This is a genomic window from Sporocytophaga myxococcoides DSM 11118 (genome assembly GCF_000426725.1).
GTDB classification, from domain to species: domain Bacteria; phylum Bacteroidota; class Bacteroidia; order Cytophagales; family Cytophagaceae; genus Sporocytophaga; species Sporocytophaga myxococcoides.
In genome coordinates, this window is sequence record NZ_AUFX01000009.1 from 230,685 (window position 1) to 430,424 (window position 199,740).

A 199,740-nucleotide genomic window follows, 5' to 3' on the forward strand; every position below is an offset into this window, starting at 1 on the left:
CTGGTTTCGTTAAATTTCTGACCTTTCATTTTACAGGTTGTTGTAACTACAAGATAAAAATTTTCTGAAACTGAAAGCGGTAAAGTATCTCTGGATACAAGCATTACACTCGCCCATTTATTCTTCATTTTCACCTTCAGCATTGGTAAGTCAAATATTTCTCCGCTTAACTTCCCAACAACTCCCTGCACTCTAGGAGTATTAACTTTAAGAATTCCTTTCTGGTAATCCAAAACAAGTTCTTTGGTTTCACTTGTGATTATTTTATTGGCCTTATCATAAAACCCAATATATTTTGAAGGATCATTTCCCGTGACTGCGCTATCTGACTTTGCTACTCTTGTGATATAAGGAAGATGGTAATTTTTATCTATATAGTCCGAATAAGAAGGTAAGTCATAAATTAACTTTTCATTTACTGCATCAATTACAATTCCAGGAGCAGTTTTAACATCACTTCTAAGGAAAACAGGCGCCGCTACTACCCATTGCGATAAGTGCTCCGGCATTTTGGAAAGTGTAAAAGGAGTGATTCGGTCCTTTCCCACAGGCGTAGCATCAAAATCAAACTGAATAATACCGTCAAGCCCCTGCAAGCTTCCATATGCAGAAATATAAGGAAGTGCATCCAGTGTATATTCATTAGGATAACATGCATTAAACTCTGTTACTATAGTTGGTTTGTTATACCATTTATATTTGGTAATTGCAGCAATGGAGCCTTTATCAGGATTCTTCAATAATGAGGTATTATTAACAGGAGCATATAATATTCTATTCCAGTTATTGTTGATTTTCCATAACTGAGGATGATCCCAATAGTCATTGGTTATAATCAGATCCATACCTTGATTATCCTTCGAATAAGCTAGAATTGGTGTAGGAAAATTACTACCGGCTAATAAATACTTTACTCCCAGAGACCTCATCAGCCGGTACATTTCATTGTAATAATCTTTTTCTATGGAAGAAAGAAAACGCAAACTGGCCTCTGTATTTCCTTTTTCCTTTTCTTTAAGTACCGGCGAAATGTTTGTACTGTAATCCAGATCAAAAACGGAAAGCTTTCCCTGATTTCCTTTAGCCAGAAACTGTTGCTGAAGTTCTTTTCTATAATGAGGAGTCAGAATATCACCTCCAAAATGAACAAATACAGACGATTCATTAATGAATTCAGAAGCAATGATTGCTGGTTCTTCGCTGCACAAAAGCTTTGTGTATGCGTTCTTATGACTTAAAAGTTGTCGGATATATTCTTTTTGAAGTTCTATAACCTTTGGATCGAAGTAAGCAACTTGTTTCCCTCCCAAATCAGGAAGGCGATTAGCTACTCCATCCTCTTCTGTAAAATCTCTGTGAACAAGGAGATCCAGAAAGATATAAATACCTTTCTTTTTCAGTGCGTAAATCAGGTAATCTAATTTATTGAGACTTTCTTTCGATAGTTGCTTGCTGTTTCCAACGTTTCCAAAAATATTGGGAACTGACCAGGGCGCATCCATATGGTGAAGTCGAACAAGGTTGCATCCCATTTTAGATAGTCGCATGGCAAGTGAGTCTGCCGTTTCCCTCTCAGGAAAACAAGAACCTGCAACAAGGTTTACGCCCCAGAAACGGGCCACTGTTCCATCCGAAAATGCCAGTTTTCCATTTTGTACTTTAATAAAACCATGTTTTCCGGCAGGTGCATCCAATAAGGAAGACCAATCTGCATAATGGCCAGCTTTGGATAGTGCCGGCTTCAAATCATACCATTCACCTTCATCTGCAGGGCCTGTGAGATTTTCTTTTTTCAGAGCTTCACCGGATCTTCCTAAAAGGCTTACCTGAATATCATCAAAAAAAGCAGTACCGGTACAATTCCCCAAAACAGCCTGAACTTTAACCTTTTTTGCTCCTGCAGGAATATTGTAGCTTTGCTGATAAAGAGTCCACTTCGTAGAGCCCTCTGCCTGACCTGTTACCGAAGGATAACCACCTGTCAAAGTACCATTCTCATCCAGAAACTCAACTGAAATTCTGGCCATTTCCCAGGCTTCTTTTCCTTTTACAACATTTTCTGTCTTCATCCAGCCTGAGATTTCAGCTGTTGAAGCTCCTTCTGAAATCAATATAGTCTGGTCGGCACCGCTCCACTTGGGGCTATCAAGATGAACTTTCAAAGAATAATTACCAGATTTCCCTTCATTAATTACTTCCCCTCCCCACATATTCCAGCCTTTTGTTTGATTTTCAAAACTGCTGTTGGTAAGCAGATTTTCAGAAGGTTCCTGACCAAGGGCTATTGAAATACCTATAAAAATATGGCATATAAAGACAAAAACAGGTCTTTTCATCGATTTAGATTTTGCTAAAAATAAACAATAAATCTTAAAAAAACAGGAATTCAATTTTCAAGAAAAACTCAATACTTAACTAAGTGAGCAGATAAAGGTTAATAATATACAGAGGTGTGATGGAAACAATTAAAGAATAATAAACTGAGGAATTAATTTTTTAAGAGAGATGGGAAAGACCATAATAATATCCAACCGGCTTCCGGTGAGTATCCAGAAAAAGGAGGATGGATTGTCATATACTCCAAGCGCAGGTGGACTTGCAACTGGACTTGGATCAATTTATAAATCGGGCGACAATGTTTGGTTAGGTTGGCCAGGGTTATATGTGACCAATGACAATGAAAAAGAGGAAATAACATACAACCTGAAAAATGAAAACATGGCTCCGGTCTTTCTAACCAAGGAGGAGATTGAAAAGTTTTATGAGGGTTTCAGCAATACGACCTTGTGGCCATTGTTTCACTATTTTCCTTCCTACACTTCATTTGACGAAGGTTATTGGGAGACATACAAACTTGTGAACCAGATATTCTGTGATGAAACATTAAAGTATGCGAACAATGATGACATTATCTGGATTCATGATTATCAGCTTCTGCTTTTACCTAATATGATAAGAGAAAAGCTGCCTGATGCTACCATTGGCTTTTTTCAGCATATCCCTTTTCCCTCATTTGAGATCTTCAGGAACCTGCCCTGGAGAAAGGAACTTCTAGAAGGTATGCTTGGGTCTGATCTTATTGGGTTCCACACCTACGATGATGTCCGGCATTTTCTAAGTTCTGTAAATAGGCTTGTGGGCCTTGACAATAAAATGGGTGAACTGAGAGTAGAGGAAAGAATATGTATGGTAGATTCTTTTCCGATGGGCATTGATTATGAGAAATTTGATAAAGCCGCCAGATCAGAAAACACTGCTAAGGAAATCGCTTCTTATGATGAGTTTCTTGGAGACACCAAAACTATTGTTTCAATTGACAGGCTGGATTATTCAAAAGGCATTCCTGACAGGCTTCTGGCATTTGATCTCTTTCTGGAAAATTATCCTGAATATAAAGGTCAGGTAACTTTACTCATGATAGTTGTTCCAAGCCGTGATCAGGTAGAACTCTATAAACAACTAAAGGTTGAAATAGATGAACTGGTTGGAAGGATCAATGGTAAACACGGAAAAATAGATTGGACGCCGATAAGATATTTCTATAGATCCTTCCCCTTCACTTCCTTATCTGCAATGTACAGATTATCCGACATTGCATTGGTAACACCTCTCAGAGACGGGATGAACCTTGTTTGCAAAGAATATATAGCCAGCAAAATTGACCAGACCGGGGTGCTGATATTAAGTGAAATGGCCGGAGCGGCAAAAGAGCTTTCTGATGCTTTGATTATTAATCCTAATAATCTTCCTGAAATGGCAGATGCTATATACAAAGCATTGACAATGTCTGAAGAGGAACAAATAAGAAGAATGGATGAGCTGCAGTCAGTTGTAAAAAGGTATGACATTCACAATTGGGTACAGCTGTTTATGAGAAGTCTGGATGTGGTAAAAGAAAAACAACACGAAATGTCTGTAAAACAATTAAGCAATCAATCAAAACTTGAACTGATTGAAGATTATAAAAAGGCCGAGAAAAGGATACTTTTTCTTGACTATGATGGCACGCTTGTTCCATTTAAACAAAATCCTAAACAAGCAAGACCCGACAAAGAATTGTATGGGATACTTGAAGATCTTTCTTCCGATCCCAAGAATAAGATTGTAATCATAAGTGGAAGAGATAGGGATACTCTTGATGACTGGTTTGGGAAATTAAGTATAGACCTGATCGCTGAACATGGAGTATGGCTCAGAGAAGGTCGTCCTTACTGGAGTATGATTGATTATTTGACGGATGAATGGAAGGCAGAAATTTCTCCTATATTAGAAATGTTTGTAGCCAGAACTCCTGGTTCCTTCATTGAAACTAAAGGGTATTCACTCGTATGGCATTATAGAAAGTCTGATCCTGCATTAGGTGAATTAAGATCCAGAGAACTTGTAAGTCACTTGCAATTCATTACCACGAACATGAATATCAAAGTGCTTGAAGGTAACAAGGTGGTGGAAGTAAAAAATGCCGGAATCAATAAAGGTAAAGCAGCTTTAAGATGGCTGAATGAATCTTTCAACTTTATCTTAGCCGCCGGAGATGATTGGACAGATGAAGACACCTTCAATGCTATGCCTGATTCTGCATATACATTAAAGATAGGTAATACTCCTACTTCGGCAAGGTACAATCTTCACGAGTGTGGCCCCGACTATTGCACTGAAATGAGAAGTCTGCTTATTACACTTGCTCAAGAAGGGCACCAGATAAGAAGGAAAGTTTTAAGTAATAAAGCTGAAAGCTGATAGTATAACAAAAAAGAGGCTTATGCCTCTTTTTTTTCTTATAACTTATTACTTATTACTTACAACTTTCACAGGAATGTAGGTAAATCCAGTTTCTTCGCAATTTTAAATGCCGCGTTCAGTTGCCCTACATGGCTATATGCCTGAGGGAAATTCCCCCACTGACTTCCAGAACTGGCTTCAACATCTTCACTTAGTAATCCAAGGTGATTTTGAAATCTCAAAAGCTTTTCAAACTCCTTGATAGCATCCTCTGTACGCCCTACCATTGCCAGTGCTTCCACATACCAATAAGCACAGATCAAAAAGGTAGATTCCGGAGTTCCAAAATCATCTTCATGCTTATATCTGAAAAACAGTCCTTCATCAGTCTTAAGTCCTTCCTCCAGTGCTATCAAATGTTTTCTAGCTCTATCCGAATTAGGATCCAGATATCTCATTGTGATCAACTGAAGACAGGAAGCATCCAAATTCTTTCCTCCGACAGCCTGAGTGTATACTTCTCTTTCAGGGTCGTAACAAGCCTCTATCTGTTTTATGGCAAGCTCTTTAAGGATAGTTGCCTTTCTTATGATCTCTTCGTTCTTGAAGTATTTTCCAATCTTAAGAGCAGAACAAGCTCCTGCCCAATGGAATAAAAATGTATAACAATGCTGCTGTGCAATGTGCCTGAATTCCCAAAGACCTGCATCCGGTTCATACATGGTATCTTCAATTTTTCTCAATGTATGATTGATGAGTCGCTGAGAATAATACCTACCTCCTTCAGAGAATCTGGTATCAACATAGAGTGGCAATAAAGCCACAAGCACTTGCCCATATACGTCATTTTGAATATGGGTATAAGCATCATTCCCTACTCTGACTGGTTTATTATTTTCCCCATATCCATGTAAAGGTAACTCTTTTTCAATCAATGCCTTTCTACCAGTTATTGAATAAAGAGGCTGATACCTGTCAGTTTCATTGATTGTAATGTTTTCTATGTAATGAAAATATCTTTCCAATTCTTCAAAGTGACCAACGTTATGGAAAGCGTTCAGAATATAATAAGTATCTCTCAACCAGCAATAGCGATAGTCCCAGTTACGTGTAGTTCCGGGATATTCCGGTAAGCTGGTGGTACCAGCAGCTATAATAGCACCTGTATCTTCAAACTGGTGAATTTTCAGACATAACGCTGACCTGATAATTTGCTCCTGATAAAAAATTCCGATGCTGGTACTCTTCACCCAATTTTGCCAGTATTTTACTGTCTTCCAGAGAAAATCTTCCGCAGTTTCCTCCAGAGGGGCTTCCAGAGGAATACCGTAGGTAAGAATTATATATTTAGCTTCATTCAATACAAATGAACTTTCATCAGCAATAAAATTAAGAGCAATATTTGTGGTTAACCTGATTTGCTGGGACAGGCCCATAAACCTGATATGGCTACTTCCCTGATAAGCTTCAGGAACGAGCTCTCCATATTCACCAACAGGACGACAAGAAACTTTTACCCTTGGGGAACCTGACAATGGTTCTATTTTCCGCACCAGCATTAAGGGTTTAAAATTCCTTTCATACTGATAAAATCTGGGAGCAAAATCAGTTACCCTGAACCGGCCTTCTGAGCATTCAAAATCAGTCACGAGGACGTTAGTGTTTTCAATATACTTTTGGCTGGATACAAAATTTTCTTCGTGCGGGAGAATCGAAAATTTGCCACCTTTATCTTTATCCAAAAGTTCACCAAAAATAAAACTACTGTCAAACTGCGGCCAGCACATCCAGACAATATTTGCAGTTTTATCAATATGAGCCATAAATGCACAATTGCCTATAATGCCCATTTCGTAGGTATGCCTTTTCCCCATAAATTCTTTTTGACTCTGTGAAAAAATCTTTTTTTTGACTAACCTGAAATTCGCCATATGGTTTGAATCAATTTAATCTCCCTCCTAAACGCACTTACAAAATACCTTAACAATCAAAACTTTAACACAACAAAACTCCACATAAATTAAAATTTATTTACTTTTGATTTTATCAGGGGATATAGATATTGAAAATACCCTAGTTCCCATCCAAAAAATTCAATTATTTGAATTTAAAATTGTATTTTAGATACATTGATAGTACCTGGAATTCAAAATAAAAAATATACCTGGGAATTATCCCGCTCGTTTTAATAGATAAAAAATCACCTCTTATGCATAAGAATTATCTACTTTTTATTTTACTCTGTTTATTCTTTTTTCCGACAAATGCCCAAAACAAAAAGGAAAGTCCGGGCATTACCACAAACAAACGAGGCCGGAAAATTTTACAAAATACGATCAATATTAAATTAAAGCCTGGTGTATATGATTCGGTAAAGTCAGGAAAACTGAATTTACAACCTGAATTAAAAAAATTACTCAAGCAAGCCCAAATCGAGGAGGTGAAACCCATGTTTTCCGATCTTGATATTCAGCCTTCACACAAAAGAAAGTTCTGTTCAGGAATTGAAAGACTTCACACTATTAAATATTCTTCCAACTATACCATCGAAGATATCATAGAATTGTTAATGAAAACAGGCTATGTTGAATATGCTGAACCAGTGTTTGTGGAAGAATTGCTTTATATTCCCAATGACCCAAAAGCTCAACCCTATATCAATCAAAATGACACCAGTCTGTTTTATCTTTCTCGTATAAAAGCTTATGAAGCCTGGGATATACATAAAGGCGATACCAATACTGTAATTGGAATCATTGATACAGGGGTCAGACCAACACATGAGGATCTCAAAGACAATATAAAACTCAACTGGAACGACCCAATTGATAATGTTGACAACGACCAAGATGGTTACATTGATAATTTCATGGGATGGGACCTTGGAGACGGAGACAATAACCCCACTGCAGACGGCTCCCCACATGGAACTGAGGTATCATCCTTAGCCGCTGCCACTGGCGATAATGGCAAAGGTGGAATTGGTACTGGATTTAAATGCAAATTCTTACCGATAAAAGCCTCTCCCACAAATGCAGGAGGTGCCATAGCATATGGATATCAAGGCCTGGTATATGCTGCCAGACAAGGGTGCAAAGTTGCAAACCTTTCATGGGGAGGCACCGGAGAATACTCTCAGGCAACCCAAGATATTATTAATTATGCTGCATTAGAAAAAGATGTATTAGTCCTGGCTGCTGCCGGAAATACGAATAAAGAACAAGATTATTATCCCGCCTCTTATGACAATGTTTTAAGCGTTGCATCTTGTGACACCATATACTCTCCTTCTGCAGGAAAACTAATTGAAACTCGAAGACTTACTTATAGTACCAATGTAGATATTATCGCACAGGGAATTAATATTACCATAGCTTCCAATAGCGGGGATAACCAATACCTCAGAGATGGAGGAAGCTCCTTTTCAACTCCCATTGTTGCAGGAGCTGCAGCTTTGGTCAGATCCAAATTCCCGAATCTTTCGGCCATACAAGCCGCTGAACTAATCAGAGTAACAGCCGATGTAATGGATACATTCCCTGAAAACCTTGCTTTCCGAGGCAAAATGGGAAAAGGAAGATTAAATATGTACAGAGCCTTGACTGATTCTATTTCTCCTGCAATCAGGGTTGTCAACTATTCTTACAAAGGATTATATGGAACTTACACTTATGCAGGCGATACAGCTAAGCTCTCTGTTCAATTTAAGAATTATCTGAAACCGTCATCAGCAAACTTAGAAGTAAGTATATCCTGTGATGCATCTTTTGTACAGATCAAGGATAATAAAATTAATATCGGAGCACTTAATACACTCCAAACAATTGAGAAAAACGATGATGTATTTTCTTTAATAATAGATCAAAATACTCCAAATAATTCATTGGTAAAATTCAGATTGGACTTTAAAGACCCTTCTACAAGTTATATTGATTACCAGTATATCACCTTACTCATCAATCCCGATTTTCGAATTGTTGATACCAATCTTGTAAACTTGACTGTTGCTGGCAATGGAAGATTAGGACATAGTGATAAAGAAATGAAAAGAGGAGAAGGAATGATATTTAAAGGATCATCTATGATATATGAATCTGGTTTAATGATAGCAACAGATAAAAATACAGTATCCGATTGCGTTCGAACCGACCCATATAATACTGATGAAGACTTTGAAGCTACTAAATCAATATCATTTGTTAGGCCAATTCATTCTAATGAAGAAACCTACGCTGAGTTTCAAGACATAAGAACAGTTGGCACTAAAGTAAAAGTAAAGCAAAGAACTTATGCATGGAAAAATAGTCCAAATGATAGTTATATCATAGTAGAATATAATATTCAAAATGCTTCAGGTGTTACCATCGATTCCCTTTACACAGGGCTCTTTACTGATTGGGATATTAATGATTATGACTATAATAGAGCCGACTATGACTATACAGACAGTATTGGATATTGTTACAATACATTTCTTAACGGTCTTTATGGTGGAGTCGCTATTCTCACTAAAGATAAACCGGTCTGTTTTTCTATGGACAACGGAAATGTTGCTGGCACTATAAATCCAAATGATAGAGTAGACGGCTTCACCAGTCAGGAAAAATTCACAACATTATCCAAAGGTATTGGCCGAAAACAAGCTGGCGCAAGTGGCGCAGGATATGATGTATCACAAGTTGTCGGAGTTTCTTTGTACAATATAAAAAACGAAGAATCCCGAACTATTGCTTTTGCTTTTATCGCTGCCGAGAATCTATATGATTTAAAAATGAGCTCTAGAGCAGCAAGAAGTAAATATCATGAAATTAAGAAGAGCCCTTTACCAGTCGTACAAAACACCTATTCGTTTTGTAAAGGTGAACAGACTGATATAACAATAACCCCAACTAACGGTAGCACCTTTAATTTCTATAAATCTCCTGGACCTCCAAATCTATTATATACAGGTTCTGAATATCATATAAGTAATCTTTCCAAAACAGATACTATTTTCATAAGCAATGTTGACTCTCTGTTTGAAAGCAATCTTGCTAAAGTAGCTTTAAACTTCTATGAAAGAAGTCAGGCGGATTTTTCTGTAATTCCAGATACAGTAGTTGACATTAATTCCAGAGTATACTTCGTAGACCAAAGCTCAAATTCTGTCAACAGACTTTGGGATTTTGGGAACGGCAATACCTCTGCTGCGTCACTAGCTTCATTTACTTATGATACACCAGGAAACTTTGATGTAAAGCTGATTGCTGAAAATAATTACGGATGCAATGATACTGTTACAAAAACAATAAATGTAAGAGTAGCGACTTCTTTAAATGCCTCAAGTGAAGGACTTGTAAATATTTATCCTAACCCTGTAGAAAACAATTTAACTTTGAATTTAACCCAAGTAAACAATGCTTGCACCATTTCAATAGTGAATTTACTCGGTGAAGAAGTATTTACAGAATATCTGGATACGCAGGTCAGCAGCAAAGAAATTAATACATCTAACCTGACATCAGGTGTTTATTTTTTAAGAATTGTTTCAGGAAATATGACCTTGACAAAAAAATTCAATAAGCTATAAATACTAAAACAATTTTCATGATATTTAGCCTTCCACTGTTAAAGTTGGAGGCTTTTGTTTTTTAATTATGAAAATAGTTCAGGCAGAAATACTTACCATAGGAGATGAAATACTCTATGGGCAAATTACAGATACCAATTCTCAATGGATTAGTGAGCAACTCACTTCCATTGGAATAAAGGTTATCAGAAAAACATCTGTAGGTGATGAAGGAAGTGAAATGGTCAAAGCCATTCAGGAAGCTGAGCTTCGGGCAGATCTTATTATTATTACCGGAGGCCTTGGACCAACTTCCGACGATCTCACCAAGCCTGTTTTAACACAATACTTTAATACCAGGCTGGTCCTTCATGAAGAAGCATTAAAAGATCTTACTGCCTTTTTTGAAAGACGAGGCAGAGAGCTTACTGAGATAAACAGGCAACAGGCGTACCTGCCCGCAAGTTGCTCTATTATCAGAAACTTTTATGGCACTGCCCCTGGTATGTGGTTTGAAAGAAACGGAAAAGTTCTCATATCAATGCCTGGAGTGCCTTATGAGATGAAAGCAATGATAAGAGAACAGCTGATACTCAGGATAAGTTCTTATTTTAATCCTCCTGTTATCATTCACAAAATGATCCGTACTTCTGGCATAGGAGAATCATTTTTGGCTGAAAAAATCAAACAGTGGGAAGATAACCTACCCTCTTTCATCAAACTTGCTTACCTACCTTCTCTGGAAGGAGTCCGACTGAGGTTGACGGCCATTACAGACAAGGTCAATGAGTCTGCAACAGACAATCAGCTTGAAAACGAAAAAGAAAAACTGGTAAATCTTATTGATGAATATATTTATGGGTATGGAGAAGAAAATCATGAGCAGGCACTGGGGAAATTATTAATTAAACATAAGCTCAGTATCAGTGCGGCTGAAAGCTGCACTGGTGGACTGATATCATTCACTATCACATCTGTGCCGGGTAGTTCAGAATATTTTAAAGGCAGCATCGTTTCTTATAATAATGATGTTAAAATAAATGTACTTGGAGTAAAAAAAGAGACACTTGAAGAATATGGTGCTGTAAGTGAAGCTACAGTATTACAAATGGTTGAAGGAGTACAGAAAATCTTAAAAACCGATATAGCAGTTGCAACCACTGGAATAGCAGGTCCGGGAGGCGGATCAGTGGAAAAACCGGTAGGTACAATTTGGATAGCGGTAAGAATTGGAAATAAAACCAAAACCAAAAAGCTTCAATTAGGGAATATCCGCGAAAATAACATGAAAATGACGACCTATGCCGTTTTCAACCTGATCAGGGAAACTTTGCGGGAAAAGAATTGAGAAAACCTTCAAAAATATTAACTTTGACCGGATTTGAAGGTTTTGATTCGAAAACACTTAAGATCACTTTAACTTAACAGGCTAATAGTAAACAGCTTTTATGGCATTAGTAGAAATGGTGATGCCCAAAATGGGCGAAAGCATCATGGAGGGGACAATACTCCGTTGGTTGAAAAATGTGGGAGATAAAATTGAGCAGGATGAATCTGTTCTTGAAGTAGCGACGGATAAAGTTGATACAGAAGTCCCGTCAACAGCTTCAGGTATTTTAAAAGAAATACTTGCTCAGAATGGAGATGTAATACCTGTTGGAAAACCGATAGCAATTATTGCTACTGATGGGGATGAACAAAGCACATCTATAGCAACGCAGTCTAATAAAACACAAGCAACATCCGCCAAACCAGAACCGATACCTGCCATTGCCAATGAAATGAAGGCTCAATCCCACATTTCAAATGGAGAATCATTAAGATTTTATTCCCCACTTGTCATGAACATCGCCCGTCAGGAAAATGTAACCATGGCAGAACTGGAATCAATCAGAGGTACCGGCAAAGATGAGCGCGTTACCAAAAATGATATACTTGATTATATCCAGAACAGAAAAACGTCGCCAGTTGCCACTCCTGAAACGCAGCAGATAAAAGAACCTGTTATAACAGAGCAGAAAAAAGAATCCGCTCCTCTTGAACAGATAAAGCCAGCTCAGTCACTAAGCGGTAATTATGAAATTATTGAGATGGACCGCATGAGAAAAATGATTGCGGACAGAATGGTTGAGTCTAAGAGAGTTGCTCCTCACGTTACTTCATTTGTTGAAGCAGATGTTACCAACATCGTCTTCTGGAGAAACAGAGTGAAGCAGGACTTCATGGAAAAAGAGAATACTGCACTTACATTTACTCCTATCTTTATAGAAGCTGTAGTTAAAGCATTAAAAGATTATCCAATGGTTAATGTCTCTGTCGACGGAGATAAAATCATTGTTAAAAAAGACATAAATATAGGTATGGCAGTTGCCCTACCTAGCGGAAACCTGATAGTACCAGTAATCAAAAATGCTGATCAGCTTAACATCATTGGTCTTACTAAAAAGGTAAACGATCTTGCAAGAAGAGCAAGAGCTAACAAACTTACTGCGGACGACCTTTCTGGAGGAACTTATACTGTTTCAAACGTAGGCTCTTTCGGAAACATGATGGGAACTCCGATAATCATGCAGCCTCAGGCAGGTATACTTGCACTAGGTGCTGTTATTAAGAAACCTGCAGTAATCGAAACACCACAAGGTGACACGCTAGGCATCAGACATATGATGTTCCTCTCCCACTCCTATGATCACAGGGTAATCGACGGTTCACTAGGAGGTATGTTTGTCAGAAGAGTTGCAGACTACCTTGAACAGTTTGACATAAACAGAAAAGCCTTTGCTTAAAGAATTAAAGACATCTATTTGATATTCAAATAATGCAGACCTTTCCAGGTCTGCATTATTTTTTTTACAGATTCAATTAAATAATTCTTCATTGTAAATTTTTATATTTAGCCTTCATAAAATTGTTATAAAGCAACCATTGTCCATGAAACAAAAAGCCAAACTATTATTCTTCACATATCAGGAGAAAGAAAGCCCATATGTATTGCTTGGAAGAAGGATAAGCAAAGAAGGCGAAGAATATTGGTGGATTCCCGGCGGCGGTGTAGAAGCAGGCGAAGAACTTTTTCAGGCCGCAGCGAGAGAACTAACGGAAGAACTAATACCAACAAAGCATATATCAGATACAGTCAACAAATATCAGGAAGTGGCTATTACCCCTCCTTCTATTCAATACACGACAGGTAATTCTGAAAATTATATCTTCTTTATACAGATCAATAACTACAAAGGAATTCTGGAAGATAAAATCGGTATAGTTGATGAATTTGAAGAACTGAAATGGTTTAACCTTAATGATATCCCACAAACCATGTCAAGAGAATTCATTCATCTCAAGGATTATCTTACAAAAGAAAAGATAGAAGCATTTACACAAAATTTTGATTATAAAAGATTCTTTTAACATTCAAACAGAATCAAACGCTGCAGATGGAGAATCCACTGAATACTTCCCCTAAAGATGTTTATGAAAAACACCTTAAGACATCCATTGAAATAAAAAATAAAATAGAAAAAGATCAAAGTCTGACAGGAACTTTGCGTTTGTTTTCGGCTATTGCATTTCTGGCTTGCCTTTACTTTATGTTTCAAGATGCCAATGCTCTTACTGTGCTTGGCTCAGCTGCTTTGCTCTTTGTGTTTATTGCATTTGTAATTAAGAGTCTTAATCTAAAAAGAAAAAAGAAATTTTATACAACCCTGATAGACCTGAATCAAGGAGAATTAAATGGACTTGAAGGGAACCATTCTGCATTCAATAATGGAATTGAATTTATCAATCCTTCTCATCCCTACTCCTATGATCTGGATTTATTCGGAGATGCTTCATTCTTTCAATCTATAAACAGAACATGCCTTCCAGAGTCTTCATTGCGACTGGCTTCAATTTTATTAAAACCACTAAATAAAAAACAATATATATTAGAAAGACAAGAAGCTATTAGTGCATTAAAAGACAAGATTGAATTCAGACAGCACTTTTATGCTCACGGAAGTGAAATTACCAATGAAGAAAGCTCACAGAAAGCACTTCTGGATTGGCTTCAGACAAGTTCTGACATTGTAACCGGATTTATAAGAATAACTTCTTTAACAACTCCTTTTATATGTCTGGCTTTAATAATTTCCTCCCTGTTTGTAGATGGCCTTTGGAGCTATATTATGCTCATTGTTGCATTTCATTGGGCCATATATGGAATAACAGTAAAGAAGATTAATGCCTACCACCAAACCATAGGTAAAAAACATAACTACCTATCGGGGTATCAAAAAGTCTTAGACATTATTCGCAAAGAAGATTTTGATAATAGATCTTTAATATCAGTTAAAACCAATGCAGAGGATGCCCACTTGGCTTTCTCCAAATTGAAGAAACTAACAGGAAGGTTTGATTATAGATTGAATGGATTATTCGGACCTGTTATGAACTCATTTTTCCTTTATGATTTTCATTGTATTCACGCTTTGGAAAAATGGAAAAAAGAACACAATGAACAAGTGAGTCAATGGTTAAATACATGCGAATACCTTGATGCGCTGAATAGCCTTGCTGGTTTTGCTTTTAACAATCCGAGATTTATATTCCCAGTTATTTCAGAAGGTAAACCAAAAGTATATTTCAAATCGCTTGGACATCCACTTATTCCTGAATCGAAAAGGGTCACAAATGATTTTGAACTGGGATCATCGCAAAACCTGATGATAGTGACAGGAGCCAATATGGCTGGTAAGAGTACCTTTTTAAGAGCTGTCGGATTAAATGTTTTATTAGCACAGACCGGCTGTCCTGTTTGTGCTATTCACGGAGAAGCATCAACGCTTGATATTTATTCAAGTATGCGCACTTCTGATTCTCTGAAAGATCAGACTTCCTACTTCCATGCTGAACTGAAAAGACTTAAACTTATCATTGACACTGCTCGCAATGGTACCCCGCTTCTGATTCTTATAGACGAGATGCTTAAAGGTACCAACTCTGATGATAAGCTTTCAGGATCAATAGCTATGGTTGAAGAACTAAAAGACTTGAATTGCGCCTCTATCATTGCAACACACGACCTTGCCTTAGGAGACACTGAATTAAAATATCCTGAAAAGATCTGTAATTTCTGTTTTGAAAGTATTATTCAAAACAACGATGTGACTTTTGATTACAAAATGAGATCTGGAAAAGCAACCAATAAAAATGCAACTTTCCTTATGAAGAAGATGGGAATTATCAGATAGATTTGCGCCCGTTCCTTAATCTTCTAAAAAATATTACAGAATAAATATTATGCAAAATCCTGATGCATAATATTTATCAGAAGTATTAACTTTTCAGGCTTTAAAAACCAGAACTTTTGAACCAAAAAAGTTTGAAAACACAGTAGTACCGGTAGCAATAACCTGAGCAACCATATGGGAAAGGTGGTAATTCTCAACCAAATATTTAAGAATTATGAGATTTACACCTAGAGAAAACAGATAAACCAGAAAGTATTTTAAAATATAAATTTTATTATTGTCTTCTTTAGAAAAAGTCCAGTTTTTATTAATATAAAAACCAGTCAAAAGTCCAGTGAAAAAACCGATTGTAGAGGCAACCAGGTAGTGAATTTGAGTTAATTCGGTCAGCGTTATAAAAATGACATAATTTACTGCAGTGCAAATACCTCCAACTACAGCAAACCGAATAAATTGATCTCTTAGCTTTGTATTAATCATAAATAAGATTCACACATTTTTCAATGCGGTTCGGCTTCTTAATCTCCAAATTTAACATTAAAACCTGAAGAAATTCTGAATTATTATATAAAAGAGTATATATAGTCTTCAAAAAACATCAAAAATACTAAAAATCAGCTATCTAAACGTATATTATTGTCTGATAACCGGATATTTCCTTTCCTGTGGTATCGAGTCTTTCGACCCGACACCTTTAATGAGATTTCAAGAGATGAATACCAAGAAATAGAGAGTGGCCGGAAAGACCTGACACCATGAAAAAAATGGCTATCAAAATCTTTCCTCAAACAATATTATTCCTCAATACTCATATATCATATCCGGCTTACCATTCTTATAAATCGTCCACTCTCCTTTCATTTCGCCGCTGACATAGTTTCCTGAAGATTCTATCTTTTCATTTTTATCAAAAAATTTCGCTGGGCCTTCTTTAATACCGTGATTGTAGGTGGCTTCGTGTAGTAGCTTGCCTGCTTTATCATAAAAATACCAGATGCCTGTAGCTGTGCCAAAAGAATACATCCCTTTATCTTTTACTTTTCCATTCTCATAAAAAGTAAACCATTCTCCTTCCTGCAATCCTTCTTTATAACTCCCCTTTCTGAATACCTTTCCAGATGGATAATATTCGACTGCGGTATCTTCTTCAAGCCCGGATTTCCAGGTTTCAAGTGTACTCAACCTGCCTTTGAAATCATAGCGTTTTACTTTACCATCTAGCACGCCATCACCGTAGTTCTCCTCAGCCATGAGTGTACCATCTTTGTAATAAAACTTCCAGACTCCAACCTTCTTTCCGTCTCTTACAGTACCTTCAGCTTTAACTTTACCATTATCATATTTTTCAACAACAACATCCTGAGCATGCGACATTGTGCTGGCAACAAGGATTATGGCCGTTATTATTTTAAAGATCTTCATCTTCCCCCTCCACATCATAATTTCTCACATCTTTTATCTTACCTTGTTCGTAATATCTCCATACTCCTGATAACTCATCGTCTTTGTATGCCCCTTCAGCTTCAAGCTTGCTTGCATCCGTAAAGAACCTCCATGAACCTGAACGAAGTCCTGCCTTCATTTCTCCTTCTCCTTTCAGAGCTCCATTGTTATGATAATATTTCCATTTGCCTTCAGGCAATCCATTCTTAAATGCCCCTTCAGCAGACAGCTTGCCGTTTTCATTAAAGCTTTTTGAATAGCCATTTCCTCCTTTAACTCCACTTTTAAATATGACTTTTCCATCTTTGGAATAAACATCACCAGAGTTTACCAGCTTACCTTTAGACCACTGATTTTCCTCATTTAGCTGACCATTGCTCCAATATGTTTTCCATGTTCCATCTTCCTGTCCTCCTATATAATTCCCTTCAGATTGTAATTTACCATTCTCGTAATACTCTTTCCATACTCCTGTCTCAAGGCCAGCAGAGTATTCTCCCTGAGATTCAATTGCACCACTTTCATAGAAAGTTTTCCATAACCCGTCTTCCAATCCATTAAGGAAAAAACCTTCCATTGATTTTTCCCCTGATTCAAAAAAACTAGTCCAAAGCCCTGATTTCACGCCATCTTCAAAAGAACCTTCGCTGGCTATTTCACCATTGCTATAATATTCCTTCCAAACACCTTCCTGTTTTCCATTTACATATCCACCTACAGCGGCAAGGGTGTCTGTATCATAAAACTCCATCCAGTCACCTTCCTTTTGCCCATTGATGTAATACCCCTGTGAAAGGATATTGCCATTTTCATGGAACTCAGTCCACAGGCTATCTTCCAACCCTGCTTTATAATATCCCAACGCTACAGGAAGGCCATCTTCATCAAACTCTTTGTAAAGCCCGTCTTCTTTACCATCTTTCCAGTTAGTCTCGGCTGAAAGTTTTCCATTTTCAGAGAATTCTGTCATAACGCCATCTTCTTTGCCTGTCTTGAATGTCAGTTCCATTTTCAGTGCTCCATTTTCATAATATGATCTGGCAACTCCATCCTGAAGCCCATTTTTGTATGGTATTTCTGCAAGTAATTTTCCTGAGGTATAATAAAACAATCTTGTTCCGTTGCCATTTTTAAAAGACCCGGCACTCAGACCAATCCCCTTTTCATTATAATATCCTGGAACATCTGTTAGTTTTCCCATTGTCCAGATTTCATGGACTTTCAGCTGACCTCCTTCATAGTAATATTTCCAATTCCCATCCTGTAAATCATCTTTATATGTACCTGTAGATGCTTTTTGTCCATCTTCAAAAAACTCCTCCCAGGTGCCTGTAGCTTTTCCATCTTTATAAAAACTTCTTGAAGCCAGTTTACCATTTTCATGGTAGCCTTTCCACTCACCCTCTTCTTTACCATCTATAAAAGCTCCTTCCCTTTGTACTATCCCTGAAGGATAGTATTTTTTAGTCAGTGCATTTTCAAGATCATCTTTATAAACTGATTCGTAATAAAGCTTTCCATTATCATAGTATTCTTTCCAGAGTCCTGTTCTTTTACCATCTTTCAAAGCTCCGTCAATTTTTACCTGACCATCAGGATAAAACTCTTTCCAGGCTCCTTCTTTTTTATCCAGCTTATAAGTACCATCAACAGAGAGTTGGCCATTTGAATAGTATTCTTTCCAGGGACCGTCTTGTTTGCCATCTGTGAAGTTTCCTTCAACCTTTAATTTCCCATTATTATAATATTCTTTCCATGGACCACTTTCTTTTCCCGCTTTGTAGGAAGCTTCCAGAGCCAGATTTCCAGTGGAATAAAAATTCTTTACAGTTCCATCTTCACTTCCATGATTATACCCCATTTCAGCTTCCAAAATTCCGCTTTCATCATAGAACTTCCAGATGCCCTGTCTTTGTCCGTTCTCCAGCAGACCTTCTCCTTTAATTTTCGTTTTCGCTTCATCGTAATACTCTTTAGAAATCTGTGCTTGAATGCTTTGTGACATAGAAACAAAGAATACTAAAATTAGAATGAATGAAAATGCTTTTCCTTTAATAATCATGGGTAGAAATATGAGTGACAATAAAACCGGATTTTAAATTAAATATATCCTGTAAATAATCCAATAATTTATATCTAAACGAATTCATCGCTCTTATAGATATCATCCAATTCCTCAAAAAATATACTTCTCATTATCAGGGATTTTAATTTTCAAAAACTTCTTTTAAATTCAAACCTTCAACCAACTTTTAAGCTATGTTATTTTATCAGAATTATTTTCGGGATTTCCGAATTCCACTTACTATTAAGTTTAGGCAAATCGGGTCGTAACCAATGAAACGACTGATTTTATTAGTTCTCTGCGGTTTTATTTTTTACAAAGCTGCAGGGACCGGATATCCATTTCCAGCAGGATCAGGGGCTATTGGAATGGGAAATACATCTGTTACCAGAGCTGATGTCTGGTCAGTTGTGAACAATATATCCGGACTCGCCAATTTACAATCCCCCACTTGTGGTGTTTACTATGCCAATTATTTCGGGATACAGGCATTTAACAAGTACAATGCCGCTATAGCACTGCCGTATAGAAACCTATGGACAGGAATCAATATTTCAAGATATGGAGATGGAAACTATAATGAAAGTTTTCTTGGACTTGGACTGGCTCATAAAATCCGGAATGTAAGCCTTGGATTAAAGGCAGATTTGTTTCAATTGCAGATAACAGAAGAAAAGACTCTTCATAAAATCCTCTTCTCATTCGGTGGCCAGGCAGAGCTCAGCGAGGAGCTTTCGTTTGGAGCATATATACACAATATAAACCAGGCGAAGATCAGAAAGGATCTGGAAGAAAGATTGCCCACTGTAATGAAACTAGGTATCCTCTGGAAGCCATCTTCTAAAATCCAACTGTCTGTAGAAACAGAAAAAGAAATCCGATATTCCATGAACTGGAAGGCCGGAATGGAATACGCTCCGGTAAAGGGGTTCAGAATATGGACAGGCATCAACTCATTTCCTTCAAGAGTATTTTTCGGAGCAGGAATCCGGAAATATAATTTTGAAGTAGCCTACGCCTCAGGAACAATGAGTGCTGCAGGATCTACTCATCATCTCACATTGAATTACTATTTCCGATGATACGAACTGCAACTTTTTGTATCATTTTACTTGGGGTATCCACCCTCTCTTTTGCACAAGATGAAATTCCTGAAGTAATGCTGAATGAACTTACTCCTGCGGCCAGTGAAGATGAACAAGAAGCCATATTCAATAATATTATAGACATCTTTCAGGAACCGTTAGACCTTAATAAAGCGGAATGGGAAGACTTGCAAAAGCTTAACCTTCTTTCGGAGCAACAAATTGAGGGAATATTGCGGCACAAAATCATGACAGGTAGATATGAATCTATATATGAATTGCAGGTCATTGAGGAACTGGATCTTTTTACCATTAAAAAAATATTGCCTTTTGTTACCGTTATCTCTTCTGACAACTCATGGAACGGCTTATTGGAAAGAATTTACAAGAACCCTGTAGATTTTATAATTAAATATGAAAGAAGTCCGGAAAATAAAAAAGGCTATTCATCTTATGCATCAGAAAGTACAAAGTATCTTGGAAAGCCTTATAAAACCTACATCAGAATAAAGTCTTCAAAGGCTAAAGATTTCAGCATAGGCTTGATTGCAGAAAAAGATCCTGGAGAAATATACAAATGGAATCCGGATAAAAACTACTACCTGTTTGATTTTGCATCCTGTCATTTCGGGGTATATAATAAAGGAAAACTGAAATCATTAATTGTAGGCGATTATAAGTTACAGGCAGGACAAGGATTAGTGTTCGGTTCAGGATATTATCTTGGTAAAAATGCTGAAGCCATATCTGGAATTAAAAGGGCAGGTTCAGGAATATTACCCAATACTTCAGTTACGGAGAGCGGCTTTCTCAGAGGAACAGCCGCAAGCTTTACTTTTAAAAGGATAACAGTCACAGGATTTTATTCTTCAATCAATAAAGACGCATCTATCAATACTGCAGAGTCTGACTCATTAGCTGATGAATATTTTTCTACAGTATATACAACAGGATATCATAGAACGACAAGCGAGATTGATAAAAAAGCTGCAATCAACCAAAGAGATGCAGGTTTTATTGTAACGTTCCAAAACAAGATTCAAAACCTCAACATAGGTTTGAATTTCATCAATTCTCATTTTAGTAAATCATTTGAGAAAAACGCTAGCATCTATAATAGCTTTGATTTCAGAGGACAGGACAACACCTGCTATGGCATTGAAGCAGGTTATAGGTTTTACAATGTATCTATGTTTTCAGAAGCAGCATTCTCCGGTGGAGGCGGAAAAGCATTGGTCGGAGGAGTACTTGCCAGCCTGCACAAAAAGATTGACTTTTTATTTCTCATAAGAAGGTATGATAAAAACTTTTATTCCTTTTATGGAAGAGCATTTGGAGAAAACACAACAAATAAAAATGAAACAGGACTTTATTGGGGAATCAAAATTACTCCTAACAAAAAATATAGTCTATCGGCATATTTCGACACATACACCTTTCCTTGGTTAAAGTACAGAACTTATGAACCAAGCCGTGGCAACGACTTTAACATACGCTTTAGTTATCAACCCTCAAAGACCACTCTCGCTTATATTCAAATACGTAAGGCTATTCAGGAGCAAAATTCTTCCGGAACCTATAATATTACTTACGCAACAGAAACAAGCGTCTCCGAAATGCGCACTCTAGGTCTTGACTTTAAGGCAAACGAACTAATTTCTCTTTCAACAAAAATCATTCAGACAAAATCCAGAAAAAACAATCTGAATACTGATGGGTATTTTCTCATCCAGGATATAAACGTTCATTTAAGGGTTATAAAATTTTCCCTGCGATATGCCTTGTCGGATGCGGAGAACTATGATAACCGGGCATATGTTTTTGAGAAAGATGTATTAATGGGATATACTCTTCCTGCCTATTACGGTAAGGGTTCCAGAGCATACCTTGTTTTACATGGAAAGTTATTGAAACATTTAGGCTATTGGATAAAATATGGTTATTACATTTATCCATTTATGGACATGACCGGTACAGGATCGGAAGAATCGCAAGGTAACATCAGATCTGAAATAAAAATTCAGTTAAGATATACCTTGGGATGAAAAATTGCTAAAGTTTGTTAAATTCGTAATAAAACCAAAGGGTAGTTTATGGCCGTTTCATTTTATGAAATTCTTGAAATTCCACAAAGCGCAAGCCAGGAAGACATAAGGAAGGCGTACAGAAAAAAAGCTAAAGTCTGGCACCCGGACGTAAACAAATCTCCCGATGCACACACTAAATTTCAAATGCTGAATAAAGCATATGAAACGCTTGCAGATCAGCACAAAAGGTTCATTTACGATCAAAGATCAAACTCCAACCAACACACTCATTATCACCAGCATACCAATTATCAACAAAGCTATGCTTATGGACATAGTTATGCTTTTCAATACAATGATCCTTTGGAAGTATACCGACAATGGGCTAAGATGAAAAAGGAACGTGCTGAAAAAGAGGCTAAGCTGAAATATGAAGAGTTCCTAAAAAACAGAGAAACATTCAGGAATTCCTTCATCTATTACCCAACATTGCTGTTTATTTACCTTGCAACTGCCCTCTGTGTTTTCATAGGGTTATTTGTGATTGGCCTTTGTACCTTTCTGATATTCAAACTTCATTTCGTTTTGCTATTCGTTTTATCTCCATTCATTTGCGCAGGTGTGTATTTCATTAAATGCACGGGGGATTGGTATAAGGAGGCGAAGAGATATTTTTAAAGTTATAAGTTTTAAGTTTTAAGAAAAAAATTAATACGACTACCTGTAACGCCAAGTATTCCTTGATTTTAACAATAGAACTAAAAGTCCTTCTCCTTCAGGAGAAGGATTTAGGATGAGGTTATAAAAACAAAAAAGGGCTTTCGCCCCTTTGTTAGTCATATAAATCGTATTGATTCTCTTCAAGCAATGCTTTATAATGCTCTGACAAAGATTTACTTTTCAATGTCTGGTAATAATAATTAGTCCTCTCTCCTTCTGTTACAACCTGTGTCTTATCTACCGGATGCGGACCGCTCACTCCAACATACCACTCTTCTTTTCCTTCATCACTAAGTAAAGAATACTTATACAAATAATACCTTCCTTCTACTCCTTCTACCTTTTTTACTTTTGTGTTTATGAGTACAAGGTCTTCTGGAATCATATCATCTGAAAGAACAGATGACATATCACTTTCAGCAAAGTAACTTTGTTTCAAATACTTTTCAGGAAATAAATTTAATTGCTCTCTTTCTTTCAGAATATTATAAAGCCTGATCCTATAATCTCTATCAGAGGCAAGTTTTGCAATCACCGAAGGATCAACCTTCTTTGATATACTTAAAAGTATTTTCACAGACTCTATTGAAACATTAAAGTTTTTATGTTTTGACAAATCTTCAAGTAAATTTATGTAAGAATTATTTTCAGGAAAGTTCTTGATCAATTGAGCTGCTGAAATCAAATTCTCTTCCAGCGTATAATAATTATTTGAATTGCCCACTGTTAAATTTGCCTGATCATTCTTGAAAAGTTCTATAATTATTTTTTCATAAGGCTCGAAGTAAGATGGATTTATCTTACTGCTATCTATCAGATTTGAAGCCAGATAAAGCAGATCTGACCTATAACCTGAATATTTTAAATGCTTAAATACTTTAGGTAAAAATTCAGCATTCAATTGAAGTGAATCATGCAATGCTATGAAAAGATTATTTGAATACTGACTTTCAGGAAGTTTTTCAGCAGTCAACTTTTCAAATACTGCATATCCTTCTTTCGACTTTGAACCAAGCAATACTTTCAATGCTTCTATCTGGAGCTCTGGCAGGCTATCAAGACTTGGATAAATCTTTTCTATAAAACCATAACTATCTTTTTCATTTAATCCTGCTATAGCCTCAAAAAGTTCTTCTCTAACTTTAGAGTATACCGTGCTAACGGTATCATCGTCATAAGAGCGATTAACCGCAGCATGAAGCAGTTCCAGGTCTTGTTTTTCAAATTTATAATGGCCTAAAAATTTACGGGCTTCTTTTCTCGTAGCAGAATCTTCAGAGGTAATATCTTTTAAAAGCAGAGCAGCTTTGCTTTGGTAAAAAGTTGGCTTTACCGGCTTAGAGAAATGAAAAGAAGAAAAGAATTCCTTTTGAACTCTTGATTCCTTTTCTAATCGCGGATATTGAGTATATAACTGGTAAACATTTTGTCCGGATGGCAACAGGATTACTTTCACATTTGTATTGATTTTCCCTTTTTCTACCACTAATTCCAACCCATTTATACCATCTATATTTACATTTTTACTGCTAACAACAGAATCACCCTTTTCTGCATGAAGGTCTGTAACTTCTTTAAAAAAATCTGATTCGGAATTGTAATAATATTCAGGATAATGAGTAATCATTAAACTGTAAGATGTACCTGAATTTTTATCCTGAAAATAAAAATTCTGATTAAAGCTTTTCAGAAAATAATAGGAGGAAGAATCAATATCTACCGACACTTCAGAAGGAACATTTAGCACCAGATCATCTTTATATTTAAATGGTGTTAGCATGGTAGTATCATAATCTGTAAATCTGAATGATTCCAGAAAATTTGTTGAACTCTCTCCTGCAACTTTCTTTTTATCCCCGATTACAAAATATGTATAAGGTCTTGAACCCCTCATCACTATTCTCCCTCTAATAAAAAAACCTTCAACAGCCACTGTAAAATCTTTACCGGGGTAGCCGGCTATTTCTATATCAGCAATTGTATCAATACTACCACCTCTGCTGGCAGCCATTCTTTCAACAGCAGAAGCGAAATACAGACTATCATCAAATATGTAAAATCCTCTTTTAAAATTGACATAAGAAGCGCCGAATGCAAGTTCTTCATTGGGATCAGAAGCCATAGCTATAGAAATTTGATTAGAATCTGCATCCACGTCATTCTTTATTTCTGTCATTGTAAAGGGTACAGAAACTTTATATGCCCCTGCTTGAGAAATATAGTCCTTCCATCCGGGATTTTTAAAATTGATAAACTGAAATGATTTGAAATACTTTTCAGCATCAGGACCATTTAAGCTTTCTCTTTTATAAGATCCTGCGAAAACCATATAATAAATTTTGTTCCTTAAAATCATCTTACCCTTAGAATACATTTGATCTGAAGGTGTATAGATTTCAAAATCAAATGATGGATATCCATTGAAAGTAGAAACATTACTTTTCAATAACTTCGAATTCTTTTCCTTCAGCATATTATCAATGGATGCTTTAAACATCTTTGATTCTGCACCTTTCTTTATCTCCATAGGCATAAAGAAGGTCATGGTCATATAGGTCAGACCGCTTGCAATGTCCGGATAGAGATAGATATTTATGCCTTTATCCGTCATGCTTTTATTGGGGAAAGGATTGGAAGGAAGGTCTACTGCATATCCATTTTCTTCATTCGTAAAGTTAACCCATAAATTCTCATCAGCTTTTTCTTTGAACTTAGCGGCCATGCCTGTGAATGTTGCCTGTACAGGAGTTACAGTATACCCCTTGTTTCTTAATAACTGAATTATCCCTTTCTGACCAGGAAGGTGGGCTGCACCAACAGCAGTAAATACCGGCATTTCTTTCATATTCGTTTCCATTCTGTCGACCATGCGAGTATTCCTGATATCCATTGTTGTAGACCCGGTAAATCCGGTTAAAGCATATATTTTCTGAATATCTCCAGCCCAGTACATACTAATAAGCTTTTCAGAATATTCTTTTACCTGGTCAAAATAGATGATCTCCTTAAGGTCAGAAATCCATTTATTCTTTTTGCCATCTATAGAGTCAAGTGAATTGTATTCATATGAATATTCAAGTCCTATAAGTTTTTTCTTTTGTTGTGAAGCAATCTTAAAAAGAAAGGCATCCAAAAAGGTTGCATTATCTTTCTTTCCTGGGACTGGTTTGCTTAAAAGCATTGCAACGGACTTTGCATCTTTCTTTGTTAGTTTATCTATTCCTAAACCGGTTTCTTTTATAACTTTTTTATTCAGAATATCATATTCTTCTGCAGAGAGATGAGCTTTGATGTTGTTGACTGTATCGTCTTTATCCAGATCCATTTCAACAAAAAGGTACTGCAACATAGAATCTGGTGTAATCTCCATTGCAAAAGAAGGACACTCCTGCAGCTTAACCAGAACAGAGTCACTGAAATCATACACTCTTTTATCCTGAAGGTGCATGGTGCCAAAAAGATAGGAAGGCTTAGACAAGCCATTTCCTGTCACTTTCCATAATAGCTGATAATTTGATCTTGATTTTTGAGTTTGAGCCTGAGTATTAAAAACTAGTGTTATTAATAAAAAAGAAATGAATAAATGCGAATCTGAACATTATATGCAATTAAAATTTTACACAATTTAATCATTTGCTTTGGTAATTTTTCCTGTTGCAACTTGCTTTTACACGTTTATGTGGCAAAGGTTTGAGGTTCAAAACCCCAAGTTTTTGGTTCACAGTCTTATTTTTTAAGTAAAAAGCTATGAGGTTTCAGATCAGAGTTCCAATTTTCGAGCAAAAGCTCGGAGGTTTTAGGTCAGAGCTCCAAGTTTTGAGCAAAAAGCTCGGTGGTTTCAGGTCAAAGCTCCAATTTTTGAGCAAAAGGCTCGGAGGTTTTAGGCCAGAGCTCCAATTTTTGAGCAAAGAGCTCGGAGGTTTCAGGTCAAAGCTCCAATTTTCGAGCAAAAAGCTCGGTGATTTTAGGTCAGAGCTCCAATTTTTGAGCAAAAAGCTCGGTGGTTTCAGGTAAAAGCTCCAATTTTTGAGCAAAAAGCTCGGTGGTTTCAGGTAAAAGCTCCAATTTTCGAGCAAAAAGCTCGGTGGTTTCAGGTAAAAGCTCCAAATTTCGAGCAAAAAGCTCGGAGGTCAAAGCTCCAATTTTTGAAAAATTTTAGTAAAAATTCCTATTTACGGAAATACATGCTAATATTTTTAGTATATTTACTAATAATTATGGCAGAAAATACAATTAAGGGAAGAGGAGCTCAGATCAACTCCAAAAATCCCTATTTAAAAGATACCTACGTTACCGAGCATATTGAAGGATTGGATGAGCCTTTATTAAGTAATAAAGCCACTACTTTTCTAAAAGAACACCCCAAAAAAATCGTCAATAAAATAGATAGTCCTGATCTGAGAGGCTCATATTCCATGAATCCGTATCAGGGCTGTGAGCATGGCTGTACATATTGCTATGCCAGGAATACGCATCAATATTACGGGATGAGTGCAGGGCTTGACTTCGAAAGGAAGATTATCATGAAAATGAACGCCCCTACTCTGCTTGAAAAGTTTTTTGATCATAAAGATTATACTCCTGAACCTATTATGTTATCTGGTAATACGGACTGTTATCAGCCTGTAGAAAGAAAGGCAGGCATTACGCGCAGAATATTGGAGGTATTTCTCAAGTATAAAAATCCGGTCAGCATTATTACAAAAAACAGTCTTATACTCAGAGATCTTGATCTTTTAAAAGAGTTGAATGACGATAACCTTGTCCATGTAAATATATCTATTACATCGCTGGATGAATCTTTAAGACAACAATTGGAGCCAAGAACTGCAACATCACACCAAAGGCTTAAAGCTGTTGAAGTATTGGCTTCTAATGGAATTCCTGTAAATGTAATGGTAGCACCTATAATTCCTTCACTGAATAGCACAGAGATACCTGAAATTATTAAGGAAGCTGCTGCAAGAGGCGCCAGTTCTGCTGCTTATACAATGGTCAGACTTAATGGTTCAATAGGAGAAATATTTGAAGATTGGATAACACAAGCTTATCCTTATCGCGCAGAAAAGGTTCTAAACCAGATTAAAGAATGCCATGGAGGAACTTTGAATGATAGTAGATTCGGCACGAGAATGAAGGGCGAAGGACCTATTGCTGAAGCTATAGCAGACCTGTTTCACATGTCTGTGCAAAAATACCTGGGAGATCGGAAGATGAAGCCTTTTAACCTTGCTGTATTTAAAAGACCTGAAAAGGGTCAATTGAGATTATTCTAATATTTTAAAAGAAAAGACCAATCTATATACACGTTCGATGAAATTAATAAAGAGATTTTGAATGAAAGAAACTCCTTTCATTCAAAATCTCTTTCGAGTCCTTATTTAACAGCATCCTTGCTCATTTCCCAAACCTGGATCATTTTTCCTGTTCTTGAATCCCAATATTCAGCTTCATCTATAGATACTTTAAGAAGTCCCAAATCAGGATCTTCAAGGCCATCAGGAAAATAAGCTGTGAGAACGGGCTTCCAAAGTTCCTGCATTTTAAGCGGATCTTTAACAACTTCCGCTTTACCGGTTACAGAAACAAAGACATTCTTATGAACATCTGAATATGTAACATTGATGCAGCTATTTATTCTTATATCCTCAACCTTTTGAGAATCAAAGTTTGTAAAGAACCAAACCAATCCCTCACACTCAGTTTGCATGGTAGTCATAGGAACACTTCTCAGACATCCGTTGCTTTCAACAGTTGTTAACATTGCAATTTTGATATCCTTGATCATATCATGCAATTCCGTATATTTTTTACACGTCACCATATCGAATCTTTTACAGGTCCACTATATTTGTAACAACTAAAAAAGTTTGTTTGTTTTATTATTGTATGAAGGATGAAGCGATGAACAAGTCCGAGGTTCTGGACCATTTCAGGGAAATTTTCTGGGATGCCTTTCACAGGCCTGACTTGAAAACGGATAGATATTATCAACTATGGCATAGGCTAGAGCACATAAGTGATCTTCTTGCTGGACCAATGTTTTCTGTTTTTGAAAAAGGGGAATATGACTATGTTTTTCAAGACAAAAATAGGTTCCCGAATATGCATTCAGCTGATGATTTTATGGACTGGTGTATGGAAAAAATCAACCATTACCAGGAAGCTCTGATCGCAGAAGTTCCGAACAATGAACCTGAAAAAAAAGATCAGCAGCTTTTATCTTATCAGACTGAAGTAATGATGCAGCTTGCAGAGATGGCGTATTTTCTTAAGACCTCTGAGAACCTCTAGGCTTTGGAAAGTTCCATAATGGTAATCTCCGGAGGCATCCCCATTCTTCCGGGGAAACCAATGAAACCAAATCCTCTGTTGACATAGATATATTGATTTCCTTCATTATAAAGCCCACCCCATTGTTTGTATTTATATTGAACAGGACTCCATTTTATACCGGCAGCTTCAATTCCGAATTGAAAACCGTGCGTATGTCCGCTAAAGGTAATATCAATATCTGGATAGCCCGGTCTTACCTGAGCATCCCAATGGCTGGGATCGTGTGAAAGCAAAAGTTTTACCGGATATTTTTCTGTTCCTGAATAAGCTTTATTCAACTTGCCATACTTTGGCCAGTTCTCTCCTTTCCCCCAGTTTTGCACTCCAAGAAGTGCTATCTCTTCATTACCTTTCTTCAAAATTCTATGCTCATCCATCAACAAGTCCCATCCCATTCTCTTATGAGCATTCATCAGGTCTTTAAGATTTTCTACTCTTTCTTCCTTACTGTTCCATGGCACATAGTCTCCATAGTCGTGATTGCCAAGTACAGAAAACACGCCCATAGGAGCTTTGATTTCCTTAAACACTTCAATATAACTTTCAACCTCAGTAGCTCTGTCATTGACAAGATCTCCGGTAAAAAATACTATATCCGGTTGCTGATCCATCAATAATTTAACACCTCTTTTAACGGCAGATTTATTATAAAAACTTCCTGAATGTATGTCGGATATATGAGCAATTCTAAGTCCCTCAAATGAAGAAGGAAGATTTTTCAGTTTCACCTTAATTCTCTTTACACGATAATCATGCGCGCCGAAAACGATACCATAAAGCATTCCGAAAAAAGGCACTGCAGCGACTGCAAGACCTGCTTTTAATAAAAAGTCTGATCTATTAATTTCTGCTCCTGAAGCCAGTGGCTGGTGATTAAATAATAAAGATACTTTCTGAAACACCCATCTGAAGAGGCGGATAATATCATCAAGCACCAGAAAAATAAAGTAAATGAATTTCGTAAAATAAACTGTTACAACACTTCCGAAATAAACGACCTTCATTAATCTAGTCCACTTTTCCGGACTGGCGGCAAAATACAATAAACCAGCTAAAGTAAAGAGAGTGAAGCCCCAGTAAAATGCATAGATTAACTTTTTAATTAAAGGAGTGTAAGAGTGAACTAACACTCTTACACCCTGAAAAACATATGCATCTATAACCAGAAAGATTATTAAAACAATGGACAAAAAACTAAGATTCCGGTTACGCATGTGTGCTTTACTTTTTATTTTAATAATGCTTTGTTCTCTTCAGTCTCTGAGATATCAATTATTTCCCCAGCATAGATATGATCAGTGTGCTTTTTCTTATAGCCTACTTTTAATTTTAGTTTATCTACGAGAAGATACATCACTGGAACCAATATCAGAGTCAGGAAGGTAGCGAATATCAATCCGAAGATCATAGTCCAGGAAAGAGGTCCCCAGAACGCTACACTGTCCCCCCCAAAGAAAATATGCGGGTTAAGCTCTGTAAATAAAGTAACAAAGTCAATATTAAGACCCACAGCAAGTGGAATCAAGCCCAGTATGGTAGCAGTTGCAGTAAGCAATACAGGAGTCATCCTTGTTTTACCTGCTTGAATTGCAGCTTCTTTAGTTGTATAACCTTGCTCCTCCAGATAATGCGTAAATTCAACAAGGAGAATACCATTCCGTACTACTATACCTCCCAGTGCCACTATACCCACTCCGGTCATCACTATAGACATATCCATCTTAGTTATCGAGAAGCCTAAGAATACACCGATGGTTGAGAACAAGATCTCACTAAGAATGATCACAGGTTTCGAAACTGAGTTAAACTGAGTTACCAATATCAGGAATATCAGACCAATGGCTGCAAGTCCGGCAAAACCCAGGAATGCTCCTGTTTCTTTCTGATCTTCCTGCTCACCAGTCATATCTATAGATACACCTTCAGCTCTCTTGAAGTCTTTGATCGCCTTTGTGATTTTACCAACCACTTCATTAGCATTGTAACCTGTAAGAATATTTGAATATACGGTTACAAGTCTCTTCTCATTCTTTCTCTTAATACCACCATAGGTATCTGTGAATCTTATCTTAGCTACAGAAGACAATGGTACCTGACGTACTATACCACCCATATTCATATCTCTGTAAGTGATTCTTGAGTTCAACAAGCCTTCGATATCATTTCTCTGAGCATAGTTGTATCTCAACTGAATCGGATAATCATCTTCAAAGTCTCTGAATTTAGAAATCTCACTTCCGAATACCGCATTTCTGATTTCCATACCAATTTGTCCAGTAGAAAGGCCTTCAGCATTGGCTTTTTGTCTGTCTACCTCAATGACAATCTCAGGTTTATTTTTCTGAACATCAGACTTAAGTTTCTCTATTCCTTCAATACCTGAATTTTCAAGGTACTTTATAAGCTTTTCAGATTCAGAGATAAGTAGCTCATAGTTATCTCCACTCATTTCAATGTTAATAGGTTTTCCTGTCGGAGGTCCGCCCTGCTCCTGCTCAACTGTAATCTCTGCTCCAGGGATACCTTTTACTGCTTCTCTTATTTTATCAAGATATGCAAGAGAAGATTCTCCTTTTCTGTCAGCAAAGTTTACAAAGGCTACAGTTACCTTTCCTTTATTTGGAGAAACGCTCAGGTCAGGCTGAGATGGATCTCCTGCTCCAACAGCGACGTTAGAGATGACAGATTTTACTATCGGATTATTTTTTCCAACTACATTAAATACCCTCTTCTCTACCACTTTAGTAATAGAATCAGTATATGCCTGATCTGTACCTACAGGTAAAGAGATGTAAGAGAAAATAAAGTTTGGTTCACTTTCAGGGAAAAACACCACTTTTGGAGTTCTTACAGAGAATACAAAGATGGAGAAGAAAAACATTCCTATTGTTGCAAGAAGCAGCCAAAGTGGATTCTTCTTATGTAATGCCCATCTCAATACATTTTCATATTTATTCTGAACTGTAGGCCATGTTTTTTCCTGGAAGTTTTTAATAACACCTGTTAATACGAACTTATTCAACAGGAATAGCATATAGAATGTCAGCACTAGATTCCCCATTCCAAATGAGCCAGAAATGTAGAATAAAGCAGCTAATGCAATGAAAATAACAGTGGTTATCTTAAACCCTTTGGTAATACGACCTTTAACATGTTCTTCGTCATGAGACTTCATAAAGTCAACCGCAAAAACAGGGTTGATGATATAAGCTACAAGCAGAGATGCGAGTAAAGTTACAATCAAAGTAATCGGAAGGTAATACATGAATTCCCCGATCACACCAGGCCAGAAAAGCAATGGAACGAAAGGAGCCAAAGTTGTCATTGTACCTGAGAACACCGGAAGGAAAACCTCACCTGCTGCCATCTTAGCCGCCTGCTTAATAGGAACTTTTCCATTATCGAATACTCTATGGGTATTTTCTATAACTACGATGGCATCATCCACAACAATACCAAGCGCAAGAAGAAATCCGAAAAGCACAATCATGTTCAACGTGAAGCCAGCGCCATCCATGACCATGAACGCGATGAACATTGATAAAGGCACTGACATCGCAACGAAGATCGCGTTTGTTGTACCCATGAAGAACATCAGGATCACTGTTACCAGGATAAATCCGATGATAATGGTATTGATAAGATCGTGAAGCGTAACTCTTGTCTGATCAGCCTGCTCACCGGTAACTGTGATGTTAACAGATTTAGGATATTTAGTTTCCTTCAGCTCTTTGATAAGACCGTTAATTTGATCAGAAACCTCAATAAGGTTCTCTCCTCCCATTTTAATAACGTTCAGAGTGATTACGTTCTTTCCATCAAGACGCGCGTAGCTTTCTTTTTCTTCATATCCATCCACTATCTCTGCAACATCTTTCAGATAAACGACTGCTCCGGAAGAAGATCTTATAACAAGGTTTTCCAGGTCTTTAGGATCCTCGTATTCCCCTTTAATGGTGATAGTACGTTTCATACCATCCATTTTCAAAAGACCACCGGAAAGGTTTACGTTTTCAGAAGACACAGCCATTCTGATATCATTCATGGAAACGTTTGCAGCCTCCATTTTCATTTTGTCAACATTTATCTGGATTTCTCTTTCCAGGGCACCAATGATATCTACTCTTCTGATACCTTTAATAGATTCGATTTTGTCTTCAAGGTCGTCGGCATACTTTTTAAGTTTGTCAAGTTCGATATCGCCTGAAACGTTGACGTTCATGATAGGTACCTGAGAAACGTCAACCTCTATTACTTCCGGTTCATACTCTCTGTCTGAAGGCAATTCAGTTTTAGCCTTATCTACAGCATCTTTCACCTTTTGCTTTGCAGCTTCAACATCGACACCTGTTTTAAATTCAACAACAACACTTGAATAATCCTGCACTGAATTACTTGTCACCTTTTTCACCCCGGCAATTGCCTTCACTTCTTTTTCTATAGGCTTGGTGATCAGGTTTTCTATATCCTTTGGAGATGCTCCCGGATAAAGCGTACTGACATACATCTGAGGGAAAACAATTTCAGGAAATTGCTCCTTGGGTAAGGCCATGTAGGTAAAAATACCTGCAAGCGTGATGATGATGGTCAATACGTATATACTGGTTTTATTGTCTATTGACCAGCTACTGACTTTAAATTCTTTCATCTTTTTTGTCTGTTTTAACTGAGCGCTTCAAGCAAATGCTTTGTGCTGACTTATTAAAAATGATTTGAGATTAAGGGAAAGAAGACCTTTCCCTTATAATTCTCATTGGTAAATATTTATTAGAACGTTACAGGTTGACCGTCTACGATGTCCTGATAACCTACAGTAATCAACTTATCACCTTTACTCAATCCTGATAAAATCTCAGCACTGCTGTGGTAAGTTTTGCCTGTCGTAATCATTTTTTTCACAGCAACACCTTTATCCGCTACGAATACATAGTCTCCTTGATCTGAGTGCTGGATCACGTTAATAGGAATAATCATAACATCGGCTTTCTCATAATCTTTAATTTTTACATTAGCGATTAGATTAGCTTTAAGATTTTTAACGCTTTTAGCATCTAACTCAACCTGAAAACTTCTGTTTACTGCATTAACAACGTCACTCACAACAGTTACTTTAGATTTTGCAGTTTCTTCCACATCAGGGAAAGTAAGAATTGCTTCGTCCCCTCTTCTGATTTTAGATACATAAGACTCAGGTATTTCAGCCAAAATCTTGAAGGCGCTTGAGTTTACAACTCTGAATGCTGGTGATCCCGGCGCTGTAACTTCTCCCTGATTAGGGAAGATCTCATCTATAGTTCCATCAATAGGAGATTTAATTTTAGTCAGCTGAAGCTGTTCCACAAGGGATTCTTTTCTTCTCTCCAGAGATTCCTTATTATTTTTAGCTGATAAGAATTGGACTTCAGATCCTATTTTTTGATCCCAAAGACGCTTTTGTTTATCATACACACTGGTAGCGAAAGAAAGCTGAGTATTTACTTCTTCAATTCCTTTCTGAACGATAGCACCATCTATAGAAGCCAGAAGGGTTCCTGCTTTTACATACTGACCTTTCTGTACATAGATTTTTTCAATAGTTCCGCTAGCTTTGGAAACAAGAGTAATATTTTTATCTGTATCAACTTTACCCTGTACCTCTACATAGTGTTTGAAAACGCCTGGCTCAAGGGTATCAATTGAAACATAAACAGGTTTAGTAACAACGTTCTTTTTACCACCAGCTTCAGAAATTTCTTTCTCCAAAGAAGCTATTTTGGTTTCCAGATCCTCGTATTGTTTTTTATAATCAGCCAGTTCAGCTTCTTTTTTCTCAAGATTGTTTGCCGACTTGCAGGCAAACATTGCAACTGCTAAGCTTATGTAAAAAAATCCTGCTTTCATGCTTTTGGTTATGTTTATGTTTGTATGTTTCATATTATTCTGTTACTAATGTTCCTAAAGCTTTTTTATAATCCAGTTGTGCTACTAACAAGTCATATAGTGCATTGTAGTAATTGGTTTGTGCATCTCTAAGAGCATCTTCAGCATTTGTTACTTCAATGTTTGTTCCTACGCCTTCTGCATATTTAATTTTTACCACCCTTGAAACATTCGTTGCTAAGTCCATATTTTTCTGCTGTACTTCAAGTGTTCTGATAGCGTTGTTTACAGTAATTTCGCTCTGCCTCACCTGCATATCGATTGTATTCTTCAGTGCGATCATTAAATTTTCTGTCTTTCTCAATTCCAGTTTCTTTTGCTGTCCCTTATAATGTTTACCAAAACCATCAAAAATAGGGATATTCATATTTACACCTAAAAGAGCATATGAATACCATTTATATTGAAACAGATTCACAAATTTTACATCTTGTCTGGTATAGCCACCTGTAGCAAAAGCTGAAATACTTGGATAGTAACCCGCTTTTACATTTTTTAGATCCAGATTCTGTAAAATTTTCTGATTTTCCAATAAAGCATATTCGATTCTTTCGTTATAATTAGCTTTAGTTCCCTTTAGTAAAACACTTTCTGAACTATTTAAAGCGAGTGTATCAGATGCATTGATGGGTTCCTCAATCGGCATTCCCATTTGGAACTTAAGTAGCATTTTACTGATGTCTAATCCTGAATCAAACTTAGTTTTATCAGAAAGCAAATTGTTCAGGCTCACTTCAAGACGATCTAAATCTATTTTCTCAATAAATCCGTTGGCATACATTTGTCTGGATTGGCGAACCGTAGAATCCAATGTGGCAATGCTGCTATTAAGTCTCATGATTCTTTCCTGAGTAATCAATACCAGATAATAAGCTTTGGTAACATTATCTACGGTCTGAATTCTGGACTGTTGAATTGACTTTTGCGCAAGACTCTGATAAGCTTTAGCAGCTTTCAATCCTACGAAATAAGAACCATCAAATAATAGCTGACTAATGGTAGCTCCAGCATCTCCTGAGCTCGGCAACTGGAAGATATTTTTTGCGACCAAAACATCTCCACTAACCTCACCACCACCAGTGCCAAATGATGCAGCTAATGGGATTGGATCTAGCAAAAAACATATTACGCAGCTTTGAATTTTCGATCATCGATACTGTACCGCTGATCTGAGGCAAACCTACAGCCTGGATTTCTCCGACTCTTGCCTTTGCTATCTCTGCATCCAGAGAAGTGTTCAGATATGTAGACTGATGCTCCAATGCATAATCTATACATTGTTTCAGTGTATAACTGCTATCCGTTTGCGCAAACCCTCTTGTTACGCTACAGAGAAAAGTAAGTAGAAAAATGTACCTTGCTTTCATATAAATGTATTTCAATCTTCTTCCTGGATTTTTTTGTATTGGTTAATTAATTTATGTCCTTTTAATGTGCAGATTCCATGAAGGAAATAGTCAATGAACTGAATCTGCAGCTCCTGAATCGGGAATTGTAGCGGAGGAAAAACGGCGATATCAAACCCAAGCTGAATTTCTTCAATCCTAAGTCTTGCAATCATTTCCACATTGATATCCTGTCTGAAAAGACCCTGAGCCTTACCTTTATTCAATATATCTATAATGTATACCTTAAGGCATTTTTCCTTATGATCAACCCAGCTTTTATAAGCCTTTGGAAAGTATCTTTCTACCTCAAAAAGTATAATCGAATTTATATTCCTGAATGAATCTCTAATATACTCAGACAATTTTATCAGCTCATCGATGGGATCGGCAGCCTGATCTGCTATATGAAGATAGCTTTGCTGCCTTTCCTGTAAATGATTGTTAATCACTTCACAAACAAGCTCATTCTTATCTTTATAATACTGATAAATGGTTTTTTTGGAGATTCCAAGATTCCTCGCAATCTCATCCATTGTGATGATTTTCACACCGTAACTCAGAAAAAACTCTTCTGCACCTTTTACTATTCGTTCTTTCATTTCAATGGCATTATTTACTACACAAAACTACGGAAACTTTCAAAAGACCCAAAGTTTCCGTGGTTTATTTTTTAAAAAAAATGCTAATAATTGATTTTGAATACAGAAGGAATATTAAATTAGTCTTTAAAGTAATTGAGCTGATTTAAAGAGAAATTGCTAAAAGGCAGGGATAATTCTGAATGTTTGACTTGAATAGTATTAAGGAGCCGATTTTTGTTTTGGATTCTGACGGAAAACTCATTGAAAAGAATGAAGCCGGAAACGATAAATTAACCTTATTTTTCAAAGAAGGTAATCTCAAAAAGCCCTTGCAGCACCTCTTTAACCTGAGTCTCAAAGAGAATACTTCCAAAGGGATTCAACTTTGGGATAATTCGAATTACCTTATTTCTTTCCAAAGAGTCAATGAAAACCGGCTGATTGCACAATTCAGTCTTTTGCCCAAAGAAATTACAGAGAGCCATTTTTCAAAACAAAAAATTAATTTTCAGGAAATCATAGACAACCTTCCCCTCAATTTATATCTTAAAAATCCTTTAGGAGAAATCATCTATATCAATCCTTATTTTCAAAAGTCAAAATCAGGATTAAACAAAAATTTTCTTGGCCTCACGGTTATCGATTATATGGACAAAGAAACTGCAAGAAAGATTCAGGCTGAAGAAAAAGAAATATGGAGAACAGGTCATCCCAGGATGACAGAAAAAAATATGATTATAGATGGACAGTCTAAATCATTTCTTATAGGTAAGGTTCCGGCAGAATTTCCTGATCTTGGCAAAGTTCTTTTATGCTATAGCATTGATATCACTGAACAAAAGGAAACCTCTGAAACCCTAAAAAAAGAGAAAGAACTTGCAGAGGCCTCTTCTAAGGCCAAAGAGCAATTTATTTCGGTCATAAGTCATGAAATCAGAACTCCAATGAATACAGTAGTTGGAATGACTAACCTATTGCTTCAAAGCTCGCATTATCCTGAACAGAGAGATTATCTTAATGCTCTTAAGGCATCTTCGGACAATTTATTGGCCATTGTCAACGACATTCTAGATCTTTCTAAAATAGAATCCGGAAAAATCTTTTTTGAGCAAACAGATTTTTCTCTTCTTAATTTACTTGAAAATCTGAAGAAAACATTTGCCTTCAAAGCTGCTGAAAGGAATGTACTGATCACATTAAATGTGAGCAATGATATTCCCCTGTACCTCAAAGGCGATCCTTTCAGACTAAATCAAATACTGTTAAATCTGATTTCTAATTCAGTAAAATTTACTGAAGTGGGAACCATAGATATAATGGTAGATCTTATTGAATCCTCTCCCAAAGAAGTACAAATATTATTCACCATTAAAGACACAGGAATAGGAATACCAGAAGACAAGCTCTCTTTAATTTTCGAAAGCTTTACTCAGGCAGACCCTGATATATCCAGAAAATATGGAGGTACTGGTTTAGGTCTTACTATAACTAAAAAACTTATCGAGCTTCAGGGAGGAAATATAGGTGTGGAGAGTAAAGTTAAGGAAGGCTCAAAGTTCATCTTCAATCTGAAATTCGCCAGATCTCAAAAAACTAAAATTACAACGATACCTGAATCTTCCACTAATAAATATCAAGGCCTTGACCGTCTCAGACTTCTTGTTGTAGAAGACAATAAAATGAATCAGCTTGTAGTTCTTAAGTTCCTTGAAAAACAGAACATTCAAGTCGACATTGCAGAGAATGGCCCACAAGCCCTGGATCTTCTGAAAAAAAAGGAGTATGACCTAATACTTATGGACATACAAATGCCCGGAATGGATGGTTATCAGGTCAGTGAACAAATAAGAAAAGAATTCCCTGCACCTACAAACAGTACCCCAATTATAGCATTAACAGCTATGGCTTTGTCAGAAGTACAGGAAAAAATTAAAGTATATGGAATCAATGATTACATTTTAAAACCCTTTAGTCCTGACAATCTCTTTTCCAAAATAGTTGAAAATGCCGGCAATGTAATTAAATACACAACACCAATTAAAACTCTTCAACCAGTGATTACAAATCAAAAACACACTGACCTGTCTTATCTGATCAATGCATCTGATAATAATGCGGGATTCATTAAACAAATGATTGAGATCTTCCTTAAACAGACCCCCGACTTTTTACAAGAATTAAGGACCTTTCACGACAACCAGGACTGGGAGAACTTCAGAAAAGTAATGCATAAAATGAAGCCCACCATTAAGATGATGGGCATTAATGAATTGAACAAAGATGTTGAGTTTATTGAAACCTCAGTTAAGCAGCAACAGAATCTTTCAGAAGTATCTGCACACCTAACTACTATTGATACCGTTTGCAAGGCTTCCTTTCAAGAGCTACAGCTGGAACTGCAAAAGCTTGCGTGATAAAGCATCATCGCATTACTTCCAGCCAGCCCTTTATTTTCTTTTTATTAAGATCAACAATATAATAGTAAATTCCATCGGGGTATCCCACTGGGTTCCATGAAAAACCAGGGTCTTCAGATTTGAATACCCTGCTTCCCCACCTGTTAAAAATTTCTATTCCGTTAAAGTGATATTCACAGTTGCCTCCATATAAGTTTTCTACTATGAAAGTATCATTTTTATTATCACCGTTTGGTGTTATCAAATTCGTTGGCTCTGCATTATCTACAGTTGTTTCACTATCCTTTACTCTTAAAGTCAATGTATCATATACCTGATGGGAATGCACGCAACTACTGTCCTTTAACTTAAAAACAACATTAAACACACCCGGATTAAGTTCTCCGCAGTCCGGCATCCACAAGAGCGGATTGGCAATAGAATCCTTGCCATTTGTATTGGTGAAAAATATTCCCTTTTCCTCCAAGTCAAAGTCAAGACCTGTGGCTGATAAATACATATAATCTGCAGAATCCAGCCCTATTGCATTTATCTTATTGACAGATCCAGGGAAGACATCTATCGACTTACCTCCTGGATCAAATTGTAAAACAGGGGCCGGGTTCTCAGGAGGCGGAATGATTAAAACTTTTATATTAAGCGTATCTGTTCGAGGATGGGGACATCCATCGTCGCTTACTATAATATCCAGATCAAATAACTTTTCTTCCTCAATAAGTAATTTATCACATGGATTAAATACAAACTGGGCACGGACAGTGTCATTTACTCCAGGAGTTAATTGTTGAGGCCCGGGAGGTGTAAAGATATTAGTCGGAAGATTTGTAACGATCTTGGATATATGAATATTAGCCGGACGTTTCAAAATTGTTGTACTTGAGTCAGATAATAAAAGCTCAAAGGCCTTTATTTCATTCAATTTCACTACAAAAGTATCTCCTTTAAACTCAGTATCCGGCCCTTCAGGCTTTTCAATATCTACCTTTGGACCAAGGTTTAGAGGGCAAGTCTTTACCAGGAATTGATAATCACGTCTCACCTGCCCTATCTTTCTATTGTTCCTGTACTCATCAACTATCATAGAAACAACAAACAAAGTATTATCGCCTTCACTAGGATTCACCGATAAAACGCCATTGCGTGGGTTTACTTTTAGTGCAGGATTTCCATGAATCATATTTGAAGCACTATATCCTGATCTCCAGCTTATAGGATCATAAGGTGCAGGTTTAGGATCAGGCAATGCTTCTCCGTAAATACTCGCATGACCGTTTAAAGGCGTTACCAGAGTGTACACTAATGAATCACCATCAGGATCATAACCACCGAAGTTATATGTATTCATTTGGTTTCTGCAAAAGTAATCCGCTACTATATCTTCAAAAACAGGTGAAGAATTTACAAAGGGTCTCCCAGCTCTTTTTACTGCGGGAAACTCAAGATAAAAAACCTGACCAGCTTTATCAGGTTCCTGAATGTTTTGAATCACACCATTCCTACAACACCTTTCCCAGACAATATAATACCCTCCGGGGTCATCATAAATTTCAGGATCAAGAAAGATATTGGCTTTGTATTTAAGATTTAAAGTCTCCTGAACTCCTCGCTCCAGAAAGTCACATTCTTCAGTTGCATATTTAACCGTTTCATAATCAATATTCCTAACCAGTTCCTGCGAACCTATCAATGCATTATCTGATTTCCGGAAAATATTTGTTTTGATGGTAATATCAGCTTCCAATAACCCCGCTGCTGCATGGAGCTTATCGAAATAAAGTCTCATACTAAGTGTATAAGTATATCCCCGATAGTGGCGTAATTGGAATTCGCCTCCTACGATGTGGCTGGCGAAAAGTCTGGAACTGAGGAGGAGAATAAAAAATAGAAAATAGATCTTTTTCATACTCAAAATTAATATTTCTCGTCTAAAGACAAAGGATAATTCATTATTGTTTAATTTTGGATACCATGAGTAAAAAAGATAAACAATTTCGCTTTGAAAAAGTAACAATTGGCGAAATGGCAGCCGAGGGAAAATGCGTGGCACGAGTAAATGACAAGGTGATTTTCACCGAGTTTCTGGCACCTGGCGATGTAGCCGATCTGAGAATTTATAAAACAAAAAAAAGATTTGCATTCGCTAAGGCGGAACATATCTACGAATTTTCTTCTTCCCGAACCACTCCGGTTTGTGAGCATTTCGGTACGTGCGGAGGATGTAAATGGCAACATATCACCTATGAAAATCAAGCTCTTTATAAAGAAAAACAAGTAAAAGATAATCTTGAAAGAATAGGTAAAATAAACGTTGAAGAATATCTGCCTATTGTGCAGGCAAAATCAATTTATAATTACAGAAACAAACTTGAATTTTCCTTTTCCGATAAAAGGTGGCTTACCAATGAGGAAATTTCAACTGAAGACACCCTTAGTGACATGAATGGGCTTGGTTTTCACGTGCCTGAAAGATTCGATAAAGTTCTGGATATAAAAAAGTGTCATCTTCAGCAGGACCCTTCAAATGCTATCAGACTTGAAGTCAGGAAATTTGCAGTAGAACATGAGATCCCTTTTTACAATTTGAGGGAACATTTCGGAGTACTGAGAAATCTGATTATCCGAAATTCTAGTCTGGGAGAACTTATGGTTATCCTTCAGGTGAAGGAATTTACGAATAAAGTAGAATCACTTCTTGAACATCTAAAACTTCAATTCCCTGAAATAACCAGCTTGCAATATGTGGTAAATCAGAAGTCCAATGACACTTTCCATGATCTTGATATTCACCTGTTCCATGGCAAGCCATATATTACCGAACAAATGGAAAATCTGAATTTCAGGATAAGTCCTAAATCCTTTTATCAGACCAATTCGATTCAGGCATATGAGCTATATAAAGTAACCAGAGACTTTGCTGGACTTACAGGAAAGGAAAATGTATATGACTTATATACAGGTACAGGTACTATAGCGAATTTTGTCGCTGGCAGAGCAAAAAAGGTAACTGGTATTGAATATGTGCCAATGGCAATAGAAGATGCAAAGATAAATTCTTCAATCAATAATATTTCCAATACTTCATTTTATGCAGGTGACGTGAAAGATATTCTTACTGCGTCTTTCCTTGAAAAAGAAGGGGCTCCGGATGTTATCATCACAGATCCTCCAAGGGCAGGTATGCATGAACATGTGGTCCAGAAAATGCTTGAATTGGCTCCGCAAAGAATTGTCTATGTTAGCTGCAACCCAGCTACACAAGCGAGAGACCTTGCTTTACTAAATGAAAAATATGCAGTGAAAAAGGTAAGGCCTGTGGATATGTTTCCTCAAACCCATCATGTGGAGAATGTTGCATTATTGGAAAAAATTAACTGATCATCATGAATAACGATCCGGAACTAAGCGGTAGATATTTAGGTACAATTTCAAGAGACTTTGTACTTGTAGCAGACACTATTAAAGAAGCTTCTTATCAGGTAAGAGTCAGAAACATTTCCAAATATCCCATCTTTCCAATTTCAAAGACGGATATCGCTATTGGTAAATTACTTATTGGCAGAAAAGAGTTGGCTTTGGAATGGAATTACTACATTTCATTTCTTGATGAATTTATCCAAAGAACACTTGTCTCAGAAGACATGCTTCCTGAATTTGAAGCTGCATATAAAAATCCCGATGAATATTGTTGCTTGTTTGTAATAGATGAGGAATTTACAAATTTTGTTTTTATTCCTTATCCTGAAGACTGATGCTTATTTCCCTTACAAATAAAAGTGATACATCAAGAGTCTATGGACTTGATATTCTCAGGGCAATAGCCATCATATTTGTATTGGAAGAACATGGCAATGATTTCCTTTATGAGGCTTTTTCAATAAAAGCACCGCATCTTGACGGAGTCAAGTTGTTTTTTGTATTAAGTGGATTTCTGATAGGTCAGATACTAATCAAAACATTACATACAGGCCTTTCAATGAAAGACCTGTATGCTTTCTGGGTCAGAAGGTGGTTCAGAACTTTACCGAATTATTATCTCGTTTTAATTATTCTTGTCGGATTCAACATACTTATTCCTGAATTCAAAGGAACATACGCATCCTTCTTTTTCTTTTGCCAGAATCTTTTTTACCCTCAACAACGCTTTTTTCTTGAATCATGGAGCCTTGCAGTTGAAGAGTGGTTTTACATTTTATTTCCTATTACTTTATATCTTCTTAATAAAGCCTTTCCGTCAAGACACAAAATTAGTTTGCTTGCATCAATTGGAGTATTCATTATAGGGGCTGTCTTAGTAAGAGTATACAAAGAAAGCTACTTGGATATTCAAATGTTCAAAGACTGGGATGTGGAGTTTAGAAAAGTTGTTTTTACAAGGCTTGACAATATAGTATTTGGTGTACTGGGAGCATTTATCAGTACCTATTACCATTCAATGTGGGTTAAATATAAAATAATCTTGCTGATATCAGGGATTCTTTTCCTTCTTGGGGACAGGATATACTTTTTATTCATCACAAATAACATCATATCATTCGGTTGGTACTCCAACATTATATCGTTTACAATGGGCTCACTGGCTACTCTTGCCTTATTACCATTTTTATCAGAATTAAAGACCGGCAAAGGGTTATTATTCAGACTTCTGACTTACACCAGCATTATCTCCTACTCTCTTTACATGGTCAATTTGTCTATTGTAAGATTCAGAGTTATCCCCTATTCTAATGAGTGGTTGATAAAGTTCGGATTGAGCTCGTATATAACATATATAGATGTAGCATTGTACTGGATTTATACTATTACTCTTTCATTGCTTTTATATCATTTCTTTGAAAGACCTATGACAAGCCTAAGAGATAAGTTATATATAAAAAAATCTCAACCAAGTGTATAATCAGTAAGAACCGTTTGAGTCTTTCCTCCCTGAAGAAATTTAATTTTTAATATATCTAATTAAAGGAATTAATATGGATAGACTCAACAATCAATATTAAACTCTGATTAAAAAATTCAATACAACTAAAAATAAGTGCAAGGCCTATTAAATAAAAAAATCGGATAGAGTAATAATCTATCCGATTTCATTTTTCCTGATATAAAATTTTATTCTACAACAACCTTGGCAGAAGAAATTAAGTCCTTGTCCAAATGTATCAAACGTACATAGTATATACCTTTCTTCTGACCTGATATATTTATTTCTTCATTAGCAGAAACATTTTCCTTCCAATAAATTACTTGTCCTAAGGTATTTAACACCTCCATTGATATTCTCGTTTCAGATTCTAAATCAAGCTTAAAAACCCCAGCTGAGGGATTCGGATAAACTCTAATTTTCTGTTGAGATGGCTTTTGATTAAACAAAGATAAAACACAGCCTTCTTCAGCTGTTCCTGGTGTTGCATATACAGGAAGCTCTAAATAATCTCTAACATAAACATCCGAATAAGACCAATTAGCTCCCATGTTATTATCTTTATCTGCGTCACAGAATTTTAAAGAAGGACCGGTTCCATCTGCCTGCACAGGCCAAGGAAAGCTAAATGAATATTCCACCTGATCAACAACCATATCTGCAGAGTTTCTTAATATAATTTTTTCACCACTATTATTAAGACTTCCTGTTGTCCACTGATAAGTATTAGATAAATTAAAAAAAGAATTGAAGTAAGTTTGATTTGCACAAATCACAATATATTGGTGAGGTCCTATCACTACAGAAGGAAATACAAAATCAATTCCATCCGAAAAGTAATAACCACCAATATTTATAGCTTCAGGACCATTATTATAAAGTTCTATAAACTCCAGAGTGTCTGTACCAGGGTTATTATACATAATTTCAGAAATAACCAGCGGAGCCTTAGTATTATTAAAAACAAAACTAAAGGATTGAGATATAAATTTATTCCCTATCTCATCAGAAATATTACTGATATTAATTGAATTCAAATTTCCAATTTCCAATGGTGCAGATAGTCCAAGTATTACTGTATCTCCAGAGCCCGAAAGAGTTGCGGATGTAATATTTAATCCTGAATAATTAGACAATACCTGTGCAGAAGAAGCATTCAAAGGCTCATTAAAAACTACTTTGATCGTATTATTCTGAGGCGCGTATATTCTATTTACAACAGGAGGATAAGTATCCCCTGGTTCATTACATATAGAATTTCCATCACCTGGAGAAGCGTAAATAAGAGAGCCATCATCAAAGATCCCTCCTATATCATTTGAAGCAGCCCAGTAATATCCAAAAGCATTATTGGAATTAACATTGCATAATACCAGTGAAGAACCCTCTCCATCTGCCCTGTCGTCCCAAGGCTCCTTATTATCATATTCAACAGAATCTGCAATGATGCCAGCAGGAGTCTTGATAACGATCTTTTCGCCACTATTACTTAAGCCACCACTATCCCACTGAAGAGGAGCTAAACCAAATGTCTGTTCAAAAAAAACTGCATACCTTGCTACAACAACATAATTACCTGGTTTAAGTGTATAGTCAGGAAACACATAATTAAATCCGCTGGTTACTTTATAACCTGACAAATTCAATGATTGATTGCCCTTATTATATAATTCAATAAACTCCAGAGTATCATTACCAGGTTGATTATAGAGTATTTCTGTTATTACAAGATCAGACTGAGCGAATGCATTTACTGCAAACAACAAACAATAAATTTTAAATATTACTATCTTCTTCATATTAATACATTAATGGCTATTATCACATTAAAATGATATACCTAACTTTATTACTATTAAATTTTTATATGGAGATTCATCACGATGTGTCAGGTCTACAAGACCTAACAAATAACTGTCAACTTTTGATGTTATCGGCTGCTTATACCCTAAGCCCGAGAAGAAGTTTGTAATATAAACTCTACGGTATTCAAAGTTAAGATCATTCCTATATGGGACATTACAATAAAGATACTCCAAATGCAGAAAGAAATTTTTCAAGAAATAAACTCTTGTAAAGATATTGGTTCCAAATGCACTGTTATTTTCAGAATCATCATTTCTGAAGTAATAAAGATAGTTAAGGCCAACTCCTGCGTCAACCCTGTTATTTAGGCTATAAAAAATCACAGGAGCTACATCAATATGCTTCAATTGAAGATGATAATTAAATCCAAACTTTATATGCCCTCTCTGTCCTTTATTAAAAGAGGCAGCTGAATCATTCTGCCCAATAGCACTCTCTATAAATGAAATAGAAAGCAACAAAATCACAAGAATATTTTTCAGATTATTAGTCAGACGATAAGCCATATTTTAAATAGGGAAATTAAATCCTTAATACAAATTACCTGTATTGATTGTTAAGTTTAAGTTAAGCTTATGACAAATATTTGTTATTAAAATGAAGCTTCAATTTAAAAAAATAAGCTATATTTAAAAAATAATTATAAATCACCTAAGATTTATTACATTTTTATTATTTCACTATTTATAGAGATAAAAAAAATAATTATGAATTACCGCATTACTTCTCTTTATACGCTAGTAATATTCTTACTTCTCACCAATTGCAATTCGAAAAAAGGATGTACAGACCCCCACTCTACAAGCTTTGATACAGAGGCAAAGATAGATGACGGTAGTTGCTCTTATCCATCTACAGCAGGTAATATTTCAACTGTAAGAAAGTTAAAAAAAGATTTTGAGGAATTGTCTGGACTTAAATATGTTGATAAAAGATTATGGACAATAATTGACCCTGCTGGAGAAGACATGATCTATAGTATAAACCTTGTCACAGGAGAACCAAAAGAGACTATCAAAGTGCCTGGTATCAGCAGTATCAACTTTGAAGCGATTACTTCAAGTGATACGGATTTTTTTATTGGAGACATAGGAAACAATAAAGGCAACAGAAAAGATCTTGTTATTTATAAAGTTCCGATTCCTTCACCTATTACTATAGAAAATACATCTACAGCTGAAGAAATTAAATTTCACTATCCTGAGCAAAAAGATTTTAGGAGTAATACTTCTACAGATTTTGATGCTGAAGCGATATTTTACAAAAACGGATACATTTATCTTTTTACCAAAAATAATACAAATACAAAGACTAGTTTATACGAGATTCCTGCGACTCCTGGAAATCATGCAGCCCGCTTAAAAGGAATATTTGATGTACAGGGAAAAATAACGGATGCCGACATTAATCCAGATGGAACTAAAGTAGTTCTGATTGGCCATAATAAAGACACAGAGCAAGTCTTCTGCTGGTTGTTAAAAGATTATAAAGGCACTGATTTCTTCACTGGAACCAAAACCTTATTACAAATAGGAGAATTAGATGAGATCGGACAAGCAGAAGGGGTAACATTCTATAACGACAAAAATGTCTTTATCTCAAACGAAAAAAATAATGGTGTGCCTGCCAACGTATATTTATTGGACATAAGTAAAATTCAATAAATAAGCAGTTCCAATCAAAAAAATTATCAAGCCATTTTCTAGAGGTTATTTATTGCCTAATAAGTTCTTATAAATAATTATATAACAGAAAAAAAAATTATGAGGCATGCTTCCCATTGGAAGTACTTATCACCAATGAGCTTCAGAAACATTTTATAGTAACCACCTTAACATCATACCTTATTATAATCAATTAAGAGAATAAAAAAATGATAAAATAAGATCATGAAGCAGCGTTCTGTTACAAAATAAAGTCTTTACGTCAAATTTAAATATAATGGTGATTTAACCATTTATTCTTTTACATATTAGTACCGTCAATGAAAAAGAAGTTTTTATATTTTGGGATTGGTATAACACTCCTCATCGGAGTTATTTATTGTCCTATAAAATTTACATATATAGTATATTCTACAGGTAAAGTATTTCCTACACATGAGTGGATATTAGGCAGGACATACGATGGAAGGATAACAGAAACAATTAAAAACAATCAGCTAGGCCTCATCAGTTCCTATGCAGGAAAAGAGTTTCAGAGAGGAGATGTATTTGATTTTTACATTAATCCGGAAATCAACGACAAGCAATTTGTTGAAAGAGGAGAAACCATAGGTGTTCTCAACTCAACAGAATTAATGCGTCAGATCAATCAGCTAAAAGGAGAAAGAGAAGTAGAAAAAGCTTTATTAAAAGTGTATTCTACTGGTCAGAAAATCCAGACTATCAAAGAAGCAGAAACAAATTTAACTTTAGCTAAAGAGAGATATTCCATTCAGGACAAACTCATATCAAGACAAACTGATCTATACAAAGATTCACTGATTTCTCCCCAGCAGTACGACATTGCGAAGAATGACTATGAATTAAGTAAAATTAATCTGGCACTCGCTGAAGCTCAGATAAAAACTTTATCCACTGGAGAGAAGCCTGAACAGATAAAGTTCATCATAGAAAAGATTGAAAATCTTTCGGGACAGATCGCAAGTCTTGAATCAAGAAAAGACGCCTTACATATTAAAGCTCCATTCTCCGGTCTCATCCAAAGAAAGAAAGGAGGACAATCAACGGTAGAGGTTCTTGCAAATATTGTCGATACATCCTCCTATATTATAGTTACTCCAATAAAAATCAAAGAGTTTAAAAATCTATCCAAAGGTCAAAAATGTAAACTCAATTTATTTAATACGGACTGTGAAATGGAAGCCACAATCTGTCATATAGATAATGCAATACAAATCATAGGTGGTAAACAAGCTATCTATGTTACCGCAAAAATTGACAAAAAATGTCCGGGAGTATACCCTGGGATATTTGCCCAGACCAACATAGAATGTGGCGAACACACAATAATTGAATATTCTAAACTATTATTCCAAAGCTTGTTCTACAGATGATGCTCCGTTATGAAAGGAAGTACTTTGTCCCTAATGATCGGTTAGATGAATTAAGGGCAAGGTTAATGCCATTTGTTAATCCGGATGTTCATACTAAGGTAGGAGAATCCGGGCTTAGCCAATATACAGTTCGAAGTATTTATTATGATACTCCATTCATGGAATATTATTATGAAAAAAAAGAAGGACTTGAATTCAGAAATAAGTTCAGAATAAGAGGCTATGACAATCAAAAAGAAGACAGCATTGTTTTTCTTGAAATAAAAAGAAAGCTTAGCAACAGAATAGGAAAGCATAGAGCAACCCTCAAATTCAGTGATCTTAAATCTCTTCTGACCACCGGCAATACAAGAGATTATATAAATGGACCGAAGCTTCCTAAAGCTTTGAAAGACGCGGATAAATTTCTATTTTATTATTACTCTAAATCATTAAAACCAGTAAACCTTGTGGTATATGACAGAGAGGCCTTTCATGGGAAGTTTGACGATGAGGTTAGAATTACTTTTGATAAAAACGTACGAACTTCAATTTATCCAACCATAGACGAATTATATTCAGAAGAAAGACTTAAGCTGATCACTCCAGGCTTCTTCGTGCTTGAAATAAAGTATTATAATATTATGCCTACATGGGCCAGATCTATTGTAGAAGAGTTTTCTCTGCAACTTGAAGCAATATCAAAATATTCTTCAGGTCTGGACATTCATCATACAACATATGGCAGGATGAGGTTTTCGCCAATATCACTATCAAGAAATCCATTTTATAGATTATAAAAATTATGAATGAAGAATTACAGGATATTTTTTTCTATGCTTTAACGATAAAAGATGTAATAGGGAGATTATTAGTTGCGCTGTTTTGTGGCATAATGATCTCATTATTTTACAGGATAACCTATAAGGGTTATAGTTATTCATCAACATTTGTCAACTCCATTATATTACTTACCATGATTACAACTATTGTAATTATGGTTATCGGCAATAACCTTGCAGCAGCTTTTGGTCTCGTAGGCGCTATGTCTATAATTCGTTTCAGAACAGCTATCAAAGACACTATAGATATCATGTTTATATTTTTCTCGCTGGCAATAGGACTTGCGTGTGGAGTAGATTTTGTCTCTGTAGCTATTATAGGAACGATGGTAATCGGATCCATTTATTTCCTTATTGTAAAATTCAACTTATCTGCTCCAAGAAAAAAAGATTTCTTATTACAACTTATAACAGTCGGACAAGAAAGCGATGGTAAGGAGTTAAATAAAATCATTTCAAAATATTGCAGAAAACATAAGGTTGTAAATGTAAAAGGATTGGGAGAAGATCGTTCTAACATGCTTGAAGTTTCCTATTACATTAAGTTAAAAGATGAAAACAGCGGACAAAATTTCATAAAAGAAATTAAGGCTGTAGACGAAGTTAAACATGCCAATTTATTTTTCGACGAGGAATAGCAGATGAATAGGAGAAAAAACGTTCGGATACAATTATATATTTATATATGTCTTTTATATTTCATATCCGTATTGCCTACCAATGCTCAAGATAGAAACCAGACATGGACATTAGATCAATGTATTGAATATGCTTTAAAACACAACTTTACAATACAGCAAACGAATCTTCAGAGCGATAAAGCTGCTATCAACTTAAAATCTGCCAAAAACAACTATCTCCCAGAAATAGTAGGAAAAGGTAGAAATATATATAACTGGGGATTATTTGTTGATCCCGCGACCAATTTACTTACAACCCAAAGCAGTGAAATATATACAGGATCTGTTGAAGGAGAGCTAACGCTTTTTAACGGAGGTTATAATTATTACACATTAAAACAAAACAGAGATCTGTTGAATGCCACAATCTCTGACAATAAAAAAGTAAGTAATGATATAACGCTCTCCATCATTGGAGCATTTTATCAGGTCTTGTTTGCACAGGAACAGATAAAAATAACCAATACCCAAAAAGATCAATCCCGAATTCAATATGAATTGATAAAGGGTATGGTTGACAAAGGTGTACTCTCAAAAATTAATCATCAGGAAATTGAATCTGAAGTAGCACAAAGAGATGCAGCAATAACTATTGCTAACAGCAACATGCAACGTAGCCAGCTTGCTTTAAAGCAGCTTCTGGCTTATACTGATGGCAATCTTGATCTGGCAAATGAAGATAAAAACTCAATACCAGATTCCTTGCAAATTGAACCATACGAGGAAATTAAAGAAAAAGCATGCATCTTTTTACCTGAAATAAAAAGTGCACAATACAGACTGAATGCTCTTCAATATAGAAGCCAGGCAACTAACTCTCTTCGACTATTTAACTTCTCAGTATCAGGGGGAGTTATCACAAGAAGCTCAAATCTTGTTCAACTTGAGCAGAAGAAGCAATTCAAGCAAAACCTTACTGAATATGTTTCATTCAATCTTGCAGTACCTATATTCAGCAAATTTTTAAAGGTTAATGCATTATCACTATCTAAAATAGATATTGATATACAAAAAAAAGAACTCGACAAAGTTAACTTAGAAGTAGAACAAAAAATTCAGGCAGCTTACCTTGATCTTGTGACAGCACATAATAACTTCAAGGCTTTGGACAAAAAAACAAAAGCATTTCAAGCCCAGTATAATTATGCTTCAAAATCTTATTCATCAGGTATCATAAATTATATAGAGTATTATTATGCTGCGAATATGCTTGTTACTTCTCAACTAGAGCAATTGATTGCCGAATATGATTTTTATCTTAAAAGAAAAACTTTAGAATTTTATGAAGGCAAAGGTTATTGTCAGCGATAATAAAATTGGAAAATCAAATAACCTGAAGTAATTCCACTTTTGATTCCTCTGCTGCCCTTTTATACATAGCCATATACTGTTCTCCTATAAGATTCCAGTCATATTCCTTCAGAAGCTTTTCAGCAGCTTTTTGTGCATGTATCTGCACAGACTCTTTGCGCTCCATTAATTCTTCAATTTTGAGTGCAAGATCATCACTATTTCGAGATTGAAAAAACAAGCAATGCTCCTGCTCTTTAAACATTTCTGTCACACAGGGAAGATCAGAAGAAATGAGCGGTATACCTGCAGCAACAGGCTCAAGGACAGAATATGGTAAATACTCCAATTCACTGGGCATTACAAAGGCATTACAAATTTTAAACAATGTATTTCTTTGAACATCATTTACCCAGTCCAGCACAACTATATTACTTCCAAGTTTTTTAGTTTTATCATCTATTTTTTTTAGATAACTATCCCATTTCAATTCCCAGCTTACATTCCTTCTTCCCGCTAGAATAAACTTAACATTTCTTCCTTTCTTCATCAGTATCTTTGCGGCATCAAGAAAGTATTCTATCCCCTTTCCCTGAGCCCATCTAGACATGCACAGCACAACAAGCTCAGCTCCTCTTACCTTTGCTTTTATTTTCTTTTTAAATACTGCATCTTCTTTTTCATAATCATCAAAACGAACACCATTAGGTATAAAGCTTACAGCTTTATCATAAAAAACATTTCCATAAGCTATGCTAAGATTAATGTAAGATGAATAATTCAGGACATGAATCGTTTGTGCCTTTTCCAGCAACATTTCTTCGCAATTGATTGAAGAAACTGGATTCAGTCTTATACCCTTTTCAAATTTAGCAATGCCGTGTACACTGTATACTATTTTCTGTTCCGGCAATTCCTGAACAACCCGTGAAATAATTTTATCAATAATCCAGTGTGAATTAAAAACATGTATCAGATCATACTTTTCGGATTTTATTAATTTCACACAGTTTGACACATATTGAGCAGGATAAGTAGCAATAAGCTTAGAAGCATTATTAGCATTACATCTGTAATGCTTTGCAGAAACCGATAAATATTTCGGGCTATAGCCAAGATGAAAGACATCCAAATCCAAGGTTTTCCGAAGTTCAGAAGTAAGACCATTTACCACTCTCCCTACTCCTCCCAAAACATGTTCACCGAATTCCAAGGTTACAAATAAAATTTTCATAGATACAATTATTAGGGATTCAAAGAAAATTAATGTTCCTTTTCCATGCAGAGTATACATAAAAGTAAACTCTAAGTATATATTATGTTAATGTTGTATGGAACAAATAATCGAGAAGGACTTGAATCCTTTCTGATTATATAAGAACAGTTTAAACTTGCGGTATTAACGATTTAAAAATTCTAGGAATGAGCTTGATCAGAGTGGATACTCAAAATATGATATGCGGTATTTCAGGTGCTTCCACTCTGATAGCTCAAACACTACTTCCTCACACTAAACTAAAGATTGTTTTGGGAACAGCATCCAACTTTCTTGGATATTGAGGTCACTTCCCTATTCTTATTATTTGAATTATTTTTCATGACAATTTCAAGCCCTTTTTCCGTGAGGCCTTCCATAGCCATTCTATTTTGTTTTATCAGATACAGTCTATTCACTATTATTAATCCTGCCACGAAAGAAATTGGAGATTCTGCTGAATCAATGAAAAGAAAGTATAAAAAACTACTCATCTTTTTGACCAATGAGATCAGCCATCACCTGAAATTTGTTATAAGACTTCATTGTATAGAATTCTTTAAAGTGAATCCAATCTCTGTTATCCCATCCTACCCTCTGAAATACACCTAAGTTTTCATCTTCAACTCTAATGTATTTAAAGTCTGTCCTGTTCTTTTTAACAAAGCTTTCTACCATACAGGTGCTTCTCATCCAGGTGTCATGAAAGACTATGAAGCCTCCCATATCCAGCAAACGATCTGCATAAAAAAAATCAACAAAGATGCCATCAAATCTATGATCGCCATCAATAAAGATTAAATCAAAAGTCCTTTGTTCATTCAACAACTGGGGCAATACTATATGGGAGAAGTTACGATGCAGTTCAAGGTTATGTCCCAATCCCAGCTTTTCTATATTTTTAACACCGATATTTTGAAATCTTTCCTGATAAGGATCAATGGCTATGTGGCGACTTTGTGATGCCGACATGATGTATGACCCCGACTTTCCATAAGCAAAACCTACTTCAAGAGTTCTCTTTAGGCCATTTTCCTTTACGAGTCTGTACAAGACTTCTCCTTGACTATCTGCAACTGATGTAACCTCATCTTCCTTAGGTATATCAATTGTATTTTTTATCAGGTTGAAAGCATCCATAAATTATATTTTTTATCAAGGTCTTTTAAAGTTTCAGCGACAAGGCTTCATCTTATTCGTTACATTCTTCCACATACCCTTAACCTTTACAATAAGTCTGAATTCATGTATACTTATGCATTCAAAAATTATTATCAGAAGACTTCAGGAAGGATGTTTATCAAATATCGTCAGAAATTTCAGTTCAGGGAGAGATAACTATTGAACGGTAAGTTTTAAATGATGATCGGTCAGATTGCGTTTACAAATGGTCGTTTTACCGGCTAAAAATATCGACAAATCACCTTTTTACACAAACAAAGGTGTTTAAACATCAATTTGAAAGACTCAAAAAAGTAATTCATTAAAAATAAAATTATACATATTCAACCAGCTGAAGTTTGAGTATAACTGTAGTACCTGATGGATTTCCATCCAAGGTAAATTCATCTCTTATACCAACCTCCATATTGGAATTATCCTTTGCATTAAGGAGTTCCAATCTGTCGCGGGTGAGGTTCATGGCCACGGACTTATAATCTTTACTTCTGCTTTCATTAATTACTTTAGAAGCCTCTCTGCCAATACCATTGTCATAGATATAACAGTTTAGAAAACCTTCTGATGGGAAAATCGAAATTTTTAATAATCCTCCGCTGGCCTTATGCCTCAGGCCATGCATGATAGAATTTTCAACATAAGGCTGGATGAGCATTGGAGGAATTGCAATCATATCAGATTCTATATCTTTCACTTCAATCTGATAAGTAAAAGAATTGCCCAGTCGCATCTGCTCAAGTTCGATATAGCTCTTTAACGCTTCCAGTTCGCTATGAAGACTTACCATTTCTTTTGATGTATTCTCCAGAATACTTCTCATCAATCTGGCATAACATGCAAGAAATCTATTTGCCTTATCGCTATTATTTGAATTTATAAACCCTTGGATAGAATTAAGAGAATTGAAAAGAAAATGAGGGTTCATCTGTGATCGCAGAAGACGTTGTTGTATTTCGAGATTAGCAAATTTCAATTGACTTTCTCTCGCATTCTTTCTCTGACTGTAATAACCGAATGCAAGAAAAATTAAGGCCAGGCCACCTGAAAAGCCAAAGATAATCCATAAACGTTCTTGAGCCGATTTATTTAATTCTGTTCTTTGTTTTTCAATATCCAACTCATTCTGCAGGTTTTCTTTAGCAAGCTTATTGAGCTTTACTGCTGTCTTCTGCGTGAGCAGATCCTGCTCTGACCTGCTCTTCTGAAGCTCTGATATCTCATGCGCTTTTCTTTCATTCTCCAACTCTTTCTGAGTCAATAACCACATTCTGCTAAGCCTATCTTTATTGAGCATCTCATTATTAAGAGCCATTTTCTGAAGACTATTTTGCTGAGCCAGCAGCACAATATCCTTCTCTCTTTGTTCTGATAATAGCTTATATTGTTTTAAAACAAGATTGTCGATTTCCTTATTGAGCAACAATTGCTGAATCTTTGACTCTTTAGTACTTATCAGAGAGTCCACTTCCGCCTGCCTGTTCTGAAAAAGAGTAGAGATAAGGCTTAAACTATCATTGAGTTTTTTATACTGATCATAATAATACTTCTGTTCTTTTGTTTTCCCTTTCTGTTCCATGATCTTGGATCTTATGTAATAGCATTGGGCGAGAAGAGATAAATTATTACTGTTTTTAATCAGATCAATAGCTATACGATTATTATCTGAAGCTTCACTATACTTTTTAAACTCAAGCAAAGTTGCTGCTAGATAGTTACGCACTGTAGCCTCTTTTTCTTTATTTCTATCCAGACTCACAACTTTCAATGCTTCATTCAATGCCATCAATGAAGAATCCAGATCCTTTCTTATATTATAGATTGCACCAATGTTAATTAATGTTATATAAAGGGAATCAGTATCTCCGGTTTCAATACTTGTATTCTTCGATTTTTTAAAATATACCAAAGCCTTTTCATTATCGGATTTGAAATTATAAAGGTATCCGATATTATTAAGAATAGTAGCCTTAGTATGCTGATCCACACTGTTAGTTACAAGGTCAAATTGTTTAAACTCCATTGAAAGTGCGTTATCATAGTCATGACGTTTTAAAAATATGTCACTTTTTTTCTTGTAAATCCTTTGAAGAAATACAACATCTTTGAAAGAACTTAAAGCAATTGCTTTGTCATATTCTACTAATGCAAGATCAGCCTGGTTGAGGTGAGAATAAATATCTCCTTCAGCTTCTTTGATATCTTTTTTAAATTCGGCATCAATAGATGTACTATCCGCCAGCTTGTAGTACTCAAGACCTTTTTTATAACCTCCCCAATCATGATATAGATCTCCCAGTGTCTTTAAAACTTCTGACTTCTTACCAACATTTTTATCAAAAATTTTCAGAGAAGTAAAAAGGTATTCCAAAGCTACAAGGTAACTGCCGTTTTTCTGAAATACTTTTCCAATAATAAAACTACTTTCTCCTTTTAATACAGTATCTTCTTTAGCTATAGCGTTATCATATACTATCCTTGCTTTATCCAAAGCCTGAGCAAATTTCCTTAGCTGCAAATCCTTTTGAGCATCTAGAAGCAATTGTTTTTCAAATACATTTTGAGCCAATGCCAGATTAGCTGTTAAAGCAAAGCAAAACACCCAAAACCAATTGAAGAAATAGGAGTTCATTAATTATTGAATAAGTATTTTAAGAATACATCTTTCCGCCGTCTTGAAACCTCTACCCTGGCTCCATCTTTCATAATCACCTGACTATCTTTGGGAAGGTATCTTTCCACAAATTCAAGATTAATCAAATGAGATTTATGAATCCTGAGAAACTTAGAGCCTGACAGTAATTCGTCAAATTCTTTGAGTGTTTTAGATACTAGCTGAGGCTGGTGGTTCTTAAGATAAAAAATTGTATAATTCCCATTTGCTTCACACCTGATTATTTCATTTACTTCTGCAACAAAAAATTCATCTTTGGATGGAAGCACAATTTTCTCATTTCCATTTTTGTTCTTTTGAAGAATTTTAATTTTGTTGGCCATTGCTTCGTTAGATACCTTAACAGCCTTATCTACAGCCTGAACAAGCAAATCAGGATCAACAGGTTTTAAAAGGTAGTCCAAAGCGCAAAAACGGAAAGCTTTTATAGCATAATGATCAAATGCGGTTACAAAAATTACCTGAAAAGTTGGCTCATCCGGCAGTTGCTGAAGTATATCGAAACCAACCCCATCTTTCATCTCTACATCCAGAAAAACCAGGTCAGGATTATTTTTTTCAATAGCCTGAAGCCCGGAAACTACCCCATGAGCAAAATCAACTACGTTAATATCAGGACAATACCTATTCAACAACCCTCTTAATGCTTCAACACTGGTAAGTTCATCATCTATTATTATAGCTGACTTATTCATATTATTCGCTTATATTTATAATTTGTAAGAAAGAAGTAAGAAACATATCCAAGATAACATTTTTTTTACATCTTTATATTACCGTCTTCATATAGTATTTCCCAACAGCATAGTCACTACCATGCCATTAAAATGTATTATTCTAAGTTTGTCTCTACTGGCCAGCTATACTCTGATAGCCCAGGATATAAGCTTTGAGAAGAAGGTAATTTCAATTGAAGAGCTCATAGACTCCACAGTATCAATAGGTTCATTCCTGGACCTTGATATCAGGCATTCTCCGGTAAGTATTTCAGTTATTACTGCAGATCAGATTCAAAACTCAGGAGCAAGGCATCTTTCTGAACTACTAGAAATATATGTACCTGGTTTTCAATACATGTACAATAAATGGAATGGTATCATTTGGGGAATGCGGGGAGTAGCTGCAGACAGGAATACAAAATTTATTTTTCTGGTCAATGGCCATAAAATGAATACTGAATCCAGAGATGGGGCATTTTCAGAACTTAACCTTGGTTTTTTATCAGACCTCGAAAAAGTTGAAGTATTAAGAGGTCCTTCCGGACTTGTTTATGGTTCCGGCTCTATAGGTGGCGTTATCAACCTTGTAACTAAAAGATATATACAAGATAGAAAATTACTGGAAGCAAATATAGAGACCTGGAGCCTCAGAACCGGTGGAACCACCGACAACTTTACGGTTTCAGAAAGGCTACAAAATGGTGGTACGATACAACTTTATGGTGGAATAAAATGGTCTCAAGGAAGCGGCATGGAAACTCCACATATTTATGGAAGACCTTCCTGGCCATCACCACAAACAAGAGATGATCATCCGACTACCGGCATACCAGCTACTGGTAGCAGTTGGGACACTCCAGGTAACTTTATTTTCTCAACAGATTATCAGATTAAAAACTGGAGAGCCTATGCACGTGTAACACATCAGGTGACCAATGCAGCTGGAATGTTTGTAATGGACCCCTGGCCTGAAATAGCAGGAGTGCCTGATTCCACGGCTAGCCCAAGAATAGTTGATGGCAAGCTCGTGAGACCGGTTGGCTTCTGGGGGCAGACAGAGGGGAATGGCAATAACAGACGGCAATATAAACTAAGCAATATCACCATACAGATAAACAGAGATTTCAAATTAAATAAAAATCCAATCAAGCTGAATTGTGGTGTAGATCTGGTCTCCAGCAAAATCACTGTACAAAATCTCCCTGCATATAACAATGTTACAAACGAAGAAATTAAAGAAATTGAAACGTTCGGAGAAAGAAGATTTAATCTAACAGGCACATACATCATAAATAGGAGATCTTTTCAAATAGCGACTGGTATCGATAGTAGATTATTTATTTTCGGAAAAGATCTTGCCGGCAAAAACTCTCAGCAAGAAAAAGCAAACCACCCTATTATTGCAAATGTAATGTACTTCAATCAGGCGATTTTCTCTGAAGGTGTATTTTTTCCTGATCCTAAAATAATGCTGGACATGGGTATCAGATATGATATTCATACACGTACCATAAACATAGGCGGGTTCATCAACTCAAGACTTGGAATGGTTTATACCATTAATCAGAACAGCAATATCAGACTTACCTATCAATCATCAGGAAACAATGGAAGCGCCGACAATTACGAACCCAACAGAAATATCTTCGATGATCAGGGAGTACCGTATCAGGTACCGCATTATGAAGTGCCAACTGTAAAGCCGAATGAAAACTCCACTCCTATAGAACCTGTAAGCAATAAAGAACTCAGAGCTCTGAAACCAGAGAAAGCTTATTCATGGGAACTATCAAGTCTCTATGAAAAAAAGAATTTAAGAGTGCATGCTTCTTTATCATACAATACCATCAAAGACCTATTTGCATGGAACCAGGCATCTTTCAGAGTAATCAACATTGGGAAATATCATTTTGTAAACGGTGAAATAGAATTACAATATAACATCGGAAAACTCTCTATAGGCCTCAACCACGTCATAACAAGGCTGGTCAATACAGATGTGCTTAAAGAAGGAAAACAAATGGATAAACTGGTATTTAAGGATAATGACTACAACACAAAAGTTATTGACGGGCAAACCTATTATTATCCTGTCGTATTAAAAAATTCACAAGGCAATGATTCCACTACTAAATTCACTATCAACCCCGTATCAGATGGTATTTCAGTCGATGGTAAGAATTTTCTTAATCTTGCATCCAATGTATCAAAAGCTTACATGGATTTTTCTTTCAACAGATGGTTTTCTGTTCACTCGGACTGGCGCTTATTTTGGGGTCTCAAAGGAAGAAGCGACCTTATTAACTATACACCGGGAGAAACAGGTGTATTGCAAGACTACTCAAAATACTATCAATACAATAGTACCTATCCGTACCTTAATATAGACAGAAGAATGATTGTAAAATGGAACATGGGCTTTAAATTAGCTTTGAAAAATTCAATGTTTCAGCTTTTCATCTATGACATCCTATCACCCCAATCATCATCTAATAATATAAATTCTATCAGATGGCAACAAATGTCTGATTCAAAAGTACAGACTGACCTTTATAGTTATGATTTCAGGTCATATGCATTAAAAGTTACTTTCTTTTTCTAGAAAAACTATATGAACCTTTTTAGTACTATACTATAAATTTCCGATGAGTAAAAAATTAAAAAGATTTTAGTCATTGTCTCATTACTTACAATGACTAACATAAATAGTATTAATAAATAATAATCTTATTGCCTCCAATCAGATAAAGCCCTTCGCTCAAACCATAGATCTGATTTAGTCCTTTGTTATATTTAATCCTACCAAATGATTTCCCTTCTACATTATATATTTCTACCTCTCCTGCATCCGGAGCGTTTATATAAAGAACCTTTTCATAAGAGTAAACATTAGTAACATATAGTGCTTGCTGAATTTGTATCTGCCCTGTTACTACATCAGTGCCTTCATAAGATACTTTTTCAATAACAAAAAAATCCTGCAAACTTTCCTCTCCTGTAAATCCAAATGACATAGGAGTTGTAGGAGCTCCTGTCTGAATGACTTGATAATTATATACCTTCCCGTCTCTTGCTGTAATAGTGGCTTTATAAGTAATAGTAGAGCCACTTCTGTAGATTCTAAATTCAACATTTGCACCAGTCATTATCGAAACAAAATTATTCCAATTCCAATCGTAAGTATAGGCCAAACTTCCAAACACATCCATAGCATAAGCATCAGCGCGCATAAGCATAGTACTACCTCCAGATATAGCTCTCAGAATATAATTATCCCAGTTTTCGATACTTGTAGGATTATGATAATTATTAAATTTATAAACCAGTTCAAAATCTCCTGAAACATTAGTAGTATTACCTTTTACTGAATTAAATGCAACTGTATAGGTACCATCATCATTGGTAGTTCCAACAACTTCACGAACTCCAAGCTGAGTGCTTGAAATCTTCTTTACATCTAAATAACAGGTTTCTCCACCCAGATATACATCTACCGAACTTACGGGAGAGTTGACGGAAGAACAAGAGTAAACTAATACAGAATCTACATAAGAGAATACATTGATGCTTGTACCTACTCTGGATACTTTCAGCCTTACCTTTTTATTTTTATAAACATCTTTAAATTGCGCCCAATCCCAGGTATATGAATGATTTACTGTAGAACCGGTAAAGGTTCCTACAGACCAGGCATCAGCCCTTAAATGCCAAGTCTCTGAACTAGTCTTAATGGCAACAGCCCAGTTGTGCCAGTTCTCTGCCGCTTGGGTATAATTATCAAACAAATATTCAACCTCAAAATCTCCGCTTACTGACTGTTTGTTAAATTTCGTGTATTCATCCCAGGTCAATGAATACTGCCTGTCTCCAATAAAAAGCGATTGACCTTTGTAATTGGTGGTAGTGATATTTGCTGTGTTTGTTCTTTTATACCCCCACAAACATTTTTCGTTGGCAGAATTCATTGCGGTAAAAGCAACTGTCTTAGTAGACAAGCCATCCATAAGTTGCTCACACACCACTCCTTTAAATGTACCAGTATTAGTAATCAAGTTAATATAATGTTTTCCTGACGAAAAATTATAGGTCCAGGTACCTGTATAAGCTCCGGTTAAAGTACCGTCAGCATTTATATACATTTCTTCTTCAAGGTTGCTATTGAGCTTAGCATAATCAACAGAATTATGAGTAATCACACTGTATCTACCGGTAATATCCTCTTTGCTGTGTTGCTTTTTAGAAAGACCAAAGCCGACCCTGTATTCAAAAGGGGTAGCTAAAGGCCAGCCATTTTCATTAAAAAAAAGCTGATGAACTTCTACATTGTGCCAGGCAGTACCATTATCAAACTTTGTGTGATACACAAGATATGCCGATCCGTCTTCATCCCTCAATACTGAATTATGCCCTTGAGCCACATCAGCCATAGTCCACCAGTTATACTTATAGTTCTGCATAATTGGCATTCCATATTGAGTATTATTACCATAATTAAAAATGTATTTATCAAAAACTGCATTATCCCCCGTTACATCCGTATACTGCCCATCAACAGTACTGGATCGGAAAACCCTCATGGTATAACCACCTTCAGGAGAGTAAAATCCCATTGATATAAACATGTAATAGTAACCAATACCATTTGCGTCCTTTAGAAAACGTATATAAGGACCTTCACCGCTAACGTAGTATCCGCCACCTAAATGCATCCCCATATATGGGTCGAAACGAAGACGTGTGCCGTTCCAGACCGGATTGTTTCCCAAACCGTAATTATATGAATAATCGCGAAGCCCTGTCTGTTCATTGAGCTTCAAAAGAAAAATCCCCCCAGACCAGGAACCATACACCAGCCAAAGCTTTCCTGATTCATCATACAATACTGAAGGATCTATACAACTTACTGCATAAGTATTATCCCATTTGCCAGAATTATCAAGGTAACGGCCATCTACTGTTGAAGACCCGGTTACCTTTGCATAGTCTGTCCTGGCGATACTGGCGGAGCTGTTTGTAAATCCACCGTGCACGACAGAACCTACTCTTGAATAAGGTCCTTCAATGTTGCTCGCCGTGAATAATATAATAGAGGATTTAAATTCATTTCCAGACAAGGAGAAGTACATTGTCCATTTTCCCTGGGCTTCGTTATATATAACGTCTGGCGCCCAGAGATTACCTTTAACATCATCAGATGTTGTATGTCCAGCATAATCAGCTTCATTTTTTACTAGTTGATAATAGTTATTGGTGGTCGTACCATTGATGGAAAAAGTTGGCGTAAAAGCTGTCCAGTTAATCATATCTCTGGAATATGCTGCTCCCACTTGTGTGCCAAAAATATAATAATACTTTGTTCGACTGCCCGACGCATCATTTGACGGATATGAATTACCATTTGCATCCTTGTAAACAATCACTATAGACGGATCATGAACTGGAACTGTAGCTGCATTGGCAAATGTCACCATAAACAAACTAACAACCAGAATAATATAAGCGAATGATTTTGTCATTTTTTCACAATTCTTACTATTGGAATATACAATCTCAGGTATCAAGAAGTAACAATTTTTATCAAAAAAAATAATTATTATTACTCATAACGGTCAATTGAAATATGATAATCACACAAAAGGTGCCGGTTCTTAAGACCCGGCACCACAGGAAAAGAAAACAAGTGTATGGTTATCTGTTGTTGCTTTTATTTAAAAATCATCCTCTTTTTAAGGCCTGTCTTGAGACTGGCCTTAAATGAGAAGAATTATATTGAAGCAAAATCTTTCACGACAAATATTATCTCTTAAATATTTTATGAGTCTTGTCTTTAGTTACCAGATAATACATACCAGCTGGGTAATGAGACAAATCTATTTCTGTCTCTTTCTGCCCGGACAGTAATACCTCACCTTCTAAATTCACTATTTTCCATTCTCCTGTTTCCAGCATGTGTACTTTGCTTTGAGTAGGGTTTGGATATACTGCCTGAGTTTGGCTCTGATTGTTCTCTATTCCGGTTATCACGCAACCTGCAACTGATACTCCAGTTGAAAAATTAATGATATCGATATTTGCTAAACCATCTGCAGTGACAGCAGAAACTTTTATTTCATTCTCTCCTGCTTTAAGAGTGACATTTACACTAGCAAACTCCCATGCAGTCCAGGAGCCTGTTGGTTTTAAACTCAGCAATGTAGCAGAGCTTCCATTGATATAAATTTGTCCATCACGATTTGTTGCTCCTCCATTCGCATAGCGGAATGACAAAGTCACGGTTTGATCTAAAGTGCTATTCAGTTTCCAAATAGCAGAAGCACCCAATACATTATCTGTATTTATATAACCAGTTCCGGAGAAACCTTCGTTTTTGGATTCTGATTGTATTCCTTCGATACTGCAAGCCTCTTCCGCTTCCAGACTACCACTGCATGGTAAGTTGTTTGTTTTTCCACCGATACATGCTCCACAGTTGTCATTGATGGCAGTACCTCCCCAGTCTCCATTGCAGTCTTGTTCGCAAGCTGTTAAACCTGTTGTCCCTCCTACACATTTACCGCATTCATCGGTAAAGGCACCGCCACCAACCTGTCCGTTACAGTCGGTAGTACAACCTCCAGCTCTGACTTTATTTGTAGTAAATGAAATAACATCAATATTAGGAGCTCCGTCTACAGTGGTGGAACTAAGGGTAAATAGGTTCGACCCCTTTTTCAGATTTACAGTAATGTATTCAACTTCCCAGATAGTGAAGCCACCAGTGGATTTGCCTAATAAACTGCCTTGTTGAGCACCATTGATTGCAATAGAAATATCCCGTGCTGCAGTTCCTCCATTTGCATATCGAACTCCCAGTTGGGTGGTAATGGCTTCATCGGCTATTATGTACCAGGAGGCTGAAGTTCCTACAGCATTATCCAGATTCAGATATCCATCTCCAATAAATCCTTCGTTTTTAGATTCAGCAACACCAGTTGCGGTGCAGAAGTCTTCTCCTTCTAAGCCACTCGTACATGCAGTTTTACCGGTTGTTCCTCCTACGCAAATACCACAATTATCCAATACAGCCTTTCCATCTTTCACTCCAAAACAATCAAGTACACAGGCTGTCTTACCTGTGGTGCCACCTACACAAATACCACAAATATCTATATAAGCACCTCCGTTTAATGTATTATTACAGTCTTTTATACCTCCAACTATAGTGATATTTGGTTTAGCCGGAGTAGCCATATCTTCTCCAAGATAGTAACTTAAATGAGGGGGCTGGTTATAGGCTGATTGTTGCCATGCAATTGCTACACGATATTGAGGATCGTGTAGTAGTGTTCTAAATTTATAAGTAGTAGGAGTTGTTGTTGTATATATCAACAATTTAGAATTGTCTGAAGAGTGCAGGATGATTTCTTCTCTCCAGTCACCAAACAAATCCCCTGACAGATTGGGTGTTGCTTTAGTCGTATTACAAGATGTCCCGCTTCCCCAGGCAGCATCAGAAAGTGTCAGTATTGCCGTTCTTTTTGCATTCAAGTAATCCCACTTTTCTAACTTGGAACCATCCAGTAACTCCGTTTGCAGATCTCCGTCCCAGTAAACTCTAAAACACTCAGAGGGCCTTGACGTTGCGATCACCGTCCCTTTACAGTTATATGTTTTTCCGCCCCCCCATAATTCATATCCTTTATGGCGTGGATCTATATCTCCTGCCATACATCGACCAATATCTCCCTGATTTCCGCCACCAAGTCCCCACAATGGCTTTCCTGTTTTCGCATCTCTGAATTCTAGTCCGTAGTTCCCATATTTGCCAGGCTCTTCATGGCACTGCCATACTTCCTGTCCTGCTCTTTCTGGGTCCATATCACTCATGTGCAGTGCATCGCCATGCCCAAGACCATTTGAATACAATCCGTTTCCGTTATCATCTACCGCACTGGCACCGTTGCAAACTTCCTGTTTGCCGTCACCGTCCACGTCTCCTACTGTCATCTGGTGATTCCCCATACTTGCATAAGAGCCGTTGCCTGAACTATTGCTATCAAAGATCCACCTCTGGATCAGCTTGCCACCTTTCCAGTCCCAGGCTACACGTACTAGACGTGTATAATAGCCTCTTCCGAATACTATGCTTGGGGTCTTTCCGTCGAGATAAGCTACAGCTGATATAAATCGGTCAATTCGGTTTCCATAGCTATCTCCCCAGCTCGAAACTGTTCCTCTTGCAGGCGCATAGTTGGTAGTTGCCATTGCCGCCCCTGTTTTTCCATTAAATACAGTTAGGTACTCAGGTCCGGTCAGGATGTAACCACTGCTATTTCTATAATCTGCAGATGCATTTCCTATTACAACACCCTTCCCGTCTTTGGTGCCATCACCGGTTTTACAAGCCATTTCAGCCATTCCGTCACCATCAAAATCGTATACAAGATGTTGCGTATAATGAGCTCCTGCGCGGATATTCTTTCCCAGATCTATTCTCCACAAAAGTTTTCCGGCCATAGTATAACAATCTATAAATACATTTCCTGTATAGCCTTTTTGTGAATTATCTTTTGAATTTGAAGGATCCCATTTAACAAAGATTTCATGAATGCCATCACCATCCACATCACCGATACTGCAGTCGTTAGGGCTATAAGTATAAGATTTACCGTCTGGGGTTTTACCACCTGCAGGTATACTTAAAGGTATAGTCATATATTGTTTTGCCCATGGAGTTGCAGTTTCTGATGCAGTTTGTTCTACACCGTTTACTATAGCCTTTACTGTATATGAAGCACTTGTACTTCCGGCATCGTCTGTATAGTTACATACAGTCAATGGTGTCGCATTGACTTTTGTGCTATTTCTATAAAGGTTAAATGTGATATTATTTTCCTCTGTTCCTAACCATCTCCAGCTTATAAAAACTTTAGAGCCGCCCAAGCTCACCGCCACGATTCCACGGTTGAGATTTTCCATCTGATACTGGGCATACCCATGCTGAAAAAGAACCATTAAGAATAATAAAGAGAATATTACTTTCCGGTTGTATCTTTTTACAGACAGCAATAAACGTAAATGTGGTATCATACTATTTCATTTTAGCTAAATACCCGAGCTGAAATCGGGAAGTAACTAATTCAAGAAAAAAATTTTCAAACAAATGGAAAGCGGAAGGTAAAAAGCAAAAAGAAAAACATTCACGCCCCTAAAATTCAACAATTTAAAAAAGCATAAAGCTTAAAGCGGAAGGCTTAAAGTAAAAAATAAAAACAACATTCTCCTATTATTGTCTGTAAGAGAAAATCGGATGAGTGACTTCACTTTGTATTTTAGAAACCTTTGAATTTAACCTTTTCCTTCAAACCATCTATTAAACCTTCTTTTTATTCGTTGCCAAGGTGTTCTTTTTTTGACATAAAATCTGATAGGTCTTGAATTAACATTAGTTAGTGATTCATAAGTTATTTTATGAAGTTGAGGATCAAACATCAATTGACCTTTCGATGCTTTATTCAATTTTAATTCTGTTGAATTAAAACCCTCCATTGAAAATAAAATTATTGGATTTGCAATAGTGTCTATATATTGAGTCAGATCAATTTGATAATTCCCCTGTTCGTCTGCCACTGCTTCAAAAGAAGTCCCTTTTAAAAATATTTTCGCAAAACCCAATGTGTCAACTTCACCATTCATATTTACCCCTGTTATCTTACCTTTTATTATAGCACTGCTTACAGTGTCAGGTTTCGCAGTGGTTTGCCCGCTTACTTGTGTTGAAGTTGTCAGTGAAATAAGTAATGCTGTTGCCGCTGCAAATTTTGAACAACTGCTTGCCGGAACTTCTCTACCCCAATTGTCAAGCTGCTTCTGTGAATACATTCCACAAAGTGAATTATTGTGATCTTCTTGAATTTGTTCTATCTCTGCCCATTTCATCCTGGAAAAATCAACAATAACTTTGCTGCATTGTCCACAGATACGTCCACCTTCTGTAGTCTTCATTTCCGACCAATCTTGTTCGCAAAATTCAGGTTTGGGTATTGTAGTCATAAAAGTATAATTATTAGTGTGGGGATATTTTTAAGCATTGTTTTGTAAACCAATTTAAGTATCTGTAAATAAAGATAAAAACTGAGTTAAAAATTGGAAGTTAAGTCCTTACCTATGCTATTAAGTAAGTCTATACAACCTAGTTTAAATTTAAATTATTTCGTTATGGATTCCAAAAAAGGGGCTCCATCATTAGTGACGGAGCCCCCTTTTATAACCAAGTTTAAAAATGGTAAAACCCATTTTAAAAATCAGAGATACTAATGCTGACAATTATTACAGCTTGGGATTCTTATCTACGATAGATTTTTGAAACGTTACATTTAAGTCAGACAATGAGTCTATTCCAAACTCTTTAAGCGCTGACATCAATTGTTCGCCTTTGATGTTTTTATCTCTCAACTCTATGACAAAATCTTTTAAAGATTGTATTGAATTCAGAATCTTGCTAATCTCCTTCGTAATTGGCACCTGAGCTTGTTTCAATTCATTGTAAGCCTGCTCTCTAATAGTGTCTGAAGATTTAACCAACAAAAGTTCCTGCTCGAAATCCTTGTGTAATTTGGTTTTATAAGTCTCTAAACTTGTGGCGATTTCAGTCATCTTAACTGTCACCATTTCGTTATAATTTTTCTGCGCTTCTTCTATAGCTTTGAAAGTGTCTTTCAAGCGCTCTTCATAATCTCCAAATGCTTCTACTTTAATCCAAAGATCTGCAACACTTTTGATAGGATAATCTGCTGCTTCCTGCATACCAAAAATTTCTTGTCTCAAGCTATTGATTGCCGCAAACCCAGGCTTAATAGCAGCGATAGCCAACACACCTAAAGTTGCATAAACTCTAAATTCTGGAGTGATGCCAGGAATGTGGCGACTGATATAATATACAAAGCCTGCATTCAATGTGTGGACTATAATCGCAAAAATAGCGGAGCGTTTTTTGATTTTTTTAATACGGGCCAAATCACTATCAAGATTGACGCCTTCAGGCTTTTGAGGATGATTCTGCCTTCTTTCCAGGTCGGTCTGAGCAGCTCTGGCTACAAAATAAGTGCTGCCCACTAAGATACTCATAGTAGAAACATACCAGAGATAAAGGGTTGCAGAAATCCAAACATGCATTTCATAGGTTGAACCACCATACATGGAAATACACCATCTAATGATGAAGATAAGTAACACGGATCCTCCGATCCACAAAAGCCATTCAATAAATGTAGCGGTTAAGTACGCTCTTCTGTTATAATGCATAAGAAAAATTGTTTCAATTAATTGACCAAAACTAATTCAATTATTTAATTTAAAATAATATAAACGCAATGATTGCTTTATCGAAGTTAACCACAAGAAAGTTGCTTTGCTAATCAAGAAGTTTTTTTACCTACTGGATAAAGACATTAAATTGATAAAAAGTAGAATATCAGAGAACAGCGGCGGTCCAAGCATAAAAATCAATTATTATAATCTATACATCCAATTATCAACTCATAACACCATTTCATTAACTGACATTGGCACTTAATCAAATAAATCAAAGTTTTGCTATTCTATCATATATACTTATAGACATTTAGCTAAATTGGCATATAAGCTTTAGTTTATTTAATATATTTTTTTTTAAGTGTTAAGGTTCAATAATGAGAAGCTGCTTTTTGGGGCAGCTTTTTTATTGTATTGTGGGAATGCCTGAAATAAATAATTGTTTTTTTCTTATTAAAAGCAAAAAATAATGATACCTGCTACTCACAACATTGCATAAAAAACAGAATTCAAAGACAAAAAATAGCTCGGTTTTCTAAAAAATAGGAAAAAATTTTCCAGCTTTTTTATTATCTTCAATTAAAATTTTTTTAGCAATGCAATTTCTTTTTCTATTGTGGAGAACTAGTCGTGGGACAAAGATCCACATGAACTCAGCGGAATTTATATTTTGGTTTACCCTTCCCATCCTTATTGTTTTAATGATTTTTATCTATTATTTTCTTAAATGGAAACAGATTAATATTTTAAAATTATTCCTTTATTTGAAACCTCTGTCTGCAGAGCATAAAGAGATCCTTAGAAAGAAAAATCCCTTTTATAAAAAACTATCCTCAGAATATAAAAACAGATTTGAGCAAAGAGTAAATCACTTCCTGATTAATAAAAACATCAGAGATGAATCTGGTAATGATGTGCTTGATGATATAAAAGTAACAATAGCTGCTACGTTCATTCAACTTACAATAGGATTAAGACCGGTCTTTCTTTCAAATTTCAATACGATTACTGTAAGTCAAAAAAATTCTGACTGGGGCTTAAATGGCACTAGTAAAGAATTTAAACTTTCATGGCCCGAATTCCAACTCGGCATTTCCAATTCTGCGGATGGCTATAACCCGGGACTTCAACTAATGGCTGAAGCTTTGTTTGAAGAAAACCTGCTTGAAACAACAGGTGCTGCAATCTTCGGAGAATCCGCATTTAGAAAGTGGCAATCCGTTTCGAAAAAACAAGCAGAATATTTTATCAGTACCGGATTAAGTCAGTTCAAAACTTACAGAGAAGTGAATAAAGAAAAATACTTTGGTGCTACTGTAGTCTATTTCTTTGAGAAGCCTGAGGATTTCAAACAGAGGTTTCCTGACATGTACAAAGCTATAAAAGGATTGCTCAATCAGAATCCTGTTAAAAACAGGATAATTTGATTATCGATTCTCTATAGCCTGCTCCGGAAGGTCACAAAAAATTCTGAATCACGATTTAAGGAATTTTAAAATTAACAGGATTGACAAGCTTCCATTTAAATAGTTTTACTTTTCTTATCATTTAGCTTTCTCCTAAATAGTCGTATCTTTAACTATTGTACCACAATAATATTTTCAAAATCAAAAATGGCAGAAATCGATAAACTTTACGAAGCTTTTGGCGAACTTGTTTATGCAGTTGCAAAAGCAGACGGTGCTATTCAAAATGAGGAAAGAGTTGCACTTGAAGATGTCCTTAAAGATAACAAGTGGGCTTCTGATATCATTTGGTCTTTTAACTATGAAGACAAAAAGTCAAAAACTGTAAAAGAAGCCTATTCAAAAGCTATTGATATTTTTAAACATCACGGTCCGTTTTCCGAATATGGAAAATTTGCAGATGTTCTGGAATTAGTAGCTTTTGCGTTTCAGGGAATAAGTACTGAAGAAAAAGAAATTATTTCCAACTTTCGTAATGAATTGACTACTGTCTTTAAAAATGATTCGAACATACAGTAAAAGCGGTAAGCGGTAAGCAAATTACCGCTTATTTTTTTGCTTGTAATTTCAATCCCAATTAATACGATCAAACAGAAGCATATTCACTACTATTTGTCCGTGATCCGAAACATAAAATGGCTTTTTATCCATTGAAACCGTGTTATCGATCACATGATCGTTATATGCTCTTACATCGATAATCCTTCCTATTTTAGCTGAATTAAGATCTGCAAAATGATTACTTACAAATATATTATCAAGGCTTTCAATATGCCCGTTATGGATATAAGTGTAATGAAAATTATCTATACTTTTCCTGGCCTGCACATCTATGACATTCTGAAGTACTTGTTGCCATAATTTTATTTTTTCTTCAGGCTTTAGCTTTCTAAAAGGCGGTTCACCAATAATTGCCTGATTTGTTACCGATGTATCGTCATCATTTAAATCACCAAGGACGACCAATGGTTTGTTGCAATCCCTAGCAATTTCATCAGAGACAAGATGTCTTATACCAGCCGCCTCAATTCCCCTTCTGATCAGTGAGCGAATACTTCCTATTGCCTTTTCCGGGTAATTAGCAGCGTCAACATTAACCCCCTCACGGTAAATAGGCCTTTTAGATTTTAGGTGAAGCACGAAGACAATTAAGGAAACCGAATCATTCAGCTTGATTTCAGCTTTTAATACACCTCTGGAAAAGTGGCTTATGGGTATATAAATTGACGAACTTTCCAGCAAAGGTGTCGTAGGGCGGTCGTCAAAAAATTCAAACTTAAATGGTATATCTTCAATTACCTCAGTATTCACAATTGGAAACTTACTAAGAATCGCATTAACAGGTAAATTGCCCGTAGGTTTTGCAACATATAAATTCCATTTTTCCATATGAGTGCCTTTCAAACAATCTCTTAAGGCCTCTTCTTCAAAAATCTCCTGAAACCCTATAATATCGGCGTTCATATTAAGCAACTGATTCCTGATCCAGTCCACTTTCTTAGGATACTGCTCAGCTGTATATTGAGGCCAGGTATTTCTGTATATACTCTTTTCTGCCGTAATCAGATTCTCCACATTAAAAGATGCAATAGATACTTTCATTTTATGTTAAGTATTTTTTTGTGTTAATATAAGTTAAATAGCTGAAAAAATCTGACCAATAATTCTTGATTCCCTAAAGAATCTCCGCTTCATTATATAAATAATATACAGGATATTCCTGCAATCCAATCCGCCATTTTCAATGGAGGTTTTATTGAAACAAAAATATGACTTTGTTTTAAAAACTTTGTTTAGAGGTAAATTAATGTTGTACTTTTGAGTACTCATATGAAACAAATCCCTATACGAAGGTTATCATCCAAATACACTGAGTTGAATGCAGTGGGTCAATTTAGCATCCGAAAAATAAAAGATGTACTAAATGGAAGGGATATTGTCCACGACCTGCATAGGCACGATTTCTTCCTTATTTTGTTGCTTGAAAAGGGTGAAGGCACCCATGAAATTGACTTCATAAAACATGAACTTCATAATCACGATATATTCATACTGAGACCTGGCCAAGTGCATACGCTCTCAATGAAGGCAAAGAGCACAGGTTATATTATGGAATTTGATCCGGCTTTTTATCAGCCTTCAAATAAATTGGCTGATCAACGTTTTAAAAAAGCAATAGGTAAAAATTATTGCAAAGTCAAGAAAAACAATTTCGACAAATTAGAATCTATTTTATCCAGTATCTTCATTGAGTTTAATAAAAAGCAAGAGGATTATAATGATGCTATAAAAATCTATATTGAATTATTCTTTATTGAATATTTAAGACAAAGTACAAATGAAAAGAGGTCTTCAAAAACAGAAAACTTATACATACAAGATAAATTCGAAGAACTACTGAGTCTATTGGAAGAAAACATTTGCTCCAAAAAGAACGCTTCTCAATATGCCGAACTTCTAAATCTCTCTTTATATCAAATAAACTCTATAACTAAATCATCTGTCGGCAAGTCTGTTTCTGTCCTCATTAATGAGCAAATTATACTTGAAGCTAAAAGATATCTGCTAGCCACAACTAATCAGGTAAAGGATGTCGCTGATCATGTAGGCTATGAAGATGTATCCTATTTTATTCGTTTTTTTAAGAAGCAAACAGGATACACACCAGACGCTTTTCGCCAGAATTTCAAATAAGTACTATCCAACTTTATTTTTATCCTATCATGCTGCCGACTGCAAACTATACCTTTGTAGTCATAAACAAATTCAGTATGAAAACAAAAACAAAAATAATGATGGCTCTTAAAATATGGGTTGTCATTTATCCATCAATCACCATTTTTCTATTAATGCTTGGTGAACAGATTTCCACTTTCCCCTTATACATAAGAACTTTTATTTTAACGATTACACTGGTTCCATGGATGGTCTTTGCTGGCCTGCCTTTGTTAGATAAGGGCATTCAACATCTAAAAGGATTTAGTTCTAAATAATATATAAAGACAATAATTCTATAAAGAAAGTTTTAGTTTACCGTTGAGCATGTATACTTCATGGTAGTGCGGTGTTAATGCTTTCTTGCCTTTTTAATTAATCTCTTGGAACTAAATATCTAAATAAAATGGACCACTATGATGTAATAATAATTGGCGGAAGTTATTCAGGACTCGCTGCCGCAATGGCTCTTGGCAGAGCTCTAAAGAACGTATTGATCATTGACAGTGAAAATCCCTGCAACAAACAATCGCCTTACTCACATAATTTCTTAACTCAGGATGACCACCCTCCCCTTGCAATCTCATCTAAAGCAAGGATGGAGGTCGAAAAATATCAGACCATTGAATTTCTGAAAGATAAAGCAGCCAAAGGAGTAAAGATTCATACTGGCTTCAGGATTGAAACCGATAAAGGAGAAGTTATCACATCCAGCAAACTAATATTTGCTACTGGCATAAAGGACATTCTACCTGCGATAAATGGAATTGAAGAATGCTGGGGCATTTCGGTTTTACATTGTCCTTATTGCCATGGTTATGAAGTTATAAATGAAACAACAGGTATCATAGGTAATGATGAGAATGCATTTGACCTGATACAGCTGATTTCAAACTGGACTAAGGATCTTACCTTGTATACCAATGGACCATCAAAGTTAACTTTGAAGCAAAACGAATTGCTTAAAAAACACATGATAAACATTGATGAGCGTATTATATCTCAATTACTCCACAGCCATGGTCAAGTTAAAAGGATACAATTTACAGATGGTTCATTTGCTGACGCAAAAGCAATTTATGTCAAAGCGCAATTTGAACAACATTGCTCCATTCCAATAAGCTTAGGTTGTGAAATAAACAGAGAAGGATATTTAATAACTAATGGATCACAGGAGACCACTGTAAAAGACATATACGCTTGTGGTGACAATTCCTCTCGCATGAGAACAATTGCTAACGCAGTAGGAACAGGAACAACAGCTGGTATAGCTGTTAGTAAGTCCATAATCGTAGAGAATTTTGAAACTTATAATAAGTAAAACAAAAAGAACAATGAAAAAATTAAAAATCATAATTGTTGGTGGGACTGGTACAATGGGTAAACACCTAATTGCAGCTTTTGAAAAAGAGCACGATATAATAAGTGCAGCAAATAAAAGTGGAGATATTCAGGTGGATATAACCTCTACAGCTTCGATTGAAAATATGTACAAAAAAGTTGGTGCATTTGACGCCCTCATTTCTACGGCAGGCCCAACTTATGTAGGGCCTTGGAATACTCTTACAGATAAAGAATTCAGGCAAGGCGTTGAAGGTAAAATGATGGGACAAATTAATCTGGTTCTAATTGGACAGCACTATATTAACCATAAAGGGTCCTTTACATTAATTACTGGTGCGCTCTCTCACGACCCTCAATTAAACTTTGCAAATGCTTCAGCAGCTAATAGCGCCGTTGAAGGATTTATAAGAGCTGCAGCGATTGAATTAGGAAATGGAATTAGAATTAATGCAGTAAGTCCAACTGTAATTGAATCATCTCCACAGTATTTCCCCTATTTCCCAGGTGATATTCCTGTCACTATGAAACAATTAGAATTTGGTTTCAGAAAAAGTGTTTTCGGTGCAAATACTGGTCAGATTATAAGACCTTATTAAATATTAATCATCAATAGTCCTTGTTTGCAAACAAGGACTATTGATTTATTGGTTTTAAACTATTACGATTTTTCTCAGCTTATTTTTCATTTTGCAGAAACATTTCAAAACCTCTTTCTAATCAGAATTTAAGCAAGGCTTGATGGTTTTACCTATACATAGTCATGCGTTTACAAATGACAATTTAACTATCACTTTATAATTAATATTTTCTGAATATAATTTACTCCTTTGTCAGTTGTCACATGCACAAAATATGCTCCTGCTGCTAATCCTGATATATCAAGCGATGTCTGATATCCAGTAACCTTTTTATCATACACTTCTTGCTGGAAAGCATTCGCAATTTTTATTTCTGAAATTGCATTTGTCGATTTATTAAATTCCAGGAATAAGATGTTGTTTGCCGGATTTGGAAAAATTTTAAAACCAGGTTCTAAAGTATTATTATCTATTGATGTTACACAATTAATATTATTATATCCCCTCCTATTTGCCTGACAAATTAGTTCATTGTAGGCTGGCTTGTCTATTCCGCTTCCAGCATAGGTTCGCAAACCTATCGAACCAAGAAAATTGAGAAATTTCGTATCTGCAATACCATAGTAAGTGGAATAATAACTTATTGTCTCAGGAGACAAATCGTGCATCCAGGTGAAGTCAATCATTTTAATGTTGGAAGCATATTGATCCCATGAAGCAAATGTTTGCTGAATAAATTGTGATTGAAGTTCATTAGAACTATTGCATACAGCACTGGATGGATAACCAAACTGTGTAAAGTAAATTGGCTTTGAGGGATACAATTCGATTATTTGGGCAAAATCAGCCGGTATGATTGAAACAGGTTTAACTGTGAAGTCTGAATTGAGAGGATAATAAGATACTGCTATAAGATCTGAAAAGGTATTTAATGTTTGAACGAAATTAGATGAACTGCCGGTTAACCCATCAAACGTGACTTCACAGGCGACTTTCACATTGACACGTAAAGACTTTGCATAAGCAGAAACAGACGAATAGAAATTCGTGTACTGTGTCCATTTTGCAGAATCAGAGCCAAGATAAACATCCACTTCAGAACCAATCTCCAGAGAGGAAAGCTGTAAAGAGGGAATGTGTGCAAAAATACTATCCAATAATATTTTAAAACGATTGATCACAATTGGATTGTCCATTGGATAGCTTGCTAAATCAGCAGGAACCTCCAGATGGTTGGTTGCTATGGGGGCAATAGTTAGATCAACTGAAGTATTATATGCAGGGTAATATATATTAGCTATATCAAGGTAAGAAAAATCAAATACACCAGGAGAAGTTTCAATTGATGCCCAGGTAAAAAACAGCCCTGTCTGTGTCATCCCTAAATTCTTACTGGCGACAAAGGCTGAGTCATAAGTATAGCTTGCATTTTGAGGCACATTAACATCAACACAAATGATATTTTTGTCTGGAGTGATTTGTCCTGCTGCATTCAGAACTATATTCACCATAATAAAAATAGCAGAGACGATTCTTTTCATTTTTCAGGTTTGTAAAATTTTATATAGGGGTCACTGGTTTAAAGCTTCACTCCTATTTATCATGTTTTCCTTTAACCGTTTACGGTTACCTGAAGATGCAGATTTTAAAGGAATAATCCAATAATCACTGATTGATTCAAGGATTTCCGAGAAGGCAATTAAATTGCCCATACTACCTGCCTCCTTTACCCTTTTCTCCATCTGAAATTTCACACAAATAATCTTTGATTCAATCATAATACTGCTCCTTTTAACTGGAAATATTGGTCATGGAATAAAAAAAGGTTCAATAAGAAGTGTGTTATTTTAGAGCATATTATAGCAATGATTTTATTTTACAGCACACTTATCTTTAAAAACTCTTTTCTTCCTCTCATTTGTTCTGATATAAAGGAGATTAAAACTATGAAAAAGCTGTCTATACTATTTACGCCCTTATTGGCATTCATATTTATTATTAGTGGATGTCATCGTGGCGATTATTATGATTCAGATTATAGAGGGACAGGGTATCCTTACAATTATAACTATGATTATGATTACCCCTATAATTATTCCTACCCTTATGACTATTCATATCCTTACAACTACTCATATCCTTATGATTATTCATATCCTTACAATAATTATTATGGTGGCCATGGACACCACCATGACCATGACTATAATTATGATGGGAACTATTATAACAATATACAAGGAGGAGGAAATAAAGGAAGTAACGATATGAAAAGTGGCCAACCTAGTGGTCGTGTCAATACGGGAACCACCCAACCTGGAAAAGATAACAATATTGGAGCTGATCGTTCAGGGGGCAATAAAAATATGGGGGATAACAAACCTAACAGTGGTAATATGGGAAACAAACAGCCAAGCGGTAGCAGTATGCAAAGCAAACAACCTAACAACATCAACAACAAAGGAGCTGATCAACCTTCTGGAGATATTAACAAAGGCGGCAACCAACCAGGAAGTAATAACAATATGAAAGGTAGCCAACCGGGAGGTAATAATATGGGAGGTCAACCTGGTGGAGGAAACAATATGGGAGGCGGACATCCTAGTGGTGGTAGTACCCCTGGAGGCAGTCAACCTGGCGGAGGAAACAATTCGGGAGGACAACCTAGTGGAGGAAATCCGGGTGGTGGCACCCCTGGAGGTGGACATAAATAATCTTAACAGCCACTCGATGGTCTGTCCCTAAATAGTCCTTGTGCCAGCGAGGACTATTAATTCTGTTTTTTAAAAAAAATAAATAATTTTTAAACAATTTTAGCTCTTCATAGTTATAAGCTGATCATTTTTGAAATTTAACCAGTTATTTTTCAATTGATATTAATTCCTTATATATAAGTTTTTAATTCTTAATTTTTGATCAAATTTTATCTCATTTATTAATAAAAAAATATGTCACATCAGTTTGCTTGTTATTTAAATTCTGAGATCTCAGGTACGGTTACTTATTATTTCGATGAACCCGAACACGATGATTACGTGGTGAGCCCGGTTCAAAATGTAGGAGGCAATACGGGTTCCCAAATCCTCTTTTCTATGTATTCTCATGCATGGACGCATGGAGTTACAGGATATGTTTCATACCAGTTGCCTGATAATAGCTTATTAGTAATCCAGTACAATGTCCCTGAAACTCAGAACGGAAGTGGCTCGACAAAAAATGTATTTTATTATGCATTTATTCAGAATCCAAGTGATGCTGATAAGTATATCCCTCCTTTATACTATGTTGATTATATATCTGCAGATCAGCTTATGAATACCGATCCTCCTGTTATTGCGGATTCCGTTACTATCACAATTTATCTTAAAGAATATACTCCACAAACTTAATGACTATGGAATCAGAAGAAATTAATAATGCTAAGCCATCCAAAGAGATGTATTATGCACTTCCAATAGCTTATGAAATTGTTGTTTCAATAACGAACAAAACGACTAGCCCTATAACATTAAATAATATAGATCCCTTGCCATGCACATCCGGTAATCCTGTTGCGATGTCGGGGTTTAATACAAGCGCCGGAACAACTGGTAATGGTTTTATTATATTCCAGGGAGAAACAGTAGAAGTATTCCGTGCTTGTGGAGGTTGGAATTCAGACACTGGTGACGCACCCAATACTCAGGGTACCATTGTGTACAATACGTCTGATAGCCTTTTAACAATTACATGGGATATCGGTGAAGATAATACAATTCTCCGACCGGTTTTTAATTCTGTTTCTCAATATGAGGCCATTGATAGCGCCCCTGTACTTTCAACAAGATATAGGAACTATGGTAGTGGAGAGTATCAGGTTAATTTATCAACCTATACAATTGTAGTTCAACCGAAAAACTAAAACAGGAATCTTATCAACACAACAGTTTGTCAAAAATGAAATCTCTCTTAGGGGTAGGTTTCATTTTTGATAAGCTTTAGTATTTATTTTTAAGTAGGTGCAATCAAACACAACTTCTGTGGAAAAACTTTACCGCTTTTCTAATGACTCCTTCATTGGTGTCAATATTTTATCATACCATTACATGGACAATAATTAATAGCCTATAAAAATTTTCAATCAGACTAGAGAATAATATGCAATTAAAAAAAAAGAAACTTGCCTCAATAGCTACCGCTATCGGTATTGTTATTGGGGGCGTTACATATGTAGCAAATCCTTTCAGTAGTAATAATAAAAATCTTGGGAACGGCATCCAGGGATACTTTTCGGTAGACCTTAACGGAGCTGCACAATATTCGATCCCTATTGATGTGCCTCCCGGGACCAATGGAATGGAGCCCAAATTGTCTTTGCAGTATAGCAGTCAAATAGGCAATGGAATACTTGGAGTAGGCTTTGAACTGAGTGGCTTATCTGTCATAGAAAGGTCTGGCGCTACCGTGGCTCAGGATGGATTCAGAGGAGGTATTAATTATAATGAAGATGATCGTTTTGTGCTGGATGGTCAAAGATTAATGAACATTAACTCATCTCCGACGCATTACAGTAATGATAGCGCTGAATACAGGACAGAACAAGATAGCTGGTCTAAAATTGTTTCTTTTGGCGGTAGCTGCGGACAAGATCCATGTTCTTTTCTGGTCACTCTTAAAAACGGGACCAAAATGGAGTATGGAAATTCATTGGACTCCAGGATAGAGGCACAAGGACCAAACTTTAACTCTGATTCCATGCAGGGTTCTGTAAGAACCTGGTTACTAAATAAGATGACTGACCTGAATGGAAATCAGTTGCAGATTCAATACACACTTACTCCGCAAGACAGTTCAAACAATATTGTATCAAATGATGCAGCTTCCGGTCAATACTATCCAAATCTCATTTCTTATACAAGCAATGACAGCCTGGAAGCTCAAAGGTTTGTAAGGTTTTACTATGAAGGCAGAGCAGACACGGTAACAAATTATGAAGGAGGCGCAAAAGTAAGAACAAAAGCCAGGCTTCACCTTATTACAACCAGCATCCTAGATACTGAAGGTGATACAATTACCGTAAAATCATTTCAGTTGAACTACGAAAGCTCCCCTGTCACAGGATTCAGCCGCATAACGTCCGTTGTTGAGATTACCAATGAAGGCAATTATTTATCACCTACATTATTCTCATGGGCAGATGGTGCCTCTCAATTTACCAATGACAATTCCAATGCTGGCTTTGGACTATATCAGGATAACGCGAATGCTTATCTGGCAGATTTTAATGGAGATGGAATTACGGATCTTTTATCTGAAGAAATTGACAGCGTTTATTATGGAGGGAACGGAACCATCAACAATGGTGTATCAACAGGTATGATCCCTCAGGATAATATTCTTACCGGCGATTTTAATGGAGATGGGCTTGATGATGTATTCTCTTTAGGCGATCTGAATTCAGGAACTGTTTATCTTTCTTCTGCTACGCAAGTAAATAGTAAGTCTGTTTATGTTCAAAACCTGCAGACTAATTGTGTTTCCGGTTCGGACGGGCCTTGTGTTATGGTTGCTGATTTTAACGGAGATGGCATTACAGATCTTTTTTCCCAGAATGGTTACGATGGCTATATAAACCTTTTTAATAACAACGGAAATCTTGACACCGTCATTACTTTTCCCATACCACCTGCTAATAATAATATCATTGCGGATTTCAATGGGGACGGACAGGCGGATATTCTCAATGGTTCTACTTCAGGAACAAACAACCTATATCTATCTGATATTTCCAAAACGAATTCTTTCAATCAACCATTATCAATACCTGACTTTAATATTGTAACAGAATGTGTGACGTCTTGCAGCTATGCAGGAGATTATAATGGTGATGGTAAGGCGGATATATTCTCTTTCAATGGAAATGATTATAGCATCTACTATTCAAATGGAGCGGGTTTTGATGTTGCAGTGCCAATTACAAATGTTCCCGGAAGTCTTATCAGTTTCTGGCCAGGAGATTATAATGGTGACGGAAATATGGATTTATATACTACAGGAAACTCTTCATCTGATACTTTATATATTTCCAATGGAGCAGGCTTTAATAAAGTTCCACTTAATCAAAGTCTTCCCGGGAATACTGTTATTAATGGAGACTTTAATGGAGATGGGGCTGCAGATTTAATCTTTGTAGAGGCAAATCAAAGAACGATGTATCTGGCCTCTTCAGATCCTACCTATTCAGCCAGTAATCAAAAACCGGATTTATTAACAGCAATAAACAATGGTATAGGAAGTACGATAGTTGTGCAATACAAGCCATTAACAGATGGATCTGTTTACAGTAAATCAACTGTATCTACAGGTACTGGTATTCAGGATGGATTAAGCAGTTTTAATCGTTTTGCTTCAGCTCCATTATCCACTGTTCAAGCTCCTCTACAGCACATTCAGGATATTCAGTCCAGCATGTATGTTGTGAGTGGATATACCAAAAGTGATGGCCGAGGAAATATTTATCCATATTCTTATAATTACTCAAATGCTCAGGTAGACCTGGACAGAGGATGGCTGGGGTTTGCCTCTAAAGTTTATTCGGATAGCTCTCAGAATACAAGAACAAGCATTATTTATAATCAGGAGTTCCCCTTTACCTCTCAGGTGGATTCATTCATTCAACAGACTCTGGATAAATCTCAGCTGATGCTGAAAAGGTTTTATACCTATTCAGATAATGTTACTGCTTCTTATGGCAGTGTTTCGAATGCTTATCAGGTATTAAAAAGCTCAACTACAGAACAGCATTTTACCTATGGGGCATTTAACTATTCACTCCTTACAAATTATGCTTATGATGCTTACGGAAATGTTTTGAATACTGCTTATCTCGGAGATACAGATATCACTCCACCATTATATACGAAAACAACTTATATCAACGACACTACTCAATGGGTGCTCGGGATTACTTCTTCAACTCAGAAAAGCAGTAATTCCTCATTTTCAGATACACTTCTTCTTGAAAAAAGATATTATTCTCTCTCTAGCTATAATCCGGATTCTATTCAGTCTTGGGACAATCAGCAGAATCAATGGATAACTACCCGGAATTCTTATGACACCTATGGAAATGTAATTCAAAAGGTTAACACCAGTTACGATACAATAAGTTATCATTTTGATAATTACTACCATACATTCCTCAGTTCAACTATTTCACCTACAAACGAAAGAGGGTTCAAACTGGCCGACAGTGCTGTTTATGATGCTCGATTCGGAGCGTTGCTTCAGAAGTATGATAATAATGGAAATGTACTGATATATGAACTGGATGATATCGGAAGAACCATATCCATTACAGGTCCTGATATCACTGATCCGGGAGAGACTATTGTACTTTCTACCTTTAGCTGGGGATTGACTGCAGACAGCGGATATTATGCATTGAATGGAAGCATCCAGGATTGGGAATCTGAAACAATGCAATATACAGTGCAGTATTATGACGGACTTACACGAAGCTATTGTTCAAAAAGTTATGGTGTAAATGATAGGGACAGTTCCAGAATCAATAGAGTTGATTATGCTTTTGATAGTGAAAATAGAATTGTAGGACAAAGCCTTCCCTACTTTGATAATCCTACCGGGCAGGATACAGTTTTTTGGTCCAGCAATACTTATGATCCTTATGGGCGTGTTATAAGAAAAGTACTTCCGAAGGATTTTAATGATTCCACCGTAACAACCATCACATATAACGGATATGTCACCAATACTGTAGTGGCTTCAGGAACTGTCAATGCTTCTACTACAGTGGCAAATTATGCCTATGTTAATTCTCAATATCTGATAGTATCAAAAACAACACAAAATTCTGTTACGGGTAATCTCACAGATGTTACCACTTATCAGTATGATGGTATCGGAAGAATTACCGCTGTTGCTGATCCTGCAAAAATTACCAGCAACGTAACATTCAGTTCTTACAACAGAAAGATTAAGTCCTATGACCCAAGCATGGGAAATACATCCGCCATTTACAATGATTTTAACAGAACATTGCAAATAAAGGATAATGCGGGAAATAATATATTAAAAAGATTCGATGCTTTAGGCCGCATTATTTCTGATGTCAGAGGGGCAGCTGATTCTGTTAGCTACGAATATGATGATCCTTCTATACCAAATTCATTAGGCAAGCGAAGTAAAGTTATCAGGTATTCCGGTGATCAGGTGATCATGCACCGTTATACTTATAATGAATATGGTCAACAGGTAACGGACAGCCTTTTCGTAAATGGAATAGCATACCCGACGCAGTATGCAATCAATCCTCTTAATCAAATTACAACTGTTACCTTGCCCGATTCCACTGTTTTTTACAGAACATATGATACCTATGGAAATCTTCAGTCAGTCGCAGTATCAGAAAAGGCAGGCGTTTCAGCAGTTAATTATGCTCAATATTCCAATTATAATGCTCAGAACCTGCCAGGAAACGTATTGTATAATAACGGGACAGTTTCCACTTATACATATTATCCTGTAGGTAATGTTAATTCGTATAAGTTGACCAACGCAAATGGTGACTTGCTTAGTCAGAATTATAACTGGGACTATCAATATAGGATTGCAGCAATCAATGATTTGGATAGTTCTGCTTATATGCAGAGGTTTTCTTATGACTACTCAGGCAGACTGGATTCAGCTTTCAGCTTTTATGCCACGAATAGTTATAAGTATGACGTTTCCGGCAATCTGATTAAAAAGGATTCCATCCAGTATCAATACAATAACTTCCAGGTAAAAGGAGGCAGCAGTATTAGTAGTGGAGATGGAGTGGTTTCTTATATTTATGATCAGCTTGGAAACCGATCATCTAAAAGTATTGATTCGAATACAATTAAATATTCATATGATGCATTGAGCCAGCTTGATACATTAACCGTTAATGATACAGCAGCCATTACATTTGTATATGATTATGATGGAAGAAAAATTATTCAGAATGATCTCTCCAATGCAATCACCACTACATTTGTCTGTCCATACTATGAAGTGAATACATTTGGTGGTGGAACTGAATTCATTACTAAATATGTAAAAGGATTATTTGGCCAGGTGAGTTCTCTGACCTATGCGTCAAAAATAAGTGAGGCAGGAACAACCTCAAATAACAACGGCGTACCATCTTTAGACACACTGTATTTTCATCAGGACTATCTTGGCAATACCCATATCGTTACAGACCTGAGGGGCAACCGAAACAGCCGCATAGACTATGATCCTTATGGATCTATTGTAGGACTTCAAGGTGAAAATGATTATCGATATAAATTCGGTGAAAAAGAATACAATAGTGTTACTGATTTATATTATTATGAAGCACGTTTTTACGATCCTGCGATTGGTCGTTTCCTCACAGCAGACAGCTATGTAGGTGGAGAGTTTTATCAACCGGATGTATTCAATTGTTATGCCTATGGCCTGAATAACCCGGTTAATAATGTTGACCCTTCCGGTCACAAATCCTTCTCGAAAATAGCTTCCTTCTTTGTTGATGCAGGAGAAATATTTGCAGGCTTGTTATTGGAAATTGTTCCAGGAGCAGAGAATGTTGCCGGAGCAATCTTAGACGCTGGTATTGGAGGACTACAATATTCTATTACTACATCTTTCGGAAAAAATAAAAGCTTTAGCTGGAGTGAGTGGGGACAGCAGGAGGCATCTGGCGCTTTGATAGGTTTACTTTCCGATGGTGTCGGAGGAATCATTGATGAAATGGGAGGTGTAGAATCAACTGGCTGCTTTGTTAAAGGCACAAAAGTTTCCGGCGAGAAGGCTTTATTGAATATTGAAGATATCAAAACCGGTGATCTTGTATGGGCCTTTGATGACAAGACAGGCAAGAAAGAATTGAAAAAAGTGAATAAAACTTCTGTAAGAGAAGTTCATAAGCTTATAGCTCTGGAAGTAGGTAATAAGATTATCAAGGCAACTGAAGAGCACCCCTTCTGGTTGAAGAATAAGTGGGTAAAAGCTTCTGAGTTAAAGAAAGGCGATACGCTTATAACATATGACGGAAAGAAAGAGGTCATAAAAGGCAGCGTTATAGCTAATGGCTCATTTACCGTGTATAATTTGGAAGTGGATTCATTCCATGATTATTATATCACTGAAAGTAAATTTTTAGTTCATAACGGAATCTGCTCATCCCGTGGAGCAGCCCTGGAAGATGATGCAGCAGCAGCTCCGGTTGCGGCGCCGGTAGTTAGGGAGCTAGACAATTTTAATCCAAATGAATTTGATGATAATACAGGTTTTTCAGGAGTTTGCGATGTCGGTAATGGCGACATAAAATTAAGGCCAACCTCGCGAAATCCAGGTACTAATTTTACATTGGATAATGGAGATATCTATCCTGGGAGGGGCCATCTGGCAAGAAATGGTAGCCATATAACATTGGCTAATAGTATGGGAGGAACATTCAATAAAGTTGGATTCTCTATAGTGAAAGTAGACGATAACGCTTTTGAAGTTGGCTGGAGATCCAGAAGTTTAAATGATATGCTATATCCTGGTGGATTAACAGATGAGCAAATGAACACAGTCAGAGCAAATCTTGTTGCCAAATACGGAATTAATATTGTAAACTAAAGAAATTAACTTCACATTAAAGTCCCTCTCCTAAGGAGAAGGACTTTGATGTGCTTGTTATTAATTGAGTTTCCTTCTCCTTCAGAACATGGTCTTCAACTTAAAGACCTTTCTTTTTTCTTGTTGAGCTTGAGAAACATCTGAGGTTTCAAAAAGAATAAATCTCAAGCTATCTAGGAGATGACGATTGAATCGCGAATTATTTTGTGACTATCAGATCCTTCGCAGGACTCAGGATGACAAAGTAAAGATTGATAAAGTAACAGTATCCTTTTTACCATTCACTTAAAGGATAACAAGCATAGGGTTCAAATCCGGAAAAGCCTTTTACTAATTGAAGATTAACCCCGGAACTATTCCAATATCCTCCGCAAGTGGGGAGTAAATCAAAGGCCTCCTTATATTTTCCTGATTTAAAATATTCAATAGTTAATGTTAAATCAATCTCCGATCTTCTCCATTCATCTCCTATTTTATCACGAACTTCTTTAGCCAGATTAAATTCACCTTTGACTGCAAGCAGACCCGCTAGCTGCTCCCGATCGTATTCTGTATTTGCGATAGCTATTGCTTTTTCAAAATTGTTCTCTAATAGTGGTAAGTAATAAGGAATAATATCTTTGATTGACTTTAGTCCTGCAAAAATTTCCTGATTGGTTATCTTAGCTATTTCTTTTGAAATTTGTTCTTTTAAAAATCCAATATCCTTTTCGTAGTATCTATTATTGCGACCTTTCACCGCTCCATATAACGCTCTTAGTTCATTGAATATGGCTATGTGTCCCAATAACAAGGATACTTCCATGCATTCCGTCAATTCAATGACACCTACATCATCAACGCCCTCTTGATACAATTTGAGATTCTGTTTTAGCAAAGCAGGTATTATATTTGTTGGGTTGTTAATATCTGGAATATATGTAGATAACATCTTTTATAAATATATGCTGAGAAAATTGAGTTCAATCTAAATAAAAACGGTTGATCTTAAAAGGTTTTTCTCCAGGTTCTCAACAATCCTCTTTTACAGCGAATACTCGGGCACTACATATGATATTCAAATAGCTTTCGTATTTAATATTTTTATAAGTTTTCCTTTTCCAATCATTCTATCGTTCGATTCTATTTTATAAAAGTATATTCCCTGGTCCAGTTTAAGATTCTTCAATGTTATATTGAGATCCATGGAAGAAACTTTCACACCCACTTTATATTTTGTTTTCCTTGAAAATCAATCAACTTAAAACAACATCTTCTACTTTGTCCAAACCGTTTATTGAGAATGTCATATCTTCAAAACATTCACACAGAAATATGAGCAAGAGCAAGAAACCTTTTCTTTATCATATTTTAAAAATCTCTTACTCAAATTGTTGCTTATCTCTTTATGTAGTTACAAAGTTGACCAGATATATGAAGCATATACAAGGACCTTGCGTTCCTCAATTCAAAGTAATCTTTGGTAAATCCATCTGGACATTTCACCTTTTTACACGTAAATTCACTTACATTAATTCTTGCATTAATATTGAAAATTATGGCATATAGTAATTCTATTTTTAAGCTATCCCTCATTGCATTCATATTTAGCATTTTATCCTTGTCCAGTTATGGCCAGGAAGTTAGTACACTGGCTGGTAAGAGCAATGATGCAGACGGGCCAGCAGATCAGGCCAATTTTGCCTCACCAAATGGTGTAGTAGTAGACGCTCAGGGAAATCTTTTTGTAGCAGATATTGCAAATCATAAAATCAGAAAAATTACTCCTCAAGGAATTGTAAGTACTTTGGCTGGCTCCGGGTTTTCTGGTTATCTGGATGGAACAGGATCCGAAGCTATGTTCAATACCCCTTGGGGTCTGGCACTAGACAAAGATGGAAATATATTTGTAGCAGAATTTGGTGGCCGAAAAGTAAGAAAAGTAACACCCGAAGGTATAGTAACAACTGTGGCTAAAAGTCCTCCTGTTGGTGTGCAAACGTTTTATCAATCTACCGCATTGGTAGTAGATAATACAGGCAATATATATGTAGCAGACTATTCCTGGGTGACTAAAATTACTCCGGATGGAGTGGTTAGTAAATTAGCAGGTTCTGGTTCTGGTTTTAAGGATGGGCCAGGTGCTACGGCAAAGTTCAAAGAAATTACAGGCATAACAATCGGTGCTGACAACAATCTATATGTAGTAGATAATGGCAACAATAGAATCCGTAAAATCACAGCTCAAGGTGAAGTAAGTACCTATGCTGGTTCTACTGCAGGAATAGAGAATGGAAATATAAGTGTTGCTACTTTTAGCAGACCTTATGGTATCACCATCGATAAGGAGGGCAACATGTTTGTAAGCGAAGAAACCAGTTTTTCGATTCGTAAAATTTCAACAACCGGAGAAGTAAGTACACATGCCGGTAACGGAGGCTTTGGATCACAAGATGGTCCTGCTGCCAGTGCCTCTTTTTATTATCCTCATGGTATTGCTGCAGATAGTTCCGGCAATGTCTATGTTGCTGATTTAAGCAATAAAAAGATACGTAAAATTTCTTCGGAAGGAATAGTAAGTACTGTAGCGGGAGTAGGCCAGGCTAATAATAATGCAGTAGTAGATGGACAGGGTTTAATGGCTAGGTTCACTATGCCAGCAGGAGTAGTAACTGATGCAATGGGCAATGTATATGTAGCAGAAACAGGCAGAGTTCGTAAAATTACCCCTGCGGGTAAAGTAACCACCCTGGCAGGATCAGGAAATATGGGGCATTCAGATGGTATTGGGACTAATGCTACATTGGGCAGATTGACAGGTATAGCACTCGATGCAACTGGGAATGTATTTGTTTCAGATATACAATATCATTTCATACGCAAGATTACTCCTGAAGGAGTCGTTAGCACTTTTGCAGGCAACTATTCTGGTTATACAGATGGCAATGGAATCGATGCCCGTTTCGACAACCCATCCGCCCTGGCATTCGATGCTGCTGGCAATCTTTTTGTTACAGACCAGAGGAATTACTGCATACGTAAAATTACACCAAACGGAGACGCTTCTACATTTGCCGGAATTGATACAGCAGGTTATAAGGATGGGAATGGAACCAATGCTCGCTTTGGAGAAATTACCGGTATTGCTATTGACAAGGATGGAAACATATTTGTGGCCGACAAAGGTAATAACTGCATTCGAAAAATTAGTCCGCAAGGAGATGTCACTACCTTTGCAGGTTCACGTGTCCAGGGTTCCGCCAATGGCATTGGCATTAAGGCTTCTTTTTATTCACCTTACGGTATTTGCATAGACGCTTCCGGCAATTTATACGTGACCCAGGTAGGACCCGAGGTAGGAACTGAAAGTACTCTAATTCGAAAAATAACTCCATCTGCAGTTGTAACTACATTGGCAGGTACAGGACAAAGGGGAAATATAGATGGTCCCAGTGCTTCAGCCCGCTTTAACTATCCTAGCGGAATTGCTGTAGACACCAATTATAATATCTATATAGCAGATCAATACAATAATTTGATCAGGAAAATCTTTTTGCCTAATGAAATCCAGGTCATGCATGCAGATACAAATTTGGTTTCTGGCTTGGCACAGATAGATTTTGGGACAGTAAAAATTGGAAACTCCAGTACTGCATTTTCTTTCAATATTGAAAATGAAGCCAGTGCTTTAAAGCCTGTTGCTTTGCTTGGAAAGCCTATCGTTAAGGTAAGTAGCAACGATTTCATTGTAGACCTTAGTAATACTTATTCTCCAGTTGAAGTAGGCTTTCCTGCTGAATTTACCATAACGTTTAAACCAAGCACCGTTGGTACGAAAACAGCAACAGTGACCATTATAAACAACGATTTGAATGAAAGTGTATATACTTTCGAAATCAAAGGTCTTGCCACTCCTTTTGTAGATGGCATTGAATCATCCAGTTATTCATCGGTGAGTTGTTATCCAAATCCGGCAAGTTCAAGGGTAATTATAGAAAGCCCGGCGGAAATGTTGCTGGAAGTGTATTCTTCTGAAGGTAATAAGGTCATCGAACAAATGGTAGAGCGAGGAGAAAATAGTGTGAACATTGAAGCTCTTTCGAGAGGCTTATACTTATTCAATTTGCCATCAATAGGTCATAATATAAAGGTGATAAAAGATTAATTCTACCACCACAATTGATTTTAATAATAATTTCAAAATTTCACCCTAATCAAAAAGATTACCAACATTATCAGATAGTATCCAAATACAATTTATGAGACATAATTCCATTTTTAAATTATCCATCATTGTTTACATTCTTGGCTTCTTATCCACTTCCGGCTATGGTCAGGTGGTGAGCACTCTGGCCGGTTTGAGTCTTGATGCTGACGGTCCGGCAGCAATGTCCGGGTTTTCTTCACCTAATGGCGTCGCAATAGATTCTAAGGGAAATGTATATGTTGCAGAGGCAGACAATAACAAAATCCGTAAAATATCTGCACAAGGTATTGTAAGTACTTTTGCCGGAGATGGTGGTTGGGGAAAGCAGGATGGAGAAGGTAAGAATGCACGTTTTATGTATCCATGGGGAATTGCAATAGATACTGAAGATAATGTATATGTATCCGAATTAGGTGGACACAGGGTACGCAAAATAACACCGGATGGCGTAGTGAGTACTTTAGCAGGAAATGGAGATGCCGGTAGCTTAGATGGAACAGGTACCGAAGCGAGATTTATTGCTCCAAGCAGTCTGGTGGTGGATGGCACAGGTACGGTGTATGTTGCAGATACTCGGAATAATAAGATTCGCAAAATAACTCCAGAAGGTGTAGTGAGCACATTAGCAGGTAAAAACACTTCCGGATTTGCTGATGGTGCTGGCGCTGATGCTATGTTCAGCAACCCATCCGGGATAGCAATAGATGCCAATGGAAATTTATTTGTAGCGGATTATTATAATGATAAAATCCGAAAAATAACGCCCGATGGTACAGTAAGTACCTTTGCAGGATCAACAGACGGACGAACTAATGGAGATTTGAGTGTAGCAAAGTTCAGTAACCCATATGGCATTGCCATAGATGCAGAAGGCAATATGTATATAGGTGAAGAGGGCAATAATGTTATTCGTAAAATTTCAAAAGAAGGTATTGTTAGTACATATGCAGGCACGGGTGGCATAGGAGATAAAGATGGCAATGCCACTAGTGCTAATTTTTATAATCCTCATGGTATTGCTGTTGATGCTGCCGGGAATGTCTATGTTGCTGATATTAGAAATCATAAAATCAGAAAAGTAACACAACAAGGAATAGTAAGTACAATAGGAGGTATTGGTTATGCCAGATCAGTAGATGGTACTGTTCCCAATGTTCGATTTAAAAGCCCTACTGGTGTGACAATAAATGAGCAGGGTATTATTTATATAGCTGACGAGATCAAGATCCGTAAGCTGACTCCTGCCGGAGTGGCTACCACCCTTGCCGGTTCTGATAAATATGGCAGTTCAGATGGCACAGGAGCGGAAGCAACCTTTAATGATATAAAAGGTATTACAATTGATGCCATTGGAAATCTATTTGTTACTGATGATCATAAAATAAGAAAAATTACTCCTGAAGGTATTGTTACCACCTTTGCCGGATCAGATACTGAGGGATTTGTCGATGGCAATGGCACTGATGCTCTTTTTGACAATCCATTTGGATTGACTATTGATGCGAAGGGTAATCTTTATGTTGCTGACCAATACAATAACAGTATTCGTAAAATTACACCCAATGGAGATGTAAGCACATTTGCAGGTGCCAAGCAAGGGGGCTACAAAGATGGCAAGGGCTTGGATGCTCGCTTTTCATCACCTCATGGTATAGGTATAGATAAAAACGGTAACCTCTATGTGGCAGATAAAAGCAACCATAGGATACGTAAAATTAATCCTGAGGGGGAAGTCTCTACATTAGCAGGTTCTATGTTTCAGGAATCCTGGGATGGTACAGGTGCCTCTGCAGCATTTAGTTCAGCAGTTGGTATTTGTGTAGATAGTTCAGACAATGTGTATGTAACTCAGACTGGAACTGCAAATTTTAAAATCAGAAAAGTAACGCCCTCGGGAGTTGTAACCACCCTGGCGGGAAAAGGAATCCCAGGCTCACTAAATGGTCCCGCAGCTTCTGTCAGTTTTAATAATCCTGTCGGAATTACGATCGATGCCAATTACAATCTATACGTAGCAGATCAATACAATTTTCAGATACGTAAAATTTCTCTGCCTAATGATATAAAGGTATTGTATGCAGATAATGAAGTAGAATCACCAGTAGATTTTGGCACTGTAAAACCTGGTAAAACTAGTCCAGCTTTTACCTTCAGTATCGAGAACGGAACCGCTGCCTTGAAGCCCCTGTTTTTATCGGGCAAACCTTTGATTACCGTAAGCAGCAATGACTTTATTATAGACCTGAGCAATACTTCCTCTTCAGTTGGCTTTGGCGATTCTACTGAATTTTCAATAACCTTTAAACCAAGTACACTTGGCTTGAAAACAGCAACAGTGACAATACCAAACAACAATTTGGACGGAATTGACTTTACATTTGAAATCAAAGGATTTTCCGCTCCATTTGTAGATGGCATTAGCTCATCCAGCTCTTCATTGGTAAGTTGTTATCCGAATCCGGCAAGTACCAGGGTAATTATAGAAAGCCCAGTGGAAATGTTGCTGGAAGTATATTCATCTGACGGAAATAAACTGATGGAGCAAATGATGGAAAGAGGTGAAAATAGTGTGAACATTGAAACTCTTTCAAGAGGCTTATACTTATTCAAAATGCCATTAATAGGAAAGAGTATAAAGGTGATAAAAAACTAAATAGGGAGGATTAGAATCTTCAAGTTAATGCCATGTGGCGCGCGTTTTCGAATGGCGTGCCACATGGCATTTTAATTTATATTAATCAAATGTCCTTGTTTTCGCAGAGGATTTCCAAGAATGGCGATTGTATCGCCAGTCATCAATAGTCCTCGTTTGCAACGAGGATTTCCGAGAATGGCGATTGTATCGCCATCTCAAATAACACTCACCTTTACCAGCCCCTTTCTTCCTGCATAATCCCTGGCGCTGCTGTGTAAATAATATTCCGGATTCTCCACCAGTCCAGCGCGAACTGGATTATTATGTATGTAATTTATCTTTTCCATTATATCAATACTGGCTAGTTCAATAGCATGATTGCTATCCATCCATATTTTATAATTTTCAGCTCGTCTAGTTCTCTTTGCTTCAAAAGAAAACTTATCTTTCAACCATTCAGATCTGCTCTCATTAATAGAATCCATAGTTGTAATAAACTTCTTTGATGTATATTTCTTAAAATCTCTGAGAAACGAAGACATATCCCCTGGTGGCGAAGCTTTTAATGCCAAATGTATATGATTACTCATTATCACCCAAGCATAAATTGTAACATGCTTTTCCCTGGAACAATAATTTAAAGAATCAACAATGATATCACGGTAGTCTTTTCTGGTAAATAAATCTATCCATTTTATTACTGTACAGGTAATAAAATAAGGAACATGTTGATCAGAAATGATGTATCTGTCTCCTGCCATAGCTGTAAAAAAATTAGTTGGTTGAATTGCAAAAGTAATAAAATAAATAGCGATACAATCGCTATTCTCGGAAATCCTCGTTGCAAACGAGGACTATTGGGGACTATTGGGGACTATTGGGATGATATTATTCTACATAGCCCTGCCCTTAAATCCTCTTCGACTTGTTTAAACTTTTTCTCTTTTATTTCCCCATTAAGGTATTGAATTTTAAGTTTATCATTTCTATCATATGAAGAAAAATTCGGATGTGGCCGAAAACCGTAATCACCAATTAATTTAGAAGAGTACTTTTCAATATGTTCCAGGGTAGTAGCATTCATAAAATCGTATTGATCTCTTTTTACATTCTTATACTTAGAACATAAAGATAATATCTCCCTTGCCTTCGAAACTTGAGCGTGTGGAAACCCCATCTTAGCAAGTGATAATAGCTCTATATAAAGTATACTGACAAAATTAATTTTCACTTGATCATCTATAAACTCAACTATAGAAGTTAAGATGTTTACCATCTTTCGTATCTCTTCATACCTTTTCCTTTCTAAATTTTCAAGAAGATAAAAATATAAAATTTTAAAGTCTATGTCACTTAAAGTAAGCTTCATATAATTTTGATAAAAATAATTCACATAAAGAGGTGCAAATACAGTCCAATTGCTTAAAGGAGAAATAATGGTATAAATCCTAAATGCATTAAAAGTAGCTAAATTTGGGAAAGATTCATCCTGCATTTCAAATAAAGGTCTTATAACCTTTTGACATAATTCATGCTCTCCTTTAGACAGTAATTGTATTGCTATTTTATAAATATAGACTTCTCTTTCCTCTGAATTTTCAAGTTTTATTATATAATTTAATAGACTTTCAAAACCTTCTAACAATTCCATTCTATAAAGTTCATATAATAAAATATCAATTAATTCATGGGTAACAGATAATAGATTATTAATATTCGCTTCCTCAGGTTTATAGTTGTTCTTAATAATTAGATCTACAGTTTGTGTTAGCGCATTTTTCTTTTCAACATTATCTTCCTCTAACAACACCCATTTCAATAAAACCTGGGATTTTGATTCAAGCGGACAAACATCTAAAGCCTTCTTTATATATTCTTTCGCTATTAGCGAATCGTTTAATGACTCGAATAGCTGACATAAATTATAATATGCGATCGTTAAAAACTTATCGCGTTCTGGATTAGATGATCTATTTAATTCTTCAATTGTTTGCGTATCAAAAGAAATTATCAATTCCTTATTCTCTTGATAATTTAATTGAAAATATGAACTACTTAAATTAACCCTAGACTGAAAATAGTACTTGCCTGAAGGATACTCATCTACTATTTCACTAAATACACGTATGGCGTTTGGATAATCCCCAACTATTGCATAACTTATCCCTACCGCATATAATGTTTCATAGTAAGCTTCAGGAAAACCTTTCTTATCGTATTGAATTTTTAAGAGGAAAGGAATTGCCTTGCTATATTTTTGTGTTTCAAAATAACTAAAAGCAAGCGGCGCTATGTCATTTCCTGACAAATTCTCAATATCTTCGATAGACCCTTCGTAAAGTTTAATTACTTCATTAAATTCTTTTGACGAGTATCTTTCCAATGCAAGTTTTAATACTCCCTTTTTCTTCTTCTCAACACTTTCAATCCAAGATTCTGATAGTGCTTTATCTATAATCTTATTCTTAATTTCAATTTTTGATGATTGAAAGTCTGAATTAATAATTCCCGCTAAGTATAACTTTTTTTTAATTTCATCACTTAAGACATTTCCCTTATGATATCTGATTTGAACTATAGCCTGCCTAATTTCATTATCAATTTCAACTAACTCTCTAATATGATCAATGGGAGCTTTATCAAAAGCCGTTAGGTAAATATCTTCAATTATCCTGTCTATAAGACTTATATCGATATCATGTCCCTTCAAAATATAACTTTCAACTTCAGAGCATACATCATAGGTCATTCGAGGATTTCCGCTAGTCCAATCAAAAACTCTTAAAAGAATTTTTTCTGGCAAAATCAAATTAGCTTTCCTACAAAAATCATTAAACTCCCCATATGTAAAGTCGTTTAAGAAAATTTTCTGACCTATATTAAAAGGAGAAATTTTAGGATTTTTTATAATTTCCGTCGGCTCAACAACACCAGAAAGAAGGTAGGTCAATCTATTATATTCAGTGAAATTAATTCTTTCAAAATATATACTTCTTATTTGAGCAAAAATTTCATCTGAAAATTTCGCCTTGGTCAAAGCATCAATTTCATCTAAAATTATTACTAACTTTCCTGAAATTGTTTTTAACAATAATCTTAGTTCTTGGCCATGCTCAGTATGCGGAGGAAGTAATTTCTTATTCCTATTATCTTCTATTACTTCATAAATTCCTCCAAAAGTTTCAAAGTTGGTTTCAACTGCTTTGTCAATAATTCCTCTAAAACATTCTCTTGATGTTTCATAGGAATTTGAAAGATCAACATAAAGAAATATATCATTTTTAGTTTGAAGTTTACTTTTAGCATTAATAAGTAAATTAGTTTTACCCATTTGCCTTGCAACTAAAACATATCCGGGCCTACCCATATCCTGAATTACTTGTAAAACTTGACGATCAGCATCCCTTTGAACATAGAGATGATCAGGAATAATTGTATATGGCTTTAATATTTTTTCTTGAGCAATCATTTAAATTCAGTCAGTGTTTCCTTTAAAATTCTATCAAGAGTCATATTGGGTTGATCAATACAGACTATATAATCTCTGAAAATTCTTTTTATTAATCTAGGTGAACCTCCAGAAGCTTCAATTATTTGTTTCCTTTCAGGTTCTCCAAAAAGTAAATTTAAGTTTTCAGAAATTATTTTAGCTAGACTCTCACAATCATTCTCACTCCATAAATCATATCTCAAAAACTTTATTTTTTCATAGATCTTTTTTTGACCGTCCACAATATGATCTGTAGGAGAAAGTAAAGAAGAAAAAATAAATTTTATATTCTCTTTATTTACCGTAATTATTAGGCTGAAAAATTGTTGAATTAAAATTTTAAATGATTCTTCGCTATCAACTGGAATCTCTTCGATATAAATAAAATTTTCTTTAGAGGGGAAAGATGATTTTAAGAGTAAAGAGATTTCTTTTATTATATCTCTTAAATTATCAAATCTTTTAGGAGAAGATTTAGGAGAAATATTCTGAATTAGGTCAACATAGATTTGACAAAATAACTCATTTATTGAACACCCAATACAAGCTGCTAAATTTATGTAAACGAAACTTTTTCTTCTAATAATAAGATTACGAAGAATTGAAGTTGTTTTTCCGCATCCAGTTTCACCGCTTACCCAAACACTGTAAAAATCAAGCACTTTTGAAAGATTCTTATCTTCTCCTCTTTCCAAATAAAACTTTTCTTTTTCTAAAGAATAAAAATCAAACAATACTTCTTTAACTAGTTGTGTAGGAATTTGAATAGACTGACTCTTTTGAGGGATAAAACATAAGTCACTAAAAGCATTAGGGCTTGAGAGCACTAAATGCGCTAAAGATGTTGCTGATGCAGCAGCAAGATTCTGATTTTGATTTTTGTTTTTACCTTTATTACCATCAGCAAAATCACATATCCCCTTAACAACTATCCATTCAAGTTTCTTATTTACTGATGCAGTACTCACTCCTATTCCTTCCATCTCTCCGCCTTTTGCATTGCGAAATGCACTTAACAACTGATCTCTATATTCTTTATTATCAATCAATTCTTCGCCTGAAAGCAATGGTCCAAAAATAGTAGAAGCTTTGTTATTTTCATCCACCTTAAAGTTCCAATTTTTTGCTTGACTTTTAAATCTGTCTAATAATATATGACCTGCCTCCGGATGACTTCCTCTATAAATAGTTTGTTCACCTACTCTTCTAACATTGTATGGGATCAGTGATTCAGAAACCAAAACATCACCAATTTTTTGTGACATTTCATCTAATCCAAACGCGATTCCAATCATTATAACAGCCTTGGGATCCCAAATATCAATTGCCTCTTTGGTAGTTATTATTGAACTATTGGATGAAATAGACCCCATTGTTCCACACTGCACGTGCACAATTTGATATACCCCAAATACACCTATATAAAAAGTAAATTTATCATTGAAAACTTTAATAACTTTATCATATCCATTTACCGGTTTAAGATATAAATGTAAATGATGAGTTTCTATTGAAGTAGCCGTTAAAATTAGAAAGCTTATGCTATTCTTTAATTTACTAATCTCCTCTAATGATTGTTCTAAATAATCCAAGTTCTTTTCTTACTATTTAAAATCTTTATCAAAAATAAATTTCCAAAAAACTCTTTCAAATCTCCAAAAATATCCCCGTCAACAAATATATAAAATAATGTTACAACTTACGATATTCCTTTAGCTAAGTTACCTGAGACATAAATATTTAACTTACCCTCCAAGTTACTCTTCTTTAGATTGATCAATCTTGACAAACGAGTCAGTGCAAGTCAAGATTTTTACAAAAAATATTTTAGGTCCTTGTCCAAATCGTACTGCCGCAGTACGATTTCGTAGTTCCGAGGTTCTCCATCGAACCTCTGAGGTTCGACGACGCACTTCCGAAGTACCTCATCGAACCTCCGAGGTTCGACGACGTAGTTCCGAGGTACTAAGTCGGACTTCAGAGGTTCGACGGAGTAGTTCCGAGGTACCAAATCGGACCTCTGAGGTTCAACGACGTACTTCCGAGGTGCTAAATCGGACCTCTGAGGTTCAAGGATGAAGTTCCGAAGTACAAAATCGGACTTCTGAGCTTCAGTGTGACATTTCATACACTTGTACAAATCGTACCGCTACAGTACAATTAAGAAAGTCTGAACTGGGATTTTTGGGATTATAGGATAGACAGGATTTTCTCGGAATTGTCTGAACTGGGAATTATGGGATGAGGAGATATACAGGATTATCTCAGCAGAAGACAAAAAGATGTTGTCATATTTTCATAAAACTTCTTTCTTAATCAAAGACAATCCTGTCAATCCTTTCATCCCCTATAATCCCAGTAAATTTCTGGCATTTTTATTGATTCACCCCAAAGCGTGTTTTTTTAAGTCCCGACTATGTGATATTTTAATCGAACTATTCAATCTGCTAACTATGAAAAAAGACTTTATCATTATCCTTTTTTTATTTTTCATTCCTGCTCTGTCTTTTGCTCAGGAAAACATTATAAACAGGGCATTCCTCGGGGTAAATGGAAACTACTTTGTTCCTATCTTCGGATTTCAAAGAGAAAATTATAAATCAGGCCCGGGCATTTCCTTTTCTTATCTTTCAAAAAAACTTCCTGTATTTAAACAGCTCCCCTATTCTTTGAGAATCGGAGCTAATGTCGGAGTATCAGGACAGGGTTCTCGAGATTTTAATCTTACGGCTCACGATAGCCTGAGAAGTGTTCAGCGTTTCTACAATACTTTTTCCTACTTCACACTCCTTGGGAGATTTACTTTTGAAAAAAACAAAATATTCAAACCGTACCTGGAACTTAGCTTCGGATTGGGCAACTTCTCATCGCATGAAAGTATATCCAGAAATTTGAATCCTTCTTTCTATAGTAAGCCCAGAGGTAATTATCAGGAAAGCATGTCTGTTTTCGGAATATCGGCGGGGTATCTTATTCAGGTTACCGAATGGTTTATGATTGATGCAAAAATAACTTACTACCAGGGCACGAAAAAAACTGCTTTCACCGATCTTGATCATTTTTCATATTCAACGCCCTATTATTATCACACCAAAAGAGAAGCTGTACCTTCTTTAATTTCTGCACAGCTTGGGCTTTTATTCAGGGTACCACGACCAAGTATATCTATGAGTCCGCCAGAACCAACTGAGCGTCCTTCCAGGTTAACGCCTGTAATAAAACCTATAAAACCAAAAGAAAATAAAAACGGCGAGCTGGCTCCCGGCAACGAATCCACTCCCCAAAAGCCAAAGGAAACAAAAACGTTTTATGGTCCGAAGAAGCGACATTGAAGACTAAACCGGGATGTATGGAATGAGGAGACAGACAAAGATAATCCTGTCTATCCTTTAATCCCCATAAATCCCAGTTCAGAATATTTAATCTATGAATAAAAAAAGTGGCTCATCTTCTCAGACAAGCCACTTCTATTTATTCTTTATTAATCTTATCTACCTCTATTACTTCTTTATAACCCTTCTGTGAGTGCTTCCCTTTGAAGTTGTGATTGACAGAATATAAACACCTGGTTTGATTGCCCCTGTTGAAAAAGTCATTTTATTTAAACCTGACATCAGTGATATACTTTCATCTTCTATGACAGCCAAACCAGACAATGTTCTCAGAGATAGTTTTGCATCTTCTTCATCAGACATTACTTCAAAGTTAAGTATATCATCAGAAAAAGGATTAGGATAAATTTCAAGCATACTCACGGCTTCCCTCCTATCTATTGATGAAATCATTTTAGTTCCGACAATCACTTCTTTTACTACTGAACATCCAGATGTATTACTTACTCTTACTTCATAAGTACCAGGACATAAATCATTATGTGACCGGGATGAAGAAAGTCCTTTATTCCACAAATAAGTTATTGTACCGCCAGAGGTATTAATCACATTTACAGTTGCGATTCCATTGCAGAGGCCTTCTGTAGCAGAAGCTGTATCAATGGAAACTGTCATCATGTTATTTCCCTTTTTGACGCTCCAGCTTTTAGTTAAGGTGCATCCTTTATCATCTTTAACAGTTACCGAATATGTACCGGAAGAAAGTCCGGTCAGATCCTCTGTTTTAGCATCACTGCTCCATGAGTAGGTATAAGGAGCACTTCCTCCTGAAGCTGATACATCAACTGCTCCATTTCCGCCGGCACAAGATTCATCTGTTACTGTTCCTGTCAGCTTCAAAAGAGAACAGTCAGGAACTATGACCACTTTATAATCTTCCGTTTCTCCCTGAATAGCAGTAGTGCATGGATCTACCAGATAAGACGCAGTTGCATTCATCATTCTTACCCGCATCACTGTTTCTCCCAAAAGTGTATTTGACGGCAAAGAAAAATAATAGGTAGATGTTCCGGCTCCGGCTACATTACCAAACATTCTTTCTGTTGAATTATCAAATATTCCATCCTGATTAAGATCTATCCATACTGCAAAGTAATCTGTTCCGCTTCCTCCGAATACGGTAGTCAGACCATAGTTTTTTCCTACAGTTAAATTCGTTTCGAATGTATTGTAATAATCTGTGTACGATGGTCCGCCGTAATATCCGCTATTGCTGTTATTGATAGTATTCAGAATAATAGTCTGTATATAGTTGCCTGTAGTTGTACCTTTAGAATATGCAGGAACACAATAGGGTTTGCATACCTTAATTTTATTCACTTTGATTATTACAGAATCACTCGCTGAGCAATCTCCATTTGATACAACAACTTTTACCTGATACTCGCCTGCGTTAGTATACTTATATGAAAACTCGTTTCCTGAAGCTGCAAATGCTCCGTTTATATACCATGAGAAATTATAATTATCTGGATTCGGAATTTTAAATATATACTCCTCTCCCTGACAGACAGCAGGGACATCATCCAATACAATTTCCGGAGGAGTAACAAAGCTGACAGATACTGTATCTCTTGCTATTGTCCCACAGCTATTCTTTACTTCCACCCAATAATCTCCGGAAGAAGATACTGTAATTCCTGAAGTAGTCTCTTTTGTTGACCAAACGTATGAATAACCCGAGCCAGATGCATTGAGGTTAACCAATGCCCCTGCACAAGCAATTTTATCATTTCCAATATTCAAGACTGGTTTGGGACAAATAACTTTAACAGAATCACAGATCCTGATTTGTCCACAAGTATTATCAGTAGAAAGACATACGTTGTATACTCCTGAACTTTCATATCTGTGAACAACCTCTTTGCCGGATGCTGTAGTGCCATCCCCCAAATCCCAGTTCAGGAATGTTGCTGAAGGTGCATTGTAATTCAAAACAACGTCAAGAAGAGTATCTTTAACACTAAACCTATCGGGTTCACCTATGCATGCTGCATTTATTGATTTTCGGACAGTGTCTTTACTACAGCCATTGTCAACCACAAGTGTAACAATGTAGTTTCCCTGTTTTTCAAATGTATGTCTGTAATCCTGATCAGTTGCAGTGCTCCCATCTCCGAAATTCCATTGCCATGTGAATGCAGAGCTGCCAGTTTTATTAAACTTACTATTATCTTTAAACAAAATAGTAGCACCTGTCTGATCACTTTCTCTTTCTGTAACGAAATCGGCAACAGGTCTTATACAGGCATCGCTATCCAGCACTAATAATAAGAGATCTTTAGAAGTTGAATTTGAAGCATTAGAAACGCCAGAGACAATAAAAGAACCATCTGAAGTCTTATTAAAATAGGTGATTTTATCAACATTATCAGTACCGAAACTATTTGATGTCCGAATATTATAGTTTTCATCAAGGAGTATCGTATTAATGTCTGCATCAGATCCGGCGTTAGTTGTAGAACCTAAAAGAATTATACGTCCGGATTTATTTTGTACCATACCATTAATAAATCCTGTTCCTGGCAATGTTTTGGTCCAGATAGTATCAAGATTAAAATTAGTTTTTACAAGCCAGGTACTACTTCCATTTTCTCCCGTAAAATTTACAGGAAAAAGAAACCCGTCAGTTTGTTCAATGATTGCAGGAATAGAACTAGTGCTGTTCGCAAGTGATGAAGGATGATGAAAATATTTATGTAATAGTGCAGTGCCATTCGCATCTATCTTTCTTACAAAACCATCACCCATGCCTCCATAAACGAATATGTCTCCGGTGGAAGATTCATGCACTCCGTTAACCACTCCATCATAGATTATAAAACCATTTCTCCAGATTTCCTCTCCGTTCTTATTTACCTTTATAATCCCTAAAGTATTGGTGGATATACCAAATTGTTTATTTGGGAAAATATAATTACCATCTGAAGTTTCCAATATCTTTCCGACACTAAAATCCCAACAGCAGATGCCTGAATAGGTAATTGTTCTTTCGGTAATAATATTTCCGTTTTTATCAAACCTCCACAAATTCACTTCTTCATCATAAATCTTACTGACAAGATCATAGGTTGTGGCAATTATATATTCGCCATCTCTATTCTGAAGCCCTGATACCACATGATCGATAACATCAGGTTTACCAAATCCTTTATGCCACTGCACTTCCCCGCTTGCGTCAACTTTTATCAATATACCATCCACCTCATAATTATCGATTGTATTTGCAACAAGCATATAGCCACCATCGTCTGTTTGAAATGCAACAGAAATTGTAGAAGGATCATAACTTACAAATTCGTTGTTGGGATATACCTTCATAAAGGAAACCTGAGCATACATAGTAACCTTAAATGAAATTAAAATGAGTGTTAAAAGTAGTTTTTGATTCATAGAGGTTTTTAAAAATTGAATATTTATAATTGATAATTATGCTGAAATATTTAATGCGGACAATTGTGCTGTTTGAAATAGACCATATTCTCTCCTTTTACTTAAGGAACTTTCGCAAATATCTTTAATCTATTTAACGTACAAAACTGATTAACAAACAATTAAACACTTCTCCATCCCTATATATAGAAGACGCAGAATAAGTAGTAATGTTACAATAAAATGAGGTTTTTAAATCTAAAAAAAACGTTTTTTATCTCTTTTTTACTATAAAGTCTTCCCTAAAACATAACCTTTGATGTGTTAGTGAAAAACAACATTTACTCGCTATTCGGGAATGCATTAGACATAAGAAATCAAACTTAAAACATTTCTCAATTCTATTTAAACGAAAGATGGAACTAAGGGAATGTTAATTAAAATTTTACACAAATTATAGAACTATTAAAACTACATGTAATTTTCCTCTCATAACTCGCTTTTCTTAACAGATAAAATTAACTAATTTGAATGCTAAATTACTTTCTATGCGAGTTATCATTACCATTTTTTCACTTTTAACAATCTTACAAGGTTATAGTCAGAATATTGATTCTTTACTTTATAATTCTAAATATGAAAAAAATATTTTTACTTCCTATTCAGGAGGCAAAGTAGATACACTGGGGATTTTTCTGGCACCTTCTCAAGACCTTGCGTCTGTATATGCAGCAACGCAGAAAATCAAATCTTTATATACAAAACTAGATGCTTTAGGTATCTCAGGTTTAAATGAAGCAAAAAAAGTAAAATTAATTTTCAAAACGGTTCATGCTGATTTATTAAAAAATTATCAGGGACTAACCACCTTAAGTGAAATATTTGATAACGGAACATATAATTGTGTTTCGGCGTCTGCCTTATATGCTCTGGTTTTCTCTCATTACCATATTCCATTTCAGATAAAGGAAAAACCAACGCACGTCTATCTTGTGGCCTATCCTGATAATCTTAATATTTTGGTTGAGTCTACACTACCTGGTATAGGTTATGTTCTTCCGACAAACGATGAGAAAAAAAATTATGTAAATCAACTGGTAGAATTAAAGTTTCTTAACCGGGATTATGTAAATCAAGCCGGTATAGACAAAGCGTATAATGAGTTTTTCTATAAGCAGGATGAATCGATCTCTATTCAAAACTTGGCCGGAATTCAATACTATAATGAAGCTATTGAAACTATTAATAACAAAGAGTATGAAAAAGCATATTTAAATGCCTATAAAGCAGATACTCTTTATCCATCTAAAAAAAACAAATTTCTTAAAGTTAGTCTTTTAGGTGAAATCCTGAACAATGTCAATTTTACCAAAACCATTCATTTTTATTATCTCGCTGAATATGCCAACAAAGCCAATACAGAAGGCTCCAACAGGCAAACTAAAGGAATATTTGCTTTGAAAATGGACAAATACCTGGTGGAACGACAAGACACCTCTTTTTTAAGAAAATCGTTTACAGTATTCTCTCAAAGTATTTCTGATACAGCATTCAAGAGTGAAATCTCTCAGTACTATTATTCAGAATTAGGCAGATATTTCTATAACCGAGGGAATTTTGACGAAGCAATAGAATGTGGCAAAAAAGTATATTTGTTAAATGCTGGAAATTCAGATGCTCAGTGGCTAATCTCCGGTAGCCTTTTAAGCAGCTTCAACAATGGAGCAAGTGGAGTTAAAGAAATAAATCTGCTAGACAAGTATTCAAAAGATTATCCTTTCCTGAAAGAAAACTCTATGATTCTTTCACTTTACCTTCATAATTACTGTTATGTAGCCCATACCAGTTTTCAAAATGATGACCGCACTGAGGGCATGAAACACCTTAAAAAAGCAGAAGAACTTATAAAGTTAAACAACAAAAATTTAAGGTTGAACTATCAGGCCATAGGGAATATGTATGGAGCTGCAGCAGAAAGCTACCTGCATAAAAACGAAAACACATCCAAGGAACTTATAAAAAAAGGGCTTGAATACTCCCCGGACAATGCTTATCTATTAAGGTTAAAAAGAGCTCTTGAGTAAACAGGGATTTAAGGGATCAGAAGATAAACTAAATGATCTATCCAGTACCGCTAGCTCATTAAGAATTAAATTTAAGTAAAAAATCAATGACGGAACTAAGTATTATTGAATCTATAATTGAGAAACTCAGTATCAATCCTGAAATTAAATTTGAAAGGAGAAATAATAGTGAACTTGAAATATTTAATAAAGATAAAAACGGATTTAATATTTTATTGCAACTGGCCCAACGAGAGCATACACTCCACTTTGGCACCTTTCATTGGCACTATGATAATAACGAAGAAGAAATCGGTGAAATGATGACTCACCTTGTTTTCGGCTTAACAGGAATTGCAAGAGTGAAAGAATTTTCAAAAAATGGTAAATCATATAAATGGACATTGCAAGTTGTGGACAGAGATGGCAATTGGTATGATAATGGAACGATGGCTTTTATGAATTTAAATTTTTGGACTAAAGCGGAAATAAAATATTTACAAAACAACCTTTTACCTGAAGAAATTTTCTTTTGATATTAACAAAACCAGAGAATAAGAACGCCAAAAGAAAATTTTAGCTCCTATGTCTTTCGCCCCTATGTCCTATCGCAGCAGATATAAAAAATCTCCCTCGTTTCCTTAGGATGACAAACCTAAATTTCTCTTATAACTTTTTCTTAAGTAAGTATGACATCTAAAATTCTATTTTTTAATAAAACTAAAACGAAAGTAATCCTTCCCTTTCTTTTAACACTATCTTTATCCGCTCATCCAGCCTTCTGCAATATCCAAATAGATACAGCATATATTGACAACAAGGGAATATTTCAAGCAAAGATTAATTCAATAACTGATTCTATAGCTATTGAAAGACTTCTCAATAGGACCTGGATTATTGACACTGTAATTAACAATAGAGAATTCACCTACAAACCTAAATATACTTCAGGTATAAATAAATTTAGATTGCGTGGATTAAATACAAATTATATATACAAGGATACTCTGACATTTAGAAATGAATCATACAAACCTTGGGGACCTAAAAGATGTGTTGACACTATCAAATTACCTGATAAATATGAGTACAAGCTAATGGACTCAGCAGGCCGGATTATAAAAACCGGAATGTCTGACACAATAGATTTACGAGGAATAAGAGCTGGCGTATATTATTTGGAATATGACAATACAACAGAAAAGTTTCTCAAAAAAGATAAGTAAATTGAAGCTTTTCCAGATCTTAATGAAAGAGAAAATAAAATCATATTTTACAAGCGGATGGATTCCTAGCGCTTCCCACCTCATTGCAATAGGAGTATTCTTACTTGGGATACTTTTTGAGAGAGACTGGATTATTGACACCGCCCTTTTAATTTTCTATGCTAACATTATTGGAAATGTTATTTCAAGTGTTGTTCAGATTGTAATCGGACAATGGTACTTCCTTATCTTTCAACTTGGAATATCAGGCTTCCTATTTTACTGGTGTTCTATGTTATTCCTTTTTTCACCTCCCGACTATTATGAAGCTGACAAAGAAATCCCAAAAGGAATCGAAATTGCAGAACTCTTGAATAAAAAACCGACACAAGAAGATTTTAACAAAAATCATTTGATTATAACTCACCTGGGTGAATGGGGAGTTTACTCCTACTATACCGATTATACACCAAAAGAGAAAGGTTATTTTTTCATTAAAGCATTTGAGATGACATCAAACGACTGGTTATCTTCTAAGGCTATCAAAAAAGAGCTCGACAATTCAGATTGAGTCATTGGAGCCTAAAATATACGAAGGTGCATTTACAATCTATGAAGGTTCCTCAGACGACAAATACGGAAGCAGAATTGAATTATGGTATCAGCCTTTAAATGGTAAAGAATATAAAGTCACAGAAAGAAACTATATTATAGAAGGCTGGACGAGATAAGAAAGTGATCGATAAAATAAGAGAATTAAACTAATCAAATTAATCATGAAAAAATTCTTAACATTATTTTTTCTGCTAACAACCCTTACAGTATCTGGACAAATATTAGGGCAGCAACCAGAAAAACCCACACTCAATGTAACAGGTTCTGCAAGAGTGATTGTCAAACCTGACCTTGGAGTTTTAAATATTTCTGTTTCCGAGATAAAGCTTAAAATGAGTGATGCAATTAAAGCTCTTGGAGAAAAATCTTATCACTACAATGACCTTTTGAAAAAACTTGGCTTTAATGAAAAGGAAATAAAAACTACAAGCTTTTCTGTTTCTCAGAACAGAGTTTACCGAAATAACGAATATATAGATAGCGGATATGTGGCTTTTCAAAACATCAGAATTGAGTTTACTTATAGTCAACAAATACTTCAGAAAATTGTGGGAGAGTTTTCTAAAAGTGAAAAACCAATAAACTTCAATTTTGACTTCGAATTATCGGAAACGCTAAAGCAGAAAGTTCAGACTCAAATTATAGATTATGCTATTAAAGACGGGAGTGAAAAAGCGGCGACAATGGCCAAAGCCTCCAAAGTTAAATTAGTAAGTATTAGCCATATCTCTTACGGCTCATGGAGCAGTGATGAAGGAATGCAGTTAGTAGAAAGAAGACATGAATATAGCGCTTCTATGGCTCCAGAAGGTGTAGGAGAATCTTTCAACTTTACTCCTGACGATCTAACTTTTCGTGATTCGGTAACAATTACCTGGAACATCGAATAGATCAGATAGGCTGCGGCATTTAGAAATAAGTATAAAATGGCCAGTTCGCATGACTGGCTATATTGTCTTATAACAATTCAATTTGCAACTCTTTTGTGCCTTTTTAATCTTGTCTTAATCAGTGATTTACTTTAAATTACAAGCACACATAATTTAACTAAAAATAGGAGAGAAAATATGAACATGATATTAAATATATTAATCGTAGTAATAGCTCTTGAGCATTTGTATTTTATGTACTTTGAAATGTTTGCATGGGAAACTATAGGAAAAAAAACTTTTAAATCCTTACCCGAACATTTATTTAAACCGACCAAAGGGCTTGCCGCTAACCAAGGACTGTATAATGGGTTTCTTGCTGCTGGCTTGATCTGGTCTCTTTTCATTACTGATAGTGATTGGTCTGCAAATATTGCCACATTCTTTCTTAGTTGTGTAATCATCGCCGGAGTCTATGGAGCAATTTCTGCAAGCAGAAAAATATTTTTTGTTCAGGCGATGCCTGCCATTGTGGCGCTCTCAATTCTTATCATTCAAAAGTATTTATAACTGATTAGAGAAAATGAACAAGCAGTAACATGAGATTTTTAACTTTTATATTTCTTTTTACTTTATCCATCAACAAGTCTACTGCATGTCTTTCAGCAGATCAAAATAGGATGTTTCCAATTGGCATATCCCCTAAAGGATTAGTTGTAGTTGAAATTCATATGTACAGAGGAGATTCCACAGATGGAAAAACAGAAAGGCTGCATCCCAAATGGGGTGGGATAAGTTACTTAAATACTTACAACAGGAGTTATAAATTAATTGAATCCAGATTACTTGATACCCTAAGATTTTTTCCTGAAAGTGCTTATATAAATGTTTTTAAATCCACCTTCGACAAGGGTATCAAACTGGCAGGAACAATCCCTGACATAATATATGCTGAACCTCAGGATATATCATTCTGTAGTTATCAAACTAATTGTACAAAGGCTGCACTTCAAACTGACACCATTAATAATAAAGCATACGTTATTCTTGATTCTAAAAAGAAACAGGAAGTCACTGTTCTATATCATTCCAAATCCATTGCTTCAAATTACATCAATTACTATAATGAATTTGACAAAGAACCCTCAGAGTTAAGGATGAAATATCTCATAGAAGGATTGCTGATTAATTCAATCAGAGAATATAAGGTTGGAGAATATAATTTAACAATCATTCACCTCGGGAAAGGACAAGACTTCAGACAGGAAGGAGAAATTCCCAAAGAATACAAGCCGGACATTCAATTTAATACATTAGAGAATAGTATCTTCAAAGAACCTGTCCTGCATCATGGTCATGGATTTGATTTTTTTATACTTGAATAAATAAGACTATATATCACAATATTTTGTTCTTTGCTATTTTCAAAACGGTGATGTGTATCTGATTATTCTTTTCTTCAGTCTGTTCAACAAAGACAGAAATCTGTTTATAAACACATTAAACATTTTTAAGAATCAGCATGAAAATACTTAAGCGATTGTCTACTCTTTACTTTTTTCTCATCCGCTTTTTCACGAACTTTCAATAATGAAGTTATTTGTCACCTCCCTCAATTCGGGCAGCAATGGAAATTGTTACTATATTGGAAATGAAAAAGAAGCAATACTGGTAGATGCTGGTATCAGTTGCAGAGAAATAGAACAGCGGATGAAAAGACTAGAGCTTTCAATGAAAAAAGTCAAAGCTTTGTTTATCTCGCATGAGCATACCGATCATATAAAAGGACTTAGGGTCCTTTCAAAAAAGCACCAGATTCCTGTTTATTTTACCAGCGGTACGCTTTCAAATGCAAACCTTGACGATTCCAATCCACATTATGTGCTATTGACACCGGAAAAACCGGTTATAGTCGGCCAGCTTGAAATTACAGCCTTTCCAAAATTTCATGATGCCAGAGATCCTCAGAGTTTTGTAATCCGATATAAAGATTTATGTGTGGGAGTATTTACAGATATTGGTATGGTCTGCGAAAATGTGATCAGATATTTCAAATGCTGCAATGCCGTATTCCTGGAAGCCAATTATGATGAAAAAATGCTTATAGATGGCAATTACCCCTACTTTCTGAAAAAGCGAATATCCAGTAATGTTGGACACTTATCCAACACACAAGCTATGGAGCTCTTTCAGGCACACAGATCTGAAAATATGAGTCACTTATTCCTTTCCCATTTATCTAAAGAAAATAACTCTCCCGAACTGGTAAAAGAGTTGTTTGAGAAGCATGCAGAGGGAGTAGAGATTGTGATAGCTTCTCGTACTCAAGAAATTCCAGTATATGAAATCGGAAAAACCAATTCAGCGCGAAGAGAAAACTATCAGCAACAGGCTCTGGAATTTTAACTCTCAGAAATTTAAAATCTAGACTGAGACACCAATCACTTTTCTGATAAATTCTCTTACCTCATTCGGACAAATGGCCTGGTAAAGTTTGAACGATATTAAAAAAAATGTATAATGCTTAAAAGAGACAGCATAGGTTGTTTGATACACCCGTAGGACAATGATACACTTTTGACAGCTATGTTCATATCACCTTAAAATCTCTTTCTGACTGTAGTTGAGGCTTTTCATAACTTTAAGAAATTAAAAAAAATGGCCTGTCGAAAGGACAGGCCACCAAAATATTCTAAAAAATAAGTTTTATTATTGCTTTATAAACTTATATGAAGCTGCAACAGAATCATCTTTTATAGTAAGGTAATATAATCCTTCTGTTAATCCTTCAGTATCTATTATCACTTTATCAGACACATTATTAAACAATTTGCTTATCACAAGCTGACCTAATTGATTAAAGACTTGAATCTCAAATTTATTCTGCTTGGCTTTGGGCACTACGACAGTTAATTCTCCTTTTGTAGGATTAGGATAAATAACAGGCTGAGGTTCTTCAATATCAGCCGATATAACACCAGTACTGGTACTTCTTTCTCCTACGGCAAAATAAACCGGCCACATAGCATTATTTATTAATCTGCTCTGCACGCCATTCGATGAAATCTTATCTGCATTAAGGCTCACGTAGTTAATATCAAAGTCTCCATTTGCATCTTCTACTGTAAAAGAAATTATATTATCGTTTTTATTATATGCTGGAAAACCAAGAGTTGTATTTTCAGCTATAAGGTCTAACGTATTATGTTCCATATCAAATCCAACTACTGCATATTCAGAAGAAATTCCATCTGAATATTCATAATCAAATGCAATAATATACGGTGAGTTTTTGGAAAAACTAGGATTACCTATGCTTTCTCCTTCTGAAAGATTATTAAACAACTTAAGAATTTCTCCTTCAGCAAAATCATTTGTATTATTATCCCATACTTTGATCAAGTTAATATCCCAGTATTCAATATTCGATCCATCCTCATTTTTAATACTGTTAAAACAATCGTACACCAATGACTCTCCATCATAAGACCATTCAATCGCATCAGCGTAGACAGGTCCTTGAGATTTCACTCCAGAATAGGTAGGATTATAAAGTTTAAAAGTAGCCCATTCTTCTTTCCCAAAATCATAAACATAAATAGAAGTATCCTTATCATAAGTGATAGCAGCTATCCTTTCTCCGTTTTTAGATACTGATACATTTGACCAGATTGGCTGATCTTGTATAAGCGTCAGACCTAATGAACTAGATGGATTTACGTTAATGACATATATTTTTTGATCAGTACCTACAAACACAGCCTGTTCTCCATTGTCTGTAACGCTGGGTTTACTTTTAACTGATTTATTCAACAATGCCTTGAAATTTGTTCCGGCTGCAGTGGACCTGAAAAGTCCGTCTGTAGTAAAATCATCCGTATCGTATGATAACAAATATTCTGTTCCTGGATTAACAGGGAACGTGCTTGTATAATCACCTCCAGCACCATCAGTGATTCCCACTGCATCGAAAGCTATAGCAGCCTGAGCAGCTTCAACAGATGAATTGCCATAAATATCTTTTGCAGATTGTATGACAGCTATTCTCAGATCAATAAATTTAGAGTTTGCTGTAAGGTAATTTGATAAAGCTCTGTAAAATACAGAAGCTGCCTTTCTCCTGCTATTCAAGGATGTAGCATATTTATAAAAAGCCCAATTGGGTATACCACTATTAATATGTACGCCACCATTATCTGCAGAACCATTATATTTTTCGCTGATATGTCTTGGCTGATAGCCATTATCATTCAATGAACTCCCACCATTATGAGGATCGGATAAAGACCGCAATGCACCGGAAGGAAATGCGGATAACTTAACTACATCTTCACCTAACTGCCAATCAGCAGTATCCATCATACTTCCAAAGATATCTGCCATAGATTCATTAATTGCACCAGACTCTCCTTCATACTTTAAATTTGCGGTATTCTGTACCACTCCGTGAGTCATCTCATGACCTGCAACATCCACTCCTCCAGCTAATGGTTTAAAGTCTGTATTCCCATTGCCGTAAAACATTGCTTTACCATTCCAATAAGCATTATCCAGCCCTGACCCATCATCATCCACTACATTAATTACTGAATATATTGTTCCACCATTACCATCAATAGATTCTCTGCCATGAGCGGTTCTAAAGTAATCGTACGCAATACCTGCATTATAATGCGCTGAAACTCCAGCACGACTGGACCATGAATTACTCGCGGAAACTATATTCTGAACTTTAAAGCCATCTCCAAAAGTATTATTGGCATCATAAGTAATAATTGCTCCGGTGTTAGTAGCAGCATCATACATAGGCCTTGAAACATCAATCATATAATAGGACGACCCCTCCTGATATGTACTAAAAGTTCGGTTAACACCATTCAAATCAATTGCAGAAGCTGTTCTAGGACCATCTGCATGGCAGGTAATCTTCAAACTTTTAAGGATGTTTCCAGACTTTGCATCTACAAAATATTCCCAGCTTTCAAGTTTATTCGGACAGATAGAAATTTTATATGCCAGTACATATCTTTTTACAAGGCTATTATCTTCATATATAACTGTATCAACTTCAGGAGTGCTGTGGCTAACTACCATCTTTTCCGCATCATTGAACTCCTTTTTATAAAGGGTTTTAGAGGACACATCATTGATTACTGTAGTTACTGCGGACTTTAAATCAACAACTGGTTTTACGTCCATTTCATTCTTAATTACATGATAGTTTCCATTGAAAATTTCCGCAACGTTAGATTGGTTAAAATGGACAACAACTTCAGAGGCATTAACCTTAATACCTTTATATTTTTGAGTGAGTTTAACATGTTTTTTACCAAGACCATCTGCCTGAATGCTTTTGATTTCAAAGTCTCGCTCAGGATTTGATATTTTAGTAAGGCTACTTATTGAATTCAGGTAATCAAAACAGCTATTTCTGATATCAGAACTGGATCTTGATGAAGATGTAGTGGAATTAGCAGGTTTTGAGATAAATATAGGCAGACCACTTTCCTGTGAAATAATCACTTCAGTATTGTTGTCTTTCCTTAAATTACCAGCTCCCGTTCTCAAAGAGATTGAATTACGGCCATTTCCATATGCTGGAGTCCTTAAAGAAGTTTTTTGAGCTGTACGACCATCAATTACTGAAGCTTTTAAATCCGATTTATTCAGAAGGGTATCTTTATGTTTTTTACTATTAAATGGATCCTTTTGGGCCCACGTAGAAAAAGATATTAAGCTTCCGAGAAGAGAAAACTTAAAAAAAACAGAGACTTTCATTTTTGATTCAGAGTTAGACTTTTAACAAATATAAAATATTATTGAACAAGATTTCTTTACCTTTAAGTATTTACAGTATCAACTTCCCAAAGGCGTACAAACTTTCCATAATAAAAATAATCAAAAAAGGTGATTTCTCCCTGACTGTTTATGAACAGAAGGATTTTTTATTTGCTATATCCAAGAAAGATAAATTCAACATTAAAAAGATTAACTAAACTCTTTCACACAACTTGTAACTGTTGAATTACAGATAATTGTTAATTCTTATCGTTTAAACACTATTTAAAACTTCTTACTTACCAAATATTCATAAATAGCAGAAATATCTTCATCCCCCTTCCCATCTTGTTTAGCCATACCATAAACCTCTTTGGCTATAGCAGTAAGTGGTAAAGAGATATTACTCTCGTAAGCTGTCTGGAGAATTAAATGAAGATCTTTATGTGCCCACTTTAGAGAAAATTCAGGACTAAAGTTTTTAGATTCAAGTTTGGATTTCTTTAACTTCAAAAATGGAGAAACGACAGGACTTTCTGAAAGAATATTTACAATAGAAGATTCATCCAAACCAGAAGTCACTCCCAGATTTACGGCTTCTGAAAATGCTATCATGGATTGTGCTAACACTAAATTAATAACCATTTTCATTTTTGTTCCATCACCGACTTTACCCAAATGATTAATAGACTTCCCCATGATTGAAAGCAATGGACGTGCGTCTTCCAGATCTTTATTATCTCCCCCTACTAAAAAAATCAATTCTCCCTTTTCTGCAACTCCTTTAGACCCGGATACAGGAGCATCAAGATACCTTAGACCAGCTTCTTTGGCTTTGGCAGCCATCTCTTCAACGAAAGAAGGATTTACTGTACTTGTATTAATCCATAAGGAATTTTTCTTTGCATTCATGATAATCCCCTCCTTCCCTAAAGCAATTTCCTCAATTACTTCAGGTGATGAAAGCATTGTAATCAAGATATCAGCATCTTTCACTGCAGCGACAACAGAAGAAGCAAGCTTAGCACCACTCTGTTTTAAGGCTTCAGCTTTTCCCTGACTTCTGTTCCAAACCAACAATTCGTTTCCCCCTTTAATCAGATTGGCTGCCATCCGGCTTCCCATAATTCCAAGACCAATAAAAGTTATTTTCATATAAATCGTTTATCAGAACAAACTTAAATTGTCAATCCTTGTTAGAGGTTCCTTTAAAAAGTTTATGTCATTATTGAATATCTGCAAAACAAAAAAATGCTTAGGATAAGATGGAGTATCTGTTCCTGACATTCATAATAAAATGATTACTCCTGCTATCTGTTGAATCTGCAATAACCATTCATTACAAAAGGCTTTGATGTATCATTTGAAGAAGTAATGAATATTTAAGGACATTGCTTTATAAGAAATAAAAATTATCACAATAACCTCAGAGCTCAGGAAAATCTGGGTGATGTCTATGAAAAATCAGGCGACATTCCTAATGCTGTAAAGAGTTAAACATAATGCCTTTTAATAGCGGATATACCTTCAATACGAAAGAGATTAATAAATATCAGAGATCAGTCAATCGACGCACATTTGCATTATGCAAAGAATCTGTCTCCTGAGGCAGTATAACATTGTTTTGCAATGCCAGAGCGTTAAGATCACTTTGCGCTTGAGTAAAATCTCCAACCAAGGATGCACCAAAAGCTTTAATACTAGCGTTGGTAGCATTTGCTAAGGCTAGTCGTCCAAAATCTACCTGTGCCAGATTAAATAATGTGATTCTTCGCGCAAAGGCATTATCTGCACCAGATAAAGTCTGAACTTGCTGAGGAGGTGGCGGACTATCATCCTTATCATCTTTACAACTCAATAACGAGGTTAGCACTAAGATTAAAAATATACTTATTTTTTGCGAAGAGTTCCCTTAAAGAAATAATCTTTGAATTGAAGTTTATTCTTTTTCATAAGTCCTGTGTGATTAATTACATAACCCCAAACTCTATTTATGTTCAAAAAGAATAATCCCTTCCTTGTAAAAAAATGAATAAATTAAAAAGTCAGTACACATAAAGAACATAGCAATAAAATTAAACCAGAGCCAACTGAAATTACAATTAGCTCTGGTTTGCATGAATAAATACCTAAGAACAGTACTACAACTTATTCTGACTTGAAGTTTTATCTTTTTTATAAGTACTCCATTGGTTTTCTCCTTTTGGTACAGCTTGTCTGACTTCCTGGCTTCTCTTCTTACCTAGTTCTTTACTTTTTATTTCGACAGATTCCTGAGTTGCGTCTGTACCTTTAATTGGTTGCTTAAGTAACCCATCTGTTTCATTAACATGTTTTGCTGGATCTTCAATATACTGCCAGGTTTCCGCAAGGCCGGTTGATTTACCTTCATTCCATGAATCTCTGATTGTAGCCCCGTTCGACATATTAAAATAAAGATTGCTAAATCTAGGATCACCCTGTAAAACACCAGGAGGAAAATTAGGCTTGATTGTTTCAAGTGCTGCTTCAAACATTTGCATATGTGCAATTTCTCTAGTCATTAAAAACTTAAGAGTTTCTTTCACATATGGATCGTCAGTAAACTGCATAAGATATTCATATACAATTTTTGCTCTTGATTCAGCAGCAATGTCTGAACGTAAATCAACAGTAAGATCTCCGTTAGCTTCAACAAAAGCACCTGACCATGGAATTCCCTGGCAATTAGTAAGTGCAGGCCCTCCACCTGTAAGCACTCCAAACTGGGGTGCTGTGGTAGCCTGATGGATAAGGTTTTCCTTTGCAGATTTACCTAGCAGCATCTCCATAATTTCAGACTTGTCAGCAGCTTCTTTTAATTGGCCATTGACGCCATTAAGCAACATTTGAATCGTAGCACCTACTATCTCTAAGTGGCTTAATTCTTCTGTTGCAATATCCATTAACATATCATATTTTTCAGGATAAGCTTGTCTGACTGAAAATGCCTGAACGAAATATTGCATAGCTGCTTTAAGTTCTCCATTGGCTCCTCCGAACTGCTCAAGAAGAAGTGTGGCAAATTTTGGATCAGCCTTAGAAACCCTGGCATTAAACTGTAAATCCTTATTGTGGTGAAACATACTTATTTGGTTAAGGTTAGAAATCATTGCTTAAAAAGAACAGGCAATGCTGGCAATTACATGGAATTTCTAAATCGGCATATATCCATCATTGAACTATTAAATTTTTACTAGATGAATTCCAGACTTAAGTAAATTGCAGCAAAGGAAAATGTACTTCCTTCAGGACTAACTTATTTTACAAGATCAGCCTTCAATTGAGTAGCTTTCTGCAAATGTTCATTGATATGTGGTAAATATTTATTAGCATAATTTATCACATCCTGATCCTGCCCGGAATTAATTTCTGTATTAAAAATCTGCTGGGCCTTTTGATGATCTGTTACCTGTGTAGATATATACAAGCTATCAAACTGATATCCGTTCAAAACCTCTAATTGTTGCTTTATTGCTTTATGAAGAGAATCCAGCTCCTGAGGGACAGATACATTTTTCTGCGCAGCAAGCGCATTAAGTTCATTTTGCGCAAGAGTGTGCTCATTAACCATAAATGCACCAAAAGCTTTTATACTATCGTTGGAGGCCTTTGTAGCAGCCAATTGCCCTAAATCAATTTCTGCAAGATTAGATAAAGAAGCATTATTTATAAAAACAGTATCTGTAACCGATAAAGTCTGAACCTGTTGAGGAGGAGGAGTATTATCATCATCATCTTTTTTACAACCTAATGATGAAGCCAATGCTAAGATTAAAAGCATGCTAAATCTTTTAGGTGAACATACTCTTGTCATAAAATAATCTTGTAAATGAAATTTATCCTTTTTCATAAATTAAGTTTTGATAATTACATAACCCCTATCTTAATTAATGTTTAAAAAGAATAAAATATTTTAAAAAAGGTTATAACAGGATTTCATGACAGAAAATATTATGTATTATCTTAATTGCTGTTACCTCACTAAGGGCATCATATTAATTTATTATTCTTATCGTTCAAAGGGAACCAAGAGTATGTAACATGCATTGGTTAATACATTCAAACAGTCAAGATTCTATTTATACTTCTTCCTTCTTTCATATAACTTTTTCTTACTTAGTACTATGGAAGGAGAATTGAACTCCAACCACACAGTAATAGTTGACTCTTCAGGGAACTTAATTAATATAAAATATGGGAAACCAAAAAAATCTTAATAAGCAAGCAGGAACTTCGGGAGAAGAGATACATCCTACAATTGTCCTAGTCCATGGTGCTTTTGTGGATGCTTCAGGATGGGAAGCTGTTTATAATAAACTGAAAAAGAATGGATACAAAGTCGCTATTGTCCAGAATCCAACCATCTCCCTCGAAGGAGATGTTGCAGCGACAAAACGTGTTATTGATACTGTAGAGGAACCTGTAATTCTTGTCGGCCATTCATATGGTGGTGCTGTGATTACTGAAGCAGGGAATGACCCTAAAGTGGCAGGTCTTGTCTATATCGATGCCTTTGCCCTCGACAAGGGAGAATCTGTATCAGCGCTTATCAAAGATCCTGTGCCAGGAGCACCGGCACCACCATTATTAGCTCCTCTGGATGGCTTTATACTTCTTGATAAAGAAAAGTTTCCTGAAGCGTTTGCCGCTGATGTGGATCCGGATAAAGCAAGGTTTATGGCCGACACTCAGATTCCTTGGGGAATAGATGCCGTCAATGGAACGATAAGCGAGCCTGCATGGAAAAACAAACCAAGTTGGTACCTGATTGGCACAAAGGACAGAATGGTTCCACCAGATGCACAGCGTTTCATGGCAAATCGTTCAAGAGCAACAATAGTCGAGGCTGAAGGAAGTCATTCAATTTATGTATCCAAGCCTGATATTGTTACCTCCATTATTGAAACAGCAGCAAAAGCTATCGCAGAAGAAACTCTTATAAAATAATAATTTCAAACATTCTATTAAACTTTAAAGCAAGTTGATATAACTTGCTTTTTTTTGTGAAGATTGTGCTGGCAATTGGACTTATAATCCAATTATCAGATTGGCGGTCAACCTGAAATATGGAAGACATAATAAGGTTTGACTCATATTAATAATAATAACCATTGGTAATTCTTCTATTAATAAATTCTGAATCAAAGAATTTAATTAACAGCTATATCTTTGACGGACCTCAGACCTTTAAAAGGTCAATCCTGCTAGTAAATATTTTATATTTTTTAAGTATATTCCGTATATTAAAGGAGCTCAGGATAACTAAAAGCTAAAAAATGGTATTTAAAACTCTATATGTATCAATGAAGAAATCATTGAAAACTCTTTTTCACATATTCATTCTTGTATTTACCTTGGCAGGATGTACCCAAAGCAACAAAATAAATAATGAACCTCACATAGACTCCGTCAATACAAACATTTCTGATACCTCGAAAACACTTAGTGAAAAGTTCCTACCAGAAAGTGAATTAACTCAAGGTGATTCACTTATAATATTTGATGACTCTCTGTTTGTTGATTTGAACCCCGACCTGATTGAAATCTCCGAAGATAACTTCGAGCACTTTAAATACAATTATAAAATAGCCTGCGTATTAGACCCGGGAGGTTTCATCAGTGGATCCGGCCTTCAATTTACACATGACTGTGACGAAATTTGTGAAACATTTTTACTGGAGAAAGAAACCAACAGAAGGATTTTATTACCCTCTGGCTATGACGCAGGAATACTAGACATGCTCGTTTCTTCAGCATGCGACCAACTGGTAGTCAGTTCATCATATGACGGATCTGATTATATGGATTATTACGAACATAGAGCAGAATTTTTTGTATTCAATGTAGCCCTAGGGAATGGACTAAATGGAATAACTCCTGCTTTTAAATACTATGCAAATGATTGGTCTATTGCCGAAATGATATGGGTAAGCGAAAAGGCTGTAGCTTTAAAAACTTATGAAGAAAATAGAACTGGCGATGAAAGTCACTTACGTTACAAGTATTACAAAATGACCCTCACTCCTCAACCTCCTTCAGACGAAAATTCTGATTTCTATTAACATTAAAATTTTTACCAGATTATTTTTTATCATAGATTCTTCGCTGATCATTTCCTTAATAAGTTATTTATTAAGTTAGTGTAACAAGAGTTACAATCAAATTATTTTTCTTAAGAATACCTTTGACATAAACTACAACAGCCAACCTCAATTGAACAGCACCATTACATCAAAACTAATTAATCTGAATATAAACTATATTAATATAAAATAACCATTTAAACTATTAGAATGACAACATCAAACAACAAAGCAACAGTAATACGATTCAACAAAGAATTTTTAGAAAAGGGAAATATTGATGTATTAAAAGAAATTGTAGCTAGCGGTTTTATAAATCACTCAGCTGCCGGCTCGGTTCCAAATACTATTGAAGGAATGATACAACTGGTCGCCATGTTACATCAAGGATTTTCAGATTTCAAAATTGATATTCACGATCAAGTTGCAGAAAATGATATTGTTGCTACACGTAAAACGATTTATGCAACTCATACAGGAGAAATAATGGGACACAAAGCGACAGGAAAACAGGTAGCTTTTAATGTTATGGACTTTGTGCGTCTTCGTGATGGAAAATACATCGAGCACTGGGGGCAAAATAACATGATGCAGGTGATACAGCAATTATCATAAACAATATATGTTCCTGATTCCAGACAATCGATGATGATTGCCTTCCGCTATGACTTCATATTTCACTCACAATTTAATATCACTCAAATCTAAATAGATATTTTATTCTTTTCCCTGCCGTGTAAATTTTTATAAGATTATTAAATTAAACTGTAAACTATTTAAAGGAGGATTCAGTTAACAAAACTTGGTTCTTAATTAACTTAAAAATAAATAATATGTGGATAGGTTCAATTAGACTAGTAGTAGAAACAGCGAATTCCCAAAATGCGGGAACAGACAGTCTCGTACAAGCTTCTGTTTTGAGAGACGGTGTCGAACTTCGTTTACTGAACCTCGATTATCCAACTGAGGATGATTTGGAACGTGGCAGTATACGCAACTATGATTACATGGGCCCTACAAAACTACCAAGAAGAAATGATAAAACTCCTGAACTTCCATCTGGCATTGGCCAAGATCCAATGCCTTATCCCGGCTATGGATTCGAATTCTCCAATGGACTAAGTGGACACCTTACCATTCGACTGCGTATTCGTGGTAATGATATGTGGATTAAAGACAATATAGATTTATATGTCAGAAAAATTCATAAAAAAGCCACAAGCTTTGATACACTTGATTGGGCTGAGGACTCCAACTGGACATATATTGCCACATGGAGTAAGGACATAGCTATGAGCACAGATGACAGAGAAGGTGTTACTATTTTAAACCTTAATCTGATATAGATATCTTAATAAATCTCCCCAGGTGCTGAAAAACCATCTGGGGCTTTACATGACAGTGATAGAAAGAAGTTTTAAATTTATATCTGTATCAATCTCTAAGTACATAGTCAATTGCGTTCGAGTATATGTATTTACCATGCAAAATTAAACTCCTAGAAATCAATTTCTCTCTGAACGCTGTTACTATTAAGAGACAATAACGATGATGCTGAGAAATAACTTTGCTTACATTTTCACCATCGACAGTAGAATTGCCATGGCGCAGATATAGATTAATTTAAGAATGAGATCTTGCATATTCTTTTTACTACTTTTAAAATTTTAACTGGGCTGACTTCATCTTCTTATTTGCTATTTTTTATATCTATATAAAGAATTTGAATATTCCGATGAACAATACTAATACACACAACCATACCCTGAGGTAACTCTATTTTTGAAAAAAAATCAAAAAAAATTTAAACAAAAAAACACCCCTAACATAAACTATTAACTCCCTGCCACTTACAAATAAGTCAATATAATAAGTATAAAGAATGCCAAACATTAGTTATGATTAATTTTACACCAGGATGAAAATAAGTAAATGTAACCAAGTCTATAAACAAAACTTACGACCACTAAAAAATACTAGACTAATGAGTTAAATTTGCACATAAACTAAAATATCTAAACATTAATTACTGCCAACCTGAGTTATTTTCAGAAAGCCTCACCTATTGGTTCAAGACAAAAAATATTGATTAAACAACCAGGGATCGTAAGGCAAAAAAACTTAATCCTTCATAAATATGGGAAGCAAACATATAAACTAAATTAGGCGATTCACCGGAATAGAACTGTAACATTTATTTGATTTTTCAGTATCCTATCCCTCTTTATATATCAATGTCCCCTTCTCTCATAAACCTTTACAATCATTCAATATTTGATTGATACTTTGCTATTACATGTAAAGAGATGTTACGTAACTTTTCATTTGAATAACAAACACCGATAGGGTCATTGTTACTCATAAATTCAATTAATATTTCATTAGCGATTTTTAATTTGATATCATTGGATACTTTCAAATTTATTTCATTTAGAATATCATTTATTTCATTTCCTGCTAAGGCTATCCTTTGAATTGTTAAAAATTCAATTGAATCAGCGATGAATTGATCCCATACTGTTTTATTGATTAATGTTATTTTTTCATTGTATTGATATGCTGGATTAAGGTCAACTGGGTTATTAAAAGTTACCAGATCTTTGCTTTCATTGATTTGAGATTGAGGATGCGATAAAAAGAATAGTATTATGTAATTATTTATAATAAAAGTATAGGGGAAGGTAAAAGTTGGATGCAGCATAGTTAGGGTATTAGTGGGATTCTCGTTGCCTTCTTTAATAAGGATGGCATATTGCAATCCGAAGAGAGTTGATTTATCTTTTATATTTTGTTTTGTAGTTTCAATTGACAGATTCAAATTTGCGTTAAGGACACGTCTCACTATTTCTTCATGATTAGGATCTAATTTAAAATTGAGGAGTCGTGTAACGCTTGCTCTCCATAAAACTGAATACCAGAACAAGCAACTTAAATCACTTTGGGCTTTAGTAGTGGTGAGGTTTCCTTCTGTACTATTAAGGTTGACTCCATAGGTTGAGTAATAAGTTTCAATTTCCCCGAACCTTTTTTCACAAGTAGTGCAAAGAAAATAGTCTTGGGTATAGTGAGATTTATTCTTCAATAGATCTTCATCAGATAATTCTCTACCCATAATTTCTTCAATTTTTTCAGGTAGTACTTCTCGTCCAATGAATGGTTCAGTAAAGACCCCTGTTTTAAGACAAATGTCTTTTCCTCTTTCATTCACCATTGACTTTAATAAGAAATGAGGAATAATGTGAGACCCGGTTTTATCGGCAGGTCTCTCAAGACATAAAGCACATTGTTGATGATTAGACATAAGCAAAATAATTTCGCTGTTACTGATTCATATTAATGAATTAAATATACCAAAATAAAGCCCTAATTAGGTTATTTTTTTATCGTTTCACGTTGCAATTATTTTAGTTTTTTGAATTGTATTTTACCTATTTATTTCAGTTTGTAAATTTGGAGTTCTAATCATATTAAATGTTATTCCTAAGCAACTGTAATTATATAATTCTATAATTATATATTGAATTACAGTTATTTAACATTAATGATTCTTAAATAATAGTTATCCAGAGTAAAATCACCCACCAGAATTTAAATTTTCAAACAATAGGACATTTTTTATATAAAGTACCTAACAAAGTTTCATCTTGCCAGTTAAAGGTAAAAACAGCCATTTTATATCCATGAATTCGAGAAATAGTAATACAGACTATGATGTAGATAGCATAATTGAAGAGTCTTTAAGTAGTCTGAGGCTATTGCAGCAACGTCTTATTGTTGGAATAGATAAGGTAAAAACAGCAATTGGGGCTATTGAAGGATTAAAAGCATCTTCTTATAAAGAGGAAGCATCAGAGGAGCCATCCGCTACTGTTACATTATCAAAAGTAGATATAGATCGCTTGAATCAAGCATCGTGGAAGGAGTTAATCTTGTGGGGGCTATCTCAATTAAATAATAAGGCTACAATGGGAGAAATAACAGAAATGATATCTCGCCAACCACTACAACAATTAAGGAATAAAGGAGAAAACTATAGACTATATCCAACACTAAAGGTACATGCGGATGCCATGGTGAAGAATCAGGTCTTAGAGAAAATTGAAAACAAAAACAGAAAAGGAGGTGTCATCTACCAGGTAAAATAACCATCACACATATCGCTACGCAAAGGGGAAAAAGAATAAAAAAAGCGCAAAGATTCGACCCAGTGCGCTTTTCAATATTTACCGTTTACCCATTTTGCCTTGACCGCAAATGACCTGTAAAATACAGGACGGGCTTTTTATTGTCCAAAGATACTGAATTTATAACCCTTGGGCTATCAGTATAACTGAAAAGTTAGTCCAAGGTTTGTCTAAACCTTAAAAAAAGTTACATGTTTGAAAATCAATCATTAGGAGATGATTTGTCATACAAGTACCTAAGGTCTAATTTTTTAACCCACAAGCAGTGTATTGAAATAATATTTCGGTACAGGGCTTTGAAGACACTAGGGAAATGTATCAATTGTGAAAATCTCCTTATTTATTATAAGCAGAAAAATAGTAAACCGACAGCCTTTTACTGTACCAAGTGTCGATTTACAGTGTATCCATTGGCTAATACTCCTTTAGAGAAACTAAGAATTCCTCTTCCTGATTTTTTCAAGTTTACTCTGAAAAAAATAGCACACAATTCAGGTTATAGTTCAAACATTATTGCTGAATTATATGGATATAATCGGGAAACGGCTTGGTATTTATGTCATAGGATTCGTCGTTGGATGGCATTGGCTAATGCATCGATTAGATTGTATAAAATCGTGCAAATAGACGAAGCAGCAGTTAACACTGGATCAAAAGGGCTTGGAAAATATGCTAACAAAAAAAGAGGCTTTAACTCTTATTCTCACAGTATATGTTTAGGAATGGTAGATTCTGAGAAAAGAATGAGACTTTTCTTAATTCCAGATAGAGAGGAAGACACGTTGCTAGAAGTAATTACCAATTACGTTGAGATAAGTTCTATTGTTTATACTGATGAGTTTTCATCCTATCAGAATCTACTCAAATATGGCTATACGCATAAAACCGTTAACCATGCAAAACGTCAATACCGAAATGGTGATGCAACTACTAACCGAATTGAAGGAAGTTGGAAACTTCTAAAAAAGAGATTAGAAGGAACATATTATCAGATAACAGAAAAGTACGCCCACCTATATTTTGCTGAACATGTCTTTCGGTACACTAACCAAAATGAATCTCTTAGCAAGAAGTTTAAAATCCTATTAGAAAGTTTGCCTCCGCTGTTTGAAAAAAAATCAACATCTAACCAGATCTAATATGGAAAATAAAAATGATAAAGCATGGTTATCAGAATCAGTTTATACTGATACGCAGAGGTGTATAAAATCAACCTTTTTGTCTTTACACGAACCCGAATTAAAGATTAATACTGGATTCTCTGCTTCTCACACATTTCAAATTGTTGAGAAGACTGCTCGTACCCTGTACCCGAATGGCATTGATGTAATGGAGGAAGAATATATCAACTTTAATCACTTTGTCTACTACACTAAGCACTTGCTTGATAAAGGCAATAAAACTATTTATCAGGCATGTTTTCAAAGTGAATTTAAAAGATGTAAAGTCGATATTCTAATTCAACATAACGAGAAAAAGTGGACAATAATAAATGTAGTAAGCCGGACTAAGGTTGAGGATACAGATATTCTCCGTTTAGGGTTTATAAGTAAGACCATTCAAGAGTTATATCCCAAGATATCCTTGGAGGCTAAAGTGATTTATCTAAATTCTAATTATGTCAGAGAAAATGAATTAGATCTTCAAAAGTTGTTTAACTCAGAAGATATATCGAGACGAATTAACTTAGTACAACCAATAGTAGACCGATTTATTCGGTCTGCTATTAAAATGTATAATGCCACTAAACCGCCTAATATTGGAATAGGAACCTATTGTCAAAAGCCGTTCCCTTGTCCTTTTCAACATATATGTTGGAAAGATATACCTGAATATTCCGTTTTTGATTTGAGTCATGTATGGCTAACTCGACAATTCCAATTTTATCAACAAGGCATTGTGAAATTAGAAGATATTCCTCGGACTGCTAAACTATCCGAAAATCAATGGATGCAAATTGATTGTGAACTTCAAAAAATAATAGTCACCAATTTGCCTGCTATTGACAAGTTTATGGAAGAGTTGGAGTATCCCATTTCACATATGGATTTTGAAACCTTCCAGCCTGCGATTCCTTTATTTCCGGGTACTTCACCTTATGATCAAATTCCTTTTCAATTCAGTGTTCATACTGAATATTCGAATGGAGATGTAATTCATCATGAGTTTTTACATAATGGGAAAAGTGATCCTCGTTTGTTGTTTTTGCAAAAGTTATTGACTGTTGTGGGGGCAGAGGGGACAATCCTTTGTTATAATCACAGATTTGAAACAGCAAGGTTGAAGGAATTGGCAATGTATTATCCTGAGTATGGAGCCGACATTATGAGGATTATCGATCGAATTAAGGATTTAATGTATCCTTTCGAGAAAAGATTCTTATATCACCCAGAGCAAAAAGGGTCAGTCTCTTTGAAGGTCGTGTTACCGGCTTGGGCTCCTGATTTGAACTATAAGGGACTATCTATTGGCAATGGGGTTGCTGCTTCTGCGGAATATGAGAAACTGGGGCAGTCTTTTACATCTGCTAAAGAAAAGGCTAAGATTAGAAAAGACTTGCTTGAGTATTGCAAGATGGATACGTATGCCATGGTGCGATTACTAAAGGTCTTGAAATCATTAATACAAAAGGAAGAATTAGTTAAAATTAAATCTTAAACCATAGGCCCGGCCTTTTTAATTCAATATAATTTAAACTTAAACCAACAAGGATATGTACGAATGCAATGAATATAGTCATCACTACAACAATCATGAATTTTGTGAATTGATTGAGAGCATCTCCAATTACTACAAAGTTGCTTCCAGTATAGAAGATGCAGATCCTGCTGATGCTTGGAAGAAATTATCAGGTATACAGAATAATAAGGTAATTCCTGAGGATATTGATCAAATGATCAAGAAGGCTTTTGTTCGGCAGTTGAAAAAATATTCTTAGTATAAAAAAACTCTCCTGATCAATTCAGGAGAGTTTTTTTATTTGTTCTTTGAGTTGATCTATGGTCTCTTGTTGATAGGCAATTTTGTCCTCCAGGAGTTTGATCTTATCTTCATAAAGGGATTTCAATTCTTCTGGAAAATTTACCACTACATACCCTCCATTCTTGATTTCATTATTGCTGAAGTTGAAAATATGTCTCTCGTCTAAATTCAACAGGTCTGCCGGAGTAATACCCAATACATTTGCTATCTTTTCCATTTTCTCAGTGTTTATATCCACATCATTTCTTTCGATTTTCATATAGCCTCCAACCGTCATCTCCAACTCATCTGCAATCTCCTTTGCTGATATGTTTTTAACCTCTCTCAGTATCTTAATTTTATCTCCGATCTTCATAAAATCCCAATTGTCTAATTTGTACAAATATAGTCTTAAAAGTTCAATTTTACACCTTTTTAGAAGGTTTATTTTACTTATAACCAACTAACCTTGAGTGAATTGTGTGATTTCTAAAGAGGTAAACCTAGATCCAGTAAAGATTTTTAACATTATCCAGTCCTCTCTAAAACATACAAGATAATGATATAATAACTATTCAATATTCAATTAGTATGAAGTATTTAGTAATCTTTTTTCTCTTATTTTCAACTTTAGGTGTAGGTCAAACCCTTCCTCCCAAGTCTTATTGGATTGAGACTGATCAATTAGGTAGAAAGATAAATACTGGGGTTATAAAGGAAAGATATAATGAAGATGAAAATGCTAATATTCATGGTAAGTATATCAGTTATCATCAGAATGGAAATAAAGAGAAAGTTGCTGACTTTAATCACGGTAAGTTAAATGGTCAATATGAAGAGTACTATGATGATGGGACTATCAAATTAAAATGTGTTTATCAAAATAATATACTCCAAGGCTCTTATTATGCTGTGGAATGTAATAGTTTCTCAGGTATTGGCTACTGCTATGCTACTAAAACAAACTATCTTAATGGCAAAGAACATGGCCCTCACGAGAAAAGAAAGGTTGGTAATATTAACCTGTATTTATCTGGTAAAGTATCACCTACAGACATTTTGATTGAAAAGGGCCAATATGTTAATGGAAACAGAGAAGGTAAATGGCTTGTAGAAGGAGATGAAGGTAGTTATAGAGAGGGTATCTATAAACTAAGCAGAGAAGAAGGAATCTGGACTAATACTTCAACTCGTAAATCTGCTTTTGGACCTTTACCATACTATGAAAAGGGTTATAAGGCATTATTTAAAGCGGGTGAAGCAATTCAAATCTGGGACGAAACAGGGAAAGATTTGGCTGATATTGCACGTGAGGAATCTCAAAAGGCAAAACAACAGCAAGAAATTGAAACTCGGATAGAGGCTGAAAAGAAAGAGAAGGAAGGAATAGATAAACTATTAAGTACTCCCAATCTAATTTATAACATGAATAGTTATGTGCTTGTAGAAGACAGCCAGAGACAATTGAATCAGTTCGCTCAAAATATTCTGAAATACAATCAAACCAACAATAACCAGGTCAAGGAACTTTGGATTTTAGCCCACACTGCAAAGGGAAAAGAAGATGATGTAATAGAACAAAAATTGCAAGAGGATAAACTCTACATTTTATCCTTAAATAGATGTTATATGATTAAGAAGTATTTGATTGAATATGGGCTAAGTGATATACAGTTTCATTTTCTTCCTTGTGCATCTTATTTGGCTAAAGGAAAAAAGGTGGAGATTTTTTTAGATCAAATTCAAGATGTCAAATCCGGTCAGGAAATATGTCAAAAACTTACGGGACAAGCGGAATACTCCCCTGATAAAATTGTATTGAATCAGGCATTACGAAATGGAGTACTGCATAATGTCAAGCAACTCAAAGATGCCAATGTTAATCCTGAATTTAAATACAGAGTACCGATTGAGTTATGGATGGATGGATATTCCCAAGATGAACCTGAAATTGATAAATTTAAAAAGGAATTGATAAAGGTAGCAGGTGATGCTAAACAAGTCTTACAATATGTTTACCCATTAAACTTTCAACGGTAAGTTCTTCTCTTGTTGAGAAAGTGATTTCAATAATTGGGAGTCAATATCACCTAATTGACTCCCGTGTTAGGAGTTGACATCTCTTTGGATTGTTTTCGCCAATCTTTTATTTCAAGAGGTTCTTCTTCTGACGGGGCTTCTGGAGTGATGCATTTAGAGGGATCTATAGATTTTAAATCAACATAATCATCATCCTTTTCAAGTTCAGCCTCTCGTTCCAACTCCTCTCGTTTTGCTTTATTTCTTCTCTTATTGATTAGAGCATATTCATCCTCAACCATTGCTCCCTGGCTATATCCCTCAAAAGTTAATAGGTATTTCATTTTAGGTACGCTTTTACCTATATATCAATTTTAGACAACACAAATCTGAAAATCTCGTATATACCCCTGACTTTAGAATTTTTTTCTTTTAAGTTATTGGAAATGAGGGTTGTTTTCCTATTTTTGTTTTTGGGACTTTTTATGCTGTGGGGACTTTTACTTATTACTCTTTAGAGGAATTCTTATACTATGAAAAAAATACGCATTGATTCAACTCAAACAAAGAAATATCAATTATCTGATTACACTACGGCTAATACTATTTCCTTTAAAAAATTCATTGCTTCAAGTCTAGCAGATTTCGATTGTAGGGTATACTATCACAGAAAAGAAGCGGATCAAACAGAAATAAGAGATCGATTCCTATTTCCTAAGTCTGAACAGGATATTGTTTCGGGATCATTAGATATTGATTTGGATTTTTTATTTCAAAATGCCCATGAAGTTTATTTAGAACTTGTCTGTGAAAAGGATATTACTGCGCAATTGGAGTTTCAAGAGCAGAACTGAAAGGATACATAGAAATAAGAAAGTTTTAAAGGAATTATATTAATAATTCCCAATTAGTTTTAATCATGATTTATTAGAAATATAAAATATCTATTATGTCAATTTCAAAAAGCCAAACAGAAAAATTCGGTCAAATCTTTAGCGGTAGTAGATTTATCATCCCTTCGTATCAGCGCAAATACAGTTGGACAGAAAAAGAGACAAAAGCCCTTTGGCAAGATATCGAAGAAAGCCTAAAAGACAATATGAACCATTTTGTAGGAACACTTTCATTTAAAGAAAATAAACCTGAAGGGCTTTCTACAGATATTGTTTATGAAATTATTGATGGGCAACAACGGATCACTACATTATTCATTTTATTAAAAGTATTAATTGAGAAAATACCAGATCAAAAAATACAAAATGATCAAATAACGGCTTTTATCGGGAGCAAAGGTAACCTAAGACTCTTGCCTCTTGGAGAAGATGGCGAATTTTTAAATACGTTACTTTTTGATTTTAACAATATTAATCTAAATGCAATAGATAAGAGAAGTCAAAAGTACATGTATTCAGCGAAATCAACATTTACAGCATTAGCAAATGCATTAAGTCGTGAAGAAATTGAAGAGAGAATAATTTTTATTCGAGATAGATTGGATGTATTATTTTTTAATGTTACAAGTCAGGCCCAGTCTGTTAAAATGTTCTCTATAATAAATGATAGGGGATTACCTTTAAGAATATTAGATAAAACGAAGAGTATTCTAATGCTCTATTCAACTCTTCATTTAATGGAAAGTCTGAATGACAGTATAAACTTAGCATTCGAAAAGATATTTGACTCATATGATGACATACTTGTATGGAGAGATAAACTGGGGATATTAGGTAGGTTGGAAGAAAATACAATTTTCACCCAGCATTATTATTCTTCAAGAAAACTATTTCCTGATACTTGGACTAATAGAGATGGTGCAGAAACTATATTTGACAATTTGAAAAAAAGATGTGAAGATCTGAAAAATAAACCAACCGAACTAAACACCTTCATTACTGAATACCTATCAGATTTTAAAGCCTTTTCAGTTAGTTATGCCCAACTCATAAAAGACATACAAACTGTTCCTATCTACCAAAAGCCATTTCGATATCTTGAATTTACTGCTACACTATACCCAGTTCTTGTAAGGCTGTATATGCAGAATAAACTTATTCAATTACTGCCCCTATTAGAATCAATTGAAGTAAGAGTATATAAACTTAGAGGTACAAACCCAATTGCTGACATGTATTGGTTAAGTTCCCAACTTACAGAAAACGATTTAACAATTGAAGAGATAAAAGCATATTTAATTTCTTTCAGTGAGAAATTTGTGAATAATCATGTTTTTGAGACATACCTGGATAGCGCAATAGCGGAAAATAGAGTAGTAAAGTATATCCTATCAGAGTATTGCAATAATAATTTGGATATTGCGGTTTATAAAAACCTCCAAATTGAGCATATATTTAGCAAAGATCCCAATTATGATGTTTCTAGTTATGGTTTCTCTAAGGACTATGAATACGAAAAGAATAGGATTGGGAATTTGAGTTTGTTAGAAGAATCTATTAACAAAGGGCTAGGTAATCTTCCCCCTGTAAATAAAATTACTGGTTATCTTAGTTCTGTTATCACTGATACAAGAAATTTGGCAGGAGAAATCCAAAAAGGCAATTACTGCAAACCTTGTGTAGATAACAGACGAAAAAAGATTGTTGACTTTTGTATTGATAGATTTAAAGTGAACTAAAACAGTTGGTTGGTTTTAATACGTTTCTATCCTATGGTCTATAGGAGAGTAAAATTATTTAATAGACAAATACAAATGATAGATATAAAAAATCTTAAAATTGTCGCGCCTAAAGGACAGGGATACTTTTGCATAGTTAAACAATACGTTAATGACAAGACTGGAGAAACATATGCATTAAAGGAATTAAAAAAGGAACATTATTCAAATGAAGGATACTGTTATCGATTTTTAAGAGAGATAAAATTACTTCAAGAATTAGAAGGATGTGAAAACATTATTCGCCTTGTTAGTCACGGAAATGATATAAATAATCAAAAATTATGGTATTTAATGCCTTTTGCGAAAGCCAACCTGTACGATTACATTAAAATTAATAACGGAACATTAACCCAAATTGATAGATATAGTATTGTTGAACAAATTATCAATGCTATAAAATATGCCCATTCCCGGAAGATTCTACATAGGGATATTTCACCAAACAATGTATTGGTTTTTATTCGAGATAGTCAAAGAATAATTCAAATGTCAGATTTTGGTTTAGGTAAAGCAATTGAATCTTTATCGTATTACACAGGCTCGAGTACATCAAATTATGGACAAATTCTTTATGTTTCTCCTGAACAGAGAGATAGCCTTCGAGATGCAACTGAACAAAGCGATATATACTCTCTCGGAAAATTAATATATTTTATTTTTACAGGTAAAGATCCTGATAACATGAAACAGTTTGAACTTTCTACACTCGTAGCAAAAGCAACTGAAGAGACTCCACAAGACAGGTATAAAAGTATCAATGATCTTGAAAACCACTTTAATGCATTAAAAGATCTACACCTTAATCAAGTAATCCCAATTGAAAATATCACATTTCGAGAGATTCTTGAGTCCGGAGAATATATAGATAATACAAAGGTACATGAAATACTGGTTAAAGGAATATATATAGGTCATGTTTATGAGGAATATATTAAGCCAGTTAATCAATATCTGTCATCTAACCTATCTGAATATTATAATCAAGTCGGAAACGGAATACGTGATTTTGTCAGAACCTATTCGGAACGACTTAATGTATGTTATCAAACAACAGGTTGGCCATTTTCTGCAATGAAAAAAATTGGAGAAATCCTTATTAAAATTATAAAAACAGTTAATGATAGTGAGACAAAATTGATTTGTTTCAAGCAACTCTGGTATTTAGCATTTGAAGCAGATCAGTGGGCTGTTCAAAGCGAACTTAAATCAGTTTTTAATGATACACATATTTCTAAAGCAATTGAAACGCAACTTTCAGAGTACATCATTTCAACTGGTAGAGGGGTTGATATGGAACATTTCGGCAATTTAATACTTCCCAAGATTATAAAAGCAAGTATCATTAAATTAAATGAAATTACAAGGAAGGAAAAGGATGTAACAGGAGATGATTTTCCATTCTAATAACCTTAAAAATTACCATTTTAACATATTGTTATTGGCCATTTCAACTATAAAATTATGCCTCCAACCGAAAAAGGAAGAATGAAGATTAAGGCTCTTAATGATAGGCCTTTTGAAATTATCTATGTTAGACTTGATCCAAATGATTTACACTATAATACTCAAAATCTATATGAAGATATAGTACCTTCCATAAATCCTACTGAAGTAGTTTATGTTTATTTGAGAGGGGGCTATTGGCAATATGAATTTGGAATTGAAGGGAACAGAATTCCGGAAGTCCTAAGTAATTCATTGAGTTCAATATCTACTATATTAGAACGAATGTGTTAGTAATAACCATTCTCTTTTAGCAAATTTAGATTTTTTCTATGATTAGACAGCCATTCAAAATATTGAATAATTGTTTTCATTACCATTGTATCACTTAGTTCTGTTGATGTAGTGGTAAATGTTATTTTTCCTTTTGAATTGTTTTTAATACTATAGAAAATTTCATTATTAACCCTAATGTCTATTGAGATTTTATATTCAGAGAATTTATTTATGATCTCTTCATACCCTTTAACGTCTTGAGTGGGATAGTCAATTCTTAAATTATTCCATTCTTTGATAGCCATAACCTTTTTTATTATATATATAAACGCTTATATGCTCTCATTTAGGTGATAAAAAAATAATATTTCATGAAAAGACTTGAAAAACCATTCCAAATAGACATAAGACAAGTTGGATTAGATTTTGAGACACATATATCACAAGCCCAAAATGACCGATTAATATTCTCCGGTGGCTTTGGTACTGGAAAAACTTATTTCCTCAATGATTTCTTTAATGCGAATGAAGAATATGAGGCTATCCATCTATACCCAGTTAACTATTCGGTAGCATCTAATGAAGATATTTTCGAATTAATAAAGTATGATATCATAATTGAATTATTCATCAAAGGAGTCGATATAAAAAAGATCGACTTCAATAAATTCTTAACAGCACAATTCTTCGTTCAAAATAAACTTTATGATATAGTTAGCCTTCTTTTGGAAGGTGCCTTCAAGATAAAAAAATCCCTCTTCCCTTTAGGAGAGGTTATCCTTGAATTAAAAAAGAAGGCTGAGACTTTAAAGAATGAATATGATGTTTATCACAAGGGTGTACAAATTGATGATAGAAAATATTTAGAAAAATATCTAAACGATTTCGAGTCTCAGAAAGGTAACATTTATGAAGATGATAGTATTACCGCTCTGATAAGAGAATTAATTACCCAGATTAAATTAGATAGGAAAAAGCAAGTTGTTCTTGTCATCGATGATTTAGATCGGATAGATCCAGAACACATCTTCCGGTTATTAAATGTATTTTCCGCCCATTTCGAACACAATAATACTTCTAATAAATTTGCCTTTGATAAAGTCATCTTTGTCTGTGATATAGAAAATATCAGGAATATTTTTCATGCTAAATATGGCTCGAGTGTAGATTTCTCAGGATATATAGACAAATTCTACAGCAAGGAGATATTTAACTTTGATAATTCCATAGAAGTAGCAAAACGCATCACAAACATCTTTAGCACTATTGAAGTAGACGAAAAATATAAGGGGACATTTGATTTAAGGGATTTAAATAAACGTATCACTAATGAAATCGGCTATATCATACAAGGCATGATTAAGGTCAATGCTCTGAATTTAAGATCTCTAATTAAACTGAGAAATAATCTGTATATTATTAGATTTTATGAGATCAAAATCCAAGGTAGAATTAAGCAGAACTGGAATTTTAATATCATTTTGATCTTTAATTTTTTGAGATTTGTCTTTGGTAATGATAGTGGTTTAGCCAATGCTTTAAAACGATGTGCGCAATTCAACCCCACTGACATATATGATCGATTTGACAACGATAATACTGACAAATTAGGAAACTTAATTCCAATATTGGACCCTTCGTTCTTTATTGAAAGAATGGACGGCGCCTCTTCTAAATACTATGATCCTACATGCGATATAAACATATCCTTTAAAGTAGAAACCTTCGGAACTATGAGAGATGGAATATGGGGATCAGTTTCACACGTTGATTTCCCTGAACGAATTAGATACTTTGTGTTGCTGGAAAAAACATATCAAGAAGCACTTAAAGCCGGTCTGTTAAAATAGGTACATGAGTGTATAATGGAATTATATGAGTTTACCCAGAAACCATCACTACGTCTCTCAATGTCAGATTAAAAATTTTTTCAACCAGAAAGAAGGTAAAATCTATTTATATGATAAAGAAACAAATAACTTCTTTCATAAGACAACCACTAAAACTGTTTTTAGTGAAACTGATGCCAATTCAAAATTTGAGAACGGTTTAATTGATCATGGCTCACTTGAAATTGATTTAAAAAGGAACTTTGAGGATGACTTTACTTTCTGTATTAATGAAATACATGATGCTGTAGTAAAAAACAATCAAGTATTCACTCAAAAACTTTATCAGTCTTTAATAATATTAACTAAGTATGGAATAATTGGAGAAATTAGGCATCCCAAATTTAAGGCTCAATCAGACCAAATTATTGGTAACATATTTAAAGAAATAGCATCTCATGCAACTCCTGAATTGAAAAAACAATTTAAGGATCTCGATAATTTAATGTCTCAGACCAAATATTCTAACAACGTCATTTATTCTGAATTTGCCGACGAAGTCCTATCTAAAATGGGTGAGATTTTTTTTCACATTTATTATATCCAAGATGAAGGCCTTTTCATTCTTCCAGATCGTTCTTCCTATTCACACCGTGCAAAAATAAACGAATACTTTAACCCTGATGTCAGAGAAATCGCTATCGTTGATATCCCATTGTCAAGTAAGATTTTTTTACATGCAAAATCAAAAAAAATGCAAGACGGTAGTGATAAGATTATTTTATTGACTCGTCAGAACAAAGATTTTATAGATAAAGTCAATATTAGCGTACTTCAAATAGCCAATAAACAAGTTGCTTGTGAATCAGGAGAATATTTAAAAGAATTAGTTAAATTATTATAATCCTATTTCGCCGGAATAGCCAATAACTATAATTTAAAAATAATGACACAAGAATATAACAGCATGAGTGATATCAAAATTTCTCCAAAATACATTGACTATGGTGAAAGAACTGCTTATGATATGTTTAGAATTAATAATCCTGATATCGATTGTGAATGCTTATATTCTGAGGGCGACTCCTATTACATTTACTGTCCTCAAATTAAAGATGATCTTGAACTACAAAAACTTAACGAATATATTGACGATCATCGTCAAATTGGATCTCATATATCAGTTAGAAATTTCAAACCTGAAGGCGTAGTTCAAATTAAAGAACGTAATCTTACCGAAATAAATACTCTTACAGGGGCGAATCGAACTAAATATGATTTATTGAACGAGATACATTTAGAAGTTAAAAGTATAATCAAGAATTATAAATTAATACATAATCATCTTGAAGTTAAACTATTTATTACTTCCTCAATCAATGAGGAAGAAATTGCTAAACTTCAAGATGTTTCCAATCGAATATTTATTAGAATTACTATCAGTAAAGTAGATAGTTTAGATAGCATTAAAGAAGAAGATCCGGGGGAACCATTCTTGGGTGGGTTAATTTTAAGTAGGTTTAATTCAAATGGCTTTTCTGAAAGAGTAAAAAGCATATGGGAAGAAGATGAAGATTTTTGGATGGAGAATAGAGAGAAATTATTCTCGGAATCGGTAGATAAAACTATATTCACACCAAATCAATGGAATAATAAAAAATCAAAATGTTTTATTGACTGCACGGTTTCACCGCCACCCTGTAAACTTATTAACTTATTAACTTTATATGACCAAGTATATGTTGTTGCACCGATCGCCGATTCTTATGATTCTTTCTTAAAAAGTTTTAACGTATCCAATCCTGAGTTATTAGAGTTATCTAATTTAAGTAAATTAAAATTTATTTTTCCACAAAATTTAAAACGCTATCCAAACTTCTTACTTGAAGGATTATCTGAAATTAATAACACCACTCTGCTCTCAAGAAGACTTGCTGCAATTTCCGTTTCTGATTTAAGAATGAGAAATCCACTTTTTTTTCCTAATATGTCAATTCAGGAAAGACAATTGGCGATTCGTGACTTAAAAAGCATAGTGAATAAAGCATCTAAAGTTGAATTAAAATTAGTTGACTTTTTATTGTTTGATATCTCACAACGGTGGTATATGTATCCTGAAATAATAGGTTCGGATGGTGCATTAGGTATACGTCACTTTGGTTTAAGTAGAAGTATTTCAAAAACAATTAGGCTTGACGATATGCAAACCATTTCTCTTGATTTAATTACTCAAATGGTTGAATGGTGTGGTGCATTAGATTGTCATTTAATCCCTAATAATCATTCCAAAGTTTCACTTGAGCCTGCATACAAACTTGTTGCCAATATATACACCGGTATGCCGGATACAAATTGGGTACCTAAGAATTTTGATTACTCAAACTTCGCAGTAAGTAAAATTTTAAGTGTTGATAGCGAAATCCCAATTGTTGATTTTGTTTCGTCATTTAATAGTCCTGATATTAATTTATTTAGAGAATTTATACATGGATTAGTCTATCATAAAAAAAGTATTGATGAAGTTGAATCATCAATTTCTGGGTTTAATTTTTTAATTAAGAGTTATGAGGATAGCAAAAAAAGTTTAAATGAATGGGATATATCAGGTTTTATTATTGATTTAGTTACAAATCCTTTGAATGTAGTTTTATCTTCATGGGTTATTAATAGGCTAGGATATTTAATTGAAAAATATTCCCCTAAGAACTCATCTTTGCAAAAATACCTTGATCAAATTGAAAGTATGAAAACAGGTGCTTCTTTGCCCAGTGCTGTATTGGTTTCAAGAATGAGAAATCAATTGGCAGATACGTGGAAAACTCAAAAATTTAAATAGGGAAAAATAGAGGTTCGATAAGTTTGGAAATTTCTCTAAAGCAGAGAGTTAAAGAAATTAAATTATCTTAGTATTAATTTTTTATGGCTCGACTTCATGGAATAGTAAACACCGCCCCCCTGGTTCAAAAAAAGGTTAACTTCTTTGCCGATTACTTTTCTTATATGGTGGAATATATGGGCGAAGAAGAAGGTTTATCATTAGATAATCCTCTTTCCATAATTGAGAAGGTAATCTTTCAACTTGAAACAAATCTTACTAACTCCGTTCAATACCTTGAAAACTATTTCTCAAATCCTTTTTTGCTTAACACAAAGTTGATGTCGGAGTATAGTCATTATCCTAATGTTCTTGCATTGATAAATGCCTTCCAATCTCAACCTATCAAAAAGAAACTTGTATGGCTCCAGCAAAACAAGACGACCTTCTTATCTAATGCAAAATCCTTACAGAGACAATTGAGTGAAAACATGTTTAAAAAGTCACTAGATGCTGCTATAAGTTATTTAACATGCCCACATGATATAGACTTTCACATTCAAGATTTCAGAACTCATACCCAAATAATAGTTTCAGAATTATTCTTCTCAGGACGTAATAGAAAAGATTTAGGCAAGACTTTTGAAAAAATAATAACAAAGGATATTAAGGAATTTCCCTTTCCTAAACACATTAAAAGTAATAGAGATAAAGCCAAATTCATGGCTAATAGATCCTTAAAAGAACAATTTGAGGGTATCTACAATTTACTTGATCATGATAGAGAAAAGAACACCTTTCTCTTTAGAATTTTTGGGTTAAAAACAGAAGACACATTTAAGTTTAAATACAACCATGTAACATTTGTAAGTTCCAATGATACCAGGTTTGATAATTTTAAAAATGCCTCTCGTACCAATTTATTCGCCAATAGTTTCTTTTCACCTAAGGACTTTATAATTGCATATGTCAAAGTTCAATTTACTATCTCCGAATTAGGAAGGAAAGATGCCTTAAATATTATCAGAGAAGAAATGAAGTTTTTGCGATCTGCTACTGAAAGTAATTTAACCCTTGATCCCTATTCATATTTAGCAACTCGAAACTTTAAAAATTTTGGAGGATCTTTTGGCAGTAAAACGAAGGGGGTATTCATAGATAAAGAAAAAATAAGGATCATCAACGATAATCCATTTAAGTTTTTAAGGAAGTATCAAGGTGAGTGCGTTGAAAGATTTTTAAAATGCGAATCTCTATTTGTCGCAGCAAATGAGTCCGGTAAAACTTCTGACTATTGGCATTATTTAGAAGTTCTAATTCCTAAATCTGAAGATGATAAGAAAAGGATTAAAAGCGTACTCTCTCATGCTATATTACTAAATTATATTTCTCTACATGAAAGACATTTGAAAGAGCATCTATACTATTATGTTTTTGATATATTTTCAAATAATCATGAAAGCCTTGGTATTACAGAAGAACAAAAGAAATATTATTCTCAATATAAAAATATCAATTTAACAAAACTATCAACTGTCATTTCACATCCTTTCATTAAACATCTATTATCTGATTGGAAGAATAAAAGAAAAGAAATCGACTATGATTCATTGCAAAAATACTATTATTCAATATTGACAGAAGCATATGAAATTAGAAATGGTTATATCCACGAAGGTATTAACAATGAAAAGTCTGTACTCAAAATATACTATTCTTTACCAAGGTTGATTGTTAGGTTCAGATGGGTCATTTTTGCAGAAATTAGAAAACAAAAGTGGAATAACTTCGATGATTTGATTAATAGTATTGAAGAACAAGGAAAGACTTTGCTTCAAAAAAATAGCCATATAACTAAAATATCATAAAAAAGTTACAGTCCTATTCCGGTGAGTAGCCCTAAATTATTTAACAGATTTTTTTTATAATTTACTTTCATGACAACACAGCTCTTTCAAAACATCAATAAAACAGTAAGCCTATCTGAGGAAGAATACGAACAGTTTTATTCTTACACCCAGATAATTAAACTAAAGCGAAAAGAATTTCTTCTAAGCGAAGGGGATATCTGTAAACATATTTATTTTGTTTCCAAAGGCTGTCTTAGATACTTTTATTTAGTAGATGGACAAGAACATACAGGTCAGTTTTTCTTTGAAAACAATTGGTATACTGACTTAGAAAGCTTTCTAACAGGAAAACCGTCACGGCAAAACATAGAAGCATTGGAATCAACACAAATAATAACTATCTCAAAAGATTCCCTAGAGAAATTATATATTCTCAATCCCAAGTTTGAAAGATTTGGAAGACTAATGGCCGAACGTGCCTTTATCGGAATTAAGCAAAGAACTGAAATGCTAACCAACCAGAACGCAGAAGAAAGATATATAAATCTGATTCGTGAAAGACCAAAGGTAATTGAGCGCATACCACAGCATTACATTGCTTCCTATATCGGAATACAACCTCAATCTCTCAGCAGAATCAGAAAAAAATTAGGCAACTACTGATTTCTTAACATAGGTGAATGTTTTACGAGTTCCATCCGCTCACTTTTGTAACATTCAATCTAAACCTATAAAAAAAATGAAAAAGTTATTGATCGTTATCAGCCTTATACTCTTCCATTCCCTGATATTAAAGGCTCAGAACAAAACAGAAAGAAAACAATTTCCTTATTCAAATAGACTCAGCATTCAAACCGGTTTATTGCAAGACATTCTATTAAACGGCCAAAACATAGTATTGACATATACTACTCAGAGATGGGTGATTGACTGGAGCCATGGCAACTCCCTGGATTTTAACTCTGGCCATCATTTTAAAAATAATGAAGGATATAATACACAAAGGCTGGATGTTAAAATGCCTTGGACTACCGGTCCAAGTTTAGGATACAGAATCACTCCATTCTTTAACGTCAGAGCAGAATTTAAAGCTCACCGCAATAAGTTAATGTATGAAAACACTAACATCTCTATTGTTTCCTATACAACGTACACCGTCGGACTAGGAGCATTTTATTCCTGGTATCCCTTCAGAAAAAAAGACAACTGGCTTGATGGTATTTGCATTGAACCCGTTATCCGATTCTGGCCAACTGTTGGATCATCCCTCGCAGATAACTATCAATATGAAAATAAACACACAGGAGAAAGAGAAACAATAGAACCATATAAACTAGGCTGGCTAGCTAATATAAATATTGGGTATACTTTTGGAGGAAAATAGTATAACTTTATTTGTAACCAGTTAAATTCAAAGTGCCTCTTTATAAAGCATTCAGAGGCACTTTTCATTACTTATAATAAATTATTATAATGGCTTTCCTCCATACACTTAAAATATTAAATGCAACTAATAAACTTTGATTTATCTGTAGTTCTTGCGCCCACAAATATTTTAAATAATAAAATATCTAAACCACCTCATTTACGGCAACACAATATTCCTCCTCGTATAAAACTACCCTCATCTTTTTTATCTATATTGTAGTACAATAATCCAATCATCAATGAAGTGTTTATATTTTTCTCTGGTACTTTTATCATTAGCCAGATACGGAACGAGTCAGAATCTAGTGCCCAACCCAGGATTTGAAGAGTTTTTCAAATGCCCCTATACTTTCAATAGTAACTTTGCAAATAAGAAAATTGCACCACACTGGAATTCCCCCAGCGGGGGTACGCCTGACCTGTACAACAGATGTAGCAAAGGTGAAATGGGCACTCACAATATTGCCGGTGTAACAGAGCCATATCAAGGCGATGGTTTCGCAGGATTTATATTATGGGAAGAAGGGATAGGATTCCGTGAATACCTTCAGGTTCGGTTAACACAACCATTGCAAAAAGGCGAAACCTACATAGTTTCTTTTTGGTACAAAATGTCCACATACTCCCAATTCAGTATAGACAGAATAGGGTTTTCTCTTCAGGATACTAATACACTATATAAATACACACACAACATTCCGGATGTGACTTATGAGAAAATAAAGGACAAAGCTTTTGATCCGCAATCAGGATCATGGGAATTGCTTCAAACAGAATACATCGCTAAAGGTGGTGAAACGTATTTGACAATAGGAAATTTCAGCGACAACAAAAAAACTAAGTCATTTAGCTTAGCTAATATAAGTAGGCTAGAGCCTTTGTTGAAAACCTCAGCCTATTACTATTTGGACGAGGTAAATTTAAGTCTCAAGAATATAAGAACCCAAGAGGAAGAAACTGAACAGCTAAGCTCTGACAAAAAATTGATAACGAGTCCAGGAGCCTATGACCTGGATAATGTTCAGTTTGATTATGATAGTGATGTACTTCTGCCCTCTTCTTATAAAGATCTGGATCTGGTTGTTTATACATTGGAGAAGTACCCTGACTGGATATTAATTATTAATGGATATACAGACAGCAATGGTTCTATGCAGTACAATCTTGATTTATCTGCTAAGAGGGCTCTTGCTGTCAAAAAATACCTAACATCAAAAGGCATTACTCCTAAACGGATTCAATGCCATGGTTTAGGTAAAACAAAACCTTTAACAATAGGCGATGATGAAGAAAGTCAAAAGAAAAACAGAAGAGTGGAGTTTCTCTTTTTTGAAAATGAAATATCTAGATCTCAGGATTAAAACAATCAATCGATTAATATCGCATAATTAAATCATTCCATTTACTTTGATTTCACCCCAATAGTAAGCCTTTTGGATCCAGCCTTACCATTTATAGACAATCCATTTATCTGTATAGTATAAGTCCCCTTTTGATCTGAAGTATAAAAATAAATCGAAGTTTTTTGATCACCATTCAGCTTTAAATCTGAAGACCAGAACAATTGATTTCTAAAATCAGGAATCCTGTCATTCACGGCTTCTGAATTGTTGTAAACAGGTGAATAAAATTCTCTTTTCATTTGAAGCCCTTCATATTCTACTACCAAAGACTTAGGATCAAGTTCAAAACCTCCGAGGTCCCCTTTATAGGTGGAATAACTTATGATACCCGGAGTATTTAATGCTCCATGAAAATATCTTCTTGCTACTACCTCTAACCTTTCCATTTTTTTAGGGTCAAATGCCAGGACCTTCTCAATGTTAAATACCGGAACACCATCAATAAGTGTCAAAGGGGCATCTTCGAAAACTTTTTTAGAAAGATTATTGCTTACCAAGAAATGAAACCCGTCTTTCTTTTTCCTCAGGAAAACTTCAGGAACATACTCTCTGATTACATCTTCCATTTTAGGAAATCTGGTGTATTCATCAAGTAAATAAATTTTATCCGCTGCTCCATAGAATGGCTTCTCAGAACTAAAGGAATCTTTTAAATCATTTTTTTTATTAAAAACCTTCATAACGCTGGAATTAACTCTTCTATCAAGCAGACTTTCTCGATGAGCTGCAGACAATATCAAAGGCGCTGATGAGTGTCCTGAAATTTCTTCCGAAAAGCAATTATAAACTTCTATTGATGGAGCCAAACTTTGAGGGTCAGTCTGAAAAACCAGATTATTCAACCCGTATAAATCTTTCAAAGGCAAAATAAAATCCCCATTTAAATTACTTCTTGTCAAACAAAACATTTTAGACTTTCCCGGGCAAGATAAATATATGGTTGTATTCTTAAGCGATTCTTTGTTGTTCAGATCCGTCATCCGACCTCTGATGATATGACCTTCATATTCTGGTATAAAACTTAACTGAGCATTCTCAGCACTAAAAACATCCTTCCAATCAAACTTTCTCCACCCTTGTGTAAGTAACAGATTATCCAAAGCCTCTGAAGTTCCTTTGTTTGATTGTTGAAAATAGTATTCGGGTGATTCTACATAACCCTTCAAATCCGAAGCGAGCCATAAATGAGAAAAAATATCAGATTGTCCATTGTCTTCAAGGGTGTCTTTCAGAAAGACAGAAACAGAAAAACCTGCAGTTTCATTATCAGAAAGGTTTGTTCCTGAAAAACTTAGCTCTACTTTTTCCCTTGATGAATAAAATTCCTTTTCTGCCTGAGCTTCTAACTGCAGTGTATTATTCACTGGATAATTAAAAAACAAGCGCTCACAAACAGCTTTTTTTGATTTATTAAAAACTGTGAAACTGTTAATCCCCTCAGCTAATCTGGACTTATCAATAATAAAGGATGCTCTTCCATGTTGAAACAAGCTCAATTCTGCAACCTGTAAAGATCCTTGCTTATGGACGATCAAAAAAGCAGGTTCGTAGCTATTCTGATTGTTCTCTGATCTTACTGAAACATCTACTTTTATTTTCTGATCAACCTCTTCAGTTAACCTCATCCCATAACCGCTTGACAAGACCTTTGGAAACTCCACCCAATATTTTTTTTGATCCTGTGAGGTAATTAAGGCCTTGTATTTAACAGAATCTTCGGGAGTAAAATAAATACTACCCATTCCGAATTTTAAAGGACTAAATCTTTGAATGGTATCATTATTTCCATTCAAAATATATCCTTTAAAATCAACACCCTTGCCTTGCTTGTCTGCGACTTTAAATGCTAATTTTGTTGGGATTCCAGCGACTAGATATCCTCCTTCCGGAAAGAACCCCATGTCATATTCGGGCATGCTTGCTGACACATTGGATACAGACTTTTTAGATACATTAATTACCTTAATAGATTGGTGAAAGAAAAACTCTGGACTATAGTTTCTCATCCAATTGGTGTAAGCACGAATGATGTAATTTCCGGAATTTAATCCATTCGTGAGATCAATTGCTCCTGCCCCTTCTCCACCCTTAAGATTCACTTTTTTTTGACTAACAGGTCTGTGGTTTTCATCCAGAATTTCAATATAAGCAACCTTGCTTAAATCTGCAGGTCTAAGATTCATTGCATTTACCAGGTATAGCTTAAACCATAATGTTTCACCTGTCATATAAACTCCGCGGTCTATATGTACAAAAATCTTTTCCTGAAAATGATTTTCGCTGTATGTCTTTAAACCATTAACAATGCTTTTTAAAGTATCTGATTGAGCTAAGCCCTCATGCTTAATCTGCAAAAGCAAAAATATTAAAGCACCTAATAGGATTCTGTATTTCAGTAACTGTTTCATGAAGTCTAAAATATTATAGTCAGATTATAGAGGCCAATAATCAGGTTTCGTTTGGGTACCATTTCTCCTGCAATCAATACAAGTAACGAATCCGTAATAATAAGTCACTTTACCTGTCTCCATATTCGTTACAGAATTTATTGGAACATAGGTTCCTGACTTATATCCGTATATCGTCCTTGAATCCTCTTCATACACATTGCATCCATCGTATTCAGTTTCAAGGATGTAATTTGAAGGCAAATTTGCCCGATCTATAAAAATTCTTTTCTCTGAACTATTACTGGCGCTGACGTATCCTAATACAAGCTCACTATCATTGCTGGTGCATTTGATATTCCCTCTATACTGAGCAGGTTGAGGATCAAAAATAGTTCCAACAGATTCAGTCATCTTTTTAAGGTTTTGCCAGTACTCAAACTCCTTTTCATCAATGACATTTTGCTTCACAAGAATGCTATACAACATCTGTAGTCTGGTGCTTTTTAATGTAAGTTTGATCAATGGCTGATGAATTATTTCTGTTGACTTTGGGCTAAGAGGAGTACCTAAATAGATACCATTTGATCTTGCAGAGGCAAAACATTCATATATATCTTCTTCTGGTGTTCTGAAATATTTAGTAGAATCTTTGAATATCAATGTTGACATAAGGGCAGAATGAAACTGCCACGTTTCTTCATATTCCCATCTATAGAAACGGGCCTTGCCGGAAGGGTCTGAAGTATTGACAAACAACTGTACTCCATCAGGCTGGCTTTCCCATGTTATATCGCCTATTGCAGGGGCACTTTTAACTTCCGCATACTCTGAAACATATTCTTTTCCATCAGCTTCAATCTTAAGTCTGTATTTCTGATTCTGGTTTAACACCAATCCTTTTAACTCATAATATCCACTGTCCTTATTAGACAAATTATATGTTTCATTCGAAGTAGATTCAATATGCACTTTGGCATCAGACACAAAATTATTCTTGTTCGGCTTTGACAGGTTACTTGATCTTGTAAGTCTGAACGTAGTAGTACCAGAACAAATAGTTCCTTCCACTACTAAATAGTTATTAGATGCATTGATCGCAGGAGGACTATAAGGTTCCTCACATCCTGAAAAGGCAAAAGACAAAATCAAAGCAGCAATTATGGAATTAAATATTTTCAAACCTTGCATGATAATTAAAATCTGAAATTGTAAGTAATTGTAGGAATTGGCTGACCAAAAATAGAAAGCTTATAGCCTTGTATCTTACCCTGATCATTAGTAAAATAAACCGAGTATACGTTTTTCCTTCCTGTCAAATTATAGACAGCTATGGTCCATGAGCTATGAGAAAGCTTCTTTATTTTGTGATTTCCTTCAATATTCAAAGAAAGATCTATTCTGAAGTAATCAGGAATTCTGTACTGATTTCTATCTCCATAAACGATCCTTTGTCCTCCTGCCATATTGTACGTCGCGATAGGAAGCGTAACAGGTCTGCCTGTACTATATGTACAATTCAATGAAGTAGAAAATCTTCTGGAGAATTTGTAATTTCCAACGAATGTAAAGTCATGAGGTTTATCAAAATTAGCGGGATACCATTTCCCATTATTCACTAATTCACCTTGTGACGGATCATTCATGCGAAGGAATATTCTGCTATAAGTATAACTCACCCACCCGTTTAATTTCCCATTATTCTTTTTAACAAGAAACTCTGCTCCATATGAATTTCCTTCAGTACTTACAACCTCTGTTTCAACGTGATGATTTTGGATCAATTTCGCTCCAGCTCTATAATCCAGGTAATTTTTCATACGTTTACGATATAGTTCGACTGACGCCTCTATTGTATTCTTTCTGATATTCTTATACAGACCAAGTGAAATCTGATCTCCTGTAGTAGGTTTAATATTCGGATCAGAAAGTTTCCAGATATCGGTAGGTGATATAGTTGCTGTATTGGAAAGCATGTGTATATATTGACGCAATGTATTATAACCAATCTTTACAGAAACGTTATCGGTAATCATGTACCTTCCGGAAAGCCTGAACTCAGGTCCGAGATATGTTTTTATATTTTTTCCTCCCTGATATGAAATTGTATCTGACATGCTATACACGGATCTTGGAAGTCTGTCCTGATATACATGAATATCTTTTGGACCTAAATAATTGAACAGAGAAAATCTTACACCAAAATCAAAGCCAAGACGTGCGCTCATCTGGTACTGATCTCCGAGATATATGGCACTTTCAAGTGCCTGCTCATTTTGAATTTTATCCTGAGCAACCAGAGACTCCTGCCCTTCAGGGGAAATCTTTCCTGGCTGAATATTATAATGAAGAGAAGAAAGTCCAAAGGTTAAATTGTGTTTTGGACTTATTGCATATTTCACATCTCCCTTTAGCTGCATTTGATTTATGCCGAAAGAAAGCTTATAAGCATTCAGTGAAGTCTCCGTATTAGTTATGCCATATTGATATCCACTGGTGCTCCCTGTAAGCTCTGTGGATAATTTATCACTATAGTTATACCTCCATTTCAAAACAATACTATTATTATTGTAATCAAACAGAGTAGTCTTTTTTAAATTAAACTTATCCTGGCTGACGTAGCCTGTAAGATATAATTCACTTTTACTACTTAATATATGACTTACAACAAGATTAAGATCATAAAAAGAAGCTTTGCTACCAGAATAAGTTGAGTTTCTTAACTGACTCAGCAACCAGTTGGAATAAGTAGATCTCCCACCCAGAATAAATGATGTCTTGTTTTTAATAATGGGGCCTTCAATAGTAAGTCTTCCGGTCAGTATACCAAGCCCACCGTTTCCCGCAAACTTATTCATATTCCCTGTTCTTGTCGCAACATCAAGAACAGAAGAGAGCCTTCCTCCAAACTTAGCAGGAATACTACTTTTGTATAACTCCACATTTTTTACCACATCTGGATTAAATGCCGAGAAAAATCCAAACAAATGAGATGGATTATAAATGATTGCATCATTGTATAGAATAAGGTTTTGATCAGCAGATCCTCCCCTGACATTAAATCCAGTACTAGCCTCTCCTGAAGTCTTAACACCTGGCAGCGTCATTATCACCCTCAGGACATCCGCTTCACCAAAAACTGTCGGAGTTTGTTTAATCGTTTTTATACTCACCTTCTCCTGCCCCATCTCTAAGCTCTTCACAGTATTCTCTTTACCTGTTACCACGATTTCATCGACATAATTCAGTTCTTGTTCCATTCCGATATCTAAGGCGCCATCAGAATATAAAACCACATTTCTCCTTGTTTCCTTCATCCCGAGGCTTCTGATCCTGATCGTATATGTACCTTGAGGAAGAGTAATAGAGTAGACTCCTGATTGATCACTCACGGCACCTTCATTTCTTCCATCTACTGATAATGTTACCCCACCTAAAGCATTGCCTGTTTGTCCATCATAAATCTTTCCATAAAGAGTTACCTTTCCGGATTGGCTATCTCCTTTTCTTCCAATCTCTAAAAATTTATTTTCAATCAGACCGGAAATTTTCTGAGCTCTTTCTATTATTTCATTTGGTCTGCTTTCCCCATCATTCCTCTCAATAATACCTCCAGATATAAATGTTTCGACAGGAGCCCCTTCACTGATAAATATATTACGTCTGTGGTCTACTGCAAAAAAGTATTTTGTATTGACAAAGATTAAAGCAAGCACATCATTAATATGCTTATCCGAAACTTCTATATTAACATTTATACTATCACCTGCTTCAGAAGAATAATAAAATTTGAATGATGTATTTGACTCAACCCTTCTTACAAATTCATTAAAGGTTATATTTATAAAATCTCCTGATATTGTGTCCTTCTTTGCATCCTGGGCGGAGAGGTCAAAAGAAATAAAAACACTAAGGAACCAAACTATGACAACTATTTTGTTTCTCATTTTGCCTTCAGTTTATCAAATTCCTCTACCAATAACAGAATAGATTTTTCCCGATTGGCAGAAAATTTAAAATCGAAACTTTTCATGTATCTGGCCAATTCCTTTTTATGCTCTTTCATTACATTCAAAAGGGAAGCTTTACTTTTAACAGGGAAGTATTCGTTTCCTATGTTGATATAATAATAGTCTTTTTCTTCAATTTCATTTATTATGATTCCATTAGAATTGACCTCCTGCATTGTTTTTTTCCTCTTCACATAAACCTTTGTCTTTCCATTATTGAGAAGCTCATAAAAACCTGTTTCGGGAATAGAATGCTCAGACGTATCTTTTGTTAATTTTATAAAAAGATGACCTGGAAATGAGAACTGAGATATTTTCTCACCAGATAATTTCAATAAATTTAATTTACTATAATCTTCTACAATTACTTCATCTCTTAATATATCATATAACAGCAGTACATTCTGATAATATAAATCGTCATATAAAATATTGCCAACAGTGACTTTTTCATTTTTAAAATAAGGAAAACCTTTGGTTTTGACAGTCAGCCCCACATAAAGAGAACCACTGTATAGTCCAAGATTCTCTTTTATAGCCCCTTTATACAAACCAATAGCATTTTCTAAAGCTTTGTCATTATCACCAGACTCTGACTTAAAAACATTCTGAGCACCTATTTTGAAGTGTAGGAAGCTGGTCACCAATATTAGTAATAATCGATTTTTCATTTTAAAGTAACTGGCATTAAAATTAACTATCTGGTTTACAGTGCAGCAAAGTATAAAAAGAGTAGTAATAATAAAAAAATAAACACTAATTATTTTCCTTTTAGAGTACAATAACCTCTTTATATAATCTATTTTCCGGAAAAATAAAAAGGCATCTGAATTAGATTAAACTAATTAAAACATGTCATCATTGAGTATTCGTAAGTAACCTCACCTTCTCTCATTCACATAGTACAATGGCATGATAAAAATTATTTTTCTGAATCAATGGTCAGTGTATTCACATTAATTTAGATTTGAAATTTAGACTTTTGAAAGTATAATTAATTATGAGTACAAGTTCTCGATTAGTTGCATTATTATTACTGTTGTCTTGCACAGCAGTTAAATTCCCAGAAAAAATAATTACTGAAGTCACGACAGATGACAAACCTAATATAATTATCATTCTGGCGGACGATATGGGATTTTCTGATCTTGGTTGCTATGGTTCTGAAATCCCGACACCCAATCTGGATAAACTAGCCAATCAAGGATTACGCATGACTAACTTTTACAATGCAGGCCGTTGTTGTCCATCTCGAGCATCTATCCTTACCGGACTTTATCCTCATCAAGCAGGAATCGGTGATATGCTTCAAAATAAAGGGTCTTATGCTTACCAGGGTTTTCTAAGTGATAGCTGCGTTACAATAGCTCAGTTATTGAAACAGGCAGGTTATCATACTATCACCTCAGGAAAATGGCATGTAGGTACCTCCCCATCTGCCCTTGCACATAACAGAGGCTTTGACAAGTCTTTCTGTATGTTGAATAACGGAAGCAGTTATTTTAAAAATGGACCGTTGTATAATGATGGAAGAACTGTCACCTTTATGCAAAATGGTCGGGTGATAAACAGAGATACCAACTATTACCTCACACAAAATATTACAGACTTTGCTTTAAATGCAATTGAAGAACAGAAGAATAACAAAAATCCTTTCTTCTTATATCTCACATACACGGCTCCTCACTGGCCAATACAAGCTCCTGAAGAAGACATCCAATTATTCAGAGGCAAATACCTGATTGGTTGGGATTCTATTAGAGAATATAGATTAAAAAAACAAATCAAAGAAAAGATCTTCTACAAGAATATAAAACTTACTTCACGCTACTACAAAGTTCTTCAATGGGATAATGTCAATGAAAACGATAGAAATTTATGGGACTTGCGCATGTCCATCTATGCTGCCATGATCTATAGGATGGACAAAGGAATCGGAGAAATCCTACAAAAGCTCCAGGATACTGGTGAAGATAAGAATACATTGATCATTTTCTTATCAGATAATGGCGGCAGTGGAGATGAAGTACAAAAAGATAATCTTGTAATTCAAAGAAACGGAACTCCGGGAACAGGTGACTATATTGACAGCTATCAAAAAAACTGGGGTAATGCAAGTAATACGCCATTTTCAATGTTTAAAAAGAACATGCATGAAGGAGGTATTTCTACTCCATTTATAGCATATTATCCAGGAGTAATTAAACCAGGGCAGATTAACCATTCAACGGGTCATATCATTAATATCTTACCTACATGTTTAGAATTGGCGAAAATAAAATACCCACAGTCACTTAATGGTACCCCTTTAAAACAACCCGAAGGCAAAAGTATGACTAATATCTTTAAAGGAGCAACGTCAGGAAACGATACTTTGTACTGGGAGCATGAAGGAAACAAAGCTATAAGAGTTGTAGATTGGAAGCTTGTGTACGAGATGGACCAGAACGAATGGGAACTCTACGATTTAAAAACGGACAGGTCAGAAACTAATAATCTATCAGATAAATATCCAGAGAAAGTAAAACAACTAAAAGCTGCTCATGATAAATGGTGTTCCAAAGTTGGAGTTGTTGACTGGACATTGATAAAATGAAGTACTCTCCTTTATTGAAAGTAAGTAAATAATCTTCCTTTTAACTGGAAGGAATCCATGATAATAAAATTACATAGAGCTATACATAAACTTTAGAAAAACATAATTATTGCATTTATCTGAAAATTTAAATTTTATTTTATTTACTCCCTCAACACAATAATATTTTTTTTTAAATATTTTATTACCTGACTTATCCCTATAAACACTGAGTTCATCTTAAAATAAGATAGATTTATAAAACCTGTATTTTCTTTCAGCGTAGAAGTAAATTAAAAATTAGAAGAAATAACAAACAAGAATAGTACAAATGAGCTTCGGCAAAAGACAGGTAATCATATCAGTTCTATATATATCTGCATGTTTAATTTTATACGTTACCCAAGATTATTACAAAGAGATTAGAGAAAGATGCAATAAAATTCAAATAACATCTGAAAAAGAAGAAATCACTCTAGAACTTCAAAAATATATACCAACCAACTATTTCAGCAACACTGCCAAAGAATTTTCAGAGACAGCAAATGGAATAAATCATTTACGATTTTTCATAAATGACAATCTGATCAATACAATATCTGAAATAAAAAATCTCCATCTGGATATTCAGAACACCTTATTACTTGCTAAAAACAATAACGAACTTTTAGCAGATAATGAAAGAATTGAAGTTTTAAAATCAAAACTTAAAATCCTTACAAGTCTTCTATCAGAAGTAAACTCCCAAATTCAATTAGCAGAAAATATCCTGTTTATATTCTTTATAATTTCAATAATATTTATTGCAAATATTTCACAGATTTCATTTGCCAACAGAATAAAAAAGGAAATCATAAAAATTTCTGCAACTCTAGATACGCTTGCTAAGGGAGACATTTGCAAAACTGAAGCAATTGATTTAAATGAGTTTAAAGATATTCATATAGCAATAAATATCATTATTGAAAATCAAACAAAGCTGGCTTCCTTTGCAGAAAGAATCGGAGATGGAAATTACCAGATGCATTATGAAAAACTTGGTCAGAATGATAAAATAGGAATTGCTTTACTTGGAATGTGTGACAAACTTCAAAAAGTAAACGCAGAAGAAAAAAGAAGAAATTGGGCTAATGAAGGTTTTGCAAAATTTTCTGATATACTAAGAAATGAAAGTAATGAAAAATCTTTGTCAGACAAGTTACTTGTTTCTCTAATAAAATATATCAATGCTAATCAAGGCACTATTTATCTTATACGAGAAGAAGGAGAAAAACAGATTCTTAAACTTATTTCATCCTATGCATGGGATAGAATGAAACATGAAGAAAGGAATATAGATATAGGTGAAGGATTAATTGGTCAAGCCGCCATTGAAAGAGAGCATGTATATTTAACTGACATTCCTGAAAACTTTATCCGCATAACATCAGGACTTGGAGAGGCTCTTCCCTCCAGTGTTTTGATTATGCCATTATGCAATAACACAAATATATTAGGTGTAATGGAATTTGCCTTTTTCAGAAAACTGGAAAAATATGAAATAGAGTTTTTGGAAAAAATTGCAACCAGCATTGCAACAACAATATCTTCCGTTAAAACAAATGAACAGACGTTCAAATTACTTGAAGAATCAAGGCACCTGACTCAGGAAATGAAACTTCAGGAAGGAGAACTCATTAAGCAAGCAGAAGAATTAATGTCAAAAGAGGAAACACTCCTTAGAAGCATGAAAGAGCTGGAAGCTGTGAAAGGTACCTTAAGTGACAAACTGGAAGAAGCAAAAGAAGAGATGAAACAACAGATCAAGGAAATAGAAATTGAAAAACTTAAGAATGAAGGAATCCTTGAAGGTTGTGTTGACGCTGTTATAACCTTTGACAAAAAAGGAACAGTAGAGTTTTTCAATAAGGCTTCGGAAGAAATTTTCGGATATAAACGTAACGAGGTATTAGGAAGAAACATCAATGAGCTAATCAATCTTTATTTAGATGAGAATAATGGCGATTATTACGCATTTTATATTGAAAATAGCAATTCGAAAAAGCCTATCAGCATAAGAACTGAAATCTCAGTTAAAAGCAAAACATCCGGTGAAATCCCAGTATTAATAACTTTATCAAAAACTGTTATAGAAAGTAAATTCTACTTTACTGTCTTTATACAAAGTATAGCAGTGGAGCTATTCTGATTAATCACCTCTAAGTACAATCCCCTTACAAAAACTAAATATGCTGCAACTTGAAGAGGACAATATAATTAAGTCTATTATAGAGTTACTTGAAGGAAATAAAATACAAATATTAAAACTTCAAAAATGTTCTTCTGAAGATTTTCTATTAATAGCATCCTTATTTAAAAACAATTCACCCAATAACAAAACAATAACAGTTGATCCAACTATTGTAAGCTGCATCATAAAAGACCTGCAATATCAAGATGCTATGAGACAAAAACTTGAGCATATCGAAACAATTGACGACTTGTTGCTTAAGGAGCTTAAACAAAGCCTAATTCAAAATGGAGATATAATCTACTGTACTGTCATTCGAGAAATAATAACACTTAATATAGCTCAACTAAAGGTGATGTCAGAAGAATATAGATTAATAGTTGAAAACCTGCAGAAGAATATACAAAAGATAGAAACCAAGGAAATTGTAGACAATTCGTACAACATTTCTAAATATCTAAGTCAAAATCAATTGACTGATACATTGATTAAAGACATTATTGAAAAGCATACTTTAATTTCCAAACTATCATTGGAATACAAACATAAAAGAAAAAAGGACATAAACGCAGTTCTGCTAAAACTAAGAGATGTCTATACAATGCAAAGCGAGAGAGACGTTTTTAACAAGATATTTGAAAAAGAAATACGTAACAACCAGGATAATCAATTCGAAAGTAATCAGGAAAACAATATTGAGTTCTTTTAAGAAGAAATAGTAACAATGGGGAAGATTCAAATAAAAACTTTTACGAAAGATAACTCTGATATTGATATAATAATAAAAGGAGGTATTTCACTAAAACATATACGAATACGATATAGTGAACTGCAAAAAATTAAAGATTCATACAAGAAATATACTATATCATATTCAGACGTAAATAATATTGATGCAGCAGGATTTCAGGTGCTATACTCCTATTTTAAATCTTTACAAAAAAAAGAAAAAAGAAATATACATAGCAGATCAATTCAATGATGGGCTGATGAAGATTTTAAATTGCGCTGGTCTTTTAGATATTCTATATCTAAAAAAGTAAACAAGCTATAGAAACTGACAGAGACAAATAAAAGAAATTATAATAATACCAAATCATGAAAAAAACGATTCTTATTGCGGATGACTCCGAGAGCGTAAGGGAAGTTGTAAGTTATACATTAATTAATGCAGGATATGAAGTGCTAATAGGAATTGACGGAGAAGATGCATTAAAATATCTTAACGGCAAGGAAATTCATCTGGTATTGACGGATCTCCATATGCCTAAGATGGATGGTATAGCACTTATAAAAGAAATAAGATCGAAGCCTGAATATAAATTTATCCCTATCCTATTTCTCACCACGGAATCCAATGCTTCTAAAAAAGAAGAGGCAAAAGCTGCTGGTGCAACCGGTTGGATTGTTAAGCCTTTTGTGCCCGAGAAACTTATAGAAACGATTCAGAGGGTAATAAGATAAGTATAGATTAAAAACTTTATTTTTTGATGAGGCGATAGGCTTAATCAACGAACCGAACGTATAGCTTTACTTCTGAACAATAATAAGGAAGAAAAACCTATTCTAGGAGAAATCTTCATGATTATCCATACCACACTCTTAAAGGACATTGCAAGTATAGAGGACTTACAATCGATTGAAATTTCACTTTAATACAAAATCAATTTTATAAATGATGAAAATTTAACGACTCATTCTTATCTCTCATTTAACTTAGCAAACGATTTTTTTGCTGTAAATGAATCGTATGTCAAGGAGGTATTACCATTTACAGGAAGTACCGATACTTTGAATTCTAAATTCTTAAATAAACCACTTATAAATAACTATTAACCCTGATTATCTATGAAAATACGTCATCAACTTTTTATTGGAAACGGTCTAGTGTTGATCATGATCATCGCCCTGGCTACTGTTTCTTATAATAGCATCAATTCACTAATAACAACTTCAAAATGGGTAGATCATACCCACGAAGTTATCGAAAGAGCAAATTCGTTAGGAAAATTATTAATCGATATGGAAACAGGAGAGCGAGGCTTTTTGCTTACAGGTGAGGAAGAATATTTGGAACCATACAATGAAGGAAAGAAAAGATTTAAAACAGTGCTTAACGAAGTAAAGCAACTTGTCAACGATAATCCTGAACAAGTGGCAAGGTTTGAAGTGATTGATAATCTTGAGACTCAATGGCATGAAAAGACCGGTAATGTTGAAATCAGTGCCCGAAGAAAAATTAATGAAGGAACTGCGAGTATGGACGATCTGATGGTATTGATAAATAAAAAATCAGGCAAACAAACTATGGATCAGCTACGGATTAAACTTGAGGAAATTGTTAAAATCGAAAAAGGGTTGATGGATAAAAGAACACAGGAATCAGATGAAACAGCAGCCACTTCAATATCTGCTTCATTGATAGGTGCAACACTAGGATTTATTATATGCCTGGGAGTAGCAATCTGGATTGTACTTTCAATATCTAGCTCTTTAAAAATTGCGAATGAAGCGATCAAATCAGTTGCAGAAGGTGATCTTTCTTTGAAGATAGATACAAGCAAAAAAGACGAAGTTGGGGAAATGCTTAAACACCTGCAGGAAATGGTTAATAAATTAAATGAAACATTAACTTTTATTAGCACAGCTGCCGAAAGCATTAGTTCTGCCAGTAAACAAATGAGTTCTTCTTCTCAGCAGCTTTCTGAAGGAGCTACTGAACAAGCCGCTTCTGCGGAAGAAGTTTCAACTTCTATGGAACAGATGACCAGTAACATTCAGCAAAGCACTCAGAACGCACAGGAGACAGAAAAAATTTCCCTTAAGGCAACAGAGGATGTAAGTGAAGGAGGCAAATCAGTTAGCATGACAGTGATGTCAATGAAAGAAATTGCTCAGAAAATTTCAATTATAGGGGAAATTGCAAGACAAACGAATTTGCTGGCTCTTAATGCAGCTGTGGAAGCGGCAAGAGCTGGTGAGCATGGTAAAGGATTTGCTGTTGTAGCTGCAGAAGTACGAAAACTAGCTGAAAGAAGTCAACAGGCAGCTATCGAAATAGATGCTCTTTCAAAAACCAGTGTAACAATTGCTGAAAAGTCTGGAAAAATACTTGAGCTGATCGTTCCAGATATCCAGAAAACCTCAAGGTTAATTCAAGAGATCACCGCATCCAGCAATGAGCAGAATTCCGGAGCTGAGCAAGTAAATAGTTCTATTCAGCAACTTAATAGAGTTATACAGAATAATGCTGCTACCGCTGAAGAGATGGCGGCTAGCGCTGAAGAACTGGAAGCCCAAGCAGCTTCTTTAGAAGAAACCATTTCATTCTTTAATCTCGGACATGACAAAGGTAAAAAATACAATTCAGGGGATAATGGATATGCAAAAAAGAAGAGCTTTTCCAAACAAGCATCTACAGGTAAAACTGGAAAATCTGTAAATGGCGTAGCTATAAAACTTGATAATGGTTCGGTTTCCGACGCAGATTTTACAAAGTTTTAAATAATATAGCAGATATTGAATAGCCCTGAATAATCATTCAATATCTGCTTTCCTGCCCTTTAAATTTTACCCGATGAAAAAATGTTTAATTATTTTAAGCCTTGCAATGGCAAGCTTGAAAGGTAATGCGCAAAATTCTTCTCCTTTTACTTTCAGGACTGAAATCACAGGTGATTTGATAAGCAATATACAAGGTGGAAGAAAAAGTGGCCACAGCTATGTGGGTAAAATAGATCTATCTTTGGGGTTGTCAACTGAAAAAGCCGGATGGTTTAAAGGAGGAAAATTGTTCCTGCATGCCATTAATGCTCACGGTGGAAATCCATCTGCACGTTATGTCGGAGATATACAGCCTGTATCAAGAATAGAAGCAACAAACCGGATAAGTCTGTTTGAATTTTGGTACAGACAGGATATAGGAAAATTTTCAGTGCTTTTTGGTCAATTCGACATGAATTCTACCTTCGCAGTAAATACTACTGCCGGCAATTTTCTAAACACCTCCTTCGGAATGTATCCTAGTGTAGCATTGAATGTGCCTTTATCTATCTATCCATATGCCACACCATCTTTATATGTTAAATGGAAGCAATCTGAAAAGCTCGCATTCCAGGCAGCGGTGTTCGATGGATCTCCGTTAAAGTTTCAGGACAATCTTAATAACCTTAAGTGGCAAATTGACTCTAAAAAGAGATTGTTCTCAACATTTGAAATTCAGATGAAAGAAATTAAGGATTCGGTAGTAAAAGGAAATTATAAAATTGGAGGATATTATCATAATGGAGATTTCCGAGACCTTTACGATTCCTCAAATTCTGTGAATGGAAGTTATGGGATCTACGTTACTATGGACAGACTAATCATTGCTGAAAATTCTAAAGATAACCAGGGAGTAACTGCATTTTTACAATCAGGCTCTAGTCCTGGGAAAATCAATTTAGTGGATTTTTACTTAAGCACAGGGTTGATTTATACAGGTATACTACCTTCCCGTTCTAATGATATACTTGGTTTGGGATTCGTATATTCATCAATAAATAATCATCTTCACCAAGCTTATCCTATCAGCTATACTCAAAGCAGAAGTTTAATTGAGTTGAATTATAAGGCAAAGTTTGGGAATAACTTTATAGTGCAACCAGACTTACAATATATAATTAATCCTGGTGCAAATCCTGCATTTAAAAATTCTCTTGTAGGTATTTTAAGGGTATCCCTTGTTTATTAAAGTATACAAATTGCTCTTAGTAATATTATGAAGAAGTTATCAGAAGGAACTTCGATACATCATCTAATGCGAAGGTAAGTGGCGCAAGTAATGCCGAAAAAGATCTAGATTTTTTTTAACCTAACTAATATGGAAAAATTTAATATTCAAAAAAAGCTATCTGACAATAAAGAGACCATTGATATTGTAGTTAGCGGGGATCTTAGCATCAAACATTCGGAAATTTTTTTCAAAGAATTGAAAGAAATAAAAAAGGTACATAAGACTTACAATATTCTTCTTATGGACATTGCCCGGATAGATATTATGTGTTTACAAGTACTTATCTCATTCATGATTTATCTCCGGAATATTGATAAAGAAGTGAACCTCAAAAAGGAGTTAAGCGAAGAAATGAATCAATTACTTCGTAATGCCGATATGCTAAGTAATTAATATAAATCAGGTAAATAAATAAATGAAAAAGACGATTCTAATAGCTGATGATTCGGAAAGCGTAAGAGAAGTAGTTTCTTTTACTTTGATAAATGCGGGATATAATGTGCTTGTAGGAGTGGACGGAGAAGATGCGATGAAGTTTCTGGATGGGAAGGAGATTCATCTTGTCATCACAGATCTTCACATGCCGAAAAAGGACGGTATTGCTTTGATTAAAGAGATCCGCGGAAAATCCGAATACCAGTATGTGCCGATCTTATTCCTTACTACAGAGTCTCAGGCAGCGAAAAAGGATGAAGCTAAAGCAGCGGGAGCAACAGGTTGGATTGTAAAACCATTCGTTCCAGAAAAACTAATTTCCACCATTGAAAAAGTCATTAGATAATGGACAGATTTAAAGCGGTGTTCTTTGAGGAAGCCACCACACTCATAAATGAACTGGAAAGAGTTTCCCTCTTATTGCACAATAATCCTTCGGATAGTTCGATCATAGAGCAGATCTTCCGTATCATGCACACATTGAAGGGTAATAGCACAATGTTCGGCTTTTACCGGATCGGAGATTTTACACATCACTTTGAGACGCTCTATGATTTTATTAGAGAAGATAAAATGTCTGTAACGGATAATGTTCTTAACATAACATTTGCTTCTGTCGATCATCTGAGGGTGCTGCTTACAGATGTAGAGCTGGAAAATTCAGTCCATAAAATCAATCATGAAAACCTGATCCGGGGGCTCATTGAGGTTCTGAACGGAGCTTCTGTCGAGGGGAGCATAAAAACACATTCTTCCGACCACAAAATAGAAGATAAAGTTTCGGATACTCCGACTTACTGGCTGAAATTTGTTCCTGAAAAGGATTTGGTGAGAAAAGGGACTAATGTATTATTCCTTCTCGATGATCTGTCTCAGCTTGGTGTAACTTATACTGTTTCAAATATCGAGCGACTACCTGATTTTAAAAAACTTGATCCTGCGGATATATATATACACTGGGAAATTTATGTATCAGGAAATATAACAGAAAACAGTATCCGGGATGTTTTCATGTTCGTGGAAGAAGACTGCGAGCTTGAAATAAGAAAGATTTCAGAAACAAACTTGCTGGATCAGGATGGCTTTTCTACTATTGCCCGCGATATTTCTTTAAGCATTGATGAAAAGATTTCAAAGTTTAGTGGATTGGTAAATAATTCTTCTTCTAAAAATAGAATGGAGGAAGTAAGAAGTAAGATAGAAAAAGCCAACGAGAAATCTATAGTTACCTCTAAAGACAATTCGATTTCAAGTATCAGAGTGGCTTCTGAAAAGCTGGATGAACTGATGAGTCTTGTAAGTGAGCTTGTAACTACTCAGGCAAGATTAAATCTTGTTTCAGATCAGATTGCATCCTCTGAACTAATAAGTATTTCAGAAAATATTGAAAAGATCACCCGTCAGCTAAGAGATAATACTTTTAGTATTTGTCTTATCCCTATAGAAAACTTATTGGTGCGATTTCAACGACTGGTGAGAGATCTTTCAACCCAATTGAATAAGGACGTTGTGTTTGTTTCTGAAGGTACAGATACAGAACTGGACAAGAATATTATTGAAAACCTGGCAGATCCTCTGATGCATATCTTCCGGAATTCACTGGATCATGGAATTGAATCGGGAGAAGAGCGAGTGAAGAAAGGAAAACCTGCCCAAGGAAAAATCTTATTAAAAGCATTTTATTCTGGGAATAATGTGATTATTCAGATCCGTGATGATGGAAAAGGAATTGATCCGGAAGTGATCAGACAAAAGGCCATCAGCAAAGGATTAATCACCGCAGATCAGAATTTGGATCGGCGTCAGATCTTCGATCTTATTTTTCTTCCGGGATTTTCTACAGCGGAGAAAGTTACCGAGGTTTCTGGTCGTGGAGTAGGAATGGATGTAGTGAAAAGACAGATTACTGAAATAAGGGGTGAAGTGGAAGTAGAGTCCGTGATCAACGAAGGAACTACCATTAATATTAAGCTTCCACTTACGCTTTCAATCATTGACGGAATGCTTGTTAAAATCAATGCTACGCATTTTGTAATACCATTAGGGAATGTGGATAAATGTTTTGAAGCAAAGCATGAAGAATTTGTAGATAAGATCAATGACCTTATAATTCTGGACGGAGAGCAGGTGCCTTTTATATATCTGAGAGATGAATTTGATATAAAGGAAAATTGTCCTCAACTGCATCAGGTGGTGGTGGTGAAGCAGGACGATAGAAGGGTAGCTTTATCAGTCGATACTATTATTGGAGAATATCAGGCAGTATTAAAACCACTTGGAAGGTTGTACAAAAATGTGGACGTTATTTCAGGAGCGACGATCTTAGGAAATGGAGAGGTTGCTCTTGTTGTTGATCCCAACAGAATCATTAAGGAATATATATTTAATCAAATAAATAACGAAGTTTTACAATGAGCATAGAAAATCTGAATGTAAGTAATTCTTACTTATCATTTAAGTTGGAAAACGAAACTTTTGCTGTAACTGTCGAAAGGGTACATGAAATATTGGAAATACCCACGGTAACAAAAGTTCCTAAATCTCCAGACTTTATGACAGGAGTAATTAACCTTAGAGGTAATGTATTGCCTGTAATTGATACACGCATAAAATTTGGACTGGCTAAAACTGATTTTACAATCGATTCCTGCATCATAGTTCTTTCTATCATGATGGAGAATGAACAGATCACCATTGGAGCATTGGTGGATTCGGTTCAGGAAGTACTTGAGCTTTCATCAGAAAAAATACTGCCTTCTCCTGCATTAGGAAGTAAATATAAAGCTGAGTTTATTCAAGGTATGATAAAGAACGATGAACATTTCATCATGGTCCTTAATATTGATGAAGTTTTTTCTATCAATGAACTTCATCAGATGAAAGAAAACACATCTGAAACCATTATTTAATTTTTAAACCTGTGAAATTATACAACTATGAAAAATTGATTTTCGAATTCCTTTATTTGACTGGGATGTCCGGAGTTATATTTTACATGGGAGATAATTCCTCTAATCAATTAAGTGATTTTATCCACTATGGTTGTTTGGTTTTATAAATACCAAAATTTCTTATCTGCTGTGTTATTCTAAAAATTAATAAGATTATGGTTTCAGTAGTAAAAATGTCTAATGAAGAGTTCAGAAAAATGAGCTCTATGATTTATTCGGATTATGGAATTAAAATGCCACCGTCAAAAAAAACATTGCTTGAATGCCGGCTTCAAAAACGATTGAACGCCCTTAATTTATACTCATTTAAGGAATACTGTGATTTTGTTTTCAGTCCCGAAGGACAAAGGACGGAACTGATTCAAATGATCGATGTAGTGACTACCAATAAAACCGATTTTTTCAGAGAGTCAATTCATTTCGATTTTCTTAGCAATCATTGCTTTCCTGCGATGACTAAGGGCCGAGATGCCGGACGTCCATTACGGATTTGGAGTGCAGGTTGTTCTAGCGGAGAGGAACCCTATACCATCGCTATGGTTGCGAGTGAATTTGCAGAAAATCAACCTTTTAATTTTTCCATCTTTGGAACTGACCTTTCCACAGAGATACTTAAGAAGGCAGCTATGGCTATCTATTCGGAAGAGAGAACCAGTGTGATTCCTATGGTATTAAAAAGGAAATATTTTCTAAGAGGAAAAGACGATAAGAACAAAACATATAGAATAATTCCGCAATTGAGGCAGAAGCTTTACCTCCAAAGATTGAATTTCATGGATCATTCCTATAATGTTCCGTTTAATTTTGATATTATCTTTTGCAGGAATGTTTTGATTTATTTTGATAAAGAGACTCAGGAAAAAGTCATCAACCGTTTATGCGATAAGCTTAATAAAGGAGGTATTTTCTTTTTGGGACATTCTGAATCTATTACGGATATGAATGTACCTCTGCAACAGATTAAACCTACCATATTCAGAAGAATTTAAGTGTATTGTTTTTAACTGATCAAGTAGTGAATATGAAATTATGCAATAGAAGAATTAATTCAGGAATTGCAATTGAGATTGTCAGAAAAACAGCCCTCCTTAAAGGAGATGAATGATCTTATGGGGCAAATTCAGCAATTGAATAAGAAGCTGGAGCAGCCGGAAACTATGAAGAGCAATCTTCTTTCTAATATTCGCAACGAGATCATTAATCCATTCACTAACGGGGGAAAGTTTCAACAGGGATGTGAATGAATAAAATTTTAACATATTACCTTTATCCATCTGCGTTATTTGCAGATAATCGTCCTCATGAAGTAATTACTGTCTTAGGAACGTGCGTGGCAGTTTGTCTTTATGATCCGGTACTTAAAATAGGAGGTATCAATCATTATATGCTTCCATTATGGAACGGCGAAGGATTACCTTCCCCAAAATATGGAAATATTGCGATTGAAAAGTTGCAGGAAAAAATGATTGGTCTTGGCAGCCAAAAGAAAGATCTGCAAGCTAAAATTTTTGGTGGTTTAGGAAAGTCTACCACTGCCAATGTTCTCAATATCGGGCAGCGGAACTGTAAACTTGCTAAAGTAATGTTGAAACAGATGCAGATACCAATTGTAGCAAGTCATTTAGGAGGAGGTTTAGCCCGTAAGTTGAAATTCTATACTCATACGGGCGAAGTTCATATGAAATTTGTTAAGTCTGATGATATTGTCTGACCTTTTAAATTGTAACCCGTGAAAAATAAAATAAAAGTTTTGATTGTTGATGATTCTGCGGTGGTGAGGAAAATGTTAACAGAAATTCTGAATTCTGATTCTACCATCGAGGTGATGGCCACGGCTTCTGATCCTTATTTTGCGGCGACGAAAATACAGCATGAAGTCCCTGATGTGATTACGCTCGATGTTGAAATGCCCAAAATGGATGGGCTGACATTCTTGAGAAAAATTATGTCTCAGCATCCGATTCCTGTAGTGATTATTTCCAGTCTTACAGATAAAGGCACAGAGACAGCGATAAAGGCATTAGAATATGGAGCTGTAGAAGTAATTACAAAACCCAAATTGGAATCTGACGAGTCGTGGGAAGATTCGAAAATGAGGATCATCGATATTATTAAAGCGGCTTCACTATCAAAACCAGGACGTAAAACCCAGTTCGAGAAGGTGGCGCCAAAATTATCTGCGGATGCCATGATTAGTTCTTTCAGTCCTACCAGTATGATCAAGACAACGGAGAAGGTAGTTGCTGTCGGTGCTTCTACTGGTGGAACTGAAGCGATCCGTGTGCTGCTCGAAGCGATGCCCCTGGATGCTCCGGGTATTGTCATTGTGCAACATATGCCCGAATTGTTTACCAAATCATTTGCCTTGAGACTCAACGAGCTTTGCAGGATCACAGTGAAAGAAGCGGAGAATGGGGATAGTGTTTTAAGGGGAAGAGCATTAATTGCCCCAGGGAACAAACATATGCTGCTTAAAAGAAGTGGTGCAAGATATTATGTAGAAGTGAAAGATGGCCCATTGGTAAACAGACACAAACCTGCGGTAGATGTGCTGTTCAGATCTACTGCCCGTTACGCTGGCGCTAACAGTATCGGAGTATTACTTACAGGAATGGGTGATGACGGTGCAAAAGGGTTATTGGAAATGAAACAATCAGGGGCAAAAACCATTGCTCAGGATGAGAAAAGCAGTGTGGTGTTTGGAATGCCTAAAGAAGCTATAAAATTAGATGCCGCGGATAAAGTACTTTCACTTGAGCTTATTGCTTCTCAAATATTAAAGCTAACGTTATAGAATGTCATGAAGAATTTTGTTATAAGAATATTTAATGTTCAGTAAGGTAGTATAAGGTATCATTGTTGTCCGACTAAAATTTAAAGGGAGGACATCTAAATCAGTAGAAACACAACTTGCTATATACCCTAATCCAGCTCATAACAAAATCAGCACTTTCAGGAACCAAAATAGCTCTGATGCAACTTGTATGATTATGGATATAAACGGACGTGTGCTAATAGAAGAAACAGTTGGTGCATATAGTGAAAAAACTATCGAATTCACTGAAGCAGGAACTTACCTAGTATAGATTATGTCAGTGTCTGGCTTGTCGGAAATAAAGAAAGTTGTGGTTTATTAAAATCAAAGAGAGGATGTTTGGAGCACTCTTTATCCAAACTATCCTTAATCAATCCCAAAATAAGAAATCATATGAATCTGAGACGCAGGACAAGGGAGTCCTAACTCAGTAACAGGCATAAAAAAGTATTCTCCCGGTGCAAGATTTCCATCAACCGTTATTTCAAAAAAACCTTCGGAAATCTTCTTAAATTTTAATTTAATATCATTAGGAATAATTCTTCTTTCTCCCCTTCTGCTTGTTCTTGAATAAAGGAACAGCCGGCTTCGTTTTGAAGCTTCTCCTCTGACTATTTTCAAAGATTCTGCAGGATCTGAATGTATAGTAAATTTAATATAAAACTTCAATAAACTATTCGAATCAATACGCATCGAAGACTTGTCTCCTGCAGCCTTTAAATAAGTATCTGTATCTTTCCAACCACCTCCTTTAAATTTAGCAGTTACAGAAATTTCTGATCTCTCCAAATCTTTCAAGGTTCCATCAGAAGTAATATAATAAGGCCTTCCCCAAAACTCTAAGTCAGAAATTTGCTGAGCCTGTGAAAACAATGAAATTAATAATCCCCAAATCAGTAAATAAATTTTCAACATACACTAAAAATAAATTTATAATAAAAATCAAAATATTTTATTTGAATAGAAAGCAATCCTAGCTTATACAAGCTCTTCAATGTCCCTAAATATACAGAATTTACAATTTATATCCCATCAAACTCGCGATTTCACGAATGAATTTAAGGCTTCACTATAGTTAGCCATTTCGCAGACCAACGCATCACCTTACTCTAAATCCTCATCTTTGGTTATTGGCCGGCAAATAAGTATTTTAGAAAGAATTAAATACAAAGTCTTAAGTTCAACATCTTGAAACTAGGTGGAGATTAGACATATTATTTACTTTATTTGACCAATAGAAAGATAAATGAATCTACAAATTTTGCATGCGAATGAAGGTGATTTGGAAGCAATACTTAGGCTTCAAAAGGAATGTTATCAAACTGAAGCAGAACTTCATAATGAATATAATATTCCACCTCTGAACCAGACCATAATCGAAATTAAAACAGAAATGGACAAAGGAACACTGTTTTTAAAAGCCACCTTAAGTGGACAAATAGTTGGATCTGTTCGTGCATGCAGCAATAACGGCACCGTGTACATAGGACGACTAATTGTAGATAAAGAATTCCAAAACCAGAAAATCGGACAGACATTAATGAAAGAAATAGAAACTCAATTCAGTAACTGTAGTCGTTATGAATTATTCACAGGATTCAAGAGTGCAAAAAACTTAAATCTTTATCAGAAATTAGGATATAGTGAATTTAAAAGACAGCCAATAAATAATAATTTAATTTTGGTATATTTAGAAAAAATCAAATAACCAAAAGTCCGCTAGCAATAGAATTGACTGTTCCCCTTGATTTTTTTATAAGAGATGAGTGCTGTTTCATTTTAACTTTTAAATTTAACCATGAAGAAGTGGTTCATCATACTTGTAATTTGTTTTATAATAATCACATTAACAGTATTAGGATATTTTTATAAATCTTATGAGAAAGCGGATGACTACTACTGTGAAAAAGGTTTCGGCACTACTACAATCAAACTAAAAGTATTGGATTTCCATAGTAAAAAGTCAATTGATTCTATTCGATTGATTATATATAATGGAATATCAATGCATAAATTCATAGACTCTGTTTTTAAGCAAGAGAACGGATTAGTGTATAACTTTACAATTCCAGAAATGGATGATTGCGAGAGCTACTGCTTTGAAGTATCGAATAAGCTATACTACGACGAGATATATTTTGCTGACTCAAGTAAGGATGCAGGTTTGAAAAAAGGGGCTACCAATGAATCGACAATTTATCTCAAACCAGCAACTAAAGTTAATATAATACTGAAGAGCGAATTAAAAAAGTTTAATAAAGACACTGTCTTTCTCTATTTTGAAAGAGAGGATAATAAGGAGGTTAGAGATTGGAATTACTTTACGGAATCATATTTCAAAAGAAGGAAGGTACAATCTGAATACTTTAATCTGGAGAGTAATATCCGCTACAGAGCTTTATGGATACATAAGAACAACGAATATAAGGACTCTACATACACTGAATTTTATACTAAACCTTTTGACACTTTATACTTAAACTTTTTCTTAAAATAAAAACTATGCCAGTAACAGAAATCAGCATTGCCAAAGGTAAAGACAAAGATTTTTTACTTCAATTAATTGAATGTATCCATTCAGTTCTGGTTCAGACATTGCAAATACCTGAAGAAGATAAAAACTTAAGATTAATTGAATTTGATCCGGCTTTATTTTATTCTAAAAAGCCATATGAAATATTTATGCAGATAACACTTTTCAAAGGAAGAACAACAGAAACCAAGAAGTTACTTTATCAAAACATAGTTCAAGAACTTGACAAAAAACTCTCAATTGACAAAAACACTGTATTTATAATACTTAATGAGCAGCCACTGGAGAATTGGGGGCTTCGAGGTGGACAAATTGCATCTGATATTATCATTGGATTTAATATCAACATATAATTTAAAACTTATACTAAGCATTAACCCACCTCAATAGAACTTAAGCCTTACATGTATTCTCAACTTCTTCCCAACTTTTGGTTATTCCTCGACGATTGAGTATTTTAGTATAAATGAAGTTCGACAAGCACCTTCCTTCTGAAAAACTAAAACCCTACATCAAACATTTTGTAGTGTCAGAGAGCCTTGTCGAAAATGAATATAAGGTTTTTCCTTCTTCAGGACTTGTCATCGGATTTCAATACAAAGGACTACTTTCAACCATTCATAACAATACTGAAAGCAAACTGGCATCTGCAGGAATAACAGGTATTTCCGACAGTTATAAAATGTTCAGAAATTCAGCCGATATTGGAACCATATTAGTTTACTTTACTGAAATAGGATTCACTCATTTCTCTTCTAATCCTGCAAATGAGTTATTCAATTTAAGCATTTCTCTTGAAGACATATTTAATAAAAATGAAGTAAAAAAAGTAGAAGAAAAACTAGCCTTTGCCACAACAGATCAGCAACGAATAAACCTTGTTGAATTATTTTTTCTATCTCAGCTAAAAGACATTCAGACAGACAAACTGATCATTGAAGCTATAAAGCTTATACATAAAAGTAAAGGCACTATCCGCATAAAAGAACTCAACGAAAAACTCAACATCAGTCAAAGTCCATTTGAGAAACGCTTTAGAAAAATTATAGGCACTACACCCAAAAAATTTGCTTCTATTATTCGCTTTAACTCAGTTCTTAATCACCTCAACAGCAATAAACCACTAACCGAAATTTGTTACGAAAATAACTTCTTTGATCAGGCTCATTTCATAAAAGACTTCAAAGAATTCACTGGCGATACACCTGAGACCTTTAGGCGGTTACTTTAAAAAACGACTTTTTACAATTACATAAATCTTTCTAAAAACATCTTTGCATTATATTCATTCTGCAATATCTTTCAATTCACAGATTATAAGCATTATGGATTTGTATCTTTCTAACAATCATTTAACCCGAAAAATCTAATAAGATGTTTACAGTTGAAGAAATCAAAGCAGCTCATAGCAAAGTAAAATCAGGAGCAGACTTTCCTTCCTTTATCAGAGAAATTAAAAATCTAGGTGTTACTTTTTATGAAACCTATGTAAGAGACGGTCATACTGATTATTTTGGCTCCAAGGACTATAAAACCTCCTCTGGTGCGAGATATGAAGCTTTAATCATTAAAGAAGATTGTGAGGCTGAAGAGTTTAAAGCAGCCCTTAAAGCTCATCAAAATGGAAAAACAGACTATCCTACGTTTATCTCCATGAGTGCGAAACTGGGCATTGAAAAATGGGCAGTTTGTATGGATAAAATGACATGCACATATTTCGACAAAAAAGGCAAAGAAGTGTTAATTGAAGAAATTCCTCATTAGAATAAAAAGCTGACTTATAAGGATTTCATATGTCAATTGACAATATATCCTAATCATTTGAATTTATTTAAAAAACATCCTCCGATGTTTAATTAAAGTCATAAAAAGGTTGTTAAAAATTTTGAGTGCGGAGTTTTAACTGCCGCACTTTTTATTTATTTTTATCTTAATCAATAACAGGTTCATAAACTGTTATGAAATTTTTATAAGGATGAATAAAATAATACTGGCTTTTATTTTAACCTTTACGATCTCGTCCAACACTTTTGGACAAGTAGGTAATATCATTAAAGAATTAGAAATTCCAAAAAGGGATCGATATTCAAGCTCTGGTTCAGGAGATGGCTTTAGTTCTGAATGGATTATATTGGAAGGCTTCAGACTCATTGGAATTGGAATTTATAGTCTTCAGACGTATGTATTGTCTACCAGAGGTGAACATCCTGAAATCGTTTCATTGGAAGGTTTTCTTCAGGGTGGTTATTATGGAAAATATAACGCCATACTTCTCAATCCTAAGATCAGAGCCAATTGGGGTGCATTCTCTACAGAGTTCAGACAACAAAGTATAAATGATAATACAGGATATCTAAGCACTCTGGACTGGCAGATAATAAAACTTAATATTCCAATTTATCCGGTAATGTTAAATGGAGGAATGGGCTTTTCCCATTTAGATATTGCGGACCGGACGTTTTTTGAATACACTTTAGGAGCCCAGTCAAGGTTCTTAAAGAAACGTTTATATACAGAAGCTGTCTATAGATCAGCTGATGGCGAAAGAACTTCTTTCCGAAAAGAATTCAAAATCACTTGTGATTATGAAATCGGAAACAAACAGTTAAGAAATAAAGGAAGCTTCAGGATATGTCCATCTTTGGGCTTGACTTATCAAAATTACTATGGTAAGTTTAATCAATATTATTTAATGGCTGGAATAAATATAAGATACTACTAAATCTTTGCCTTCAGGAAAGTTATTTGCAATAGAACTTCTTAGCAAAGAACGAATGTAAACAGGATTCCATCTCCTCAAAATGCAAATCTAATACTCCTTCATTGCCCCCCCTATTCAGCAACACCTTTAACCCAATTCCATTTTTAAAGACTCAAAACTCTTCTGTAAGAAAAACAAATCAGAAAGATGAAGCTTATAACCATAATACTCCTACCTGCTTCTTTGGATAATACTATACGAATGAATACTTTAGCATAAAGAAAGATATACACCTAATTTCAATAGAATCCTTGAAGAAAATTCAATCAGGCCTCACTGCTAATAAAATTATTTGAAAATGACAGACGATAAACTTGCAGTATTAATCGATGCAGACAACGTACCGTATGCAAACGTAAAGAAAATGTTGGAAGAGATTTCCAAGTATGGGACACCAACTATTAAGAGAATTTATGCAGACTGGACAAAACCAACAGTATCCGGATGGAAAAATATTCTTTTAGAAAATGCCATAACGCCTGTTCAACAATACAGCTATACAACAGGGAAAAACTCAAGTGACAGCGCTTTAATAATTGATGCGATGGATATTTTATATTCAGGAAAAGTCAACGGTTTTTGCATTGTTTCAAGTGATAGTGATTTTACAAGATTAGCAACAAGGCTAAGAGAAGCAGGAATGACTGTTATTGGATTTGGAGAGAAGAAAACACCCCAACCTTTCATATCTGCTTGCGATAAGTTTATATATTTAGAAATTTTAAAAAGTTCGAAACAAGATACTTTTAATATTACCCAAAAGGCTTCAAAACCCAAGTCAAAAGGAGAACCTCTAAGTAAAGTTGATGCTGAAACTATAAAAATGATTATAGAAAGTGTTAATGATCTGGCAGATGAAAGTGGCTGGACTTTTCTTGCCAACTTAGGTAATTTTATCATTAAAAAGAAACCCGATTTCGACCCAAGGAATTATGGCTTTCCGAAGTTACTACCATTAATTAAAAATATAAACAAATTTCATATTGACGAAAGAGATACCGGAGTTAACAACATCAGACATATCTATCTTAAGCTCAAAGAAGGTTAAATTTATTACCTTCATTTGGCCACTCAAAAACAAATTAGATAGAACCAAGAATACTACTATAGATTTATAATGTTTATACTAATTGCTTGACTTAATCTATTTTTATAAACAACAGAAAAATCGAGCAAAGCAATTTCATCCCTCCCCGACAAATCTCCATAAGATTTAAATACAATCCTAAATCTACTCTACGATGAAAGTGTTAAAATGATGTTCCACCTAATATGATCTTGATTGGCGTTTAAAAGAGAATTAAACATCTTTACATTAAATGTAATAATTGTAATAGGATCTTAAACTTCTGAACAATGAATTATACAACAGCTGAAGAAGCAATAAAAATACTTAAAAGCAATGACCGTGTTTTTATTCATAGCGTTGCTGCTGCACCTAAGATTTTAATTGATGCTATGGTTAAAAGAGCTGGAGAGCTGAAGAATGTTGAAATAATTCACATGCATACTGAAGGACAAGCGGATTATGTTAAACCTGAATATCAGAACAGTTTCCATCTAAAGTCCCTTTTTGTCGGAGCCAACGTAAGGGAAGCAACACAAAGTGGAAGAGCCGATTACATCCCTATTTTTCTAAGCGAAATCCCAATTCTATTCAGAAGAAAACTCCTGCCTGTAAATATTGCTCTTATACAGGTATCTCCCCCGGACAGATTTGGATATTGCTCCCTTGGAGTTTCTGTAGACACAACCAAAGCAGTAATAGAAACCGCTGAAACTGTGATAGCCCAGATTAATCCCAATATGCCAAGAACATTTGGTGATGGCCTGATACATTTCAGTAACTTTAATTTATTAATCGAACATGAATCTCCGATTTATGAAGCCAAAATTTGTCCTTCTACTGAAATTGATAAAAAAATAGGATATCATGTAGCATCGCTGATTGAAGATGGAGCTACCCTTCAAATGGGCATTGGTAACATCCCTAATGCAGTTCTGGCGTCCCTTACCAATCATAAAAGACTCGGGGTGCATTCAGAGATGTTCTCTGACGGATTAATTCCTTTAATAGAAAAAGGAGTAGTAACCGGTGAAGATAAAATTATAGACAGAGGAAAAGTGGTGGCTACTTTTGCTATAGGCTGCAGAAGAACTTATGATTTTATGGATAACAATCCAGTGATCAAAATGAAGGAAGTGAGTTATACTAATGATGTTGCCAATATAAGAAAAAACAAAAAAGTATCTGCAATCAATAGCGCAATAGAAATTGATTTGACAGGGCAAGTTTGTGCAGACTCAATAGGCACTAAGCATTACTCAGGTGTAGGAGGTCAGATAGATTTCATAAGGGGTGCATCCTATTCTGAAGGAGGAAAACCCATTATTGCCTTGCCATCAGTAACCTCTAAAGGAGAAAGTAAAATTGTCGCTTACCTTAAAACCGGAGCAGGTGTGGTATCCACAAGAGCCAATGTTCATTATATTGCAACAGAATACGGAGTAGTAGATCTTTTTGGAAAATCAATGAAAGAAAGGGCAAAATTATTAACCAGTATCGCCCACCCTGACCATAGAGAATCGTTGGAAAAGAAATTTTATGAAAGATTTAAATAATAAGGCTCCTGTGCATCTGTAAAGCTCCGCCATTTCAATAACAAAAGGTATAATCCAATTATGCAACGACTTGAATACTTCAAACTCTTTCACAACATCAGCCTTGCTGACTACGAGTTGCTGACTCAAAAAATTAAAACCAAAATATTCCGAAAAGGAGATCTGTTAACGGTTCCGGGACTAATACAAAGAGAACTATATTTTGTAAAGAGCGGTATTCAGATGTCTTATTTCGACACACCTAATAAATCCCATGTAATGGCTTTCACATACCCACCCAATCTCTGCGCCATACCTGATTCCTTTTCATTTCAGATTCCTTCAAAGTACTTTCTGACTTGCCTCACAGACAGCGAACTGGAGTATCTTACTTATGACGAACTTCAACAATTATTTGAACAATCTCACCAAATAGAGCGTCTCTTCAGAAAAATGACAGAAGCTATCTTAGCTGGGATGATCAACCGTCATATTGAGTTGCACAGCATGAGCATTGAAGAACGCTATAAAACCTTTTGTCAAAGGAGTCCTCATTTACTTCAGTTGGTGCCTCATAAATACATCGCATCGTACCTGGGTATTGATCCTACCAATTTCAGCAAACTTTATAACCGCGTAAAATTCTGATCTTGGTATATACCAAGATTTGTCTATTTGGCTTTTATTACCTTTGATAAAAAAGTATGACAAAGCACTGGCTTGACACAACGGAATATCCATTTACTTCAAATTACATTGATATTAATGGACACAAACTTCATTACATTGACGAGGGGCAAGGGGAAACAATTTTATTCATTCACGGAACGCCTTCCTGGAGCTTTGATTTCCGTAATGTAATCAAAAAGCTGAAATCCAGTTTTCGCTGTATTGCCATCGACCACATTGGCTTTGGCCTTTCTGACAAGCCAGAACACTACGATTATTCAACGCAAAATCACAGCAAAACTCTTGAAAGTTTTGTGATTCATAAAGGCCTTCAAAAATTCACTTTAGTCGTGCATGACTTTGGTGGTCCAATTGGGTTGAACTTCGCAATCAAACATCCTGATCAAGTAAAGGATATAATTATCCTCAACTCATGGTTATGGAACAGCGAAGATGAGCCCGAATTTATTAAGCTGAGCAAAATTCTTAAAAGTCCTCTACTACCCATATTATATCGTTATCTTAATTTTTCACCTCGATATATTTTACCAAAATCATTTGGTGATCATAAAATTCCTAAACAGTTAATAAAGCAATATACCAAACCCTTTGCTAACAGAACACAACGTAATGGAACATTGGCTTTTGCCAGATCATTGCTTCAAGATCAAAACTGGTTTCAGGAATTATGGAATAAAAGACAAACTATTACTAATAAACCTACCCTGCTTATCTGGGGAATGAAAGACCCTATAATCACTATGAAATATCTGGATAAATTCTCTATTGGATTTACCAACTCAAAGATAGTCAGGTTAGAGAAAAGCGGCCATTTCCCGCAGGAAGAACAACCTGAAAAAGTAGCACAATCGATATTTAAGTTCTTAAATGAAAGATAAATCAACTCTAACACCTAAGAGTCATTTTGCATAAAAAGCTTCAAAAAGGCTAACAAGGAGCATTTTTCTTCGTAACTTGTTCATTAACATCATAAAATAAAATTGAACAATATGGATTATGGAATGATTGCAATTCTTGTGATTTTAGGAATTATGTTTCTCTCAAGAACTTTAAATGAAAATGCCAACAAAAAATTAGACCAGGATAAAAAAGCAGAATTGGTTGATTTATTCTCCAAAGATCGAATCTTCAATTTTGGAATTTTAATCATTATAGTGCTTATTTTTTTCATTAACATAAAACTTAATTTAATTGACCCTATTCTTAATTATGGAATTTATATAGGATCTATTTTAACTTTTTTGACCGTATCAACATTTTTGTCATTTAAGAAATTGAAGAAAAATAATTTCCCTGATTCTTATATCAGATCCTATATTACTATTACAACTATTAGGTTTTTAGGAATTGTTATTTTCTTTGCGATTTATCAGTTGGGGTAAAGAGCTACGTATAATTTACTTTTTTTACACTTCGAGTATTCTCCTTTCGATGATGAAGAACACTTTGATCAGGATATTGAGCTATGGAAAAAATGAACGAAGTCAAAAAGAATAACTCCTAAATATTTCTTCTTGAACAATACAATCCAAGTTAAGAACTATCTGGTTTTACCTTTTCACTCATATCCCCTAAGCTCTATAATCAACAGGCTTTCCCTTAGCTAACATTTGTTCTCATACACATGTTTTATACATATCAAAGAAAATCCAATGAAAAAACCCCTAAACGTTACCCAGAAATTAATTCAGTTACATCTCGTAAAGGGTGAAATGATACCCGGAACAGAAATTGGCATCCGGATCGATCAGACTCTTACTCAGGATGCCACAGGTACAATGGTGATGCTGGAACTGGAAGCGATGGGAGTATCAAAAATAAAAACAGAACTATCAGTTCAATACGTAGACCATAATCTGCTTCAAGAAGACTTTAAAAACGCTGATGATCATTTATTCTTAAGATCAGCAGCACAGAAATTCGGCCTTTGGTACAGCAGAGCAGGTAATGGAGTAAGTCATCCGGTCCATATGGAAAGATTTGGAATCCCAGGAAAATCAATGGCTGGTTCAGACAGTCATACCCCCGCAGCAGGAGCCCTTGGAATGCTCGCACTTGGTGCCGGAGGACTGGATGTAGCATTTTCAATGGTAGGTGAACCATTACACTTCAAAATGCCCAGAATCATGGGTGTTAAGTTAGTTGGTAAATTGCCCGACTGGGTAAGTGCAAAAGATGTGATCCTTGAAATGCTCAGAAGATATGGAGTTCATGGTGGAAGAGGAATAATCTTTGAATATTACGGCCCAGGCTTAGAACAACTATCAGCTATGGACAGACATGTCATCGCCAATATGGGTACGGAACTCGGTGCTACTACTACAATTTTCCCATCGGATCAAGAGGTAAAAAGATTTCTAAAAGCTCAGGAAAGAGAAAATGACTGGACTGAGATTATTGCGGATGAGGGCGCTAGTTATGATCTTACTGACGAGATCAATTTGTCAGAACTTGAACCATTGATTGCTTGTCCTAGCAGTCCGGGCAATGTTGTAAAGGTAAAAGAGGTTGCAGGCACTCCTATATCTCAGGTAGTTATCGGGTCATCTGCCAACCCCGGTATTCGTGACTTCTGGATTGCAGGAGAAATAGTTAAAGATAAGACAGTAAATCCTTCCGTATCATTTGACGTCAATCCTACATCCAGACAAGTTATAGAAAATCTTATCCCTATGGGGGCTCTTGCAAATCTGGTAAAGTCAGGAGCCAGATTTCACCAGGCTGGGTGCTTAGGTTGTATTGGCATGGGACAAGCTCCTGCCTATGGAAAAATAAGTTTGAGAACAATGCCCAGAAACTTCCCCGGACGTTCAGGAACACTTGATGACAAAGTCTATCTTTGCAGCCCTGAAACTGCAGCTGCATCAGCACTAACAGGAAAAATTACAGATCCCAGGGATATGGAACATCTATATGGAATGAGCTATCCGCATTACAAAAATCCGGAAAAAGAAATCATAAATACCTCTATGCTCCTCGCTCCATCAGATGGCACTCCAGTGGAACTGGAAAAAGGTCCCAACATCAAGTCATTTCCGGATTTCAGGCCATTGCCGGATACATTTGAAGCTCCAGTCCTGCTAAAGATGGGCGATAATATCTCTACGGATGAGATTCTTAAAGCTGGAGTCAAAGTACTTTCTTATCGTAGTAATATCCCTGAAATAAGTAAATGGAGTTTTAATATTATAGATAGTCAATTTTATATTAAAGCCATAAAGGCTCAGGAGATTCATGGAGGCCATATAGTGGTAGCCGGACATAACTATGCTCAGGGATCAAGCAGAGAACATGCAGCAATTGCTCCAAGGTACATAGGACAAATTGCAGTCATTGCTAAAAGCTATGCCCGTCTTGGCTGGCAAAACCTGATCAACTTTGGAATTATTCCATTTGAATTCATCCATGAATCAGATTATGACACCATCGATCCTAATGATGAGATAAGAATATCTGGGATAATAGAAGGCTTTTCAAATAACAAAGAACATATCGCTTTAAACATGACTAAAAATCTTAAATACAGATTAACCCATGGTTTGAGCGAGCGCCAGACTGAAATACTTATACATGGAGGAATCATCAATTTTCACAAAAGCAGAGAGCTTATTCTATCAAAGGGATAACTGTATAATCAATATGATTCACATTACTTAGATGCATTTTCTATATATTCAGATGAAAACATTGGGTTTAAAGCATCTAAAAGACATTAATTAATTGAAATAAAAAACTCCGGCTTTTTTCAAAACCGGAGTTCTTATTTTATTTGAGAATTACCTTCTCTCTTCTAGTGAGTCCATCTTTCTCAAATGTAACTATATATAAACCTCTTGGAAGATCGGAAACATTAAAGACATCACCTCCTTCAACAACAAATAATTGTCCGAGTTGATTGGTAAATGTAATCTTACCTACATGACCTTTCAGATGAATTTCGTTAGTACAAGGATTCGGCCAAGGCATGTTATTTTCTACTTCTGCATTAATCGTTCCTGCTACAACGCAATCATTAAGTTTAACAGTTGATGAACATGAATAACGATCCGGAGCTTTGAATATAAGGGGACTATAATAAGTCCGGATTTCGTTTACAAGTAACTCATACTTCAATTGTTTTAGATTGGTAATTTCTATGCTGTCACTTTTTATAAAATTACCTACTGCAAGGCACGTCACTTCTGAGAAATTCAAAGAGTCGTTAAAATTGGCAAAAATAGTTTCCACTTCTTCATCAACCCTATAACCTATCTTAGAATAAATGCGCCAGCTTGGACAAATTGGCTGTAGATATCTTCTGTATAAAGTAATTTTATCACACTCTGTTTTGTATTCAAAACATCTTGTAGCTGGTTGCCCATAGCCCTTTATTACATATAAGCTTCCATCCATATGGATATTCTGAATTACAGGAATATTTATCAGATTAAAGTCCTGAATCACATTTTCAGCGGGTAATATATCATTCACTGGAATGTTAATCTTTTCCAGCCACTCTACTCGATCTTGTTTCAGGTAATAATGTATGATCAGCGTATTTTGGACAAATTCCGCTTTATAGGTGTAACTGTAATTTCCCTGAAGGTTTTTAGGAAGGTTGAGGTTCACGCTAAGGTTTCTGCAAAGAAAAGAGCCCTCAAAAACATTTATATTTTCCAAAGGTGGACAGTTCAGGAGATTTGCATTTCCTATCCTTGTCAACTGGATTAGTGGAGGACATGGTGCATTAACACAATAGACAATTTGAGTGTCTGCATGGAATATTGTGAAGTCACGTGGTGAAAGATTGCTTAATACAAGACTATCAATGACCACCCTTGTTCCCACAGCATTGCAAGTAATATCACGGGGCTTTATTACATCTTTAAAATTAACCAAAAGGCTGTCTTCAATTATCTTTACTTGTGGTGTTGTATAAACATCAGCAGCAGGGCATATATCTTCCAGCCTTCTTCTGTAGATGGTAACCTCCCTGCAATCATATTTTGAAGTATAGCAAGGTCTGTATGGCCAGCCAAATGCTAAACTGGTTGATTTCAACTGACCCTCTATGTAAATATTATGGACGACAGTCCATTTAAGGTCGACATTAGCAGCAGAAGATGTTATTGAAGGAGAAAAGTATTTATTTAAATCTACAGTAATTTGCTTCAGAACATCAGTTTTTGCGCTTTGCAGATGATAGTTGATTGTTAAATACTGAGTCGTGTCATTTTTTAGAACTTCCACTTTATAATTATATTTCCCTTGAAGTTCCCGAGGGATCTTGTAAGTTGTGGAAAGTGTATCACATAATACTGATCCGTTAAAACTATTCAGAACAATAGAACTAGGAAAAACTCTGAAACTAAAAAAAAGCAGAAGGATTGTGAGTATAATTTTGTTCATAGTAATAAAAATTTAGGTTTAAAGTACTATATATCAATCAAGAGGGTTTGGTAACCTTTTTCTAATTACTATCAATTTACCTACATAAGAATTTTTAAATAATATATTAGGGAAATATTGACTTTTCAATGGCATAAAAACAAAAAAGCCTGCAACACATTGGTATTGCAGGCTTTTAAAAACTCTTGTGTGATTCCGTTTGGATTCGAACCAAAGACCTACTGCTTAGAAGGCAGTTGCTCTATCCAGCTGAGCTACGGAACCCATTCAATGTAACAAAGCAGTCTTTTATCACAGCTCTTTCCGAGGAAAATGATGTCGGGGTGGCAAGATTCGAACTTGCGACCTCCTGGTCCCAAACCAGGCGCGATAACCGGGCTACGCTACACCCCGAAACTTTAAAGAACTTTTGCTTCTCTTTTTAGGGGTTTTGCCTCCCACACTTTTTATTAAGGTATCCGAAGAAAGAGATGCTTCCTCCTACTTAAACAACATAGCCTGCAACACATCGTATTGCAGGCTATATATAAGATCTCTTGTGATCCCGTTTGGATTCGAACCAAAGACCTACTGCTTAGAAGGCAGTTGCTCTATCCAGCTGAGCTACGGGACCCGTTCAATTGAACAAAGCAGTCTTTTAATCACAGCTCTTTCCTAAGAAAGAATGAAGTCGGGGTGGCAAGATTCGAACTTGCGACCTCCTGGTCCCAAACCAGGCGCGATAACCGGGCTACGCTACACCCCGAAACTTTAAAGAACTTTTGCTATCTTTTATAGGTTTTGCCTCCCATACTTTTCCTTAGAAATCCAGCGGAGAGGGGGGGATTCGAACCCCCGGTACGGTTTGACCCGTACGACGGTTTAGCAAACCGCTCCTTTCGGCCTCTCAGGCACCTCTCCCTTTTTCAAAAAAGCGATGCAAAGATAACGGAATTCATTTTAATTGTGCAACTATTTCCTGAAAATAATTGGTTTTTTTTCTAACATATTCACTACAACTCTATACTACAATACTTTACACCTTCCACACCAACATCTTTACTTATATTTTTTTAATTAATTGTTCAAAAAAGCCTATTTTTCCATCCTGTTAATCTCAATTTTTGTTCTAAACAAATGATCTGGAGTAAACCTATCGGTATTCTTGAATATACACTTATCGGAATTTTTCTCCTGTTTTATCTCATGTATTTTATCAGGATGATACTTGTTTCCTCCAAAGTAAGAAGCAACATGAGAAGGTCTTTCTATAAATTCTTTCTTCGCTCTGCATACTTCGGCGCTTTTATTATAGCTTTCCTCGGACCTTCTTTCGGTGATACCAAAAAGGAAATTAAAACCACCAGAAAAGATATATTCTTTGTGCTTGACATTTCAGGTTCTATGGATAGCAATGATGTACTGCCTTCCAGAATTGAAAAAGCTCAAAAGGAACTTTCACGCATTGCAGACAGGCTAAATTCTGCTCGAATTGGACTGATCACTTTTTCTTCAAGCGCAAATCTTATCTGTCCCCTCACCTACGACAAAGACGCTTTTAAAATGTTCATTCAGTCCATTACTAATCAGCAGGTAAACGGCACGTCTAACATGAGTTCCGGCTTGCAACTTGCAATGCAAAAGCTTTCTTCTTATAAAACGCAAATTCACGATGTAGGAAAGTTTGTCATCCTGATTTCGGATGGGGAAAATTTCGGAGAAGATCCTGACAAAGTATTAAAACTATTCAAACAAAAGAAAATAACCCTCATGACTGTCGGCATTGGTACCACTTCCGGAGGCACCATACCAGAAACTTATGGACCTAAAAAAGACAAAGAAGGTCAGGAAATAATCACTTCTCTAAGATCTGCCGAATTAAAAAAACTTGCTGCATTAGCTGGAGGAACTTATTTTGAAACAAACGACAACAGGAATGATCTGGCTTACCTTTCTGACCGCATAAACCGAATCGAGGGTGTTACCACCGGGTATCAGAAAGTAGATGCCACTGCCAATAAATACATTTATTTTCTCCTCTTTGGTTTATTTCTTATTCTTCTGGACGTTTTAATCACTGTTAAAACTATTAGTTTATGAGATTGATACTTCTTGCCAATATATTTTTTGCAATCTGGAGCTTCCTAAACAGGTTTTCAGAGATCAATAATTATATTGATTCCGCAGAGCAAAACTTTCAGAAGGGGGAATATGAACTTGCGATAAAAGACTATACAATCCTGATCAACCATTATAAGATCAAAGATGAAGACATTCTACTAAATCTTGCGCACAGCTATTATAACATCCAAGACACTTCCAACTCAAAAAAAATATATCACAACTTACTGAACTCAGATGACAGCATTACAAGATCTATAGCACATCAGCAACTAGGCAACGTATTCTGGATGACTGGCAAAAAAAACAAAGCCGTTTACCATTACACCGAATCTCTGAAAGCAAATACTTCTAATGAAACCGCCAGAATCAACTTTGAGCTCATTCAGAAATTAATAAAATCTGAAGAGCAATATCAGACAAGTGTTCGATATAAAAAAGAAAAACAAGCCTCAGGTCAGGGAAATACCGGGAAATCTTCAAATAAGACTAAGGAAGGAAGCGGTAACTCTATCAATCGCTCAGGAAACAAAGGAGACAATAATACACAAAGGTCTGCTTCTAATGAAGGCGGAAATTATCAGGGAAGCCAATCTGATACTGAAAATGATAAAAATGAACTGAGAAATCAAAAAAACGGTAATAAGGAGAATGAAGACTTAATTACTAACAAATTAAAAGCTGCTAACCTGAGTCTTCAAAGAGCAAGAGCAATTCTTGATGCAATGAAGCAAAATGAAATTCAATATCTTCAGCAAAAACAAACGGCAAAACCTGAGGACGAACAGGATTTACCAGATTGGTAGCAAGATAAACATAATCAGCAGTTCACAACAAAGTTCAACCGAATTGTATTTAGAGCGTACAAACTAGCGTTGAATTTAAACCCTAACACAGATCATGAAAGAAGTTTATATCATATCCGCAGTAAGAACACCAATAGGCAGCTTTGGAGGCTCATTAGCTAATTTTTCAGCTACTCAACTAGGCAGTATTGCTATTAAAGGTGTATTGGAAAAATCAAAAATCAAGCCTTCGGATGTAGAAGAAGTAATCATGGGCAATGTACTTACCGCAAATCTAGGGCAAGCTCCAGCACGTCAGGCGGCAATATTTGCAGGACTACCCACTTCTGTTGTATGTACGACTATCAACAAAGTTTGCGCTTCTGGTATGAAAGCGGTGATGCTGGGTGCTCAATCCATAATGCTTGGTAATGCCGATATAGTTATTGCCGGAGGCATGGAAAGTATGTCTAATGTACCTTACTATGCAGACAGAGCAAGATTCGGACTTCGCCTTGGTCATGGAACTATGATAGATGGTATTATTAAAGATGGCTTGTGGGATGTCTATAAAGATTATCACATGGGCAACGCTGCTGAAAACACCGCCAGACAAATGAATATTACACGTGAGATGCAGGATAACTTTGCAATTGAAAGTTACAAAAGAGCTGCAGAAGCCGTGAAATCAGGAGCATTTAAAGAAGAAATAATTCCTGTGAAAATTGAGCAGAGAGGTAAAGATCCTTTGGTAATATCGGAAGATGAAGAGTATACAAAAGTAAATTTTGAAAAAATACCCGGTCTGAAACCGGTGTTTGACAAAGAAGGAAGCGTCACTGCAGCAAATGCCAGCACTCTTAACGATGGAGCCTCTGCCCTACTTCTAATGAGCAAGGAAAAAGCAGAGAGTCTTGGCATCAAACCTCTTGCTTCTATTATAGGATTTGCAGATGCCGAACAAGATCCTGAATGGTTTACTACAACTCCATCCCTTGCTATACCAAAGGCGATCAAACTTGCTGGTATAGCAGCCTCTGAGGTAGATTACTACGAAATCAATGAGGCATTTTCTGTTGTATCCATCGCAAACAATATTAAACTTGGCCTGGATTCTTCAAAAGTTAATATTTACGGAGGTGCCGTAGCATTAGGCCATCCGATTGGTTGTTCCGGAGCCAGAATCATCACTACATTGACTAGCGTATTAAACAATAAAAATGGAGCTATAGGAGTTAGTGGTATTTGCAATGGAGGTGGCGGGGCCTCTGCTTTAGTTATCAGAAAAAATTAAAACCGACAGAATTTTAATAGAATTTCCAAGTAAACGTTCTGTTTAAAACTTTTCCTATTATGTCCTTTTTATACAGAAATGCAATTCTTCTGCTTATGGTATTGGCTGCTATTCCAGCTCTAAGCCAGAGTCAGAAGTTGATCTCTACTTATTATCCGAAATATGATAGTGCAGGGATGAAAATTCCTGTCAGAGAACAATATTATGTAAATGAAGAAGACACAACAATAAAAAACGGAAGTTATACTTTATTTTCCCCTGAAGGAGATATACTAATAAAATCAACTTACAAAGACAATCTCCTTGATGGGCCATATGCGGAATTCTATGAAAACGACAACCCTAAGGTAAAAGCCACATACTCCAAGGGAAAAAAGGTCGGAGAACAAGTGAATTACTCTATTCAAGGAAACCTTCTTTCAAAAGAGGTCTATGAAAAAACTTCAACTTCCGATCTTCAACTTTATAAAAAATATGCTCCTTCCGGGAAGCTTACAGGAGAAGGCTTTGTCAAAAATGGATTGTATGACAGCACCCTTACAGAATACTATGAAAATGGAGCTGTAAAGACCAAAATGGCATTCAGACAGGGTAAAAGGAAAGGGCCTTTTTCTGTCTTTGACCCAAAGGGAACTCTTTTACAAAAGGGATTCTATGAAAATGACAGCCTCAACGGCATGATCACCTCTTATTTCAATAGTGGAAAGATCAAGAGCACTGCTATGTATAAGAAAGGATCGGTAGATGGAATTGTTGAGGAATATTATCAGTCTGGCAAAGTTCGCTCTGAGATAACTTATCAGGACAACAAGAAAAATGGGCCAGCCAAAACCTTTTTCGAAAACGGAAATCCGGAAACAGAAGAAAATTATAAAGGCGGATTTCCTTCCGGATACTTCAAGACCTATTATCCTGAAGGCGGAATAGAAACAGAATCTTTTAAAGATGGCAATAAAAACCAGATCAAATTTAAAAGATACGGCAAAACAGGTACTGTTCTTTCAGAAGGCACCATGGTAAATGGTCAGCCTGAAGGAACCATCAATTCATTCTATGATAATGGCACCCCCAAAAGTGTTTTTAATTACAAAGCAGGAGTTAAAACCGGAAAAAATATCTCCTACCATGAAAATGGCAATATTGCAGAAGAAAGCATTATTAAAAACGGCGAAGAAGGAGTTATACAAAACACCAGATTATATAATAAAGAAGGCAAACTTATTGAGCAACAGAGTTACATTACCAAATCTGAAAAAACCTCTAACAGCAAACGTAATTCCGAGAAAAACAAAAGCATTACCGGAGATCTTGACAAGACCAAAACCGGGGAGTGGATTTCTTATTGGGACAATGGCAAGCTTAAATCAAAAGAAACTTATGTCAATGATGCCATTCATGGAGAACGCTTAGTTTATGATTCTGATGAACAGTTGATTGAAAAACAATACTATTCCAATGGTATAAAAACCGGTGTGTGGCAGACCTTTTACCCTTCTGGAAAAATAAAAAGCCAGACAACCTACAAAAACAGCACTCCATATGGCAATCATAAAAACTTTTATGAAAACGGTCAGGTCGAATATACAGGGAGCTATATAAATGGTAAGAAAACTGGTTCCTGGAATTACTATAATGCTGAAGGTAAACAGGTTCGAAGCGAACAGTATAAAAATGACATAAAAGTTTCTGAAAAAAATCATAAGTAAATTACTAAAAATAACCTTGTGACATCATAAGGTTATTTTTTTTTATATTTTTGCGTTCCTGAAATAAAGCATGAACGCAATAAAAGAAACCAACTTCTCCTTTCCCGGACAGACGGCATTTTACAGGGGAAAAGTAAGAGATGTCTATTCATTTGCAGATAAAATTGTAATGGTAGCATCAGACAGAATATCAGCATTTGATGTGGTACTCCCAGAGCCCATCCCCTACAAAGGACAGGTACTTAACCAAATAGCATCCATTTTCCTTAAAGCAACTTCTGATATAGTCCCCAACTGGGTTAAATCAGTCCCGGATCCATCGGTGACGATTGGAATCAAATGCTCTACATTTCCTGTTGAAATGGTAATCAGAGGCTATCTTGCCGGTCATGCCTGGAGGGAATATAAAGCAGGAAAAAGAACTCTTTGCGGAGTAGCCCTACCCGAAGGACTTAAGGAAAACGATCCTCTTCCTTCACCTATTATAACCCCAACTACAAAAGCAAGCGAAGGGCACGATGAAGATATTTCCAGAGAAGAAATATTAAAACAAGGTCTTGTATCAGAGGCAGACTATATAGTACTTGAAAAATATACCAGAGCTTTATTTCAAAGAGGTACAGAAATCGCTAAAACAAGAGGCCTAATACTCGTTGATACTAAGTATGAATTTGGGCATTCTGATGGAAAAATTTATCTTATTGATGAGGTGCACACACCTGATTCTTCAAGATATTTTTATGCAGAGGGATACGAAGAAAGACAGAAAAAGGGTGAAGTTCAAAAGCAGTTATCAAAGGAATTTGTAAGACAATGGCTCATTGAAAACGGATTTCAAGGTAAGGAAGGACAAAAAATTCCACAAATGACACCTGAAATAGTGAAAAATATATCAGAAAGGTACATTGAACTTTTTGAAAAAGTAACGGGAGAAAATTTCAAAAAGCCCAATTCTGCTGAAGATATTCAGGAAAGAATAAAGAAAAACATACTTAATGCAATAAATGCTAGTAATTGATTTTTAAAAGATTTTTTATAAATTTATATACCTAAGGGGAATTATATGAAATATACGATTGAAAAAACAGAGAAATACAGTCTTGTTCAACTTCACGAAGAAAAACTGACTTCTGCTACTGCACCTGAGTTAAAATCAGAATTAGTTAAATTAAATGCAGAAGGTTCAAAAAATATCATTCTTGACATGAATGACGTGAAATATGTCGATTCTTCAGGACTAAGCTCTATTCTTGTGGGAAATCGCCTTTGCGATAACGAACAAGGAATGTTTGTTTTGACCGGAATTAGCGATCATGTAATGAAACTGATTAAAATTTCTCATCTTGACAATATTCTGAATTTAATCCCCACTGTAGAAGAGTCTGTGGATGCGATATTCATGAATGAACTGGAGAAAAATCTTAGGGCTGAAAACAAAGAAGAATAATCGCATTGCCTTTTGAGATTAAAATACTAGGCTCTAATTCAGCCACTCCTGTCTTTAACAGACATCATTCTTCGCAGTTACTTACAATCAACAACCAGCTATTTCTAATTGATTGTGGAGAAGGGACACAACTTCAGCTGATCAAATACAAGATCAGGTTTACAAAGATTAACTATATATTCATATCTCACCTGCACGGAGATCATTACCTTGGTCTCGTTGGCTTGCTGAGTACCATGCACTTAAATGGGAGGACAAAAGACTTATATCTTTTCGGTCCTCCCGGGCTGGACGAAATCATTACAATCCAGCTGAAATATTCAGAGACTTTCCTAAACTTTAAAATCATTTTTACCGAACTAGATACAACGGCTCAAAAAGTCATTCTGGATTTGGATAATCTGACGATAGAGACCATACCTCTGATACACAGAATAAAATGCTGTGGTTTTCTTATCAAAGAAAAGCCCAAGAAAAGAAAAATTGATAAAACCAAAGTTCCTGACCACTTAACTCCTCTTCAGATAATTGCTTTAAAAGAAGGAGAAGATGTAGTGGACAAAGAAGGACATTTGTTAAAAAGCGAACTATATACATTCCCTGCCAGAAAAAGCAGAAGCTATGCTTATTGTTCTGACACTGCATACAATCCGGCTATGTTCGGACAAATCGAAGGTGTGGACATGTTATACCATGAGGCTACCTTCCTTCATGATATGGAAAGCCGGGCAAAAGAAACCCACCATACTACAGCTCTTCAGGCTGCATGGACTGCCAGAGAAGTAAAAGCTAAGACTTTATTGTTAGGTCACTTTTCTGCAAGATACAAGGATATTGAACCTCACCTAGTAGAAGCAAAAACCATCTTCCAAAATTCCTTTCTTGCCGAAGAAGGATTATTATTCACAATAGATGATGAACCGCTATGAAAAACACCATTTCCGGGAAAAAGATGAATCTATTCATCTTCCTGACAGGAATTTTCCTGGTTAATGCTCTTACTGCTGAAATCATCGGGCCAAAAATATTTTCACTTGAAGCACTATTAGGCTTCAAACCAGCTCAGATTCCTTTTTGGAATAATATAAAACTTGATTTTAACCTCACAGCTGGCGCCATCATTTGGCCTGTAGTATTTATAACTACAGACATTATCAATGAATATTTCGGAAAAGATGGAGTAAAAAAAATCAGCTACCTTGCAGCAGCTCTAATCGCTTATGGGTTTGGTGTCATCTATCTTGCTACCGACCTCCCCCCTGCTGAATTTTGGATCAAGATCAATAATACAGATCATTCAGGCACTCCATTTAATATTGACTACGCATATGGCAAAATCTTCAGACAAGGCTTTGGAATTATGATTGGCTCTATTCTAGCCTTCCTGATTAGCCAGCTGCTGGATGCATACGTATTTCATACTATTAAAAATAAAACCGGAGGTAAAGGAATCTGGTTGAGAGCAACCCTTTCAACACTTGTGTCCCAACTCATTGACAGCTTCCTGGTACTTTATATAGCCTTTTATATCTTCGGAGGAGAGTCACAATGGTCCTTATCACAAGTCTTTTCCGTGGGAATCATTAACTATATCTATAAATTCGGAGTGGCAATAATCCTCACTCCATTACTTTATGTTGCCCATTACCTGATAGATATTTACCTGAAAGATTCTAATACAGAAAATGCATTGGCTCTGGACTAAAGATTAACTTCTTCTCACATTATCAAGAATAACTGCGCTTGCTACAGCTACATTTAAAGATTCTGCACCTCCAAAACGAGGTATTGTAATTTTATCTGTTACAAAACTTTCCAAGTCCTCATTTATTCCGGAAGCTTCATTCCCTAGCAATATTGCCCCTGTTTCAGGAAAACTTACTTTATGAATATTTTCTCCGTTGAGAAATGCACCAAAAACTTTTACTCCGGCAAGATTCAAATCTTTAAGATAAATTTTCAGATCACAGTAGTGCATTTTTACACGAATAAAAGAGCCCTTGGTAGCCGAAATAACTTTAGGATTATAGTGTTCCGCACACTGTTCACTGCAAATTACCTTTGAAATCCCATACCAGTCTGCGATTCGAATTAATGTACCAAGATTTCCCGGATCCCTTACTTCGTCAAGTATAAGAACAAACTCTCCTTTATTCACCTTCAAAGCTTGTTCCTCTTTCATTCTCACAACAGCCAGTGCCGCATTATTACTTTCCAATGTACCGACTTCGGTCAATTCTTTCTCATCAGTATATTCAAAAGTGACTAAAGAGGATTTTATCAGAGCTTCATTTTCTTCAAAAAATTGAGAAGTAACGAAAAGATGTTCAATCTTAAAGTCTGACTCTAATAATTCCTTAACATTTATAGCACCTTCAACTAAAAACATTTGGTGCAGTTTACGGTATTTCTTAATTTGTAAAGATTTGATAAGTTTTTGTTTATTTCTGGAAATCATACCCAGTGTCGAATTTTAAGTCAATATATTATATTTTATTCATAGGAAGTACGCTTTTTTTTACCTTCGCCTGCTCACCAACAAAGCAACTTAAAGAAAACGAGTACCTTCTGTATAGACAGACTATTAAGGGAAACAGAAAAATTCCTTATGATGATCTCTCTGTCTATTATAAACAGATTCCTAACAGGAAATTTTTAGGTACAACACCATATGTTGCTATATACTATCTTGGTAAAAGGAATTATGATTCACTGAAAACTGCCAATAAAAGAGATTCTATTGCGAAAAAATATGATCAGAAAATAGAAGCTGCCCAAAAACCTAAAAAACGTCGAAGACTTGAAGACCGGAAAGAGAAGCGGCTTGAGGTTTTAAACAAAAACCTCAAAGATGGCAACTGGCTGATGAGGGTTCCCGGTGAGAAACCGGTTATTTACGATTCAGCCCAGATGAATCTGACAGAAAAACAAATGAAATACTACCTTCATTCTCAGGGCTATTTTCTTTCGGATGTAACTTCTGATGCAGATACTTCAGGTAAAAAAATTTCTGTTGTATATAAAATACATGAAGGTGATTACTATAAGATAAAATCTATTAAATATTCTATTAAAGATAAAAAGATAGACAGCCTGGTTAACGCTAATCTTAAGGACTCTCCATTAAAAATCAACAACAGATATAAAGAAAGCGATGTCTCAGATGAAAGGGAAAGACTAACAAAATTACTTAAGGATAAGGGGTATTTCGATTTCAGCCGACAATATATATTCTTTAAATTGGATAGCACTATTGGCAACAAATGGATAACCATGGAAATCTTGATTCAAAACCCTTCAGGTCAGGATTCCCATAATCAGTATACTATCTCTCAGATTTATTTTAACACAGACCTCTCTCCCAGGAAAGAGAAAACAAGAGACACGCTGGAATATAGAGGAATTCATTATATATTCTATGACAAGCGTTTTTCCAAAAAACTGTTAAACTCCAAGATGAGTTTTCACCCAGGTGATCTTTACAACCAGAGTAAAATTCAGATAACCCAAAGGCAGCTTGGGAGTATGGATATGTATAGGTTTGTCAATATAAATTTTGAAAAAAATAAAGATTCGGCTCAAACACTTACTGCTTTTATTAACACCAGTCCTTTGCAAAAATATCAATTGACTCAGGAATATGGTGTCAATGTCGGACAGGCATTTTACCCGGGCCCTTTCGGAAACATCACCATCAGGGCTAGAAATTTCCTGAAAGGATATGAAGTATATGAAACCTCATTCAGATATTCTATTGATGCACAATATGGATTTTCAGACTCAACTGGAGTTTTCAGAACGCAGGAATATGGAGTCAATACAAGTGTTGCATTTCCTCAGATTTTCATTCCTACACAATTGAGGTTTAAATTCAAAGAATATGCTCCGAGAACAAAACTACTTACCGGATATAATTTTGTAATGCGCCCTGAATATACAAGACAAACTATCAGAGGTGCTTTGACCTATAGCTGGATGCCAAGTATTTTTAAACAATACAATGTCTCACCTATAGACATCAATATAATCAATTCTGTAAAGAGTACTAATTTTACGAATTACCTTGCTAAGTTAGACAGTTCCGGAAATAAATTAAGTGTCAGCTTTAGACCTGCTTTTGTTACAAGCTTCAATGCCTATTTCGTCTATAATAACAGTGAATTTGGCAAAATCAAAAAATCAAAATACTTTAAGCCTTTTGTTGAAATCGGAGGATTAATTCCTGCTCTTTTAAGGCAAACAGACTCTACACTCTTTGGTTTGCAGTATTTCGAATTTATACGCCTAAATTCCGATTTGAGGTTTTATCGTCCTGTAGGCAAATTTAACGTAATTGCCACACGAATAAACGCTGGTATTGCCCGGCCTTTCGGAAATTCCGCAAAAAATGGAAATTTTGTTTTACCTTATGAAAAATACTTCTTTGCCGGAGGAAGTAATAGTATCAGAGCCTGGAGACCTCGGAGATTAGGCCCCGGTTCATGGAAAGATCCTATAAACGGTTACAAATTTGAACAACCAGGAGAAATTTTACTTGAAGCGAGTTTAGAATACAGGTTTAATATTTTCAGTTTCTTTGATGGTGCAGTATTTGCTGATGCCGGAAACACATGGACATTTAACTATGACGAAACAAGGCCGGGAAGCCAGTTCAAACTTGATTCTTTTTACAAACAAATTGCCTTAGGCATAGGCTATGGCATAAGACTCAACTTTTCTTTCCTGATTCTCAGATTCGATATCGGATCCAAAATTTATGATCCGGGAGAACCTGAAGGAAAAAGATTTATAGGTCCGAAATTAATAAAATATCCGCCATTTGGAATTTCCAACCAAACAGCTCTTAATATTGGTATCGGGTATCCATTCTAGTATCGAATAAAACTTCTTATTCTTGACACTAATCAAATTTTAAAAGAAATTGCATAGATATATGCAGGATAAATGATTGTTTCAAAAATCCGCAATACACTAATATTAATGAATAGAATAGAGATAGAAAACTTTTTCAAAGGGCTGCAGGACAGAATCACCAAAGCATTGGAAAAATGTGACGGTAAAGCATCCTTTGAAGAAGATAATTGGACAAGAGCAGAAGGCGGAGGAGGTAGAAGCAGAGTAATTCAAAATGGTAATGTTTTTGCTAAAGGAGGTGTTAATTTTTCCGCAATATGGGGGCCAGCTCCTGAGAAGATTACCAAGGCTCTGCAAGTAAATGGAAATGAATTCTATGCTACTGGAGTTTCTATTGTAATCCACCCTCAATCTCCTATGGTACCAATTATTCATATGAATGTTAGGTACTTTGAAATGAATGACGGCACTTGGTGGTTTGGAGGAGGAATAGATCTTACCCCCCATTATATTAACTCTGAAGATGCAGTTTATTTTCACAACAATCTTAAAGAGGTTTGCGACCGCTACCATTCTTCATACTATAGTCAATTCAAAGAGTGGGCGGACAACTATTTTTTCATTCCTCACAGAAATGAAACTAGAGGTATAGGAGGCATATTTTTTGATCGCCTTTCAGAAGACAGGGAAAAAGGAATTTCAAAAGAAGACAGGTTTGCATTTGTGCAGGATGTTGGAAATCTTTTTGCGCCTCTTTATATAGAAATAGTAAACAGAAATAAAGAGAAGCCCTACTCTGAAGCTGAGAAGAAATGGCAAAGTTTGAGACGTAGCAGATATGTAGAATTTAACCTTGTTTATGACAAAGGAACAAAATTTGGGCTTGACACCAATGGCCGTACAGAATCAATACTTATGAGTATGCCACCCTCTGCCAATTGGGAATATAACTATTCAGCACCAGAAGGAAGCAGAGAAGCTGAAACAACTTCCCTGCTAAGAAAAGGTATCAATTGGGTTAATAATAAATAACAAATGCTGGAAACATTAGACAAATGGGATAAAGTTTTAATGCTTTATCTCAATGCCCTTCATTCTCCCGCACTTGATGGTACAATGATTTTCCTCTCAGCTAAAGCGGTCTGGATACCCTTATACTTACTTATTATCGGAATAATAATTAAGATCTACAGAAAAAAATCCGTAGTAGTTATTTTAGTCATTATTTCACTAATCGGCGCATCGGATTTTATTACTTCCTCCATAATAAAACCTCTTGTCAAAAGGGAAAGGCCGTGTCATAATAAGGAAATTAACCCAAAGCTTTATATACCGATTGGTTGCGGAGGAGCATATGGATTTGTCTCATCCCACTCTGCCAATACATTTGCCTTGGCAACCATTCTATTGCTTATTTCCAGAAAAAAAATCTGGTGTCTGCTCTATTTATGGGCATTTTCAGTTGCTTACAGTCGTATCTACCTGGGGGTTCATTACCCTGGAGATATTATTTGCGGCGCTGTAATCGGTATTATCCTTGCCTTTGTATTTTACCTGATTTATAAAAACCTTAATACAAAAGCAGCGATTCAACGTCTACAATAAATTGAGTCTTCCCATAAATTCATCTTTATAAGAAGCACCAATAGGTATCTGCTTATTATTGATGAGAATGAAAAGATTTTCAATAGCCTCGATTTTATCTGTATTAACAATATATGATCTGTGCACCCTTGCAAAGTTTTCTTTAGGCAACCTTGCCTGGAAACCTTTCATGGTGGAATGTACAATATATTTATTGTTATTTGAAGTGAAGATCATGATATAATCAGCCAAAGCTTCAATATACAATATATCCGTCAGGTTAATTTTCACAAACCTTTGTTCGCTTCGAACATAAAGTTCATTTCTATTAGTAAGACGAATTTGCTGCATTTCCAGCATCTCTTTCACCTTTCCGACTGCAATTAGAAACCTTGCATAAGTAAGCGGCTTAAGTAAATAATCCACAACTTTATATTCAAATGCTTCTGCAGCATGCTCTCTCTTTGAAGTAATAAGCACAACCAACGGAGGATCATCAAGGGATTTGATAAGTTCATACCCAGACATCTCGGGCATTTCCACATCCAGGAACAGAATATCTACTTTTGTTTTACTCAAAACATTCGCAGCTTCAATTCCACTAGTGCAAACACCAACGAGCTTTAAGGAATCCGTTTGCTGAACGAAATGCTGAACCATATTTCTGGACATTTCTTCATCATCGACAATTAAGCAATCCATTAGTTCTTGGGAATTTGTGTTATAACTTTAATTATGATTAATTTAAAACTAAGAAAACCTGTCTGCAAGTATTTTCTGAATATATTTTCCTAAAATATCAAATTCCAGATTTACTATCGTCCCTTTTTCAACAAATTTAATATTTGTATGTTCGTAAGTATAAGGAATTATAGCAACTGAAAAAGAATTTTTCCCAGCATTTACAACAGTTAAACTTATTCCATTTACACAAATAGAACCTTTTTCAACAACGATTCCATTTTTTGAAGGATCAAATTCAAATGTAAATACCCAGCTCCCATTACTATTGACAACTTCTTGGCAAATACCTATCTGATCTACATGGCCCTGAACCACATGACCGTCAAAACGGCCAGAGGCAGGCATTGCCCTTTCCAGATTTACAAAATCTCCCTGCTTAAGAGTTCCCAGATTAGTTTTATTCAAGGTTTCCTCAATAGCTGTTACGTCAAAAGTATTATCTTGTCTATTGACATTCGTCACGGTAAGACAAACACCGTTATGAGAGACACTTTCATCAGGTCTTAGCTCATTTGCAAAAGAAGCTTCAATTTTGAACCTGAGATTTCCTTGTAAGGCTTCTACGGAAACAACCCGTCCCAACGTTTCAATAATTCCAGTAAACATATAAAAATTTATTTTCCTCTGCCCTGAATCATAATGAGAACAGTGTAAAGTATAATTCTGAAATCCATTGCCAGGGACATATTTTCTATATACAAAATATCATATTTAAGTCTTTTCACCATTTGATCTACGTTTTCAGCATAACCAAATTTCACCTGCCCTAAAGAAGTAATTCCCGGACGAACTCTATGCAAATGAATATAATGCGGTGCATGCTTTACAATCTGGTCGATAAAATAGTGCCTTTCGGGCCTTGGTCCAACCAAAGACATTTCACCAATCAACACATTAAAAAATTGAGGAAATTCATCTATCCTGGTTTTCCTCATAAATTTTCCCCAAGGAGTAATTCTTACATCATCTGTAGAAGACAAGGCTGGCCCCATCATCTCAGAATTCACATACATACTTCTGAATTTAATAATCTTAAAAGGCTTCCCATCTTTACCAATCCTTTCCTGCAAATAAAATATTGGACCTTTGGATGTATATTTTGTCATAAGAGAAACAAACAACAAAAATGGAAAACCTAAGGTCAGCACCAAAATTGCAGCCACAATATCCACACCCCGCTTCACAATTTTCTGCCATAAAGGAATAAGATCCTGATTGATCTCAATTAGTGGGACTCCAAATACCTGATGTATTTTTACAGAACCTAATAACAAATGATATACATCCGGAATAATGCTTATTCTGATTTTTTTGCCTGTTAACAGACCCAGTATCTCAGAAATTCTATCATGTTCATTAGGTTCTACAGCTATAATCACATGCTCAATTTTATTTTCGGAAATTATAGAACTGAGACTTGTATAGCCCCCCAGACATTCCAGTTCCTGTTCCATTTCCCTCCCATTCTCTTGATGAACTCTTACAAAACCGACTACATCAACACCGATTATAGATGCATTTTTCTGTATTTCAAGGAGTATATCTTTGGCCCGTTTGTCTGAACCAATAATAATACCTTTAAAACTCAGCTTTTTATTTTTTATAAGTTTTTTAATTCTTGAAATTAAAGCAACTCTCAAAATAGTGGTGAGCGTAAACTGAGTTAAGAAGTATGATATAAAAGTTTTATAATAAGCTGTGTACCGGTTAACGCCGGCGTCATCAAGAAATAAAATAAAAAAGACTATAACACATCCCAGAAAAGTTGTGGTAAGCAAAAGCATAACTTCTTTTACTCTTGACTTCTGATATATGTCTCTGTAGAATCCAAAAAAAGCATAAAATACAACCCAATAGGTACCTATAACCAAGGCGTTTCTGATCAATAGCATACTAAACTGCCTGCCATTTTCTTCCAATATGTATTTTCTTAAAAAGAAAAAAAATAACCACGCTATTACAGCGGCTAAAAAATCTAACGTGATATAGCTAAAGATATGGTATTTTTTTTTCAACTTTAAAAAGCCTTTTATTTTACAAACTATTTTAAATTCCTGAATATTGTTCTTCTTTTTAAAGTAAGCGGAGTTAAAAAATATTCTCTTTGGAATAATTTACTCAAAAATATAGTTTTTTTTATAAAGGTTAAAATATAAAATTATAAGTGTTTAATCATGGAGGATAATTATAAAACGCAAGGGCTAAGAAGGCAATTGATTAAAAAACTGAAAGACAAAGGAATAAACGATGAGGAAGTATTAAAAGCAGTTGAAAAAGTACCTCGTCATTTTTTCTTTGAGAAAGCTTTTCTCGAACATGCATACGAAGATAAGGCATTTCCAATAGGAGAAGGACAGACAATTTCCCAACCTTATACGGTGGCTTTTCAAACTTCACTTCTGGAAATAAAAAAGGGGGATAAAGTCCTTGAAATCGGAACTGGGTCAGGATATCAAAGCAGTATACTTCTTGAAATGGGTGCTAAGCTTTATACTATTGAGTACCTAAAACCTCTGTATGAAAAGGCTAAAGCTTTTTTACACTCTCAAAAATACAAAGTTAACGTCTTTTGTGGCGATGGAACATTGGGTTTGCCGCAATTCGCCCCTTACAATAAAATTCTGGTAACTGCCGGTGCTCCGCATGTACCTGAGAAGCTCGTTGAACAGCTTGCTCCAGGGGGAATACTTGTAATTCCTGTAGGTGATGAAGAAACCCAACATATGATCAAGATCATTAAAACTTCAGACAATCAAATAAAACAGGAACGGCATGGTATTTTCCGCTTTGTTCCTTTAACCGGAAAAGACGGTTGGTAATCAAAACATTTATCAAATTTGAAAAAATTCGCCTCTGAATCTCTGGTAACCATGACAGAATTGGTTTTACCTAACGATACAAATCCCCTACACAATCTGATGGGAGGAAAAATGATGCACTGGATGGATATTGTATCTGCAATTAGTGCACAAAAACATTCGAACAGCGTGGTTGTGACTGCCTCTGTTGACAATGTATCATTTTCCAGTCCGATTAAACTTGGGAATGTAGTAACTTTAACTGCGAAAGTCACAAGATCATTTTCAACTTCTATGGAAGTGCATATAGAAGTGTGGGCAGAAGACATTCCTTCAGGGACTAAAATTAAGAGCAATGAAGCTTTCTTTACTTTCGTGGCAATGGATGGAAATGGAAATCCGAGAAGAGTTCCGGAGCTTGTCCCTGAAACGGAAAAAGAAAAAAGTTTTTATGAAAGCGCTATGAGAAGAAGAGAACTGAGGCTAGTTCTGGCGGGCAGATTAAAAGCACAAGATGCTACTGAACTTCGCTCACTTTTTAAAGAATAGGAAAACTAAACAGAGGATGTTCAATATGAACCCCTCTGTTTTTTTATCTTGATTTAATTCTAAAATCAGGCTCCTCTAATGATTCTCAGGAGAAATGCTACAACAGCCAATACTAAAAGTACATGAATGATCCCTCCTACTGCGTCTCCAAATCCGAGAAAGCCTATTAACCACAAAACAACTAGAACCACAGCGATGATATATAAGAGATTTCCCATAAATTTTTATATGTTATTATTTGAAATAAATAGACATATTTTATTAACCTCTATATAAAAAAAAATGTTATGGAGAGTTTCAATCTCCATAACATTTTAAATAAAATTGTCCACTATCTTTTACTTTACCAACCTAGTATCCAGGCAAATATAAGAGGTGCAACTATTGTAGCATCAGACTCAACTATAAATTTCGGAGTGGTTATATCTAGTTTACCCCAGGTAATCTTTTCATTCGGAACCGCACCTGAATATGAACCGTAACTAGTTGTAGAATCAGAAATCTGACAGAAATAACTCCAGAAAGGAATATTTTCCATTTCCATATCCTGATACAGCATCGGAACTACACAAATAGGAAAGTCGCCTGCAATTCCTCCACCTATTTGAAAGAAGCCTACTCCTTTGCCCGAAGAGTTATTTACGTACCAATCAGACAACCACATCATATATTCAATTCCAGACTTCATTGTAGTCGCTTTGAATTCTCCTTTTATACAATAAGATGCGAAAATATTTCCCATAGTTGAATCTTCCCATCCTGGTACAATAATCGGAAGATTTTTTTCAGCTGCGGCTAACATCCAGCTATCCTTTGGGTCAATTTCATAATACTGCTCCAACTCACCAGACAGAAGAATTTTATACATAAACTCATGTGGAAAATAACGCTCTCCCTTATCATTGGCACTTTTCCAGATATTATATATATGTTTCTGAAGCCTTCTGAATGCTTCTTCTTCAGGAATACAGGTATCTGTAACTCTGTTGTAATGATTTTCAAGCAAATCCCACTCATCCTGAGGACTTAAATCTCTGTAATGAGGCACTCTTTTATAAGAATTATGTGCAACGAGGTTCATGATATCTTCTTCCAGATTGGCTCCAGTGCAGGAAATTATCTGAACCTTATCATTTCTTATCATTTCTGCCAGAGATTTTCCTAATTCTGCTGTACTCATAGCACCAGCCAGAGTAATCATCATCTTCCCGCCTTCCAACAGGTGCGTTTCATAACCTTTTGCTGCATCAACAAGAGCTGCCGAATTGAAGTGCAGGTAATGCTTTTCAATAAATTGAGAGATAGGACCTTTCATTTAATTTTATATTTATGCTCGTTATTATTTTCTTTCTAGAATTTTGCGCAAAGATAACCATTCGTTTCTCCTTTAAAAAGAAACTTGGTGATAGGTTATTCACTTCAGGTCATTTTTGAGTAAATTGGTGTCATGAGTCTTAATAATTATCAACTTAATCCGGAAGCTGTTCAGAACCTATTCAACGACTTTGTTTATATCATTCCGGAGAAATCCTCAGACCTGATCATAAAAAAGCATTCGGATTTGCCTTCTGCTCCCTCAATCCCAAAAATAAACCCAGAGCATATTGAGGTAAAAAAAGAAGAAACAAAACCACTTAAAGAAATTAAAAAGGATGATTCATTTAATTTAAAAGAATTAAAGAAAGAGCTTACATCATCAAAGATTTCCAAAAGAGCCATTATCATTATCAAAGAAGAGGATGCAATTAACGAATTAAAGACATTTCTTTTCAAAATTCTTCAGGCTGTAAAACTTTCGGAATCTGAAATACATTTGCACGTTCTTTCAGATGGCAGTTCAGTTGACCTGAATGCGATTTTAAAGGATTATTCTACACAAAAAGTACTTTCATTCGGAACTCAGTTTTCAGCTGAACATAAAGCAGAACTTAACAAAGAAACAGTATTCTCAAAGGATACAAAGCTATTCCAGACTTTTAGCCTGAAAGAACTAATTACTGATACCGATAAGAAAAAAATATTATGGGGAAATCTTCAGGTAATTTTTCCTAGTAAATAATTACTTATTATTTACTCCTTTTAAAATAAAAAAGGCTGTTTATATAAACAGCCTTTTTTATTTTAATCCTCTTCTATATTAATTAACGCTTAAGTAAGACAGAACCTTGTTTAACATAAGGTACTTTGTACTTGCCTGCCCCTTCATAGGTAACTGTCCATGGATATACCCCCTGCTCCATTATTTTATCCAGATAGAAGCCATCCCATGACTTTTCTAAATCATTGCTTTGGAAGATGATCTCACCCCATCTGTTAAAGATTGTGATGTTGAAATTTTCAACGTGGTGACCAAATATCTGATATACATCATCCTTACCATCACCATCTGGAGTAAAGACGTTAGGGAAGAAAACTTCAGGAGCACATTCTTCAATAACTTTTACATCTTTTTGAACACTACAGGTAGTAAATGAATTTGTTAAAGTTAACTGATAAATGCCTGGTGCTGTAATAGTCAAAATCTTTGAAGCTATATTACCCGGTGTCCACAGATAAGTGTCGCCACCAGTGCCTTTTCCTTCAATGGCAAAGGAAGGATCTGTTAAAGGACAGAAGGTAAATTCTGAAGGCATATTGATTACCGGAAGTTTATTTATACTAACCTTTACAGTATAAACTGGAGAGAAGCAACCATTCTCATTACCCTGCAAATAATAAGTTCCTGCAGATACTGATTTAGGATCAGAAACAACACTAGTCCCTAATTGATCGCTCCAATAAGTAATAATTAAATTTGGAGATGCCCCACTTATAACTCCAGGAGCAGTTAAATCGACTAACTCGGGCTCACATGCCATTAAATTACCATTCACTGTAAATACTGGAGCTGGATTAACAGTCACTGTTACAGGCTGAACATCTGAACAAGTTCCTAAATCACCTTTAATATAGTAAGTTCCTGCTCCTACGGAGGCTGGAGTAGCAACTACTGTCGTTGCAGCTGCATCACTGAAGTAGCTGAATGTTAAACCTGCCGTTGAACCTGTGGTTACAGAAGCAAGTGTCAGGTTTCCATTAGCCGGTGCACACACTGCTATCGGATTGGTTACTACTGTTGCACTAGGATTAACAGTCACTGTTACAGGCTGAATATCTGAACAAGTTCCTA

The 199,740-nt window shown here is 35.4% G+C and carries 160 protein-coding genes and 5 tRNA genes (1 of these 165 cut by a window edge); 105 read left to right on the forward strand and 60 right to left on the reverse strand.

Annotation, left to right across the window (positions count from 1 at the left end; translation table 11 throughout):
* A protein-coding gene (locus K350_RS0111790) for a carbohydrate binding domain-containing protein (RefSeq protein ID WP_028980090.1) crosses the window boundary here: on the reverse strand, positions 1-2,336 show its 5' portion. It extends 217 nt beyond the left edge of the window; 2,336 of the gene's 2,553 nt are visible here — the first part of the coding sequence; the start codon lies at positions 2,334-2,336; its stop codon lies beyond the left edge, outside the window.
* A 169-nt stretch (positions 2,337-2,505) separates the two neighbouring features.
* Between K350_RS0111790 and K350_RS28450 the strand changes: the two genes are divergently transcribed.
* On the forward strand, positions 2,506-4,740 hold the full coding sequence (locus K350_RS28450) for a bifunctional alpha,alpha-trehalose-phosphate synthase (UDP-forming)/trehalose-phosphatase (protein WP_037575296.1): 2,235 nt from the start codon (positions 2,506-2,508) through the stop codon (positions 4,738-4,740).
* 68 nt (positions 4,741-4,808) lie between these two features.
* On the opposite strand, the gene K350_RS0111800 is transcribed toward K350_RS28450, so the two are convergent.
* Positions 4,809-6,596, reverse strand: a complete 1,788-nt coding sequence (locus K350_RS0111800) for a glycoside hydrolase family 15 protein (RefSeq protein WP_028980091.1) — start codon at positions 6,594-6,596, stop codon at positions 4,809-4,811.
* A gap of 335 nt (positions 6,597-6,931) precedes the next feature.
* On the opposite strand from K350_RS0111800, the gene K350_RS0111805 reads away from it, so the two are divergent.
* The 5 genes from K350_RS0111805 to K350_RS31085 all read left to right on the forward strand — a co-directional run bounded on the left by K350_RS0111805 (position 6,932) and on the right by K350_RS31085 (position 15,504).
* On the forward strand, positions 6,932-10,291 hold the full coding sequence (locus tag K350_RS0111805; RefSeq protein ID WP_028980092.1) for a S8 family serine peptidase: 3,360 nt from the start codon (positions 6,932-6,934) through the stop codon (positions 10,289-10,291).
* 67 nt (positions 10,292-10,358) lie between these two features.
* Complete coding sequence (locus tag K350_RS0111810) at positions 10,359-11,618, forward strand: competence/damage-inducible protein A (RefSeq protein WP_037575298.1); 1,260 nt, start codon at positions 10,359-10,361, stop codon at positions 11,616-11,618.
* Positions 11,619-11,718: 100 nt separating this feature from the next.
* Positions 11,719-13,056, forward strand: a complete 1,338-nt coding sequence (locus tag K350_RS0111815; RefSeq protein WP_028980094.1) for a dihydrolipoamide acetyltransferase family protein — start codon at positions 11,719-11,721, stop codon at positions 13,054-13,056.
* Between the two features lie 145 nt (positions 13,057-13,201).
* Entirely contained in the window at positions 13,202-13,681 is a 480-nt protein-coding gene (locus K350_RS28455) for an NUDIX hydrolase (protein WP_051313072.1), read from the forward strand.
* A 26-nt stretch (positions 13,682-13,707) separates the two neighbouring features.
* Complete coding sequence (locus K350_RS31085; RefSeq protein ID WP_051313073.1) at positions 13,708-15,504, forward strand: MutS-related protein; 1,797 nt, start codon at positions 13,708-13,710, stop codon at positions 15,502-15,504.
* A 93-nt stretch (positions 15,505-15,597) separates the two neighbouring features.
* Here the strand turns inward: K350_RS31085 and K350_RS0111830 are convergent, their stop codons facing one another.
* The 3 genes from K350_RS0111830 to K350_RS0111840 form a co-directional block, all read right to left on the reverse strand.
* Entirely contained in the window at positions 15,598-15,984 is a 387-nt protein-coding gene (locus K350_RS0111830) for a GtrA family protein (RefSeq protein WP_028980095.1), read from the reverse strand.
* Between the two features lie 321 nt (positions 15,985-16,305).
* A complete protein-coding gene (locus tag K350_RS28465) occupies positions 16,306-16,926 on the reverse strand; it encodes a toxin-antitoxin system YwqK family antitoxin (RefSeq protein ID WP_051313074.1) in 621 nt (206 codons plus the stop codon).
* On the reverse strand, positions 16,913-18,952 hold the full coding sequence (locus K350_RS0111840) for a toxin-antitoxin system YwqK family antitoxin (protein WP_037575429.1): 2,040 nt from the start codon (positions 18,950-18,952) through the stop codon (positions 16,913-16,915). The genes K350_RS28465 and K350_RS0111840 overlap by 14 nt, the downstream gene beginning before the upstream one ends.
* 332 nt (positions 18,953-19,284) lie before the next feature.
* Here K350_RS0111840 and K350_RS0111845 point away from each other — a divergent pair, with 332 nt between their 5' ends.
* Genes K350_RS0111845 through K350_RS0111855 form a run of 3 tightly spaced genes read left to right on the forward strand, consistent with a single transcriptional unit; the run spans position 19,285 to position 22,802 of the window.
* Positions 19,285-20,094 (forward strand): hypothetical protein, encoded by an 810-nt coding sequence (locus K350_RS0111845; RefSeq protein ID WP_028980097.1) that lies wholly within the window; start codon positions 19,285-19,287, stop codon positions 20,092-20,094.
* Complete coding sequence (locus K350_RS0111850) at positions 20,091-22,142, forward strand: ComEA family DNA-binding protein (protein ID WP_028980098.1); 2,052 nt, start codon at positions 20,091-20,093, stop codon at positions 22,140-22,142. The genes K350_RS0111845 and K350_RS0111850 overlap by 4 nt, the downstream gene beginning before the upstream one ends.
* Positions 22,143-22,190: 48 nt before the next feature.
* Positions 22,191-22,802, forward strand: coding sequence for a J domain-containing protein (locus K350_RS0111855; protein ID WP_028980099.1), 612 nt, complete (start codon positions 22,191-22,193; stop codon positions 22,800-22,802).
* Positions 22,803-22,956: 154 nt separating this feature from the next.
* Here K350_RS0111855 and K350_RS0111860 read toward each other — a convergent pair whose 3' ends face one another.
* Together K350_RS0111860 and K350_RS32335 are read right to left on the reverse strand one after the other, a co-directional pair.
* Entirely contained in the window at positions 22,957-26,337 is a 3,381-nt protein-coding gene (locus tag K350_RS0111860; protein WP_162144162.1) for a TraB/GumN family protein, read from the reverse strand.
* A 476-nt stretch (positions 26,338-26,813) separates the two neighbouring features.
* Complete coding sequence (locus K350_RS32335; protein WP_156027012.1) at positions 26,814-26,978, reverse strand: hypothetical protein; 165 nt, start codon at positions 26,976-26,978, stop codon at positions 26,814-26,816.
* 83 nt (positions 26,979-27,061) lie between these two features.
* Here K350_RS32335 and K350_RS0111870 point away from each other — a divergent pair, with 83 nt between their 5' ends.
* Positions 27,062-28,120, forward strand: a complete 1,059-nt coding sequence (locus K350_RS0111870; RefSeq protein ID WP_211236739.1) for a PA0069 family radical SAM protein — start codon at positions 27,062-27,064, stop codon at positions 28,118-28,120.
* 101 nt (positions 28,121-28,221) lie between these two features.
* Here K350_RS0111870 and K350_RS28470 read toward each other — a convergent pair whose 3' ends face one another.
* On the reverse strand, positions 28,222-28,668 hold the full coding sequence (locus K350_RS28470; protein ID WP_051313075.1) for a pyridoxamine 5'-phosphate oxidase family protein: 447 nt from the start codon (positions 28,666-28,668) through the stop codon (positions 28,222-28,224).
* 80 nt (positions 28,669-28,748) lie between these two features.
* Here K350_RS28470 and K350_RS0111880 point away from each other — a divergent pair, with 80 nt between their 5' ends.
* Positions 28,749-29,138, forward strand: a complete 390-nt coding sequence (locus K350_RS0111880) for a hypothetical protein (protein ID WP_028980102.1) — start codon at positions 28,749-28,751, stop codon at positions 29,136-29,138.
* Here the strand turns inward: K350_RS0111880 and K350_RS0111885 are convergent.
* The 6 genes from K350_RS0111885 to K350_RS0111905 form a co-directional block, all read right to left on the reverse strand.
* On the reverse strand, positions 29,135-30,394 hold the full coding sequence (locus tag K350_RS0111885; RefSeq protein WP_028980103.1) for a metallophosphoesterase: 1,260 nt from the start codon (positions 30,392-30,394) through the stop codon (positions 29,135-29,137). The genes K350_RS0111880 and K350_RS0111885 overlap by 4 nt on opposite strands.
* Positions 30,395-30,408: 14 nt before the next feature.
* Positions 30,409-33,828 (reverse strand): efflux RND transporter permease subunit, encoded by a 3,420-nt coding sequence (locus K350_RS0111890; RefSeq protein WP_028980104.1) that lies wholly within the window; start codon positions 33,826-33,828, stop codon positions 30,409-30,411.
* Between the two features lie 119 nt (positions 33,829-33,947).
* Positions 33,948-35,060, reverse strand: a complete 1,113-nt coding sequence (locus K350_RS0111895; RefSeq protein WP_028980105.1) for an efflux RND transporter periplasmic adaptor subunit — start codon at positions 35,058-35,060, stop codon at positions 33,948-33,950.
* A 34-nt stretch (positions 35,061-35,094) separates the two neighbouring features.
* Positions 35,095-36,216: a TolC family protein gene (locus K350_RS28475; protein WP_081670977.1), complete on the reverse strand. Its 1,122-nt coding sequence runs from the start codon at positions 36,214-36,216 to the stop codon at positions 35,095-35,097.
* Entirely contained in the window at positions 36,167-36,466 is a 300-nt protein-coding gene (locus tag K350_RS32340; protein ID WP_051313079.1) for a hypothetical protein, read from the reverse strand. Before K350_RS32340 ends, K350_RS28475 begins: the two co-directional genes overlap by 50 nt.
* Positions 36,467-36,477: 11 nt before the next feature.
* Positions 36,478-37,086: a TetR/AcrR family transcriptional regulator gene (locus K350_RS0111905; protein WP_051313080.1), complete on the reverse strand. Its 609-nt coding sequence runs from the start codon at positions 37,084-37,086 to the stop codon at positions 36,478-36,480.
* A gap of 182 nt (positions 37,087-37,268) precedes the next feature.
* On the opposite strand from K350_RS0111905, the gene K350_RS31095 reads away from it, so the two are divergent.
* Entirely contained in the window at positions 37,269-39,482 is a 2,214-nt protein-coding gene (locus K350_RS31095; protein WP_051313081.1) for a response regulator, read from the forward strand.
* Positions 39,483-39,489: 7 nt separating this feature from the next.
* On the opposite strand, the gene K350_RS31100 is transcribed toward K350_RS31095, so the two are convergent.
* Complete coding sequence (locus K350_RS31100) at positions 39,490-41,388, reverse strand: T9SS type B sorting domain-containing protein (protein ID WP_156027013.1); 1,899 nt, start codon at positions 41,386-41,388, stop codon at positions 39,490-39,492.
* A 65-nt stretch (positions 41,389-41,453) separates the two neighbouring features.
* Here K350_RS31100 and rlmD point away from each other — a divergent pair, with 65 nt between their 5' ends.
* Genes rlmD through K350_RS0111930 form a run of 3 tightly spaced genes read left to right on the forward strand, consistent with a single transcriptional unit; the run spans position 41,454 to position 44,379 of the window.
* On the forward strand, positions 41,454-42,860 hold the full coding sequence (rlmD, locus tag K350_RS0111920; protein WP_028980108.1) for a 23S rRNA (uracil(1939)-C(5))-methyltransferase RlmD: 1,407 nt from the start codon (positions 41,454-41,456) through the stop codon (positions 42,858-42,860).
* Positions 42,861-42,865: 5 nt separating this feature from the next.
* Positions 42,866-43,234 (forward strand): hypothetical protein, encoded by a 369-nt coding sequence (locus K350_RS0111925; RefSeq protein WP_028980109.1) that lies wholly within the window; start codon positions 42,866-42,868, stop codon positions 43,232-43,234.
* Positions 43,234-44,379: an acyltransferase family protein gene (locus K350_RS0111930; RefSeq protein ID WP_028980110.1), complete on the forward strand. Its 1,146-nt coding sequence runs from the start codon at positions 43,234-43,236 to the stop codon at positions 44,377-44,379. The genes K350_RS0111925 and K350_RS0111930 overlap by 1 nt, the downstream gene beginning before the upstream one ends.
* Before the next feature lie 209 nt (positions 44,380-44,588).
* On the opposite strand, the gene K350_RS0111935 is transcribed toward K350_RS0111930, so the two are convergent.
* A complete protein-coding gene (locus K350_RS0111935; protein WP_028980111.1) occupies positions 44,589-46,199 on the reverse strand; it encodes a lamin tail domain-containing protein in 1,611 nt (536 codons plus the stop codon).
* 27 nt (positions 46,200-46,226) lie between these two features.
* Complete coding sequence (locus K350_RS0111940; RefSeq protein WP_028980112.1) at positions 46,227-46,772, reverse strand: hypothetical protein; 546 nt, start codon at positions 46,770-46,772, stop codon at positions 46,227-46,229.
* Between the two features lie 201 nt (positions 46,773-46,973).
* On the opposite strand from K350_RS0111940, the gene K350_RS0111945 reads away from it, so the two are divergent.
* From K350_RS0111945 to K350_RS0111965, 5 genes are all read left to right on the forward strand, one after another.
* Positions 46,974-47,930: a hypothetical protein gene (locus K350_RS0111945; RefSeq protein ID WP_028980113.1), complete on the forward strand. Its 957-nt coding sequence runs from the start codon at positions 46,974-46,976 to the stop codon at positions 47,928-47,930.
* A 320-nt stretch (positions 47,931-48,250) separates the two neighbouring features.
* The gene (locus tag K350_RS0111950; protein ID WP_028980114.1) at positions 48,251-49,324 is read left to right on the forward strand and encodes an HlyD family secretion protein; all 1,074 of its coding nucleotides are present in this window, start codon (positions 48,251-48,253) and stop codon (positions 49,322-49,324) included.
* Positions 49,321-50,103, forward strand: a complete 783-nt coding sequence (locus K350_RS0111955; protein ID WP_028980115.1) for a polyphosphate polymerase domain-containing protein — start codon at positions 49,321-49,323, stop codon at positions 50,101-50,103. The genes K350_RS0111950 and K350_RS0111955 overlap by 4 nt, the downstream gene beginning before the upstream one ends.
* Positions 50,104-50,108: 5 nt before the next feature.
* A complete protein-coding gene (locus tag K350_RS0111960; RefSeq protein ID WP_028980116.1) occupies positions 50,109-50,783 on the forward strand; it encodes a DUF4956 domain-containing protein in 675 nt (224 codons plus the stop codon).
* Between the two features lie 3 nt (positions 50,784-50,786).
* A complete protein-coding gene (locus tag K350_RS0111965) occupies positions 50,787-52,136 on the forward strand; it encodes a TolC family protein (RefSeq protein ID WP_081670979.1) in 1,350 nt (449 codons plus the stop codon).
* 13 nt (positions 52,137-52,149) lie between these two features.
* Here K350_RS0111965 and K350_RS0111970 read toward each other — a convergent pair whose 3' ends face one another.
* Positions 52,150-53,349, reverse strand: coding sequence for a glycosyltransferase family 4 protein (locus K350_RS0111970; RefSeq protein WP_162144163.1), 1,200 nt, complete (start codon positions 53,347-53,349; stop codon positions 52,150-52,152).
* Positions 53,350-53,537: 188 nt separating this feature from the next.
* On the opposite strand from K350_RS0111970, the gene K350_RS32345 reads away from it, so the two are divergent.
* Positions 53,538-53,675: a hypothetical protein gene (locus K350_RS32345; RefSeq protein WP_156027014.1), complete on the forward strand. Its 138-nt coding sequence runs from the start codon at positions 53,538-53,540 to the stop codon at positions 53,673-53,675.
* A 181-nt stretch (positions 53,676-53,856) separates the two neighbouring features.
* On the opposite strand, the gene K350_RS31105 is transcribed toward K350_RS32345, so the two are convergent.
* The 3 genes from K350_RS31105 to K350_RS0111990 form a co-directional block, all read right to left on the reverse strand.
* Positions 53,857-54,510, reverse strand: coding sequence for a class I SAM-dependent methyltransferase (locus K350_RS31105; RefSeq protein ID WP_028980120.1), 654 nt, complete (start codon positions 54,508-54,510; stop codon positions 53,857-53,859).
* A 355-nt stretch (positions 54,511-54,865) separates the two neighbouring features.
* Entirely contained in the window at positions 54,866-57,178 is a 2,313-nt protein-coding gene (locus K350_RS0111985; RefSeq protein ID WP_028980121.1) for a histidine kinase, read from the reverse strand.
* Positions 57,178-57,915, reverse strand: a complete 738-nt coding sequence (locus tag K350_RS0111990; protein ID WP_028980122.1) for a LytR/AlgR family response regulator transcription factor — start codon at positions 57,913-57,915, stop codon at positions 57,178-57,180. Before K350_RS0111990 ends, K350_RS0111985 begins: the two co-directional genes overlap by 1 nt.
* A 121-nt stretch (positions 57,916-58,036) precedes the next feature.
* Here K350_RS0111990 and K350_RS0111995 point away from each other — a divergent pair, with 121 nt between their 5' ends.
* Positions 58,037-60,541: a TonB-dependent receptor plug domain-containing protein gene (locus tag K350_RS0111995; RefSeq protein ID WP_028980123.1), complete on the forward strand. Its 2,505-nt coding sequence runs from the start codon at positions 58,037-58,039 to the stop codon at positions 60,539-60,541.
* 109 nt (positions 60,542-60,650) lie between these two features.
* Here K350_RS0111995 and K350_RS31110 read toward each other — a convergent pair whose 3' ends face one another.
* From K350_RS31110 to K350_RS0112015, 4 genes are all read right to left on the reverse strand, one after another.
* Entirely contained in the window at positions 60,651-63,455 is a 2,805-nt protein-coding gene (locus K350_RS31110) for a glycoside hydrolase family 43 protein (RefSeq protein ID WP_051313082.1), read from the reverse strand.
* A gap of 280 nt (positions 63,456-63,735) precedes the next feature.
* Entirely contained in the window at positions 63,736-67,008 is a 3,273-nt protein-coding gene (locus K350_RS31995) for a rhamnogalacturonan lyase family protein (RefSeq protein WP_028980124.1), read from the reverse strand.
* A 258-nt stretch (positions 67,009-67,266) separates the two neighbouring features.
* Entirely contained in the window at positions 67,267-67,971 is a 705-nt protein-coding gene (locus tag K350_RS0112010; protein WP_156027015.1) for a peptidase associated/transthyretin-like domain-containing protein, read from the reverse strand.
* Positions 67,972-68,247: 276 nt separating this feature from the next.
* Positions 68,248-69,222: a hypothetical protein gene (locus K350_RS0112015; protein ID WP_028980126.1), complete on the reverse strand. Its 975-nt coding sequence runs from the start codon at positions 69,220-69,222 to the stop codon at positions 68,248-68,250.
* Between the two features lie 773 nt (positions 69,223-69,995).
* Between K350_RS0112015 and K350_RS0112025 the strand changes: the two genes are divergently transcribed.
* Positions 69,996-70,658: a zinc-dependent peptidase gene (locus K350_RS0112025; RefSeq protein ID WP_162144164.1), complete on the forward strand. Its 663-nt coding sequence runs from the start codon at positions 69,996-69,998 to the stop codon at positions 70,656-70,658.
* Positions 70,659-70,844: 186 nt separating this feature from the next.
* On the forward strand, positions 70,845-71,216 hold the full coding sequence (locus K350_RS0112030; RefSeq protein ID WP_028980128.1) for a hypothetical protein: 372 nt from the start codon (positions 70,845-70,847) through the stop codon (positions 71,214-71,216).
* A 48-nt stretch (positions 71,217-71,264) separates the two neighbouring features.
* On the opposite strand, the gene K350_RS0112035 is transcribed toward K350_RS0112030, so the two are convergent.
* Complete coding sequence (locus K350_RS0112035) at positions 71,265-72,299, reverse strand: endonuclease/exonuclease/phosphatase family protein (RefSeq protein ID WP_028980129.1); 1,035 nt, start codon at positions 72,297-72,299, stop codon at positions 71,265-71,267.
* Between the two features lie 228 nt (positions 72,300-72,527).
* On the opposite strand from K350_RS0112035, the gene K350_RS0112045 reads away from it, so the two are divergent.
* The 4 genes from K350_RS0112045 to K350_RS0112060 all read left to right on the forward strand — a co-directional run bounded on the left by K350_RS0112045 (position 72,528) and on the right by K350_RS0112060 (position 75,352).
* Complete coding sequence (locus K350_RS0112045) at positions 72,528-73,391, forward strand: AraC family transcriptional regulator (RefSeq protein WP_028980131.1); 864 nt, start codon at positions 72,528-72,530, stop codon at positions 73,389-73,391.
* 77 nt (positions 73,392-73,468) lie between these two features.
* Positions 73,469-73,690: a putative antibiotic biosynthesis monooxygenase gene (locus K350_RS0112050; RefSeq protein ID WP_028980132.1), complete on the forward strand. Its 222-nt coding sequence runs from the start codon at positions 73,469-73,471 to the stop codon at positions 73,688-73,690.
* A 128-nt stretch (positions 73,691-73,818) separates the two neighbouring features.
* Positions 73,819-74,733 carry an NAD(P)/FAD-dependent oxidoreductase gene (locus K350_RS28505; protein ID WP_037575304.1) on the forward strand — a complete coding sequence of 305 codons (915 nt, stop codon included), beginning with the start codon at positions 73,819-73,821 and terminating at the stop codon, positions 74,731-74,733.
* Between the two features lie 13 nt (positions 74,734-74,746).
* On the forward strand, positions 74,747-75,352 hold the full coding sequence (locus tag K350_RS0112060; protein WP_037575306.1) for a short chain dehydrogenase: 606 nt from the start codon (positions 74,747-74,749) through the stop codon (positions 75,350-75,352).
* A 191-nt stretch (positions 75,353-75,543) separates the two neighbouring features.
* Here the strand turns inward: K350_RS0112060 and K350_RS0112065 are convergent, their stop codons facing one another.
* Complete coding sequence (locus K350_RS0112065; RefSeq protein WP_028980134.1) at positions 75,544-76,875, reverse strand: T9SS type A sorting domain-containing protein; 1,332 nt, start codon at positions 76,873-76,875, stop codon at positions 75,544-75,546.
* A 30-nt stretch (positions 76,876-76,905) separates the two neighbouring features.
* Positions 76,906-77,112 (reverse strand): hypothetical protein, encoded by a 207-nt coding sequence (locus K350_RS0112070; RefSeq protein ID WP_028980135.1) that lies wholly within the window; start codon positions 77,110-77,112, stop codon positions 76,906-76,908.
* A gap of 168 nt (positions 77,113-77,280) precedes the next feature.
* Here K350_RS0112070 and K350_RS31115 point away from each other — a divergent pair, with 168 nt between their 5' ends.
* The 4 genes from K350_RS31115 (at position 77,281) to K350_RS0112090 (ending at position 85,969) form a co-directional block, all read left to right on the forward strand.
* Entirely contained in the window at positions 77,281-78,048 is a 768-nt protein-coding gene (locus tag K350_RS31115) for a hypothetical protein (RefSeq protein WP_156027016.1), read from the forward strand.
* Between the two features lie 234 nt (positions 78,049-78,282).
* Entirely contained in the window at positions 78,283-78,723 is a 441-nt protein-coding gene (locus K350_RS0112080) for a hypothetical protein (RefSeq protein WP_028980137.1), read from the forward strand.
* Between the two features lie 5 nt (positions 78,724-78,728).
* Positions 78,729-79,235 (forward strand): hypothetical protein, encoded by a 507-nt coding sequence (locus K350_RS0112085; RefSeq protein WP_156027017.1) that lies wholly within the window; start codon positions 78,729-78,731, stop codon positions 79,233-79,235.
* A 236-nt stretch (positions 79,236-79,471) separates the two neighbouring features.
* Entirely contained in the window at positions 79,472-85,969 is a 6,498-nt protein-coding gene (locus K350_RS0112090) for an FG-GAP-like repeat-containing protein (RefSeq protein ID WP_028980139.1), read from the forward strand.
* Positions 85,970-86,243: 274 nt separating this feature from the next.
* Here the strand turns inward: K350_RS0112090 and K350_RS0112095 are convergent, their stop codons facing one another.
* Complete coding sequence (locus K350_RS0112095; RefSeq protein ID WP_028980140.1) at positions 86,244-86,900, reverse strand: hypothetical protein; 657 nt, start codon at positions 86,898-86,900, stop codon at positions 86,244-86,246.
* A 606-nt stretch (positions 86,901-87,506) separates the two neighbouring features.
* Between K350_RS0112095 and K350_RS28520 the strand changes: the two genes are divergently transcribed.
* Both K350_RS28520 and K350_RS31120 read left to right on the forward strand, forming a co-directional pair.
* A complete protein-coding gene (locus K350_RS28520; RefSeq protein ID WP_081670981.1) occupies positions 87,507-90,113 on the forward strand; it encodes a T9SS type A sorting domain-containing protein in 2,607 nt (868 codons plus the stop codon).
* A 94-nt stretch (positions 90,114-90,207) separates the two neighbouring features.
* On the forward strand, positions 90,208-92,808 hold the full coding sequence (locus K350_RS31120; RefSeq protein ID WP_051313084.1) for an NHL domain-containing protein: 2,601 nt from the start codon (positions 90,208-90,210) through the stop codon (positions 92,806-92,808).
* A 197-nt stretch (positions 92,809-93,005) separates the two neighbouring features.
* Here K350_RS31120 and K350_RS0112115 read toward each other — a convergent pair whose 3' ends face one another.
* The 3 genes from K350_RS0112115 to K350_RS0112125 form a co-directional block, all read right to left on the reverse strand.
* Positions 93,006-93,551 (reverse strand): REP-associated tyrosine transposase, encoded by a 546-nt coding sequence (locus K350_RS0112115; RefSeq protein ID WP_028980141.1) that lies wholly within the window; start codon positions 93,549-93,551, stop codon positions 93,006-93,008.
* A 113-nt stretch (positions 93,552-93,664) separates the two neighbouring features.
* Positions 93,665-96,259 (reverse strand): AAA-like domain-containing protein, encoded by a 2,595-nt coding sequence (locus K350_RS31125; protein WP_051313085.1) that lies wholly within the window; start codon positions 96,257-96,259, stop codon positions 93,665-93,667.
* Entirely contained in the window at positions 96,256-97,872 is a 1,617-nt protein-coding gene (locus K350_RS0112125) for a phosphorylase family protein (protein ID WP_028980142.1), read from the reverse strand. The genes K350_RS31125 and K350_RS0112125 overlap by 4 nt, the downstream gene beginning before the upstream one ends.
* 861 nt (positions 97,873-98,733) lie before the next feature.
* Between K350_RS0112125 and K350_RS0112135 the strand changes: the two genes are divergently transcribed.
* Complete coding sequence (locus K350_RS0112135; protein WP_028980144.1) at positions 98,734-99,612, forward strand: hypothetical protein; 879 nt, start codon at positions 98,734-98,736, stop codon at positions 99,610-99,612.
* A gap of 168 nt (positions 99,613-99,780) precedes the next feature.
* Here K350_RS0112135 and K350_RS0112140 read toward each other — a convergent pair whose 3' ends face one another.
* Positions 99,781-103,065, reverse strand: a complete 3,285-nt coding sequence (locus tag K350_RS0112140; RefSeq protein ID WP_081670982.1) for a PKD domain-containing protein — start codon at positions 103,063-103,065, stop codon at positions 99,781-99,783.
* Positions 103,066-103,592: 527 nt separating this feature from the next.
* Here K350_RS0112140 and K350_RS0112145 point away from each other — a divergent pair.
* From K350_RS0112145 to K350_RS28535, 9 genes are all read left to right on the forward strand, one after another.
* A complete protein-coding gene (locus tag K350_RS0112145; protein ID WP_028980146.1) occupies positions 103,593-105,128 on the forward strand; it encodes a tetratricopeptide repeat protein in 1,536 nt (511 codons plus the stop codon).
* Between the two features lie 86 nt (positions 105,129-105,214).
* Entirely contained in the window at positions 105,215-105,643 is a 429-nt protein-coding gene (locus K350_RS0112150; RefSeq protein WP_028980147.1) for a hypothetical protein, read from the forward strand.
* A gap of 153 nt (positions 105,644-105,796) precedes the next feature.
* Entirely contained in the window at positions 105,797-106,333 is a 537-nt protein-coding gene (locus K350_RS0112155; protein WP_028980148.1) for a hypothetical protein, read from the forward strand.
* Between the two features lie 22 nt (positions 106,334-106,355).
* Positions 106,356-106,883 carry a hypothetical protein gene (locus K350_RS0112160; protein ID WP_156027018.1) on the forward strand — a complete coding sequence of 176 codons (528 nt, stop codon included), beginning with the start codon at positions 106,356-106,358 and terminating at the stop codon, positions 106,881-106,883.
* 4 nt (positions 106,884-106,887) lie between these two features.
* On the forward strand, positions 106,888-107,043 hold the full coding sequence (locus K350_RS32350) for a hypothetical protein (RefSeq protein ID WP_156027019.1): 156 nt from the start codon (positions 106,888-106,890) through the stop codon (positions 107,041-107,043).
* A gap of 45 nt (positions 107,044-107,088) precedes the next feature.
* A complete protein-coding gene (locus tag K350_RS0112170; protein WP_028980150.1) occupies positions 107,089-107,817 on the forward strand; it encodes an SIMPL domain-containing protein in 729 nt (242 codons plus the stop codon).
* 177 nt (positions 107,818-107,994) lie between these two features.
* Positions 107,995-108,366, forward strand: coding sequence for a DUF1304 domain-containing protein (locus K350_RS0112175; RefSeq protein WP_028980151.1), 372 nt, complete (start codon positions 107,995-107,997; stop codon positions 108,364-108,366).
* A 29-nt stretch (positions 108,367-108,395) separates the two neighbouring features.
* Positions 108,396-109,181 (forward strand): hypothetical protein, encoded by a 786-nt coding sequence (locus tag K350_RS0112180; RefSeq protein WP_028980152.1) that lies wholly within the window; start codon positions 108,396-108,398, stop codon positions 109,179-109,181.
* 205 nt (positions 109,182-109,386) lie between these two features.
* Positions 109,387-110,202 carry an MBL fold metallo-hydrolase gene (locus K350_RS28535; protein ID WP_037575312.1) on the forward strand — a complete coding sequence of 272 codons (816 nt, stop codon included), beginning with the start codon at positions 109,387-109,389 and terminating at the stop codon, positions 110,200-110,202.
* A 303-nt stretch (positions 110,203-110,505) separates the two neighbouring features.
* Here the strand turns inward: K350_RS28535 and K350_RS28540 are convergent, their stop codons facing one another.
* From K350_RS28540 to K350_RS28550, 5 genes are all read right to left on the reverse strand, one after another.
* Positions 110,506-113,574, reverse strand: coding sequence for a M4 family metallopeptidase (locus K350_RS28540; protein WP_051313086.1), 3,069 nt, complete (start codon positions 113,572-113,574; stop codon positions 110,506-110,508).
* Positions 113,575-113,859: 285 nt separating this feature from the next.
* Entirely contained in the window at positions 113,860-114,729 is an 870-nt protein-coding gene (locus tag K350_RS0112200) for an NAD(P)-dependent oxidoreductase (protein WP_028980153.1), read from the reverse strand.
* A 397-nt stretch (positions 114,730-115,126) separates the two neighbouring features.
* The gene (locus K350_RS31130; RefSeq protein ID WP_162144165.1) at positions 115,127-115,447 is read right to left on the reverse strand and encodes a DUF4142 domain-containing protein; all 321 of its coding nucleotides are present in this window, start codon (positions 115,445-115,447) and stop codon (positions 115,127-115,129) included.
* 268 nt (positions 115,448-115,715) lie between these two features.
* Complete coding sequence (locus K350_RS0112215; RefSeq protein ID WP_028980155.1) at positions 115,716-116,678, reverse strand: manganese catalase family protein; 963 nt, start codon at positions 116,676-116,678, stop codon at positions 115,716-115,718.
* Positions 116,679-116,851: 173 nt separating this feature from the next.
* Positions 116,852-117,376, reverse strand: a complete 525-nt coding sequence (locus tag K350_RS28550) for a DUF4142 domain-containing protein (protein ID WP_051313087.1) — start codon at positions 117,374-117,376, stop codon at positions 116,852-116,854.
* A 413-nt stretch (positions 117,377-117,789) separates the two neighbouring features.
* Here K350_RS28550 and K350_RS0112225 point away from each other — a divergent pair, with 413 nt between their 5' ends.
* From K350_RS0112225 to K350_RS0112245, 4 genes are all read left to right on the forward strand, one after another.
* Positions 117,790-118,542 (forward strand): alpha/beta hydrolase, encoded by a 753-nt coding sequence (locus tag K350_RS0112225; RefSeq protein ID WP_028980156.1) that lies wholly within the window; start codon positions 117,790-117,792, stop codon positions 118,540-118,542.
* Positions 118,543-118,898: 356 nt separating this feature from the next.
* Complete coding sequence (locus K350_RS28555; RefSeq protein ID WP_051313088.1) at positions 118,899-119,657, forward strand: hypothetical protein; 759 nt, start codon at positions 118,899-118,901, stop codon at positions 119,655-119,657.
* Between the two features lie 231 nt (positions 119,658-119,888).
* On the forward strand, positions 119,889-120,293 hold the full coding sequence (locus K350_RS0112240) for an ester cyclase (RefSeq protein WP_028980157.1): 405 nt from the start codon (positions 119,889-119,891) through the stop codon (positions 120,291-120,293).
* A 218-nt stretch (positions 120,294-120,511) separates the two neighbouring features.
* Positions 120,512-121,024: a hypothetical protein gene (locus K350_RS0112245; RefSeq protein ID WP_028980158.1), complete on the forward strand. Its 513-nt coding sequence runs from the start codon at positions 120,512-120,514 to the stop codon at positions 121,022-121,024.
* Positions 121,025-121,941: 917 nt separating this feature from the next.
* Here the strand turns inward: K350_RS0112245 and K350_RS0112250 are convergent.
* Positions 121,942-122,979 carry a hypothetical protein gene (locus tag K350_RS0112250; RefSeq protein WP_156027020.1) on the reverse strand — a complete coding sequence of 346 codons (1,038 nt, stop codon included), beginning with the start codon at positions 122,977-122,979 and terminating at the stop codon, positions 121,942-121,944.
* Positions 122,980-123,358: 379 nt separating this feature from the next.
* Between K350_RS0112250 and K350_RS0112255 the strand changes: the two genes are divergently transcribed.
* From K350_RS0112255 to K350_RS0112270, 4 genes are all read left to right on the forward strand, one after another.
* Positions 123,359-123,823 carry a hypothetical protein gene (locus tag K350_RS0112255; protein WP_028980160.1) on the forward strand — a complete coding sequence of 155 codons (465 nt, stop codon included), beginning with the start codon at positions 123,359-123,361 and terminating at the stop codon, positions 123,821-123,823.
* 230 nt (positions 123,824-124,053) lie between these two features.
* On the forward strand, positions 124,054-125,001 hold the full coding sequence (locus K350_RS0112260) for an IS1595 family transposase (protein WP_028980161.1): 948 nt from the start codon (positions 124,054-124,056) through the stop codon (positions 124,999-125,001).
* Between the two features lies 1 nt (position 125,002).
* A complete protein-coding gene (locus K350_RS28560; protein WP_051313089.1) occupies positions 125,003-126,520 on the forward strand; it encodes a DUF2779 domain-containing protein in 1,518 nt (505 codons plus the stop codon).
* Positions 126,521-126,575: 55 nt separating this feature from the next.
* Entirely contained in the window at positions 126,576-126,800 is a 225-nt protein-coding gene (locus K350_RS0112270) for a hypothetical protein (RefSeq protein WP_028980162.1), read from the forward strand.
* A 24-nt stretch (positions 126,801-126,824) separates the two neighbouring features.
* Here K350_RS0112270 and K350_RS0112275 read toward each other — a convergent pair whose 3' ends face one another.
* Positions 126,825-127,199 carry a helix-turn-helix domain-containing protein gene (locus K350_RS0112275; protein ID WP_028980163.1) on the reverse strand — a complete coding sequence of 125 codons (375 nt, stop codon included), beginning with the start codon at positions 127,197-127,199 and terminating at the stop codon, positions 126,825-126,827.
* Between the two features lie 215 nt (positions 127,200-127,414).
* Between K350_RS0112275 and K350_RS0112280 the strand changes: the two genes are divergently transcribed.
* Positions 127,415-128,863 (forward strand): toxin-antitoxin system YwqK family antitoxin, encoded by a 1,449-nt coding sequence (locus K350_RS0112280; RefSeq protein ID WP_028980164.1) that lies wholly within the window; start codon positions 127,415-127,417, stop codon positions 128,861-128,863.
* Between the two features lie 50 nt (positions 128,864-128,913).
* Here the strand turns inward: K350_RS0112280 and K350_RS0112285 are convergent, their stop codons facing one another.
* Positions 128,914-129,186: a hypothetical protein gene (locus K350_RS0112285; protein WP_028980165.1), complete on the reverse strand. Its 273-nt coding sequence runs from the start codon at positions 129,184-129,186 to the stop codon at positions 128,914-128,916.
* A gap of 189 nt (positions 129,187-129,375) precedes the next feature.
* Here K350_RS0112285 and K350_RS0112290 point away from each other — a divergent pair, with 189 nt between their 5' ends.
* From K350_RS0112290 to K350_RS0112305, 4 genes are all read left to right on the forward strand, one after another.
* The gene (locus K350_RS0112290; RefSeq protein WP_028980166.1) at positions 129,376-129,696 is read left to right on the forward strand and encodes a hypothetical protein; all 321 of its coding nucleotides are present in this window, start codon (positions 129,376-129,378) and stop codon (positions 129,694-129,696) included.
* Between the two features lie 95 nt (positions 129,697-129,791).
* Positions 129,792-131,474: a DUF262 domain-containing protein gene (locus K350_RS0112295; RefSeq protein ID WP_028980167.1), complete on the forward strand. Its 1,683-nt coding sequence runs from the start codon at positions 129,792-129,794 to the stop codon at positions 131,472-131,474.
* Positions 131,475-131,549: 75 nt separating this feature from the next.
* On the forward strand, positions 131,550-132,920 hold the full coding sequence (locus tag K350_RS31135) for a serine/threonine-protein kinase (protein ID WP_051313090.1): 1,371 nt from the start codon (positions 131,550-131,552) through the stop codon (positions 132,918-132,920).
* A gap of 57 nt (positions 132,921-132,977) precedes the next feature.
* Complete coding sequence (locus K350_RS0112305) at positions 132,978-133,253, forward strand: hypothetical protein (protein WP_028980168.1); 276 nt, start codon at positions 132,978-132,980, stop codon at positions 133,251-133,253.
* Here K350_RS0112305 and K350_RS0112310 read toward each other — a convergent pair.
* Positions 133,250-133,540, reverse strand: coding sequence for a hypothetical protein (locus tag K350_RS0112310; protein ID WP_028980169.1), 291 nt, complete (start codon positions 133,538-133,540; stop codon positions 133,250-133,252). The two genes, K350_RS0112305 and K350_RS0112310, sit on opposite strands and share 4 nt — an antisense overlap.
* Positions 133,541-133,606: 66 nt before the next feature.
* Between K350_RS0112310 and K350_RS31140 the strand changes: the two genes are divergently transcribed.
* The 7 genes from K350_RS31140 (at position 133,607) to K350_RS31145 (ending at position 142,518) form a co-directional block, all read left to right on the forward strand.
* Complete coding sequence (locus K350_RS31140) at positions 133,607-135,085, forward strand: P-loop NTPase fold protein (protein ID WP_051313091.1); 1,479 nt, start codon at positions 133,607-133,609, stop codon at positions 135,083-135,085.
* Between the two features lie 25 nt (positions 135,086-135,110).
* Positions 135,111-135,968: a DUF4238 domain-containing protein gene (locus K350_RS0112320; protein WP_028980170.1), complete on the forward strand. Its 858-nt coding sequence runs from the start codon at positions 135,111-135,113 to the stop codon at positions 135,966-135,968.
* A gap of 42 nt (positions 135,969-136,010) precedes the next feature.
* The gene (locus K350_RS0112325; protein WP_028980171.1) at positions 136,011-137,900 is read left to right on the forward strand and encodes a hypothetical protein; all 1,890 of its coding nucleotides are present in this window, start codon (positions 136,011-136,013) and stop codon (positions 137,898-137,900) included.
* Positions 137,901-137,983: 83 nt separating this feature from the next.
* Positions 137,984-139,747: a hypothetical protein gene (locus tag K350_RS0112330; protein WP_028980172.1), complete on the forward strand. Its 1,764-nt coding sequence runs from the start codon at positions 137,984-137,986 to the stop codon at positions 139,745-139,747.
* Positions 139,748-139,816: 69 nt separating this feature from the next.
* A complete protein-coding gene (locus tag K350_RS0112335) occupies positions 139,817-140,392 on the forward strand; it encodes a Crp/Fnr family transcriptional regulator (RefSeq protein ID WP_028980173.1) in 576 nt (191 codons plus the stop codon).
* Positions 140,393-140,468: 76 nt separating this feature from the next.
* On the forward strand, positions 140,469-141,113 hold the full coding sequence (locus tag K350_RS0112340) for a hypothetical protein (protein ID WP_028980174.1): 645 nt from the start codon (positions 140,469-140,471) through the stop codon (positions 141,111-141,113).
* A gap of 283 nt (positions 141,114-141,396) precedes the next feature.
* Entirely contained in the window at positions 141,397-142,518 is a 1,122-nt protein-coding gene (locus tag K350_RS31145) for an OmpA family protein (RefSeq protein ID WP_051313092.1), read from the forward strand.
* Between the two features lie 41 nt (positions 142,519-142,559).
* On the opposite strand, the gene K350_RS28580 is transcribed toward K350_RS31145, so the two are convergent.
* Genes K350_RS28580 through K350_RS0112365 form a run of 4 tightly spaced genes read right to left on the reverse strand, consistent with a single transcriptional unit; the run spans position 142,560 to position 149,628 of the window.
* Entirely contained in the window at positions 142,560-144,968 is a 2,409-nt protein-coding gene (locus tag K350_RS28580) for a hypothetical protein (protein WP_037575316.1), read from the reverse strand.
* Between the two features lie 24 nt (positions 144,969-144,992).
* Complete coding sequence (locus K350_RS0112355) at positions 144,993-146,138, reverse strand: DUF4249 domain-containing protein (RefSeq protein ID WP_051313093.1); 1,146 nt, start codon at positions 146,136-146,138, stop codon at positions 144,993-144,995.
* A gap of 5 nt (positions 146,139-146,143) precedes the next feature.
* Complete coding sequence (locus K350_RS0112360; protein ID WP_028980176.1) at positions 146,144-148,894, reverse strand: TonB-dependent receptor; 2,751 nt, start codon at positions 148,892-148,894, stop codon at positions 146,144-146,146.
* On the reverse strand, positions 148,891-149,628 hold the full coding sequence (locus K350_RS0112365) for a hypothetical protein (RefSeq protein WP_028980177.1): 738 nt from the start codon (positions 149,626-149,628) through the stop codon (positions 148,891-148,893). The genes K350_RS0112360 and K350_RS0112365 overlap by 4 nt, the downstream gene beginning before the upstream one ends.
* A 329-nt stretch (positions 149,629-149,957) precedes the next feature.
* Here K350_RS0112365 and K350_RS0112370 point away from each other — a divergent pair, with 329 nt between their 5' ends.
* The 15 genes from K350_RS0112370 to K350_RS32875 all read left to right on the forward strand — a co-directional run bounded on the left by K350_RS0112370 (position 149,958) and on the right by K350_RS32875 (position 165,008).
* Complete coding sequence (locus K350_RS0112370; protein WP_051313094.1) at positions 149,958-151,553, forward strand: arylsulfatase; 1,596 nt, start codon at positions 149,958-149,960, stop codon at positions 151,551-151,553.
* Positions 151,554-151,863: 310 nt separating this feature from the next.
* Positions 151,864-153,720 (forward strand): GAF domain-containing protein, encoded by a 1,857-nt coding sequence (locus K350_RS31150; RefSeq protein WP_051313095.1) that lies wholly within the window; start codon positions 151,864-151,866, stop codon positions 153,718-153,720.
* Between the two features lie 40 nt (positions 153,721-153,760).
* Positions 153,761-154,471, forward strand: a complete 711-nt coding sequence (locus K350_RS0112380) for a hypothetical protein (RefSeq protein ID WP_028980179.1) — start codon at positions 153,761-153,763, stop codon at positions 154,469-154,471.
* Positions 154,472-154,860: 389 nt separating this feature from the next.
* Positions 154,861-155,226 (forward strand): response regulator, encoded by a 366-nt coding sequence (locus K350_RS0112390; protein WP_028980181.1) that lies wholly within the window; start codon positions 154,861-154,863, stop codon positions 155,224-155,226.
* A gap of 384 nt (positions 155,227-155,610) precedes the next feature.
* Positions 155,611-157,266 carry a methyl-accepting chemotaxis protein gene (locus K350_RS0112395; protein ID WP_037575321.1) on the forward strand — a complete coding sequence of 552 codons (1,656 nt, stop codon included), beginning with the start codon at positions 155,611-155,613 and terminating at the stop codon, positions 157,264-157,266.
* A gap of 73 nt (positions 157,267-157,339) precedes the next feature.
* Positions 157,340-158,494, forward strand: a complete 1,155-nt coding sequence (locus K350_RS0112400) for a carbohydrate porin (RefSeq protein WP_028980183.1) — start codon at positions 157,340-157,342, stop codon at positions 158,492-158,494.
* Between the two features lie 129 nt (positions 158,495-158,623).
* Complete coding sequence (locus K350_RS0112405) at positions 158,624-158,929, forward strand: hypothetical protein (RefSeq protein ID WP_028980184.1); 306 nt, start codon at positions 158,624-158,626, stop codon at positions 158,927-158,929.
* Between the two features lie 22 nt (positions 158,930-158,951).
* The gene (locus tag K350_RS0112410; RefSeq protein ID WP_028980185.1) at positions 158,952-159,317 is read left to right on the forward strand and encodes a response regulator; all 366 of its coding nucleotides are present in this window, start codon (positions 158,952-158,954) and stop codon (positions 159,315-159,317) included.
* The gene (locus K350_RS28590) at positions 159,317-161,386 is read left to right on the forward strand and encodes a chemotaxis protein CheA (protein ID WP_037575325.1); all 2,070 of its coding nucleotides are present in this window, start codon (positions 159,317-159,319) and stop codon (positions 161,384-161,386) included. The genes K350_RS0112410 and K350_RS28590 overlap by 1 nt, the downstream gene beginning before the upstream one ends.
* Positions 161,383-161,880 (forward strand): chemotaxis protein CheW, encoded by a 498-nt coding sequence (locus K350_RS0112420; RefSeq protein WP_028980186.1) that lies wholly within the window; start codon positions 161,383-161,385, stop codon positions 161,878-161,880. Before K350_RS28590 ends, K350_RS0112420 begins: the two co-directional genes overlap by 4 nt.
* Positions 161,881-162,077: 197 nt before the next feature.
* On the forward strand, positions 162,078-162,911 hold the full coding sequence (locus K350_RS0112425; RefSeq protein ID WP_037575328.1) for a CheR family methyltransferase: 834 nt from the start codon (positions 162,078-162,080) through the stop codon (positions 162,909-162,911).
* Between the two features lie 108 nt (positions 162,912-163,019).
* On the forward strand, positions 163,020-163,166 hold the full coding sequence (locus K350_RS32355; RefSeq protein ID WP_156027022.1) for a hypothetical protein: 147 nt from the start codon (positions 163,020-163,022) through the stop codon (positions 163,164-163,166).
* Positions 163,163-163,633: a chemotaxis protein CheD gene (locus K350_RS0112440; protein WP_028980188.1), complete on the forward strand. Its 471-nt coding sequence runs from the start codon at positions 163,163-163,165 to the stop codon at positions 163,631-163,633. Before K350_RS32355 ends, K350_RS0112440 begins: the two co-directional genes overlap by 4 nt.
* Positions 163,634-163,651: 18 nt before the next feature.
* Positions 163,652-164,716: a protein-glutamate methylesterase/protein-glutamine glutaminase gene (locus K350_RS0112445; RefSeq protein WP_028980189.1), complete on the forward strand. Its 1,065-nt coding sequence runs from the start codon at positions 163,652-163,654 to the stop codon at positions 164,714-164,716.
* Positions 164,717-164,837: 121 nt separating this feature from the next.
* Positions 164,838-165,008 (forward strand): T9SS type A sorting domain-containing protein, encoded by a 171-nt coding sequence (locus tag K350_RS32875; RefSeq protein WP_281169233.1) that lies wholly within the window; start codon positions 164,838-164,840, stop codon positions 165,006-165,008.
* A 95-nt stretch (positions 165,009-165,103) separates the two neighbouring features.
* Here K350_RS32875 and K350_RS0112455 read toward each other — a convergent pair whose 3' ends face one another.
* The gene (locus K350_RS0112455) at positions 165,104-165,652 is read right to left on the reverse strand and encodes a hypothetical protein (protein ID WP_028980190.1); all 549 of its coding nucleotides are present in this window, start codon (positions 165,650-165,652) and stop codon (positions 165,104-165,106) included.
* Between the two features lie 331 nt (positions 165,653-165,983).
* Between K350_RS0112455 and K350_RS0112460 the strand changes: the two genes are divergently transcribed.
* The 12 genes from K350_RS0112460 (at position 165,984) to K350_RS0112515 (ending at position 176,948) form a co-directional block, all read left to right on the forward strand.
* Positions 165,984-166,445: a GNAT family N-acetyltransferase gene (locus K350_RS0112460; protein ID WP_028980191.1), complete on the forward strand. Its 462-nt coding sequence runs from the start codon at positions 165,984-165,986 to the stop codon at positions 166,443-166,445.
* Positions 166,446-166,535: 90 nt separating this feature from the next.
* Entirely contained in the window at positions 166,536-167,234 is a 699-nt protein-coding gene (locus tag K350_RS0112465) for a hypothetical protein (protein ID WP_028980192.1), read from the forward strand.
* Between the two features lie 5 nt (positions 167,235-167,239).
* Positions 167,240-167,623, forward strand: a complete 384-nt coding sequence (locus K350_RS0112470; RefSeq protein ID WP_028980193.1) for a tautomerase family protein — start codon at positions 167,240-167,242, stop codon at positions 167,621-167,623.
* Between the two features lie 113 nt (positions 167,624-167,736).
* Entirely contained in the window at positions 167,737-168,501 is a 765-nt protein-coding gene (locus K350_RS0112475; protein ID WP_028980194.1) for a helix-turn-helix domain-containing protein, read from the forward strand.
* Between the two features lie 143 nt (positions 168,502-168,644).
* The gene (locus K350_RS0112480) at positions 168,645-169,034 is read left to right on the forward strand and encodes a DUF1398 domain-containing protein (RefSeq protein WP_028980195.1); all 390 of its coding nucleotides are present in this window, start codon (positions 168,645-168,647) and stop codon (positions 169,032-169,034) included.
* Positions 169,035-169,245: 211 nt separating this feature from the next.
* Positions 169,246-169,992, forward strand: coding sequence for a hypothetical protein (locus K350_RS0112485; protein WP_028980196.1), 747 nt, complete (start codon positions 169,246-169,248; stop codon positions 169,990-169,992).
* A 337-nt stretch (positions 169,993-170,329) separates the two neighbouring features.
* A complete protein-coding gene (locus tag K350_RS0112490) occupies positions 170,330-171,079 on the forward strand; it encodes an NYN domain-containing protein (protein WP_037575333.1) in 750 nt (249 codons plus the stop codon).
* 308 nt (positions 171,080-171,387) lie between these two features.
* Positions 171,388-172,653, forward strand: coding sequence for an acetyl-CoA hydrolase/transferase family protein (locus K350_RS0112495; RefSeq protein WP_028980198.1), 1,266 nt, complete (start codon positions 171,388-171,390; stop codon positions 172,651-172,653).
* A gap of 60 nt (positions 172,654-172,713) precedes the next feature.
* Positions 172,714-173,280: a Crp/Fnr family transcriptional regulator gene (locus K350_RS0112500; protein ID WP_028980199.1), complete on the forward strand. Its 567-nt coding sequence runs from the start codon at positions 172,714-172,716 to the stop codon at positions 173,278-173,280.
* Positions 173,281-173,336: 56 nt separating this feature from the next.
* Positions 173,337-174,200: an alpha/beta fold hydrolase gene (locus K350_RS0112505; RefSeq protein ID WP_028980200.1), complete on the forward strand. Its 864-nt coding sequence runs from the start codon at positions 173,337-173,339 to the stop codon at positions 174,198-174,200.
* A gap of 111 nt (positions 174,201-174,311) precedes the next feature.
* Positions 174,312-174,704 carry a hypothetical protein gene (locus K350_RS0112510; protein WP_028980201.1) on the forward strand — a complete coding sequence of 131 codons (393 nt, stop codon included), beginning with the start codon at positions 174,312-174,314 and terminating at the stop codon, positions 174,702-174,704.
* A 270-nt stretch (positions 174,705-174,974) separates the two neighbouring features.
* Positions 174,975-176,948, forward strand: a complete 1,974-nt coding sequence (locus tag K350_RS0112515; RefSeq protein WP_028980202.1) for an aconitate hydratase — start codon at positions 174,975-174,977, stop codon at positions 176,946-176,948.
* A 139-nt stretch (positions 176,949-177,087) separates the two neighbouring features.
* Here the strand turns inward: K350_RS0112515 and K350_RS0112520 are convergent, their stop codons facing one another.
* From K350_RS0112520 to K350_RS0112545, 6 genes are all read right to left on the reverse strand, one after another.
* On the reverse strand, positions 177,088-178,710 hold the full coding sequence (locus tag K350_RS0112520) for a T9SS type A sorting domain-containing protein (RefSeq protein ID WP_028980203.1): 1,623 nt from the start codon (positions 178,708-178,710) through the stop codon (positions 177,088-177,090).
* A 190-nt stretch (positions 178,711-178,900) separates the two neighbouring features.
* Positions 178,901-178,974: transfer RNA gene (locus tag K350_RS0112525), tRNA-Arg, on the reverse strand.
* 54 nt (positions 178,975-179,028) lie between these two features.
* Positions 179,029-179,103, reverse strand: a tRNA-Pro gene (locus K350_RS0112530).
* A gap of 146 nt (positions 179,104-179,249) precedes the next feature.
* A tRNA-Arg gene (locus K350_RS0112535) sits at positions 179,250-179,323 on the reverse strand.
* Positions 179,324-179,380: 57 nt separating this feature from the next.
* Positions 179,381-179,455: transfer RNA gene (locus K350_RS0112540), tRNA-Pro, on the reverse strand.
* A 66-nt stretch (positions 179,456-179,521) separates the two neighbouring features.
* Positions 179,522-179,610 (reverse strand) — tRNA-Ser (locus K350_RS0112545).
* Between the two features lie 216 nt (positions 179,611-179,826).
* Here K350_RS0112545 and K350_RS0112550 point away from each other — a divergent pair.
* The 8 genes from K350_RS0112550 to K350_RS0112585 all read left to right on the forward strand — a co-directional run bounded on the left by K350_RS0112550 (position 179,827) and on the right by K350_RS0112585 (position 187,747).
* Entirely contained in the window at positions 179,827-180,789 is a 963-nt protein-coding gene (locus K350_RS0112550; RefSeq protein ID WP_028980204.1) for a vWA domain-containing protein, read from the forward strand.
* A complete protein-coding gene (locus tag K350_RS0112555; protein WP_028980205.1) occupies positions 180,786-181,616 on the forward strand; it encodes a tetratricopeptide repeat protein in 831 nt (276 codons plus the stop codon). The genes K350_RS0112550 and K350_RS0112555 overlap by 4 nt, the downstream gene beginning before the upstream one ends.
* Positions 181,617-181,710: 94 nt before the next feature.
* Positions 181,711-182,889, forward strand: coding sequence for an acetyl-CoA C-acyltransferase (locus K350_RS0112560; RefSeq protein WP_028980206.1), 1,179 nt, complete (start codon positions 181,711-181,713; stop codon positions 182,887-182,889).
* A 59-nt stretch (positions 182,890-182,948) separates the two neighbouring features.
* The gene (locus K350_RS0112565) at positions 182,949-184,595 is read left to right on the forward strand and encodes a toxin-antitoxin system YwqK family antitoxin (RefSeq protein ID WP_028980207.1); all 1,647 of its coding nucleotides are present in this window, start codon (positions 182,949-182,951) and stop codon (positions 184,593-184,595) included.
* Between the two features lie 70 nt (positions 184,596-184,665).
* On the forward strand, positions 184,666-185,613 hold the full coding sequence (locus K350_RS0112570; protein WP_028980208.1) for a phosphoribosylaminoimidazolesuccinocarboxamide synthase: 948 nt from the start codon (positions 184,666-184,668) through the stop codon (positions 185,611-185,613).
* Positions 185,614-185,658: 45 nt separating this feature from the next.
* Positions 185,659-186,042: an STAS domain-containing protein gene (locus K350_RS0112575; RefSeq protein ID WP_028980209.1), complete on the forward strand. Its 384-nt coding sequence runs from the start codon at positions 185,659-185,661 to the stop codon at positions 186,040-186,042.
* 5 nt (positions 186,043-186,047) lie between these two features.
* The gene (locus tag K350_RS0112580) at positions 186,048-186,971 is read left to right on the forward strand and encodes a ribonuclease Z (RefSeq protein ID WP_028980210.1); all 924 of its coding nucleotides are present in this window, start codon (positions 186,048-186,050) and stop codon (positions 186,969-186,971) included.
* The gene (locus K350_RS0112585) at positions 186,968-187,747 is read left to right on the forward strand and encodes a queuosine precursor transporter (protein WP_028980211.1); all 780 of its coding nucleotides are present in this window, start codon (positions 186,968-186,970) and stop codon (positions 187,745-187,747) included. The genes K350_RS0112580 and K350_RS0112585 overlap by 4 nt, the downstream gene beginning before the upstream one ends.
* A gap of 3 nt (positions 187,748-187,750) precedes the next feature.
* Here K350_RS0112585 and K350_RS0112590 read toward each other — a convergent pair whose 3' ends face one another.
* Entirely contained in the window at positions 187,751-188,500 is a 750-nt protein-coding gene (locus K350_RS0112590; protein ID WP_028980212.1) for a TrmH family RNA methyltransferase, read from the reverse strand.
* 5 nt (positions 188,501-188,505) lie between these two features.
* On the opposite strand from K350_RS0112590, the gene tamL reads away from it, so the two are divergent.
* The 3 genes from tamL to K350_RS0112605 all read left to right on the forward strand — a co-directional run bounded on the left by tamL (position 188,506) and on the right by K350_RS0112605 (position 192,501).
* Entirely contained in the window at positions 188,506-190,914 is a 2,409-nt protein-coding gene (gene tamL, locus K350_RS0112595; RefSeq protein ID WP_051313097.1) for a translocation and assembly module lipoprotein TamL, read from the forward strand.
* 108 nt (positions 190,915-191,022) lie between these two features.
* Positions 191,023-191,928, forward strand: coding sequence for an oxygen-dependent coproporphyrinogen oxidase (gene hemF / locus K350_RS0112600; protein ID WP_028980214.1), 906 nt, complete (start codon positions 191,023-191,025; stop codon positions 191,926-191,928).
* A 3-nt stretch (positions 191,929-191,931) separates the two neighbouring features.
* A complete protein-coding gene (locus K350_RS0112605) occupies positions 191,932-192,501 on the forward strand; it encodes a phosphatase PAP2 family protein (protein WP_028980215.1) in 570 nt (189 codons plus the stop codon).
* Here the strand turns inward: K350_RS0112605 and K350_RS0112610 are convergent.
* From K350_RS0112610 to K350_RS0112620, 3 genes are read right to left on the reverse strand one after another with little or no spacing between them, the layout of a single operon-like run.
* A complete protein-coding gene (locus K350_RS0112610; protein ID WP_028980216.1) occupies positions 192,493-193,182 on the reverse strand; it encodes a LytR/AlgR family response regulator transcription factor in 690 nt (229 codons plus the stop codon). The genes K350_RS0112605 and K350_RS0112610 overlap by 9 nt on opposite strands.
* Before the next feature lie 48 nt (positions 193,183-193,230).
* Positions 193,231-193,830 (reverse strand): riboflavin synthase, encoded by a 600-nt coding sequence (locus tag K350_RS0112615; protein ID WP_028980217.1) that lies wholly within the window; start codon positions 193,828-193,830, stop codon positions 193,231-193,233.
* 8 nt (positions 193,831-193,838) lie between these two features.
* Positions 193,839-195,239, reverse strand: coding sequence for a sugar transferase (locus K350_RS0112620; RefSeq protein ID WP_028980218.1), 1,401 nt, complete (start codon positions 195,237-195,239; stop codon positions 193,839-193,841).
* Positions 195,240-195,398: 159 nt separating this feature from the next.
* On the opposite strand from K350_RS0112620, the gene K350_RS0112625 reads away from it, so the two are divergent.
* Both K350_RS0112625 and K350_RS0112630 read left to right on the forward strand, forming a co-directional pair.
* Entirely contained in the window at positions 195,399-196,043 is a 645-nt protein-coding gene (locus K350_RS0112625) for a protein-L-isoaspartate(D-aspartate) O-methyltransferase (RefSeq protein ID WP_028980219.1), read from the forward strand.
* A gap of 51 nt (positions 196,044-196,094) precedes the next feature.
* Positions 196,095-196,571: an acyl-CoA thioesterase gene (locus K350_RS0112630; protein WP_051313098.1), complete on the forward strand. Its 477-nt coding sequence runs from the start codon at positions 196,095-196,097 to the stop codon at positions 196,569-196,571.
* 65 nt (positions 196,572-196,636) lie between these two features.
* Here K350_RS0112630 and K350_RS32360 read toward each other — a convergent pair whose 3' ends face one another.
* A complete protein-coding gene (locus tag K350_RS32360; protein ID WP_156027023.1) occupies positions 196,637-196,789 on the reverse strand; it encodes a lmo0937 family membrane protein in 153 nt (50 codons plus the stop codon).
* Positions 196,790-196,914: 125 nt separating this feature from the next.
* Entirely contained in the window at positions 196,915-197,886 is a 972-nt protein-coding gene (locus K350_RS0112640; RefSeq protein WP_028980221.1) for a deoxyhypusine synthase family protein, read from the reverse strand.
* A gap of 132 nt (positions 197,887-198,018) precedes the next feature.
* On the opposite strand from K350_RS0112640, the gene K350_RS0112645 reads away from it, so the two are divergent.
* On the forward strand, positions 198,019-198,630 hold the full coding sequence (locus tag K350_RS0112645; protein WP_028980222.1) for a hypothetical protein: 612 nt from the start codon (positions 198,019-198,021) through the stop codon (positions 198,628-198,630).
* An 82-nt stretch (positions 198,631-198,712) separates the two neighbouring features.
* Here the strand turns inward: K350_RS0112645 and K350_RS0112650 are convergent.
* The coding region (locus K350_RS0112650) for a T9SS type B sorting domain-containing protein (RefSeq protein WP_028980223.1) at positions 198,713-199,740 on the reverse strand (1,028 nt) is incomplete at its 5' end.

Bases quoted from the DNA above. Each gene is read 5' to 3' on its own strand.
- K350_RS0112570 (WP_028980208.1), top strand. From the start codon at position 184,666: ATGAACGCAATAAAAGAAACCAACTTCTCCTTTCCCGGACAGACGGCA.
- K350_RS28590 (WP_037575325.1), top strand. From the start codon at position 159,317: ATGGACAGATTTAAAGCGGTGTTCTTTGAGGAAGCCACCACACTCATA.
- K350_RS0112565 (WP_028980207.1), top strand. From the start codon at position 182,949: ATGTCCTTTTTATACAGAAATGCAATTCTTCTGCTTATGGTATTGGCT.
- K350_RS0112645 (WP_028980222.1), top strand. From the start codon at position 198,019: ATGAGTCTTAATAATTATCAACTTAATCCGGAAGCTGTTCAGAACCTA.
- K350_RS0112225 (WP_028980156.1), top strand. From the start codon at position 117,790: ATGGGAAACCAAAAAAATCTTAATAAGCAAGCAGGAACTTCGGGAGAA.
- K350_RS0111905 (WP_051313080.1), bottom strand. From the start codon at position 37,086: ATGAAAGAACGAATAGTAAAAGGTGCAGAAGAGTTTTTTCTGAGTTAC.
- K350_RS0112240 (WP_028980157.1), top strand. From the start codon at position 119,889: ATGACAACATCAAACAACAAAGCAACAGTAATACGATTCAACAAAGAA.
- K350_RS32340 (WP_051313079.1), bottom strand. From the start codon at position 36,466: ATGAAAGCAAGGTACATTTTTCTACTTACTTTTCTCTGTAGCGTAACA.
- K350_RS28560 (WP_051313089.1), top strand. From the start codon at position 125,003: ATGGAAAATAAAAATGATAAAGCATGGTTATCAGAATCAGTTTATACT.
- K350_RS31110 (WP_051313082.1), bottom strand. From the start codon at position 63,455: ATGACAAAATCATTCGCTTATATTATTCTGGTTGTTAGTTTGTTTATG.
- K350_RS0112550 (WP_028980204.1), top strand. From the start codon at position 179,827: ATGATCTGGAGTAAACCTATCGGTATTCTTGAATATACACTTATCGGA.
- K350_RS0112615 (WP_028980217.1), bottom strand. From the start codon at position 193,830: ATGTTTACTGGAATTATTGAAACGTTGGGACGGGTTGTTTCCGTAGAA.
- K350_RS0111970 (WP_162144163.1), bottom strand. From the start codon at position 53,349: ATGAAAATTTTATTTGTAACCTTGGAATTCGGTGAACATGTTTTGGGA.
- K350_RS28535 (WP_037575312.1), top strand. From the start codon at position 109,387: ATGAAGTTATTTGTCACCTCCCTCAATTCGGGCAGCAATGGAAATTGT.
- K350_RS31115 (WP_156027016.1), top strand. From the start codon at position 77,281: ATGAAAAAGCTGTCTATACTATTTACGCCCTTATTGGCATTCATATTT.
- K350_RS0112245 (WP_028980158.1), top strand. From the start codon at position 120,512: ATGTGGATAGGTTCAATTAGACTAGTAGTAGAAACAGCGAATTCCCAA.
- K350_RS31105 (WP_028980120.1), bottom strand. From the start codon at position 54,510: ATGGATGCTTTCAACCTGATAAAAAATACAATTGATATACCTAAGGAA.
- K350_RS31135 (WP_051313090.1), top strand. From the start codon at position 131,550: ATGATAGATATAAAAAATCTTAAAATTGTCGCGCCTAAAGGACAGGGA.
- K350_RS32360 (WP_156027023.1), bottom strand. From the start codon at position 196,789: ATGGGAAATCTCTTATATATCATCGCTGTGGTTCTAGTTGTTTTGTGG.
- K350_RS0112170 (WP_028980150.1), top strand. From the start codon at position 107,089: ATGAAAAAATTCTTAACATTATTTTTTCTGCTAACAACCCTTACAGTA.
- K350_RS31120 (WP_051313084.1), top strand. From the start codon at position 90,208: ATGAGACATAATTCCATTTTTAAATTATCCATCATTGTTTACATTCTT.
- K350_RS28550 (WP_051313087.1), bottom strand. From the start codon at position 117,376: ATGCTTTTAATCTTAGCATTGGCTTCATCATTAGGTTGTAAAAAAGAT.
- K350_RS0112520 (WP_028980203.1), bottom strand. From the start codon at position 178,710: ATGAACAAAATTATACTCACAATCCTTCTGCTTTTTTTTAGTTTCAGA.
- K350_RS0112400 (WP_028980183.1), top strand. From the start codon at position 157,340: ATGAAAAAATGTTTAATTATTTTAAGCCTTGCAATGGCAAGCTTGAAA.
- K350_RS0112250 (WP_156027020.1), bottom strand. From the start codon at position 122,979: ATGTCTAATCATCAACAATGTGCTTTATGTCTTGAGAGACCTGCCGAT.
- K350_RS0112160 (WP_156027018.1), top strand. From the start codon at position 106,356: ATGAAAGAGAAAATAAAATCATATTTTACAAGCGGATGGATTCCTAGC.
- K350_RS0111960 (WP_028980116.1), top strand. From the start codon at position 50,109: ATGAATGAAGAATTACAGGATATTTTTTTCTATGCTTTAACGATAAAA.
- K350_RS28505 (WP_037575304.1), top strand. From the start codon at position 73,819: ATGGACCACTATGATGTAATAATAATTGGCGGAAGTTATTCAGGACTC.
- K350_RS0112575 (WP_028980209.1), top strand. From the start codon at position 185,659: ATGAAATATACGATTGAAAAAACAGAGAAATACAGTCTTGTTCAACTT.
- K350_RS0112045 (WP_028980131.1), top strand. From the start codon at position 72,528: ATGAAACAAATCCCTATACGAAGGTTATCATCCAAATACACTGAGTTG.
- K350_RS0112405 (WP_028980184.1), top strand. From the start codon at position 158,624: ATGGAAAAATTTAATATTCAAAAAAAGCTATCTGACAATAAAGAGACC.
- K350_RS0111895 (WP_028980105.1), bottom strand. From the start codon at position 35,060: ATGAAAGCAGGATTTTTTTACATAAGCTTAGCAGTTGCAATGTTTGCC.
- K350_RS0112380 (WP_028980179.1), top strand. From the start codon at position 153,761: ATGCTGCAACTTGAAGAGGACAATATAATTAAGTCTATTATAGAGTTA.
- rlmD (WP_028980108.1), top strand. From the start codon at position 41,454: ATGAGTAAAAAAGATAAACAATTTCGCTTTGAAAAAGTAACAATTGGC.
- K350_RS0112015 (WP_028980126.1), bottom strand. From the start codon at position 69,222: ATGCATTATAACAGAAGAGCGTACTTAACCGCTACATTTATTGAATGG.
- K350_RS0112085 (WP_156027017.1), top strand. From the start codon at position 78,729: ATGGAATCAGAAGAAATTAATAATGCTAAGCCATCCAAAGAGATGTAT.
- K350_RS0111830 (WP_028980095.1), bottom strand. From the start codon at position 15,984: ATGATTAATACAAAGCTAAGAGATCAATTTATTCGGTTTGCTGTAGTT.
- K350_RS0112475 (WP_028980194.1), top strand. From the start codon at position 167,737: ATGAAGTTCGACAAGCACCTTCCTTCTGAAAAACTAAAACCCTACATC.
- K350_RS0112080 (WP_028980137.1), top strand. From the start codon at position 78,283: ATGTCACATCAGTTTGCTTGTTATTTAAATTCTGAGATCTCAGGTACG.
- K350_RS0112090 (WP_028980139.1), top strand. From the start codon at position 79,472: ATGCAATTAAAAAAAAAGAAACTTGCCTCAATAGCTACCGCTATCGGT.
- K350_RS0112560 (WP_028980206.1), top strand. From the start codon at position 181,711: ATGAAAGAAGTTTATATCATATCCGCAGTAAGAACACCAATAGGCAGC.
- K350_RS0111965 (WP_081670979.1), top strand. From the start codon at position 50,787: ATGAATAGGAGAAAAAACGTTCGGATACAATTATATATTTATATATGT.
- K350_RS31085 (WP_051313073.1), top strand. From the start codon at position 13,708: ATGGAGAATCCACTGAATACTTCCCCTAAAGATGTTTATGAAAAACAC.
- K350_RS0112485 (WP_028980196.1), top strand. From the start codon at position 169,246: ATGAATAAAATAATACTGGCTTTTATTTTAACCTTTACGATCTCGTCC.
- K350_RS0111935 (WP_028980111.1), bottom strand. From the start codon at position 46,199: ATGAAGAAGATAGTAATATTTAAAATTTATTGTTTGTTGTTTGCAGTA.
- K350_RS0112035 (WP_028980129.1), bottom strand. From the start codon at position 72,299: ATGAAAGTATCTATTGCATCTTTTAATGTGGAGAATCTGATTACGGCA.
- K350_RS0112330 (WP_028980172.1), top strand. From the start codon at position 137,984: ATGGCTCGACTTCATGGAATAGTAAACACCGCCCCCCTGGTTCAAAAA.
- K350_RS0112010 (WP_156027015.1), bottom strand. From the start codon at position 67,971: ATGACTACAATACCCAAACCTGAATTTTGCGAACAAGATTGGTCGGAA.
- K350_RS0111890 (WP_028980104.1), bottom strand. From the start codon at position 33,828: ATGAAAGAATTTAAAGTCAGTAGCTGGTCAATAGACAATAAAACCAGT.
- K350_RS28465 (WP_051313074.1), bottom strand. From the start codon at position 16,926: ATGAAGATCTTTAAAATAATAACGGCCATAATCCTTGTTGCCAGCACA.
- K350_RS31095 (WP_051313081.1), top strand. From the start codon at position 37,269: ATGTTTGACTTGAATAGTATTAAGGAGCCGATTTTTGTTTTGGATTCT.
- K350_RS31145 (WP_051313092.1), top strand. From the start codon at position 141,397: ATGAAGTGTTTATATTTTTCTCTGGTACTTTTATCATTAGCCAGATAC.
- K350_RS0111880 (WP_028980102.1), top strand. From the start codon at position 28,749: ATGAACAAGTCCGAGGTTCTGGACCATTTCAGGGAAATTTTCTGGGAT.
- K350_RS28455 (WP_051313072.1), top strand. From the start codon at position 13,202: ATGAAACAAAAAGCCAAACTATTATTCTTCACATATCAGGAGAAAGAA.
- K350_RS28520 (WP_081670981.1), top strand. From the start codon at position 87,507: ATGGCATATAGTAATTCTATTTTTAAGCTATCCCTCATTGCATTCATA.
- K350_RS0112590 (WP_028980212.1), bottom strand. From the start codon at position 188,500: ATGATTTCCAGAAATAAACAAAAACTTATCAAATCTTTACAAATTAAG.
- K350_RS0112360 (WP_028980176.1), bottom strand. From the start codon at position 148,894: ATGAGAAACAAAATAGTTGTCATAGTTTGGTTCCTTAGTGTTTTTATT.
- K350_RS0112500 (WP_028980199.1), top strand. From the start codon at position 172,714: ATGCAACGACTTGAATACTTCAAACTCTTTCACAACATCAGCCTTGCT.
- K350_RS0112270 (WP_028980162.1), top strand. From the start codon at position 126,576: ATGTACGAATGCAATGAATATAGTCATCACTACAACAATCATGAATTT.
- K350_RS0112180 (WP_028980152.1), top strand. From the start codon at position 108,396: ATGAGATTTTTAACTTTTATATTTCTTTTTACTTTATCCATCAACAAG.
- K350_RS0112555 (WP_028980205.1), top strand. From the start codon at position 180,786: ATGAGATTGATACTTCTTGCCAATATATTTTTTGCAATCTGGAGCTTC.
- K350_RS0112200 (WP_028980153.1), bottom strand. From the start codon at position 114,729: ATGAAAATAACTTTTATTGGTCTTGGAATTATGGGAAGCCGGATGGCA.
- K350_RS0111870 (WP_211236739.1), top strand. From the start codon at position 27,062: ATGGCAGAAAATACAATTAAGGGAAGAGGAGCTCAGATCAACTCCAAA.
- K350_RS0112640 (WP_028980221.1), bottom strand. From the start codon at position 197,886: ATGAAAGGTCCTATCTCTCAATTTATTGAAAAGCATTACCTGCACTTC.
- K350_RS31150 (WP_051313095.1), top strand. From the start codon at position 151,864: ATGAGCTTCGGCAAAAGACAGGTAATCATATCAGTTCTATATATATCT.
- K350_RS0111800 (WP_028980091.1), bottom strand. From the start codon at position 6,596: ATGGGGAAAAGGCATACCTACGAAATGGGCATTATAGGCAATTGTGCA.
- K350_RS0111940 (WP_028980112.1), bottom strand. From the start codon at position 46,772: ATGGCTTATCGTCTGACTAATAATCTGAAAAATATTCTTGTGATTTTG.
- K350_RS0112135 (WP_028980144.1), top strand. From the start codon at position 98,734: ATGAAAAAAGACTTTATCATTATCCTTTTTTTATTTTTCATTCCTGCT.
- K350_RS0112295 (WP_028980167.1), top strand. From the start codon at position 129,792: ATGTCAATTTCAAAAAGCCAAACAGAAAAATTCGGTCAAATCTTTAGC.
- K350_RS0112505 (WP_028980200.1), top strand. From the start codon at position 173,337: ATGACAAAGCACTGGCTTGACACAACGGAATATCCATTTACTTCAAAT.
- K350_RS0111925 (WP_028980109.1), top strand. From the start codon at position 42,866: ATGAATAACGATCCGGAACTAAGCGGTAGATATTTAGGTACAATTTCA.
- K350_RS0111855 (WP_028980099.1), top strand. From the start codon at position 22,191: ATGGCCGTTTCATTTTATGAAATTCTTGAAATTCCACAAAGCGCAAGC.
- K350_RS0112605 (WP_028980215.1), top strand. From the start codon at position 191,932: ATGCTGGAAACATTAGACAAATGGGATAAAGTTTTAATGCTTTATCTC.
- K350_RS0112280 (WP_028980164.1), top strand. From the start codon at position 127,415: ATGAAGTATTTAGTAATCTTTTTTCTCTTATTTTCAACTTTAGGTGTA.
- K350_RS0112630 (WP_051313098.1), top strand. From the start codon at position 196,095: ATGACAGAATTGGTTTTACCTAACGATACAAATCCCCTACACAATCTG.
- K350_RS0112460 (WP_028980191.1), top strand. From the start codon at position 165,984: ATGAATCTACAAATTTTGCATGCGAATGAAGGTGATTTGGAAGCAATA.
- K350_RS0112215 (WP_028980155.1), bottom strand. From the start codon at position 116,678: ATGTTTCACCACAATAAGGATTTACAGTTTAATGCCAGGGTTTCTAAG.
- K350_RS0112115 (WP_028980141.1), bottom strand. From the start codon at position 93,551: ATGGCAGGAGACAGATACATCATTTCTGATCAACATGTTCCTTATTTT.
- K350_RS0112625 (WP_028980219.1), top strand. From the start codon at position 195,399: ATGGAGGATAATTATAAAACGCAAGGGCTAAGAAGGCAATTGATTAAA.
- K350_RS0112150 (WP_028980147.1), top strand. From the start codon at position 105,215: ATGACGGAACTAAGTATTATTGAATCTATAATTGAGAAACTCAGTATC.
- K350_RS0112395 (WP_037575321.1), top strand. From the start codon at position 155,611: ATGAAAATACGTCATCAACTTTTTATTGGAAACGGTCTAGTGTTGATC.
- K350_RS0111815 (WP_028980094.1), top strand. From the start codon at position 11,719: ATGGCATTAGTAGAAATGGTGATGCCCAAAATGGGCGAAAGCATCATG.
- K350_RS0111990 (WP_028980122.1), bottom strand. From the start codon at position 57,915: ATGAATAAGTCAGCTATAATAATAGATGATGAACTTACCAGTGTTGAA.
- K350_RS0112465 (WP_028980192.1), top strand. From the start codon at position 166,536: ATGAAGAAGTGGTTCATCATACTTGTAATTTGTTTTATAATAATCACA.
- K350_RS0111945 (WP_028980113.1), top strand. From the start codon at position 46,974: ATGAATTACCGCATTACTTCTCTTTATACGCTAGTAATATTCTTACTT.
- K350_RS0112275 (WP_028980163.1), bottom strand. From the start codon at position 127,199: ATGAAGATCGGAGATAAAATTAAGATACTGAGAGAGGTTAAAAACATA.
- K350_RS0112410 (WP_028980185.1), top strand. From the start codon at position 158,952: ATGAAAAAGACGATTCTAATAGCTGATGATTCGGAAAGCGTAAGAGAA.
- K350_RS0112145 (WP_028980146.1), top strand. From the start codon at position 103,593: ATGCGAGTTATCATTACCATTTTTTCACTTTTAACAATCTTACAAGGT.
- K350_RS31140 (WP_051313091.1), top strand. From the start codon at position 133,607: ATGAAAAGACTTGAAAAACCATTCCAAATAGACATAAGACAAGTTGGA.
- K350_RS0111805 (WP_028980092.1), top strand. From the start codon at position 6,932: ATGCATAAGAATTATCTACTTTTTATTTTACTCTGTTTATTCTTTTTT.
- K350_RS0112070 (WP_028980135.1), bottom strand. From the start codon at position 77,112: ATGATTGAATCAAAGATTATTTGTGTGAAATTTCAGATGGAGAAAAGG.
- K350_RS0111810 (WP_037575298.1), top strand. From the start codon at position 10,359: ATGAAAATAGTTCAGGCAGAAATACTTACCATAGGAGATGAAATACTC.
- K350_RS0112335 (WP_028980173.1), top strand. From the start codon at position 139,817: ATGACAACACAGCTCTTTCAAAACATCAATAAAACAGTAAGCCTATCT.
- K350_RS0112370 (WP_051313094.1), top strand. From the start codon at position 149,958: ATGAGTACAAGTTCTCGATTAGTTGCATTATTATTACTGTTGTCTTGC.
- K350_RS0112140 (WP_081670982.1), bottom strand. From the start codon at position 103,065: ATGAATCAAAAACTACTTTTAACACTCATTTTAATTTCATTTAAGGTT.
- K350_RS31100 (WP_156027013.1), bottom strand. From the start codon at position 41,388: ATGAAAAAGATCTATTTTCTATTTTTTATTCTCCTCCTCAGTTCCAGA.
- K350_RS0112470 (WP_028980193.1), top strand. From the start codon at position 167,240: ATGCCAGTAACAGAAATCAGCATTGCCAAAGGTAAAGACAAAGATTTT.
- K350_RS0112260 (WP_028980161.1), top strand. From the start codon at position 124,054: ATGTTTGAAAATCAATCATTAGGAGATGATTTGTCATACAAGTACCTA.
- K350_RS0112515 (WP_028980202.1), top strand. From the start codon at position 174,975: ATGAAAAAACCCCTAAACGTTACCCAGAAATTAATTCAGTTACATCTC.
- K350_RS0112365 (WP_028980177.1), bottom strand. From the start codon at position 149,628: ATGAAAAATCGATTATTACTAATATTGGTGACCAGCTTCCTACACTTC.
- K350_RS0111995 (WP_028980123.1), top strand. From the start codon at position 58,037: ATGCCATTAAAATGTATTATTCTAAGTTTGTCTCTACTGGCCAGCTAT.
- K350_RS0112610 (WP_028980216.1), bottom strand. From the start codon at position 193,182: ATGGATTGCTTAATTGTCGATGATGAAGAAATGTCCAGAAATATGGTT.
- K350_RS0111850 (WP_028980098.1), top strand. From the start codon at position 20,091: ATGATACGAACTGCAACTTTTTGTATCATTTTACTTGGGGTATCCACC.
- K350_RS0112340 (WP_028980174.1), top strand. From the start codon at position 140,469: ATGAAAAAGTTATTGATCGTTATCAGCCTTATACTCTTCCATTCCCTG.
- K350_RS0112030 (WP_028980128.1), top strand. From the start codon at position 70,845: ATGGCAGAAATCGATAAACTTTACGAAGCTTTTGGCGAACTTGTTTAT.
- K350_RS0112490 (WP_037575333.1), top strand. From the start codon at position 170,330: ATGACAGACGATAAACTTGCAGTATTAATCGATGCAGACAACGTACCG.
- K350_RS0112305 (WP_028980168.1), top strand. From the start codon at position 132,978: ATGCCTCCAACCGAAAAAGGAAGAATGAAGATTAAGGCTCTTAATGAT.
- K350_RS0112255 (WP_028980160.1), top strand. From the start codon at position 123,359: ATGAATTCGAGAAATAGTAATACAGACTATGATGTAGATAGCATAATT.
- K350_RS0111950 (WP_028980114.1), top strand. From the start codon at position 48,251: ATGAAAAAGAAGTTTTTATATTTTGGGATTGGTATAACACTCCTCATC.
- K350_RS0112325 (WP_028980171.1), top strand. From the start codon at position 136,011: ATGACACAAGAATATAACAGCATGAGTGATATCAAAATTTCTCCAAAA.
- K350_RS0112320 (WP_028980170.1), top strand. From the start codon at position 135,111: ATGAGTTTACCCAGAAACCATCACTACGTCTCTCAATGTCAGATTAAA.
- K350_RS0112310 (WP_028980169.1), bottom strand. From the start codon at position 133,540: ATGGCTATCAAAGAATGGAATAATTTAAGAATTGACTATCCCACTCAA.
- K350_RS0112065 (WP_028980134.1), bottom strand. From the start codon at position 76,875: ATGAAAAGAATCGTCTCTGCTATTTTTATTATGGTGAATATAGTTCTG.
- K350_RS31995 (WP_028980124.1), bottom strand. From the start codon at position 67,008: ATGATACCACATTTACGTTTATTGCTGTCTGTAAAAAGATACAACCGG.
- K350_RS0112060 (WP_037575306.1), top strand. From the start codon at position 74,747: ATGAAAAAATTAAAAATCATAATTGTTGGTGGGACTGGTACAATGGGT.
- K350_RS32355 (WP_156027022.1), top strand. From the start codon at position 163,020: ATGAATGATCTTATGGGGCAAATTCAGCAATTGAATAAGAAGCTGGAG.
- K350_RS0112420 (WP_028980186.1), top strand. From the start codon at position 161,383: ATGAGCATAGAAAATCTGAATGTAAGTAATTCTTACTTATCATTTAAG.
- K350_RS0112425 (WP_037575328.1), top strand. From the start codon at position 162,078: ATGGTTTCAGTAGTAAAAATGTCTAATGAAGAGTTCAGAAAAATGAGC.
- hemF (WP_028980214.1), top strand. From the start codon at position 191,023: ATGAATAGAATAGAGATAGAAAACTTTTTCAAAGGGCTGCAGGACAGA.
- K350_RS32345 (WP_156027014.1), top strand. From the start codon at position 53,538: ATGAGCTTGATCAGAGTGGATACTCAAAATATGATATGCGGTATTTCA.
- K350_RS0112095 (WP_028980140.1), bottom strand. From the start codon at position 86,900: ATGTTATCTACATATATTCCAGATATTAACAACCCAACAAATATAATA.
- K350_RS0112585 (WP_028980211.1), top strand. From the start codon at position 186,968: ATGAAAAACACCATTTCCGGGAAAAAGATGAATCTATTCATCTTCCTG.
- K350_RS0112155 (WP_028980148.1), top strand. From the start codon at position 105,797: ATGACATCTAAAATTCTATTTTTTAATAAAACTAAAACGAAAGTAATC.
- K350_RS0111930 (WP_028980110.1), top strand. From the start codon at position 43,234: ATGCTTATTTCCCTTACAAATAAAAGTGATACATCAAGAGTCTATGGA.
- K350_RS0112390 (WP_028980181.1), top strand. From the start codon at position 154,861: ATGAAAAAAACGATTCTTATTGCGGATGACTCCGAGAGCGTAAGGGAA.
- K350_RS28555 (WP_051313088.1), top strand. From the start codon at position 118,899: ATGAAGAAATCATTGAAAACTCTTTTTCACATATTCATTCTTGTATTT.
- K350_RS28540 (WP_051313086.1), bottom strand. From the start codon at position 113,574: ATGAAAGTCTCTGTTTTTTTTAAGTTTTCTCTTCTCGGAAGCTTAATA.
- K350_RS0112495 (WP_028980198.1), top strand. From the start codon at position 171,388: ATGAATTATACAACAGCTGAAGAAGCAATAAAAATACTTAAAAGCAAT.
- K350_RS0112175 (WP_028980151.1), top strand. From the start codon at position 107,995: ATGAACATGATATTAAATATATTAATCGTAGTAATAGCTCTTGAGCAT.
- K350_RS0112480 (WP_028980195.1), top strand. From the start codon at position 168,645: ATGTTTACAGTTGAAGAAATCAAAGCAGCTCATAGCAAAGTAAAATCA.
- K350_RS0112510 (WP_028980201.1), top strand. From the start codon at position 174,312: ATGGATTATGGAATGATTGCAATTCTTGTGATTTTAGGAATTATGTTT.
- K350_RS0111845 (WP_028980097.1), top strand. From the start codon at position 19,285: ATGAAACGACTGATTTTATTAGTTCTCTGCGGTTTTATTTTTTACAAA.
- K350_RS0112285 (WP_028980165.1), bottom strand. From the start codon at position 129,186: ATGAAATACCTATTAACTTTTGAGGGATATAGCCAGGGAGCAATGGTT.
- K350_RS28470 (WP_051313075.1), bottom strand. From the start codon at position 28,668: ATGGTGACGTGTAAAAAATATACGGAATTGCATGATATGATCAAGGAT.
- K350_RS28580 (WP_037575316.1), bottom strand. From the start codon at position 144,968: ATGAAACAGTTACTGAAATACAGAATCCTATTAGGTGCTTTAATATTT.
- K350_RS0111840 (WP_037575429.1), bottom strand. From the start codon at position 18,952: ATGTCACAAAGCATTCAAGCACAGATTTCTAAAGAGTATTACGATGAA.
- K350_RS0111885 (WP_028980103.1), bottom strand. From the start codon at position 30,394: ATGCGTAACCGGAATCTTAGTTTTTTGTCCATTGTTTTAATAATCTTT.
- K350_RS0112455 (WP_028980190.1), bottom strand. From the start codon at position 165,652: ATGTTGAAAATTTATTTACTGATTTGGGGATTATTAATTTCATTGTTT.
- K350_RS0112440 (WP_028980188.1), top strand. From the start codon at position 163,163: ATGAATAAAATTTTAACATATTACCTTTATCCATCTGCGTTATTTGCA.
- K350_RS31125 (WP_051313085.1), bottom strand. From the start codon at position 96,259: ATGATTGCTCAAGAAAAAATATTAAAGCCATATACAATTATTCCTGAT.
- K350_RS0112050 (WP_028980132.1), top strand. From the start codon at position 73,469: ATGAAAACAAAAACAAAAATAATGATGGCTCTTAAAATATGGGTTGTC.
- K350_RS0111955 (WP_028980115.1), top strand. From the start codon at position 49,321: ATGATGCTCCGTTATGAAAGGAAGTACTTTGTCCCTAATGATCGGTTA.
- K350_RS0112290 (WP_028980166.1), top strand. From the start codon at position 129,376: ATGAAAAAAATACGCATTGATTCAACTCAAACAAAGAAATATCAATTA.
- K350_RS0112355 (WP_051313093.1), bottom strand. From the start codon at position 146,138: ATGCAAGGTTTGAAAATATTTAATTCCATAATTGCTGCTTTGATTTTG.
- K350_RS0111985 (WP_028980121.1), bottom strand. From the start codon at position 57,178: ATGAACTCCTATTTCTTCAATTGGTTTTGGGTGTTTTGCTTTGCTTTA.
- K350_RS28450 (WP_037575296.1), top strand. From the start codon at position 2,506: ATGGGAAAGACCATAATAATATCCAACCGGCTTCCGGTGAGTATCCAG.